At 63.7% G+C, this 200,780-nt stretch carries 194 protein-coding genes, 3 tRNA genes and 1 rRNA gene; 80 read left to right on the top strand and 118 right to left on the bottom strand.

Going from position 1 to position 200,780, the window contains the following annotated elements:
- Nucleotides 1-75 (bottom strand): 16S ribosomal RNA (locus AWB74_RS11625); the annotation flags it as partial.
- Nucleotides 76-663: 588 nt separating this feature from the next.
- On the opposite strand from AWB74_RS11625, the gene AWB74_RS11620 reads away from it, so the two are divergent.
- The 4 genes from AWB74_RS11620 (at nucleotide 664) to AWB74_RS11605 (ending at nucleotide 4,383) form a co-directional block, all read left to right on the top strand.
- Nucleotides 664-1,878, top strand: coding sequence for a DUF2863 family protein (locus AWB74_RS11620; RefSeq protein WP_061146897.1), 1,215 nt, complete (start codon nucleotides 664-666; stop codon nucleotides 1,876-1,878).
- A gap of 193 nt (nucleotides 1,879-2,071) precedes the next feature.
- On the top strand, nucleotides 2,072-2,881 hold the full coding sequence (locus tag AWB74_RS11615) for a LuxR C-terminal-related transcriptional regulator (RefSeq protein WP_061146896.1): 810 nt from the start codon (nucleotides 2,072-2,074) through the stop codon (nucleotides 2,879-2,881).
- 68 nt (nucleotides 2,882-2,949) lie between these two features.
- Nucleotides 2,950-3,624, top strand: coding sequence for an energy-coupling factor ABC transporter permease (locus AWB74_RS11610; RefSeq protein WP_061146923.1), 675 nt, complete (start codon nucleotides 2,950-2,952; stop codon nucleotides 3,622-3,624).
- 147 nt (nucleotides 3,625-3,771) lie between these two features.
- Entirely contained in the window at nucleotides 3,772-4,383 is a 612-nt protein-coding gene (locus AWB74_RS11605) for a BspC domain-containing protein (RefSeq protein ID WP_061146895.1), read from the top strand.
- A 96-nt stretch (nucleotides 4,384-4,479) separates the two neighbouring features.
- Here AWB74_RS11605 and AWB74_RS11600 read toward each other — a convergent pair whose 3' ends face one another.
- Nucleotides 4,480-5,643 (bottom strand): M14 family metallopeptidase, encoded by a 1,164-nt coding sequence (locus AWB74_RS11600; protein WP_061146922.1) that lies wholly within the window; start codon nucleotides 5,641-5,643, stop codon nucleotides 4,480-4,482.
- Nucleotides 5,644-5,672: 29 nt separating this feature from the next.
- The gene (yaaA, locus tag AWB74_RS11595) at nucleotides 5,673-6,452 is read right to left on the bottom strand and encodes a peroxide stress protein YaaA (protein WP_061146894.1); all 780 of its coding nucleotides are present in this window, start codon (nucleotides 6,450-6,452) and stop codon (nucleotides 5,673-5,675) included.
- A 56-nt stretch (nucleotides 6,453-6,508) separates the two neighbouring features.
- On the opposite strand from yaaA, the gene AWB74_RS11590 reads away from it, so the two are divergent.
- From AWB74_RS11590 to AWB74_RS11560, 7 genes are all read left to right on the top strand, one after another.
- Nucleotides 6,509-6,997, top strand: coding sequence for a putative toxin-antitoxin system toxin component, PIN family (locus tag AWB74_RS11590; protein ID WP_061146893.1), 489 nt, complete (start codon nucleotides 6,509-6,511; stop codon nucleotides 6,995-6,997).
- 45 nt (nucleotides 6,998-7,042) lie between these two features.
- Nucleotides 7,043-8,224 carry a pyridoxal phosphate-dependent aminotransferase gene (locus AWB74_RS11585; RefSeq protein ID WP_061146892.1) on the top strand — a complete coding sequence of 394 codons (1,182 nt, stop codon included), beginning with the start codon at nucleotides 7,043-7,045 and terminating at the stop codon, nucleotides 8,222-8,224.
- A gap of 84 nt (nucleotides 8,225-8,308) precedes the next feature.
- Nucleotides 8,309-9,850, top strand: coding sequence for a 3-hydroxyacyl-CoA dehydrogenase (locus tag AWB74_RS11580; protein WP_061146921.1), 1,542 nt, complete (start codon nucleotides 8,309-8,311; stop codon nucleotides 9,848-9,850).
- A complete protein-coding gene (locus tag AWB74_RS11575) occupies nucleotides 9,847-10,635 on the top strand; it encodes an oxepin-CoA hydrolase, alternative type (protein ID WP_061146891.1) in 789 nt (262 codons plus the stop codon). The genes AWB74_RS11580 and AWB74_RS11575 overlap by 4 nt, the downstream gene beginning before the upstream one ends.
- Before the next feature lie 16 nt (nucleotides 10,636-10,651).
- Nucleotides 10,652-11,377: a histidine phosphatase family protein gene (locus AWB74_RS11570; RefSeq protein WP_061146890.1), complete on the top strand. Its 726-nt coding sequence runs from the start codon at nucleotides 10,652-10,654 to the stop codon at nucleotides 11,375-11,377.
- Between the two features lie 21 nt (nucleotides 11,378-11,398).
- Complete coding sequence (locus AWB74_RS11565) at nucleotides 11,399-12,502, top strand: phosphotransferase (RefSeq protein ID WP_061146889.1); 1,104 nt, start codon at nucleotides 11,399-11,401, stop codon at nucleotides 12,500-12,502.
- The gene (locus AWB74_RS11560; protein ID WP_061146888.1) at nucleotides 12,499-13,722 is read left to right on the top strand and encodes an acyl-CoA dehydrogenase family protein; all 1,224 of its coding nucleotides are present in this window, start codon (nucleotides 12,499-12,501) and stop codon (nucleotides 13,720-13,722) included. The genes AWB74_RS11565 and AWB74_RS11560 overlap by 4 nt, the downstream gene beginning before the upstream one ends.
- Here the strand turns inward: AWB74_RS11560 and AWB74_RS11555 are convergent.
- From AWB74_RS11555 to AWB74_RS11425, 27 genes are all read right to left on the bottom strand, one after another.
- Nucleotides 13,711-14,172 (bottom strand): MaoC family dehydratase, encoded by a 462-nt coding sequence (locus AWB74_RS11555; protein ID WP_061146887.1) that lies wholly within the window; start codon nucleotides 14,170-14,172, stop codon nucleotides 13,711-13,713. The genes AWB74_RS11560 and AWB74_RS11555 overlap by 12 nt on opposite strands.
- Nucleotides 14,169-15,293: an acyl-CoA dehydrogenase family protein gene (locus tag AWB74_RS11550; RefSeq protein ID WP_061146886.1), complete on the bottom strand. Its 1,125-nt coding sequence runs from the start codon at nucleotides 15,291-15,293 to the stop codon at nucleotides 14,169-14,171. The genes AWB74_RS11555 and AWB74_RS11550 overlap by 4 nt, the downstream gene beginning before the upstream one ends.
- A 10-nt stretch (nucleotides 15,294-15,303) precedes the next feature.
- On the bottom strand, nucleotides 15,304-16,500 hold the full coding sequence (locus tag AWB74_RS11545) for an acyl-CoA dehydrogenase family protein (protein WP_061146885.1): 1,197 nt from the start codon (nucleotides 16,498-16,500) through the stop codon (nucleotides 15,304-15,306).
- Between the two features lie 58 nt (nucleotides 16,501-16,558).
- On the bottom strand, nucleotides 16,559-17,026 hold the full coding sequence (locus tag AWB74_RS11540) for a DUF1178 family protein (protein ID WP_061146884.1): 468 nt from the start codon (nucleotides 17,024-17,026) through the stop codon (nucleotides 16,559-16,561).
- A 192-nt stretch (nucleotides 17,027-17,218) separates the two neighbouring features.
- Nucleotides 17,219-17,806: an NUDIX domain-containing protein gene (locus tag AWB74_RS11535; RefSeq protein ID WP_061146883.1), complete on the bottom strand. Its 588-nt coding sequence runs from the start codon at nucleotides 17,804-17,806 to the stop codon at nucleotides 17,219-17,221.
- A 49-nt stretch (nucleotides 17,807-17,855) separates the two neighbouring features.
- Complete coding sequence (locus tag AWB74_RS11530) at nucleotides 17,856-18,176, bottom strand: DUF2818 family protein (protein WP_061146882.1); 321 nt, start codon at nucleotides 18,174-18,176, stop codon at nucleotides 17,856-17,858.
- Nucleotides 18,176-19,648 carry an NADH-quinone oxidoreductase subunit NuoN gene (gene nuoN / locus AWB74_RS11525; RefSeq protein ID WP_061146881.1) on the bottom strand — a complete coding sequence of 491 codons (1,473 nt, stop codon included), beginning with the start codon at nucleotides 19,646-19,648 and terminating at the stop codon, nucleotides 18,176-18,178. The genes AWB74_RS11530 and nuoN overlap by 1 nt, the downstream gene beginning before the upstream one ends.
- 25 nt (nucleotides 19,649-19,673) lie before the next feature.
- A complete protein-coding gene (locus tag AWB74_RS11520) occupies nucleotides 19,674-21,173 on the bottom strand; it encodes an NADH-quinone oxidoreductase subunit M (protein WP_061127320.1) in 1,500 nt (499 codons plus the stop codon).
- A gap of 13 nt (nucleotides 21,174-21,186) precedes the next feature.
- A complete protein-coding gene (gene nuoL, locus AWB74_RS11515) occupies nucleotides 21,187-23,250 on the bottom strand; it encodes an NADH-quinone oxidoreductase subunit L (RefSeq protein ID WP_061146880.1) in 2,064 nt (687 codons plus the stop codon).
- Between the two features lie 17 nt (nucleotides 23,251-23,267).
- A complete protein-coding gene (gene nuoK / locus AWB74_RS11510; protein ID WP_007588140.1) occupies nucleotides 23,268-23,573 on the bottom strand; it encodes an NADH-quinone oxidoreductase subunit NuoK in 306 nt (101 codons plus the stop codon).
- A gap of 20 nt (nucleotides 23,574-23,593) precedes the next feature.
- On the bottom strand, nucleotides 23,594-24,283 hold the full coding sequence (locus AWB74_RS11505; RefSeq protein WP_061127318.1) for an NADH-quinone oxidoreductase subunit J: 690 nt from the start codon (nucleotides 24,281-24,283) through the stop codon (nucleotides 23,594-23,596).
- Between the two features lie 167 nt (nucleotides 24,284-24,450).
- The gene (nuoI, locus tag AWB74_RS11500) at nucleotides 24,451-24,939 is read right to left on the bottom strand and encodes an NADH-quinone oxidoreductase subunit NuoI (protein ID WP_061146879.1); all 489 of its coding nucleotides are present in this window, start codon (nucleotides 24,937-24,939) and stop codon (nucleotides 24,451-24,453) included.
- A gap of 36 nt (nucleotides 24,940-24,975) precedes the next feature.
- A complete protein-coding gene (nuoH, locus tag AWB74_RS11495) occupies nucleotides 24,976-26,040 on the bottom strand; it encodes an NADH-quinone oxidoreductase subunit NuoH (protein ID WP_061127316.1) in 1,065 nt (354 codons plus the stop codon).
- Nucleotides 26,041-26,042: 2 nt separating this feature from the next.
- Entirely contained in the window at nucleotides 26,043-28,382 is a 2,340-nt protein-coding gene (gene nuoG / locus AWB74_RS11490) for an NADH-quinone oxidoreductase subunit NuoG (protein ID WP_061146878.1), read from the bottom strand.
- Nucleotides 28,383-28,434: 52 nt separating this feature from the next.
- A complete protein-coding gene (gene nuoF, locus AWB74_RS11485; protein WP_061146877.1) occupies nucleotides 28,435-29,757 on the bottom strand; it encodes an NADH-quinone oxidoreductase subunit NuoF in 1,323 nt (440 codons plus the stop codon).
- On the bottom strand, nucleotides 29,754-30,239 hold the full coding sequence (nuoE, locus tag AWB74_RS11480; protein WP_061146876.1) for an NADH-quinone oxidoreductase subunit NuoE: 486 nt from the start codon (nucleotides 30,237-30,239) through the stop codon (nucleotides 29,754-29,756). The genes nuoF and nuoE overlap by 4 nt, the downstream gene beginning before the upstream one ends.
- 152 nt (nucleotides 30,240-30,391) lie before the next feature.
- Nucleotides 30,392-31,645 (bottom strand): NADH-quinone oxidoreductase subunit D, encoded by a 1,254-nt coding sequence (locus AWB74_RS11475; RefSeq protein ID WP_061146875.1) that lies wholly within the window; start codon nucleotides 31,643-31,645, stop codon nucleotides 30,392-30,394.
- 9 nt (nucleotides 31,646-31,654) lie between these two features.
- On the bottom strand, nucleotides 31,655-32,257 hold the full coding sequence (locus AWB74_RS11470) for an NADH-quinone oxidoreductase subunit C (protein WP_061127312.1): 603 nt from the start codon (nucleotides 32,255-32,257) through the stop codon (nucleotides 31,655-31,657).
- Nucleotides 32,258-32,277: 20 nt separating this feature from the next.
- Entirely contained in the window at nucleotides 32,278-32,757 is a 480-nt protein-coding gene (locus AWB74_RS11465) for a NuoB/complex I 20 kDa subunit family protein (RefSeq protein ID WP_006052903.1), read from the bottom strand.
- Between the two features lie 61 nt (nucleotides 32,758-32,818).
- On the bottom strand, nucleotides 32,819-33,178 hold the full coding sequence (locus AWB74_RS11460) for an NADH-quinone oxidoreductase subunit A (protein WP_041730499.1): 360 nt from the start codon (nucleotides 33,176-33,178) through the stop codon (nucleotides 32,819-32,821).
- Between the two features lie 215 nt (nucleotides 33,179-33,393).
- Nucleotides 33,394-33,478: transfer RNA gene (locus tag AWB74_RS11455), tRNA-Leu, on the bottom strand.
- 127 nt (nucleotides 33,479-33,605) lie between these two features.
- Complete coding sequence (gene secG / locus AWB74_RS11450) at nucleotides 33,606-33,974, bottom strand: preprotein translocase subunit SecG (protein ID WP_061146874.1); 369 nt, start codon at nucleotides 33,972-33,974, stop codon at nucleotides 33,606-33,608.
- 87 nt (nucleotides 33,975-34,061) lie between these two features.
- Nucleotides 34,062-34,835 carry a triose-phosphate isomerase gene (gene tpiA, locus AWB74_RS11445; RefSeq protein WP_061146873.1) on the bottom strand — a complete coding sequence of 258 codons (774 nt, stop codon included), beginning with the start codon at nucleotides 34,833-34,835 and terminating at the stop codon, nucleotides 34,062-34,064.
- Nucleotides 34,836-35,002: 167 nt separating this feature from the next.
- Nucleotides 35,003-36,019 carry an NAD(P)H-quinone oxidoreductase gene (locus AWB74_RS11440; RefSeq protein WP_061146872.1) on the bottom strand — a complete coding sequence of 339 codons (1,017 nt, stop codon included), beginning with the start codon at nucleotides 36,017-36,019 and terminating at the stop codon, nucleotides 35,003-35,005.
- A gap of 188 nt (nucleotides 36,020-36,207) precedes the next feature.
- Nucleotides 36,208-38,346 carry a polyribonucleotide nucleotidyltransferase gene (pnp, locus tag AWB74_RS11435; RefSeq protein WP_061146871.1) on the bottom strand — a complete coding sequence of 713 codons (2,139 nt, stop codon included), beginning with the start codon at nucleotides 38,344-38,346 and terminating at the stop codon, nucleotides 36,208-36,210.
- Nucleotides 38,347-38,715: 369 nt separating this feature from the next.
- Nucleotides 38,716-38,985, bottom strand: coding sequence for a 30S ribosomal protein S15 (gene rpsO, locus AWB74_RS11430; protein WP_061127306.1), 270 nt, complete (start codon nucleotides 38,983-38,985; stop codon nucleotides 38,716-38,718).
- A 144-nt stretch (nucleotides 38,986-39,129) separates the two neighbouring features.
- Nucleotides 39,130-40,419 (bottom strand): branched-chain amino acid ABC transporter substrate-binding protein, encoded by a 1,290-nt coding sequence (locus tag AWB74_RS11425; protein WP_096032017.1) that lies wholly within the window; start codon nucleotides 40,417-40,419, stop codon nucleotides 39,130-39,132.
- Nucleotides 40,420-40,593: 174 nt separating this feature from the next.
- On the opposite strand from AWB74_RS11425, the gene AWB74_RS11420 reads away from it, so the two are divergent.
- Complete coding sequence (locus tag AWB74_RS11420) at nucleotides 40,594-41,109, top strand: hypothetical protein (RefSeq protein WP_061146870.1); 516 nt, start codon at nucleotides 40,594-40,596, stop codon at nucleotides 41,107-41,109.
- A gap of 65 nt (nucleotides 41,110-41,174) precedes the next feature.
- Here the strand turns inward: AWB74_RS11420 and AWB74_RS11415 are convergent, their stop codons facing one another.
- The 6 genes from AWB74_RS11415 to AWB74_RS11390 form a co-directional block, all read right to left on the bottom strand.
- Nucleotides 41,175-42,719 (bottom strand): 2-isopropylmalate synthase, encoded by a 1,545-nt coding sequence (locus AWB74_RS11415; protein WP_061146869.1) that lies wholly within the window; start codon nucleotides 42,717-42,719, stop codon nucleotides 41,175-41,177.
- 383 nt (nucleotides 42,720-43,102) lie between these two features.
- Nucleotides 43,103-43,762 carry a C40 family peptidase gene (locus tag AWB74_RS11410; RefSeq protein ID WP_061146868.1) on the bottom strand — a complete coding sequence of 220 codons (660 nt, stop codon included), beginning with the start codon at nucleotides 43,760-43,762 and terminating at the stop codon, nucleotides 43,103-43,105.
- Nucleotides 43,763-43,908: 146 nt separating this feature from the next.
- Nucleotides 43,909-45,519 carry an ABC transporter ATP-binding protein gene (locus AWB74_RS11405; RefSeq protein WP_061146867.1) on the bottom strand — a complete coding sequence of 537 codons (1,611 nt, stop codon included), beginning with the start codon at nucleotides 45,517-45,519 and terminating at the stop codon, nucleotides 43,909-43,911.
- Nucleotides 45,516-46,637, bottom strand: a complete 1,122-nt coding sequence (locus AWB74_RS11400; protein WP_061146866.1) for an ABC transporter permease — start codon at nucleotides 46,635-46,637, stop codon at nucleotides 45,516-45,518. The genes AWB74_RS11405 and AWB74_RS11400 overlap by 4 nt, the downstream gene beginning before the upstream one ends.
- Before the next feature lies 1 nt (nucleotide 46,638).
- The gene (locus AWB74_RS11395; protein WP_061146865.1) at nucleotides 46,639-47,682 is read right to left on the bottom strand and encodes a microcin C ABC transporter permease YejB; all 1,044 of its coding nucleotides are present in this window, start codon (nucleotides 47,680-47,682) and stop codon (nucleotides 46,639-46,641) included.
- A 15-nt stretch (nucleotides 47,683-47,697) separates the two neighbouring features.
- Nucleotides 47,698-49,686, bottom strand: a complete 1,989-nt coding sequence (locus tag AWB74_RS11390) for an extracellular solute-binding protein (RefSeq protein ID WP_407642431.1) — start codon at nucleotides 49,684-49,686, stop codon at nucleotides 47,698-47,700.
- 114 nt (nucleotides 49,687-49,800) lie between these two features.
- On the opposite strand from AWB74_RS11390, the gene fabI reads away from it, so the two are divergent.
- Nucleotides 49,801-50,598 (top strand): enoyl-ACP reductase FabI, encoded by a 798-nt coding sequence (gene fabI / locus AWB74_RS11385; protein ID WP_061146863.1) that lies wholly within the window; start codon nucleotides 49,801-49,803, stop codon nucleotides 50,596-50,598.
- A gap of 69 nt (nucleotides 50,599-50,667) precedes the next feature.
- Here the strand turns inward: fabI and AWB74_RS11380 are convergent, their stop codons facing one another.
- Entirely contained in the window at nucleotides 50,668-51,048 is a 381-nt protein-coding gene (locus AWB74_RS11380; protein ID WP_061146919.1) for a hypothetical protein, read from the bottom strand.
- 266 nt (nucleotides 51,049-51,314) lie between these two features.
- On the bottom strand, nucleotides 51,315-51,671 hold the full coding sequence (locus AWB74_RS11375; RefSeq protein WP_061146862.1) for a hypothetical protein: 357 nt from the start codon (nucleotides 51,669-51,671) through the stop codon (nucleotides 51,315-51,317).
- Nucleotides 51,672-51,947: 276 nt separating this feature from the next.
- Between AWB74_RS11375 and AWB74_RS11370 the strand changes: the two genes are divergently transcribed.
- The 9 genes from AWB74_RS11370 to loiP all read left to right on the top strand — a co-directional run bounded on the left by AWB74_RS11370 (nucleotide 51,948) and on the right by loiP (nucleotide 59,695).
- Nucleotides 51,948-52,721, top strand: a complete 774-nt coding sequence (locus tag AWB74_RS11370; protein WP_061146861.1) for a GntR family transcriptional regulator — start codon at nucleotides 51,948-51,950, stop codon at nucleotides 52,719-52,721.
- On the top strand, nucleotides 52,718-54,379 hold the full coding sequence (mdcA, locus tag AWB74_RS11365) for a malonate decarboxylase subunit alpha (RefSeq protein WP_061146860.1): 1,662 nt from the start codon (nucleotides 52,718-52,720) through the stop codon (nucleotides 54,377-54,379). The genes AWB74_RS11370 and mdcA overlap by 4 nt, the downstream gene beginning before the upstream one ends.
- A 5-nt stretch (nucleotides 54,380-54,384) precedes the next feature.
- Complete coding sequence (locus AWB74_RS11360) at nucleotides 54,385-55,242, top strand: triphosphoribosyl-dephospho-CoA synthase (RefSeq protein ID WP_061146859.1); 858 nt, start codon at nucleotides 54,385-54,387, stop codon at nucleotides 55,240-55,242.
- A gap of 23 nt (nucleotides 55,243-55,265) precedes the next feature.
- Nucleotides 55,266-55,568, top strand: a complete 303-nt coding sequence (locus AWB74_RS11355) for a malonate decarboxylase subunit delta (protein WP_061146858.1) — start codon at nucleotides 55,266-55,268, stop codon at nucleotides 55,566-55,568.
- Complete coding sequence (locus AWB74_RS11350) at nucleotides 55,565-56,407, top strand: biotin-independent malonate decarboxylase subunit beta (protein WP_061146857.1); 843 nt, start codon at nucleotides 55,565-55,567, stop codon at nucleotides 56,405-56,407. The genes AWB74_RS11355 and AWB74_RS11350 overlap by 4 nt, the downstream gene beginning before the upstream one ends.
- Entirely contained in the window at nucleotides 56,404-57,219 is an 816-nt protein-coding gene (mdcE, locus tag AWB74_RS11345) for a biotin-independent malonate decarboxylase subunit gamma (protein ID WP_061146856.1), read from the top strand. The genes AWB74_RS11350 and mdcE overlap by 4 nt, the downstream gene beginning before the upstream one ends.
- Nucleotides 57,207-57,839 carry a malonate decarboxylase holo-ACP synthase gene (locus AWB74_RS11340; protein WP_061146855.1) on the top strand — a complete coding sequence of 211 codons (633 nt, stop codon included), beginning with the start codon at nucleotides 57,207-57,209 and terminating at the stop codon, nucleotides 57,837-57,839. Before mdcE ends, AWB74_RS11340 begins: the two co-directional genes overlap by 13 nt.
- Nucleotides 57,836-58,771, top strand: a complete 936-nt coding sequence (mdcH, locus tag AWB74_RS11335; RefSeq protein ID WP_061146918.1) for a malonate decarboxylase subunit epsilon — start codon at nucleotides 57,836-57,838, stop codon at nucleotides 58,769-58,771. Before AWB74_RS11340 ends, mdcH begins: the two co-directional genes overlap by 4 nt.
- Nucleotides 58,772-58,936: 165 nt before the next feature.
- Nucleotides 58,937-59,695, top strand: coding sequence for a metalloprotease LoiP (gene loiP, locus AWB74_RS11330; RefSeq protein WP_061146854.1), 759 nt, complete (start codon nucleotides 58,937-58,939; stop codon nucleotides 59,693-59,695).
- Between the two features lie 54 nt (nucleotides 59,696-59,749).
- On the opposite strand, the gene AWB74_RS11325 is transcribed toward loiP, so the two are convergent.
- The 7 genes from AWB74_RS11325 to cysS all read right to left on the bottom strand — a co-directional run bounded on the left by AWB74_RS11325 (nucleotide 59,750) and on the right by cysS (nucleotide 67,504).
- The gene (locus AWB74_RS11325) at nucleotides 59,750-60,301 is read right to left on the bottom strand and encodes an outer membrane protein (RefSeq protein ID WP_061146853.1); all 552 of its coding nucleotides are present in this window, start codon (nucleotides 60,299-60,301) and stop codon (nucleotides 59,750-59,752) included.
- A 280-nt stretch (nucleotides 60,302-60,581) separates the two neighbouring features.
- Nucleotides 60,582-60,674, bottom strand: a tRNA-Ser gene (locus AWB74_RS11320).
- 192 nt (nucleotides 60,675-60,866) lie between these two features.
- Complete coding sequence (locus tag AWB74_RS11315) at nucleotides 60,867-62,117, bottom strand: aspartate kinase (protein ID WP_061146852.1); 1,251 nt, start codon at nucleotides 62,115-62,117, stop codon at nucleotides 60,867-60,869.
- Between the two features lie 330 nt (nucleotides 62,118-62,447).
- A complete protein-coding gene (gene tilS, locus AWB74_RS11310; protein WP_061146851.1) occupies nucleotides 62,448-63,875 on the bottom strand; it encodes a tRNA lysidine(34) synthetase TilS in 1,428 nt (475 codons plus the stop codon).
- 30 nt (nucleotides 63,876-63,905) lie between these two features.
- Nucleotides 63,906-64,877 carry an acetyl-CoA carboxylase carboxyltransferase subunit alpha gene (locus AWB74_RS11305; RefSeq protein WP_061146850.1) on the bottom strand — a complete coding sequence of 324 codons (972 nt, stop codon included), beginning with the start codon at nucleotides 64,875-64,877 and terminating at the stop codon, nucleotides 63,906-63,908.
- 129 nt (nucleotides 64,878-65,006) lie between these two features.
- Nucleotides 65,007-66,059, bottom strand: a complete 1,053-nt coding sequence (locus AWB74_RS11300; protein ID WP_061146849.1) for an endonuclease III domain-containing protein — start codon at nucleotides 66,057-66,059, stop codon at nucleotides 65,007-65,009.
- 47 nt (nucleotides 66,060-66,106) lie between these two features.
- Nucleotides 66,107-67,504 (bottom strand): cysteine--tRNA ligase, encoded by a 1,398-nt coding sequence (gene cysS, locus AWB74_RS11295; RefSeq protein WP_061146848.1) that lies wholly within the window; start codon nucleotides 67,502-67,504, stop codon nucleotides 66,107-66,109.
- A gap of 470 nt (nucleotides 67,505-67,974) precedes the next feature.
- Between cysS and AWB74_RS11290 the strand changes: the two genes are divergently transcribed.
- The 4 genes from AWB74_RS11290 (at nucleotide 67,975) to AWB74_RS11275 (ending at nucleotide 70,910) form a co-directional block, all read left to right on the top strand.
- Nucleotides 67,975-68,817 (top strand): tetratricopeptide repeat protein, encoded by an 843-nt coding sequence (locus tag AWB74_RS11290; protein ID WP_087038949.1) that lies wholly within the window; start codon nucleotides 67,975-67,977, stop codon nucleotides 68,815-68,817.
- Between the two features lie 117 nt (nucleotides 68,818-68,934).
- Nucleotides 68,935-69,516, top strand: a complete 582-nt coding sequence (locus AWB74_RS11285) for a peptidylprolyl isomerase (RefSeq protein ID WP_061146847.1) — start codon at nucleotides 68,935-68,937, stop codon at nucleotides 69,514-69,516.
- 88 nt (nucleotides 69,517-69,604) lie between these two features.
- Nucleotides 69,605-70,096: a peptidylprolyl isomerase gene (locus AWB74_RS11280; protein WP_061146846.1), complete on the top strand. Its 492-nt coding sequence runs from the start codon at nucleotides 69,605-69,607 to the stop codon at nucleotides 70,094-70,096.
- Nucleotides 70,097-70,109: 13 nt separating this feature from the next.
- Nucleotides 70,110-70,910: a UDP-2,3-diacylglucosamine diphosphatase gene (locus tag AWB74_RS11275; RefSeq protein WP_061146845.1), complete on the top strand. Its 801-nt coding sequence runs from the start codon at nucleotides 70,110-70,112 to the stop codon at nucleotides 70,908-70,910.
- On the opposite strand, the gene cysE is transcribed toward AWB74_RS11275, so the two are convergent.
- Nucleotides 70,907-71,707 carry a serine O-acetyltransferase gene (gene cysE, locus AWB74_RS11270; RefSeq protein WP_061146844.1) on the bottom strand — a complete coding sequence of 267 codons (801 nt, stop codon included), beginning with the start codon at nucleotides 71,705-71,707 and terminating at the stop codon, nucleotides 70,907-70,909. The two genes, AWB74_RS11275 and cysE, sit on opposite strands and share 4 nt — an antisense overlap.
- Nucleotides 71,708-71,873: 166 nt before the next feature.
- Entirely contained in the window at nucleotides 71,874-72,644 is a 771-nt protein-coding gene (locus tag AWB74_RS11265; RefSeq protein ID WP_061146843.1) for an RNA methyltransferase, read from the bottom strand.
- Nucleotides 72,645-72,919: 275 nt separating this feature from the next.
- Here AWB74_RS11265 and AWB74_RS11260 point away from each other — a divergent pair, with 275 nt between their 5' ends.
- From AWB74_RS11260 to AWB74_RS11240, 5 genes are all read left to right on the top strand, one after another.
- Nucleotides 72,920-73,723: an inositol monophosphatase family protein gene (locus AWB74_RS11260; RefSeq protein ID WP_061146916.1), complete on the top strand. Its 804-nt coding sequence runs from the start codon at nucleotides 72,920-72,922 to the stop codon at nucleotides 73,721-73,723.
- Between the two features lie 218 nt (nucleotides 73,724-73,941).
- Nucleotides 73,942-75,240, top strand: coding sequence for a lysophospholipid transporter LplT (gene lplT / locus AWB74_RS11255; RefSeq protein WP_061146842.1), 1,299 nt, complete (start codon nucleotides 73,942-73,944; stop codon nucleotides 75,238-75,240).
- Between the two features lie 202 nt (nucleotides 75,241-75,442).
- A complete protein-coding gene (locus AWB74_RS11250; protein WP_061146841.1) occupies nucleotides 75,443-75,811 on the top strand; it encodes a DUF883 family protein in 369 nt (122 codons plus the stop codon).
- 225 nt (nucleotides 75,812-76,036) lie between these two features.
- On the top strand, nucleotides 76,037-78,754 hold the full coding sequence (gene mutS / locus AWB74_RS11245; protein ID WP_061146840.1) for a DNA mismatch repair protein MutS: 2,718 nt from the start codon (nucleotides 76,037-76,039) through the stop codon (nucleotides 78,752-78,754).
- Nucleotides 78,741-80,069, top strand: coding sequence for a hypothetical protein (locus tag AWB74_RS11240; RefSeq protein ID WP_235024542.1), 1,329 nt, complete (start codon nucleotides 78,741-78,743; stop codon nucleotides 80,067-80,069). Before mutS ends, AWB74_RS11240 begins: the two co-directional genes overlap by 14 nt.
- A 45-nt stretch (nucleotides 80,070-80,114) precedes the next feature.
- Here AWB74_RS11240 and AWB74_RS11235 read toward each other — a convergent pair whose 3' ends face one another.
- Nucleotides 80,115-80,666, bottom strand: a complete 552-nt coding sequence (locus AWB74_RS11235; RefSeq protein ID WP_061146838.1) for an FKBP-type peptidyl-prolyl cis-trans isomerase — start codon at nucleotides 80,664-80,666, stop codon at nucleotides 80,115-80,117.
- Between the two features lie 33 nt (nucleotides 80,667-80,699).
- Between AWB74_RS11235 and AWB74_RS11230 the strand changes: the two genes are divergently transcribed.
- Complete coding sequence (locus tag AWB74_RS11230) at nucleotides 80,700-81,938, top strand: cupin domain-containing protein (RefSeq protein ID WP_096032016.1); 1,239 nt, start codon at nucleotides 80,700-80,702, stop codon at nucleotides 81,936-81,938.
- A 268-nt stretch (nucleotides 81,939-82,206) separates the two neighbouring features.
- The gene (locus AWB74_RS47210; RefSeq protein ID WP_074168913.1) at nucleotides 82,207-82,461 is read left to right on the top strand and encodes a hypothetical protein; all 255 of its coding nucleotides are present in this window, start codon (nucleotides 82,207-82,209) and stop codon (nucleotides 82,459-82,461) included.
- Between the two features lie 130 nt (nucleotides 82,462-82,591).
- On the opposite strand, the gene AWB74_RS11215 is transcribed toward AWB74_RS47210, so the two are convergent.
- The 10 genes from AWB74_RS11215 to AWB74_RS11170 all read right to left on the bottom strand — a co-directional run bounded on the left by AWB74_RS11215 (nucleotide 82,592) and on the right by AWB74_RS11170 (nucleotide 91,743).
- Nucleotides 82,592-83,365 carry an MBL fold metallo-hydrolase gene (locus tag AWB74_RS11215; RefSeq protein WP_061146837.1) on the bottom strand — a complete coding sequence of 258 codons (774 nt, stop codon included), beginning with the start codon at nucleotides 83,363-83,365 and terminating at the stop codon, nucleotides 82,592-82,594.
- A 19-nt stretch (nucleotides 83,366-83,384) separates the two neighbouring features.
- Nucleotides 83,385-84,527 carry an outer membrane protein assembly factor BamC gene (bamC, locus tag AWB74_RS11210; protein WP_061146836.1) on the bottom strand — a complete coding sequence of 381 codons (1,143 nt, stop codon included), beginning with the start codon at nucleotides 84,525-84,527 and terminating at the stop codon, nucleotides 83,385-83,387.
- A 194-nt stretch (nucleotides 84,528-84,721) separates the two neighbouring features.
- On the bottom strand, nucleotides 84,722-85,627 hold the full coding sequence (gene dapA / locus AWB74_RS11205; RefSeq protein WP_061146835.1) for a 4-hydroxy-tetrahydrodipicolinate synthase: 906 nt from the start codon (nucleotides 85,625-85,627) through the stop codon (nucleotides 84,722-84,724).
- 63 nt (nucleotides 85,628-85,690) lie between these two features.
- Entirely contained in the window at nucleotides 85,691-86,275 is a 585-nt protein-coding gene (locus tag AWB74_RS11200; RefSeq protein ID WP_061146834.1) for a class I SAM-dependent methyltransferase, read from the bottom strand.
- Nucleotides 86,275-87,477: a tryptophan--tRNA ligase gene (locus AWB74_RS11195; protein WP_061146833.1), complete on the bottom strand. Its 1,203-nt coding sequence runs from the start codon at nucleotides 87,475-87,477 to the stop codon at nucleotides 86,275-86,277. The genes AWB74_RS11200 and AWB74_RS11195 overlap by 1 nt, the downstream gene beginning before the upstream one ends.
- Nucleotides 87,478-87,481: 4 nt before the next feature.
- On the bottom strand, nucleotides 87,482-88,147 hold the full coding sequence (locus tag AWB74_RS11190; protein WP_061123868.1) for a site-2 protease family protein: 666 nt from the start codon (nucleotides 88,145-88,147) through the stop codon (nucleotides 87,482-87,484).
- A gap of 132 nt (nucleotides 88,148-88,279) precedes the next feature.
- Complete coding sequence (locus AWB74_RS11185; RefSeq protein ID WP_061146832.1) at nucleotides 88,280-88,909, bottom strand: L-threonylcarbamoyladenylate synthase; 630 nt, start codon at nucleotides 88,907-88,909, stop codon at nucleotides 88,280-88,282.
- A 150-nt stretch (nucleotides 88,910-89,059) separates the two neighbouring features.
- Complete coding sequence (locus AWB74_RS11180) at nucleotides 89,060-89,890, bottom strand: 3',5'-nucleoside bisphosphate phosphatase (RefSeq protein ID WP_061146831.1); 831 nt, start codon at nucleotides 89,888-89,890, stop codon at nucleotides 89,060-89,062.
- Between the two features lie 70 nt (nucleotides 89,891-89,960).
- Nucleotides 89,961-90,845: an alpha/beta fold hydrolase gene (locus AWB74_RS11175; protein ID WP_061146914.1), complete on the bottom strand. Its 885-nt coding sequence runs from the start codon at nucleotides 90,843-90,845 to the stop codon at nucleotides 89,961-89,963.
- Between the two features lie 58 nt (nucleotides 90,846-90,903).
- Nucleotides 90,904-91,743 (bottom strand): ferritin-like domain-containing protein, encoded by an 840-nt coding sequence (locus AWB74_RS11170; protein ID WP_061146830.1) that lies wholly within the window; start codon nucleotides 91,741-91,743, stop codon nucleotides 90,904-90,906.
- A 209-nt stretch (nucleotides 91,744-91,952) separates the two neighbouring features.
- Between AWB74_RS11170 and AWB74_RS11165 the strand changes: the two genes are divergently transcribed.
- The 3 genes from AWB74_RS11165 (at nucleotide 91,953) to AWB74_RS11155 (ending at nucleotide 93,986) form a co-directional block, all read left to right on the top strand.
- Nucleotides 91,953-92,477: a gamma carbonic anhydrase family protein gene (locus tag AWB74_RS11165; protein WP_061123873.1), complete on the top strand. Its 525-nt coding sequence runs from the start codon at nucleotides 91,953-91,955 to the stop codon at nucleotides 92,475-92,477.
- A 43-nt stretch (nucleotides 92,478-92,520) separates the two neighbouring features.
- Complete coding sequence (gene hslO / locus AWB74_RS11160; RefSeq protein ID WP_061146829.1) at nucleotides 92,521-93,471, top strand: Hsp33 family molecular chaperone HslO; 951 nt, start codon at nucleotides 92,521-92,523, stop codon at nucleotides 93,469-93,471.
- 164 nt (nucleotides 93,472-93,635) lie between these two features.
- Nucleotides 93,636-93,986, top strand: coding sequence for a hypothetical protein (locus AWB74_RS11155; RefSeq protein ID WP_061146828.1), 351 nt, complete (start codon nucleotides 93,636-93,638; stop codon nucleotides 93,984-93,986).
- Between the two features lie 85 nt (nucleotides 93,987-94,071).
- Here AWB74_RS11155 and ftsB read toward each other — a convergent pair whose 3' ends face one another.
- The 9 genes from ftsB to AWB74_RS11110 all read right to left on the bottom strand — a co-directional run bounded on the left by ftsB (nucleotide 94,072) and on the right by AWB74_RS11110 (nucleotide 105,044).
- Nucleotides 94,072-94,536 carry a cell division protein FtsB gene (ftsB, locus tag AWB74_RS11150; protein ID WP_061146827.1) on the bottom strand — a complete coding sequence of 155 codons (465 nt, stop codon included), beginning with the start codon at nucleotides 94,534-94,536 and terminating at the stop codon, nucleotides 94,072-94,074.
- 112 nt (nucleotides 94,537-94,648) lie between these two features.
- Entirely contained in the window at nucleotides 94,649-95,932 is a 1,284-nt protein-coding gene (gene eno, locus AWB74_RS11145; protein WP_061146826.1) for a phosphopyruvate hydratase, read from the bottom strand.
- 247 nt (nucleotides 95,933-96,179) lie between these two features.
- Nucleotides 96,180-97,034, bottom strand: a complete 855-nt coding sequence (kdsA, locus tag AWB74_RS11140) for a 3-deoxy-8-phosphooctulonate synthase (protein ID WP_061146825.1) — start codon at nucleotides 97,032-97,034, stop codon at nucleotides 96,180-96,182.
- Nucleotides 97,031-98,725, bottom strand: coding sequence for a CTP synthase (locus AWB74_RS11135; RefSeq protein WP_061146824.1), 1,695 nt, complete (start codon nucleotides 98,723-98,725; stop codon nucleotides 97,031-97,033). The genes kdsA and AWB74_RS11135 overlap by 4 nt, the downstream gene beginning before the upstream one ends.
- Nucleotides 98,726-98,896: 171 nt before the next feature.
- The gene (locus AWB74_RS11130; protein WP_061146823.1) at nucleotides 98,897-99,718 is read right to left on the bottom strand and encodes an alpha/beta fold hydrolase; all 822 of its coding nucleotides are present in this window, start codon (nucleotides 99,716-99,718) and stop codon (nucleotides 98,897-98,899) included.
- Nucleotides 99,719-99,736: 18 nt separating this feature from the next.
- Nucleotides 99,737-102,220 carry a DNA internalization-related competence protein ComEC/Rec2 gene (locus tag AWB74_RS11125; protein ID WP_061146913.1) on the bottom strand — a complete coding sequence of 828 codons (2,484 nt, stop codon included), beginning with the start codon at nucleotides 102,218-102,220 and terminating at the stop codon, nucleotides 99,737-99,739.
- A 52-nt stretch (nucleotides 102,221-102,272) separates the two neighbouring features.
- Nucleotides 102,273-103,061 carry a TatD family hydrolase gene (locus AWB74_RS11120; RefSeq protein WP_061146822.1) on the bottom strand — a complete coding sequence of 263 codons (789 nt, stop codon included), beginning with the start codon at nucleotides 103,059-103,061 and terminating at the stop codon, nucleotides 102,273-102,275.
- 23 nt (nucleotides 103,062-103,084) lie between these two features.
- Nucleotides 103,085-103,798 carry a lipoprotein-releasing ABC transporter ATP-binding protein LolD gene (lolD, locus tag AWB74_RS11115; protein WP_061146821.1) on the bottom strand — a complete coding sequence of 238 codons (714 nt, stop codon included), beginning with the start codon at nucleotides 103,796-103,798 and terminating at the stop codon, nucleotides 103,085-103,087.
- Nucleotides 103,791-105,044 carry a lipoprotein-releasing ABC transporter permease subunit gene (locus AWB74_RS11110; protein WP_061146820.1) on the bottom strand — a complete coding sequence of 418 codons (1,254 nt, stop codon included), beginning with the start codon at nucleotides 105,042-105,044 and terminating at the stop codon, nucleotides 103,791-103,793. The genes lolD and AWB74_RS11110 overlap by 8 nt, the downstream gene beginning before the upstream one ends.
- A gap of 161 nt (nucleotides 105,045-105,205) precedes the next feature.
- Between AWB74_RS11110 and AWB74_RS11105 the strand changes: the two genes are divergently transcribed.
- The 5 genes from AWB74_RS11105 (at nucleotide 105,206) to AWB74_RS11085 (ending at nucleotide 111,840) form a co-directional block, all read left to right on the top strand.
- Nucleotides 105,206-106,300, top strand: coding sequence for a hypothetical protein (locus AWB74_RS11105; RefSeq protein ID WP_061146819.1), 1,095 nt, complete (start codon nucleotides 105,206-105,208; stop codon nucleotides 106,298-106,300).
- Between the two features lie 13 nt (nucleotides 106,301-106,313).
- Nucleotides 106,314-108,017 (top strand): single-stranded-DNA-specific exonuclease RecJ, encoded by a 1,704-nt coding sequence (gene recJ / locus AWB74_RS11100; protein WP_061146818.1) that lies wholly within the window; start codon nucleotides 106,314-106,316, stop codon nucleotides 108,015-108,017.
- An 82-nt stretch (nucleotides 108,018-108,099) separates the two neighbouring features.
- A protein-coding gene (gene prfB, locus AWB74_RS11095) for a peptide chain release factor 2 (RefSeq protein WP_096032015.1) occupies nucleotides 108,100-109,204 on the top strand; the annotation gives its coding sequence in 2 pieces (ribosomal slippage) (nucleotides 108,100-108,180 and nucleotides 108,182-109,204; 1,104 coding nt in all).
- Nucleotides 109,205-109,302: 98 nt separating this feature from the next.
- Complete coding sequence (lysS, locus tag AWB74_RS11090) at nucleotides 109,303-110,829, top strand: lysine--tRNA ligase (RefSeq protein ID WP_061146912.1); 1,527 nt, start codon at nucleotides 109,303-109,305, stop codon at nucleotides 110,827-110,829.
- Between the two features lie 273 nt (nucleotides 110,830-111,102).
- Complete coding sequence (locus tag AWB74_RS11085) at nucleotides 111,103-111,840, top strand: glycine zipper 2TM domain-containing protein (RefSeq protein WP_061146817.1); 738 nt, start codon at nucleotides 111,103-111,105, stop codon at nucleotides 111,838-111,840.
- Nucleotides 111,841-111,910: 70 nt separating this feature from the next.
- On the opposite strand, the gene pssA is transcribed toward AWB74_RS11085, so the two are convergent.
- The 5 genes from pssA to AWB74_RS11060 form a co-directional block, all read right to left on the bottom strand.
- Entirely contained in the window at nucleotides 111,911-112,777 is an 867-nt protein-coding gene (gene pssA, locus AWB74_RS11080) for a CDP-diacylglycerol--serine O-phosphatidyltransferase (RefSeq protein WP_061146816.1), read from the bottom strand.
- Between the two features lie 12 nt (nucleotides 112,778-112,789).
- A complete protein-coding gene (locus AWB74_RS11075) occupies nucleotides 112,790-113,434 on the bottom strand; it encodes a phosphatidylserine decarboxylase (protein WP_061146815.1) in 645 nt (214 codons plus the stop codon).
- Between the two features lie 106 nt (nucleotides 113,435-113,540).
- The gene (gene ilvC, locus AWB74_RS11070) at nucleotides 113,541-114,557 is read right to left on the bottom strand and encodes a ketol-acid reductoisomerase (protein WP_061146814.1); all 1,017 of its coding nucleotides are present in this window, start codon (nucleotides 114,555-114,557) and stop codon (nucleotides 113,541-113,543) included.
- A gap of 65 nt (nucleotides 114,558-114,622) precedes the next feature.
- Nucleotides 114,623-115,114 (bottom strand): acetolactate synthase small subunit, encoded by a 492-nt coding sequence (gene ilvN, locus AWB74_RS11065; protein ID WP_008341906.1) that lies wholly within the window; start codon nucleotides 115,112-115,114, stop codon nucleotides 114,623-114,625.
- Nucleotides 115,115-115,223: 109 nt separating this feature from the next.
- Complete coding sequence (locus tag AWB74_RS11060) at nucleotides 115,224-116,987, bottom strand: acetolactate synthase 3 catalytic subunit (protein ID WP_061146813.1); 1,764 nt, start codon at nucleotides 116,985-116,987, stop codon at nucleotides 115,224-115,226.
- Between the two features lie 426 nt (nucleotides 116,988-117,413).
- Here AWB74_RS11060 and AWB74_RS11055 point away from each other — a divergent pair, with 426 nt between their 5' ends.
- The 10 genes from AWB74_RS11055 (at nucleotide 117,414) to AWB74_RS11010 (ending at nucleotide 124,681) form a co-directional block, all read left to right on the top strand.
- Nucleotides 117,414-117,977 carry an RNA polymerase sigma factor gene (locus AWB74_RS11055; protein ID WP_061146812.1) on the top strand — a complete coding sequence of 188 codons (564 nt, stop codon included), beginning with the start codon at nucleotides 117,414-117,416 and terminating at the stop codon, nucleotides 117,975-117,977.
- Nucleotides 117,974-118,426 (top strand): DUF3619 family protein, encoded by a 453-nt coding sequence (locus tag AWB74_RS11050; RefSeq protein WP_061146811.1) that lies wholly within the window; start codon nucleotides 117,974-117,976, stop codon nucleotides 118,424-118,426. The genes AWB74_RS11055 and AWB74_RS11050 overlap by 4 nt, the downstream gene beginning before the upstream one ends.
- 60 nt (nucleotides 118,427-118,486) lie before the next feature.
- On the top strand, nucleotides 118,487-119,254 hold the full coding sequence (locus AWB74_RS11045) for a DUF3106 domain-containing protein (RefSeq protein ID WP_061146810.1): 768 nt from the start codon (nucleotides 118,487-118,489) through the stop codon (nucleotides 119,252-119,254).
- Nucleotides 119,255-119,286: 32 nt separating this feature from the next.
- The gene (locus tag AWB74_RS11040; RefSeq protein ID WP_061146911.1) at nucleotides 119,287-119,772 is read left to right on the top strand and encodes an RDD family protein; all 486 of its coding nucleotides are present in this window, start codon (nucleotides 119,287-119,289) and stop codon (nucleotides 119,770-119,772) included.
- Nucleotides 119,773-119,839: 67 nt separating this feature from the next.
- The gene (locus AWB74_RS11035; protein WP_235024541.1) at nucleotides 119,840-120,835 is read left to right on the top strand and encodes a UDP-2,3-diacylglucosamine diphosphatase; all 996 of its coding nucleotides are present in this window, start codon (nucleotides 119,840-119,842) and stop codon (nucleotides 120,833-120,835) included.
- A gap of 58 nt (nucleotides 120,836-120,893) precedes the next feature.
- Complete coding sequence (locus AWB74_RS11030) at nucleotides 120,894-121,922, top strand: glycosyltransferase family 4 protein (protein ID WP_061146809.1); 1,029 nt, start codon at nucleotides 120,894-120,896, stop codon at nucleotides 121,920-121,922.
- Entirely contained in the window at nucleotides 121,919-122,470 is a 552-nt protein-coding gene (locus AWB74_RS11025; RefSeq protein ID WP_087038947.1) for a diacylglycerol kinase, read from the top strand. Before AWB74_RS11030 ends, AWB74_RS11025 begins: the two co-directional genes overlap by 4 nt.
- A 144-nt stretch (nucleotides 122,471-122,614) precedes the next feature.
- A complete protein-coding gene (locus tag AWB74_RS11020) occupies nucleotides 122,615-123,334 on the top strand; it encodes a TetR/AcrR family transcriptional regulator (protein WP_061123896.1) in 720 nt (239 codons plus the stop codon).
- A 2-nt stretch (nucleotides 123,335-123,336) separates the two neighbouring features.
- Nucleotides 123,337-123,921, top strand: coding sequence for an LOG family protein (locus tag AWB74_RS11015; protein WP_061146808.1), 585 nt, complete (start codon nucleotides 123,337-123,339; stop codon nucleotides 123,919-123,921).
- Nucleotides 123,922-123,934: 13 nt separating this feature from the next.
- A complete protein-coding gene (locus tag AWB74_RS11010) occupies nucleotides 123,935-124,681 on the top strand; it encodes an SDR family oxidoreductase (RefSeq protein WP_061146807.1) in 747 nt (248 codons plus the stop codon).
- Nucleotides 124,682-124,737: 56 nt separating this feature from the next.
- Here AWB74_RS11010 and AWB74_RS11005 read toward each other — a convergent pair whose 3' ends face one another.
- The 9 genes from AWB74_RS11005 to sugE form a co-directional block, all read right to left on the bottom strand.
- Nucleotides 124,738-125,616: a DUF5672 family protein gene (locus AWB74_RS11005; protein WP_061146806.1), complete on the bottom strand. Its 879-nt coding sequence runs from the start codon at nucleotides 125,614-125,616 to the stop codon at nucleotides 124,738-124,740.
- Nucleotides 125,617-125,696: 80 nt separating this feature from the next.
- Complete coding sequence (locus AWB74_RS47205; RefSeq protein WP_235024540.1) at nucleotides 125,697-126,215, bottom strand: hypothetical protein; 519 nt, start codon at nucleotides 126,213-126,215, stop codon at nucleotides 125,697-125,699.
- Nucleotides 126,185-126,382: a DUF5672 family protein gene (locus AWB74_RS47200; RefSeq protein ID WP_235024539.1), complete on the bottom strand. Its 198-nt coding sequence runs from the start codon at nucleotides 126,380-126,382 to the stop codon at nucleotides 126,185-126,187. The genes AWB74_RS47205 and AWB74_RS47200 overlap by 31 nt, the downstream gene beginning before the upstream one ends.
- A 313-nt stretch (nucleotides 126,383-126,695) precedes the next feature.
- Complete coding sequence (locus AWB74_RS10995; RefSeq protein ID WP_061146805.1) at nucleotides 126,696-127,283, bottom strand: DUF924 family protein; 588 nt, start codon at nucleotides 127,281-127,283, stop codon at nucleotides 126,696-126,698.
- The gene (locus AWB74_RS10990; protein ID WP_061146908.1) at nucleotides 127,280-128,011 is read right to left on the bottom strand and encodes an alanyl-tRNA editing protein; all 732 of its coding nucleotides are present in this window, start codon (nucleotides 128,009-128,011) and stop codon (nucleotides 127,280-127,282) included. Before AWB74_RS10990 ends, AWB74_RS10995 begins: the two co-directional genes overlap by 4 nt.
- Nucleotides 128,012-128,092: 81 nt before the next feature.
- Nucleotides 128,093-128,500: a group II truncated hemoglobin gene (locus AWB74_RS10985; RefSeq protein ID WP_061146804.1), complete on the bottom strand. Its 408-nt coding sequence runs from the start codon at nucleotides 128,498-128,500 to the stop codon at nucleotides 128,093-128,095.
- A gap of 17 nt (nucleotides 128,501-128,517) precedes the next feature.
- Complete coding sequence (locus AWB74_RS10980; RefSeq protein ID WP_407642432.1) at nucleotides 128,518-131,007, bottom strand: ABC transporter permease; 2,490 nt, start codon at nucleotides 131,005-131,007, stop codon at nucleotides 128,518-128,520.
- Between the two features lie 98 nt (nucleotides 131,008-131,105).
- The gene (locus AWB74_RS10975; protein ID WP_061123904.1) at nucleotides 131,106-131,732 is read right to left on the bottom strand and encodes a DUF4126 domain-containing protein; all 627 of its coding nucleotides are present in this window, start codon (nucleotides 131,730-131,732) and stop codon (nucleotides 131,106-131,108) included.
- A gap of 270 nt (nucleotides 131,733-132,002) precedes the next feature.
- Nucleotides 132,003-132,323, bottom strand: a complete 321-nt coding sequence (sugE, locus tag AWB74_RS10970; RefSeq protein ID WP_061123905.1) for a quaternary ammonium compound efflux SMR transporter SugE — start codon at nucleotides 132,321-132,323, stop codon at nucleotides 132,003-132,005.
- A gap of 241 nt (nucleotides 132,324-132,564) precedes the next feature.
- On the opposite strand from sugE, the gene AWB74_RS10965 reads away from it, so the two are divergent.
- Nucleotides 132,565-134,019: a cytochrome ubiquinol oxidase subunit I gene (locus AWB74_RS10965; RefSeq protein ID WP_061146802.1), complete on the top strand. Its 1,455-nt coding sequence runs from the start codon at nucleotides 132,565-132,567 to the stop codon at nucleotides 134,017-134,019.
- 21 nt (nucleotides 134,020-134,040) lie between these two features.
- Nucleotides 134,041-135,048, top strand: coding sequence for a cytochrome d ubiquinol oxidase subunit II (gene cydB / locus AWB74_RS10960; protein ID WP_061146801.1), 1,008 nt, complete (start codon nucleotides 134,041-134,043; stop codon nucleotides 135,046-135,048).
- Nucleotides 135,049-135,050: 2 nt separating this feature from the next.
- On the opposite strand, the gene AWB74_RS10955 is transcribed toward cydB, so the two are convergent.
- The 3 genes from AWB74_RS10955 to AWB74_RS10945 are packed head-to-tail and all read right to left on the bottom strand — an operon-like array spanning nucleotide 135,051 to nucleotide 137,450.
- A complete protein-coding gene (locus tag AWB74_RS10955) occupies nucleotides 135,051-135,524 on the bottom strand; it encodes a hypothetical protein (protein WP_061146800.1) in 474 nt (157 codons plus the stop codon).
- Between the two features lie 38 nt (nucleotides 135,525-135,562).
- On the bottom strand, nucleotides 135,563-136,126 hold the full coding sequence (locus AWB74_RS10950) for a peroxiredoxin (protein ID WP_061146799.1): 564 nt from the start codon (nucleotides 136,124-136,126) through the stop codon (nucleotides 135,563-135,565).
- 25 nt (nucleotides 136,127-136,151) lie between these two features.
- Nucleotides 136,152-137,450, bottom strand: coding sequence for an EAL and HDOD domain-containing protein (locus tag AWB74_RS10945; protein ID WP_061146798.1), 1,299 nt, complete (start codon nucleotides 137,448-137,450; stop codon nucleotides 136,152-136,154).
- A gap of 429 nt (nucleotides 137,451-137,879) precedes the next feature.
- Here AWB74_RS10945 and AWB74_RS10940 point away from each other — a divergent pair, with 429 nt between their 5' ends.
- A complete protein-coding gene (locus AWB74_RS10940; protein ID WP_061146907.1) occupies nucleotides 137,880-139,775 on the top strand; it encodes a putative bifunctional diguanylate cyclase/phosphodiesterase in 1,896 nt (631 codons plus the stop codon).
- A gap of 142 nt (nucleotides 139,776-139,917) precedes the next feature.
- Nucleotides 139,918-141,390, top strand: a complete 1,473-nt coding sequence (locus AWB74_RS10935; RefSeq protein WP_061146797.1) for an HDOD domain-containing protein — start codon at nucleotides 139,918-139,920, stop codon at nucleotides 141,388-141,390.
- 27 nt (nucleotides 141,391-141,417) lie between these two features.
- Here the strand turns inward: AWB74_RS10935 and AWB74_RS10930 are convergent, their stop codons facing one another.
- A complete protein-coding gene (locus tag AWB74_RS10930; RefSeq protein WP_061146796.1) occupies nucleotides 141,418-141,870 on the bottom strand; it encodes a hypothetical protein in 453 nt (150 codons plus the stop codon).
- A gap of 158 nt (nucleotides 141,871-142,028) precedes the next feature.
- On the bottom strand, nucleotides 142,029-143,696 hold the full coding sequence (locus AWB74_RS10925; protein WP_061146795.1) for a methyl-accepting chemotaxis protein: 1,668 nt from the start codon (nucleotides 143,694-143,696) through the stop codon (nucleotides 142,029-142,031).
- A 343-nt stretch (nucleotides 143,697-144,039) separates the two neighbouring features.
- Here AWB74_RS10925 and AWB74_RS10920 point away from each other — a divergent pair, with 343 nt between their 5' ends.
- Nucleotides 144,040-145,299: an MFS transporter gene (locus tag AWB74_RS10920; RefSeq protein WP_061146794.1), complete on the top strand. Its 1,260-nt coding sequence runs from the start codon at nucleotides 144,040-144,042 to the stop codon at nucleotides 145,297-145,299.
- A 73-nt stretch (nucleotides 145,300-145,372) separates the two neighbouring features.
- Here the strand turns inward: AWB74_RS10920 and AWB74_RS10915 are convergent, their stop codons facing one another.
- The 5 genes from AWB74_RS10915 to AWB74_RS10895 form a co-directional block, all read right to left on the bottom strand.
- Nucleotides 145,373-147,265 (bottom strand): propionate--CoA ligase, encoded by a 1,893-nt coding sequence (locus tag AWB74_RS10915; RefSeq protein WP_061146793.1) that lies wholly within the window; start codon nucleotides 147,263-147,265, stop codon nucleotides 145,373-145,375.
- Nucleotides 147,266-147,366: 101 nt separating this feature from the next.
- Nucleotides 147,367-147,843, bottom strand: a complete 477-nt coding sequence (locus AWB74_RS10910) for a hypothetical protein (RefSeq protein ID WP_235024538.1) — start codon at nucleotides 147,841-147,843, stop codon at nucleotides 147,367-147,369.
- Entirely contained in the window at nucleotides 147,840-148,082 is a 243-nt protein-coding gene (locus AWB74_RS10905; protein ID WP_061146792.1) for a hypothetical protein, read from the bottom strand. Before AWB74_RS10905 ends, AWB74_RS10910 begins: the two co-directional genes overlap by 4 nt.
- 123 nt (nucleotides 148,083-148,205) lie before the next feature.
- Entirely contained in the window at nucleotides 148,206-148,958 is a 753-nt protein-coding gene (locus AWB74_RS10900; protein WP_061146791.1) for a 5'-methylthioadenosine/adenosylhomocysteine nucleosidase, read from the bottom strand.
- Nucleotides 148,955-151,327, bottom strand: coding sequence for a UvrD-helicase domain-containing protein (locus AWB74_RS10895; protein WP_061146790.1), 2,373 nt, complete (start codon nucleotides 151,325-151,327; stop codon nucleotides 148,955-148,957). Before AWB74_RS10895 ends, AWB74_RS10900 begins: the two co-directional genes overlap by 4 nt.
- Before the next feature lie 183 nt (nucleotides 151,328-151,510).
- On the opposite strand from AWB74_RS10895, the gene AWB74_RS10890 reads away from it, so the two are divergent.
- Together AWB74_RS10890 and galU are read left to right on the top strand one after the other, a co-directional pair.
- Nucleotides 151,511-154,378, top strand: a complete 2,868-nt coding sequence (locus tag AWB74_RS10890) for a valine--tRNA ligase (protein WP_061146789.1) — start codon at nucleotides 151,511-151,513, stop codon at nucleotides 154,376-154,378.
- Nucleotides 154,379-154,457: 79 nt separating this feature from the next.
- Nucleotides 154,458-155,339: a UTP--glucose-1-phosphate uridylyltransferase GalU gene (galU, locus tag AWB74_RS10885; protein ID WP_061123922.1), complete on the top strand. Its 882-nt coding sequence runs from the start codon at nucleotides 154,458-154,460 to the stop codon at nucleotides 155,337-155,339.
- Nucleotides 155,340-155,415: 76 nt separating this feature from the next.
- Here galU and AWB74_RS10880 read toward each other — a convergent pair whose 3' ends face one another.
- Complete coding sequence (locus AWB74_RS10880; RefSeq protein ID WP_061146788.1) at nucleotides 155,416-155,643, bottom strand: sulfurtransferase TusA family protein; 228 nt, start codon at nucleotides 155,641-155,643, stop codon at nucleotides 155,416-155,418.
- Nucleotides 155,644-155,877: 234 nt separating this feature from the next.
- Between AWB74_RS10880 and AWB74_RS10875 the strand changes: the two genes are divergently transcribed.
- Together AWB74_RS10875 and AWB74_RS10870 are read left to right on the top strand one after the other, a co-directional pair.
- The gene (locus tag AWB74_RS10875) at nucleotides 155,878-156,222 is read left to right on the top strand and encodes a type II toxin-antitoxin system RelE/ParE family toxin (RefSeq protein WP_061146787.1); all 345 of its coding nucleotides are present in this window, start codon (nucleotides 155,878-155,880) and stop codon (nucleotides 156,220-156,222) included.
- Nucleotides 156,219-156,554 carry a helix-turn-helix domain-containing protein gene (locus tag AWB74_RS10870; protein WP_061146786.1) on the top strand — a complete coding sequence of 112 codons (336 nt, stop codon included), beginning with the start codon at nucleotides 156,219-156,221 and terminating at the stop codon, nucleotides 156,552-156,554. Before AWB74_RS10875 ends, AWB74_RS10870 begins: the two co-directional genes overlap by 4 nt.
- Before the next feature lie 33 nt (nucleotides 156,555-156,587).
- Here AWB74_RS10870 and AWB74_RS10865 read toward each other — a convergent pair whose 3' ends face one another.
- The 3 genes from AWB74_RS10865 to AWB74_RS10855 are packed head-to-tail and all read right to left on the bottom strand — an operon-like array spanning nucleotide 156,588 to nucleotide 159,470.
- Nucleotides 156,588-157,604, bottom strand: a complete 1,017-nt coding sequence (locus AWB74_RS10865; RefSeq protein WP_061146785.1) for a Gfo/Idh/MocA family oxidoreductase — start codon at nucleotides 157,602-157,604, stop codon at nucleotides 156,588-156,590.
- Nucleotides 157,601-158,605, bottom strand: coding sequence for an inositol 2-dehydrogenase (gene iolG, locus AWB74_RS10860; RefSeq protein WP_087038946.1), 1,005 nt, complete (start codon nucleotides 158,603-158,605; stop codon nucleotides 157,601-157,603). Before iolG ends, AWB74_RS10865 begins: the two co-directional genes overlap by 4 nt.
- A complete protein-coding gene (locus AWB74_RS10855; RefSeq protein WP_061146784.1) occupies nucleotides 158,595-159,470 on the bottom strand; it encodes a MurR/RpiR family transcriptional regulator in 876 nt (291 codons plus the stop codon). The genes iolG and AWB74_RS10855 overlap by 11 nt, the downstream gene beginning before the upstream one ends.
- 201 nt (nucleotides 159,471-159,671) lie before the next feature.
- On the opposite strand from AWB74_RS10855, the gene AWB74_RS10850 reads away from it, so the two are divergent.
- The 7 genes from AWB74_RS10850 to iolB all read left to right on the top strand — a co-directional run bounded on the left by AWB74_RS10850 (nucleotide 159,672) and on the right by iolB (nucleotide 169,092).
- Nucleotides 159,672-160,724, top strand: a complete 1,053-nt coding sequence (locus AWB74_RS10850; RefSeq protein ID WP_061146783.1) for a sugar ABC transporter substrate-binding protein — start codon at nucleotides 159,672-159,674, stop codon at nucleotides 160,722-160,724.
- Between the two features lie 141 nt (nucleotides 160,725-160,865).
- On the top strand, nucleotides 160,866-162,032 hold the full coding sequence (locus tag AWB74_RS10845) for an ABC transporter permease (protein WP_061146782.1): 1,167 nt from the start codon (nucleotides 160,866-160,868) through the stop codon (nucleotides 162,030-162,032).
- Between the two features lie 14 nt (nucleotides 162,033-162,046).
- Nucleotides 162,047-162,832: an ATP-binding cassette domain-containing protein gene (locus tag AWB74_RS10840; protein WP_061146781.1), complete on the top strand. Its 786-nt coding sequence runs from the start codon at nucleotides 162,047-162,049 to the stop codon at nucleotides 162,830-162,832.
- Nucleotides 162,833-162,844: 12 nt separating this feature from the next.
- Nucleotides 162,845-164,827 carry a bifunctional 5-dehydro-2-deoxygluconokinase/5-dehydro-2-deoxyphosphogluconate aldolase gene (locus tag AWB74_RS10835; protein ID WP_061146780.1) on the top strand — a complete coding sequence of 661 codons (1,983 nt, stop codon included), beginning with the start codon at nucleotides 162,845-162,847 and terminating at the stop codon, nucleotides 164,825-164,827.
- On the top strand, nucleotides 164,824-166,707 hold the full coding sequence (gene iolD, locus AWB74_RS10830; RefSeq protein WP_061146779.1) for a 3D-(3,5/4)-trihydroxycyclohexane-1,2-dione acylhydrolase (decyclizing): 1,884 nt from the start codon (nucleotides 164,824-164,826) through the stop codon (nucleotides 166,705-166,707). The genes AWB74_RS10835 and iolD overlap by 4 nt, the downstream gene beginning before the upstream one ends.
- A 673-nt stretch (nucleotides 166,708-167,380) precedes the next feature.
- Nucleotides 167,381-168,283, top strand: a complete 903-nt coding sequence (gene iolE, locus AWB74_RS10825; protein ID WP_061146778.1) for a myo-inosose-2 dehydratase — start codon at nucleotides 167,381-167,383, stop codon at nucleotides 168,281-168,283.
- On the top strand, nucleotides 168,280-169,092 hold the full coding sequence (gene iolB, locus AWB74_RS10820; RefSeq protein ID WP_061146777.1) for a 5-deoxy-glucuronate isomerase: 813 nt from the start codon (nucleotides 168,280-168,282) through the stop codon (nucleotides 169,090-169,092). Before iolE ends, iolB begins: the two co-directional genes overlap by 4 nt.
- Here iolB and AWB74_RS10815 read toward each other — a convergent pair.
- From AWB74_RS10815 to AWB74_RS10790, 6 genes are all read right to left on the bottom strand, one after another.
- On the bottom strand, nucleotides 169,089-169,787 hold the full coding sequence (locus tag AWB74_RS10815; protein WP_061146776.1) for an ABC transporter ATP-binding protein: 699 nt from the start codon (nucleotides 169,785-169,787) through the stop codon (nucleotides 169,089-169,091). The two genes, iolB and AWB74_RS10815, sit on opposite strands and share 4 nt — an antisense overlap.
- Entirely contained in the window at nucleotides 169,784-170,524 is a 741-nt protein-coding gene (locus tag AWB74_RS10810) for an ABC transporter ATP-binding protein (RefSeq protein WP_061146775.1), read from the bottom strand. The genes AWB74_RS10815 and AWB74_RS10810 overlap by 4 nt, the downstream gene beginning before the upstream one ends.
- The gene (locus AWB74_RS10805) at nucleotides 170,521-171,597 is read right to left on the bottom strand and encodes a branched-chain amino acid ABC transporter permease (protein WP_061146774.1); all 1,077 of its coding nucleotides are present in this window, start codon (nucleotides 171,595-171,597) and stop codon (nucleotides 170,521-170,523) included. The genes AWB74_RS10810 and AWB74_RS10805 overlap by 4 nt, the downstream gene beginning before the upstream one ends.
- Nucleotides 171,590-172,528, bottom strand: coding sequence for a branched-chain amino acid ABC transporter permease (locus AWB74_RS10800; protein WP_061146904.1), 939 nt, complete (start codon nucleotides 172,526-172,528; stop codon nucleotides 171,590-171,592). Before AWB74_RS10800 ends, AWB74_RS10805 begins: the two co-directional genes overlap by 8 nt.
- A 13-nt stretch (nucleotides 172,529-172,541) precedes the next feature.
- On the bottom strand, nucleotides 172,542-172,976 hold the full coding sequence (locus AWB74_RS10795) for an acyl-CoA thioesterase (RefSeq protein WP_061146773.1): 435 nt from the start codon (nucleotides 172,974-172,976) through the stop codon (nucleotides 172,542-172,544).
- 78 nt (nucleotides 172,977-173,054) lie between these two features.
- Nucleotides 173,055-174,098 carry a threonine aldolase family protein gene (locus AWB74_RS10790; RefSeq protein ID WP_061146903.1) on the bottom strand — a complete coding sequence of 348 codons (1,044 nt, stop codon included), beginning with the start codon at nucleotides 174,096-174,098 and terminating at the stop codon, nucleotides 173,055-173,057.
- A 218-nt stretch (nucleotides 174,099-174,316) separates the two neighbouring features.
- On the opposite strand from AWB74_RS10790, the gene AWB74_RS10785 reads away from it, so the two are divergent.
- The gene (locus AWB74_RS10785; protein WP_143749194.1) at nucleotides 174,317-174,988 is read left to right on the top strand and encodes a class I SAM-dependent methyltransferase; all 672 of its coding nucleotides are present in this window, start codon (nucleotides 174,317-174,319) and stop codon (nucleotides 174,986-174,988) included.
- A 46-nt stretch (nucleotides 174,989-175,034) separates the two neighbouring features.
- Here the strand turns inward: AWB74_RS10785 and AWB74_RS10780 are convergent, their stop codons facing one another.
- Nucleotides 175,035-175,280, bottom strand: coding sequence for a hypothetical protein (locus tag AWB74_RS10780; RefSeq protein WP_061146771.1), 246 nt, complete (start codon nucleotides 175,278-175,280; stop codon nucleotides 175,035-175,037).
- 127 nt (nucleotides 175,281-175,407) lie between these two features.
- Complete coding sequence (alaS, locus tag AWB74_RS10775; RefSeq protein ID WP_061146770.1) at nucleotides 175,408-178,032, bottom strand: alanine--tRNA ligase; 2,625 nt, start codon at nucleotides 178,030-178,032, stop codon at nucleotides 175,408-175,410.
- Nucleotides 178,033-178,245: 213 nt separating this feature from the next.
- Between alaS and AWB74_RS10770 the strand changes: the two genes are divergently transcribed.
- Complete coding sequence (locus AWB74_RS10770; RefSeq protein ID WP_061146769.1) at nucleotides 178,246-179,466, top strand: CaiB/BaiF CoA transferase family protein; 1,221 nt, start codon at nucleotides 178,246-178,248, stop codon at nucleotides 179,464-179,466.
- 4 nt (nucleotides 179,467-179,470) lie between these two features.
- On the opposite strand, the gene AWB74_RS10765 is transcribed toward AWB74_RS10770, so the two are convergent.
- Nucleotides 179,471-179,683 (bottom strand): hypothetical protein, encoded by a 213-nt coding sequence (locus AWB74_RS10765; RefSeq protein WP_041730537.1) that lies wholly within the window; start codon nucleotides 179,681-179,683, stop codon nucleotides 179,471-179,473.
- A gap of 377 nt (nucleotides 179,684-180,060) precedes the next feature.
- Here AWB74_RS10765 and AWB74_RS10760 point away from each other — a divergent pair, with 377 nt between their 5' ends.
- Together AWB74_RS10760 and AWB74_RS10755 are read left to right on the top strand one after the other, a co-directional pair.
- Nucleotides 180,061-181,770, top strand: a complete 1,710-nt coding sequence (locus AWB74_RS10760; protein ID WP_061146768.1) for a glutamine--tRNA ligase/YqeY domain fusion protein — start codon at nucleotides 180,061-180,063, stop codon at nucleotides 181,768-181,770.
- A gap of 101 nt (nucleotides 181,771-181,871) precedes the next feature.
- Nucleotides 181,872-182,846, top strand: coding sequence for a transporter substrate-binding domain-containing protein (locus tag AWB74_RS10755; RefSeq protein ID WP_061146767.1), 975 nt, complete (start codon nucleotides 181,872-181,874; stop codon nucleotides 182,844-182,846).
- On the opposite strand, the gene AWB74_RS10750 is transcribed toward AWB74_RS10755, so the two are convergent.
- The 3 genes from AWB74_RS10750 to AWB74_RS10740 form a co-directional block, all read right to left on the bottom strand.
- On the bottom strand, nucleotides 182,847-183,296 hold the full coding sequence (locus AWB74_RS10750; RefSeq protein WP_061146766.1) for an NUDIX hydrolase: 450 nt from the start codon (nucleotides 183,294-183,296) through the stop codon (nucleotides 182,847-182,849).
- A 19-nt stretch (nucleotides 183,297-183,315) separates the two neighbouring features.
- Nucleotides 183,316-183,714: an RT0821/Lpp0805 family surface protein gene (locus AWB74_RS10745; RefSeq protein ID WP_061146902.1), complete on the bottom strand. Its 399-nt coding sequence runs from the start codon at nucleotides 183,712-183,714 to the stop codon at nucleotides 183,316-183,318.
- A gap of 144 nt (nucleotides 183,715-183,858) precedes the next feature.
- Nucleotides 183,859-185,220: a cytochrome-c peroxidase gene (locus tag AWB74_RS10740; RefSeq protein WP_061146765.1), complete on the bottom strand. Its 1,362-nt coding sequence runs from the start codon at nucleotides 185,218-185,220 to the stop codon at nucleotides 183,859-183,861.
- 248 nt (nucleotides 185,221-185,468) lie between these two features.
- Here AWB74_RS10740 and AWB74_RS10735 point away from each other — a divergent pair, with 248 nt between their 5' ends.
- Nucleotides 185,469-187,034 (top strand): acid phosphatase, encoded by a 1,566-nt coding sequence (locus AWB74_RS10735; RefSeq protein WP_061146764.1) that lies wholly within the window; start codon nucleotides 185,469-185,471, stop codon nucleotides 187,032-187,034.
- Nucleotides 187,035-187,103: 69 nt separating this feature from the next.
- On the opposite strand, the gene AWB74_RS10730 is transcribed toward AWB74_RS10735, so the two are convergent.
- Nucleotides 187,104-187,805 carry a GntR family transcriptional regulator gene (locus AWB74_RS10730; RefSeq protein WP_061146901.1) on the bottom strand — a complete coding sequence of 234 codons (702 nt, stop codon included), beginning with the start codon at nucleotides 187,803-187,805 and terminating at the stop codon, nucleotides 187,104-187,106.
- A gap of 151 nt (nucleotides 187,806-187,956) precedes the next feature.
- Here AWB74_RS10730 and AWB74_RS10725 point away from each other — a divergent pair, with 151 nt between their 5' ends.
- Both AWB74_RS10725 and AWB74_RS10720 read left to right on the top strand, forming a co-directional pair.
- Nucleotides 187,957-189,147, top strand: a complete 1,191-nt coding sequence (locus tag AWB74_RS10725; RefSeq protein WP_061146763.1) for an amidohydrolase family protein — start codon at nucleotides 187,957-187,959, stop codon at nucleotides 189,145-189,147.
- The gene (locus AWB74_RS10720) at nucleotides 189,144-190,445 is read left to right on the top strand and encodes a cyanate transporter (protein ID WP_061146762.1); all 1,302 of its coding nucleotides are present in this window, start codon (nucleotides 189,144-189,146) and stop codon (nucleotides 190,443-190,445) included. The genes AWB74_RS10725 and AWB74_RS10720 overlap by 4 nt, the downstream gene beginning before the upstream one ends.
- Here AWB74_RS10720 and AWB74_RS10715 read toward each other — a convergent pair.
- From AWB74_RS10715 to AWB74_RS10705, 3 genes are all read right to left on the bottom strand, one after another.
- Nucleotides 190,345-190,800: a response regulator gene (locus tag AWB74_RS10715; protein WP_061146761.1), complete on the bottom strand. Its 456-nt coding sequence runs from the start codon at nucleotides 190,798-190,800 to the stop codon at nucleotides 190,345-190,347. The genes AWB74_RS10720 and AWB74_RS10715 overlap by 101 nt on opposite strands.
- Nucleotides 190,801-191,080: 280 nt before the next feature.
- Nucleotides 191,081-191,157: transfer RNA gene (locus AWB74_RS10710), tRNA-Arg, on the bottom strand.
- 103 nt (nucleotides 191,158-191,260) lie between these two features.
- Nucleotides 191,261-192,091 (bottom strand): undecaprenyl-diphosphate phosphatase, encoded by an 831-nt coding sequence (locus tag AWB74_RS10705; protein ID WP_061146760.1) that lies wholly within the window; start codon nucleotides 192,089-192,091, stop codon nucleotides 191,261-191,263.
- Nucleotides 192,092-192,376: 285 nt separating this feature from the next.
- Between AWB74_RS10705 and AWB74_RS45595 the strand changes: the two genes are divergently transcribed.
- The 4 genes from AWB74_RS45595 (at nucleotide 192,377) to AWB74_RS10690 (ending at nucleotide 194,736) form a co-directional block, all read left to right on the top strand.
- Nucleotides 192,377-192,676 carry a hypothetical protein gene (locus AWB74_RS45595; protein WP_143749192.1) on the top strand — a complete coding sequence of 100 codons (300 nt, stop codon included), beginning with the start codon at nucleotides 192,377-192,379 and terminating at the stop codon, nucleotides 192,674-192,676.
- Nucleotides 192,660-193,562 carry an aldose epimerase family protein gene (locus AWB74_RS10700; protein ID WP_061146759.1) on the top strand — a complete coding sequence of 301 codons (903 nt, stop codon included), beginning with the start codon at nucleotides 192,660-192,662 and terminating at the stop codon, nucleotides 193,560-193,562. Before AWB74_RS45595 ends, AWB74_RS10700 begins: the two co-directional genes overlap by 17 nt.
- 137 nt (nucleotides 193,563-193,699) lie before the next feature.
- Nucleotides 193,700-194,377, top strand: a complete 678-nt coding sequence (locus AWB74_RS10695; RefSeq protein ID WP_061146758.1) for a peptidoglycan DD-metalloendopeptidase family protein — start codon at nucleotides 193,700-193,702, stop codon at nucleotides 194,375-194,377.
- 47 nt (nucleotides 194,378-194,424) lie between these two features.
- The gene (locus AWB74_RS10690; protein ID WP_087038943.1) at nucleotides 194,425-194,736 is read left to right on the top strand and encodes a hypothetical protein; all 312 of its coding nucleotides are present in this window, start codon (nucleotides 194,425-194,427) and stop codon (nucleotides 194,734-194,736) included.
- A gap of 29 nt (nucleotides 194,737-194,765) precedes the next feature.
- On the opposite strand, the gene AWB74_RS46910 is transcribed toward AWB74_RS10690, so the two are convergent.
- Together AWB74_RS46910 and AWB74_RS46905 are read right to left on the bottom strand one after the other, a co-directional pair.
- Nucleotides 194,766-194,909, bottom strand: a complete 144-nt coding sequence (locus AWB74_RS46910; protein ID WP_200821959.1) for a DUF2147 domain-containing protein — start codon at nucleotides 194,907-194,909, stop codon at nucleotides 194,766-194,768.
- Between the two features lie 244 nt (nucleotides 194,910-195,153).
- Nucleotides 195,154-195,327: a hypothetical protein gene (locus tag AWB74_RS46905; RefSeq protein WP_200821958.1), complete on the bottom strand. Its 174-nt coding sequence runs from the start codon at nucleotides 195,325-195,327 to the stop codon at nucleotides 195,154-195,156.
- 254 nt (nucleotides 195,328-195,581) lie between these two features.
- On the opposite strand from AWB74_RS46905, the gene AWB74_RS10685 reads away from it, so the two are divergent.
- Both AWB74_RS10685 and AWB74_RS10680 read left to right on the top strand, forming a co-directional pair.
- A complete protein-coding gene (locus AWB74_RS10685) occupies nucleotides 195,582-195,776 on the top strand; it encodes a hypothetical protein (RefSeq protein WP_061146756.1) in 195 nt (64 codons plus the stop codon).
- A complete protein-coding gene (locus tag AWB74_RS10680) occupies nucleotides 195,773-197,218 on the top strand; it encodes a DEAD/DEAH box helicase (RefSeq protein WP_061146755.1) in 1,446 nt (481 codons plus the stop codon). Before AWB74_RS10685 ends, AWB74_RS10680 begins: the two co-directional genes overlap by 4 nt.
- 103 nt (nucleotides 197,219-197,321) lie before the next feature.
- Here the strand turns inward: AWB74_RS10680 and AWB74_RS10675 are convergent, their stop codons facing one another.
- Genes AWB74_RS10675 through AWB74_RS45590 form a run of 5 tightly spaced genes read right to left on the bottom strand, consistent with a single transcriptional unit; the run spans nucleotide 197,322 to nucleotide 200,778 of the window.
- On the bottom strand, nucleotides 197,322-198,365 hold the full coding sequence (locus tag AWB74_RS10675; protein WP_061146754.1) for an acyltransferase family protein: 1,044 nt from the start codon (nucleotides 198,363-198,365) through the stop codon (nucleotides 197,322-197,324).
- A gap of 52 nt (nucleotides 198,366-198,417) precedes the next feature.
- Nucleotides 198,418-199,287 (bottom strand): hypothetical protein, encoded by an 870-nt coding sequence (locus tag AWB74_RS10670; RefSeq protein WP_061146753.1) that lies wholly within the window; start codon nucleotides 199,285-199,287, stop codon nucleotides 198,418-198,420.
- On the bottom strand, nucleotides 199,284-199,868 hold the full coding sequence (locus tag AWB74_RS10665; RefSeq protein ID WP_061146752.1) for a hypothetical protein: 585 nt from the start codon (nucleotides 199,866-199,868) through the stop codon (nucleotides 199,284-199,286). Before AWB74_RS10665 ends, AWB74_RS10670 begins: the two co-directional genes overlap by 4 nt.
- Nucleotides 199,868-200,482, bottom strand: coding sequence for a glycoside hydrolase family 108 protein (locus tag AWB74_RS10660; protein WP_087038942.1), 615 nt, complete (start codon nucleotides 200,480-200,482; stop codon nucleotides 199,868-199,870). Before AWB74_RS10660 ends, AWB74_RS10665 begins: the two co-directional genes overlap by 1 nt.
- Entirely contained in the window at nucleotides 200,416-200,778 is a 363-nt protein-coding gene (locus AWB74_RS45590) for a hypothetical protein (RefSeq protein ID WP_143749191.1), read from the bottom strand. The genes AWB74_RS10660 and AWB74_RS45590 overlap by 67 nt, the downstream gene beginning before the upstream one ends.
- Nucleotides 200,779-200,780: the final 2 nt, after the last annotated feature.

Raw genomic sequence — 200,780 nt, 5'->3', positions numbered from 1 at the left:
GTGCTGCCGTTCGACTTGCATGTGTAAGGCATGCCGCCAGCGTTCAATCTGAGCCAGGATCAAACTCTTCAGTTCAAACCCTGTTACTGTTTTCGGTTCCGTAGAACCGGTCGCTCACTCAACGTACTGACGATGATTTTTTCCATCCAAAGATGAAAAAACCTTCCTCTGATACTTCGTGTGAGACTCTTGATTACTTTTGCTATTGCTCCAGCGCCCAAAAGCACCAGAACCGCACTCGCCATCAAGCGCCCACACTTATCGGCTGTTAGTTTTTAAAGAGCACATCGCAAGACCGTCAAACTTCACTACCGTCTTGCGTCGCTGCGTTGTCTGCAGCAGAGAAACGAGATTATGAAGAACGCTTCGGTTACTGTCAACAAGTATTTCGCTACTGCTTTGCTTGCCGATCGCGCCTGAAACCTCCTACAACCGACTCCAGACACACCAACCGATTCCTCTCTCCCGCTTCCTTCGCGCTCATCGAAGCGCGAAGGAACGGAATTCTAGTAAGTGATTACCCGCTCCGCAAGAGACGCGGAAAAATAATTTGCGAACGGCATCTTGCCGGACGGGACGGCACGCTGCGGCGCCACACGATAAAAGCATGTTCGGAGCGACTACAATTAAAGGTTCACCGCACCAACTTACTCTCGAATCGATATGCGCTCGCGAATCGCCAAACGTATTCCCCCGGATGCAGACAAGCTCGTCAGCCTCTCTCTCGCGCTCTTCGCGTCCGGCAGCCGTGTCGAGGACCGCTTCTGGGAAGCCCGCCTCGACACACTTATCGCCAAGTTGGTACGTAACGGCAATCAGACGACGCTCGATGCCGCGCTCGACCATCTGCAGCAAAATCATCCCGACGCCTACGGCGCGCTCGCCGACATGGCCGAGACGCACAGCGAGTCGTTCAGGATCGACATCGACGGTGCGCCTCACGAAGCGTTGCTCATCGCGGCGCCGGTGCTCGCCTGGACGCGCTATGCGATTCCGTCGGGCACGCTCAAGGGCGACGCCGCCGATGCGCTGCGCACCCAGATGCAGGCGCACGTCCTGGCCGCGGGCGCGCGCGTGACCGTCGCGCCTTATCTCTACAGCATCGACCAGTTGCCGCGGCACCACGTGGATACGGCGCGCCTCGCCCAGCAGTTGCTGCAAACCGTCTTGAGCGGCAGCGCCGCACGTCTGAACCTGTCCGACCTTCCGGAAACTTCGCCGATTCTCGCCGACCCGCGATTCCTGCTGGCCCTGGCCGTCGTGCCGGCCGGCGCGGCGTTGTTCCGCTGGCAAGAAGACGAGAACGGAAGCCGCGTCGAACGAGGTCAATGTCTGGAACAGTGGATCGCGCAAGGAGGGCCGAGCTTCGCCGCCATCCTGCCAGGCTGCGAATTCGAGTGCCTGCTTCCCGACGCCTACTATTCGGCCTGCCGCGACGCCGACGAGCAGGTCCGTCCGCACACCGTACGCACCGCCGTGCGATATCTGTTCGACACGCTCGGCACTGCGCCGCAGGATCTGCGCGCAGTCATCGCGGGGTTCGGCGAACGGCGCATCGACGAATATCGGATCGCTTTCACGCGACGTGGCAGCAACGACGTGATCTACGGAGTCGTGTGGCCACTCTACGGACGCGAAAACGGAGAGCTGGGGATAGAGGAGGACGCCGTCGATCTCGAAGGTGCCGACGGCCCGGTGGAGGAGATCGTCGAATTGCTGAAGAAGGCAGGCGTGACCGATGTGCGCCGTCACGCCGGGCGCTTCGAGCCGGAGTTCTGTGACGACTGCGGCGTGCCGCTCTACGCCGACCCGCTTGGCGAGATCGTCCACGCCGAGATGCCCGAAGACGCGGAGCCAGCGCAGCCTCATTTCCACTGAAGACCGGCGAAAGCGCCGCCGTGGACCGAAACGAACCCCGCCCTCGCGCGGGGTTTTGTGTATTTATGCCTATGCCGTTCGGATAGGGGGCCAAATCGCCCGAAATTTGTCAATATAGCCACTGCCGCCGGCACATTCGACGGCACGAAGTCCCGAAGCCGTGGGCGACGGGTGTATTGACACGAGGTAAAGCATGATAATCAACATCATTGGCTCCGACGCGGAGCGCCGCGCGGGCCTGAAAACATTGCTGCGCCGTATTGCGCGCCAGGCGCAATTCACCGAGGCGAAGGACTGGAGACAAGCCCGATCCGCCTTGAAACGCTCCACCCCTGACATGATCGTGGTCGACTGGTCGCCCAGCCTGCGCATGTGCGACCTTCAGAGCCTGCTCGACGCAGCGCCGCGTGTTCCCGCGTCCATCATGGTCGACCGCTGCGGCGCCGCACTCGTCTATGCGCTGATGAGCGCAGGCGCGATGGGCATCATTCCCCGGTCACTCGACCCGTTCCTGATTCTTCGCGCGCTGGAGATGGTGCTCGTCGGTGGGCACTATATTCCGCCAGACGTCGTCGATCCGGTGTTGACGCACGAGCTCGCCGCTCGGCGCGCCCTGTCCGTCGCGAAGCTTCCGCGCAAAACCCGCCTCCATCCGGCGTTGTCGCCCCGGCAGCAGCAGATCATGCGTTGCGTGCACATGGGAAGCACGAACAAGATGATCGCTAAGACGCTGGGCATCAGCGAAGGTACGGTGAAAATTCACCTTGCAAGTATCTTCCAGCAACTCGGCGCTGCGAATCGCGCAGCCGCGGTCGCGATTTACAACGGCGTGCAGAACTCTCATCTCGAAATTCTGCGCAGTCGAAGCGAAAGATCGGCGCGCGTGATATCGGGCCAAGCAGGCATCATTCCGCTGCGCAGACCGAAGACGCGCTATCCGTCGCTTCTCGACAGCGACGCGGCAGCGCTCCCGATGGCCGCCGAGCCGGAATCGACGTTCTAGCAACAAACGAGGCGAATGGGTCCGTCCTTTGCGCACACGTTTCACGCGCAACGAGTAATATGCAAGACATGGGGTTCTTCTACACACCGCTACCGCTTTGGCTTACCGTCGGCAGCTGGATCGCCGCCGCGGGATTGCTTGCGCTCGCACTGCTTCAGCGCCCCTTCGCGCGCGTGCAGGATGCCACGTTGCAGAACGTGTGGCTCGGCATCATAGTCGCGGTTTCGGTGCTGTGGGCGTGCAATGCATGGTTCGACGACGGACCCGTCATTCATCTTCTGGGCGCGACGCTGATGGTCACGCTGTTCGACTGGCGGCTCGCGCTCATCGGCACGGCTGCGACCACGGGCCTTGCCGCGGTCGTGCTCGATGCTTCGTGGCTTTCGGTTGCGACTACCTACATCCTTTTTGGCGCGTTGCCCGTCGCGGTCTCTACTCTGCTGCAACGCCTGAGCAACGTCGTGTTGCCACGCAATCTCTTCACGTTCATCGCGGGGCACGGATTCATCACCTCAGCGGCTGCGGTCGCGGCGGCGTGCGGCGCGACCGTGCTGCTCGAGATGGCGCTCAACGGCGGACCCGTCGTCATTCCCGCGGCCTTCACCCGCGGCTCGCTCCTGCTGGGCGCAGGCGAAGCGCTCTTCACCGGTTTGCTTACCATTCTGATCACGGTGTACAAGCCCGCGTGGATCACCACGTACGATGTGCGCCGGTATCGCCTCGATCGCGGACCGCGCGTCTAGGTTTCGCGAAACGAATCAGCCCGTTGTCATCGGCATCACCGGATCTCGGATTTCCGGCAATCGGTATGCGCGCAAAGTGCGATAAGATTGAACTCCTCCCCTACACGGCGCATCTTACTTGCCCGTGTCTTCTTAGCGCCAGACTTGATGGAAAGTAACTACGCACCGCGCCGGCTCCTGCGGCTCGTCGGCCGGTTGGCGGTATGCGCGTCGTTGGTATGCGCGTCATCCGCTTTTGCCGATTCGCTCGACGAGCGCAATGAACTGATTCACCACTTCGTCACCGACTTCAAGGCCAATCCGCTCATCGCTGATTGCGCCGCGCATGGCAACTTCATCGCCAGCACATCTTCGGCCTTCGATCACGTCGAATTCCCGCCTACCTCGTTCGATGCCTCGCATTCCACCATCGAACCGTGGAATGATTCGTTCGACGAGAAGAAGCAGCGAATCAAGGTGGACAACGTCGTGACCGTCGAAGGTCAGGGCATGCCGAAAAGCGCCGAGCGCGATCCCACTCCACTCAAGTTCCGTTGCGGCTATGTGGGCAGTCAGATGCTCGCCTTCGGCTGGAACGATCCCGTGCCGCCGTTGCGCGCACGCGCCGAGCCTAGTTCGGCGCGCAGCACGAAGGGCAAGCATGGCGCCAAGACCAAGGCGTCATCGGGCAAGACGAGCACGGCCAAGAGCACATCGAAGTCATCGGCCAAGACCGGAAGCGCGTCCAAGTCGACAAAGAAGACCACCAAGAAGCACTAACCCGCTTCTTTCCTGCGCAAGACACGCGAAAAAGGGCGTGGCCACATGAAGTGGCCACGCCCTTTTCACATCCGCAGCGAGTCGAGTCGCCGGCTCTCAGGCGCCGGACGACTGCAGATGCCACAGGATCGCCTGAAGCATCGACGCGCCGAGCGCGGCGCTGCGCGCGCCGTTCCAGCCGACACTCTCATCCGGCAGATTTGCGTTGTCCTTGAATGGCATTTCCAGCGTGAGCGACAGGCATTTGTACTCGTTGCCGATGTACTTCGACGCGAGCTTGAGCGCATCCGTCTGATACTTGCTCGACTCGTAGCCGTACACGGTCTGAAAATCCGGGCTCGCCTGCCTGAAGAAGTCGACGAACGCCTTCTGCTCTTTCGCTTGCCGCTCGGTGAAGCCCGGCAGCATCTCCGAACCCGCGACGAACACATAGGGAATGGCTTCGTCGCCGTGGATATCGAAGAACATGTCGCAGCCCGTCTCCTCGATCGCCTCGCGCACCGCGAGAACCTCCGGGCTACGCTCGGCGCTCGGCTCCATCCATTCGCGATTCAGATTCGCGCCCGCCGCGTTGGTGCGCAGGTTGCCGAGCACGCTGCCGTCCGGATTCATGTTCGGCACGATATGGAAAATGGCGCGCTCGAAGAGCGAGCGTGCAACCGGATCGCCCGACCAGTCGCCGAAGCCCGCGAGCCGTTTCACGAGGCCTTCGACGAACCATTCGGCCATCGTCTCGCCCGGATGCTGTCGCGCGATGATCCAGATTTTCTTCTTCGGCTCGGCGTCGCCGAAATCCGGAATGCCAAGCGAGAGCACCGACATCGGGCGGCCCTGCACCGTGCTGCTGAGATCGGTCAGCGTCGCGAGCGGCATCTGCTGAACCGCGCCGAGAAATTCCGAATGACGCTCCTCGCTATACGGCTCGAAATACGCGTAGTAAATGCTGTCGAAGTCCGGCGTGTGATCGATCTTCATCACCTGGCCGTCGTACTCGGTCGACACACGGAACCAGTTGACGCGGTCGTAGCTCGCGACTGCGTCGTAATCTCGCCAGCCTTCGGGAAACGCGCACTGCGCCGCGTTCTCGAAGGTCATCACGAGGCGCTCGCCGCGCGCGCCGGACACGCGGAAGTAGAACCATTGCGCGAAATCGGCGTGCGAGTCGGGACGAACGCGCAGGCGGATGTTGGCGGGATCGTCGGCGTTGAGGACTTCGATCGCGCCCGCGTCGAAGTTGCTGGAGATGGAGATGATGCTCATGTGCGTTCCTTGTGCTTGCCGCGCGGGTTTCATTCCGCGACGCGGCGTCGAAATACGTATGTCGTGTCGTTCGACGCCTTCGCATCGAACTTGTAGCCTTCACTATCGAAGCCCTTGAGCGCTTGCGGCTCGTCGATGCGGTTCTCGACCGCGTACCGCGCCATCAGGCCGCGCGCGCGCTTCGCGTGAAAGCTGATGATCTTGTAGCGCCCGCCCTTCCAGTCTTCGAACACGGGCGAGATGACGGGCGCCGTGAGCAGCCTCGGCTTGACCGACTTGAAATATTCCTCCGACGCGCAATTCACCAGCACGCGCGCGCCGCGCTGCTTCTTGAATTGCTCGTTGAGCGCCGCCGTGATGCGCTCGCCCCAGAACGCGTACAGATCCTTGCCGCGCGCGTTCGGAAACCGCGTGCCCATTTCGAGCCGGTACGGCTGCAACAGATCGAGCGGCCGCAAGAGTCCATACAGCCCCGACAGCACGCGCACGTGGTTCTGCGCGAAATCGAGATCGCTCGCCGAAAGCGTTTTCGCGGCGAAGCCTTCATACACATCGCCATTGAATGCGAGCACCGCCTGCTTCGAGTTGTGCGCGTCGAAGGTCGTCGACCAGTCGGCGTAACGCTGAAAATTCAGCGCCGCGAGTTGATCGGAGATGCCCATCATGCCGCCGATCTGCTGCGGCGAAAGCGCGCGCAGGCCGCCGATCAGTTCGGCGGCGTCATCGACGAATTGCGGCAGCGTGTGCTTCCTGATATGGGGAGGCGTCTCGTAGTCGAGCGATTTGGCGGGCGAGAGAACGATTATCATGGAGGCTCGCCGGCACGCCGCCGGCGATCATTGGCATAAACTCCTGATTGTATCGAATGGACAATTCCGCCGCGCCGCCGCTACCGATGCGCGTGGTGCTCGATTCGAATGTCTGGATCGACATCCTCGTGTTCGACGACCCCGCCACGCGCCCGATTCTCGCGGCTCTTGAAGCACGCACGCTCGAAGCGCTGATCGACGAGCGCTGCCTCAGGGAACTCACGCGCGTGCTCGACTATCCGCAATTCGTGCGCATGGAGGTCGACAAAACCGCGGCGCTTGCGACGGTCGCGCGCCTGTCGACACTCGTCGCCGCAACGCCCGATGAAGGCGAACGCCCGTTGCCCAAATGCAAAGACCGCGACGATCAGAAGTTTCTGGAACTCGCGCACGCGGCGGGCGCCGACTGGCTCGTGTCGAAGGACCGCGCGGTGCTGAAACTCGCGCGGCGCGTCGCGCGCGACTTCGCGTTTCGCATCGCCGAGCCGAAGCCGTTCGTCGTCGAACTCGACGCACATATCGCGCCGGCCACGGTCATCGACTGATGCTGTCTTAAAATAGCTGCGCGCCACCTTTCTGCTCAAATGACCATGAACGCCTCGCACGAATTGCCGCCGACACCGCCCGAGCTTTCTTTCCCGTCGCGTCTGCCTGATGTGGGCACGACCATCTTCACCGTGATGAGCGCGCTCGCTACGCAAAAAGGCGCGGTGAATCTCGGTCAGGGTTTCCCCGATTTCGATTGCGATGCGCGCATCGTCGATGCCGTCGCGAGCGCGATGCGCGACGGTCACAACCAGTATCCGCCGATGGCGGGCGCGGCGCCCCTGCGCCAGGCGATCGCGCGCAAGATCGATGCGCTCTATGGCCGCACGTATGACCCCGACACCGAAATCACCGTGACCGCCGGCGCGACCCAGGCGCTGCTGACAGCCATTCTGTGCTGCGTGCATCCGGGCGATGAAGTCATCGTGATCGAGCCGATGTACGACAGCTACGTGCCGTCGATCGAGCTCGCGGGCGGCAAGCCGGTGTTCGTGTCGCTCGAAGCGCCGGACTACGCGTTGCCCTTCGACAAGATCGCCGCCGCGATCACGCCGAAGACGCGCCTTCTGATGATCAACACGCCGCACAATCCGACCGGCCGCGTGTGGCGCGCGGACGACATGAAAAAGCTCGAAGAGATCGTGCGCGGCACCAACGTGCTGATCGTCTCCGACGAAGTTTACGAGCACATGGTCTACGACGGCGCACCGCATGAAAGCGTGTCGCGCTATCCGGAACTGGCGAAGCGCAGCTTCGTCGTGTCGAGCTTCGGCAAGACCTTCCACGTGACCGGCTGGAAAGTGGGCTACGTGGCCGCGCCCGCCGCGCTCAGCGCCGAATTCCGCAAGGTGCATCAGTTCAATGTGTTCACGGTGAACACGCCGATGCAGATCGGCCTCGCGCACTATCTCGAAGACCCGAAACCGTATCTGGAGTTGCCCGCGTTCTATCAGAAAAAGCGCGACTTCTTCCGCGCGGGTCTCGCGAACACGCGCTTTTCGCTTTTGCCGTGCGACGGCACGTATTTCCAGTGCGTCGATTACTCGAAGATCAGCGACATGCCCGAAGCCGATTTCTCGCAATGGCTCACGAGCGAGATCGGCGTGGCCGCGATTCCGGTGTCCGCGTTCTATCACGAGAGCCATGAATCGGGCGTCGTGCGCTTTTGCTTCGCGAAGAAGGAAGAGACGCTCGCGCTCGCGCTCGAACGTCTCGCCAAACTCTGAGCGACGGCGCACCTCGCCGGGCCGTTCGCCGACGCAATGCGCGCACACCATGCGTTCCATCCTTTTGAGGAGCAGAGCCGCATCATGAGTCAGCACGAATACAGGATCGAGACGCTCGGTATCGTCGGCAGCGGCGCGATGGGGCGCGGCATCGCGCAGATCGCGGCGCTCGGCGGGCTGAACGTGCGCCTCTACGATACGAATCCGAACGCGCTCGCCGCCGCGCGCGCGTATCTCTCCGACACGCTCGCGAAACTCACCGCGAAGGGCAAGCTCAAGGAAGCCGACGCGCATGCGGCGCTCGCCCGTATCCGCGATGCGGGCGACAAAAGCGAACTGTCCGATTGCGACGCCATCGTCGAGGCGATCGTCGAGAATCTCGACATCAAGCGCGAACTGTTCCGCGAACTCGAAGCGGTGGTCGGCGAGCGGTGCATCCTCGCGTCGAATACGTCGTCGCTGTCGATCACCGCGATCGCCGCCGGCTGCGCGCATCCCGAACGCGTCGCGGGCTTTCACTTCTTCAACCCCGTGCCGCTGATGCGCGTCGTCGAAGTGATCGACGGCCTGCGCGGCGACCCGCGCGCGGGCGATGCCCTGATGGACCTCGCGCGGCGCATGGGCCACACGCCGGTGCGCGCGAAGGACATGCCGGGCTTCATCGTCAATCACGCCGGGCGTGGCATGAACACCGAAGGTCTGCGCGTGGCGAGCGAAGGCGTCGCGAACTTCGCGGACATCGACCGCATCATGCGCGAGCAGGCCGGCTTCCGGCTCGGGCCGTTCGAATTGCTCGATCTCACGGCGCTCGACGTCTCCCATCCGGTGATGGAATCGATCTATCACCAGTTTTATGAAGAGCCGCGTTTCAGGCCGTCGCCAATTACGGGCACGCGGCTCGCGGGCGGGCTCATCGGACGCAAGGCGGGGGAAGGATTTTATCGTTATGTCGACGGCAAGCAGGACGTGCCGCCGGAGCCCGCCGCGCCCACGCGACTGCCGACGCGCGTCTGGATCAGCCGCGCCTCGCACGCCGGACGCGAGGACGTGCTGAAGCTGATCGCCCGATGCGACTGCACGGTGCACATCGACGGCGGCCCCACGCCCGGGCCGGATTCGCTGATCCTCGTAACGCCGCTCGGCTTCGATGCGACGACCGCCGCCGTCAACGAGCATCTCGACGCGACGCGCGTCGTCGCCGTCGACACGCTCTTCCCGCTCGACACCGTCGCGCGCCGCACGATCATGACGACGCCCGCGACCACGCCCGCCATGCGCGATTGCGCGCACGCCCTCTTCGCCTTCGACGGCGTGCCCGTCAGCGTAATACGCGATTCGGCGGGCTTCGTCGCGCAACGCGTCGTGGCGACGATCGTGAACATCGGCTGCGACATCGCGCAGCAAGGCATCGCGACACCCGAAGACATCGATCTCGCCGTGATGCTCGGCCTCGGCTATCCGCACGGCCCGCTCGCGCTCGGCGATACGCTGGGCGCCGCGACGATCCTCACGATCCTGCGCAACATGTTCGCCGTGCTCGGCGATCCGCGCTACCGGCCGACGCCGTGGCTCACGCGGCGCGCGCAGCTCGGACTTTCGCTTTCCCACATCGAGGAGCTCAGATGAGCGCCGAATTATTGACAGACCGTCCTGCGGGCAGCGACACCACGCTCGTTTTGAAGCTTTCCAATCCCGGCGCGCGCAACGCGCTGCATCCGGACATGTACGCGGCGGGCATCGAAGCGCTCAACACCGCCGAGCGCGACAACAGCGTGCGCGTGATCGTGCTGACCGGCGCCGACAACTTCTTCTGCGCAGGCGGCAACCTGAACCGCCTGCTGGAAAACCGCGCGAAAGATCCGTCGGTGCAAGGTGACAGCATCGATCTGCTCGGCGAGTGGATCAGCGCGCTGCGCGCATCGACGAAGCCGGTGATCGCGGCCGTCGAAGGCGCGGCGGCAGGCGCGGGTTTTTCGCTCGCGCTCGCATGCGATCTGATCGTCGCCGCCGACGACGCCAGGTTCGTCATGTCGTATGCGCGCGTCGGCCTTACGCCGGATGGCGGCGCATCGTGGCTTCTGTCGCGCGCGCTGCCGCGGATGCTCGCGAGCGAAGTGCTGCTCGAAGCGAAGCCGATCGGCGCATCGCGTCTGCATGAAGTCGGCGTCGTGAACCGGCTGACGAAAAAAGGCATCGCGCTCGATGCGGCCATCGCGTGGGCCGACGATCTCGGCAGCGTCTCGCCGAAAGCGATGGCGCGCATCAAGTCGCTCATCAACGCCGCCGACGTGCAGCCGCTCGCCGCGCATCTCGACATGGAACGCGACAGCTTCGTCGATGCGCTCCATCACGGCGACGCGCTCGAAGGCATCACGGCGTTCCTCGAAAAGCGCCAGCCGAACTATCGCTAATTATCGTCAAGCGCACATGGCTCATTACGAATTGCCAAAGCGGCGGCGCATCTTTCTGATGCGTCATGGCGACGTCACCTATTTCGACAACAGCGGCCGCGCGATCGATCCCGAAAGCGTGCCGCTCAACGAGCAAGGTCGCGAGGAAGCGAGCGCGGCGGGACGCGAGTTCGCCGCGCAGAACGTGCGCTTCGATCGCGTGATCGTGAGCGGGCTGCCGCGCACGGTCGAGACCGCGCGGCGCGTGCTCGAAGCGACGGGACAGCGCGTCGACATCGAAACGTGGCCCGAGTGGCAGGAGATTCGCGGCGGAAAACTCAAAGACCTCACGACGGCCGATATCGAGCGCGCGTTTCTCTCCGTGTTCGATGGCGTCGTGGCGGAAGACACGCAGTTTCTCGGCGGCGAGACCATCGGCGAATTGCTCGATCGCGCGCTGCCCGCCGTCGCGCGCCTGCGTGAAGACCGTTCGTGGGACACGGTGCTGCTCGTGCTCCACGGCGGCGTCAACCGCGCTCTGCTCTCGCATGCGATCACAGCGGGTGGACGCGCCTTCTTCGGGCATCTGTCGCAGGCGACGGGCTGCATCAACGCGCTCGACGTCGGCGACAAACCGGCCGATTGGGTCATCCATGCGATCAATCATTCGCCACCCTCGCCGCTGCACGCCGGCGTGCGCAACACGACGATGGAACTGCTCTACGCCCAGTTCGTACGCTACAAGGCCGGCGACATGACGTGAAGAAGTAGCCTGGAGGAGACGATGCAAGACAACGAGACGCACAAGCAGTCCGATTTCTCCGCGTTTGAAGGAACGCGCCCCGTGCAGGATAAACAGCGCTTCGATACCGGCGCGTTGACGTCGTGGCTCGCCGCGCATGTCGATGGCTTCGACGGCCCGTTGAGCATCGAGCAATTCGCGGGCGGCCAGTCGAATCCGACGTTCAAGCTCGTCACGCCCGGGCGCAGCTACGTGATGCGCGCAAAGCCCGGCCCCGCGGCAAAGCTCTTGCCGTCCGCGCATGCCATCGAGCGCGAGTATCGTGTGATGGACGCGCTCGCCGCCACCGACGTGCCCGTCGCACGCATGCTCGCGCTGTGCGAGGACGAACGCGTGATCGGCCGCGCGTTCTACGTGATGGAGTTCGTGCAGGGCCGCGTGCTGTGGGACCAGTCGCTTCCCGGCATGACGCCCGACGAGCGCGCCGCGATCTACGACGAAACGAATCGCGTGATCGCAGCGCTTCATACCGTCGATGTCGAAGCCGTGGGCCTTTCGACCTACGGCAAGCCGGGCAATTACTTCGAGCGTCAGATCGGGCGCTGGAGCAAGCAGTATGTCGCCTCGGAGACCGAGCGCATCGACGCGATGCATCGACTGATCGAGTGGCTGCCGCAGCACATTCCCGCTTCACGCGATGCGAAGGTCAGCATCGTGCATGGCGACTATCGGCTCGACAACCTGATCTTTCATCCGGGTGAGCCGCGCGTGCTCGCCGTGCTCGACTGGGAACTCTCGACGCTCGGCGATCCGCTCGCCGATTTCGCATATCACTGCATGGCGTGGCATGTCGATCCGTCGCAGTTTCGCGGCATCGCCGGACTCGACTGGGCCGCGCTCGGCATTCCCGACGAAGACGAGTACGTGAGGCGCTATTGCGCGCGCACGGGCTTCACGATCGAAGGCGACTGGAACTTCTATCTCGCCTACAACATGTTCCGCATCGCTGCGATTCTGCAAGGCATCATGAAGCGCGTCGTCGACGGCACCGCTGCGAGCGCGCAAGCCATCGATGCGGGCAGGCGCGCGCGTCCGATGGCCGAGCTCGCGTGGCAATACGCGCAGAAGGTAGAGAGGAAGGCATGAACTTCGACTACACGCCCAAAGTGCAGGCATTGCGCGACAAGCTGCTCGCCTTCTTCGATGCGCACATCTATCCGAACGAGCGCGCCTATGCCGAAGAGATCGCGGCGAACCGGGCATCGGGCAACGCGTGGGTTCCGACGCGCCTCATCGAAAGCCTGAAAGAAAAAGCGCGCACCGAAGGGTTATGGAACCTCTTCCTGCCGTCATCGGAGCGCGGCGCGGGCCTGACCAATCTGGAGTACGCGCCGCTGTGCGAAATCATGGGCCGCGTGCCGTGGGCGCCGGAAGTCTTCAATTGCAGCGCGCCCGATACCGGCAACATGGAGACCATCGAACGCTACGGCACCGATGCGCAGAAGGCGCAATGGCTCGAACCCCTGTTGCGCGGCGAGATCCGCTCGGCGTTTCTGATGACCGAGCCGGAAGTCGCTTCGTCGGATGCGACCAACATCCGTTGCAGCATCGCGCGCGACGGCGACAACTATGTGATCGACGGCCACAAATGGTGGTCGTCCGGCGCGGGCGATCCGCGCTGCAAGGTGTATATCGTGATGGGCAAGACCGACACACAAGCGCCAAAACACGCGCAACAGTCGATGATTCTCGTGCCCGCCGATGCAGTCGGCATCACGATGCATCGGCCGTTGAACGTCTTCGGTTACGACGACGCCCCGCACGGCCACATGGACATCACGCTCGATAAGGTGCGCGTGCCCGCGACGAACATGCTGCTGGGCGAAGGACGCGGCTTCGAGATCGCGCAAGGGCGACTAGGACCGGGCCGCATTCACCATTGCATGCGCCTGATCGGCCTCGCGGAACGCGCGCTCGAACTGATGACGAAGCGCACGATGGAGCGCGTCGCATTCGGCAAACCGATCGCGCAGCATGGCGTGACGCAAGAACGCATCGCCGAGGCGCGCATCATGATCGAGCAGGCGCGGCTTTTGACGCTCAAGGCCGCGTACATGATGGACACCGTCGGCAACAAGGGCGCGCGCGGCGAGATCGCGATGATCAAGGTGGTAGCGCCGAACATCGCGTGTCAGGTCATCGACTGGGCGATTCAGTCGCACGGCGCAGGCGGCATCTGCGATGACTTCCCGCTCGCCTATGCGTATGCGTCGGCGCGCACGCTGCGTCTCGCGGACGGCCCCGACGAAGTGCATCGCAATGCCATCGCGAAGCTCGAACTCGGGAAGTACGCGTCAGGCAGTTGACGCGGCCGGATTGCGCAAGCCGAAGAGTGCGGCGGAATCCACCGTCAGCACGAGCTCGCCGTGCTGGTTGTGCGCCTCCCAGCGCGTCTGCACGATGCCGCGATCCGGCTTGCTCTTCGACACGCGCTTGTCGAGCACGCGCACGGTGAGCCGCACCGTATCGCCGACGCGCACGGGCTTGATCCAGCGGATGTTGTCGAGACCGGGCGAGCCCATCGAGGTCGAATCGCCGACCATGTCGCGCACGAGGATGCCCATCATCGCGGAACACGTGTTCCAGCCGCTCGCGACGAGCCCGCCGAAATGCGACGCCTCGCCCGCCGCGTCCGACACATGAAATGGCTGCGGATCGTAGCGCGTCGCGAATTCGATGATCTCCTCGCGCGTGAACGTATGCGCGCTCAGCGTCACCGCGCTTCCGATGTCGAAATCTTCAAAAGCATAGGTCATGCGGTTCTCCCTTCCGTTATGGCGAATGTGGGTAATGAAGCGAAGCGCGCGAGATGATGATCGACATCGCCGAGCGTCGTCTCGACGATCGACAGCCGCTTGAACCAGTGCGCCGCGGGCAGTTCGTTCGTCATGCCCATGCCGCCGTGCAATTGCACGGCCTGTTGCCCGACGAAGCGTGCGGCCTGTCCGACGCGCACCTTGGCAGCGGAAATGGCTCGGGCGCGCGTCGCTGCATCGTCGTCGGGATAGCGTGCGGCGGCGAGATACGTGATCGAGCGCGCCTGTTCGGCGTGGATCAGCATATCGACCATGCGATGCTGGAGCACCTGAAAACGCGCGATCGGCATGCCGAACTGCTCGCGTTCCTTCGCATAGTCGACGGTCGCGCGGTTGAGCGCATCGAGTGCGCCGAGCGCTTCCGCGCATAGCAGAAAGGTCGCGTAATCGGCGATTCGCTCAAAGATCGCGGCGCCGGTTCCGCGGCCGCCCAGACGTGTCGCGGGCGTCTTATCGAATGTGAGCGTCGCGGCATGCTGTCCGTCGATCGTGCGGTACTCGGCGATGTGCACATTCGCCGCCTCCTTATCGACGATGAACAGCGCCACTTCGCCATCGATGCGCGCGGGCACGATCCAGTGATCGGCTTGCGCGCCGTGCTGCACCATCGATTTCGTTCCTTCGAGCGTGAAGCGGTTGCCGTCCGCGTTCGCGCTCGTGCGCAGATCGAAAAGGTCGTAGCGCGCGTGCGGCTCGTGAAACGCGACAGCCAGCCGTATCTCGCCGCGCCCCGCGCGTTCGAGCAACTCGCCGGCATCCGCAGCCAGCCGCAACGCTTCGATGCCCACGGCCGTCGCCCAATATGGCTCGACGACGAGCGCACGGCCGAGCTCCTGCATCACGACGAGCATGTCGACCGGCCCGCCGTCGAAGCCGCCCTGCGCTTCGGGAACAGGTAGCGCGAGCAGGCCGAGCTCGGCGAACGCGCGCCAGTGCTTTTCATCGACGCCCGCTTCCGATGCGACGATGCGCTGACGCGCGTCGAACGCATATTCCTTGTCGAGATAGCGACGCAGCGCATCGCGAAACTGCTGCTGTTCGTCGCTGAGAGTGAAGTCCATGCGCCGCTCCTCAAAGTCCGAGAATCATCTGCGCGATGATGTTCTTTTGAATCTCGTTCGAGCCGCCGTAGATCGATGCCTTGCGGAAATTGAAATAGTACGCGGCGAGCGGCGCGGCATCGTCGTCGCCGGTTGCGCTGTGCTCGCATAGGCCATCGAGGAACGCGGGATCGAACGCCGCCGCTTGCGGGCCGACGGCTTCGACCATCAGTTCGGTCAGCGCCTGCTGCACTTCGGTACCCTTGATCTTGAGCATCGATGCTTCCGGGCCCGGTCCCTTGCCGCCCGCCTCGCTCGCGATGACGCGCTGCACGGTCACTTCGAGCGCCATCAGTTCGATTTCGAGCGCGGCGACTTTCGCGGCAAACAACGGATCGTGCAGGAGCGGCTTGCCGCCTTTGGCGCGATCGAGTGCCAGGCGCTTGAGAAAGAGCAACTCGCGTTTCGACTGCCCGACGCGCGCGATGCCCGTGCGCTCGTGCCCGAGCAGATACTTCGCATAAGTCCAGCCGCGGTTCTCCTCGCCGACGAGATTCTCGACCGGCACGGGCACATCCTCGAAGAAGACTTCGTTGACTTCGTGATCCTCGTCGAGCGTGATGATCGGGCGCACCGTAATGCCGGGCGTCTTCATGTCGATCAGCAGGAACGAGATGCCTTCCTGCTTCTTCGCTTGCGGATCGGTGCGCACGAGGCAGAACATCATGTCGGCGTGCTGGCCGAGCGTCGTCCAGGTCTTTTGACCGTTGACGATGTAGTGATCGCCGCGCCGCTCGGCGCGCGTGCGCAATGATGCGAGGTCGGAGCCCGAGCCGGGTTCCGAGTAGCCCTGGCACCACCAGTCGGCGCCGTCGAGAATGCGCGGGAGATAACGGGCTTTTTGCTCTTCGCTGCCGTACTTCATCAGGACCGGCGCGACCATCGAAACGCCGAAGGGCAGCACCATCGGCGCACCCGCGCGGGCGCATTCCTCGTCCCAGATGTGGCGCTGCGTGACGGTCCAGCCCGGGCCGCCATATTCCTTCGGCCACGCGACCGCCGACCAGCCGCGCGCGGCGAGCAGCTTGTGCCAGCTCGCGTAGTCGTCGCGGGTGAGACGCTTGTGATGGAGGACTTTGTCGCGCAGCACGCGCGGCAGACTGGCGTCGAGCCAGGTGCGGATGTCGACGCGAAAGGCGTCGTCGGCGGGAGAATAGTTGAGGTCCATGCGCGGTGTCTCCAGTCATGGCTCATTCCGGAGCCAGAGGAGACGCCGCACGCGAACGTTACTGCAGCGGCTCTTTCAATGCGTCCGGAACAGGCAACGGCATCACGTCGATCCCTTCTTCGAGCAAGGCATGCGCGTCTTCGGGCGTCGTGACGCCGCGAATGTTGCGCGCCGGCGCCTCGTTGTAGTGTATGCGCCGCGCTTCCTCGGCAAACCGCTCGCCCACGTTCTCGGTCTTCTCGATCAGTTCGCGCATGAACTTCAACGCGCGCGCCTGCAACGCGGCCGCTTCGGGCACGGCCGCAGCCTGCGGCGCGTTCGGTGCGGGGTGCGCCGGCGGCGCCGCTTCGCCCCGCGCCGACGACAAATTCAGGCGCGGCGCGGACGGCATGCGGCTCACATCGGTCGCGGCGCACACCGGACATGCGATCAGCTTGCGCGACAGTTGCGACTCGAACTCTTCGGTCGAGGCAAACCAGCCTTCGAACCGATGGTCATGCGAGCACTTTAAATCGAGGACCTTCATGCTGATGGGGCTTCGTTGAAGTTTATCTCAAATTCGAGATTTTGGAACGATCGTTCGCATGTCCGCACGAACGAAGCGGACCGGATTCGGCGAAGCAACCATTCTAGCCGCTCGGCCCCGGCACCGCTTTCGGCGATGCAAAAACGACGAAAGCGGCCATCGAGGCCGCTTCCGCGTTTTTCATTCTTCAACTCAGCCGCCGAGCGTCCATGCGCCCGAACGAATCTTCTCCAGCCAGAACACGCCGATGATGGTCTTCACGTCGCTGATGCTGCCGTCCTTTACCCAGTTCATCAGTTGCGCTTCGTCGGCGATGAAGGTTTCGAGGAATTCGCCCTCGTCCAGCCGGGCATCGCCTTCGGTCAGGCCGCGCGCGAGGTAGATGTCGATGAATTCCGTCGAATACGAAATCACCGGATGAATACGCGTGAGGAACGTCCATTCGCGCGCGGTGTAACCCGTCTCTTCTTGCAGTTCGCGCTTCGCGCACGTCAACTCGTCCTCGTTGGGATCGAGCTTGCCTGCCGGAAATTCGAGCAGCACGCGGCCCACCGGATAGCGGAACTGACGTTCGAGCAGCACGCGGCCATCGTCGAACACCGGCAGGATCATCACCGCGCCGGGATGCTCGACGAACTCGCGCGTGGCGTGCTTGCCGTCGGGCAACTCGACGGTATCGCGCTTCAGCGTGAGGAATTTGCCCTCGTGCAGCGTGACGCTTTCGACCTGCTTTTCGATGAGACCGTCGTCGTTGCCGGGTATCGAGGAAAGATCTGCCATCTTGAGCCCTGTGCCTGTGAAGCAAACAAGCCGCTGAGGGCGCGAGCCTTCAGCGGCGTTTGACGAGATATTGAAACGTGAAGCCCGGAAAGGCGAGCACCACGAAGAGACTGAAGGTAACGGCGTAGAACTGCCATCCCTGGTCGAACCGGTTGCCGGCGCGCGCTTCGAGCATGAAGCCGAGCGCGCCGACCACGAAGTAAAGAGCGATGAGCTCGCCGATGCGAATCCACGCGCTCTTCTTCGCCACTCTGTGTCCCGTCGGCGCCGGAAGCGGCAACGGGACGATGGCAAAGAGGCGCTGATTCAGGAACGGCACGTTGGCGAGAACGAGCGCCAACAGAACGATGAACCAGCCCGCCGCCGACATTACAGCGGCAGCGTATGCGCAATCGCCGTGAGGCACGCCGACATCAGCGGACCCGGCACCAGACCGAGCACGAGCACGGCAAGACCGTTGAACGCGAGGAGCGAGCGGTTCAGGCTGCCGGCGACGATCGGCGATGAGTCGGTCGGTGCATCGAAGTACATCAGCTTCACGACGCGCAGGTAGTAGAACGCGCCCACGAGCGAGGTCATCACGGCAAGGACGGCGAGCCACGTGAGGCCGGCGTTCATCGTCGCTTCGAGCACGGCGAGCTTCGCGTAAAAGCCGACCGTCGGCGGGATGCCGGCGAGCGAGAACATCATGACCATCATGACGAACGCGAATACCGGGCTGCGCTGATTCAGGCCCTTGAAGTCCTCGAGCATTTCGGCTTCGAAGTCGCGGCGGGCGAGCAGCATGACCACGCCGAAGGAACCCAGCGTCGTGACGAGATAGATGATGCTGTAGAACATCGCGGAGCTGTACGCGCCCGCTGCGCCGTCGACCTTGTCGTTCACGACGCCCGCCAGAAGCCCGAGCAGCACGAAGCCCATGTTGGAGATGGCCGAATAAGCCAGCATCCGCTTGATGTTCTTCTGCACGATACCCGTGATGTTGCCGACGATGAGCGACAGCGCCGCGAGAATCACGAGCATCTCCTGCCAGTCGACGGCCAGCGGCAGCAAGCCCATCACGAGGAAGCGCAGGCCCCACGCGAAGGCCGCGACCTTCGGGCCGCCGCCGGTGAGCAGCGTCATCGCCGTGGGTGCGCCCTGATAGACGTCGGGCACCCACATGTGGAACGGCACCGCGCCCATCTTGAACGCCACGCCCGCGACGACGAAGATCACGCCGAAGAGCAGGACTGCGTCGTTGATGCGGCCCGAAGCCACCGCTTTCAGCACTTCGTTCAGTTCGAGCGAGCCGGTCGCGCCGTAGAGCATCGAGATGCCGTAGAGCAGGAAGCCGGATGCGAGCGCGCCGAGCACGTAGTACTTCATCGCCGATTCGTTCGACTGCGGCACGTCCTTGCGCAGCGCGATGACCGCGTACAGCGACAGCGACATCAATTCGAGGCCGAGATACAGCGTGAGGAAGTTGTTGCCCGAAATCATCACGCACTGGCCGAGCAGCGAGAACAGGCCGAGCAGGAAGAAATCGCCGCGGAACAGGTCACGGTCTTCCAGATACTTCTTCGAGTAGATGATCGACACCGCGTAGCCGAGGCAGACCACCGCTTTCATCGCGCTCGCGAACGGATCGACGATGTACATGCGCGTGAAGAAGTAAGCCGGCGTCGGATTGAGCGCGGTGAAGGCGAACCACACACCGACGACGATCGTCGAGACGAGCGCGATCAGATACGTGGTGCCCCGGCTCTTCGGGCCGAATATTGTGTCATTGAGCCAGGCGATGACGACCGCGGCCATCAGGACCGCGTCGGGCCACAACATACTCATGGGAGCGTTTTGCATGATCTCTTAGTTCCTCCTCACGACGTTACTGAGCCAGCGGCAGCTTGGACTGCGCGACGTGGGAGAGCAGGTTTGCCACCGATTCGTGCATCACGTCGGTGAAAGGCTTCGGATGCAGGCCCATGTACAGCGTGAACACCGCGAGGATGGCGAGCATCAGGAATTCGCGCTTGTTGATGTCCGCGAGCTTCGCGACGTGGTCGTTCGCGACCGCGCCGAAATAGACCCGCTTGTACATCCACAGCGTGTACGCCGCGCCTAGAATCAGCGTGAACGTAGCGAGGAACGCGATCCAGAAGTTGTACTTCACCGCCGCCAGAATCACCATGAATTCGCCAACGAAACCCGAGGTGCCCGGCAAGCCGCAGTTGGCCATCGCGAAGAGCATCACGAACGCGGCGAACTTCGGCATCGTGTTCACGACACCGCCGTAATCCGCAATCTGACGCGAGTGGACGCGGTCGTACAGCACGCCGATCGAAAGGAACATCGCGCCCGAGACGAAGCCGTGCGAAATCATCTGGATGATCGCGCCTTCCATGCCGAGCTGGCTCGACGGGCCGAACATGAAGAAGCCGAGCGTGACGAAGCCCATGTGCGCGATCGACGAATACGCGACGAGCTTCTTCATGTCGGTCTGCACCATCGCGACCAGACCGATGTAGATGACCGCGATCAGCGACAGCGTAATGACGACAGGCGCCAGGAAGTGGCTCGCGTCCGGCGCGATCGGCAGCGAGAAGCGCAGGAAACCGTAGGCGCCCAGCTTCAGCATGATCGCCGCCAGCACCACCGAGCCGCCCGTGGGCGCTTCGACGTGCGCGTCAGGCAGCCACGTGTGCACCGGGAACATCGGCACCTTCACGGCAAACGCCAGGAAGAACGCGATGAAGAGCAGCACCTGCGGCGTCATGTCGAGCTTCGCCGCCTGCCACGTCGCGAGGTCGAACGTGTGCGTCTGCGTGTAGAGGTATAGCAACGCGACCAGCATCAGCAGCGAGCCGGCCAGCGTGTACAGGAAGAACTTGAACGCTGCGTACACGCGATTCGGGCCGCCCCACACGCCGATGATGATGTACATCGGAATGAGCGTAGCTTCGAAGAACACGTAGAACAGCAGGCCGTCCGCCGTCGAGAACACGCCGATCATGATGCCCGAGAGGATCAGGAACGCGGCCATGTACTGCGAGACGCGCTCGGTGATCACTTCCCAGCCGGCGATCACGACGACCACCGTGATGAGCGCGGTCAGCACGACGAACCACATCGAGATGCCATCGACACCGAGGTGATAGGTGATGTTGAAGCGGTCGATCCAGTTCGACTGCTCGACGAACTGCAGCGCGGCCGTCGACGTATCGAAGCCGGTGATGAGCGGAATCGTGACGATCAGCCCGAGCACCGAGCCGATCAGCGCAATCCAGCGCGCGGGCGCCGGATTGCGGTCGTTACCAACGGCGAGTACCAGCAGACCGAAAATGATCGGCAGCCAGATCGCGACACTGAGAATCGGAAAAGAGTGCATAGGATCCCTCGCCTTATTTGCCGCCGAGCGTCACAAACAGGGTCAAGAGCCCCAACATGCCGATAATCATGGCGAACGCGTAGTGATAGATGTAACCGGATTGAAGGAAGCGGATCACACCGGCGAACCAGCCCATGAACCGCGCACTGCCGTTGACGATGCCGTCGATGACGACCACATCGCCCTCTTTCCACAAACCGCGGCCGATCGCAACCGCGCCCTTCGCGAACACGACTTCGTTGATCTTGTCGCAGTAATACTTGTTGTCGAGCAGCACGTAGATCGGGCGGAACGTGCGGGCCACGACTGCCGGCAGATCCGGGCGCTTCATGTAGAAGAACCACGCGACGATCACGCCCAGCGCTGCGAGCCACACCGGTCCCGGCGTGATGATGCCGTGCAGCGCCATCGCGACCCAGCCGTGGAACTCTTCGGCCATTTCCTTCAGGCCTTCATGGTTTTCGGCGATGTAGATCACCTTGTCGAAGACCACGCCGTGCGAGAAGAAGTCACCGTAGATCATCGGGCCGATCATGATCGCGCCGATGATGATCGACGGAATCGCGAGCAGCACGAGCGGTAGCGTCACCACCCACGGCGTTTCGTGCGGCTCGTGAGCGTGACCATGATCGTCGTGATGACCGTGCGAGTCATGACCGTGGCCATGCGCTTCGGCCTGGCCCATCGGCGAGTCGGGATGCTTCGGACCACGGAAGCGCTCCTTGCCGTGGAACACCATGAAATACATGCGGAACGAGTACAGCGACGTGACGAACACGCTCGCCACCACCGCGAAGTACGCGAAGCCCGAGCCCGCCAGATGCGAGTACTTCACCGCCTCGATGATCGAGTCCTTCGAGTAGAAGCCCGAGAAGAACGGCGTGCCGATCAGCGCGAGCGAACCGATCAGCGACGTGATCCACGTGATCGGCATGTATTTGCGCAGGCCGCCCATGTTGCGCATGTCCTGATCGTGGTGCATGCCGATGATGACCGAACCCGCGCCGAGGAACAGCAGCGCCTTGAAGAACGCGTGCGTGCCGAGGTGGAACACTGCGACCGGATAGGCCGACACGCCGAGCGCCACGGTCATGTAGCCGAGTTGCGAGAGCGTCGAGTAGGCGACCACGCGCTTGATGTCGTTCTGCACGACACCGAGGAAACCCATGAACAACGCCGTGATCGCGCCGATGACCGTCACGAACGAGAGCGCCGCGTCGGAGTGCTCGAAGAGCGGCGACATGCGCGTCACCATGAAGATGCCGGCCGTCACCATCGTCGCCGCGTGAATCAGCGCGGAGATCGGCGTCGGGCCTTCCATCGAGTCGGGCAGCCACACGTGCAACGGGAACTGCGCCGACTTGCCCATCGCGCCGATGAAGAGGCAAACGCACGCGACCGTCAGCAGGCCCCATTGCGTGCCGGGGAAAGTCATCGCCGCGAGCTTGTCGCCTTGCGCGAACACGTCGCCGTAGTTCAGCGATCCCGAGAACGCCAGCAGCAAACCGATGCCGAGCAGGAAGCCGAAGTCGCCCACGCGGTTCACGATGAACGCCTTCATGTTGGCGTAGATCGCGCTTTCACGCGTGAAGTAGAAGCCGATCAGCAGATACGACACGAGACCCACCGCTTCCCAGCCGAAGAACAGCTGCAGGAAGTTGTTGCTCATGACGAGCATCAGCATCGAGAACGTGAAGAGCGAGATGTACGAGAAGAAGCGCTCGTAGCCGACTTCCTCGTCCGCCATGTAGCCGATCGTGTAGATGTGCACCATCAGCGAGACGAAGGTCACGATGACCATCATCATCGCGGTGAGCGAGTCGACCAGGAAGCCGACTTCCATCTTCAGCGCGCCGACGTTCATCCATTCGTAGATGGTCGCGTTGAAGCTCGCGCCGTGCATCACGTCGTTGAAGACGATCGCCGAGAGGATGAACGAGATGAAGACGCCGAGGATCGTCACGCGATGCGCGCCCTTGCGCCCTACCCATTTCGCGAACAGCCCCGCGATCAGACAGCCGGCCAGCGGCGCCAGCGGAACCGCGAGCAGGAGGTTTTCATTGAGTGTCGTGGACATAACAGCCTAGCCTGAAATTAACCTTTGAGCTGATCGAGGTCCTCGACGTTGATCGTGTCGAGGCTACGGAACAGGGTCACGAGAATCGCGAGACCGATCGCGGCTTCAGCCGCGGCCACGGTCAGGACGAAGAACACGAAGATCTGGCCGTGCACGTCGCCCAGATAGTGCGAGAACGCGACGAAATTGGTGTTCACCGCGAGCAGCATCAGCTCGATCGCCATCAGGATGATGATGACGTTGCGGCGGTTCAGGAAGATGCCGACGATGCTGATCGCAAAGAGGATCGCACCGAGCACGAGGTAATGGGCAAGACTCAACATATTCGATTTCTCCTTCGCGCTCAGCCCTTGTTGTCGACGGTGCCCGCGCCGATGTTGCCGGTCACGGCCGGTTCCGTCGTGGCGTCGGGCGCATCTTTTTCCGCCTGCATCTTCACGAGACGCACGCGATCCGAAGCGCGCACCTTGACTTGCTGGCTGACGGTCTGCGTCTTCTTGTCCTTCTTGTCGCGGATCGTGAGCGAGATTGCCGCGATGATCGCGACGAGCAGCACGAGGCCCGCAATTTCGAACGCGAAAATATAGTCCGTGTAGATGACCTTGCCGATGAGCTGCGTGTTCGGCATCAGCGCCGCGCCGGAGACGCCCGCGCCTGCGGCTGCATCGCGCAGCGGCGTCGTCGTCGCGCCGTAGCCGTGCCACAGGATCAGCGCCGTCTCGATCACGATGATCGCGCCGACGATGCTCGCGAGCGGCACGAAACGCTTGAAATCGCGCCGCAATACGTCGATGTTGATGTCGAGCATCATCACGACGAAGAGGAACAGCACCATCACCGCGCCGACATAGACGAGAACCAGCAGGATCGCGAGGAATTCGGCTTGCAGCAGCATCCAGATCGCGGCGGCGTTGAAGAACGCGAGCACGAGAAAGAGCGCGGATGACACCGGGTTGCGCGAGGTGATCACCTTCAGCGCGGACACGGTCAGCAGCAGCGCGAAGATATAGAACAGTACGGTTGTGAATTCCATGATTACCGGTTCATCGTTAGGCCATCATCAGGCATGGTGTGTCGGCGCTTTCGGACAGGAGTCGCCCTCGGCGCGCGCCGCAGTGTGCCAAACAGCAACAACAAAATCGCTTCAGCTCGATGCCGGAACCCAGGTGCTAAACCGAGCGCTCCGGCATCTCGCGTCAATCAACGATAAGGCGCGTCCGCCGCCTTCGCTGCGGCGATTTCCTGCTCGTAGCGATCGCCCACCGCGAGCAGCATGTCCTTCGTGAAATACAGATCGCCGCGCTTTTCGCCGTGATATTCGAGGATGTGCGTTTCGACGATCGAATCGACCGGGCAGCTCTCTTCGCAGAAACCGCAGAAGATGCATTTGGTCAGGTCGATGTCGTAGCGCGTCGTGCGGCGCGTGTTGTCCGCGCGCGTTTCCGATTCGATCGTGATCGCCATCGCCGGGCACACCGCTTCGCACAGCTTGCAGGCAATGCAGCGCTCTTCGCCATTCTCGTAGCGGCGCAGCGCGTGCAGGCCGCGGAAACGCGGCGAGATAGGCGTCTTCTCTTCCGGGAACTGCACGGTGATCTTGCGCTGGAACGTGTAACGGCCCGTCAGCGCGAGACCCTTCAGCAGCTCGGTCAGGAAGAAGGTTTTGAAGAAGTTCTGAATTGCGTTCATGATGATTTCGTCCGCTCTTGTCCTGGGTTCGTCCGACTACTTCCAGATGTTGAGCGGCGACATGATCCAGAAACCGACCACGACCACCCAGATCACCGACACCGGCAGGAACACCTTCCAGCCGAGACGCATGATCTGGTCGTAGCGGTAACGCGGGAACGTCGCACGCGCCCAGATGAAGACCGACAGCAGCAGGAAAACCTTGAAGACGAACCAGAATACGCCCGGAATGAACGACAGGAAGCCGAACGGTGCATCCCAGCCGCCGAGGAACAGCGTCGTGGCGATCGCCGAGATCACGATCATGTTGATGTACTCGGCGAGGAAGAACAGCGCGAACGCCATGCCCGAGTAATCGATCATGTGGCCTGCGACGATTTCCGATTCACCTTCCACCACGTCGAACGGGTGACGGTTCGTTTCGGCAATGCCCGAGATGAAGTACACGACGAACATCGGCAGAAGCGGCAGCCAGTTCCACGACAGGAAGTTGACGCCCCAGCCCGCGAACATGCCGCGCTGCTGCGAGTGCACGATTTCCGACATGTTCAGCGTGCCCGCGACCATCAGCACGACGACGAGCGCGAAGCCCATCGAAATTTCGTAGGACACCATCTGCGCGGCTGCGCGCATCGCGCCGAGGAACGCGTACTTCGAATTCGACGCCCAGCCCGCCAGGATCACGCCGTACACGCCGATCGACGAAATCGCCATGGCATACAGCAGGCCTGCGTTGATGTCGCCGAGCACGGCTTGCGCCTGGAACGGAATGACCGCCCACACCGCGAACGCAGGCACCACGGTCATGATCGGCGCGATCATGTAGATCCACCGGCTCGCCTGCGTCGGCTGAATCACTTCCTTCAGCAGCAGCTTCAGGACGTCCGCGATCGGCTGCAAGAGACCCGCAGGACCGACGCGATTCGGACCAAGACGGACGTGCATCCAGCCGATGAGCTTGCGTTCCCAGAGAATCAGGTACGCCACGCACAGCAGAATGACAACCGCCACCACGAGGATGCGGACCAGCGCCCACACCGTCGGCCATGCGACGCCCAGAAGCTGCGTGCCGCCTGCGTTGATCGTATCGAACAAGCCCATTTTTACGCCTTCTCCACTACCAGTTCACCGAACAGGCCGCCGAGCGCGGCGCCAGCCGTCGTGCCCGCCGACACGCGGACCACCGATTCCGCGAGATTCGCATCGCGGACCGCGGGCAACGTCACCGACAGGTTGCCCTGCTTGATACGCACTGCTTCGCCGTCCTTCAGACCGAGCTTGTCGAAGAGCGCGGTCGGAAGACCGGCCACGTTCGCAGCGCGGGCGGCCGCCGTCAGATGCAGCGACGGCGCGCGGCGCACGAGCGCATCGGCGTGATAGATCGGCACATCGGCGAGACGCTGCAGCCCGCTGCCGTTCAGCGTCACATTCGATGCGGCGCGTGCGGCCGTCACCGACGTCTTGTTCGACAGACGCGCAGTCAGATCGCCCGTACCGAGCGCCGCGATGCGCACTTCTTCGGCCGTGTCGAACTCGAAGCCCGGCAAGTTGAGGATCGTGCCCAGCACGCGCAGCACCTTCCAGCCCGGACGCGTATCGCCCAGCGCGCGCACGACGCCGTTGAACGACTGCGCCGTACCTTCTGCGTTGACAAACGTGCCCGACGTTTCCGTGAACGGCGCAACCGGCAGCAGCACGTCCGCATAGTCCATGCCGTGCTTGAACGGCGACATCACGACGACCATTTCAGCCGCCTTCAGCGCGGCGATGGCCTGCGCCGGATTGGCCGTGTCGTATTCCGGTTCGGCGTTCAGCAACACGTAGCCCTTGCGCGGTTGCTCGAACACTTCGCGTGCGTTGAGACCGCCCTCGCCCGGAAGCGCATCGACGAGATGCGCGCCGACGGAGTTCGCGCCTTCCGTGAGGAAGCCGAGCGTCGCGCCGGTATTGTCGGCGATCCACTGCGCCGCCGCCTGAATCTGTGCAAAGTCCGGATGCTGAACCGCGAGGTTGCCGAGCAGCACGACGCGCTTCTCGCCCGCCGACAGCGATGCCGCCACGTCCTTCGCCGCAGCCGATACTTCGCGGCCCGCGAACGCGTCCGGCAGCGCGACGCCGCGCGCTTCGGAGACGGCTGCCGCGATGCCCGCGAGCTGATCGAGCCACGCGGAAGGCGCCGCGACCAGACGATGCGCGGTCGGAATCAGCGAGTCGTCGTTGCTGGCGTTGAGGAACGTAATCTTCGCACCGCTCTTCGCGGCCTGGCGCAGACGCGCTGCGAACAGCGGGTGATCGCGACGCAGGAACGAGCCGATCACGAACGCCGTGTCGATGTACGACAGATCCGCGATCTTCGTGCCGAGCCACGGCGCACCGACGCCCACCGGCGCCGAGAAATCGTTCTGGCGCAGACGGAAATCGACGTTCGGCGTACCGACGCCTTCAGCCAGTTGCTTCAACAGATGCAGTTCTTCGACAGTGCTGTGCGGCGTGGCCAGGGCAGCGATAGCGTTCGCGCCATGATCGGCCTTGATGCCCTTCAGACCCTTCGCCACGTATTCGAGCGCGGTCTGCCAGTCGGTTTCGATCCAGTTGCCGCCTTGCTTCAGCATCGGCGTGGTCAGACGGTCGTCGCCGTTCAGGCCTTCGTACGAGAAGCGATCCTTGTCCGAGATCCAGCATTCGTTGATGGCTTCGTTTTCCATCGGCAGAACGCGCATCACGCGGTTGTTCTTCACCTGCACGACGAGGTTCGCGCCGACGGAATCGTGCGGGCTCACCGACTTGCGGCGCGACAATTCCCACGTCCGCGCGCTGTAGCGGAACGGCTTGCTCGTCAGCGCGCCGACCGGGCACAGGTCGATCATGTTGCCCGACAGCTCCGAATCCACCGTCTTGCCGACGAACGACGTGATCTCCGAATGCTCGCCGCGGCCCAGCATGCCGAGCTCCATCACGCCGGCGACTTCCTGGCCGAAGCGCACGCAACGGGTGCAGTGGATGCAGCGCGACATCTCTTCCATCGAGATGAGCGGACCGACGTTCTTGTGGAACACGACGCGCTTTTCTTCGCTATAGCGCGACTGCGACTTGCCGTAACCGACGGCCAGATCCTGCAGTTGGCACTCGCCGCCCTGATCGCAGATCGGGCAATCGAGCGGGTGGTTGATCAGCAGGAATTCCATCACCGACTGCTGGGCCTTCACGGCCTTGTCGGAAGTGGTGCGCACCACCATGCCCGCCGACACCGGCGTGGCACAGGCGGGGACGGCCTTCGGCATCTTTTCGACTTCGACGAGGCACATCCGGCAGTTCGCCGCGATCGACAGCTTCTTGTGATAGCAGAAGTGAGGAATGTACGTATCGACCTTGTGCGCAGCCTGGATCACCATGCTGCCTTCAGGCACCTCGACCGTCTTGCCGTCAATTTCTAGTTCAACCATGATGGGGAATGGTCCTCAACCTCTTATCTTGCGCATCTGACTGCGCGCCTGATTACGCGGTAAGCGCTTCGGACGCCGCATGATGCGCGTGCCCGCCGACGAGACAGTGCTTGTGCTCGACGTGATATTCGAATTCGTCCCAGAAGTGCTTGAGCATGCCGCGCACGGGCATCGCGGCTGCATCGCCGAGCGCGCAGATCGTGCGGCCCATGATGTTTTCCGCGACAGAGTTCAGCAGATCCAGATCTTCCTTGCGGCCGAGACCGTGCTCGATGCGATGCACCACGCGATAGAGCCAGCCGGTGCCTTCACGACACGGCGTGCACTGGCCGCACGACTCTTCGTAATAGAAGTACGACAGGCGCAGCAGCGAGCGCACCATGCAACGCGTCTCGTTCATCACGATGACCGCGCCCGAGCCCAGCATGGAGCCGGCCTTCGCGATCGAATCGTAGTCCATGTCGGTGGCGAGCATCATCTCGCCCGGCACGACCGGTGCGGACGAACCACCCGGAATCACGGCCTTGACCGACTTGCCGCGCACGCCGCCCGCCAGTTCCATGAGCGTCGAGAACGGCGTGCCGAGCGGAACTTCATAGTTGCCCGGACGATTCACATCGCCTGACACGGAGAAGATCTTCGTGCCGCCGTTGTTCGGCTTGCCGATCTCGAGGTAATTCTGCGGCCCGATTTCCAGCAGGAAAGGCACGGCCGCAAACGTCTCGGTGTTGTTGATGGTCGTCGGCTTGCCATACACGCCGAAGCTCGCCGGGAAAGGCGGCTTGAAACGCGGCTGGCCCTTCTTGCCTTCCAGCGATTCGAGCAGCGCAGTCTCTTCGCCGCAGATGTACGCGCCATAACCGTGGTGCGCATACAGCTCGAACGAGAAGCCCGAGCCGAGAATGTTCGCGCCGAGATAGCCCGCCGCGCGCGCTTCTTCGAGCGCCGCTTCGAACACCTTATAGACTTCGAAAATCTCGCCGTGGATGTAGTTGTAGCCGACGGTGATGCCCATCGCATACGCGCCGATGGCCATGCCTTCGATCAGCGCGTGCGGGTTCCAGCGCAGGATATCGCGGTCCTTGAACGTGCCCGGTTCGCCTTCGTCCGAATTGCAGACGAGATACTTCTGCCCCGGGAACTGACGCGGCATGAAGCTCCACTTCAGGCCGGTCGGGAAGCCCGCACCGCCGCGGCCGCGCAGCCCCGACGCCTTGACGTCGGCGATCACCTGCTCCTGCGGAATCTTTTCTTCGAGAATGCGGCGCAGCTGCTTGTAGCCGCCGCGCGCGACGTAATCTTCGAGATGCCAGTTCTCGCCATTCAGCCCGGCGAGGATCAGCGGCTTGATGTGACGATCGTGGAGTGACGTCATTTCGAAAGGTCCTCGATCAACTGGTCGATCTTCTCGCGGCTCATGAAGCTGCACATGCGATGGTTGTTCACGAGCATCACGGGTGCGTCGCCGCACGCGCCGAAGCATTCGCCTTCCTTCAGCGTGAACTTGCCGTCCGGCGTGGTCTCGCCGAAATCGATGCCGAGCTTCTGCCTGAGATACTCCGCGGCACTGTCCGAACCGCCGTCCGGACCGAGCTGGCAAGGCAGGTTCGTGCAGAGCGTGATCTTGTGCTTACCGACCGGCTTCAGTTCGTACATCGTGTAGAACGTGGCGACTTCCTGTACCGCGACGGGCGGCATGCTCAGGTAATCGGCGACGAACTGCATGATGTCCGGCGAGAGCCAACCATGCTCTTCCTGAGCGACAGCGAGCGCCGCCATCACCGCCGATTGCTTTTGCTCGGCGGGATACTTCGCGACCGCGCGATCGATTTCTTTCAGGCCTTCAGCTGAGATCATTTTCAGACACGACTCTTTCAATTCCTACCGAACGAAAACCTGCCGCGTCCTTCGTGTTGCGGCAGACCTGGCGTTCCTGCGGGTTCCTGTTAGTGCTTCCGCTTTTCCTGCGCGGCGGCTCGACGAGCGCACCGCGCAAGCGGCGAATGAGATCAGCGATCGATCTCGCCGAACACGATGTCTTGCGTACCGATGATCGTCACAGCGTCGGCGATCATGTGGCCTCGCGCCATTTCGTCGAGCGCTGCGAGGTGTGCATAGCCCGGCGCGCGAATCTTCAGGCGATACGGCTTGTTCGCGCCGTCCGAAATCAGATAGATGCCGAATTCGCCCTTCGGATGCTCGACGGCCGCGTACGTTTCGCCTTCCGGCACGTGGAAGCCTTCGGTGAAGAGCTTGAAATGGTGAATCAGCTCTTCCATGTTGCTCTTCATGCCGACGCGCGACGGCGGCGCAACCTTGTGATTATCGACCATCACAGGGCCGGGATTCTTGCGCAGCCACGCAATGCACTGTTGGGCGATGCGGACCGACTGGCGCATTTCTTCCACGCGCACCAGATAGCGGTCGTAGCAATCGCCATTCACGCCGACGGGGATGTCGAAGTCGAGCTGATCGTACACTTCGTACGGCTGCTTCTTGCGCAAATCCCATTCGATGCCCGAGCCGCGCAGCATCGCGCCCGAGAGGCCCATCTGCAACGCGCGCTCCGGGCTCACGACACCGATGCCCACGAGACGCTGCTTCCAGATGCGGTTGTCGGTGAGCAGCGTTTCGTACTCGTCGACACAGCCAGGGAAACGATTGAAGAAGTCCTCGATGAAGTCGAGCAACGAGCCCTGACGGGTCTCGTTCATCTTGTCGAGCGCCTTCGCGTTGCGGATCTTCGATGCCTTGTACCGCGGCATTGCATCCGGCAGATCGCGATACACACCGCCCGGACGATAGTAAGCCGCGTGCATGCGCGCGCCCGACACCGCCTCGTAGACGTCCATCAGATCTTCGCGCTCACGGAACGCGTAGAGAAACACCGCCATCGCGCCGACGTCGAGCGCGTGCGAGCCGATCCACATCAGGTGGTTCAGCACGCGCGTGATTTCGTCGAACAGCACGCGGATATATTTCGCGCGAATCGGCACGTCGATGCCGAGCAGCTTTTCGATGGCGAGCACATAGCCGTGCTCGTTGACCATCATCGACACGTAGTCGAGACGGTCCATGTACGGCACGGACTGAATGAAAGTCTTGGTCTCGGCGAGCTTCTCGGTCGCGCGATGCAACAGACCGATGTGCGGATCGGCGCGCTGAATCACTTCGCCGTCGAGTTCGAGCACGAGGCGCAGCACGCCGTGCGCTGCCGGGTGTTGCGGGCCGAAATTCAGCGTGTAATTTTTGATCTCTGCCATGACGTTCTCTTAATGTTTCAGACCGCCATAACGATCTTCGCGAATCACGCGCGGCGTGATCTCGCGCGGCTCGATCGTCACAGGCTGATACACGACGCGCTTCTCTTCCGGGTCGTAACGCATTTCCACGTAGCCGGAAACCGGGAAATCCTTGCGGAACGGATGACCGATGAAGCCATAGTCCGTGAGAATGCGGCGCAGGTCCGGATGGCCTTCGAACACGATGCCGTAGAGGTCGAACGCTTCACGTTCGTACCAGTTCGCCGACGACCAGATATCGACCACCGAAGGCACGATGGGCACTTCGTCGTCCGGAGCGAATACGCGCACGCGCACGCGCCAGTTGTGCGTGATGGAAAGAAGATGGCTGACCGCCGCGAAACGCGGGCCGTCGTAGACGCCGTCGCCGTAGGTCGAGTAATCGACGCCGGACAGGTCCATGAGCTGCTCGAAGCGCAGCGACGTGTCGTCGCGCAGTTGCTTGCAGACGTCCAGATAGTTGGCCGCCTTGACGACGACCGTCACCTGACCCAGCGACTCGGTGATGCTCTGGAGACGGTCGCCAAACGCCGTCTCGAGGTTCGCTTTGAGGGTCTCGAGTTTGCTTGCCATAGTTGGGGAGACTGAGGCCCTTACTGACGGGCGATGGTGTTGGTGCGGCGAATCTTCGCCTGCAACTGGATCACGCCGTAGACCAGGGCTTCGGCGGTCGGAGGACAACCGGGAACGTACACATCGACCGGCACGATCCGGTCGCAACCACGCACGACGGAATACGAATAATGGTAGTAGCCGCCGCCGTTCGCGCACGAACCCATCGAAATGACCCAGCGCGGCTCGGCCATCTGGTCGTACACCTTACGAAGCGCGGGCGCCATCTTGTTGCACAGTGTGCCGGCCACGATCATCACGTCGGACTGGCGCGGGCTCGGACGGAACACCACACCGAAACGATCCAGGTCGTAACGGGCGGCGCCCGCATGCATCATCTCGACCGCGCAGCACGCGAGACCGAACGTCATCGGCCACAGGGAGCCGGTGCGCGTCCAGTTGATCAGCTTGTCAGCCGTGGTGGTGACAAAGCCTTCCTTCAAGACCCCTTCGATACTCATTTGTTTTCCACTCCAGATGAGCAGCCAGCCAATGCCGCCCATGAATCCGGTGATCTGACTGTCATTCCCAGTCGAGTCCGCCCTTTCTCCAGATGTAGGCGAAGCCGAGCAAAAATTCGAGCAGAAAAATCATCATTGCGATGAAGCCAGGCCAGCCGATATCGCGCAGGGAAACACCCCACGGAAACAGGAACGCCGTCTCAAGATCGAAAATGATGAAAAGAATCGCGACGAGATAGTAACGCACATCGAACTTCATACGCGCGTCTTCGAACGCTTCGAAGCCGCACTCGTACGGCGCGTTCTTTTCGGTGTCGGGCTTGTTGGGACCGAGGATCTTGCCGATGCTAACCAACGCAATACCTAAACCAAGGCCCACCACAAGAAACAAGAAGACGGGGTAATAGGGTGCGAGGTTCAAGGCTATCCTCAGATCGGTAGATGTGGTCTGTTATTGATTGGAGCGCTTCAGCCGGGACGGACCACCCGGCGGGAGATTTCACTTGGGACCGCTCACGATATCAGCACACTGTGACAACCGCTTTGACGATGTCGATGCTGCTGCGAAAACGTAAGGGTACTCCAGAAGTGACAATGCCAGCCGAAGCGATGCATGCGGCTGGCATTGGATAACTTTGGTGCCGACGGCGAGACTCGAACTCGCACAGCTTTCGCCACTACCCCCTCAAGATAGCGTGTCTACCAATTTCACCACGTCGGCACTGTACTGCAATCCGGGAAAACTACTTCTTAATTGCCGCGAATCGCTTCAAGACTTGAATTATAACTGGGCCCTACGAATTGTTCAACGCACAAAATGCAAATTATGCGAAAAATTCGTCTCGTCGTTATTTGGGCACATCGGAGCCCGGCGCGGACGATGCGACCGGTGCCGATGCGGGTGCCGAAGTCGCTGAAGCCGCCGCCGATGCCGGTACTGGAGCCGCACCGCCGAGCACGCCGGCCGAAGTTTGCGGCTTGTAGCTGCCGAGGTAAGTCAGCGTGAGCGTCGTGACGAAAAAGACCGCGGCCAGAACCGCCGTGGTACGCGACAGAAAGTTGGCAGAGCCCGTCGCACCGAAGAGACTGCCCGATGCACCGCTGCCGAACGCCGCGCCCATGTCCGCGCCCTTGCCGTGTTGAAGCAGCACGAGGCCGATGACGCCCAGCGCCGACAACAACTGAACGACGATAATCAATGTCTTCAAATACAGCATTTCAACTCACCTGGTTCCTGATGTTTCCGTGACACCTTCGTGTCGCAATGGGTCTTGCGCCTGCCCTGCCCGCTCGCCGTTCGATGCTCAATGCAACACGGTTTGCGCGGCCCGGCAGATCGCCAGAAAATCCTTCGACTTCAGCGACGCGCCGCCGATCAGCCCGCCGTCGATGTCCTTTTGCCCGAACAGTTCTTCCGCATTTTCGGGCTTCACGCTGCCACCGTACAAGAGCGGCACATTCGCCACCGATGCGCCCTTCTCCAGCAGCTTGCGGCGCAGAAATGCGTGAACGTCCTGTGCCTGCAGCGGCCGCGCGGTCTTGCCCGTGCCGATCGCCCAGACCGGCTCGTACGCCACCACGATGCCTGCGGCCTGCGCTTCCGTCAGCGAAAGCAGCACGGCGTCGAGTTGCGTGCCGATGACCTGCTCCGTCTTGCCGGCCTCGCGTTCCTCGAGCGTTTCGCCAACGCAGACGATCGGCGTGAGACCCGCCTCGATCGCGCGCTTTGCCTTCTCCGCGACGAGCTCCGGACTTTCGCGATGATACGCGCGTCGCTCCGAATGCCCGACGATCGCGTACGTCACGCCGAAGTCTGCTGCCATTTCGGCCGCGACTTCGCCGGTAAACGCGCCGCCCGTATGCGCCGACACGTCCTGAATGCCCCACTGCACGACCGAGCCCGCGAGAAGCGCCTGCGATTGTGCGAGATAAGGGCACGGCACGCACACACCGACGCGCACGCCCTTTTGCAAAGCTGATGCACCTGCGGCAACTTCGGTCAGCAAGGCCGCGTTGTCACCGATGCGTCCGTGCATCTTCCAGTTGCCCACCACCAGTTTCGCTCGTTCTCTGGACATAAGTCTCGTCAGTCGCCGGCAGCTTCGATGAGCCGCCCTGTTATAGGAATGAATCCGCTACGAACTGCAATCTGCCTGCAAAACAGGCGATTTTACTGTGTTAAGACGAACCCGGTCAAACCGCCAAAAGCGGACCGCAACGCTGAACCCGCGACTCTTCGAAAAGATCACGCGTTCTCGCGCCAGTCGAGCACGATCTTGCCGACGTGCGTGCTGCTCTCCATGAGCGCATGCGCGGCAGCGGCTTCCGCAGCGGGGAACACCTGATGGATGACCGGCTTGATGCGTCCCGCTTCGACCTCCGGCCAGACACGTTCCTTGAGCCTGGCCGCGAGCTTCGCCTTGAATGCGACGGGACGCGGACGCAGTGTGGAACCGGTGATGACGAGACGTCGACGCAGCACGTCGTTGAGATTGATCTCCGCCTTCGCGCCGCCCAGCAAAGCGATCACGCAGATGCGCCCGCCATCGGCCAGCGCCTTGAGCTCGCGCTGGAGATAATCGCCTGCGACCATGTCGAGAATCACGTCGACGCCACGATCGTTCGTCAGTGACTTCACCACTTCGACGAAATCTTCCGTCTTGTAGTTGATCGCGCGCTCCGCACCGAGCGCTTCGCATGCGCGGCACTTTTCGTCGGTGCCGGCGGTGGCGAACACGCGATAGCCGAGCGCACGCGCGATCTGAATCGCCGTCACGCCGATACCGCTCGATCCGCCCTGCACGAGCAGCGTTTCTTCTGCGCCGTTTTCGCCCGAACCCAACTGGCCGCGCTCGAAGACATTGCTCCACACGGTGAAGAACGTTTCCGGCAACGATGCCGCTTCGATATCCGACAAACCCTTCGGCACCGGAAGGCATTGCTCGAGCGGCGCGACCGCGTACTCGGCATAACCGCCGCCAGCGAGCAGCGCGCACACGCGATCGCCTTTTTTCAGGCCGAACGGATTGTGCTTCGGATCGAAATCGCCATCGACGATTTCACCCGCCACCTCCAGCCCCGGCAGATCGGACGCCCCCGGCGGCGGCGCGTAGGCGCCCTTGCGCTGGAACACGTCCGGCCGGTTCACGCCGGACGCCGTCACCTTGATGAGGACCTCGCATTTGCCCGGCGCCGGGGTCGGCCGCTCGCCCAGCTTCAGGACTTCGGGTGCGCCAAACTCGGTGATTTCGATGGCCTTCATGACTTCTCCCTGTGCCGATCAGACTGAGTGTGCATCCGAACCGGATGGCACTGCGCGCGCGTCAAAGCAATCCGCGCTCCACACTGCCATCGGGTCCGACGACGCATCGGACAATGCATAGCGTCCGATGCGTCATACATGAAAACGGCCGGCTCGCATCCGCGGCCGGCCGTCTACACATTACCGCATTACTGCTGCGGGTGCGTGGGTTCCGCCTGTTGCGCGCCTTCGTTCAAAAGTGCCTTCGCCGACAGTCGCACACGGCCCTTTTCGTCCGTCTGAATGACCTTGACCTTCACGATCTGGCCTTCCTTCAGGTAGTCGTTGATGTCCTTCACGCGCTCGTTGACGATCTCCGAGATGTGCAGCAGACCGTCCTTGCCCGGCAGGATGTTCACGATCGCGCCGAAGTCGAGCAGCTTGAGCACCGGGCCTTCGTAGATCTGGCCGACTTCCACTTCCGCCGTGATGTTCTCGATGCGCTTCTTCGCTTCGGCCATGCCTTCGCTCGACGTGCTCGCGATGGTGACGACGCCGTCGTCCGAAATGTCGATGGTCGTGCCGGTCTCTTCCGTCAGCGCGCGGATCACCGAACCGCCCTTGCCGATCACGTCGCGGATCTTCTCCGGATTGATCTTGATGGTGATCATGCGCGGCGCGTAGTCGGACAGTTCCGTGTTCGTGTGCGGCACCGCGGCGGTCATCTTGCCGAGGATGTGCATGCGGCCTTCCTTCGCCTGCGCGAGCGCGACCTGCATGATTTCCTTCGTGATGCCCTGGATCTTGATGTCCATCTGCAGCGCCGTGACGCCTTGCGCCGTGCCGGCCACCTTGAAGTCCATGTCGCCGAGGTGATCTTCGTCGCCGAGGATGTCGGTCAGAACCGCGAACTTGTTGCCTTCGAGGATCAGGCCCATCGCGATGCCCGCGACGTGCGCCTTCATCGGCACACCGGCGTCCATCAGCGCGAGACAGCCGCCGCAGACCGAAGCCATCGACGACGAACCGTTCGATTCCGTGATTTCCGACACGACGCGGATCGAGTAGCCGAATTCGTCGGCGCTCGGCAGGCACGCGACGAGCGCGCGCTTGGCCAGACGGCCGTGGCCGATTTCACGACGCTTCGGCGAGCCGACGCGGCCGGTCTCGCCCGTCGCGAACGGCGGCATGTTGTAGTGAAGCATGAAGCGCTCGCGATATTCGCCTTCGAGCGCGTCGATGTTCTGCTCGTCGCCCTTCGTGCCCAGCGTCGCCACGACCAGCGCCTGCGTCTCGCCGCGCGTGAAGAGCGCCGAGCCGTGCGTGCGCGGCAGAACGCCCGTGCGGATTTCGATCGGACGCACGGTGCGCGTGTCGCGGCCGTCGATGCGCGGCTCGCCGTTCAGGATCTGCGTACGGACGATCTTCGCTTCGATGTCGAACAGCACGTTGCCGACCGTTGCCTTGTCGGCGGAGACCGTGCCGCCCGCTGCGGCTTCTTCTTCCAGCTTCGCCGACGTCGCCGCGTACACTTCCTTCAGCTTGGCCGAGCGCGCCGACTTGTTGCGCAGTTGATAAGCCGCTTCGAGTTCCGACTGGGCGATTGCCGAGACGCGCGAAATCAGCGCTTCGTTCTTCGGCGCCGGCTGCCAGTCCCATTCGGGCTTGCCGCCCTCGCGCACGAGTTCGTGGATCGCGTCGATGGCCTTCTGCATCTGCTCGTGGCCGTAGACGACCGCGCCGAGCATCACTTCTTCGGAAAGCTGCTGCGCTTCCGATTCCACCATCAGCACCGCGCGTTCCGTGCCCGCGACGACGAGATCGAGCGCCGATTCCTTCATCTGCGCACGCGTCGGGTTCAGCACGTACTCGTTGTTCAGATAGGCGACGCGCGCCGCGCCGACCGGACCGTTGAACGGCAGACCGGACACGGCCAGCGCCGCCGATGCGCCGATCAGCGCCGGGATGTCCGCGGGAATCTCAGGATTCAGCGACAGGACGTGGATCACGACCTGCACTTCGTTATAGAAGCCTTCCGGGAAAAGCGGGCGCAGCGGGCGGTCGATCAGACGCGAGATCAGCGTCTCGCCTTCCGACGGACGGCCTTCGCGACGGAAGAAGCCGCCCGGAATCTTGCCTGCGGCGTAGGTCTTTTCGAGGTAGTCGACGGTCAGCGGGAAGAAGTCCTGGCCCGGCTTGGCGGTCTTCGCGCCGACGACTGTGGCGAGCACGACGGTATCTTCGACATCGACGATGACCGCGCCGCTTGCCTGACGCGCGATTTCGCCCGTTTCGAGGCGGACATTGTGCTGTCCCCACTTAAATTCTTTGACGATTTTATTGAACATTGTGACTCCTTCTACGTTGCGCCGCGCCGGCCCATTGGCGCTGGCTTGGGCGGTCGCGAGCCACGCTTGAGAGGTGTGATATGCCATTCCAGCGCGGGGCTTGCCCGACGTGCGCGCGGCCTACGCCGCGATGGAATGACACAAAGCTCTGCCGCGAGGCCGGGACCGGGTGTCGAGCCGGATGATGCATCCGGGTAAAGCAACTGAAGCAAAATGAAGCAACTGAACCGCTGAAACTGCCGACTACGTCGCCGTGACTGCGGAAACGCCATCGGGCACCACTTCACTGCCGAAACGCACAAAAACAAAAGTGCCTGTATCAGCGGACTGACACAGGCACTTCGTTTAACGGCAGCCGTTTGACGCCAATTACTTGCGCAGACCCAGCTTTTCGATCAGCGAGCGATAACGATCCGCATCCTTGCCCTTCAGGTAGTCGAGCAGCTTGCGACGGCGGCTCACCATGCGCAGCAGGCCGCGGCGGCTGTGGTGATCCTTCGAGTGCGACTTGAAGTGGACGGTCAGTTCGTTGATGCGGCTCGTGAGCAGTGCGACTTGCACTTCAGGGGAGCCGGTGTCGTTGGCGCCGCGCGCGTGTTCTGCGACGATGTCGGACTTCTTGATTTCTGCTACGGACATTTGCTTTTCCTTTGATACAGACAGGCGGTCACGGAAGAAAGGCCGTGCCGTGGAGGTTTCCATTTCAGGTTTTCGCAACGGACAAGCCGAAGACGAAGCGTGGAGTATAGCACACGGTGCGTCGGCAAAGACCCGGTTTCCCGGCTAGCGTGCCGGACGCGTCATCCTGCAGGTCGTCGGCTGGGCGGTCTTCTCGGCCGGAACGGCGAGCAGCGTGCGAAAGCCGTAGCCAGAGCCTTCGTTGTCGAAGCGCACGCCCTTCGTGCCCGCCTTGTCCATTTCCATCACATAAAGGGGCTGGATCACCTGATGATCGTCGGCGCGCATCGTCAACGTTTGGAAGGATTCGCCGTCGAACTTCATGCCTTCCAGCGCACGCGCCACGGCGAGCGGGTCCGCGCTGCCGGCGCGCGTCATCGCCGCGGCGAGCATCTCGATCATCAGCGGCATGCGCAGCACGAGGTAGTCGTCGGCCGCGGAGGGATAGCGCGCGCGAAACGCGCGGTAATACGCGTCCGACGCTGCACCGCCCGCGTTCGGATGCCAGTCCGCGACCGCAATCACGCGCTTTACGCCCGCATCGCCGAGCGCCGCCGGCGCGCCGAGGCTGTTGCCGTAGAACGTGTAGAACTTGGTGTCGAGCCCCTGCTCGCGCGCCGCCTTAACGAGCAGCGTCAGATCGTTGCCCCAGTTTCCGGTGATGACCGCGTCCGCGCCGCTCGCGCGAATTTTCGCGATGTACGGCGCGAAATCCTTCACGCGTCCGATCGGATGAAACTCATCACCGGCGATCGCGATATCGGGCCGCCGCTCCTTCAGCGCGCGCTGCGCCTGGCGGCTCACGTCGTGGCCGAAACTGTAGTCCTGATTCAGCAGATAGACCTTCTTCACCGCGCGATCGTCCTGGAGCGCATCGGCGAGCGCGTCCATGCGCATGCCGGCGTGGGCGTCGAAGCGAAAATGCCAGAAGCTGCACGCGTCGTTCGTGAGCGCGGGATCGTCGGCGGAATAGTTCAGAAACAGCACGCGCCGCTCCGGTTCGCGCGCGTTCTGCTTGTCGATCGCCGCGACGAGCGCCGCCGCCACCGCCGAACTGTTGCCCTGCATGACGAAGCCGATCTTCTCGTCGATCGCCGCGCGCAGTTGCACGAGCGTTGCCTCGCTGCTGCCCTTGCCATCGAGCACGACGAGTTGCAGCGGATGCATGCCGTCGGCGAGCTTCACGCCGCCGTTCGCATTCACGCGCTCGATGCCGAAGCGCAGATTGCGCTCGACCATCGCGCCCGCGTTCGCGAACGGCCCGGACATGCCTTCGATCAGCGCGAGCTTGACGGGCGGCAGTTCGACCGCGCTCGCCGCGCACGACCACACGAGGCACGCCGATGTCAAAACGCGCAGCCATCGCGCCGCGTGCACGCCGATTCCTTTCTTCATGGGTTTATGCCGATCCGCTGAAAGCGCGGATCATAGGCCGCACCGAGCTCGCGGCGCAAGTCCGGCATTGCCGACACTTCCGCTCGAATGCCGCGACGTCGTGGAGAATGTTTTATCGCGCGTCCATGTCAAAATCACCAGAAACAACGAACGAATCAGCACGTGGAGGCTGTCATGCCGTACCTATTCAATCGCTTGCGCGGCGCGCTCGCCGGCGCAGGCGTCGCACTGCTGCTCACGGCCTGCGCGCAGCCGTGGCAGAACTACCAGACCGGCGCCGATGTATCGACGATCACCACCCGCCTCGGGCCGCCGCGCGAAGTCTACGATCTGCCCAACGGCGGCAAGCGCCTCATGTGGCCGACGCAGCCGCTCGGCGAATTCACGACTGCCGCCGATATCGACGCGTCCGGCAGGATCGTGAACGTGCGGCAGGTGCTCGAGGAGAACGAGCTCTACAAGGCGCAGATCGGTACGTGGACGAAGGCCGACGTGCTCGTGAACTTCGGCCGGCCGGTGGAGACGTCCTACTTTCCGCTGATGAAGCGCGAAGTCTGGACTTATCGATACATGGAAGCGAACATCTGGTACCTGATGTACAACTTCTATTTCGACGATCAGGGCATCTTGCGGATGACGCAGAAAACGCCCGATCCGCTGCACGATCCCGACAGGCGCAATCTGTTCTGAGCGCCGTATCGCATCAAGCAAAAAGCCCTCGCGAAGAGGGCTTTTTTGCGTTTGAAGCGAAAGAATCAAAGCTGCGGATTGAGCTTCTCGACCTTCGAGTGCAGCTTGTTCAACGCGGCGATATACGCCTTCGCCGACGCCGCGACGATGTCCGGGTCCGTGCCCACGCCGTTCACGATACGCCCGCTCTTCGACAGACGCACCGTCACTTCGCCTTGCGCCTGCGTGCCGGTGGTGATCGCGTTGACCGAATACAGCACGAGTTCCGCGCCGCTCTCGACCTTCGATTCGATCGCGTGCAGCGTCGCATCGACCGGGCCATTGCCGCCCGCCTCGCCCGTGACCTCGGCGCCTTCCACCGCGAATACGACCTTCGCCTGCGGCTGCTCGCCGGTTTCCGAATGCTGCTTCATCGACACGAAGCGGAAGTGTTCCTTCGCCTGTGCCTCGGCGGATTCCTCGGAGACGATCTGCATGATGTCTTCGTCGAAGATTTCGGCCTTGCGGTCGGCGAGATCCTTGAAGCGCGCGAACGCGGCGTTCACATCGGCTTCGGATTCGAGCGTCACGCCCAGTTCTTCCAGACGCTGCTTGAACGCGTTACGGCCGGACAGCTTGCCGAGCACGATCTTGTTCGCGCTCCAGCCCACATCTTCCGCGCGCATGATTTCGTACGTGTCGCGCGCCTTCAGCACGCCGTCCTGGTGGATGCCCGACGCATGCGCAAACGCATTCGCGCCGACGACCGCCTTGTTCGGCTGCACGACGAAACCGGTGATCTGCGAAACGAGCTTCGAGGTCGGCACGATCTGCGTCGTATCGATGCCGACATCGAGGCCGAAGTAATCCTTGCGCGTCTTCACGGCCATCACGATTTCTTCGAGCGACGTGTTGCCGGCGCGCTCGCCGAGACCGTTCATCGTGCATTCGACCTGTCGCGCACCGCCGATCTGCACGCCCGCGAGCGAATTCGCCACCGCCAGGCCGAGGTCGTCGTGGCAGTGCACGGACCAGATCGCCTTGTCGGAATTGGGCACGCGCTCGCGCAGCGTTTTCACGAGATTGCCGTAGTGTTCGGGAATTCCGTAGCCGACCGTATCGGTGATGTTGATGGTGCGCGCGCCTTCTTCGATCACGCCTTCGAGCACGCGGCAGAGAAAGTCGATATCCGAGCGGCTGCCGTCTTCGGGCGAAAATTCGACGTCGTCCGTGAACTTGCGCGCGAACCGCACCGCGAGACGCGCCTGGTCGTAGACCTGCTCCGGCGTCATGCGCAGCTTCTTTTCCATGTGCAGCGCCGACGTGGCGATGAACGTGTGGATGCGGAACTGGCTCGCGGGCTTGAGCGCGTCGGCGGCGCGCTGAATGTCCTTGTCGTTCGCGCGGGCGAGCGAGCAGACCGTGCTGTCCTTCACGAGCGACGCGATCGTGTTGATCGCGTCGAAGTCACCGTTCGAGCTGGCGGCAAAACCCGCTTCGATGATGTCGACCTTCATGCGCTCCAGTTGCTTCGCGATGCGGATCTTCTCTTCCTTCGTCATCGACGCGCCGGGGGACTGCTCGCCATCGCGCAAGGTCGTGTCGAAAATGATCAACTTGTCTGCTGCCATGTTCAGCTCCTGTGGGGAGATTTATCGATTGTTGGAAATATCGAGACGAAAAGCAAAAGGGAATTCGGGTGTTCGCGCCACCGCTGGCGTCGAAAACCTGAAAGGACGAGCAGACGGGAGGCGAGAAGAATCAGCGCGGTAGGCGCGCTAGTAGCGATACTGCGCGTGCCGACGAAACAGCGGACGCACCAGCCGGGAACAACGAGAAGGGGAACGGAAAAAAGTTCATTCAAAAACTATAACGGCTTTTGGATGTGCATGCAATCAGGCTTTCCCATCGCGCCGATTGGCACTGCGCGCCGCGACTCGGGTTTGCGTCGAGCCAAAAACAAAAAAGCCTGCATCCGAAAGGAGGCAGGCTTTTCTTGATGCAGACAGACCGATCAGTAACCGCCGATCGAAGCGCTCACGCGCTGACGCAGTTCCGAGCCATCGCCGATTTGCGCGTTCTCGATACGGCGCGCGCCCTGAAAGCGCTTTTCCCAGTAGCCGTCTTCCATGTCGTCGACACGGATCGTGCTGCCGGTGGACGGCGAATGCACGAACTTGTTGTCGCCGATATAGATGCCGACGTGCGAGAACGAACGGCGCATCGTGTTGAAGAACACGAGGTCGCCCGGCTTGAGATCGGAGACGGTCACCTTCTCGCCGACGCGGCTCATTTCTTCGGCCCGGCGCGGCAGCGTCATGCCGAGCGTGTCCTGAAACACGTAACGCACGAAGCCGCTGCAATCGAGGCCGGAATCCGGGGTGTTGCCGCCCCAGCGATATCGCACGCCGATCATGTTGAGCGCGCCGACGACGACATCGCCTGCTTTGCTCGCTACGCCAGACAGAAACGACTTTGCGCCGCCCGGACTGCTGGCGGCGTCTGCGCTTGCCGCATCGGTGGATTTGCTGGAGGAGAAAATGCCATTGTTGGCATTCTGGCTGCTACTGTTGACTTCGTCGGCGAACGCGCCGGAAGCTGTTGTCATCAGGAGGCCGATCAACATGCCCGCGGCGGCGCGCGCGCATGTCTGAGTCATCGTTAGTGGCTGCATCGGTCGGTAGGTTTTACAATTAAAGACTGCTAAATCAGGGAGATACGTGAAAGTTTGATGGATACTAGCCACAAAGTATTTAACTGTCAAAAGAAATAGAAAAATACAATTGAGATACCCACCCAATTGACTAAAAAGAAAGATTTTTAGGAAACCAGGGCAGCTTTTAGAAGCTTTCTTGTGTATTCGTCAGAAGGGTTCGCAAAAATTTTCTCTGCATCCCCGGTTTCGACGATAACTCCATTTCTCATCACCGCGACGCGGTGCGCCATCGCACCGATCACCTGCAGGTCGTGGCTGATGAAAACGTACCCCAGGTTGTGCTTCTTCTGAATCTCGGCGAGCAGCGCAAGTACTTGAGTTTGAATGGAAACATCGAGCGCGCTGGTGGGTTCGTCAAGGATCAGGATGCTCGGTTCCAGCACCAGTGCGCGTGCAATCGCGATGCGCTGCCGCTGCCCGCCCGAAAATTCATGCGGATAGCGCTCGAGCGCGCCGCGCTCCATGCCGACTTCGCGCAGCACGGCGATTACCTTCGCGCGGCGTGCGGCCGAATCCAGCTCCGGGCGATGCAGCGCGAGCCCTTCGCCGACGATCCGCTCGACCGTCTGCCGCGGCGAGAGCGAACTGAACGGGTCTTGAAAGACGACTTGCAGATTCGAGCGCAGCGCGGTTTTTTCGCGTCCGCGAAAATCGCCGAGCGCGCGGCCCTGAAACTGCACCGCCCCGTTCGAGATGCGCTGCAAGCCGAGCAGCGCCATCGCGAGCGTGGATTTCCCCGATCCCGACTCCCCGACGATGCCGAGCGTTTCGCCCTGTCGCACCGTCAGCGAAACGTCGTCGACGGCCTTGAAGCGGCCGCGCCGGAACCAGCCTTCCAGCCCGGGCAGGCGCGTCGGGTAATCGACGGATACGGCCTTCGCGTCGAGCAGCACCGGCGCGATCGGCAGCACAGGCAGCACCGCGCGCTTCGGCTTGCTCGCCAGAAGGCGCTGCGTGTACGGATGCTGCGGCGACGTGAAAATCTCCTCCACCGTGCCGCTTTCGACGAGCACGCCCTTCTCCATCACCGCGACGCGTTCCGCGAAGCGCCGCACGAGATTCAGATCGTGCGTGATGAGCAGCACGGCCATGCCGCGCTTTTCCGCCTCGTCGCGTTGCAATTCCAGCAGCAGTTCTACGATCTGCGCGCGGATCGTCACGTCGAGCGCCGTGGTCGGCTCGTCGGCGAGCAGCAGGCGCGGACGGCACGCGAGCGCCATCGCGATCATCACGCGCTGGCGCTGTCCGCCCGATAGCTGATGCGGATAGCTATCCACGCGCCGTTCCGGCTCGGTGATGCCGGTGCGCGCGAGCAGCGCGATCGCGCGCTGCCTCGCCTCGCGCGGGTTCGCGCCGTCGTGCAGCTGAATCGTCTCGCCGATCTGGTCGCCGACCGTGTAGAGCGGATTGAGCGCGGTCATCGGCTCCTGGAAGATCATCGCGATATCGGAGCCGCGCAGGCCGCGCATCGCGTGCTCGCTCTTCGACAGCAACTCGTCGCCTTCGAAGCGGATCGAACCGGACAGCTCGGCGTCGCGAATCAGGCGCAGGATCGACAGCGCCGTCACGCTCTTGCCCGAGCCCGATTCGCCGACGAGCGCCACACGCTCGCCCGCGCGGATCTCGAGATTCGCGCCATCGACGGCAAGCGTGTCGCCGAAGCGCACGCGCAGATCCTTGATTGAAAGCAGCGGCTCATTGGCGTGATGCGTCACTGCCCGCCTCCCGCTTTCACCGCATCGGCGATGCGCGTATCGAGCGCGTTGCGCAATGCGTCGCCCATGAAGGTCAGCAGGAGCAGCGTCGCGACGAGCACGCCGAACGTCGACAGCGAAATCCACCACGCGTCGAGATTCGCCTTGCCCTGCGCGAGCAACTCGCCGAGCGACGGCGTCGGCGACGGCACGCCCAGGCCGAGAAAATCGAGGCTCGTGAGCGCGAGAATCGCGCCGCTCATGCGAAACGGCAGAAATGTGATGACCGGCGTCAGGCTGTTGGGCAGCACGTGCCGCCAGATGATCTGCCAGTTCGAGAGACCCATCGCGCGCGCCGCACGCACGTAGTCCTGCGTGCGATTGCGCAGAAACTCCGCGCGCACGTAATCCGACAAGCCGATCCAGCCGAACAGCGACAGCAGAATAATCAGCAAGATGAGACTCGGCTCGAAGATCGACGCGAAGATGATGAGCAGATACAACTCCGGCAACGCGCTCCAGATTTCGATCAGGCGCTGTCCGGTGATATCGATCCTGCCGCCGAAATAACCCTGCACCGCGCCCGCGAGGACGCCGAGCACCGTGCCGATCGCCGTCAACACGAGGGCGAACAGCACCGACACGCGAAAGCCGTAGACGAGCCGCGCGAACACATCGCGGCCGCGATCGTCGGTGCCGAGCCAGTTCTCGCGCGATGGCGGCGCCGGATTCGAGCCTTTCGAAAAGTAGTTGAGGGTGTCGTAGTAGTAGTGATTCGGCGGGTAGATCGCGAAATTGCCCGGCGTGCCGAAGCGGTCGCGCACGAACGGATCGAGATAATCGGCGGGCGTCGGAAAGTCGCCGCCGAACGTCGTCTCCGGATAGCTCTTCACGAGCGGAAAGTAAAAGTGCCCCTGATAGCGCACGACGAGCGGCTTGTCGTTCGACCACAGCGGTCCCGCGAGGCTGATGACGAACGCCGTGAAGAACGCGATCAGACTCCAGTAGCCGAGCCTGTTGCGCTTGAAGCGCAGCCAGACGCGCCGGCCGGGCGAGACCGGGATCTCGCCGCGCAGCGGTTGTGCGTCGCTGCCGTTGGCGGCGCGCCGTGACGATTCCGACGAAGCGGCTCGATTCAAATCAGCGCTCCAGTTGTTCGAATTGGATGCGCGGATCGACCCAAACGTAACAGAGGTCGGAGACGAGCTTCGTCGCGAGGCCGATCAGCGTGAAGAGATAGAGCGTGCCGAGCACGACGGGATAGTCCCGCCGCACGACGGATTCATACGACAGCAGCCCGAGCCCGTCGAGTGAAAACAAGGTTTCGATGAGCAGGCTGCCCGTGAAGAACGCGCCGATGAACGCCGCCGGAAAGCCGACGATCAGCGGCAAAAGCGCATTGCGGAACACATGCTTCCAGAGCACGCGCCGCTCCGAAAGGCCTTTCGCGCGCGCGGTCAGCACGTATTGCTTGCGGATTTCATCGAGGAACGCGTTCTTCGTCAGCATCGTGACGATGGCGAAGCTGCCGACCACCGACGCCACGACCGGCAGCGTGATGTGCCACAGATAGTCGAGAATCTTGCCGCCGAGCGAGAGCGTCGCCCAGTTGTCGGAGGTGAGATTGCGCAGCGGGAACAGTTGCCAGAACGTGCCGCCGCCGAACAGCACCAGCAGCAGCACGCCGAGCACGAAGCCCGGAATCGCGAAGCCGACGAGCACGATGAGACTCGTCGCGACATCGAACTTCGAGCCGTTTTTCACTGCCTTCGCGATGCCGAGCGGCACCGATATCAGATACGTGATGAAGAAGGTCCACAAGCCGATGCTGATCGACACCGGCAGCTTCGACACGATCAGCGACCATACGCTCTGATGCCTGAAGTAGCTGTCGCCGAGATCGAAGCGCGCGAACTTGCCGAGCATCGAGACATAGCGTTCGAGCGGCGGCTTGTCGAAACCGTAGAGCTTCTTGAGCTGCTCGACCTGCTGGGCATCGACGCCCGTGTGCGTGCGCAGGCCAAAGCCGCCGCCTCCGCCTTCGGTCTGCCCGCGCCGCAGATCGTGCACGGCCTGCTCGACCGGACCGCCCGGTACGAACTGGATCACGACGAACGTGAGCGTGAGCACGCCGATGAGCGTCGGGATCATCAAGAGAATGCGTTTAAGGATGTAGCTCCACATGGCGCATCGTCTCCGTTACTTCGCCGCGGGCGCGGCGGCTGCCGGCTTCGCCCACCACGTCGATATCACCCACTCCTCGGCGCCGTAGTAAAGCGGCAAGGTCGACGGAAAGCCCAGCGTATTGCGATACGCCACGCGATGCGTCGCCGAATACCAGTGCGGCACCACATAGTAGCCGTGCATCAGCACGCGATCGAGCGCATGCGTCGCGTCGACGAGCTGCTCGCGCGACTGTGCGGAAATCACTTTCTGCAGGATCGCATCGACGGCCGGCGACTTCACGCCCGCGAGATTGTCCGAGCCCTGTTCATCGGCCGACTTGCTGCCGAAGCGCGACACCTGCTCGGTGCCGGGCACCTGCACGTCGGGCATGCGCACGCTCGTCATGTCGAAGTCGAAGGCATCGAGACGCTTCTGAATCAACGCGTAATCGACCGTGCGAAAGTTCATCGTGATGCCGAGCTTCTGCAGATTACGCCCGAACGCGGCGGCGACCGGCTCCATCGACGCGCCGCCGCCCGTGTCGTCGAGAATCTCGAACACGAAGGGCTCGCCTTTCGCGTTGCGCAGGGCGCCGTCGCGATATGTCCAGCCCGCCTGCGCGAGCAATTCGCGCGCCTTGATGAGATTCGCGCGTAGCGAATCGGGCGGATCGGTGTTCGGCTGGCGCGGCATCTCGCCGAACACGGACGGATCGAGATCCTTCTTCAGCGGGTTCAAAATCGCGAGTTCGCCTTCGCCCGGTTTCCCCTTCGCCTGCAAGTCGGTGTTGACGAAGAAGCTGTCGATACGCTTGTACTGATTGAAGAACAACTGCCGGTTGAGCCATTCGAAATCGAGCGCGAGATCGAGCGCCTGGCGCACGCGCACATCTTTGAAAATGGGCCGCCGCGTGTTCATGAAGAAGCCCTGCATGCCCGTGCCATTGTGCTGCGGAAATTCGCGCTTGATGAGCTCGCCACTGTCGAAGCGCTTGCCGATATCGCGCCTGACCCAGCTTCGCGCGACATATTCGACGAGCACGTCGTATTCGCCCGCCTTGAACGCTTCGAGCCGCGCGGTGGGATCGCCGTACAGCTTGTAATCGATATGCGCGAAATTGAACATGCCGACGCGCACCGGCAGCGCCGCGCCCCAGTAATCCGGATTGCGTCGGTACGAGATCGTGCGGCCGTTGTCGTACCGGTCGATGAGATACGGCCCGCTGCCAATAGGCTTCTGAAACGCGATCTTATCGAAGTCGATGCGCGTGCCTTCCGGGTTCATCCCCCACTTGCGCGAGAACACCGGAATGCCGCCCGCGAGCAGCGGCATCTCGCGCGTCGCGATCTTGAACTCGAAGCGGATCGTGAGCGGATCGACGACCACTGCGCGCGCGATCTGCCCGAAGTACACCGAGAATTGCGGCGCGGCCTTGGGACTCTTCAGCGTTTCGAACGAGAACTTCACGTCGTCGGCCGTAACCGGATCGCCGTTCGAGAAGCGCGCTTTAGGATTGATGTGGAACGTGGTCGACATGCCGTCGGGCGCGACCGCGATATCGTCGGCGAGCAGGCCGTACGCGGTCGCTACTTCATCGGAACTGCCCGTGGTCAGGCTCTCGAACATCAGCGATAGCCCGGGCGCCGGATTGCCGCGCAGCGTGAACGGATTGAACTTGTCGAAGCTCGTCAGGCGGTTCGGATTCGCGAGCACGAGCGTGCCGTCGCGCGGCGCGTCGGGATTGACGTAGCCGAAATGCGTGAAACCGGCGGGATACTTCGGCTCACCGTATTGCGCGATCGCGTGGACCGCGTATGCCGGGCTCGCCATCGATACGACCGAACCCGCCAGCGCGCAGGCAATGAACGAATGAAAGGTGCGGACTGAGGCGCCGGATGAGCGGATCGTCGTGCGAGTCGTCATGTGCCTCTTGGCGCAATGTGAAGGGGTGACGCGATTAATGATCCGGCCAGACCCCCGGGGCGGACCGCGTGAACGCCGCGAGATTGCCCGGCGGGGCATTGCGATGTGAGAGAATTCTACCCAAAATCCCGCACCGTTCGGCTTGCGCCACGAGGCCCGCTCATCGCCCGGCCGCGGCCAACGCGCGACATTGACCTCAAAGAAGGAGCATTCATGGGCTTTCTCGCTGGAAAACGAATTCTGCTGACGGGCCTGCTGTCGAACCGCTCGATTGCGTACGGCATCGCCCAGGCCTGCAGGCGCGAAGGCGCGGAACTGGCGTTCACGTATGTCGGCGAACGCTTCAAGGAGCGCATCACCGAGTTCGCGACCGAGTTCGGCACCGACATGGTCTACCCGTGCGACGTCGCCGACGATGCGCAGATCGAAGGCCTCTTCACGTCGCTCAAGAAACGCTGGGACACGCTCGACGGCCTCGTACACTCCATCGGCTTCGCGCCGCGCGAAGCGATCGCCGGCGACTTCCTCGACGGCATGACGCGCGAGAACTTCCGCGTCGCGCACGACATCTCCGCATACAGCTTCCCCGCGCTCGCCAAAGCCGCGCGGCCGATGCTGAAGGACGGCTCGTCGCTGCTCACCCTCTCCTATCTCGGCGCCGAGCGCGCGCTGCCGAACTACAACACGATGGGTCTCGCGAAAGCGTCGCTCGAGGCGAGCGTGCGTTACATGGCGGCATCGCCTTCGCTCGGCGGCAGCGGCGTGCGCGTGAACGCCATTTCGGCCGGCCCGATCAAGACGCTCGCGGCGAGCGGCATCAAGAGCTTCGGCAAGATCCTGAACTTCGTCGAAGAAAACGCGCCGCTCAAGCGCAACGTCACGATCGAGCAAGTCGGCAATGTCGCGGCCTTCCTGCTGTCGGATCTGTCGGCGGGTGTGAGTGCGGAAGTCGTCCATGTCGATGCAGGCTTTCATGCGGTCGTCGGCGGCATGGGCGGCGACGCGGAATAAACGCTCGTTCGCTGCCTGCAAAAAAGCGCCGCTCACGTGAAGTGAGCGGCGCTTTTTTTATTACTGGGTTCAGCGATGTCCGTGCCCATTTCCGTGGCCATTCCCGTGGCCATTTCCATGCCCGTAGCCGTGCCCCGGCGGCGGACCATGATGCGGCCCGCGTCCGTATCCATGATGGCGATTCCAGTCGTTGCGGCTCCAGTAGCGCCGTCCATCCCAGTAACGGTCGCCGTGCCAGCCCATCACCACCGGCGGCGCATACATCGGCATGGGCTGATAGATGACCGGCGGCGGAGGCGGCGCATACACCGGCGTCGGCGCGACATACACCGGCGCGGGTATGCCGATATTCACGCCCACATGCACATCGGCGCGGGCGATGCCCGTCGCACTCCAGGCGGCGATCGCTACGACGCCCGCCAGAATCTTCCCCGAAATATTCGTCTTCATATGCAAACGGACCTCGCTCTCATGCTTGTTCGCTCGCGTCGAAATATAACGGAAAGCTTTCAGCCCAATATTTCATCTTTGTAAGTTTTCACGGGCCCAAGCCTAAAGTCTGGAGAAAGCTTACCTTTTGTTACATTGTGTGCAGGGAGATTCGACTCGCGCAGACGTCTTTACAACGGTTTCGGTTTGACATGCGTTTCATCGCAAATTAAAAAGCCACCCGCTTGGAACGGGTGGCTCTTTACGCGCGCGGCTTGGCGTGGTGCTCAGTGCCAGCCGTTGTGGTGGCCGTTATCGTGATGATGATCATCGTCGTGACCGTGTCCGTGACCGCCGTGGTAGCGATAGTAGTCGTCGCGATCCCAATAGCGGCGGCCGTCCCAGTATCGATCGCCATGCCAGCCGACCACGATGACCGGCTGCGCATACACCGGCGGCGGAGGCGGCGCATACACGACGGGCGGCGGAGGCGGCGCGTAGACCGGAGCGGGCGCGACGTAGACAGGCGCGGGCACCCCGATGTTGACGCCCACGGACACGCCCGCCGACGCTGCGCCGGACAGCGTCAGACCGCCGATCATCACGGCGCCAGCGAGCACGGAAGCCTTCGAAACCTTGTTCATGTGAAGCCCACCTCGATGGGTTGTTTGTTGTGTTGAGGGGACTATATCGGAGCGACGCGCGCGCAAGTGTTGCCACTTGGTAACGACCTATTACCGCAGGAAAGCTTTCGAAAAGTAAGGGCCGCAGCCATCCAAACCGAAGTTCACGACCGCGCTGAAAAAGCCGCGTACGTGAAAAGTCTTTCTCGTGGCGTCTAGGGAAAGCACGGAGGTCCGATGTGCATTTTTATATATAATATTTGACATCGACACACGACGAACCTGCACAACCCAGCCATGCCGACAGATCTCTCCGCCGGATCGCAACCTCCGGCTTCATTTCGCGACGCGCAGTTCGAACCGCGCCAGAGCACGTCGCGCTTCATCGCGGATGCGCTGCGCACCGCGATCGTCGACGGCTCGCTGTTGCCGGGCGAGCCGCTGCGCCAGGATGCGATCGCGCGTCAGTTCTCGGTGAGCGCGATTCCCGTCCGCGAAGCGTTTCGCCAGCTCGAAAGCGAAGGCTGGGTCACGACCGAGCCGAATCGCGGTGCAGCCGTCAGCCTGCAATCCGCCGATGAAGCGCGCGAGATTTACGAGATTCGCGCATCGCTGGAAAGCCTGGCTATCGGCATTGCGATCGAGCATCACACGCCAGACACGCTCGCCGACGCGAAGCGCCTGCTCGAAGCCGCGGAGAACGAACCCGATCCCGCGCTATATGTCGTGCGCAACGAGCAGTTCCATATGAGTCTCTACGCGCCCGCGAACCGCCCTCGCCTGATGGAACTGATCGGCCAGATGCACCGGCGCGGCGAACGCTATCTGCGCCTGAAACTCGGCGCACCGATCCACAAGGAATCGTCGGATGCCGAGCATCGCGCGATCTTCGAAGCCCTCGCCGCACGCGATATCGAACAGGCTCAAACGCTCGTCGCGCGCCATCTGCTCGCGACGGGCGAACTGATTCATCGCTTTCTCGCCGATGCGCAAGCGCTCGCGCAAACAACGCACACCAAAAAGCGACGCCGCCCATCTTCCCGATCGACTTCCGTCAAGGCCGACCAATGAACGATGCCATCGCTGAAACCCGCAACTGGAACACGCGCGCGCAGGAAAAGGCGCGCCGCCTCAAACTCATCGAGCCGTGGCTCGACGGCGCCGTGCTCGATCCCGCGCGCATCGTCGATGCGTTGCAGGCGCTGATTCACAGCGGCGATCGCGTCGCGCTCGAAGGCAACAATCAGAAGCAGGCCGACTTTCTGTCGCGCGCCTTCGCGAAGCTCGATCCCGAGCGCGTGCACGACGTGCATCTGCTCCTTTCGAGCATCAGCCGTCCGGAGCATCTCGCGCTTTTCGAGCGAGGCATCGCGCGCAAGGTCGATTTCGCGTTCGCCGGTCCGCAGAGCCTGCGCGTCGCGCAACTGCTCGAAGACGGCATGCTGGAGATCGGCGCGATCTATACGTACATCGAACTGTATGCGCGTATGTTCATCGACCTCACGCCGCAGGTCGCGCTCGTGTGCGCGGTGCAGGCCGACCGGCACGGCAATCTCTATACCGGCGCGAATACCGAAGACACGCCGACGATCGTCGAAGCCACCGCATTCCGCCACGGCATCGTGGTCGCGCAGGTGAACGAGATCGTCGATGAACTGCCGCGCGTCGATATTCCCGGCTCGTGGGTCGATATCGTCGTGGAGGCGGACCGCCCGTTCGCGGTCGAGCCGCTTTTCACGCGCGATCCGCGTCACATCGGCGAGCTGCAAATCCTGATGGCGATGATGACGATCCGCGGCATCTACGAGCGTTACGGCGTCACGTCGCTCAATCACGGCATCGGCTTCGATACGGCCGCGATCGAATTGCTGCTGCCGACTTACGGCGAACAACTCGGCCTGAAAGGCAAGATCTGCACGAACTGGGCGCTCAATCCGCATCCGACGCTCATTCCCGCGATCGAATCCGGCTGGGTCGACAGCGTGCATTGCTTCGGCAGCGAAGTCGGCATGGAGAATTACATCGCGGCGCGCTCCGACGTGTTCTTCACCGGACGCGACGGCAGCCTGCGCTCGAACCGCGTGTTCTGTCAGCTCGCGGGTCAATACGGCGTCGATCTGTTCATCGGCTCGACGCTGCAGATGGACGCGGACGCGAATTCATCGACGGTCACGCTCGGGCGGCTCGCCGGCTTCGGCGGCGCGCCGAACATGGGACACGATCCGCGTGGCCGTCGTCATTCGAGCGAGGCGTGGCTCAAGCTCCTGAAAAACGACGGCCCGAATCCGCAGATCGCGCGCGGCCACAAGCTCGTCGTGCAGACCGCCGAGACGTACAAGAAAGGCGGCGAGCCGACCATCGTCGATGCACTCGACGCGATCGCCGTCGGCGAAAAAAGCAATATGCCGATTGCGCCCGTGATGATTTACGGCGATGACGTCACGCACGTCGTGACGGAAGAAGGCATCGCGTATCTGCATGCGGCCGAAGGCGTCGATGAGCGGCGCGCGGCGCTCGCGGCGGTCGCGGGCGTGACGCCCATCGGCATGCGCGCCGATCCCGCAAAGTCGGCGGAGCTGCGCCGGCGCGGCATCGTCGCGTATCCGGAAGATCTGGGCGTGCGGCGCGGTGAAGCAAAGCGCTCCTTGCTCGCCGCGCGCAGCATCGACGATCTCGTCGCGTGGTCCGGCGGGCTCTATGCGCCGCCCGCGCGCTTCAGAAGCTGGTGAGCGCGATGAAGCTCGCTCTTCGTGAAGTTTCATATGCAGTCGCGGCGCCGTCGGTCATCGCCGCCCATGCCGTCGATGCGCTCGTCGCCGAAGCGCGTCTCACGCCGAAGCCCGCGCTCGTCGATGAAAACGGCAGCGGCGCGCATCGCGATCTCGATCTGGACACGATGCTGCGTTCCGCGAACGCGCTGCAACCGAGCTTTCTCGCGATGGCGCGTGCCGCTTCGCATGCTCAGCCGTCGCAGGTCTTGCGCGAGCAACTGGCGCGCATCGGCCGAGAAGGCGAAGCGGCGATGATGCGCGCGACCGATGGCAGCAACGCGCATCGCGGCGCGATCTGGATCATCGGCTTGCTGTGCGCGGGCGCTTCCATGAACGCATCCGACGACAGCGAATCCATCTGTCAGTCGGCGGCGGAAATCGCGCGCTTCGACGATCGATATGCGCCCGCCTCCGCGACGGCATCGCATGGCGCTCGCGCGGCGCAGCGCTTCCACGTCAAAGGCGCGCGCGGCGAAGCACGCGATGGCTTTCCGCATGCGTTGCGCGTCGGTCTGCCCGCCCTCGACGACGCGCGCGCACGCGGCTCGAACGAATCCGACGCGCGGCTCGATGCGCTCGTCGCAATCATCGCGTCGCTCGACGATACGTGTCTGCTTCATCGCGGCGGTTTGCAAGCGCTCGACGCGGCGCAACGCGGCGCGCGCAAGGTGATCGAATGCGGCGGCGTCGCGAGCGGCGCGGGCCGTCGTGCATTGAACGCGCTCCATGAAGCACTGATGAAGCTGAACGCGTCGCCCGGCGGCGCGGCCGATCTGCTCGCGGCGACACTCTTTCTCGACAGTCTCAGGCGCTTGCCCTAAAGCGCATCGAAGAGGAACGAACGATGGAAAACATGCGATACGAATATCCCGCCAGGCGGCCCGTGACGCGAAACGCGCACGTGGGCGTGGTCGGTTCGGGCGATCTCGAAGTGCTGCTCTCGCCCGCGCCGGGCGCGCACGCCGAAGTGGTGATCCGCACGAGCGTCGATGGTTACGGCCACGTATGGAAAAGCGTGCTCGACCGCTTTTTCCAGCGCTACGACGGCGCGGCGAAGATCGAGCTCAACGACTTCGGCGCGACGCCCGGCGTCGTGATGCTGCGCCTGAACGAAGCCGTCGAAGCGAGCGAAGGAGACACGCCATGAACGCGCACGACACTTTCCTCGCGCGGCACAGCTTCATCGAACTGACCGCGCGCGAACGCGCCGAAGCGCTGCTCGACAAAGGCACGTTCCGCGAGCTGCTCGGCCCGTTCGACCGGATCGAATCGCCGTGGCTCGCGATGCAGAACATCGTCTGTCAGGCCGACGACGGCGTGGTCATCGCGCGCGGCACGCTCGGCGGCGAGCCCGCCGTGATCGCGGCGATCGAGCCTGCGTTCCAGGGCGGCAGCATCGGCGAAGTCTCGGGCGCGAAGATCGCGGCGGCGCTGGAACTCGCTCTCGGCGAATTCGAAGCCGGACGCGCGATTCGTCCCGTCGTGCTGTTCGAGACCGGCGGCGTGCGCTTGCAGGAAGCGAATCTCGGGCTGGCCGCGATCGCGGAGATCCAGGCGGCGATCGTCGCGTTGCGCCGTCATGTGCCGGTGGTCGGCGTGATCGGCGGCATGGTCGGCTGCTTCGGCGGGATGTCGCTCGCGGCCGCGCTCTGCACCGAGCTCGTGATGACGCGTCAGGCGCGCCTCGGCATGAACGGGCCGGAGGTGATCGAGCAGGAAGCGGGCATCGAAGAACTCGATTCGGGCGACCGTCGCCTCATCTGGTCGATGATCGGCGGCGAGGAGCGCGTCGCGGTCGGGCTAGCGGATACGCTCGTCGAAGACGACACCGCCCGGGTGCGCGACGCCGTGCTCGCCGCATTCGGGCGCGGCGTGCCGCGGCAGCATCGCAGCGCGGACGTCGATGGCTTCGTCGCGCGGCTCGCGCAAGTGAACCCGGACGCCATCGATCCCGACATACTGCGCAATTTGTGGGGCACATCATGACCGACACACTTTCCCGCGGCGAGCGTTGGCTCGATGCGCTGACTTCTCCGGCGACGCAAACCGAAAGCGGCCCGATCCGCGCACGCGACGGCCGGCTCGATGGCGAACGCGCCCGTTTCTTCGCCGTCGTGCCCGATACGCAGAACCGTTTTCCGCGCGCGACCGATAACGTCGTCGGGCTCGAACAGGGCTGGCTGCTTGCGCGCGCCGTGCGCGAAGTCGTCGACGCCGATCGCGATGCCGATGTGAAGCGCCCGATCGTCGCCGTCGTCGACGTGAAGAGCCAGGCTTACGGGCGTCGCGAAGAGCTGCTTGGCATTCATCTCGCGTGCGCGGCCGCCGTCGATGCGTACGCGAGCGCGCGGCTCGCCGGTCATCCGGTGATCGCGCTGATCGTCGGGCCGGCGATGTCGGGCGCGTATCTCGCGCACGGCTATCAGGCGAACCGCATCATCGCGCTCGATGCGCCCGGCACCGCCGTGCACGCAATGGGCAAGGACGCGGCGGCGCGCGTCACGCGGCGCAGCGTCGAAAGTCTCGACGCGCTCGGCGACACCGTCCTGCCGATGTCGTACAAGATGAGCGCGTACGCGAAGCTTGGACTGCTACACGAGCTCATCGAAGGCGTGGATGCGGATGCGCCCTCTTCCGTCGGCATCGAACGCGTGCAGGCGTCGCTTGCCGCCGCGGTGAAGGATGCGCGACGCGGGCCGCGCGATCTGTCGAATCGTCTCGCGTCCGCCGATGCAAAGCGCACGCGCGCCGCGTCGATCGCCGTGCGCGAACGGATGCGCGAGCAATGGAACGCGTGAGCTTGCGCCCGCACGATCTTCTGCGGCTTTCGCCCAGCGCGCCGCCATTCGCCGATGCCCCCGGCTGGGTCGCGGCAGCGCTCGAGCGCGCGCCGTTCGTCGTCGTGCGGCGTGCGCCTCCGATTGGCGATGAGATTGCAGTCGGCGTGCGCGGCATCGTGCGCAGCGAGCGCTTCGGCACGTGGATCGCGCCACGCTGGATCGACGCGATCCTCACGCCCGAAGACTTGCGCGCGCGCAACCCCGACCCAGCGCGCGCCGGATTGCCCGCGTTCGCGTTGTTGCGCGCGATCGCCCCGATCCTCGATTCTCGCGGTCTCGACTGGGGCCCGGCAGGCAGCGCGGGCTTCGAACTCGCAACCGCGATGCCGACGGTCACTCAGTCGAGCGACGTCGATATCGTCGTGCGCGCGCCCACGCCCCTGCCACGCGCCGATGCTTCCGCGCTTTTCGACGCGCTGTCGCACGCGGCGCAGAAGACGGGCACGCGCATCGACGTGCAGATAGAAACACCCGACGCCGCCTTCTCGCTCGCGGAATTCGCGCGCGCCAGCCTGCGCGTGATGCAGCGTCACGCCGATGGCCCGCGCCTCGTGACGAATCCGTGGGCCGCGTCATGATCGCGTTTCTCTTTCCCGGCCAAGGCGCGCAAACGCCTGGCTTTCTGCAGCGCCTTCGAGGCGACAAGCCGCATCCGGCGATCGCTCGCACGCTCGCCGAAGCGTCGGACGTGCTTGGCGAGGACGTGCTCAAGCTCGACACCGCCGACGCCCTCGCCTCCACCGTCGCGGTGCAGGTGACGCTCGTCGTCGCGGGCGTGGCGGCGGCGCGCGCGCTTGCGGAGGAAGGGATCGAAACGGAAGCCGTCGCGGGTCTGTCGGTCGGCGCGTACGGCGCGGCGGTCGCCTGCGGCGCGATTCGCTTCGCCGATGCGCTCAAGCTCGTGCATCTGCGCGCGCAACTGATGCAGGACGCCTATCCGCGTGGCTACGGCATGCTCGCGGTGCTCGGGCTGAACGAAAGCGAGATCGCCCGCGCGATCGACGACAGCGACGCCGATGCCTATATCGGCAATCTGAACGCGCCACGACAGATCGTCGTCTCGGGCAGCGATGCCGCGCTCGCGAAGGTTCGCGACATCGCCCTGTCGCGCGGCGCACGCAAGGCCGAGCGGCTTTGCGTCAGCGTGCCGTCGCATTGCGCGCTGCTGGAAGACGCCGCCAGGCGGCTGATCGAGGCGGCGAACGACGTTCCTATCAACACGCCGCGCATCGCGTATGTCGGCAATCGCGGCGCGCGCGTGTTGCGCCGCGCCGACGCCATTCGTGAAGACCTCGCGACCAATCTGCGCTATCCGGTGCGCTGGCACGATTCGACCGTCGCGCTCTCCGAACTCGGCGCGACCGTCTTCGTCGAGATGCCGCCGGGGCAGACGCTCACGCAACTCGCCGCCGAGAGCCTGCCTGACGCCACAGGCATCGCGATGGACGCAGCGCCGGCCGCATCGGTCGTCGCCCGCGTGCGCGCCGCCATCCGCCGCGCGCGAGACTGATTCGTTTCGCGCGCGCCACTGATTCGCATATTCGTCTTGTCGTTGTCAGGTTCTGTAAGAGAATCGGAATTTTCGGGTAGCCAACGGGTCGATCTGCATCGAGCATTTCGCCCCAGCCCGCATTCCGACGCGGGCCTGAACCCACAACGCACTGAAGAGGCAACCATGAGAATCATCCGCTCGGCGATCGCGGTATCGGCAGTCACCGCACTCGCTTCGTGCAGCAGCGTCAGCAGCCTGAATCCGGACTCGCTCATGCAGTCCGGTCAACTCGCCACGCAGGCGCTCATGCTGAGCGACAACGACGTGCGCACGCTTTCTGACAAGTCGTGCGCGCAGATGGACAGCGAGAACCAGATCGCGCCGGCGTCGAGTCCGTACACGCAGCGTCTGAACAAGATCTCGAAGCAGCTCGGCGACAACATCAACGGCGTGCCGGTCAACTACAAGGTCTACATCACGAAGGACGTCAACGCGTGGGCGATGGCCAATGGCTGCGTGCGCGTCTACAGCGGCCTCATGGACCTGATGAACGACGACGAAGTGCGCGGCGTCGTCGGGCACGAGATGGGGCACGTCGCGCTCGGCCACACCAAGAAGGCGATGCAGGTCGCGTACGCGACATCGGCGGCGCGCTCGGTGGCGGCGTCGGGCTCGGGCATGATCGCGAGCATTTCCGGATCGCAGCTCGGCGATCTGACCGAGAAGTTCGTCAACGCGCAGTTCTCGCAGTCGCAGGAAACCGCCGCCGACGACTACTCGTTCGACTCGCAGAAGAAGAAGGGATATAACCCGGCCGGACTCGTCACCGCGTTCCAGAAACTCGCAACGATCGATGGCGGCAAGTCGAGCATGCTCGATTCGCATCCGTCGTCGCCGGCGCGGGCGAAGCACATTCAGGATCGGATCGCGTCGGGGAAGTGACGCAGACTTGAACGCGATGCGCGCGTGAGACACGCGCGCATCGGTGAAGAAGAATCAGAAGAAGTAGTAATGCAGGCCCATCGTCACGCTGTTGTTGTGACGATGGCCGCCCTGATAGCTCGATGAGTCGCCGGTGTATTCGCCCGCCACGCTCCAGTTCTTCGCGAATTTATACTCGACGCCGCCGCCGTAGTGCAGGCGCGTGTCCGGCCAGGTCCCCGTGAAGCCGATGCGCGCGTACGGCATGATGTTCCTGTTGACCGGCATGCCGAACTTCACGTCAAGGCCGCCGTCCTTCTTGGTCGTCGAGCCGCCGTGGAAGTCGGCGAAGCCTTCGAGACCGACCACGAAACGGTCGACATCGTAATTCACGCCGCCGACGATGCCCGGAAACCAGGTCGAATGCCACCCGCGTGCGTTCGGGCCGCTGATATCCGACAAGTTGAGGCCGAACTTCGCGCCAACGTAGGGACCGGCGAACTCGCTATGCGGTCCGTACACTCCCATCGCTTTGAGAAGAGCCGGATCGATTGTTTCGGAGTGCGCATGAGCCGCACAGAGCAACGAAACGAGCGCCGGAGCGACGAGCTTTTTGAAACTGAACATGACTTTAGTGAATCCCGAGTGAAGCGCCGCGCCGCGTGCATGTGGATGCCTGGCGAAACGCTTTTGGCAGACAATGCAATCACTGCTTTTTTCGCAACTGATTGCTTTAACGCAAGCAGCGGGAGAATAGTGAGCAGCGACGACACTCGGAAGCGGACTTATCCGAAAGCACGTCATCTCAATCGTGACGTTTTGATTCGATGCGGGCGCGGATAAAAGTCGCGCGCAAAAAGAAAAAGCCCCGCAAGTTTTTAAGCTTGCGGGGCCCTTCTACGACAACTGGCGGAGACGGAGGGATTCGAACCCTCGATCCAGTTTTTAGCCAGATGCTCCCTTAGCAGGGGAGTGCCTTCGACCTCTCGGCCACGTCTCCCAAACTTTTCGTTGCACCGGGAGTGCAGTGCAACGAGATCGAGATAATAGCCTGTTCGCTCGCGCCGGTCAAATTCGCATGACGATTTTTTTCAGATCATCAATGCCGGACCGCCGTGCTCCGCGAACCGCAACGATGTGGAATACTCCAACTCGCCCGCGAGCCTCCACATCGGCGTCACGACACGGCCGATTACCCGCGGTCCAGCTCGAACGCCTTGTGCAGCGCGCGCACGGCGAGTTCGGTGTACTTCTCGTCGATCAGCACCGAAATCTTGATTTCGGACGTCGAGATCATCTGAATGTTGATGCCCTCTTCCGACAGCGTGCGGAACATCGTGCTTGCGATGCCCACGTGCGAACGCATGCCGACGCCGACCACCGACACCTTCGACACCTTCGGATCGCCCAGCACGGTTTCCGCCTGGACGTGGCCCTTCACCTGGTTGTTCAGGATTTCGAGCGCACGCTGATAGTCGCCGCGGCCGACCGTGAACGTGAAGTCGGTCTTTCCGTTCACGCTCTGGTTCTGAATGATCATGTCGATGTCGATGTTCGCATCGGCGACCGGCCCGAGAATCTGATACGCGACGCCCGGCTTGTCGGGCACGCCCATAACCGCGATGCGCGCTTCGTCGCGCTGGAACGCGATGCCAGAAATCACTGCTTTTTCCATGTTCTCGTCTTCTTCAAAAGTAATCAGCGTGCCGGAGTGCATCTCGTCTGCGAGCGGCATCAGCGGATCGGTCAGGCTGGAGAGCACGCGCGTCTTCACCTGATATTTGCCGGCGAATTCCACCGAACGGATCTGCAGTACCTTGGAGCCGAGGCTCGCCATTTCCAGCATCTCTTCGAAGGTCACGCGGTCGAGCCGGCGCGCTTCTTCGACGACGCGCGGGTCGGTCGTGTAGACGCCGTCGACGTCGGTGTAGATCAGGCATTCGTCCGCCTTCATCGCCGCCGCGATCGCCACTGCCGAGGTATCCGAGCCGCCGCGGCCGAGCGTCGCGATATGACCTTCGGGATCCACGCCCTGAAAGCCCGTGATGACGACGACCTTGCCCGCGTCGAGCTCCTTCAGCACGCGCTCGCCGTCGATCTCGCTGATGCGCGCCTTCGTGAACGCGCTGTCGGTCTTGATCGGCACTTGCCAGCCGGCGTAACTCACGGCTTCGAGACCTTCGGCGTGCAGCGCGATGGCGAGAAGCCCCACGCTCACCTGCTCGCCGGTCGAGGCAATCATGTCGAGTTCGCGCGGGTCCGGGTCGGCCTTGATGTCTCTCGCGAGACCGAGCAGGCGGTTCGTTTCGCCGGACATCGCCGAGGGCACGACGACCATCTTGTGGCCGGCCTTGTGCCATTTGGCGACGCGCTTGGCGACGTTCTTGATGCGCTCGACCGAGCCCATCGAAGTGCCGCCGTATTTGTGTACGATGAGTGCCATTTGCGTTTTGAACTGGAGGGAAAACCGCGCTTCACGCGCTCAGAGCGCCGCGCTTGAAACTCGCGCTCGACCTGACTTCGGGGATGGTGAAGCCTGCGAACAGTGGCGCCGACGCACGCCCGCCGCGCGCTCGCTTACCTGCGCACGGATGCGTGGTTGCGGGCGAAATCGAGTCTTTTGAACGGAGATGCCGCGCAAAAACGCGCTTGGGCGAAACGAGTAACCGTACCCGATCGAGGCCGAAATTACAAGATGAGGTGCCCTCTGCCGGCGCCCTTTACCGAATACCCCGGCGATTTTACCGGCTTCGGCACAACGGTTTCTCTTCGATCAGGCCAGCAGCAGATCAGGCCGCCACGAAATGCGGCGCAGCGGCCCATGAGCGGCGCTCGGCGCAGCCTCGCGATTCACGCCCACGTGCGGCACGAACAGCAGCGCTTCCCCGATGAACAGCAACGGCACGTCCCGCTTCCAGGCCGGCACGCCGCGTTCCTGAAAGAGATTCTTGAGCGTGCGGCTCGGCGCTTCGCCCGCGACGCGCATGCGCTCGCCGCCCGCACGCGAACGCGCGACGAGCGGCGCCGCGCGCAGCACGCCTTCGCCGACCACATCGTCGGCGGCCGCATCGGCGGGCTCGAAGACGAACGAGCCGCGCCACTGCGGCAGACGCCATACTTCTTCGCCCTGCCATTGCAGCTCTGCCGCGGCCTTGAGCGCGGGCGCGCCTTCGTCGAGATCGGGCGCATCGCCGCTGTCGCCCGGCTCCCAGAACAGCACGTTGCGATACGCGCGCAAACAATGCCCCGCATGATCGACGCGCAACGCGTGGCCGTCGCGCGCGGCGGCGGCGTCGCGCAACTGGCGCAGCATATCGGCGATACGCGCCGTCGATGCCGCCAGCAATCCGCGCGAGCGAATCCAGTGGCGCATGAGGTTGATCGCGCGTTCGTCGTCGAGGGCGAGGAGCGCGTCGAGCGTGAGCGCGCCTTCTTCGCCCGCGCTCTGCACGTGCTCGTAGTCGATGCGCGCGAGCTGATCCAGCAACCGCTGCGCCGACGCCGCGTGCGATGCAGTGCGCGCGAGCGCATCGCGGAAGCCGGGGAAATGCACCGCGAGAACCGGCAGCACGTCATGCCGCAGCGCGTTGCGCGAATAGCGCGTGTCGCCGTTGGATTCATCGTCGATCCAGGCGAGGTCGCGCTCGTGCGCGTACTGCTCCAGTTGCGCACGCAGCAGGCGCAAGAGCGGCCGCAGACGCGGCACGGCGCCATCGGACCGCTGCGGCGCCATCGCCGCGAGGCCCGCGACGCCCGCGCCGCGCAGCAATTGCAGCAGCACGGTTTCGGCCTGATCGTCGGCGTGATGCGCGATCAAAAGCGCGCTCGCGCCATGCTCGTCGCAGAGATCGTCGAGCGCGCGATAACGCGCATCGCGCGCCGCCGCTTCGAGACTTTCGCCGCCCGCGCGCGCGACATCGACATGACGCACGGCGAAGCGCACATCGAGCGACGCCGCGAAACGCTCGCAATGCGCGGCCCATGCGTTGGCGTTCGGACTCAGCCCATGATGAATGTGCAACGCGACGACACACTGCGCGCCGAAGCAGCGCACGGCTGCATCGAGCAGCACGGTCGAGTCGAGTCCGCCGCTCAGTGCGACGGCGAGAAGAGCATCGGAGGAAAGATCCGCATCCGAAACCGCCACGCGCACCGCCTCGAAGACGAGGCGGCCGGCCGGGGTTTCGTTATCGGATGTCACGAGAGTTCGTGATGAGGAAGAAAGAACCGGTTACGCGCCCGGCAGCGATTCCTTGAACTTGCCGTACGCCATCAGCTTTTCGAAGCGGCGCTCGCGCAGGTCGTTGACGCTCATGCCCTGGAACTGACGCAGCGAGTCGGCGAGCGCACGGCGCAGCAGCGCGGCCATGCCCTTCGAATCGCGATGCGCGCCGCCGAGCGGCTCGTTCACGATTTTATCGATGAGACCGAGCGCCTTCAGCCGATGCGCGGTCAGACCCAGCGCTTCGGCCGCTTCCGGCGCCTTCGCCGCGCTCTTCCAAAGAATCGACGCGCAGCCTTCGGGCGAGATGACCGAGTACGTGGAAAACTGCAGCATCATCACGACATCCGCGACGGCGACCGCGAGCGCGCCGCCCGAACCGCCCTCGCCGATGATCGTCGTGATGATCGGCGTCTTGAGTTCCGCCATCACATAGAGATTGCGGCCGATCGCTTCCGACTGGCCGCGCTCTTCCGCGCCGATGCCCGGGTACGCGCCCGGCGTATCGACGAACGTGAAAATCGGCAGGCTGAATTTCTCGGCGGTGCGCATCAGGCGCTCGGCCTTGCGATACCCCTCCGGACGCGGCATGCCGAAGTTGCGCAGCGCGCGCTCCTTCGTGTCGCGGCCCTTCTGATGCCCGATCACCATGCACGGCTGACCGTTGAAACGCGCGAAGCCGCCGACGATCGCGAGGTCGTCCGCGAAGGCGCGGTCGCCATGCAGTTCGTGAAAGTCGGTGAAAAGCTCGCTCACATAGTCGAGCGTGTACGGACGCTGCGGATGACGCGCGATTTGCGAAACCTGCCAGGGCGACAGATTCGCGTAGAGATCCTTCGTGAGTTGCTGGCTCTTCTTCGAAAGCCGGTCGATTTCTTCCGAAATATCGACAGCGGAATCGTCCTGAACGAAGCGGAGTTCTTCGATCTTCGCTTCGAGTTCAGCGATCGGCTGCTCGAAATCCAGAAACGTGGTCTTCATGTGTTCGAGTCCTAGAACATCGGGCAGCGCGTATTCTAACCGCGTCCGTCCCTGATCAATGCGCGCGGAAGCTATGGATTATAAATCAACGATAGTTCCGCAATCCGCTGGCTGACGTCAATGGTCAGGTCAGTGGTCAGCGGGGATCGGATTGAGGCTGCGCCACATATACCAGGTCGCGACCGTACGCCACGGCTCCCAGTTCGCCGCGACTTCGCGCGCTTCGCTGCGCGTGACCGGCTCGCCGCTGAAGTAGTTGACGCTGATCGCCTGAATGAGACCGAGATCGTCGAGCGGCAACACGTCCGGACGTGACAGATTGAAGATGAGGAACATCTCCGCCGTCCATCGGCCGATGCCGCGAATCTGCGTGAGCTCGGCGATCACGTCTTCGTCATCCATCGATGTCCAAGCATCGACGTGCAGCGCGCCCGACTCGAAGTGCTGCGCGAGATCGAGAATGTATTCGGCCTTGCGGCGCGACAGTCCGCACGCCTGCAGCTTGTCGTGACCGAGCCTGATGAAATGCGCGGGATGGACTTCGGGGCACGCGTTCTTCACGCGTTCCCAGATGGCCTGCGCGGCTTTGGTCGAGATCTGCTGACCGGCAACCGAACGCGCGAGCGTGGAGAACGGATCGCCGAGATTGACGAGATGGATCTCGCCGAACTTCGGAATCAGCTTCTTGAGGATGCGGTCGCGCTTCATGAGATCGGCGCACGCGCGGTCCCAGTAGTCGGGACGCGTGACTTCGCGCGTCAGTCCGCCGATCTGCACCGGCACCGTCGCATCCGACGTGACGACGCGCGACTTGCGCACGACCTCGCCCTGCTGCGTGTCGGCAACGATGGCCTGCGCACTCGCGCCATCGCCGGCGACGGCCCGGCCGTTGCCCTTCACGGGCGACGCTTCGGCTTCTTCCGTGCCTGCCTTCGCCGCGCGCGCGGCGCCGTTCAGACGCGTCGCGGTCTCGGGCTTCGCGGCTTTGAGCGCGGCGCTTCGGGCGGGCTTGACGCCCGCGCCCGTGCGCTTCACCGCGGTGTTGCGTTCGCTCGCAGCGACGACGCCATCGATCTTCTGCGTGGTTGTTTTCGTTTGCGCGCTGCGCGGTCGCTTCGTTGCGCCCGACGCATCGCTAACAGACGCGGGTCGTTTGACCGGCGTCTTCCTGGCCGTTGCCATCTTGCCTCCTGCCTGGTGAGTCGATCAGAGGGTTCGAATGGCCGCGCTCAAACGCGGCGCCATTCGGTCGACCCACCCGGTTTGTCTTCAAGAGCAATACCGGCTTCGAGCAATTCGGCGCGAATCCGGTCTGCTTCGGCATAGTTCTTCGCCTGCTTGGCGGCGACGCGCTCGGCGATCTTCGCTTCGATCTCTTGCGGCGTGAGACCCTGCTCCGCGCCCGTGCCGCTCGCCTGCTGCAGAAAGACGCGCGGTTCGCGCCCGAGCAGACCGAGCACGCCCGCGAGTCCCTTGAGCTGGCGAGCGAGCGCGGCATCGCGCGTGCGGTTCACTTCGCTCGCGAGATCGAACAGCACCGACACGGCCACCGGCGTGTTGAAGTCGTCGTTCATCGCTGACTGGAAACGCTGCGCGTTCGCTTCGTTCCAGTCAAGTTGCTGATTGTCCGGCTCGACATCCTTCAACGCCGTATATAGACGCGTCAGTGCATTCTTTGCGTCGTCGATATGCACATCGCTGTAATTCAGCGGCGACCGATAGTGTGCCCGCGCAATAAAGAAGCGCACGACTTCGGCATCAAATTTTTCAAGGACTTCGCGGATCGTGAAGAAGTTGCCGAGCGACTTCGACATCTTTTCACTGTCGATCTGCACGAAGCCGTTGTGCATCCAGTAGTTCACGAAGTGCTTGCCCGTCGCACCTTCGCTCTGCGCGATCTCGTTCTCGTGATGCGGGAACTGCAGATCCATGCCGCCGCCGTGGATGTCGAACTGTTCGCCGAGCAGCGTGCAGCCCATCGCGGAACACTCGATGTGCCAGCCCGGACGCCCGCGCCCCCACTTCGAGTCCCAGCCGGAGTCGGCAGGCTCGCCGGCCTTCGCCTGCTTCCACAGGACGAAGTCGAGCGGATCTTCCTTCGCATCGTTCGCGGCGACGCGCTCGCCCGCGCGCAAGTCCTCGATCGACTTGCCCGACAGCTTGCCGTAGTCGGCGAACTTGCGCACAGCGTAGTTCACGTCGCCGTCCTTCGCGTGATACGCGTAGCCATTGGCGTGCAACGCATCGATCATGCCGAGCATCTGCGGGATGAAGTCGGTCGCGCGCGGCTCGATATCCGCGCGCGCGACGCCGAGCGCATCCATGTCGGCGTGCATCGCGTCGATGAAGCGATGCGTGAGGGTCTTGATCGGCTCGTTGTTCTCGACGGCGCGACGAATGATCTTGTCGTCGATGTCCGTGATGTTGCGCACGTACGTGACCTTGTAGCCCGACTCGCGCAACCATCGTTGCACGATGTCGAACACGACGAACATGCGCGCATGCCCGACGTGACAATAGTCATACACCGTGATTCCGCAGACATACATGCGCACCTCGCCTTCGCGAAGCGGCGTGAAGGGTTGCTTGTCACGGGCGAGCGTGTTGTAGATGCGCAGCGAATTCATAGAAGGCGAAGCGTAGGCCGGAAAGCATCCGTGTACCGGAAAGCAGACGGCGTGAACGATGCGGGCGAGAGTCTGAAAGACGCACACGCGAGCGCGAACACGACGGTCATGCGACCAGGACGGAGACGGCCACGAGTGGCGAAAGACAGTCTGGGGCCGGCGCCGGATACGTGCCTGGAAGACCAGGCGCAAGACGCGTGCGCGGGACGTGCAGACCTTTTGTTAGAATGGGTCGGAGTATAACACCGGGACCTGAGCCTATGAAATGTCGAAGCGGCCGCGCGGCGGGTATGACATGCCGCGCTTTGCGCCCGGTCGGAAGCCTTTCCGGACAGCATGCCGCATCGGGCGTTTCTGCTCGCTTCATGAGTCGCGCATCGAAGCCTGCGCCGTCTCTTTCACCGTCCCTTTCGTCTATTCGGCCGCTCTCGTGGCTTCTTTCGCTGCATCATTCATTGACTCGATTCCAAGTGATCCATCGCAAAGCGCGCACGCCTCTGCAACTCTCTTGCCGGTCCGCCTCCGGGACCGTCTCCTGGTTCGCGCCCGGCACGCTCCACACATTCGCCGCACGCACGCTCGCCATCGCGACGCTCGGACTGGCCGCATGCATCGGCATGCCGGGCGCCGCGTTCGCGCAGACGTCGCCCGCGACGCGCGACGACACGCCGCAAATCGATGCCGCCATCGCGAACAAGCAATGGACCGACGCGCTCACGCAACTCGATGCGCGCATCGCGAGCAATCCGCGCGACGCGCAGGCGAAGTTCAAGCGCGCCACGGTGCTCGCGCGCCTGAACCGCGACGACGAAGCCATCGCCGCCTTCACCGAGCTCACGCAGACGTACCCCGAACTGCCCGAGCCGTACAACAACCTCGCCGCGCTCTATGCGAAGAAGGGACGCTATGAGGACGCGCGCGCCGCGCTCGAAACCGCCGTCAAGGCGAACCCCGGCTATGCGCTCGCATACGACAATCTGGGCGATCTTTATCTGCGGCTCGCGAGCGAGTCGTACAAGCGTGCGCAATCGCTCGGCTCCAAGAGCCCGCTGACGAGCCAGCGCATCACGGCGATCCAGAACATCTACACGCCGCCGAAGAAACGCGCGGCCGCTCTGGATGCTGCCTCGGGCGCGCCCGCCGCGACGGCTCCCCGCGCGGCCGCGGACGAATGGGCGCCGGCGTCCGGCACGAACGGAACGAGCGGAACGGGCACAGGGACGATGCCCTCGCCCGACGAATACTCGCCGTTCGGCGGCCCGACCAACCCGCTGCCGACGTCGCCCTATGTGGCGCCAAAAACGCAGCCGTAAGCGCAACCGTTAGCGCGCAGACCTGCGCGCGCGGTAAGCTGTCGCCTCGCATCGCCGTATCGGGCGCCTGGCGTCGCGGTCGACTGATTGCATTCACCACACGAGGATCGATCCTTCATGAAATTCCTGATGTTGGCGCTTTCGAGCGCTGCCCTGATCGCGAGCGCGCCCGCGTTCGCCCAGCCGAACGCGCAGGCCGCGCACCCCGTCGTGCTCATCAAGACCACGCAAGGTGACATCAAGGTCGAGCTGTATCCCGAGAAGGCGCCGAAGACCGTGGCGAACTTTCTGGATTACGTGAAGTCCGGCCAATACAGCGGCACGATCTTTCATCGCGTGATTCCGGGCTTCATGATTCAGGGCGGCGGCTACAGCACGAGCTTCGCCGAGAAGCCGACGCGCGCGCCGATTCCGCTCGAAAGCAAGAACGGCCTGAAGAACATGACGGGCACGATCGCGATGGCGCGCACCAGCGACCCGAATTCGGCCACCGCGCAGTTCTTCATCAATACGGTCGATAATGCGGGTCTCGACTATCCGAGCCCCGACGGCAACGGTTACGCGGTGTTCGGCAAGGTCGTCGCGGGCATGGACGTCGTGAAGAAGATCGAAGGCAGCCCGACCACCTCGCGCGGCCCGATGCAGAACGTTCCGCAAAAGCCGGCCGTGATCGAATCGGCCACGGTGGTCCCGCAGTAACACGCAGCAACACGAAGCGCCCTTCACTCCCGCGGCGCGCACAGCTTCGCGCCGCGGCTCAATCAAACACACCGGAGAGAACATCATCATGGTCGAACTGCATACGAACCACGGCGTCATCAAGCTCGAACTGGACGCCGAGAAGGCGCCGAAGTCCGTCGAGAACTTTCTCAACTATGTGAAGAAGGGTCACTATGACAACACCGTGTTCCACCGCGTGATCGACGGCTTCATGATCCAGGGCGGCGGCTTCGAGCCGGGCATGAAGCAAAAGCCAACCGACGCTGCGATCGACAACGAAGCGAACAACGGTCTGAAGAACGACACGGGCACGATCGCGATGGCGCGCACGAACGATCCGCATTCGGCGACCGCGCAGTTCTTCATCAACGTGAAGGACAACGACTTCCTGAACCACTCGTCGCCGACGCCGCAAGGCTGGGGCTACACCGTGTTCGGCCGTGTCGTCGACGGCATGGACGTGGTCGAGAAGATCAAGAAGGTCAAGACCGGCTCGAAGGGCTTCCATCAGGACGTGCCGGTCGACGACGTGGTGATCGAGAAGGCCGTCGTGGTCTGATCCCGGTCATTGCATGATCGATACGAAGACTTCTTCCGATCGCGAAGCAGCGGGCGCAGCGAATCAAGCGCGTCCGCTGTTTTTCATTGCGGACCTGCATCTCTCCGAAGCGATTCCGAAGACGGTCGCCGCATTCGAGCATTTCATCGATGTCACGGCGAACGACGCCGACTCTGTGTTCATCCTCGGCGACCTGTTCGAATTCTGGATCGGCGACGACATCCTCGATGCGTCCGCAACGGACGCGCGCGCCAGCTTCGCGCGCCGCATGACGCACAAGCTGCACACGCTGACCGAGCGCGGCATCGGCCTTTACGTCATGCGCGGCAATCGCGATTTCCTGCTGGGCAAGCGCTTCATGAAAGACGCGGGCGCGATGTCGCTGCCCGATCCGTTCGTCATCACCGCGTTCGGCAAGCGCATCGTGCTTGCGCACGGCGACGGTCTTTGCACCGCGGACCGCGCCTATCAACGTTTTCGCGCCTTCGCGCGCAACGCGCTCGCGCAGCGGCTCTTTCTCGCGCTGCCGCTAAAGACGCGGCTCGGTATCGGTCAGCGCATGCGCACGAAGAGCGAGGGCGCGCGTGTGACGGGCGTCTCGGCGAAATACGACGTGACGAAGAAAGCCGTGTCCGATGTGTTCATCCGCAATCACACGGATACGTTGATCCACGGCCATACGCACCGGCCCGCGATGCATCGCGAAGTCGAAGGCGTGCGCTGGGTTCTGCCCGACTGGGAACTCGATGCAGACACGCCGCGCGGCGGCTATCTACGTCTGGACAAGAACGGCGTGAGCGCGCTGCCGCTTTAACGCCCGAGCGCAGCGCTACGTTCGGCCTGCTCTTCGCACTTGCCGTCCATCGACGTGCACAGGCGCTTGAGATCGACGAGCGCGGCGCCATCCACGCCATTGAGCGCTTCCACGCGTGCACCGAGCCGTTCGAGCGCCGCGACGATCTCGTCGACGCGCTGCGTCTGCGTCGACGCGTGATCGATAAGACCGTGGATCGCGAGCGAGACGGGATCGTCGGCGTTCGGCGTGATGCCGTAGGCGCAGAAACCTTCGCGCTTCGTTTCCTGCGGTTTGGACACCGCCGGCATCACGATGCGCGCCGGATTGCCCACCGCCGTGCCGCCCGCGGGCACCGGCTTCACGACGACCGCGTTCGAGCCGATCTTCGCGTCCGCGCCGATCGTGAAGCCGCCGAGCACCTTCGCGCCCGCGCCGACGATCACGCCGCGCTCGAGCGTCGGATGGCGCTTGGCGCCGCGCGTGAGCGACGTGCCGCCGAGCGTCACGCCCTGATAGATCGTGCAGTCATCGCCGATTTCGGCCGTCTCGCCGATCACGACGCCCATGCCGTGATCGATGAACACGCGCCGTCCGAGCGTCGCGCCCGGATGGATTTCGATGCCCGTGAGAAAGCGCGCGATCTGCGACACGAAGCGCCCGAGCCAGCGCCTTTGTCCGCGCCAGCACGCGTGCGCGAAGCGATGCAGCACGATGGCGTGCAGACCGGGATAACACGTAACGACTTCCCAGGCGCTGCGGGCGGCGGGATCGCGCTCGCGGATGGCGGCGATGTCTTCGCGAAGTCGGTCGAACATGGCGATGTCTCTGAGTGGGGGCGGGATTCGGCCAATGCACGGAGCGTGCAAAGCTTATATCGGCTGTCGCCGTTTTTCGCCGATTGTAGGACGAGCGCGGCGAGTCTGCCCGATGCCCCCGATGGCAGCGCGGTCGCTGCCATCGTCCCGAAGAGAGCACGCGCGTTCAGTCTTTCTTCGATCGAAGCAGGATGTGCTTCGCGATGCCACGCAGAATATTCACCTCTTCGCGCTCCAGGCCCGAGCGCGCAAAGAGCCGCCGCACACGCGACATCAGCTTTTTCGGATTGGCCGGATCGAGAAAATCGAGCGCGATGAGCGCTTCTTCGAGATGCGCATACATGCCCTCGATTTCATCGCTCGCTGCGCTCTGCCCCGCCGGCTCGACGGCGGCGAGCGCGCTCGCCGGCGCCTGAAACGCGACCCGCAACTCGTAGGCGAGCACCTGCACGGCCTGCGCGAGATTGAGCGAGCTGTAGGCGGGGTTGGCCGGAATATGGGCAAGCGCGCTGCAGCGCTCGACATCCGCGTTGGACAGTCCGGTGCGCTCGTTGCCGAACACGAGCGCGATATCGCCGTGACGGACGTATTCGTGCGCTCGTTCGGCCAGCGCGCGCGGCGGCATCTGCGGCGGGCCGTACTCGCGCATGCGCGCGGTCAGCGCGACCGACCAGTGCACGCCGACGAGCGCATCGGCGAGCGTGTCGACGACATGGGCGGACGCGAGCACATCGTCGGCGCCGGAGGCCATCGCAATGGCTTCGGGTTCGTTCTTGACATCGGGCACGCGCGGCGCGACGAGGACGAGGCGCGCGAAGCCCATCGTCTTGAGCGCGCGTGCGGCCGCGCCGACATTGCCTGGATGGCTCGGCTCGACGAGGATGAAGCGCGTGGACGTGAAGCCGCCGGCAGGCGCGGAAAGATCGTTGGGTTCCAAGGCGCGGTTCGTGCTGAAGATCGATGAGAGTGTGAACCCGTTATGTTAACGCGCTTTCGCGACATGCCTCAAACCCGTGTCATGCGACGCGGCTCGACCGCGACTTTCGGGTAAAATGGCGCCTTCGCGCGCCGCGAACGGTTTTGCAAATCAGGTCGAACCCTCGCGCGAACGCCCCGCTCTTATTCAATTCGTCTTTCGTCGACATAGTCGTTGTCGCCAACTTTTTCGCCCGCGCGTTCGCACCCGCGCCGGGCGTTCAGAGGATTTCGCTCATGCATCCGATGCTCAATATCGCTGTCAAGGCCGCGCGCCGCGCCGGACAGATCATCAATCGCGCGTCGCTCGATCTGGATCGCCTCCAGGTCAGCAAGAAGCAGCACAACGACTTCGTGACGGAAGTCGACAAGGCGTCCGAAGCCGCGATCATCGAGACGCTGCACACCGCCTATCCCGATCACTCGATCCTCGCCGAAGAGTCCGGCGCGACGGATCGCGAATCGGAGTTCCAGTGGATCATCGATCCTCTCGACGGCACCACCAACTTCATCCACGGCTTTCCGTACTACTGCGTGTCGATCGCGCTCGCACATCGCGGCGTCGTGCAGCAGGCCGTCGTCTACGATCCGACGCGCAACGATCTCTTCACTGCCTCGCGCGGCCGCGGCGCGTACCTGAACGAGCGGCGCATTCGCGTCGGCAAACTGGACCGTCTGTCCGATGCGCTGATCGGCACGGGCTTCCCGTTCCGCGACGGCCAGGGCCTGAACGCCTACATGCGCCTCTTCAGCGAAATGACGCTGTCGTGCGCCGGTCTGCGCCGTCCGGGCGCGGCCGCGCTCGATCTCGCGAACGTCGCGGCTGGCCGTCTCGACGGCTTCTTCGAGCAGGGCATTCATCCGTGGGATGTCGCGGCGGGCAGCCTCATCGTGACGGAAGCGGGCGGGCTCGTCGGCAACTACACGGGCGAATCGGATTTCCTGTTCAAGAACGAGATCGTCACCGCCAATCCGAAGGTCTATGCGCAGATGGTCAAGATCCTCGACATGTATTCGCGCACGCGCCTGACGGGCGAATGAGCCGCGGATGAGCCACGAATAAGCTGCATCGGCGGGGCGCGTCATCGCGCCCCGTTGCTTTTCCTCTCCACGCTGTCCTGGCGCGCCGCCTGCTCTGCAACGAATGCAGGGCTCCGTTACAGTGCATCTCTTGCCGGCGTCGCCCGAGGGCGATGCGCGTGCCCTCCGCCCTTCTCCCGTTGCTCCGCAGCGCGCGGCGCCTACCGCCAAGCCCGCTCATGAAAAAAGGCTTCTACACGATCATCGCTGCGCAATTCGTTTCGTCGCTCGGCGACAACGCGCTCCTGATCGCCGCGATCGCCATGCTCGCCGTCGTACGTTCGGCGCCGTGGGTCACGCCGCTTCTGCAGATATTCTTCACGATTTCCTACGTGCTGCTCGCGCCATTCGTCGGCGCTTTCGCCGATGCCATCCAGAAACGCCACGTCATGTTCATCTCGAACGCGCTCAAGGCCGCCGGCTGCGCGATGATGATCGCGGGCGCGCATCCGATGATCGCGTACGGCGTCGTCGGTCTGGGCGCGGCCGCTTACTCGCCCGCGAAGTACGGCATTCTCACGGAACTCCTGCCGCCGCAGAAACTGATCGCGGCGAACGCGTGGCTAGAATCCGCGACGGTCGGCTCGACGATTCTCGGCACCGTGATCGGCGGCGCGCTCGTGTCGCAGGTCGTCGCGCGCTGGGTCACGCACGCGCATCTGCCGTTCGTCGCCACCGCCGCGCACGCCGCGCTCTTCGCGGTAATGCTTATTTACGCGTCGGCGGCTGTCATCAACGTGTTCATTCCCGACACGGGCGCGCGCTATCCGAACCTGCTGACCGAACCGACGAAGCTCGTCCACGATTTCTCCCACTGCTTCAAAGTCCTGTGGCGCGACAAACTCGCGCAGATCGCGCTGTGGGTCACGACGCTGCTCTGGGGCGCGGCCGTCACGCTGCAACTGCTCGTGCTCAAGTGGGCCGACGCGAACCTCGGTCTGACGCTATCGAAGGCCGCTTTGCTGCAGGGCGTGACGGGCGTGGGCATCGCGCTCGGCGCCGTCGCGGCGTCCGCGTGGATCGTGCTGCGCCAGTCGCTCAGGGTGCTTCCGGTCGGCGTGATGATCGGCGCGGTCGCGGTCGCGATGGCCTTCTACAACAAGGACCTCTTCCCGGCTGGCGCGGGCGTGCAGATCGGCCCCTTTTTCGCGCCCGCGTACATCCTGATGGCCTATCCGCTGATGATCGCGCTCGGCGGCCTGTCCGGCTTTTTCATCGTGCCGATGAACGCGATCCTCCAGCATCGCGGCGCGACGCTGCTTTCCGCAGGACATTCGATCGCCGTGCAGAACTTCAATCAGAACCTCGCCGTGCTGTCGATGCTCGGCGCCTACGCGCTGTTCCTGACGGTCAAGGTTCCGGTGCAATGGATCATCGTCGTGTTCGGCCTTTTCGTGTGCCTGATGATGGCGCTCGCGATGCGCCGCCACATGCAGAACGAGCGGGAAACGGACCTGGTTGCGCTCGTCGAGGAATGAACCTTGCTCGACGGTGTATTCTGGGTTCATACCCCCGCACCTGCCGACGAGGACAAGCGGGAGGGAACGCGGGCGGCGGGGCCAAGTCGTAATGTTGCATAGCGGTTGTAAGCGGCGCGCCGGGCATTTGCGCACGACACGAGGCGACAACAACGAACCCGGCGTGATTCTTCCTCGGCAACGTCAATAAGGAGCATGGAAAATGGGATTGTTCACACGTTCGACGCTCGACAGCACAATCAATGGCGCCGCCGATGTCGGCCAGCGCGCGGTGCGCGGTGCGAGCGACGCGGTCGATTCGGCCAGCGGCCAGTTGCGCAGCCTGCTCGACGATCTGGAAAGTTCGATTCAGAACGCGAAGGACATCGATGCGGACAAACTGCGTAAAGAATTGCAATCGAAGCTCAAAACCGCGCGCTCGCAGATGAACGGCGCGGGCGGCGCGATCTCCGGCAAACTGGGCGACGCCGCCGGTTATGCCGACGACTTCGTGCATGACAAGCCGTGGCATACGCTCGGCGCGGTGGCGGGACTCGCATTGCTGGTCGGTTATCTGGCCGGGCGCGCGTGACGCGGCCTGACTATCTTCTTCGGTAAGCGCCGCCGGAACGGACCCGCGTTCGTTCCGGCGCCCTCACTACAAGTGTGCGCGAGCGACGCGCATCGATCATCGTTGGCCATTCGGCCGACTCGCGCTCATCCCGTGACAGGTTAAACTCATGCCCTATCGGCTGATCGGTGGCCGGCGCACGTCGCGCCCGGCCGTCTCGCCGCATACGCTTCCACAGCACGCACGATGGGCAATCACACGGCAACTCCCGACACCTCTTCCGACACCGCGCCGCTCGCGGACCTGTCGCAGCACACGCCGATGATGCAGCAGTATTTGCGCATCAAGGCGGAGCATCCCGGCACGCTCGTTTTCTACCGGATGGGCGACTTCTACGAGCTTTTCTTCGACGATGCCGAGAAGGCCGCGCGCCTGCTCGATCTCACGCTCACGCAACGCGGCGCGTCGGGCGGCAATCCGATCCGTATGGCGGGCGTGCCGCATCACGCGTGCGAGCAATATCTGGCGAAGCTCGTGAAGCTGGGCGAATCGGTGGCGATCTGCGAACAGATCGGCGATCCAGCGACATCGAAAGGGCCGGTCGAGCGCAAGGTAGTGCGCGTCGTCACGCCGGGCACGCTCACCGATGCCGCGCTGCTCTCCGACAAGAGCGATGTCTATCTGCTCGCGCTCTGCCCGGCGCACAACCGGCGCGGCGTGGTGACGAGCGTCGGGCTCGCGTGGCTGAATCTCGCGAGCGGCGCGCTGCGCCTCGCGGAAGTCGCGCCGGGGCAAGTGAGCACGGCGCTCGAGCGCATTCGTCCCGCGGAGACGCTCATCGCCGATTCGATCACCGACGTTCAGTCGTCGCTAGGCGTAACGCATCCCGGCGCGACCACGCGCGTGCCGGCCTGGCACTTCGACGTCGGTTCCGGCACGCAACGGCTGCGCGAACAGCTCGATGTCGCGAGCCTCGACGGCTTCGGCGCGCAGACGCTCACGTGTGCATGCGGCGCGGCGGGCGCGCTGCTGCTCTACGCCGCCGCGACGCAAGGCCAGCAGTTGCGCCACGTGCGCAGCCTGAAGGTCGAGTACGAATCGGAGTACATCGGGCTCGATCCCGCCACGCGGCGCAATCTCGAACTCACGGAAACCCTGCGCGGCACCGAATCGCCGACGCTGTTCTCACTGCTCGACACCTGCTGCACGACGATGGGCAGCCGCCTGTTGCGTCACTGGCTGCATCATCCGCCGCGTGATGCATCGGTCGCGCAGGCGCGCCAGCAAGCGATCGGCGCCTTGCTCGACGCGCCCGCGAACGCCGGGCTCGACACGCTGCGCGGCGCGCTGCGCAAGATCTCGGACATCGAGCGCATCACGGGCCGCCTCGCGTTGCTATCGGCGCGGCCGCGCGATTTGTCGAGCCTGCGCGACACCTTCGCCGCGCTGCCGGATCTGCGCGCGCTGGTTGCGGGCATGGCGGCGCATACATTGGCGCTGGGACGCATCGACGCGGCGCTCGAACCGCCGCATGAATGTCTCGATCTCCTGACGAATTCGATCGCGCCCGAGCCGGCCGCGCTGATTCGCGACGGCGGCGTGATCGCGCGCGGCTACGATCCCGATCTCGACGAATTGCGCGATATTTCGGAGAACTGCGATCAGTTCCTGATCGATCTCGAAACACGCGAGCGCACGCGCACGGGCATCGCGAATCTGCGCGTCGAGTACAACAAGGTGCATGGCTTCTATATCGAAGTCACGCGCGGGCAGACCGACAAGGTGCCCGACGACTATCGCCGCCGTCAGACGCTCAAGAACGCCGAGCGCTACATCACGCCAGAGCTGAAGACGTTCGAGGACAAGGCGCTGTCGGCGCAGGAGCGCGCGCTCGCACGCGAACGCGCGCTGTACGACGCGCTGCTGCAAAGCCTGCTGCCCTTCATCGCGGATTGCCAGCGTGTGGCGGGTGCGCTCGCGGAACTCGATCTCCTGTGCGCGTTTGCCGAACGCGCCCGCGCGCTCGACTGGGTCGCGCCGGAATTCACCGCAAATGCGGGCATCGATATCGAACAGGGCCGGCATCCGGTCGTCGAGGCGCAGGTCGAGCAGTTCATCGCGAATGACTGTTGCCTGAGCGACGAGCGCAAGCTGCTGCTCATCACCGGCCCGAACATGGGCGGTAAATCGACCTTCATGCGGCAGACCGCATTGATCGCGCTGATGGCTTACGTCGGCAGCTACGTGCCCGCAAAGCGCGCGCGTTTCGGCGCGCTCGACCGCATCTTCACGCGCATCGGCGCGGCGGACGATCTCGCGGGCGGACGCTCGACGTTCATGGTCGAGATGACCGAAGCGGCGGCGATCCTCAACGACGCGAGCGCATCGAGCCTCGTGCTGATGGACGAGATCGGTCGCGGCACATCGACCTTCGACGGCCTCGCGCTCGCCTGGGCGATCGCGCGGCATCTGCTGATGCACAACGCCTGCTACACGCTCTTCGCGACGCACTATTTCGAGCTCACGCAACTGCCGGCGGAATTCGCGCAGGCCGCAAACGTGCATTTGTCGGCGGTCGAGCACGATCACGGTATCGTGTTTCTGCATGCGGTGAGCGAAGGCCCGGCCAATCAGAGTTACGGCCTGCAGGTCGCGCAGCTCGCGGGTGTGCCGGCTGCGGTGATCCGTGCGGCGCGCAAGCATCTCGTGCATCTGGAGCAGCAGTCGATCGGCCATCCCACTGCGCAGTTCGATCTGTTCGCGAGCCAGCCATACGCGCCTTACGAAGACGAGCCGCCGCACGAAGACAAAGACGAAGACGAAGCGAAGGCCGAGACGCCCGAACATCCGGCGATGCAGAAGCTGCGCGCGCTGGACCCGAACGAACTGCGTCCGCGCGATGCGCTCGATCTGCTTTACGAACTGCATGAACTGGCGAACGCTCCGCCGGATGCGTCGCGTTGAGCGTGCCGTCGCAGCCGCGTTAGTCTGCGGCGCGCTCCTCTTCGGCACGCAGCGGCAGGCGCATGCGCAGGGCAATACGCTCGGCTTCGCCGTGATGGCCGATGCGCTTACCCGCCCCGCCGACGAAACGCCCGTGCGCCGCATGCTCGATGCGATCGGGCGCGACGGCAGCATCGCGTTCATCGTTTACGACGGGAATCTCAAGGGCGCTGGCGAACCATGCCGCGACAGCGTCTATCAGTCGCGGCACGACGTGCTGGACGCGTCGCGCACGCCGCTGGTGCTGCTGCTCGGCCAGCACGACTGGGCCGATTGCAGCAGCGCGCATGCGGGCGCCTACGATCCGGTCGAACGGCTCGATTTCGTCCGTCAGCTCTTTTTCGCCGATGCGACCGCGCTCGGACAAAGCTCGCTCACGCTATCGCGGGAAAGCGATGTCGCGCGTTTTCGCACGTTCCGGGAAATCGTGCGCTGGCAGGCGCAAGGCATCGCGTTCATCGGCCTCAATGTGCCGAGCCCGAACAACCACTATCTGACCGCGGGCGGGCGCAACGGCGAGTTCGAAGACCGCGCCGTCGCGACGTCCTTCTGGCTCGAACACGCGGCGGAATCGGCGCGGCGCAGCGAGATGCGAGCGCTCGTCGTGATCCTTCAGGGCGATCCGGACTTCTCGCGCTACGAACGCCGCGAGCGCTTCGCGTGGCTGCGTTTCTCGCACTCGAACCAGCCCCGCGATGGCTTCCTCGAACTCAAGCGCAGCCTCGTGAAGGCGGCGGAGATTTTTCGCGGGCCGGTGATCGTGATTCACGGCACCGATGCGCCCGAGCCGAATGGTTTTCACATCGACCAACCTTTGCGCAACGACAAGGGCTTGATCGTCACGAATCTCACGCGCGTGGCGATAGCATTTAAAAAGCCGCAATCGCAATGGCTCGAAGTGCAAAGCGATGCGCAATGGCATCCACCGTTTCGGCTGCGCGTGCGCGATGTGAAGGAGACTCGGGTGCGCGAACCGGTTGCGCCGACATCCGATGTGCCCGCGCAATCGAGCACGCCTTACGTACCTTATCCGGATGCCTATCCGACGCCGTCTTCCGCGCCGCCGCCCACGTTGCCCGCGTCGCTGCCGCCCGCCCTGCCGCGCAACGATCTGCCCGAGTCTCTGCCCGCGCCGCCTTCGATGCCGCTACCGGCCTCCGACCTGCCGCCGATCCTCACGCCGCCGCAATCCTCGCCGCCGCCGTCCTTGTCACCGCAGTCTTTGCCACCGATTTATCCCGTGCCAGCGGCGCCTGCGAGTGGCGTCGGCAAATAAAAAAGCGCAGCCCCCGGCTGCGCTTTCTTTCTTCGGCCGATGCGCTCAATGCAGCGTCGGCCCTGCGTTCTTGCGCGGTTCGTCGTCATCGTCGTCTTCGTCTTCGTCGACGACGTGCAGGCCGTCCGCGCCATGCGCGTGCTGATGTTCGATCTCGTCTTCGGTCGCCGAGCGCACTTCCTGCACCGACAACGCGAAGCGCAGCGCCATGCCCGCGAGCGGATGATTGCCGTCGAGCACGACCTTGTCTTCGGCGACATCGGTAACGGTATAGATGAGCGAATCGATGTCGTCGTCGCCATCTTCGGGCGTGCCTTCGAACTGCATGCCGACTTCCAGCGGCTCCGGAAAACGGTTGCGCTCTTCGATCTTCACGAGCTCGGGATCGTACTCGCCGAATGCGTCCTGCGGTTCGAGCTGGATCATCGTTTCATAGCCGGCTTCGTGACCGTCGAGCGCTTCCTCGATCTTGGGGAACGTGCCATCATAGCCGCCGTGCAGATAGACCATCGGCTCGTCGCTCTCCTCGATCAGATTGCCTTGCGCATCCGATAGCTTGTACGCGACCAAAACGACAGTGTCTTTCGCAATTTTCATTGGATCCTCCAAGATACAAGCCTCGATTATACGATGCCCAAGCGGCCCCACCACGCAACACCGATCCCCGTTTCCGGCCTTCACAGGCATGCTCGCGCGCCTCTTCCGGACGAACCCACGCCCTTGTTGGGCAACCGCACGCCGCGACAGTTCATGCGGCGTTACTGGCAGAAAAAGCCACTTTTGATTCGCCAGGCTTTTCCCGATATCGCGGCTCCGCTCACGCGTGACGAACTCTTCGAACTCGCCGATCTCGACGACGTCGAGGCCCGCCTGATCACGCATTTTCGCAAGACGTGGAATCTCGAGCACGGCCCTTTCGCCCCCGACGAACTGCCTTCCGTGAAGAAGCGCGAGTGGACGCTGCTCGTCCAAGGCGTGAACCTGCACGACGATCGGGCGCACGCGCTGATGAACCGTTTCCGCTTCATTCCGGACGCGCGCCTCGACGATCTGATGATCTCCTATGCAACCGATGGCGGCGGTGTGGGACCGCACTTCGACTCTTACGATGTCTTCCTGCTTCAGGTTCATGGCAAGCGCCGCTGGCGCATCGGCGCACAGCGCGATCTCTCGCTAAAACCCGGATTGCCGTTGAAAGTTTTACAGCACTTCGAGCCCGAAGAAGAGTGGCTGCTGGAGCCCGGCGACATGCTGTACCTTCCGCCGCACGTCGCGCACGACGGTATCGCCGAGGGCGAATGCATGACGGCGTCGATCGGCTTTCGCGCGCCCTCCGCGCACGAGCTGACGGCGCAGTTCCTCTATCACCTCGCCGAGCGCACAGGCGATGCGCCCGACAGCGGCCGCGCAAGCGCGCGCTATCGCGATCCGGGTCAGGACGCCGTGTCGAATCCGGCGGCGCTGCCGGCGCTTCTCGTCGAACGCGTTGGCGCGATCCTTGCGAACGTCGACTGGAACGAAAAGGACATCGGCGAGTTTCTGGGTACTTATTTGAGCGAGCCGAAAGCCAACGTCGTATTCGACTCGCCCGAACGCGCGTTGAATGAGCAAAAATTTGTAGAGCGAGCAAAAAAAACGGGCGTAGAACTCGATAGAAAGACTATTTTGCTCTACCACGCGAGGTCATATTTCGTAAATGGGGAACCGGCGGCGATGTCGTCGAAGCTGAAAAAGTGGCTCCCTGAATTGGCCGATACACGGCGTCTGGAGGCGAAACGCTTTGTAACACTTACAGACGATTCGTCAATGACAGCGCTGCTACACGAATGGTATCGTGCGGGCTGGATTCAGACAGGCGCTTTGCCTTGACAGGCTTGCGTTTAAGAGACTTGCCGACAGGCTGCGGATGGTAAAATCATGCTGTTCCGCAATATGAAAGTTTGTATGAGAAAGACAACGTATCGTCCCCTGATTTATCGACGGTCGTTACGAAAGTGCCTATAATTTCCGGCCAAGCCGTAGGAAGTCTCACACAAAATAGAATTGTGAGTCTCCACAGCGGCCCAGGTCGGTGTTGGAGCACACATTACCGGTACTTTGCGCTGTTGCTTACCTTTAACCATAAAAGGACGTGATCATGAAGAAATCCCTCCTCGTAGCATCCCTGTTGGCTGCTGTTGCTCTGGCTGCATGCAACAAGTCTAGCGAAACGGCTGCTCCGAGCGCTGCAAGCGATACGTCGGCGGCTTCGGCTCCGGCTGCTGCTGCTTCGGACGCAAACGCTGCTGCATCGAGCGCTTCGGCCGCCGCAAGCGACGCAGCATCGGCTGCTGGCGCGGCTTCGGACGCTGCCGCTTCGGCTGCTGCCCCGGCATCGGGCGCAAGCCAGTAAGGCTTGTCGGCGCTCTATCGCAGCGCCACGTGACAGGCCGCTCCATGCGGTCTGCCAACGAAAAAACCGGCTCTTGGGCCGGTTTTTTCGTTTCTGCTTTCTGCAAGTTTTTACGCCAGGCGCGCCGCGTCTAGAGCACGAGCCAGTCGAAGCCTTCGGCTTGCGTCGCCACCACGACATCGATCGCCGACGCGCCCAGCACCGCCGCCAGCGCCGCCTGCGCGAGATGCGGCAGGTTGTTCTGCTGGCTGAGATGAGCAGCCACGAGATGACGCAGCCTGGAACGATCGAGCGATGCCAGTATCGCCGCCGCCGCCTCGTTGTTCAGGTGTCCGTGATTCCCGCCGATGCGTGCCTTGAGCGAAGGCGGATAGCGGCTCCCGGCGAGCATCTCGACATCGTGATTGGATTCGAGCACGAGCGCGTCGCAGCCGGTCAGCACGTTCGTGATATGCGGCGTGGAGACACCGACGTCCGTCAGCACGCCGAGGCGGCACGCGCCGTCGGAGAAGACGTATTGCAACGGCTCCCGGGCGTCGTGAGGCACGGTATAGGGCAGCACGCTCAGATCGCCGATAGCGACGCTCTCGTCGCCCCATAACACGTTGAGTTCGACGTCGGCTTCATCGGCGCCGGTCGCGCGTGCCGTGCCCCAGCTCATATGCAGCGGAATGGACCATTTTCGTGCGAGCGTCAGCGCGCTGCCGATATGGTCCGTGTGCTCGTGCGTAATGACGATGGCATCGAGATCCTCCACACGGCAGTTCAGGCGCTCGAGACGGCGCACAACTTCCTTGCCGGAGAATCCGCAATCGAGCAGCACGCGCGTGGTGGTCGTGCCGCTCGATGCCTCGACGAGCAACGCATTGCCCTCGCTGCCGCTGCCGAGACTGGCGAATCTCACGATGTCTTCGGCATGTCGTTTAGTTCAACTGCGCGTGCAGCAACGAAACGATGCGCTGCGCATCGGACGAGGTGTCCGGCTGGCCGTTCGCATCGACGACGCCGACTTGCGTCACGGAGTCCGCCTTCGGCTTCACGTTGACGAGGAACTGGCGCGTGGGCTTCGGCGTGTTGCTCGAGAACATCTTGCCGAAGAGCCCTTCCTTCTTCAGCTCGGCCATCGAATCGGAGAAATGCACGTAGTAGATGCCCTTCTCGCGATCGCGATTGTCGACCGTGAAGTTCGTGCGGTCGAGCGCGAGACCGACGCGCAGCCACGCACGATCAAACGGCTCGGCGAGATCGAGCGTGGAGCCGTTCGTGCCCGCGTCCACCGCCACCTTCGCGCCCGCCGGACGCGCATCGGCAATCAGCTTCTTCGACTGGTCTTCGGTCAGGCCGAACTTCTGCATCAGCTTGCCGAGGACCGCGGATTCGAGCGCCGGATTGCGCGGACGGGCTTCCCAACGCGAAGACGTCTTGTCCTGACCGGTCAGCACTTCTTCCATCGCGCTGTGCGTGATCGAGATGTCGGTCGAGCCGTCCGATGCGCGATCCACCTGCGTGCGGAACATGTCGCGCGTGCCCGACGAATACGCGAAGTCGAGCAGCTTGCCCACGCTGTTCCTGAACCAGTCGTTCGGAATGTTCGCGCGGTTCTCGGCCCAATCGGTCGCCATGATGCCGGTCTGCGGCGCGTCGGTCTTGAGCGTGAAGCCGTTCTCTTCCCAGAACTCCTTGGTCGGGCCCCAGACCTGATCGGGCGAGCGGCCATCGACCACGAGCCAGCGGCGATCGCCGTCCTTCTCGACGTGCATGCCGAAAGGATCTTGCGCCGTCGGCACGCCGAGCGTCGCGTTGCCCGCCGGCGTGACCGCGCGCTCTGCGCCGCCGCCGAGCGCGTTCACCTTGGGCGGCGCGGCATAGCGCTGGCTGATGTCGGCCGTGCTGAGATCAGACGGCACGCTGAGCGCTGGTGCGGTTTCAGCAGCCTTGTAGTTGACGCGATCCGGCGCGAGCCAGTCGTTGAGCGTGTCGCAACCCGCGAGCGCGAAAACTGCGCCGGCGCCGAGCGACAGCACGCTCAGGCGTTTGGCTTGCGTAAGAAAAGCGGAACGTTTCATGAGGTCCTTCTTTGCTGCTGATGACGCATTGCCTTGCGACCATCCCGTTCGAGCCGGGCAGGTCGGCGAAGCCAATACGAGGCCAAAGCGAGGCCAACGAGCGGCGGTGGATGACTGAAGGTGTGGTTCAATTCGATCACTTGCGGCGGCGCGGTATTTCGATTCCTTGTGGCTTGGCGCGCCGCCTCACGTGATCAGGCGAGAAGGCCGGACTCGCGCAACGCGTCACGCACGACGTCGTGATAGCGCGCATCGAGCGGCGTGAGCGGCAGACGGATGCCGCCTTCCATGCGGCCCAGTTCGGCGAGCGCCCACTTGGCCGGAATCGGATTCGATTCGCAGAAGAGTTGCTTGTGCAGCGACAGCAGCTTCAGATGGATGCGGCGCGCGGTGATGGCGTCGCCTTCCAGCGCGGCGCGGCAAAGCTGGCTCATTTCCTTCGGTGCGACGTTCGCCGTCACCGAGATATTGCCGTGACCGCCGAGCAGCATCAACGCGATGGCCGTGGGATCGTCGCCGCTGAAAATGCTGAACTGCGCCGGTGCGTGCTTGATCAGATGCGCGGCGCGGTCGATGTTGCCCGTCGCTTCCTTCACACCGATGATGCCCGGCACGACGGCGAGACGCAGGATCGTCTCGTTGCTCATGTCGGCAACTGTGCGGCCCGGCACGTTGTAGAGAATGACCGGAAGATCGACGGCTTCGGCGATCGCCTTGAAGTGGCGATACATGCCTTCCTGCGTCGGCTTGTTGTAATACGGAACGACTTGCAGCGTGGCGTCGGCGCCGACCTTTTTCGCGTGCTTCGAGAGTTCGATGGCTTCCGCGGTCGAATTGCCGCCCGCGCCCGCGATGATCGGAAAGCGCCTGGCCGCATGCTCGACCGCCGTCTGAATCATCAGGATGTGCTCTTCGACCGACAAAGTGGCCGACTCGCCGCTCGTGCCCACCACGACGATACCGTTCGAGCCCTGTTCGACGTGCCAGTCGACCAGTTTTCGAAACGCCGGCAGATCGAGACTACCGTCCTCGTGCATCGGTGTGACGATGGCAGGGATGCTGCCGCGGATCTGGATGCCGCCGTGTGTTCCGTTTGTCATGAAACTCTATGAATTTAATCGAAAATTTAATCGCGAAAAGCGATATTACGCGATTGTAGCGGATTAGCCGGTCAACGCGTAACGTGGCGGACCCGGGGGTGTGTTACCAATCGTGAGCACACTTTCCGCTGACTGAGGCTCGGAAACGGCGCAGATTCGCTGCACGTAGGCAGCACGCGGGTCTTCGACGAATCCGTCCTCGTACGCGATCACGCGCAGACGGCCGCGCACGGCATCCAGCAGTTCGCCGGGCCGAAGCAGGAAGGCAGGATTAGACGGTTTGCCGATGCTGCCGTTGCCCACCGCGAAGGTTTCGTAGATCAGCACGCCGCCGGGCGCGAGCGCGTCGGTGAGATGACCGAACAGCGGCCGATGCAGGTAGTTCGTGACGACGACCACATCGAAGGTGCGGTTTTCCGGAAACGGCCACGGCGCGCCTTCAATGTCCGCTGTCAGCGTCTCGATGCCCGCGCACGCGTGCATCGACGCAAGCGCGCCGGCGTCGCGATCGATCGCGAGCACGCGGTTCCCGAGCGACGCGAACCAGCGCGCATGGCGCCCGCTGCCCGCGGCGACGTCGAGCACCGTGCCGCCGGGCGCGGCGAGATGCGCCCAGCGTGTGACCCAACCGCTTGGCGCGCTTTCCATCAGTTGTAGGAAAGGCCCATCGTCTCGCGCACGTCGCGCATCGTTTCGGTGGCGAACTTGCGGGCCTTGTCGCAGCCGTCCGCGACGATCGCGCGCAACAGCGACGGATCATCCATGTACTTCTGCGCGCGCTCGAGCATCGGCTGCTGCTCGCGCAGGATGCCTTCGATCACCGGCTGCTTGCATTCCAGACACCCGATGCCCGCGCTACGGCAGCCCTTCTGCACCCACTTGTGCGTCTCTTCGTCGGTGTAGACCTCGTGCAGCTTCCACACCGGGCACTTGTCCGGATCGCCCGGATCGGTGCGGCGCACGCGCGCCGGGTCAGTCGGCATCTTGCGGACTTTCTGCTCGATGGTCGCGGCATCTTCACGCAAGCCGATGGTATTGCCGTAGGACTTCGACATCTTCTGGCCATCGAGGCCCGGCATGCGCGACGCTTCCGTCAGCAACACCTGGGGCTCGACCAGGATGATCTTGCGCGAGCCTTCCAGATAGCCGAAAAGGCGCTCGCGATCGTTCATCGACAGGCTTTGCGATTCCTGCAGCATCGCGCGGGCTTGTTCGAGCGCTTCGTCGTCGCCTTCCTGCTGATACGCGACGCGCAGCTCGTGATACAGCTTCGAGCGCTTGCCGCCGAGCTTCTTCGCGGCTTCCATCGCCTTCTCCTCGAAACCCGGCTCGCGGCCATAGAGATAGTTGAAGCGGCGGGCGATTTCGCGCGTCATTTCGACGTGCGGCACCTGATCCTCGCCGACCGGCACCAGCGACGCGCGGTACAACAGGATGTCGGCCGCCATCAGCACCGGATAGCCGAGGAAGCCGTACGTATCGAGATCCTTTTCCTTCAGCTTCTCGATCTGCTCCTTGTAGGTCGGCACGCGTTCGAGCCAGCCGAGCGGCGTACCCATGCCGAGCAGCAGCGAGAGCTCGGCGTGCTCCGGCACGCGGCTCTGGATGAAAAGCGTGGCCTGCGCCGGATCGATGCCCGACGCCAGCCAGTCGATGAGCACCTCCCAGACGTTTTTCTCGATGACCTCGGGCGTCTCGTAGTGCGTCGTAAGCGCGTGCCAGTCGACCACCGCGAAGAAGCACGGATACTCGGACTGCAGCCGCACCCAGTTTTTCAGCACGCCGTGATAGTGGCCGAGGTGCAGCGACCCGGTGGGCCGCATGCCGGAGAAGATACGGTCAGGGAACATGATGTTATGGAAATAGTGAAGCGAGGGGATTCAGGATGGCCGACACCGCCGAATAGCCGACATGCACGAGCGGCCCGAGCCAGAAGCGCGTCAGCACGCCCGTGACGACGAGCGCCATCACGATGAAGAAGCCGTAAGGCTCGAGCTTGGAGAAGGCGATCGATGCGCGCACCGGCAGAAGCGCCATGACGACCCGGCCGCCGTCGAGGGGCGGCAGCGGGAAGAGATTGAGCACGCCGAGCACGAGGTTCACGCTGATGCCGGCCTGCGCCATGCCCGTGAAAAATGGCTCATCGACGTGATAGGCCCTGAGCAGAACGAACACGACGCCCCAGACGATCGCCTGCACGAAGTTGCTGCCGGGGCCGGCCGCGGCGACCCACAGACTGCCCCAGCGCGGATTGCGCAGATTGCCGAACGCCACCGGCACGGGCTTCGCGTAGCCAAACATGAATGCGCCGCTCGTCACGAAATACAGGACGATCGGAATCACGATCGTGCCGATCGGGTCGATGTGGCGCATCGGGTTCATGGAGACGCGGCCCAGCACATAGGCCGTGTTGTCGCCGAGCAGCCGCGCGGCATAGCCATGCGCGGCCTCGTGCAGCGTGATCGCGAAGATCACCGGGAGCGCGTAGACCGCGATGGTTTGTATCAGGGAAGGATCCATAGCGCGTTATTGTATCAAGCAGGCAGGTCTCGACAGACGCGCGCGGCGGGTCCGGGCGCGCACAATTTCGCCCTCGACCCATGCCGGAGCACGTATTCGGGAATTACGCCCGTGTGCGCTACTGCGCGGCGCCTACGCCGTGAGCCCGAACGGTTCGAGACTGCCTCTCCCCGCGCGCACGAGCACTGGCTCCCCCGAAGAAAGATCGATCACCGTGGATGGCTCCGCCGGGCACGCGCCCGAATCGATGACCAGCTCGATCTGCTTTTCCAGCCGCTCGCGGATTTCTTCGGGATCGTTGAGTGGCTCGGTGTCGGGCGGCAGGATCAGCGTCGATGCGAGCAGCGGCTCGCCGAGCGCTTCCAGCAGATCGAGCGTGATCCGGTGATCCGGCACGCGCAGTCCGATCGTCTTGCGCGACGGATGCGACAGCCGGCGCGGCACTTCCTTCGTCGCCTGCAGCACGAACACGTAGGGCCCCGGCGTCACCGATTTGATCAGCCGGTATTGCTGGTTATCGACCATCGCGAAATTCGACAGCTCGGAGAGATCGCGCACCAGCAGCGACAGCAGTTGCTTGTCGTCGATGCCGCGGATGCGTCGCAATCGCTCGACCGCGTCCTTGTCGTCGAGATGGCAGGCGAGCGCGTAGCTCGAATCGGTCGGCAACGCGACGAGCCCGCCGCCACGGATGATCTCCGCGGCCTGGTTCATGAGCCGCGGCTGCGGATTGTCCGGATGAATGCGAAAGAATTGAGACATGGCGACGCCTTATTGTTTCGATCGTTATCGAAAAGGCGGCGCGCGGCGCGGACCGCGCATGCTCACGCGCCTTCCCGGATGGTGCGTGCGGAAAATACCGTTGATGCAAAGACCGTGCGCGCGCGGCAAAGAAATGCGCGCCGAGGGAGGCTAAAGCCAGCGCTCCCAGACGGGCGTGAGATCGTCGGGCAGCGGCGGAAGCTTGCCCAGATCGACGCGCCCTTCGCCCGCGCCGTGAAAGTCAGACCCGCGCGACGCCTCGAAGCCGTAGCGGCGCGCGACATCGGCGTATTCGCGGTATTGATCGGGTGTGTGACTGCCCGTCACGACCTCGATCGCACGGCCGCCGAGCTGAATGAATTCGTCGAAGAACGCGGCGAATTCGACCGGCGTGTAATCGTAGCGGCCGGGATGCGCGATGATCGGCTCGCCGCCCGCCTCCTTGATCCACTTCATTGCGTCCGCAAGCTTCGCCCAGCGATGCCCGACGAAACCCGGCTTGCCGTCGCCGAGATAGCGCGCGAAGACGTCGGAAGTCGATTGCGCATAGCCCGCCTCGACCAGATAACGCGCGAAATGGGTGCGCGAGATCATGTCGGGGTCGTCCGTGTAGCGCAGCGCGCCTTCATGGCAATTCGGAATGCCGATCGCGTCGAGCGCCTCGCCGATCGCCACGCCGCGCGCCGCGCGCCCGTTGCGCGTGGACGCGAGCCCGCAAAGCAGCGCTTCGTTGGCCGGATCGACGTTCATGCCGACGATATGCACCGTGCGCGACGCCCACGTCACCGAAATCTCGACGCCCGCGAGGTAGCCCATGCCCAGCGCCTCGGCCGCCTTGCGCGCTTCGTCCTGCCCGCCCAGCTGATCGTGATCCGTGAGCGACCAAAGCGTCACGCCGTTCGCATGCGCGCGCGCCGCGACCTCGGCGGGCGCGAACTGGCCGTCGGACACGGTGGAGTGGCAATGCAGATCGGCGTTCATCGTGGACTCTTGGGTTTCAATGACATTCTAACTGTAACGGCATGACACGCCGGTTATGTAATGCCTGCCTTCACGCGCAGAATGCCTCGACGAGCGCGGCGACGCGTTCCGGCTGGTCGTGATGGATCATGTGGCCGGCGTCGTCGACGATTTCCTCGCGCCAGTCGGGAAAAGCGGCAAAGCGCGTCTTGAACTCGGCGACGGGCGTCTCACCCGCGAAAGCCGCGAGCGTCGGCGAATCTTTGGCTTCGACGTGCAGCACCGGCGCCGCGACGCGCGCCCACGCCGCGGTGACCTCGTCCAGCCGGTACAAGGTCGGTCCACGCAACTTGTGCGCCGGATCGGCGAGCAGATGAAAACGCCCGTCCGCTTCCTGGCGCGACCAGTGCTGGGCGAGATAGCGCGCACGGGCGAGCGGCAGACGCGGATTCGTGCGGATCAGCCGATCGGCGACTTCGTCGAGGCTCGCGTAGCTGCGCAGCGCGGGCGGCACGCGCAGATCGTCGAGCCATTGCGTGAGACGCCCTGGCGACTGCGACGGGCGCATCGCTGGCAGGCCGAAGCCTTCGAGATCGACTACGCGGCGCACGCGCGAGGGCCGCACGCCCGCATAGAGCAGCGCCACGTTCGCGCCCATGCTGTGACCGACGAGATTCGCCGGCGCGCCCGGCGCGTAGCGGTCGAGCAACAGGTCGAGATCGGCGAGATAGTCGGGGAAGTAATAGTGGCCGCCGCCCTTTTCCGCGACAGGCCAGTCGGACAGACCGAAGCCGCGTGCGTCGGGCGCGAGCACTTGCCAGTCGCCGGCGAGCGCATCGACGACGAACTGGAACGACGCCGAAACGTCCATCCAGCCGTGCAGCATGAACAACATGGGGGCGTCGGGCGAACCCCAGCGGCGCACGTGCAGACGCACGCCGCGCGCATCGACGAAATCGGAACGCGATTCTTTCATGGTCACGTCTCGCATCGGTTGCAAAAAAATATGATCGTTCGATTATAGCGGCGCTGCCCTACTTCGCATCGTCGAGGCCGGCGAGCGCGCGCAGTTCGGCTTCGTCGAAACCGGCGTCGCGGCGCGCGTCGAAGTTGAACGGCCCACGCAGCTTCGGCGCGTGATATTGCTCCGCGAGGCGTTCGTAAGTCGGGTGCGGATCGATGCCTTGGCCGTCGCAGAGAAAGCGGAACCAGCGATTGCCGATCAGCACGTGGCCGATCTCGTCGCGCAGGATCACATCGAGAATGGCTGCCGATGCGTGATCGCCCGCCTGCGCGAGACGCTTTCTGATTGGCGGCGACGCGTCCAGCCCGCGCGCCTCAAGTGTGCGCGGCACGAGCGCCATGCGCGCGAGCACGTCGCCGCGCGTGCGTTGCGCCATCTCCCAAAGGCCGTCGTGCGCCGGAAAATCGCCGTATGTATGGCCGAATTCGGCGAGCCGCGCGCTCAGAAGCGAGAAATGATGTGCTTCCTCCGCCGCCACTTTCAACCAGTCGAGATAAAATTCACGTGGCATCAACGGGAAGCGCCAGACGGCATCGAGGGCCAGGTTGATCGCATTGAACTCGATGTGCGCAAGCGCGTGCAGCAGCACGGCGCGTCCCGCATCGGACTGCATGCTGCGGCGCTTCAGCGACGACGGCGCAACGAGTTCCGGCCGCGTGGGCCGGCCGGGCAAGTCGTCCGGCTCCTCGAACGTCGCGTCCGGATCGATGCGCACGGGCGCCGCGCGCACCGCGTCCCACAGCGCGCGGGCGTGCGCCGCCTTGAGCGCGGGCGCGTGTTCGCGCAGGATCTCGAGCGCCGCGTGACGCGCGCAGTTGTTGGCCTCAGGGGACATCGCAGGGTCGTGCATCGAACTATCTCGGAAACGGCGTCGAACGCGGCGGTCCGGCGGACGGATGTCGCAAACAGCTAAAATAGTAATCCCGGTGAGCGTCGCAAACCGCGCAACGATCGCGCGGCGAAACACGTCACGCCGCTCCGGCAGGCGCGCATTTTAGCGCCGCCGGCCGCGGCGCGCCCCGCGTCCCATCCTCACGACACCCCGCCTCAGGAGACAATGTGGCCATCTATAAACTCGGCGACGACGCCCCCACCATCCACGAAAGCGTGTTTCTCGCGGATACCGCGACGATCATCGGCCGCGTGACGCTCGAGGAAAACGCGAGCGTCTGGCCCGCCGCCGCCCTGCGCGGCGACAACGAGCCGATCGTCGTCGGGCGAGGCAGCAACGTGCAGGAAGGCGCCGTGCTGCACGCGGACCCGGGCTTTCCTCTGACGATCGAAAACGACGTCACCGTCGGCCATCAGGCGATGCTGCACGGCTGCACGATCAAGGAAGGCTCGCTGATCGGGATTCAGGCGGTGGTCTTGAATGGTGCGGTGATCGGCCGCAACTGTCTGGTTGGCGCGGGCGCCGTCGTCACCGAAGGCAAGGTGTTCCCGGACAACACGCTGATTCTCGGCTCGCCCGCGAAGGCCGTGCGGGAAATCGGCGAGGCGGACATCGCCCGCATGCGCGCGGCCACGGCAAGCTATGCCGACCGGCGCGAATACTACAAGGCGCAGCTCGTGCGCATCGGCTGAAGACCCGAAAGAACGGGCGAGCCTCAACACCCAAGGAAGAGTTGTGAACGACCAGTTGCAGAAATTCATGTTCAACGCGGCGCCCGTGCGCGGCGAGATCGTTTCGTTGCGTAACACGTGGCAGGAAGTGCTCGCGCGCCGTGCCTATCCGCCGGCCGTGCGCAACGTGCTCGGCGAGATGATGGCCGCGTGCGCGCTGCTGTCGGCGAATCTCAAATTCGACGGCACGCTCGTCATGCAGATCTACGGCGACGGCCCGGTGAAGATGCTGGTCGTGCAGTGCAACTCGAACCTGTCGCTGCGTGCCACGGCGAAGCTCGCAGAAGGCGCGGAAGCCGAGCTCGAAAGCGAGATGTCGCTTGCCGGGCTGCTGAACCGTCACGGGCGCGGGCGCTGCGTCATCACGCTCGATCCGGCCGACAAGAAGCCGGGACAGCAGCCGTATCAGGGCATCGTGCCGCTGTCGGGCGAGCACGGCCCGCTTTCGTCGATGGCCGAAGTCCTCGAGCACTACATGCACCACTCCGAGCAGCTCGACACGCGCTTGTGGCTCGCCGCGGACACGGATCGCGCGGTCGGCATGCTGTTGCAGAAGCTGCCGGGCGACGGCGGCATCGTCCCGCATCCGGGCGAGCACGACGCCGACACCTGGCAGCGCGTCTGCCATCTCGGCAGCACGCTTTCGACCGAAGAATTGCTGAAGGAAGAACCGGAGACGGTTTTCAAGCGCCTGTTCTGGCAGGAGAACGTGCAGCACTTCGAGCCGGCGGCGGCGCGCTTCCATTGCACGTGCTCGCGCGAGAAGGTGGGCGGCATGCTGAAGATGCTCGGTCGCGAAGAAGTCGACGGCGTGCTCGCGGAGCGCGGCGAGGTCGAAGTGCATTGCGAGTTCTGCAACCAGCGCTATGACTTCGACGCTGTCGACGTTGCGCAACTTTTTGTCGCAAAAGAACTCTCACAAGGCGTGAGCCCGGCGCCGGGACAACGGCACTGAACACGGCGCGAACCCTTGTCCGGCGGAGATGGCGGCGCGTTCATCGGGGCTTTGGCGGCACGGCGAATGATCGTCGCGCCCACCCGCGGCGGGTGTCTCGCGAAACCCGCCGCGCGCTATGATGAGAGTCTTACTTAGTTGTCCGACCCGCTGGAGGTCGCAAAATGAAACCCTCGACGTTCAACCGGAATCTCATGTCGTGTATCGCCGGCGCGGCGCTCCTCGCCGGCTGCGCGATGGACCCGCCCGGCCCTTCGCCGATCTATAGCCGTCTGCCCGACACGCCGCCTGCGTTGCAGCAGGCACTGACGCCGCAACAGCAGATGGAACGCTACAACGCCATCGACAAGCAGGCGCTCAACGAGTCGCAGCAGGCCGCCGCCGCGGGCAATGCCGCGAAGACGATGTCGCAGTTCTATGCACCCATGCCGGTCTCGGTGTATGGCGGATATTCGAGCGGCGGCTGGGGCGGCCCGTACTGGGGCACGGGCGTCGGATTCGGCACTGCCTGGTGAACGAGTCGGGAATACGTCCGCAGAAACAAAAATGGCGCGGTCGATCACCGCGCCATTTTTTATGCAGTTCGATAAAACCGCGCCGCTATTGAGCCGCGCCCTGCTGCTTCTTCGCTTCAGCCGCTTTTTCCTTCCGCGCCTTCTTGTCCAGATCGCGCAACTCCTGCTTCGAGCGCGAGACGGGGTTCGGCACCACGCGCAGCGGCGCTGCCGAGACCTGACCGCGCGTCGAGCCGTTCATGCCCGGCACGTTCGCGGAATTGACGGGCGCGGTTGAATTCGGCGAGACGAATTGCACGAAGACCTCGCTGTCCTTCACCATGCCCATTTCATAGCGCGCGCGCTCTTCCACGGCGGCGGTGCCTCCTTGCAGATCCTGCACTTCGCCCTGGACGCGCTCGTTGCGCAATCGCAGGTTCGTGTTCTTCTCCGTCTGCTGCGCAAGCTGCTGCTGCAATTCATGCACGCGCAGCCAGCCGCCGTGCCCCCACCAGAGCGGGTATTGGATCAACACCAGCAACAGAATCAGAACGACAGTTACGAGCCGCATTCACGTAGCCGAAATAAGCGCAGCCCGGCGGCCTCGATTGACTTCGAGAACCGTGGGCCGCGGGCTTCAAAAGATGACTTAACGTCCTTTATCGACTAAAGCGGCAAAAGCTTTAGCGCAAGTTGTAGAACGCCGACTTGCCGGGATAGCTAGCGATATCGCCGAGATCTTCCTCGATGCGCAGCAGCTGGTTGTACTTCGAGATGCGGTCGCTGCGCGACAGCGAGCCGGTCTTGATCTGGCCAGCGTTCAGGCCGACCGCGATATCCGCGATCGTCGAGTCTTCCGTTTCGCCCGAGCGGTGCGAGATCACAGCCGTGTAACCCGCGCGCTTGGCCATCTCGATGGCCGCGAAGGTTTCCGTCAGCGTGCCGATCTGGTTGATCTTGATCAGGATCGAGTTCGCGATGCCCTTCTCGATGCCTTCCTTCAGGATGCGCGTGTTGGTGACGAAGAGATCGTCGCCGACGAGCTGAATCTTCTTGCCGAGCTTGTCGGTCAGGATCTTCCAGCCTTCCCAGTCGCTTTCGTGCATGCCGTCTTCGATCGACACGATCGGGAACTTGTCTGCAAGCGTAGCCAGATAGTCCGCGAATTCGCCCGACGACAGTTGCAGGCCTTCACCGGCGAGCTGGTACTTGCCGTCGTGATAGAACTCGCTCGCCGCGCAGTCGAGCGCGAGCAGCACGTCTTCACCCGCGCGATAGCCGGCCTTCTCGATGGCTTGCAGGATGGTGGACAGGCACTCGTCGTTGCTGCCGAAGTTCGGCGCGAAGCCGCCTTCGTCGCCCACTGCCGTGCTCATGCCGCGCTCGGCGAGAATCTTCTTGAGCGCATGGAACACTTCCGCGCCGCAGCGCAGGGCTTCGCGGAACGTCGGCTGGCTCACCGGCACGATCATGAATTCCTGAATATCCAGGCTGTTGTTCGCGTGTGCGCCGCCGTTGACGATGTTCATCATCGGCACCGGAAGCTGCATCGCACCCGAGCCGCCAAAGTAGCGGTACAACGGCAGGCCGGCTTCTTCAGCGGCGGCCTTCGCGACGGCCATCGAGACGGCGAGCATCGCGTTCGCGCCGAGACGCGATTTATTGTCCGTGCCGTCGAGCTCGAGCAGGGTCTTGTCGAGGAAAGCCTGTTCCGAGGCGTCGAGGCCCATGATGGCTTCGGAAATCTCGGTATTGATGTGTTCGACCGCCTTCAGCACGCCTTTGCCGTTGTAGCGGCCGGCTTCGTCGTCACGCAGTTCGATGGCTTCGCGCGAACCGGTGGACGCACCCGACGGAACCGCCGCGCGGCCCATCGTGCCCGATTCGAGCAACACGTCGCATTCGACGGTCGGATTGCCTCGCGAATCGAGAATCTCGCGGCCGATGATATCTACGATAGCACTCATGGTTTCCTCAAGAAATGACGATGAATTCTGTCAGTCACAACGAAGCGCGCCGCGTGTTTTTACACTTCGATACACCCTTTCGGCGCGCGCTTCACTGGTTTCGCTCAGACCTTTTCGATGACCGCCGGGTTCAGCTCCGGCGCACAGAGCGGTCGTCCGGGACCGGCGATGCGGTCCATGTGACCCGTTGTCGCGACACGGGCGCCGATGATGACGCCCGCGTAGCACTACCTGTTGCTGCCGATGCTCAGTTGAAATCGTTCTCGAGAAACGAGCCGCTTTTCACGGCGCGATCGATCGTGATGAGCGTCGAGAGCAGCGCTTCCATGTGATGCAGCGGCACCGCATTCGGGCCGTCCGACTTCGCGCAGGCCGGGTCCGGATGCGTTTCCATGAAGAGACCGGCTACGCCCGTCGCGACCGCCGCGCGCGCCAACACCGGCACGAATTCGCGCTGGCCGCCCGAGCTCGTGCCCTGCCCGCCCGGCAACTGCACCGAATGCGTTGCGTCGAACACGACCGGCGCATTGCTTTCGCGCATGATCGCGAGCGAGCGCATGTCGGACACGAGATTGTTATAACCGAACGACACGCCACGCTCGCACGCCATGAAGCGGTCTTCCGACAGCCCCGCTTCGCGCGCGGCGTCACGCGCCTTGTCGATCACGTTCTTCATGTCGTGCGGTGCAAGAAACTGGCCCTTCTTGATGTTCACCGGCTTGCCCGAACGCGCGCAAGCGTGGATGAAATCGGTCTGACGGCACAGGAACGCGGGCGTCTGCAACACGTCGACGACCGATGCGACCGCTTCGATTTCCTCTTCCGTGTGCACGTCCGTGAGAACGGGCACGCCGAGCTGCTTTTTCACTTCGCCAAGAATGCGCAGGCCTTCGTCCATGCCGGGGCCGCGAAACGACTTGCCCGAACTGCGGTTCGCCTTGTCGAACGACGACTTGTAGATGAACGGCACGCCGAGCTTCTGCGTGATTTCCTTCAGCCGCCCGGCGACGTCGATCGTCATTTGCTCCGACTCGACGACGCACGTGCCCGCGATCAGGAAGAACGGCTTGTCCAGACCGGCTTCGAAGTGACACAGCTTCATGCTTGCGCTCCCGCGGTGGCCGCTGCGCGGACCGGCGTCTTTGCGCCCGCGCCTTCGGCGTGCGCGCGCGCCGCTTCGACGAACGCCTTGAAGAGCGGATGCCCGTCACGCGGCGTCGAGGTGAACTCGGGGTGGAACTGCACGCCGACAAACCACGGGTGCAGCGACTGCGGCAACTCCATCATTTCGGGCAGATCCTCGCTCGGGGTACGGGCGCTGATGATAAGCCCGCCAGCCTCGAGCTGGGGCACGAAACGGTTATTGACTTCATAACGGTGACGATGACGCTCGTTCACATCCGTGCCGTAAATGCGTCCGGCCATCGTGCCGGGCTTGATCGGGCACTTCTGCGAGCCTAGGCGCATCGTGCCGCCGAGATCCGACTCTTCGCTGCGCTTTTCGATGCGGCCCGCGCGGTCGTACCACTCGGTGATGAGCGCGACGACCGGGTTTTCCGTGTCCTGATCGAACTCGGTGCTGTTCGCATCGGCGAGACCGGCGACATCGCGCGCGAACTCGATCACCGCGAGCTGCATGCCGAGGCAGATGCCGAGATACGGCGTCTTCGATTCACGCGCATAGCGGATCGCCTTGATCTTGCCTTCCGTGCCGCGACGGCCGAAGCCGCCCGGCACCAGCACGGCGTCGAGATGCTTCAGTGCGTCGGTGCCTTCGGCTTCGATCTGCTCCGAATCGATGTACTCGATGTTGACCTTCGTCGACGTATGAATGGCCGCGTGGCGCAGCGCTTCGATCAGCGACTTGTACGACTCGGTGAGCTCGACATACTTGCCGACCATGCCGATGGTCACTTCGCTCTTCGGGTTCTCGAGCTTCTGCACGAGGTCCGACCACATCGTCAGATCGGCAGGCGGCGGCGAGAGCTTCAGCTCTTCGCAGATGATGTCGTCGAGATGCTGGTCGTTGAGCATCTGCGGAATCTTGTAGATGCTGTCCGCGTCCCACACGGAGATCACGGCGTCTTCCGGCACGTTCGAGAACATCGAGATCTTCGAGCGCTCGTCGTCGGGAATCGGGCGGTCGGCGCGGCACAGGAGCACGTTCGGATAGATACCGATTTCGCGCAGCTTCTGCACGCTGTGCTGCGTGGGCTTCGTCTTCAGCTCTCCGGCGGTGGCGATGAACGGCACCAGCGTCAGGTGCACGAAGCACGCGCTGTTGCGGCCCATGCGCAGGCTCATCTGACGCGCGGCTTCGAGGAACGGCAGCGATTCGATGTCACCCACCGTGCCGCCGACCTCGACGATCGCCACGTCCGGCTGGCCGCACGTCGCCGCTGCGGCGCCGCGCTCCACGAATGCCTGGATTTCGTTGGTGATGTGCGGAATGACCTGCACCGTCTTGCCGAGATACTCGCCGCGGCGTTCCTTGCGGATCACGGATTCGTAAATCTGGCCGGTGGTGAAGTTGTTGGCCTTGCGCATCTTCGTGCTGATGAAGCGCTCGTAGTGGCCGAGGTCGAGGTCGGTCTCCGCGCCGTCTTCCGTCACGAACACTTCCCCGTGCTGGAACGGGCTCATCGTGCCGGGGTCGACGTTGATGTAGGGATCGAGCTTGAGGAGGGTGACTTTTAGACCGCGCGATTCGAGGATCGCGGCGAGGGAGGCGGCGGCAATACCCTTGCCAAGGGACGAAACTACGCCGCCGGTGACGAATACATATTTGGTCATCGCTAGATGCTCGCGGGAAAAACGGATTATACCGTAAAGGCAGGTTCCCACGAAGCGCGCGCGCCGCCGGAATTGACTACAAATACGCGCATTTCGGCGCGATTTTTGCGGAACGCGCCACCGGCCCGCCGTCAAGTCCCGCGCGACTGCTCGCGCCCTTTTGAGCGCATGTCACAGCGATGCCTGCATCGCTTTCAGGAGGCGCTGCACGGCGCGCGCGGTGTCGATCGGGCGCTCCATCGGGAAGAGATGGCTGCCTTCCATCCATTCGAAATGCTCGCCGGCAATGCGCCGCGTCACGCCGAGGCCCACCTGCCGCACTTCGCGCGACCGTGTCCCGGCGATGAAACCGACCGGCGCCGGCGCGCCGTGCGCAAGCCGCGCGCCGAGCGTATGCGGCAGCGTGCGGTAAATCAGATATTCGATGTGACGATCGAACGCGAGCGCACGTGCGCCGTCGGCCTGACTCTGCGGAATACCGAAGTCGATATAGTCGGACAGCATGCGCTCGTCCCAGCGCGCGAACGCGGGCTTCGCCAGAAAATGCCGCCATGCCTCGTCGCGGCTCGCCCAGCGGGTGCGGCGCTTCTTCGTCGCGGCGGCGGGCGAAAGGCGTTCGTCGAGCCCGGTCCATTGCGTGACGCGCAGAAGGCCGCTCTTCCAGCCGGCGATCACCGGCGAGTCGAGCATCACGACGCCCTTCACCCATTGCGGGCGTTTCAGCGCCGCCATCATCGACAGATAGCCGCCGAGTGAATGCCCGACGAGCCACACTTTCGGATGATCGCCGTCGGCCTCGCGACGGTAGCGGCTCATGTCGTCGATGAGTTGATCGACGAGATACGGCCAGTCGCGCGTGACCGGAAAACGTGCGTCATGGCCGATGCGCTCGATGCTGCGAATGTCGTAATCGTCGGAAAGCTCTGCGAAAATCGTGCGATATGTCGACGCCGGAAAGCCGTTCGCATGCGAGAAATGGATGATGTCTTTCAAGCGGCACCTTTATCTTTTTTAGTGATTCATCCAGTAGCGCGCGTGCGTGTCCCGATAGCGCTCGAGCACGATTGCAGAGCCAATGTCGATGCGCGCGGCGCCGTCGTCGTCGCTGCGTGAGAGCGCGATGCCGCGCAGCCCGTAGCGCGCGAACACGGTTGGATGCGGATGGTGAAAGCGGTTGCGATAGCCTACCTGAAATATCGCCGCGACCGGCCCGATGGAATCGAGGAAAGGCTCGGTGGACGAAGTGCGGCTGCCGTGGTGCGGCACGATCAGCACATCGGCGCGCAACGCGGCTGGCTCACGCGCGATCAGCATGCGTTCGACGTCCGCCTCGATATCCGCGGTGAACAGTGCCGCACGCCCTGCCGCGCTCGTCACCTTCAGCACGCACGACTGATGGTTCGGCTTGCCGGCAAGCGGTCCCGGCTCCGGCCACAACACGCGGAATTCGACGCCGTCCCACGTCCAGCGCTGCCCGGAAACGCAGCGCAACGTCTCTGCGCGGCGTGCGCGCGCATTGGACCAGAGCGCATCCTTTGCGGGCAGCGATGCGAGCATCTGCCGCACGGCGATCGACTGCAGCACGGCCGGCGCGCCGCCCGCGTGATCCGAATCGGAATGGCTGATGACGAGCGCATCGAGCGTATGCACGCCCGCGGCTTGCAGATACGGCACGGTGATGCGCTCGCCCGCGTGCGTCGATTCGGGGCCCGGACCGGCATCGAAGAGCAACGCGTGCCGCGCGGTTTCGACGACGAGCGCCGATCCCTGACCGATATCGAGCGCGGTCACGCGAAACGCGCCTTCGGGCGCGGGATGCGACGCGGGCGCGAGAAGCGGCAGCCACGTCAACGGCGCGGCGAAGCGCAGCGGCCAGCCACGCGGCGCGAGCGCCCACACAACGCCGACGCCCGATGCCGCGAGCGCGAAAGCATTCGGCCGCGGCAGAAACCAGAGCGGCGCCGGGACGGCATCGGCGAGGCGCGCAAGCACATCGATCAGCACGGAGAGCGCGGCATGCGCGGCGTGGAGCATCGGCGCGTCGAGCGGTGCGGGAAGCAGGAGGCCCGCGAGCGTTGCGGGCGTCACGAGCACGCTGATCCACGGAATCGCGAACGCGTTCGCGAGCGGCCCGAGCAACGGAATCTGCGAGAACCAGTAGACCGTGAGCGGCGCGAGCGCGATCGTCACGGCGTATTGCACGCGCGCGCCCGATTTCACTCGACGCCGCGCGCGTCGCCAGAAGCGGGCGATGAACGCAAACGGCCTGCGCTTGCGTGGCCGCTCCGGACGCTGCCCGACCTCGCTCGGATCGATGCGGTCCCACTGATCGATGTCGTCGTCATCCTCCGTCCGCGCCTGCGATTCGACGCGCCCCGCCGCCGCGACCGCATGCAGAATCGCCGCGACCGCGCCGAACGACAGCCAGAATCCCGGCGATGTCACCGCCCACGGGTCCACGATCAGCACGAACGCGAGCGCCCAGAGCAGCACGAGCGAGGAAGCGGGCCGCCGTCCGCAGAGAAACGCGGCCGCGAAGATCAGCAACATGCAGAGCGTGCGTTGCGCAGGCACGTTGAATCCGGCGAGCGCGGCATAGAACGCGGCGAACACGGTCGCGCCGATCGCGGCCACTTTCGGCGCTGCGGCGATCAGCGGCGCGGGCACGCCCCGCCACCGCACGCGCTTCCAGACGAAGCCCGCGATCAACGCCGCCAGCCCCGCGACGAAGCCGATATGCAAGCCCGATATCGCGACGAGATGGCTCGTGCCGGTCGCGCGCATGAGCGACCAGTCGGCATCGCTGACGGCGTCCTGCGCGCCCACCGCGAGCGCGACGATGATCCCGCGATGCGGCGCGTCCCCGAGCACGGTTTCGATGCGATCACGCGCGCGGGCGCGAAGACGATCGATCATCAGACGCGGGCTCGTTGCATCGACGGATAGACGACGCGGCGCGCGCGCCGTCGATACGGAGCCCGTTGCGCGGATGCCGCGTTCGAGCAAAGTCGCTTCAGCATCGCGCAAGCCGAAATTCGCGTTGGCGTGCGCGCGCTTCAGGCGCGCGGTCAGCTTCCATCGCTCTCCGGGCCGCAACTTCATTGGCTCCGGAGACATCCACGACAGGCGCACGATGCGCGGAAAGTCATGCAAACGCGCGCCGTTCGCCTCGACTTCGAAGAGGAAGCGCATGCCGTCTGCTTGCCGCTCGGGAAGGCCGCGCACGAAGCCCGTGAGCTCGATATCGCGTTGCTCGTACTCGACGGGCAATTGCTCGCGCAGCGCGACTTCGGCACGCAAGGCCGCATACGCGAAACCCAATGCGCAAGCCACGATCGCTAAGCTCGCGATGCGCACGCGCGGCTTCATCGCGCCCAGCGTCACTGCGACGGCGAACACCGCGCAGCAGGTGAACCATATGACGCCATCCGGCAAGCGTGCCTGCTGCTGCAACCACCAGACGCCCAACGCAAAACCCAGCAACATCGCCCGCACTTCTTTCCTCTTCACTCTTCGTCGCGACGCACATCAGCGTCGATCGAAACGATTATGAAGAGGCGAGCGCGAGGCGTGGGAGCGCGGCGTGAGCGTTAGCCGTTGTGCCTAGGGAAAGCGCGTTTTCGTCGATGCCGCGCAGTTGCGCGAGCACTTTCGCGATGGCCGCAACCTGGTCCGGCGAATTGCGCTGCTTGTAGAGCCAGGAAGGCGCAATGTCGGGCGCATCGGTTTCGAGCACGATCGCGTCGAGCGGAAGTTCGGCCGCGAGCCGGCGAATCTGCCGCGCGCGTTCGAACGTGAGATTGCCACCGAAGCCGAGACGCATGCCCTGCGCGATGAACGCCTCGGCCTGCTGGAAACTGCCGTTGAACGCGTGCGCGATGCCGCAATGAATATCGTGCACGCGCAGGCCCTTCAGCACCTTGTCCTGCGATTTGCGCACATGGCAGATGACCGGCAGATCGAACTCGCGGGCGAGCTTTAGTTGCTCGTCGTAGAAGAACTGCTGGCGCGCATCGTCGAGCGTCGGTACGAAATAATCGAGCCCGATTTCGCCGATGCCGACGAACAGCGGATCATCGAGGCTCGCTTCGATCTCGCGGCGCAAAACATGCAGATCGTCTTCATGCGCGCCCGGCGTGAACAGCGGATGGATGCCGAGCGCGTACGCGCCGCCCGCGATGCGATGCGCCAGCGCGCGCACCGTGCCGATATTGCCGCGATCGACGCCCGGAATCACGATGCGCGTCACGCCTGCATCGAACGCCGCATCGGCGACGGCATCGCGGTCGGCATCGAACTCGCCGGCATCGAGATGACAGTGCGTATCGATCCACATGGCGCCTCCCGCGGAAGAACGCGTTATACCGGCACAGACGGCTCTTCGTGCAGCACGCCGTCGCGCAGACGCATGATGCGGTCGCAGCGCGCGGCGAGATCGGCGTCGTGCGTGACGATCACGAAGCTCGTCTCAAGCGTCTGCGACAACTCCAGCATCAGATTGAAGACCGTGTCCGCCGTGCCGCCGTCGAGATTGCCGGTCGGTTCGTCGGCGAGCACGCAGGCGGGACGCGTGACGAGTGCGCGCGCGATCGCCACGCGCTGACGCTCGCCGCCCGACAGCGCGCCTGGCCGATGCTTCGCGCGATGCCCGATGCCCACGCGCTCCAGCATTTCCTGCGCTTGCCGGCGCGCATCTTCTTCCGACATGCGGCGGATGCGCAGCGGCATCGCGACGTTGTCGAGCGCCGTGAATTCCGGCAGCAGATGATGGAACTGATACACGAAGCCGAGCGCGCGATTGCGCAGCTCGTTACGCTCTCTTTCCTTCAGCTCGGTGAACGGCTTGCCGAGCAGCGAGACCTTGCCGGCGCTCGGTTCGTCGAGACCGCCGAGCACGTGCAACAGCGTGCTCTTGCCCGAACCCGACGCGCCGACGATCGCGAGCTTTTCGCCCTTCATCACGTCGAGTTGCGCGTTGTCGAGCACCTGCACGTTGAAGCCGCCCTGCTCGAACGTCTTCGAGATCGCGGAAGCCTGGAGAACGATCCTGCTGGCGGGAATCAAGTCACTCATAACGCAGCGCCTCCGCCGGACGAACCTTCGCGCCGCGCCAGCTCGGATAGAGCGTTGCGAGCGACGACAACACAAACGCGATGATGCCGATCTTGGCCACATCGCCCGGCACGAGCTCGGACGGCAGCTCGCTGATGAAATACACCGAAGACGGCAGGAACTGCACGTTGAAGAGATGCTCGATCATCGGCACGAGCCACGGAATGCTCCACGCGATCAGACAGCCGAGCGACACGCCGAGCGCCGTGCCGATGAAACCGATCGTCACGCCCTGCACCACGAAAATCTTCATGATCGAGCCGGGCTGCGCGCCGAGCGTGCGCAGGATCGCGATATCGGCCTGCTTGTCGGTGACGGTCATCACGAGCGACGAAACCAGATTGAACGCCGCCACCGCGATGATCAGCGTGAGGATGATGAACATCATGCGCTTTTCGATCTGCACGGCGGAAAACCACGTCTTGTTCTGCTGCGTCCAGTCGCGAATATAGAGATCGCCGGAAAGCGTGCGCGCGAGTTGACGCGCGACTTCGGGCGCGCGCTGCATGTCCTTCAGGCGCAGGCGCACGCCGGTCGGCGCGGGCAGACGGAAGAGCGCTTGCGCGTCGCGGATTTCGATGAGCGCGAGCGTCGAATCGTATTCGTAGTGACCCGACTCGAAGATGCCGACCACCGTGAACTGCTTGAGGCGCGGCATCATCCCGGCCGGCGTGATGGTGCCTTCGGGCGCGACGAGCGTGATTTTGTCGCCGTCCATCACGCCGAGATTGGCCGCGAGATCCTTGCCGAGCACGATGCCGAATTCGCCCGGCTTCAGATCCGTGAGCTTGCCCGCGCGCATCTCCTTGCCGATGTCCGAGACTTCCGGTTCCAGCGACGGCTCCACGCCGCGCAGCGCGACGCCGCTCACCGCGCCCTGGCGCGTGAGCAGCGCCTGCGCTTCGACATAGGGCGCCGCGCCGGTCACTTCGGGATTCTTGCGCGCTTCCTGCGCGGTCAGTTGCCAGTTGGGCATCGAGCCGGTCGGCGAGAAGATTTCGACGTGCGCGAGCACCGACAGCATCCGGTCGCGCACTTCCTTCTGGAAGCCGTTCATGACCGACAGCACGACGATCAGCGCGGCGACGCCGAGTGCGATGCCCGCCATCGACACGAGCGCGATGAAGGAGATGAAGCCGTTGCCTGTGGTGCGTTTGCTGGCGCGCGTGTAGCGCCAGCCGATCTGCCATTCGTACGGAAGTTTCAAGCGATTCCTTTCTGCTGCTGTCCCAGCGTTGTTGTGCCCCGATGGCGCAATTTTGCGAAAGTTTGCCATACATGGGGCGAACGAGACGGTAGCGAACACGAAAGCGCACGGCTTCGACGCGGGGCGCGGGCGTCGCATCGCTGCATCCGCTTTGCCCTACAATGCCGAGCATCATGCCCGTTCACCATCTCCATCTCCTGCTGCCGTTCGCCCTGCCCTCGGCCGCGGACGCCGCGACCGCCCTGCACGGACTGGAGAGCGCAGCGCTCGACAAACTGCTCGCCCGCGCCACACTCGAGGAGCGCATCGTCGGCGAGGATTTTCAGCGCACGCTGCCGCACGAACGCTGGATCGCGCGCCGCTTCAACGCCGTCACGCCCGCCGACCAGCGCTATGCCGACGATGCACCGCTCGCGCCCTTCATGCTGCTCGCCGACGGCGGTACGCCCGGCGATGCGCTTTGGGCCTGCATCGAGCCGGTGCATGTGCGCATCGCGCATGATCATCTGGTGCTGATCGATCCCGACACGCTCGGCGTGCACACGGAAGAAGCGCGCGCGTTGCTGCGAACCGCGCGGCCGGTGATCGAGGAACTCGGCGTGCAACTGCAGGCGCCGACGCCGCTGCGCTGGTACGTGTCGGGCGAAGCGCTCGGCGCGCTCGCGGGCGCATCGCCGTTACGCGCGACGGGCCGCAACATCGAAATCTGGCTGCCGCACGAAGCCCGCACCGGCGAGCGCTCGCGCGCGTGGATGAAGCTGCAGAACGAAGTGCAGATGGCGTGGTTCGAGCATCCGCTGAATCTCGAGCGCGAAGCGCGCGGGCTGCCCGCGATCAACTCGATCTGGCTGCACGGGCAAGGCGCGCTCAAGCCGGTCACGAGCCCCTTCACGCACGTCATGTCCGACGCCGCCGCGACGCGCGGACTCGCGATCGCAGCGGGCATCAGGCCGTCGCCGCCGCCCGAATCGTTCGCGGCCCTCACCGAGAGCCTGACCGAAGGCAGCACGCTCATCGAGCTGAATCCGTTTTCCGCGCCGTTCATCGAGCAGGACTGGGCGCGCTGGAACGACTCGCTGAAGTCGCTCGAAGCCGCGTGGTTCGCCCCCGCGCTGCAAGCGCTCACCGATGGCGCGCTCGGCCGCCTGAGTCTCACGCTCTGCGGCGACTCCGGCTCGGTCACGCTCTCCGTCACGCGCTCGGACTTGCGCAAATTCTGGCGGCGCAGGCCGATCGCCGCGCTTTTAATCGAATAAGGTTGCTTCCAGCATGACGCGAATCGTCACCCGCGCCTCCTCTCCCGCCGACGCCGAAGCGCTGATGCGCCACGGCCTGCATCCCGTCATCGCGCGTCTGTACGCGGCGCGCGGCGTGACTTCGCCCGATGAAATCGAAACCGAGTTCAAGCGCCTGCACGCGCCCGCCGGCCTGAAAGGTTGCGACGACGCCGCCATCGTGCTCGCCGACGCGCTCGCCGCGGGCAAGCGCATGCTCGTCGTCGCCGACTACGACTGCGACGGCGCGACCGCGTGCGCGGTGGCCGTGCGGGGCTTGCGCATGTTCGGCGCGACGATCGACTATCTGGTGCCCAACCGCTTCGAATACGGCTACGGGCTCACGCCGGAGATCGTCGAACTGGCGGCGCGCGCGCCGCGGGGCCTACCCGATCTGCTGATCACGGTCGACAACGGCATCGCGAGCGTCGATGGCGTCGCCGCAGCGAACGCGCTCGGCATCGACGTGCTCGTCACGGACCATCACCTTCCCGGCGACGAATTGCCCGCCGCGCGCGCGATCGTCAATCCGAACCAGCCGGGCTGCGAATTTCCGAGCAAGTGCATCGCGGGCGTGGGCGTGATGTTCTATGTGCTGCTCGCGTTGCGCGCGGAGTTGCGCCGCCGTGGCGCGTATGCCGATGGCACGCCCGAACCGCGCCTCGACGGCCTGCTCGATCTCGTCGCGCTCGGCACCGTCGCCGATGTCGTGAAGCTCGATTGCAACAACCGCATTCTGGTCGCGCAGGGTTTGAAACGGATTCGCTCGGGGCGGATGCAGCCGGGCATCGCCGCTCTCTTTCGCGCCGCCGCCCGCGATGCGCGCGCCGCATCCGGCTTCGATCTCGGCTTCGCGCTCGGTCCACGCCTGAACGCGGCGGGCCGGCTTTCGGACATGTCGCTCGGCATCGAATGCCTGACCACCGACGACGTCGGCCGCGCGTGGGAACTCGCGCAGCAACTCGATTCGATGAACCGCGAACGCCGCGAAATCGAAGCCGGTATGCAGCAGCAGGCGCTCGCCGAACTGCAAACCTTCGATTGCGGCGAGCGCGCGACGCTCACGCTTTACGATGCGAGCTGGCATCAGGGCGTGATCGGCATCGTCGCGGGGCGGCTGAAGGAGCGGTTTCATCGGCCATCGTTCACTTTCGCGCACGCCGACGAAAGCGGCGCGCTCTGCAAGGGCTCAGGCCGCTCCATTCCCGGCTTTCATCTGCGCGACGCGGTCGATCTCATCAGCAAGCGCGAGCCGGGCCTCATCCACAAGTTCGGCGGCCACGCGATGGCCGCGGGCCTGACGCTCGCCACCGCCGACATTGCGCGCTTCACGCAGGCGTTCGAAACGGTCGGCCGCGAGTGGCTCACGGCGGAAGCGCTCGCGCGCACCGTCGAAACCGATGGCGAACTCGAAGACGCGTACTTCACGCCCCAATTCGTCGAGATGCTGGACGCCGCGGTATGGGGCCAGGGCTTTCCGGCGCCGACTTTCTCCGGCGAGTTTGAAGTCGCGTCGCAGGCGCTCGTGAAGGACAAACATCTGAAACTGTCGCTGCTGCGCGGACGTCAGCGCTTCAACGCGATCTGGTTCAATCACGTCGATCCGCTGCCGCCGCGCGCGACCGTCGCGTACCGGCTCGTCAGCGATTCGTGGAATGGGGTCGCGCGGGTGCAGTTGATCGTCGAACACGCGGGCTGAGCGCGTCCTGGGGCCGGTCCGGCGCGGGGAAACCCTGTCATTCGGCTATAATTTCATCTTTTTACGAAGCCGAAGATCGACAATGGAAGCGGAACGTCTCAACGCGATCGAAAGCCTTCTGGCCGACCTGCGCCGCCGCGCGGGCGAGCTACGGGGGTATCTTTGACTACGACGCCAAGTCCGCGCGTCTAGTCGAAGTCAATAAGGAACTCGAAGACCCGAACGTCTGGAACGATTCGAAGAACGCGCAAGCGCTCGGTCGCGAGAAAAAGCTGCTCGACGGCGTAGTGTCGACGCTCACCGCCCTCGACGGCGATCTGCGCGACGCGAGCGATCTGTTCGACATGGCGCACGAGGAAAACGACGAGGGCACGCTCGTCGCGTGCGAAGCGGACGCCGATGCCTTGCGCGTGCGCGTCGAAGACATGGAATTCCGCCGGATGTTTTCGAACCCGGCCGACCCGAACAACTGCTTCATCGACATTCAGGCGGGCGCGGGCGGCACCGAGGCGTGCGACTGGGCGTCCATGCTGCTGCGCCAGTACTTGCGTTACTGCGAGCGCAAGGGCTTCAAGACCGAAGTGCTCGAAGAATCCGAAGGCGACGTCGCCGGCATCAAGAGCGCGACCATCAAGGTCGAAGGCGAATACGCGTACGGCTACCTGCGCACCGAAACCGGCATTCACCGGCTCGTGCGCAAGTCGCCGTTCGATTCGTCGGGCGGCCGCCATACGTCGTTCTCGTCGGTGTTCGTGTATCCGGAAATCGACGACTCGATCGAGATCGAAATCAATCCCGCCGATGTCCGCACGGACACGTACCGCGCATCCGGCGCGGGCGGTCAGCACATCAACAAGACGGACTCCGCCGTGCGTCTCACGCACGCGCCGACCGGCATCGTCGTGCAGTGCCAGAATGACCGCTCGCAGCACCGCAACCGCGCCGAAGCCATGCAGATGCTGAAGGCGCGTCTCTACGAATTCGAGATGCGCAAGCGCCAGGCCGAACAGGACAAGCTCGAATCGAGCAAGACCGACGTGGGCTGGGGCCATCAGATCCGCTCTTACGTGCTCGACCAGAGCCGCGTGAAGGATCTGCGCACCAACGTGGAAATGAGCAACACGCGCGCCGTGCTCGACGGCGATCTCGACGACTTCATCGGCGCGAGTCTGAAACAGGGCGTTTGATGTCTTGCAGCGGCGCGGCCTTCCGGTCGCGCCGCTTTCGTTTCATTCCGCCGTTTCATTCCGCCGCGCATTCTCCGTATTTCAGCCCAAGAATCATCATGACCGAACCGACTCAACCGGGCGCTGCTCCCGAACTGGAAGAGAACCAGATCATCGCGGAGCGCCGCGACAAGCTGCGCGCGCTGCGCGAGCAAGGCGTCGCCTTTCCGAACGACTTCCGCCCGACGCATCAGGCCGCCGCACTTCAAAGCGATTACGCCGACACCGACAAGGACGCGCTCGAAGCGAATCCCCTGCCCGTCGCGATCGCCGGCCGGATGATGCTCAAGCGCGTGATGGGCAAGGCGAGCTTCGCAACGGTTCAGGACGGCAGCGGCCAGATCCAGTTCTTCGTGACGCCCGCGGATGTCGGCGCCGAAACCTACGACGCGTTCAAGAAGTGGGACCTGGGCGACATCATCGCCGCGAAGGGCGTGCTGTTTCGCACGAACAAGGGCGAATTGTCGGTGCGCTGCACGGAATTGCGACTACTCTCGAAGGCGCTGCGTCCGCTGCCGGACAAGTTCCACGGCCTCGCCGATCAGGAAACGCGTTATCGCCAGCGCTACGTCGATCTGATCGTCACGCCGGAATCGCGCAAGACCTTCATGGCGCGCACGAAGGCCGTCACGTCGATCCGCAACTTCATGTCGCAGGCGAACTTCATGGAAGTCGAAACGCCGATGCTGCACCCGATTCCGGGCGGCGCGGCGGCCAAGCCTTTCACGACGCACCACAACGCGCTCGACATGCAGATGTTCCTGCGCATCGCGCCTGAGCTTTATCTGAAGCGGCTGATCGTCGGCGGCTTCGAGCGCGTGTTCGAAATCAATCGCAATTTCCGGAACGAAGGCGTCTCGCCGCGTCACAACCCGGAATTCACGATGATGGAGTTCTACGCCGCGTACACCGACTATCGCTGGCTGATGGACTTCACCGAATCGCTGATCCGTCAGGCCGCGATCGATGCGCTCGGCACCGCCGTCATCACGTATCAGGGACGCGAGCTCGATCTTTCGAAGCCGTTTCATCGTCTGACGATCAGTCAGGCCATTCAGAAATTCGCGCCGCAATACACCGACGCGCAGCTTTCCGACGCGGCGCTCCTGCGCACGGAACTGAAGAAATTCGGTGTCGACACGACGCAGCCCGCTTTCCTGAACGCCGGACTCGGCTCGCTGCAGCTCGCGCTGTTCGAAGAGACCGCGGAATCGCAATTGTGGGAGCCGACGTACATCGTCGATTATCCGATCGAAGTGTCGCCGCTCGCGCGCGCGTCGGATTCGGTTCCGGGCATCACGGAGCGTTTCGAGTTGTTCATCACGGGGCGCGAGATCGCCAACGGCTTCTCGGAGCTGAACGATCCGGAAGATCAGGCCGCGCGCTTCCAGAAGCAGGTCGATCAGAAAGACGCCGGCGACGAAGAAGCGATGTATTTCGACGCCGACTACATCCGCGCGCTCGAATACGGCATGCCGCCGACGGGCGGATGCGGCATCGGCGTCGACCGTCTCGTGATGTTGCTGACCGACAGCCCGAGCATCCGCGATGTGATTCTGTTCCCGCATCTGCGTCGGGAAGACTGATTTAGCTGTTTCGGCGGCTGATAGCGCGTCCTGCGGGGCGCGTTTTTTTTCGTTTTTCTTGTAAGCGCTGGTAAAAACTTCAAAGCCCGCGATGGCCGTGCGCCTCGACAGCGCCTGCCGACAGTGCCTGGCATCGGTCCTGCTTCCATCGAAATACAGCGCGCCCGCGAATTGGTTACAACCCGAAAAAGCGCGATTTCCCGGTTTCCCCGAGAATGGGTTGTAACTGCCGACATCGGTAGCGGCAGCTTGCCTCGAAACGGAGGTTCGACAATGGATAACGGAACCAACAAACTCAGCACGTCGCCAGCTTCTGGCGGCGCCGTTCAGCCGCAGCAGCGGCGGCTGCATCCGCTCATCGCGACGGCGGCGGGCGCGGTCATCGTCGCGAGCCTCGTGGCGACCGCCGCGATGACGGGATTGTTCCCGAAGGCGTCGAGCAATGCCGCGCAGAATCCGCAGACGCAGACCGCTGCGGTCGCGCAACAACCGGCGGTGAACGCCGCCGCGCCGACTCCGGCGCAACCGACAGCGGCGCAGCAGCAAGCCGCCCAGCAAGCAGCCGCCCAACAGGCTGCGGCACAGCAAGCCGCTCAGCAACAGGCGCAGCAAGCTCCGGCGCAGCCGCAACCCGCGCAACCCTCGTATGCACAGCAAGCGCCGCAGCATCCCGCGTATTGCGCGACCTGCGGCACCGTCGAGTCGATTTCCACCGTCAAGCATGAAGGTCACGGAACGGGGATCGGTGCGGTGGGCGGCGCCGTAGCGGGCGGTGTCGTCGGCAATCAGTTCGGGCGCGGCGGCGGCCGTACCGCGATGACCTTGCTCGGCGCGCTAGGCGGCGGTCTCGCGGGCAATTCGGTCGAGAAACATATCCGCAGCGAAACCGATTACTCCGTGCACGTGCGGATGGAAAACGGCAAGACGCGCACCTTCACGTACAAGAACCCGCCGCCGTTCCAGCAAGGCGAGCGCGTGCATATTTCGAACGGCACGCTCGTCGCGGGCTAAGAGTCAGTCGGCAACAAAAAAGGCGGCGAGCCGTGAAGCTCGCCGCCTTTTTCATGTAATGCGATAAGAACTAGTGATCCCGCTGTGAGCTTCTCGCCGGATTGGGCCGTCCGCGCGCCGCCAGATACGCCCACCAGATATAGCCCGAAAAGCCGTACAGCACGAACAGGCAAAACAGCATGACCGGCGGATCGGACGATACGAGCACGAACGCCACGACGATCAGCAACACCCCCGCGAACGGCACGCGATACCGCACATCGAGCGCCTTGCCGCTGTAGAACGGCGCGTTCGACACCATCGTCACGCCGGCATAGATCGTCAGCGCGAATGCGACCCACGGCAGCCACACAAGCTTGAGCGGCACGCGATTGTCGGTGGCGAGCCACACGAAACCCGCGATCAGCGCCGCCGCGGCCGGCGACGGCAAGCCCTGGAAATAGCGCTTGTCGACCACGCCGACGTTCGTATTGAAACGCGCGAGCCGCAGCGCGGCGCCCGAACAATAGACGAATGCCGCGAGCCAGCCCCAGCGCCCGAGGTCCTTCAGCACCCATTCGTACATCACGAGCGCAGGAGCGACGCCGAACGACACCATGTCCGACAGGCTGTCGAACTGCTCGCCGAACGCGCTCTGCGTGTGCGTCATGCGCGCGACGCGGCCGTCCATGCCGTCGAGCACCATCGCGACGAAAATGGCGATGGCCGCGATCTCGAAGCGCACGTTCATCGCCTGAACGACGGCGAAGAAGCCGCAGAACAGCGCGGCCGTGGTGAACGCATTCGGCAGCAGATAAATGCCGCGCTTCTTCAGAAACTGCTGCCGCTTGGCACGCCGCGTCTCGACGACGCCCACGTCCTGCGCGGCCTTGTTACGGCGAAACGGGCGCGGCGATGCCCCGTTCACGCGGTTACGGCGCGGTTTGAATGCCGCCATGAAACCTCCGCGTTATTCCGCGAACTCGGCGAGGATCGTCGACGAAGCCGAAACCTTCTCGCCGATCGACACACGCGGACGGCTGCCCACCGGCAGATACACGTCGACACGCGAACCAAAGCGGATGAAGCCGTAGCGCTGGCCGCGCGTCAGCGGTTCGCCGACGTGCACGTAGCAGAGAATGCGTCGCGCGATCAGTCCCGCGATCTGCACGGACGTCACGGTATGCCCGGCCGCCGTCTGCAGCACGACCGCGTTGCGCTCGTTTTCGGTCGATGCCTTGTCGACGGCCGCATTCAGATACGCGCCCGGAAAGTACTGCACCTTCGTGATCGCGCCGTCCACCGGCGAGCGCTGCGAGTGCACGTTGAACACGTTCATGAACACGCTGATCTTGAGCGCTTCGCGGTCGGCGTACGGATCGCGCGTGGTTTCGACCGCGACGATTCGGCCGTCTGCCGGACACAGCACGGCGTTCGGCTGAGCGGGAATCGGGCGGGCCGGATCGCGGAAGAACTGGACGATGAAGATCACGATCAGCCAGAAGATCCAGGCGAAGCCGAAGCCGCCCAGCGCTTGCACGAGGATGGCCACGACTGCCGCGATGGCGATGAACGGCCAGCCTTCGCGGGCAATGATCGGATGAGGATAGTTCATGAACGAGTTCTGTGTTTTTAAAAACCGTAGGATAGCAAAAGCCGCCCGGCGCGCAGGGCAACCGGGCGGCTTTCGATCAAGCAAAAAGCGTGACTAGCGGCAGACTTCAGTTCTTCGACTGGTCGACGAGCTTGTTCTTCGCGATCCACGGCATCATCGCGCGCAGCTTCTCGCCGACTTGCTCGATCTGATGCTCCGACGTCAGACGGCGGCGCGATTGCAGCGTCGGCGCGCCAGCGCGGTTCTCGATGATGAAGCTCTTCGCGTATTCGCCGGTCTGGATGTCCTTCAGCACGGCCTTCATCGCCTTCTTCGTCTCTTCCGTGACGATGCGCGGACCCGTCACGTATTCGCCATATTCGGCGTTGTTCGAGATCGAGTAGTTCATGTTGGCGATGCCGCCTTCGTAGATCAGGTCGACGATCAGCTTCAGTTCGTGCAGGCACTCGAAGTAGGCCATTTCCGGCGCGTAGCCCGCTTCCACCAGCGTTTCGAAGCCGGCCTTGATCAGGTCGACCGTGCCGCCGCACAGAACCGCCTGCTCGCCGAACAGATCGGTTTCGGTTTCTTCACGGAAGTTCGTTTCGATGATGCCCGCACGGCCGCCGCCGTTCGCCACGGCGTACGACAGCGCCACATCGCGCGCCGAGCCGGTCTTGTCTTGCGCAACCGCGATCAGGTGCGGCACGCCGCCGCCCTGGCTGTACGTGTTGCGCACGGTGTGGCCCGGCGCCTTCGGCGCGATCATGATGACGTCGAGATCCGCGCGCGGGATCACCTGGCCGTAGTGCACGTTGAAGCCGTGCGCAAACGCGAGCGCCGCGCCCTGCTTGGCGTTGTCATGCACTTCGTTCTTGTAGACCTCGGCGATCTGCTCGTCGGGCAGCAGCATCATGACGACGTCGGCGCCCTTCACGGCTTCGGCGACTTCCTTGACCTTCAGGCCGGCGTTCTCGGCCTTGCTCCACGATGCACCGCCCTTGCGCAGACCGACCGTCACGTTCACGCCGCTGTCTTTCAGGTTGAGCGCGTGCGCATGGCCTTGCGAGCCATAGCCGATGATGGTGACTTGCTTGCCCTTGATGAGGGAGAGGTCGGCGTCCTTGTCGTAGAAAACTTTCATGGTAGTTCCTTGATCTTTGAAAATGGTTGCGCTACGTGTGCTGCGAATGAATGGATGCGACGCCGTTAAACCTTGAGAATCCGCTCGCCCCGGCCGATGCCGGAACTGCCCGTGCGAACCGTTTCGAGGATCGCCGTGGCATCGAGCGCCTGGATGAACGCGTCGAGCTTGTCGGACGCGCCCGTCAGTTCCATCGTGTAGGTCTTTTCGGTCACGTCGATGATGCGGCCGCGGAAGATATCCGCCATGCGCTTCATCTCTTCGCGTTCCTTGCCGACCGCCCTTACCTTGATGAGCATCAGCTCGCGCTCGATGTGGGCGCCCTCTGTCAGGTCGACCACTTTGACCACCTCGATCAGGCGGTTCAGGTGCTTCGTGATCTGTTCGATCACGTCGTCCGAGCCAATCGAGACGATGGTCAGCCGCGACAGCGAACTGTCTTCGGTCGGCGCCACCGTCAGCGTTTCGATGTTATAGCCGCGTGCCGAAAAGAGCCCGACGACGCGCGATAACGCGCCCGGTTCGTTTTCCAGCAGTACGGAGATGATGTGTTTCATGTTCGTAGTTCCCGATGTTTATCCAGTTGGCGCTTGTTCGAAAAACCCGCGCGCGGCGCTCGTCTTTTGTGAAGACAGGCGCGCGCGAGCCTCGCGAGACAAACCCGCGTTATAGATCCTCAGACCCGAGCAGCATTTCCGTGATGCCCTTGCCGGCTTGCACCATCGGGAATACGTTTTCGGTGGGATCGGTCTGGAAGTCGAGAAACACGGTGCGGTCCTTGAGACGCAGCGCTTCCTTCAGCGCCGGCTCGACGTCCGCGGTCTTTTCGACACGAATGCCGACATGGCCATACGCCTCGGCCAGCTTCACGAAGTCGGGCAGCGCGTCCATGTACGAACTGGAATAGCGCTTCTTGTACTCGATCTGCTGCCACTGGCGCACCATGCCCAGATAGCGATTGTTCAGCGAAATGATCTTGACGGGCGTGTTGTACTGCTTGCACGTCGAGAGCTCCTGAATGCACATCTGGATGGAGCCTTCGCCGGTGATGCAGACCACTTCGTCGTCCGGATACGCCATCTTCACGCCCATCGCGGCGGGCAGGCCGAAGCCCATCGTGCCGAGACCGCCCGAGTTGATCCAGCGGCGCGGCTTGTTGAACGGATAGAACTGCGCCGCCCACATCTGATGCTGGCCGACGTCCGAGCAGACGAACGCATTGCCGTCGGTGAGCTCCCAGAGCTTTTCGACGACGTACTGCGGCTTGATGATCTCGCTCTTGCGGTCGTAAGAGAGGCAGTCCTTCGAGCGCCAGCCTTCGATCTCGTCCCACCAGCTCTTGAGCGCCTGCGTGTCCGGGCCGTGCTCGGCGTGCTGAAGCTGCTCGATGAGCTCCTTCAGCACTTCCTTCACGTCACCGACGATGGGGATATCCACCTTCACACGCTTGGAAATGGACGACGGATCAACGTCGATATGGATGATCTTGCGCGGCGACGATGCAAAGTGCTTCGGGTCGCCGATCACGCGGTCGTCGAAGCGCGCACCGATGGCGATCAGCACGTCGCAGTTCTGCATCGCCATGTTGGCTTCGTACGTGCCGTGCATGCCGAGCATGCCGAGGAATTTCTTGTCGGACGCGCGGTAGCCGCCGAGGCCCATCAGCGTATTGGTGACGGGATAGCCGAGCAAATCGGCGAACTGGTTCAGCTCGCGCGATGCGTCCGCCAGAATGATGCCGCCGCCAGTGTAGATGTACGGGCGCTTCGCGGACAGCAGCAGTTGCACCGCCTTGCGAATCTGGCCCGAATGGCCTTTCGTGACCGGGTTGTACGAACGCAGCGACACGGACTTGAGCGGCTCGTACTTGCACGGCGCCTTCGACACGTCCTTCGGAATGTCGATCAGCACCGGACCCGGACGGCCCGTGCGCGCGATGTAGAACGCCTTCTTGACGGTCGCGGCGAGGTCGCGCACGTCCTTCACGAGGAAGTTGTGCTTCACGCAAGGCCGCGTGATGCCGACGGTGTCGCACTCCTGGAACGCGTCGAGGCCGATGGCCGCGGTCGGAACCTGGCCGCTGATGACGACGAGCGGAATCGAATCCATATAGGCCGTGGCGATGCCGGTGACGGCATTGGTGACGCCCGGGCCCGAGGTCACGAGACACACGCCCACTTTGCCGGTCGAGCGCGAATACGCGTCGGCGGCGTGCACGGCGGCCTGCTCGTGGCGCACGAGAATGTGCTGAATCTGGTCCTGCTTGTACAGCTCGTCGTAGATGTAAAGTACCGAGCCGCCGGGATAGCCCCAGATGAATTCGACTTCTTCGTCCGCGAGCGCGCGCATGAGCACGGTCCCGCCGATGGAGTCGGCTTCGTGAGGAGGGGTGGTATCCGACGTGGAGAATTCCGCGCTAGGCATGTTCATTCATCACCTTTCGAATTTTCGGCAAAAAATTGATCGGGTGCTCTCTACCGGGCTTGTGGCTCGGGTTCAAGCGGCGCGTCTTGAATTGACAGGCGTGCTTCTTGGGCTCGCCTCAAAGCAGACATTTCACTGGATGATGCGAGTCAGAAAATGTAACAGTGTGCCACGCGCCGGGTCAAGCAAAAAGTTTCCGAACATTGCCGTATCGCTCGCCCGCGCGCGGCTTTCCGGAGAATGCGCCGCGCGAATCCGGGCTGTCGAATGGACATGCTTTTGACCGAACGCGCACAGCAAACGGCAACAAAATCGCGCATTTGCTCCGGCTGCCGCGAAACTTTGCTAGGATTCGCAGGTTTTCCTCGAACTCCACGATCCCCTTTTCGACGCAAATCGGACGCAGTATTCGTTGCGCCGGGCCCCCAACGGATGGCATCAGACAAGGAACTCGCCGACTTTCTGGCGGGCGTCGAAAGACGCGCGTTCAAGCAAACCGTGTACACCGTTCGCGACGACGACGCGGCGCTCGACGTCGTGCAGGACGCGATGATCAAGCTTGCGGAAAAATACGGCGACCGACCGGCGGCCGAGCTTCCGCTTCTATTCCAGCGTATCCTTCAGAACGCGACGCACGATTATTTCCGTCGCCAGAAGGTGCGCAACACCTGGGTCAGTCTCTTCTCGTCCTTCGGCAACGCTGACGACGACGAATTCGACCCGCTCGAAACCTTCGAATCGCAGGACGGCGCGGCCGGCAGCGAAAGCAGCGAGAACAAGCTTGAGCGCGAGCAGGTGCTGAACCTGATCGATGCCGAAATCCAGAAACTGCCCGCGCGTCAACGGGAAGCGTTTCTCATGCGTTACTGGGAGGATATGGATGTCGCCGAGACGGCCGCTGCGATGGGGTGCTCCGAGGGAAGCGTGAAGACACATTGTTCACGCGCCACGCACACTCTCGCGCAAGCCCTGAAAGCAAAAGGGATAACGCTATGAGTTCCGCACTTGAAACGAAGGAAAACGAGTTCGCGCTGAAGGTCGTGCAGGCGCTGGACGAAAACACGTCGAACATTCCGGCTGCCGCCGTCGACCGGCTGCGCGAGGCGCGCCGCGCCGCGATCGCGCGCAAGAAGCCGGAGAAGGTGGCCGTCGCGATGAGCGCGCCCGCCTTCACGCCGGCGTTCGCCGTTGCGGGCAGCACGCTCACCACGGGCGATTCCGACGACGGCCAGCGTCCGAAGGGGTGGCTCGCGCGGCTCGGCGGTCTCGGCCTCGCGTGGCCGCTCGCGGCGCTCGTCATCGGGCTGGCGGGCATCGCGTATTGGGAAGATCAGGAGCGCCGCGCGGAACTCGCCGACATCGACGCCGCCATGATGAGCGACAGCCTGCCGATCGACGCCTATCTGGATCACGGTTTCAACGCGTATCTGACGCGCAATCACTAAGCCATCGACTCGGTCATCTCAGTCTTCGTCAGGCACTGAATACAGCGGGGGAATTTTCGGGTGAGTTACAAGCGCGGTCTCGCGATTGTCTTTGGTTGCGCGATTGCGGGTCTGGTTGCGTTCGCCGCGACTTATCCGCGCTTCTATGCCACAGCCCCCGCCACGCCCTCGCCCGCCGCCGCGTCGCCGGGCGGCGCAAGCGCTCACGCCGACACAACGCTCTCGCCGCTCTCCGCGCTGTCATCCGACGGGCCGCTGTCCTGGAGCCATCTGACCGAGGCGCAGCATCTCGCGCTCGAGCCCTTCGCCACGCAGTGGGATACGTTCTCCGACGAGCGCAAGCAAAAGTGGCTGAAGATCGCATCGCGCTTTCATCGGATGTCGCCGGAGGCGCAGAAGCATCTGCATCAGCGCATGGAAGAGTGGGTGCGCCTCACGCCCGACCAGCGCAAGGTCGCGCGCGAAAACTATCAGGTTTCCAAATCGGTTCCGCTCGAAAAGCGCGAAAAGGCCTGGGACGCCTATCAAAAGCTGTCCGAAGAACAGAAGAAGAAGCTCGCCGCGAGCGAACACACGCGCCGCCCGACGGTCGTCTCCGCGCCGCCCACGGGCAAGACCGAAGTGAAGGACATCAACCGCCTCGTCGCGGCGCGCGAGCAAGGCCACGCCGGACATGCCGAAGGCGGCTCCGCTGCGTCCCCCGCGCCGGCCGCACCCGTTTCCGGCGCGCCCGCGCAACCCGCCATTCCGAACGCCGCGAGCATCGTCCCGGCCACGCCGATTCCCGTGTCGCCGCAGCAGGCGCCTTCGATGTACAACGGCTCGTGAGCGCCCGGCCGGCCGTCGCCACTGTCGATCCGATGCGCGCGCCCACGCTGCGCCGCCGCCTCGCGACGATGCTCTACGAAGGCGTGATCCTGTTCGGCGTCGTGTTCATCGCCGGCTATCTTTTCAGCACGCTCACGCAACAACGCAACGGCCTCACGCATCACAACTGGCTGATGTCGTGGATCGGCATCGTGCTCGCCGCGTACTTCGTGTATTTCTGGACGCATGGCGGCCAGACCCTGCCGATGAAAACCTGGCGCCTCAGGATCGTCGACGCGCACGGCCAGCCTGTCAGACCCGGACGCGCGCTCGCACGTTATGCGCTCGCGTGGCTGTGGTTCCTGCCGCCGCTGGCGCTGCATCCGCTTTTCTCCCTCGCCGTGCCGCAGACGCTCGCCGTATTCGCGGCGTGGGTCACGCTGTGGGCGGCAGCCGTCTGGCTCGATCCCGCGCGCCAGTTTCTCCATGACCGCCTCGCCGGCACACGCGTCATCCCCATCCAGACTGTTGTCAAGTAATAAGAACTTCTCGTGACTGTCACGGCTCGGTCACGGCCACACGGTGCAATGCGCATACCGAAACCCGATGCGCGAGCCAATGGCCTTCAATTCGTCCGTTCACCCGGCAATCGACCCGCCCCTTCCCTTCAGCCTCGGCAACAGCGAGCTGCGCACCGGCCCCTTCGCACTGCGATCCGAGTCCACTGAGTCGTCCGAGCCGGCCTCAGCGGGAGCGCATGGCGTATCCGATGCGCGCATCGCCGCACCCGTCCACGACGACGAACACGGTGAAGCCGACGACGCGCCGCATCGCTATCGCACGATCTGGCTCTCCGACATCCATCTGGGTTCGGGCGGCTGCCAGGCGCAATATCTTCTCGATTTCCTGCGTCACCACGAGTCGGAGTATCTGTATCTCGTTGGCGACATCATCGACGGATGGCAGCTTCGCAAAGGCTGGTTCTGGCCGCAGGCGCACAACGACGTCGTGCAGAAAATCCTGCGCAAGGCCAGGAAGGGCACGCAGGTCGTGTACATCCCCGGCAATCACGACGAAGCCGCGCGCCAGTTCTGCGATCTCGCATTCGGTGACATCCACGTGCGCGGCGAAGCGTTCCACACGACGCTCGCGGGCAAGCGCCTGTGGATCGTGCACGGCGATCTCTTCGACGGCGTGATCCAGCACGCCAAATGGCTCGCCTATCTCGGCGACACCGCCTACACGATGATCCTGCTGCTCAACCGCTGGTTCAATCGCGTGCGCACGAAGTTCGGCTTCAATTACTGGTCGCTGTCGCAATACCTGAAGCATCAGGTCAAGAACGCGGTGAACTTCATCTCCCAGTTCGAGCGCGTGATGACCGACGAAGCGCGCCGCCGCGGCTGCGACGGCGTCGTGTGCGGGCACATCCACAAGGCCGAGATCCGCGACATCGACGGCATTCTCTATTGCAACGACGGCGACTGGGTCGAGAGCCTCTCCGCGCTCGTCGAGACCTACGACGGCGAGCTGAAGGTCGTCTACTGGACCGTGATGGGCTCGCAGCAGGCGCGCACGACACGCGCACGCGCCACCGTCTGAACGCCGCAGCAACAAGCCACAACAGCCATAACAAGCCACACCAACCTGGGCCGAATCGATGAAAATCATGATCGTTACCGACGCATGGGAGCCGCAGGTCAATGGCGTCGTGCGCACGCTCACGCAGACGACGAAGGAACTCACCGCGCTCGGTCATCGCGTGGAGTTGCTCACGCCGCTCGAATTCAGAACGATCCCCTGCCCGACCTATCCCGAGATTCGGCTTTCGCTGCTGCCGGCCCGGCGCGTCGCAGAGCGCATCGACGCGTTCGGACCGGACGCGCTGCACATCGCCACCGAAGGTCCGCTCGGGCTCGCCGCGCGTTCCTACGCGCTGCGCCACAAGCTGCCGTTCACCACCGCCTATCACACGCGCTTTCCCGAATACGTGAAGGCGCGCTTCGGCATTCCGCTCGCGCTGACGTATCGATTCCTGCACTGGTTCCACAAGGGCTCGCAAGCGGTGATGGCGCCGACGCCCGTCGTCAAGAGCGATCTCGAGCAGTACGGCTTCACCAACGTCGTGCTGTGGACGCGCGGCGTCGATCTCGACATCTTCCATCCGATGGAGTCGAAGGTGCTCAACACGGCGCGGCCGATCTTCCTGTACGTCGGGCGCGTCGCCGTCGAGAAGAATGTCGAGGCGTTTCTGAAGCTCGATCTGCCCGGCTCGAAGTGGGTCGCGGGCGAAGGCCCCGCGCTCGCCGAACTGAAATCGCGTTATACGAACGTGAACTATCTGGGCGTCTTGTCGCAGCCCGAACTCGCGAAGGTCTATGCGGCGGCGGACGTCTTCGTGTTCCCGAGCAAAACCGACACCTTCGGCCTCGTGCTGCTCGAAGCGATGGCCTGCGGCACGCCGGTCGCCGCGTATCCGGTGACGGGCCCGATCGACGTGCTCGGCACCGACGGACCCGGCGCGCTCGACGCCGACCTGCGCGAAGCCTGTCTCGAAGCGCTGAAGATCGAACGTGCCGATGCGCGCGCGTGGGCCGAGCGCTTTTCGTGGCGCGCGGCGTCGGAGCAGTTCGCCTCGCATCTGCGCCGCTTCGGGCCGCGTGCGACGTCCGAGAAGGCCGCCGCATGACGCGACGCGCCGTGGCGCAGGAACGGGCGGAAGCGAACGCGCGCGCGGCATCGGGTCGCACGCGCGAGAACGATCCGTTCGACGATGATCCCGAAGACATCGACGACCCGCCCTTGCAAACGGCCGAACCCCTCGGCCCCGACGATCTGCCCTTCAATCCGTACAAGGGCAACCGCGGCTTCACGCGCGCGTGGCACGCGATGAAGAACTCGCTCTACGGCTTTCGCATTGCGATTCGCGAGGAAAGCGCGTTTCGGCAAGAACTGACGCTCGCCGCGATTCTCCTGCCGATCAGTCTTTTCGTGCCGGTCGCACCGGTGGAGCGGGCCGCGCTGATCACGTCCGTGCTGCTCGTGCTCATCGTGGAACTGCTGAATTCGAGCGTCGAGGCGGCAATCGACCGCATCTCGCTCGAACGTCACGAACTGTCAAAACGGGCCAAGGATTTCGGCAGCGCCGCGGTGATGGTCGCGCTCGGCGTCTGCGTCATCACATGGGGCCTGATTCTGTGGCCGCTTGCATCCGCGTGGCTCGCGCGTATCTTATAAAGGAGAACGTCATCGCGCAGTGCAAGCGTGGGTGCCGCTGAACGACCGGTTTATAATCGTCCGATATTCTCAAAAATAGCAACGGAAGCGGCCTTGCGAACGCTCATCCCGAGCCGCCGCGGCCCGATGCCAAGGTCGGACGACATGGAAGCCAAACCACCCCGCCGCACCCGCGAACGGATACTCGAGCTGTCGCTGAAGTTGTTCAACGATATCGGCGAGCCGAACGTCACCACGACGACGATCGCCGAAGAGATGGAAATCAGTCCAGGCAACCTGTACTACCATTTCCGCAACAAAGACGACATCATCAACAGCATCTTCGCGCAGTTCGAGCAGCAGATTCAAAAGCGTCTGCGCTTTCCGGACGATCATCGCCCGACCATCGACGAGATGTGGTCGTATCTGCAGTACATGGCGGATTTCCTCTGGACGTACCGCTTTCTCTATCGCGACCTGAACGATCTGCTCGCGCGCAACCGCACTTTGGAAACGCACTTCAAGCAGATCATCACGCACAAGGTGCATTTCGCGAGCCAGTTGTGCGAGGCGCTCGTCGCCGATGGCGAAATGGTCGCGACGCCGGAAGAGATCAACGTGGTCGCGACGAACATGGGTGTGATCGCGACGTACTGGCTCTCGTATCAGTACGTGATGAATCCGCGCAAGTACAACGATCAGGAAGCGATCCGCACCGAGCTGCATCAGGCGAGCCTGCATATCATCTCGATCATGGCGCCGTATCTGCGCGGACGTTCGCGTCAGCTCTTCGACGACCTCGTTTCCGGTAAGCTGCCGAAGCGCGAATATGCGGACTTCCTGCCGCCGCGCGAGGACAAGTCAGAACCATCGAAGGATTCCTGAGCATGAAAGCAGTCTGTGTCTATTGCGGCTCCGCGACCGGAGCCCGTCCCGTCTATGCGGAAGCGGCCAGGGCGTTCGGCCGCGCGCTCGTCGAAAACAATCTCGCGCTCGTCTATGGCGGCGGGCGCGTCGGTCTGATGGGTCTGATCGCCGATGAAGTGCTCGCCGCGGGCGGGCGCGCGGTCGGTGTCATTCCCGAATTGCTGGTCGCGAAGGAAGTCGGCCACACCGATCTCACCGAACTGCACGTCGTGCCCGACATGCACGAGCGCAAGAAGATGATGGCCGATCTCTCGGATGCGTTCGTCGCGATGCCCGGCGGCGTCGGCACGTTCGAGGAGTTTTTCGAGGTCTACACGTGGGCGCAGCTCGGCTATCACCAGAAGCCGGTCGGTCTGCTCGATGTGAACGGCTACTTCGATCCGCTCATGGCGATGCTGCGCCACACGGTCGAGGAAGGCTTCATGCGCGCGCCGCTGCTCGACATGATTCAGGTCGCGGCCGAACCCGATGCGATGATCGCCAGACTGAAGGCCTATATCCCGCCCGCGAACGACAAGTGGGCAACGAACCGCAACGTCGTCTGAGGAGCGAGAGCGCATGTCGAAGGTGATCCTGATTACGGGCGGCAGCCGCGGCATCGGCCGCTCGGCTGCGGTGCTGGCGGGCGCGCGCGGCTGGTCCGTCGGCGTGAACTATGCGTCGAACGCGGCCGCCGCCGATGCAACCGTCGCCGCCGTGCAAGCCGCGGGCGGCAAGGCGATCGCCATCGCCTGTGACGTCGCCGACGAAGCCGCGATCATCGCGATGTTCGACGCAACCGAAAGAGCCTTCGGCAAGATCGATGGCGTCGTCAACAACGCGGGCATCGTCGCGCCCGGCTCGATGCTCGCGGACATGGACATCGCGCGGATGAAGCGCATCTTCGACATCAACGTGCTCGGCGCGTATCTGTGCGCGCGTGAAGCGGCGCGACGCATGTCGACATCGCGCGGCGGCAGGGGTGGATCGCTCGTGAACGTGTCGTCGGCGGCGGCGCGGCTGGGTGGCCCCGGCGAGTATGTCGACTATGCAGGCTCCAAGGGCGCGATAGATACGTTGACGCTCGGACTCGCGAAGGAGCTCGGCCGCGAAGGCGTGCGCGTCAATGCAATCCGGCCGGGCCTGATCGAAACCGATATCCATGCAAGCGGCGGCAAGCCCGACCGCGCGCAGGTGCTCGGCGTGCAGACGCCAATCGGTCGGCCGGGCACGGCGGACGAAGTGGGCGAGTCGATCGTGTGGCTCCTGTCGGATGCGTCGTCGTATGTGACGGGCGCGATTGTGGATGTGACCGGCGGGCGGTGAAACGAACCCGGATCGCGATGCCGCGCCCGGCCAGCCATATCGCGGCGTGACGTCTGTCAGGCCGACTCGGGCACGAACTCGACCCGATAGCCGCGATGCTCGAGCATCCTGATGACCGATGGCTCGAACGGATGGTCATCGGCGAGATAGCTTCGTTTCTCGTTATAGCGAACGATCGGCGGATCGATGCTGGTCAACCGGCGCCAGGTACCATGCATGCCGAAAACGCGCATGGGGTCGCCGCCCATATGACCAAAGGCCGCCTGTTCGAACGCAAACCGCGCAGCGACTTCAAGTGGCGGAAAGCGCAACCCCACAGCTTCCAGTTCCGGGCGCAGCACGCCGCTGAGTTGCACGTCTTCATGGGTCGCATCGTTGAACCAGCTCATGCGGATGGGCCCGTCTTCATCGATCTGAGGCGGCGGAATTTCCATCCGAATCTGCGGATGGTCGATCAGCGCGCGAAGCATACGCCGGCTGCGCAAGCTGAAACCGCCATTCAGTACGGGAATGACACGAGTGTCGGGCTTTCCGATCTCGGCATACCAACTGAAGTCTTTCATCCAGTAGATACCCTCGGGCTTCTCGACACGTCCAAGTTGCACCGGCGCGCCGACGTAGTCGTACTCCAGAAATTCGTCGCTCCAGTTTGCGGCGTCGAGCAACCATCCGTCATCCTGAATGGTGAGCGCATAGTCCGTTTCGACCACTCGCCACAACGCGAACAACATGAACAGGCTGTACTCCTTAAAGCTCATTGGCGCAATGGCTCGATGGCGAACTTCCGGCGGAAGATAGTCCGGAACGCAGGGACTGAGGAGCAACGCGCTAGCGCCAGGCATCTGGCGGCGCGAGAATTCGAGCGCGAAAGCCGCGCCCTGGGCATCGTTCAAACCGGTGACGGAGACCAGAGTTATGTTGCTAAAGTCACGCATGATGGCAGCAGATCGTAAGGTAATTCTTCTGATCTTATCGTGCCAACACCAGACTTCATCTCAGAATCCGCCGTGCCTCGTTAGCGAAGCGGCACGTCCAGATGCTTGGGTGCAACCTGAACGCCGTATCCGTAATGCTCGAGCAACTTCTTGATGGATGGCTCGTACGGACTTTCGTCGATGGCGCTTTGTGGGATTCCATAGCGCACGATGGGCGAGTCGATGCTGACGAGACGCCGCCGCCAGCCGTGCAGGCCGAAGAGTCGCATGACACTCATGCCGGCATGAACGGGGCCTGCTTCTTCGAGAGCGAAGCGCATGCATAGCGGCAGCGGTGCGTATCGTATTCTCACGGCTTCGAGTTGAGGCCGCAGCGCCGCCGTGAGTTGCACGTCTTCGTTGACCACGTTGTTGAACCAATGCATGCGGATCGGCTCGGTCTCCCTGACCTCGGGTGGCGGAATCTCTACCCTGATCTGAGGTTGATCGATCAGCGCCCGAAGCAGGCGCCGGCTGCGCAAGCTGAATCCGCCGTTGAGCACCGGCCGCACGATCGTGTCGGGCTCGTTCAGGCGATCGCACCAGCTGAAGTCGCGCATCCACGCGATGGCCTCCGGTGTATCGACCCGCGCGAGATGATCGGCGCGCCGATGTAGTCGTAGCTCAGGAATTCATCGCTCCAATTGCCGATGTCGAGAATCCAGCCATCGTCCTGAACGATGAGCGCGTATTCCGTTTCGATGAATCGCCACAGCGCGAACAGCATGAACCAGCTGTATTCGTGGTAATCAGCGGAGCGATCGCACGATGGCGGATATTCGGCGGGAGATCGCCGGGCGGTTGCGGGCTCCGGAGCAAAGCGGACGCGCCTGGCATTTGCCGGCGGGACCATTCGAGCGCGAACGCCGCCCCCTGAGCGTCGTTCAATCCCGTCACGGAAACTAAGGTAATGTTGCTGAAGTCAGTCATAACGACGGCGGATATTGCGGATACTGTGAGGACTGGAGCCGGCGTATCGGCCGGCTCTACGCGCCTCGCGGAAACATCGATTCTAATCCGCTGGTACGCAGAGCGCGCACCTAAAACCCGCCGTGCTCAGCAAGCCACGCATCTTCATCGGGCAACATCGCACGTCCAAGTATCCGGTTGCGATGCGGAAAGCGCCCGAAGCGTTCGATGACTTCGGCATGCTCCACCGCCGATTCGTAGAAACTCGACACGCCCGTCTCTTCCTTCAGTTTTCCGAATAATCGAAGCGCCTCGCGTTGGCTCCCGCGCGTTTCATCGTGCTCGAACGGCATATACGCGAACGCGCGATGGTACGCGCCCGGCAAGCCCAGATCGTCGCCGCTTTCCACCAGCTTGCGAGCCAATTCGAGCGCACGCGCATCGCCCGCGAAGGCGCGCGGCGTGTTCCGATAGCAGTTGCGAGAGAACTGATCCAGCAACACGATCAGCGCGAGCGTACCGAGCGGCGTTTCTTCCCACGCCCGCAATCCGCCCGCGTGCGCTTCTTCGAGCAATGCGCCGAAACGCTCGGCGAGCATCCCGTCGAAAGCACGTTTCTTCTTCCACCAGAGCTTGCGCTCGATCCCGTATTCCAGCGAGCCGGGTGTGCCGAACCAGAAGTCGAGCAGCGCCTGCGCGCGCGGATCGAACGCCGTCACGCGAGTTCCAGCACGAGCCGGCGTGTACGCGCGCTCTTCTTTTCCAGCTTCGCGATGCGCAGCGCGCCGATTTCACCTGTATTGCGCACGTGCGTGCCGCCGCACGGCTGCAGATCGACGTTCTCGATACGCAACAGGCGCACGCGCCCGAGGCCCATCGGCGGCTTCACGCTCATCGTGCGCACGAGTTCGGGGCGCGCGGCCATTTCGTCGTCGGTGATCCATTCGGTGTGCACGTCGTGCGAGCCGCCGATCAACGCGTTCAGCTTCGCTTCGACCGTTTCGCGCTCGATCGGCTCGACCGTCGCGAGATCGAGGCGCGCGTAATCGCTCGTGATGCTGCAGCCGTCGACCGGATACGGGAGCACCGCGCAGATCAGATGGCTCGCCGTATGCAGCCGCATATGCCGATGACGCCGCGTCCAGTCGATTTCCGCCTTCACCGTGTCACCGGGCTTGATGCGGGCCAGCGCATCGTCCTGACCCGGCGCGGGGACGTGCACGGCGTCATCCGGCGTTGCGCCTTCGAACTTCGCCTTGCGCGTATCGGCGATGCCGATGACCGTGCCATCCGCGAGCGTCAGCGTGCCGGCGTCGCCGGCCTGTCCGCCGCCGAGCGGATAGAACACGGTCCGGTCGAGATGAATGCCCTGCTCGTCGATGGCCGTCACCGTCGCGTCGCAGCGCGTCAGATAGGCGTCTTCGCGAAAGAGTGCGCGTGTGCTCATGTCCGTCTTTCCTTGCGATGATGCGAAAAGCCGATGATGCCCCACGCGCGCCGCGCCTGAACCGGTACACATCGGCGCGAATCAACCGGGACGGTTGCGCATCCAGTCCGCCGTGTCGAAGAACGAGGTCAGCAGGCGCTCGCGCAAGGCTTCGTCGACGCCGATGTCCTCCATCGCCCAGGCCATGCAGCGCAGCCATTGATCGCGCTCGTCCGATGCAATCGAAAACGGGAGATGCCGCGCCCGCAAACGCGGATGCCCGAAGCGGTCGATGTAATGATCCGGCCCGCCCATCCAGCCGCACAGGAACCAGAAGGTTTTATCGCGGGAATTGTCGAGCGTCGGCGGATGCAGCGCGCGGATGCCCGCGAACTCGGGCTCCAGATCCATCAGGTCATAAAAGCGGTCGACGAGCGCACGCACGCGCGCCTCGCCGCCGATCAGCTCGAAAGCGGTCGGCTGCTGGCTCTGTCCAGTTTCTTCGGTCATTGCTTGTTCGGGAAAAGTTACGCATCGCGCAAGGACTGCAGCGCCGGACGCGCCAGCACGCGCCGCAGGCTCAGCCAGCCGCCGACGCCCGCGCACGCGACGCCCGCCACGATGCCCGTGGGCACGAGCCACGGATTGAAATCGATATGGAACTCGAACACGCGCGCCGCGAGCACGTAGCCGATAGCCTGCGCGCCGATCGCCGCCATCAGGCCCGAGAGCGCGCCGACGGCGACGAACTCGGCCACCTGCACCGAGCGCACCTGCTGGTGCGACGCGCCCAACGCGCGCAGCAGCGCCGACTCGCGCACGCGTTCGTCGCGCGTGCCGGCGAGCGCCGCGTAGAGCACGAGCACGCCCGCCGCGAGCGTGAAGAGGAACAGGAACTGCACCGCGCCGATCACCTGCGCCAGCGTGCGATGGATCTGCGCGAGAATCGGCGCGATATCGATGGCCGTGACGTTCGGATAGCGCGCCACCAGGCCGTCGATCACGCGCTGCTCTTGCATCGGCAGATGAAAGCTCGTGATGAAGGTCGCGGGAAGATCGGCGAGCGCCTCGGGCGGCAGCAGCACGAAGAAATTGACCTTGAACGAATTCCAGTCGACCTTGCGCACGCTCGTCACCGGCGCTTCGACCGGCAGCCCGGCGATATCGAACCGCAGCGTGTCGCCCATTTTCACGCGGATCGTCTTCGCGATGCCCTCTTCGATCGACACCTGCGGCTTCGTGTCCTTGCCGAACCACGCGCCCTGCGTCACGCGGTTGTCGCCCGGCAGCTCGGTGGTATAGGACAGGTTGAACTCGCGGTCGACGAGGCGCTTCGCATCGGCCTTGTCGTAGTCCTGCGGATTCACCGGCTTGCCGTTGATGGACACGAGCCGCGCACGGACCATCGGCGAAAGCGAGGCGTCGGGCTGGCCGTGCGTGTGCAGATAGTCGAGCACACCCTGCCGCTGGTCCGGCTGAATGTCGATGAGAAACTGATTCGGCGCGTCGGGCGGCGTCGCGTCGCGCCAGCCCTTGATGAGATCGTTGCGCGTCATGCCGATGAGCAGAAGACACATCAGCCCGATGCCGAGCGCGGTGATCTGCAACGCGCTCGATCCGCTCCTGCGTTCCAGCGACGCGAGCGCATAACGCCAGCCGACGCCCGCGCGGCTTCGCTCGCGCCGCACGAAGCGCGCCGCCGCCCAGAGCGCCGCGCGCGCGATCACACCGAACACGAGCAGCCCCGCCGCGAAGCCGCCCGCGACGATGCCGCCCAGCTTCAGCTCGCCCGCCGCGACGATCAAAAGCGCCGCGAACAGCAGCACGCCGACGCCGTAAGCCGCGTGCGCGACGCGCTGTGCGTCGCCTAGCTCGCGCCGGATCACGTGGACCGGCGGCACGCGCGTGATAGGCAGAAGCGGGGGTAGCGCAAACCCGAGCAGCAGCACGAGACCCATCGCAATGCCCTGCAGCGCGGGCCAGACGCTCGGCTGCGGCAATTCGACATCGACGAGCGAGCCGAGCCAGCTCAGCAGTACCAGATGGCCGCCGAAGCCGAGCACGACGCCCGCCACGCTGCCGATCAGGCCGATCGCGAGGAATTCGTTCAGAAAGAGCGCGCGCAGCGTGCGCTGGCTCACGCCGAGACAGCGCATCGCGGCGCAGCCGTCGAGATGCCGGCGCGCGAAACGATGCGCGGCCATCGCGATCGCGACCGCGGCGAGCAGCGCGGTCAGGAGCGACACGAGCGTCAGGAAGTGGCTCGCGCGGTCGATCGTCTGACGCACCTGCGGCTGGCCGTCCGACAACGACTCCAGCGCGACGCCACGCAGCTTGCCGCCATCGGCTTTCTCGCGCGCGAATTTGGCGAACTGCTCGACCTGCCCGTCCGGACCCGCAACGAGCAGCCGATAGGTGACGCGGCTCCCGTAACCGACGAGGCCCGTGCCCGCGATCTCGTCGGCGCGCATCATGAGGCGCGGCGAAAAGTTGACGAACGAGAAGCCGCGATCCAGCTCGCGCGTGATGACGCCGGCCACCGTGAACGTGCGCGTGCCGACTTTGACCGTGCCGCCGACCTTCGTTTTCAGTGCGTCGAGCAAGGCCGCATCGACCCAGACCGTGCCGGGCGCGGGAATGCCGTGAACGGGTGCATCGGCGGCATCGGGCGCCGGCGCGATGCGCAGCGCGCCGCGCAACGGATAACCCGGCGTCACGCCCTTGATCGCCGCGAGCCGCGAGGCCGGCTGCGCGGACGTCGAACTGATCATGCTGGGGAAAATCGTGGTGCCGGCGGTGTTTAGGCCGAGCGCTTTGGCTTCGCTCGCGAAGATCGGATCGACGGGATGATCGGCGCGCACGACGAAATCGGCAGCGATCATCTGGCGGCCGTCGCGCGCGAGACCCTGGCGCATGCGATCGGCGAGAAAGCCGACGCTCGACAGCGCCGCGACCGCCAGCACGAGCGCGAGCAGCAGCATCGTGAGTTCGCCCGCGCGCCAGTCGCGCGCCGTCATGCGCCATGCCTGGCGCACCGTCTGCGTTAGACCGAGCTTGATGGTCGGATGCGAATGACCTGCCTTGCGTGCAGCCTGATCGTTCCTGATTGCGGTGCTCAATCGTGCTTGCTCCGCAGCCGGTTCAGCCGCTCCGAGTTGGGCAGCATGTGCTTGGCCATACGCGACACGCCGCCGTGCACACCGCGGGCGAGACGCGGCAGCGCCCAGCCCGCGAGCACGAGAAACGCGAGCAGAAGCACGAGGAACAGCAACGGCACGAAGAGTGCGAGCGTGATGCCCGCGAGCGCGCCGACATCCTCAGTGGCCGACGCCGCCCAGTTCGACACCGGCTCCGGCGACAGATTGATGAGTGCGCGCGTGCCCGCCTTCGCGAAATGCGACGCCCCGGCCAGCGTGCCGCCCGCAAGCGCGGCGATGGTAAGCATGGCAGGATCGGCGTGGCCAAGCGAGCCGGCAGCGAGGACCGCGCCCGCCGGAATGCGGATGAATGTGTGAACGGCGTCCCACAGGGAATCGACAGCGGGAATCTTGTCGGCGAGAAATTCGACGATCGCGAGCACCGCCGCGACGCCGATCACCCAGGGCGAACCGAGCACCGCGAGGGAATCCGGCAAATGAACGACGCCCATGCGCTGGAACATGCCGGCGATGAAAACGGTGAGGTACAGGCGCAGCCCGCTCGCCCATGACAGGCCCGCTGCGAGCGAAAGTGACTCAAGCATTGCCGCCTCCCAGGTGCTCCCTGCCGCGGGCGCTCGCTGCTCGTGAACGATTCACCCGCTGAAAATCCAATCTATTTGCCAGATGCCGAAAGAAGCCTCCTATATCCACGACGATACAACAAAAACGCGGAACCATAGGCATCGGATAAATCTGACGACTTCAGATCATTATATCCACGCAAAACCACGCGGTGCAGCAACACCCGAGCGAATGCCGTTCCCGGTGCGCCAGCGCACGGTAAGGTGGCGCGGGCGCACCGGATGCGCGTTTCAGTGACCCGACGAGAGTTTGAGTCCGACCAGTCCGGCAACGATCAGGAGCGCGCTCACGATACGCGCCGCCGACAGCGCCTCGCCCATGAACACGATGCCGAAGACGAACGCGCCGACCGCGCCGATGCCCGTCCACACCGCGTAGGCGGTGCCGAGCGGCAACTGTCGCATGGCCATCGCGAGCAGCACGAAGCTGCCGATCGCGGTGATGAGCGTGAAAACCGACGGCCCCAGCCGCGTAAAGCCTTCGGACGATTTGAGACCCGCGGCCCACGCCACTTCGAGCACACCGGCGATAAAAAGAAGAATCCAGGACATCGAGCGACCCCTTAAAGAATGGGGCCGTCCCCGATGAAACGATGCGCATGCGGTCGTCCGCATGGCCATAAGACCGAACGCACCATTGTAGCAAATTGGTGCATCGGCGCCCGTCCGGTGCGGCGTCGCGCCGCGCCGCGCGTGGATACGGTCATCAAAACCGTGTATTAAGGAGAAAAACGCCCGCGCGAGGCGTCCCTTCGACATATCCGCTGCAAAAAGCCTGAACAAAGGAGCGTTCATGGATGTCGATTCGGTCCTGCTCTCACGCTTTCAGTTCGCGTGGGTCGTCGCATTTCACATTCTGTTGCCGGCATTCACGGTCGGTTTGTCGTGCTATATCGCGACGCTCGAATTCAATTGGTGGATCACGAAGCGCGACGTATATCGGCGGCTGTCGGCGTTCTGGCTCAAGATCTTCGCGGTGTCGTTCGGCATGGGCGTGGTGTCGGGCATCGTGATGCCCTTTCAGTTCGGCACCAACTGGAGCCGCTTCTCCGACGCCACCGCGAACGTCGTCGGCCCGCTGATGGGCTACGAAGTGCTGACCGCGTTCTTTCTCGAATCGGCATTCCTCGGCGTGCTGCTGTTCGGACGCAAGCTCGTGCCGCAATGGGCGCACGTGATGTCGGCGATTTTCGTCGCGGCGGGCACCGTAATTTCGTCGTTCTGGATTCTCGCCGTCAATAGCTGGATGCAGACGCCGCAGGGCCATCGGATGCTGCCGGACGGCCGCTTCGAAGTGGTGAGCTTCTTCGACGTGATCTTCACGCCGTCCTTTCCGTACCGGCTCGGGCACACCGTCAGCGCGTTTCTGGTGACGGCGGCCTTCGTCATTCTCGGCGTCGGCGCGATGTATCTGCGACAGCGCCGCGCGCTCGAGGAAAGCCGCGTGATGGTGAAGATGTCGCTGATCTTTCTCGTCATCATGGTGCCGGTCCAGATGGTGATCGGCGACGCGCACGGCCTCAACACGCTGAAGCATCAGCCCGCCAAGCTCGCCGCGATGGAAGCGCTGTGGGAATCCGGCACGCGCGTGCCCGCCAATCTCTTCTCGATTCCCGATCAGGACGAAGAGCGCAACCACTTCGAGATTTCGATTCCGGTGCTCGGCAGCATCTATCTGACGCACGATCCGAACGGCTACGTGCGCGGCCTGAAGGACTTTCCGCGCGAGGACCGGCCGCCCGTCGCGGTCGTATTCTTCGCGTTTCACATCATGGTCGGCGTCGCGCTGCTGATGTTCGTGCTCGTGCTGTGGGGCATCGTGCTGTTCGCGCGCGGCAGGATCGAGACGAGCACGCGCTGGCTGCGCGCGGCGACATGGGCGATGCCGCTCGGGTTCATCGCGGTGATCGCCGGCTGGACGACCACCGAAGCCGGCCGCCAGCCGTGGACCGTGTACGGCATTCTGCGCACGAAGGATTCGGTGACGCCGTCGCTGACCGCCGCCGATGTCGGTCTTTCGTGGCTGCTTTACGTGTGCGCGTATCTCGTCATCTTCGGCGCGGGATTTTTCCTGCTGCGACGGCTCGTGCGCGTGGGTCCGGCCGAAGTCGCGCATGCGCACGAAAAGGACGAACTCGATGCGAAGTCGCGCGCGGCGCGTCCGCTTTCGGCGGTATCGGCGGGTGCGAGCGGCGCAGCGCGTCCCGTCAGCGACGAGGTCGTGCCGCCCGGGCGCGGGCGCACCTAAAGAAGAAAACCGGAGAACGCGATGCTCGATCTCGTGCCGCTGTGGGCCGCCATTCTCGCGCTGGCGGTATTCATGTATGTGCTGCTCGACGGCTTCGATCTGGGCGTCGGCATGATGTTCCTGCTGCGCCGCGATGCCGAATCGCGCAACCTGATGATCAACTCCGTCGCACCCGTGTGGGACTTCAACGAGACATGGCTGATTCTCGGCGGCGGCGGACTGTTCGCGGTGTTTCCGCTCGCATTCGCGATCATCGTGCCCGCGGTGTACTTCCCGATTCTCTTCATGCTGCTCGGGCTGATCTTCCGTGGCGTCGCGTTCGAGTTCCGCGAAGTGATCGGTGCGCGAAAGTGGCTGTGGGACAGCGCGTTCGGTGTCGGATCGCTGGTCGCGACCTTCTCGCAGGGCATCGTGCTCGGCATGTTTATCCAGGGGTTTCCGATTCAGGGCCGCACGTATGTCGGCACCAGCTGGAACTGGGTCGCGCCGTTTCCGCTGCTCGTCGGCGTGGGGCTGATCTTCGGCTACGCGCTGCAAGGCACGACGTGGCTCGTGCTTAAAACCGAAGGCGAGTTGCAGACGTGGAGCCGCAAGATGGCGCATGTCGCGCTGCTCGGCGTGATCGCGTTCATTCTGCTCATCAGCATCTGGACGCCGCTCAAGGACGCGCGCATCGCGGCGCGCTGGTTCGGCTTTCCGGAGAGCTTCGCCTTTGCGCCGGTGCCCGTGCTCACCGTGCTGCTCGCGTGGACGCTCTGGTCGAGTCTCGCGAAAGGCCGCGAGGTCGTGCCGTTCCTGTGCTCGATCGGGCTCTTCTTTCTCGCGTTCACGGGGCTCGTGATCAGCCTGTGGCCGTTCATCGCGCCGCCTTCGGTGACGCTCTGGGACGCGTCGGCGGCGCCGCTATCGCATCAGTTTCTGCTGATCGGCACGATGTTCCTGCTGCCCGTGCTGATGATCTACGTGATCTGGTCGTACTGGGTGTTTCGCGGCAAGGTGCGCGGCGACATGGGCTATCACGCCGACTAGCCTCACAGCTTCTGTTGAGTCGCAAGCGACAGGATGCGCGCCCATTTCTGCGCCTCGCCGCGATCGCGCATCGGCAGCGTCCATGCGCCGTGCTTCGCGTCCTTCACGTCGAGCAGCACTTGCCATGCGCCGCCCGCTTCCTGGGCGCGCGCGCCGCGCAGGTCCGCGAAAATATAGCGGCCAGTTTCATCGCGCAAGCGCACGTCGCACAGGCGCTTGCCCGCCGCGATCCGCACGCCGCCCCAGTCGCTCGTAAGCTCGTGGGTCCAGTCGCCGTTTTCGCCTTTACGCAGATTCGGCGCGATTTCACGCCGGCTCGCGAGCCAGCGCATCACGCCCGCGGCGATCGCCAGCAGCACGACGATCGCGACGCCCACGGCCACACCCAGACCGAAATGCGCGTGAAGCGCGTCGAATGACCATATCGCGCCATAAATCAGCAATCCTAAAGCGATCAGTCCGACGACGATGGGCATGGCGCCTCCGCACGCTCAAAAGATGAAACCGAAGCGTATCACTGCGCCTTGTGCTTCGCGTTCCAGTCGCGCAGCGCCTGCAGCGTGTTCGCGACATGCTGGTCCGGTGACAGGCTCGTGTACTCGTAGATGACCTTGCCGTCCGGCGCGATCACGTAGGACACGCGATTGGCCATCGTGCTTTTCATCGGCATGGAGGCGTCGTAGGACTTGATGATCTTCGAGTTCTCGTCGGCCGCGACCGGGAACTTGCTGCGGCACTCGCTGACCGAGAACTTCTTCAACGTGTCGATGTTGTCATGCGACACGCCGATGACCGTCGCGCCCTCGGCCTTGTATTGATCGACCGCTTCCGCGAATTCGTGCGCCTCGATCGTGCAGCCCTTCGTGAACGCCGCCGGATAGAAGTACAGCACGACGGGGCCTTTCTTGAGCGCATCGGCGAGCGAATAGTCGTACACGTTGCCGCCGAGCGAGGCCTGCGCGGTGAAATCGGGCGCGGCATCGCCGGGCTTGAGCGTCGCGCCCGCCGTGAGCGAATAGACCGCCGCCGCGATCGCCAGAACACCACCCGCCGTGAAACCGAAAATCCTGCTCTTCATGCCACGCTCCTTTCGATGATCTCGTTCACGCGTCGTCCGCGCCCTGCTCCATGCGATGTTCGGCGAACCACGCCGCCGCTTCGAACTGCAATTTGGCGAGCACCGCAGGCGTGAGCACGTCGAGCGACGGCCGCGTGTGACGGCTGGCGTCGATGGCGGGCGCATCGCCCCGCTCCGCCGCCCGCGCGATGCCGAGCAGCGCGCCGAGCGGCCCATCGCCCGTGAGAATGGCCGCGCGGATTTCGGCCGCCAGATGCAGCTTATCCAGAATTTCCACCGGCTGCATGTCGAGCACGACATGCACGAGCGAGAAGATGCCGGTCATGAACGCGGCATCGGAGAACGCTTCGTCGCCGGGGCGCAGCAGGACGGCCGCGAGTTCCAGGAAGCGCGCGCGCGTGCCGACGAGCTGCAGGAGCGGGTCCGAGCGCCACGGCAAGCCGCGGCCGTCCGCGTAGAGCAGCAGTTGCGTCCAGCGCATCAGCTGGCGCGTGCCGGTCGCGGCGATCGCCTCGCGCAGCGACGACACGCGCCGCCCGCGCGTCTGCGCGCTCGAATTGGCGAGGCGCATCAGTTGCAGGACGATGTCCGGATTGCGCTTCAGCTCGGCTTCGAGCTCGCGCATGCCCGGCTCGCCGGCGAGCACGGCCATGAGGCGCAGCAGCGACCCGCGCGCGGGACTGGCGCGCCGCGCCGACAGCACCTGCGGCCGCGCGAAGAAATAGCCCTGAAAGAAGTCGAAGCCGAGCTGCAACGCCCGCGCGAAATCGTCGCGCGTCTCGACCTTCTCGGCCACGAGCAGCTTGCCGCGCCGCTTCAGCGCCGCCGCGAGTTCCGGCAGATGGCCGCGATCCGCCGCGAGAAAGTCGACCTTGACGATATCCACCGAAGGCAGCGCGGCGAGCAGCGCGTCGTCGAGGCGCACGACATCGTCGAGGGCGAAGCGAAAGCCTGCGTTGCGCAACTGCGCGCACCGCTTGAAGAGCGCTTCGTCGAACGTGATGTTTTCCAGCAGCTCCAGCACGAAGCGCTCGGGCTGCATGATGTGGACGATATCGTCGAACAGCAGCTCGCGGCTCATGTTCACGTAGCCGGGATGCGGCCCGAGCACCGCCGGCACGCCGATCTCCCCGACCGTGCGCGCGACGACATGCGCGGTCGCCTGCACGTCGTCGTGAACGCGGGCGCGGTTGTCGGGGCTGTCGCGAAACAGCAGCTCGTAGGCGACGAGCGCGCCGTCGGCGTCGAGGATCGGCTGGCGTCCGACATAGACGCTCTGTTCGCGCTTCATGAGCGATGCACGCTTCAGGTGGGATTGGGGCATGTCGGGAACGGCCGGGCTTCGCAGGCTGCGCCCGGCGTCCGCGGGCTTTGCATGGTTGCCGGCTCCGGGTCTCGGGCTGCGCCGCAGGCCGGCGATGTGATGGATTCGATCATGATGAAAGACAGCGTGAGGATGGCCGTGCAAAGTTCAGGCGATGGCCGCGGAAGCGTTCCGCTGAAACGCGCCACTGTAACCGAATTCGTCAGGCGACATCATACGAAACTCGACAATTCATGGACAACCACACGTCTGCGGTCGACGGGCGCGAGCGGCGCTAACGTCTAAAGATTCCGCCCGGCGGGCCGATAACTCGCCTGATAGAGCGTGCCGCGCCTGTTTCGGCACGTCCCGGCCGGAACCGCGAAGCGCGCGTTCCGCGCGCCGCCTGCCCGACGATGGCGAGCGCTGCCGCCAGAACCCTACGAGACCATGCAAGCGAACCGGATCAACGTCTCCCGCCGCGCACCGTGGCGCATCGCGCTCGATGCGCTCGCCCGCGCCTGGCGAAGCGCCGCGCGCGCGCGGCAGGACCGCGAGCGCGACGCGCATCCCGAAAGCGGGCAAGCGCCCGCGGCCAGCGCGCCCGACGTCGTCACGGCGGCGACGGCAGACACGGCAGTCGCGACCGTTTTGGCCGGCGTGCCCGAAGCCACGCTGGGTGCAGTCGATTTCCTCGCGCAGCTCGACGACGCCCTGCGCTTCCAGTATGTGTCGGATGCGAGCATCGAGTTCATCGGATATCACCGCGACTATCTGAGCATGCTGACGCTGCATGACCTGGTCGCGTCAGAAGAAGCGGACGAACTGCACGCGCTCGTCGCACGGGCGCGCGTGAGCGGCAGGCTCGAATCGGCGACGCTGACCGTCGTGAAATCGCTGACCTATCCGATCTGCGTCGAACTGCGGCTCGTGTCGACCGCCGCGCGCGGCACGCCCGGATTCGCACTCGCCGCCTTCGACGTGACGCACTGGCGCGAGCGCGAAGCATCGCTCTTGCACACACTGAATCACGATGCGCTCACGGGCCTCGACAATCTCGTCTCGCTGAAAGACGCCATCGCCGCGGCGCAGGCCCAGGCCGAGCTCACGCGCACGCACGCCGGACTGGTGCTGCTCGATATCGACGACTATCAGCGCATCAACCGCGCGCTCGGCTACGACGCCGGCGACGAACTGCTGCGCGAGACCGCCCGCCGCATCCAGCACACGGCCGGGCACGGCGAGCGCGTCGCGCGCGTGGCCGGCGACGAGTTCGCCGTGCTGCTGCCCGCCGGCACCACGCCCGAGCTCGCCGAGAGTCTCGGGCGGCGCCTGCTCACCGCCATCGCGCAGCCGTACCGGCATCGCGGGCAGCACACGCATTTGTCGGCGAGCGTGGGTGTGGCGCTGTATCCGGATCAGCCGGGAAAGAACGCGAAGAGCGGCGCGCAGTCGAGCCTCCTGCGCATGGCCGATCAGGCGCTCGCGCAGGCCAAGGAATCCGGCGGCAACGCGCTCGTCTTCCACACGCTCGACGACAACCCCGCCGACGCGGAACGCCTGAAGCTCGAAGCCGACCTGTACGAAGCCGTGCGCAACGGCGAGTTCTCGCTCTACTTCCAGCCGATCACCAAGATCCGCACGGGCGCGGTGGTCGGCGTGGAGGCGCTGATGCGCTGGAATCATCCGGTGCACGGGCTCGTGCCGCCGTCGACGTTCATTCCGCTCGCGGAGTCGATCGGCCTCATCAACTATCTGGGCAACTGGGTGCTGAAGGCCGCGTGCATGCAGATCATGCAGTGGGACGCCATCGGCATCCGGCTCGATTACGTGTCGGTCAACGTGTCGCCGCAGCAATTCCGCGACAAACGTTTCACCGCGGCGGTGAAAGAAGCGCTCGCGCTCACCGGCATCGACGCAGAGCGGCTCGTGTTCGAGATCACCGAAAGCCTGCTGATGCACGACCCGGAAGAAGCGACGCTTCTGCTCGAAGCGCTGAGGTCGATCGGCATTCGCTTCGCCGTCGACGATTTCGGTACCGGTTACTCGAGCCTCGCCTATTTACAACGTTTTCCGCTTTCGAAGCTCAAGATCGACCGCAGCTTTGTCGAGAACCTGATTACGTCCCGCAACAACCGCGCGATCGTGAGCGCGGTCGTCGGGCTCGCGCAATCGCTCGGGCTGGAGCTGGTCGCCGAAGGGGTGGAAACGGAGGCGCAGCGCGACTTGCTGGCCGACCTGGGTTGCGATCACATTCAGGGCTGGCTCATCAGCCATGCATTGCCATCGGATGAACTGGCGCGCTCGTTCAAGTCACACTCGCTCGTGTTGCACGAGACATCATGAGCGCAAGATAGTTCGTGCTCTAATCGAGCAATGCGCCGTAAACCCCTAATAACGTGTATCTTTCGTTGTTGGGCGCTAGGTTGGATTGCTGGGCCGCCTCGGGTTAGCCGTCGCGTAACAAGCAGGGTTCTTATTTTTAGCAATGGCACGCACCAAGGCCGAATTACTGGACAAGTTGTGGTCGCGCATGAGCGAGCGCGGGGATTTCCCCATGCTCTCCCAGGCGCTGCGCACGACCGTCTCCGCGATGAGCGACAACGACCTCGACTTCACGTCCCTCGTGCATGTCGTGCTGTCGGACGTCGGCCTCACGCAGAAGGTGCTGCGCCTCGCCAATTCGGCGATGTACATCGCGTTCGGCGGCAATATCACGACCGTCACGCGCGCGTTGATGGTGCTCGGCATGGACGCGGTCGGGCATCTCGTCGTCGGACTGAAGCTCGTCGATCACTTTCATCAGAGCGCGCCGCGCCGTATCGACGCGAAGCTCGAACTCAACCGCACGCTGCTCTCGGGCGCGGTCGCGCGCCAGCTCACCGAACACAAGGATCTGCGCTCCGCCGAGGAAGCGGTCGTCTGCACGCTGATGCGGCAAATCGGCAAGCTGCTCGTCGCGTTCTATCTGGAACACGAGTGGGATCAGTTGCGGCGCAAGGCGGCATCGGAAAACATCCCGGACAGCGCCGCGTGCGCGGAACTGCTCGGCGTCACCTTCGATGAAATCGGGATGGAGGCGGCAGACCGCTGGCGCCTGCCCGAAACGATCCGCGAAGGCATGCGCGCGACCGACCCGAACGCGCCCGTTGACGAAACCGTGCCGAAGCACGTGCGCTGGCTGCGCGCGATCTCCAACTATTCGACCGAAGTCGCCGACGCCCTCACCGCGCAGAACATGGCCGCTGACGGCCGCGAGTCGCTGGTCTTCGACATCTCCAGCCGCTACAGCGGCGCGCTCAGCACCGACGCGGAAACGCTCACGACGATGAGCCTCGCGCTCGCGAACGAAGAAGCGAACGACGGCGTCATCCGCGAGATTTCCGAGTTGCAGGCGAACGCCGACGCCATGGAGCGCGCGAAGATTTCCGCGGAGGCGCGCATCGGCGCGAGCGTCGAGGACTTGCGCTCGCTGCCGTCGAAAAATGCGCTGGCGCCTGCGCTCGCGCTGGCGTCGGAATCGATACTCGGAAGCCTGCATCTGTCGCGCACGGTCGTGTTCATGCGACAGGCCAATAACGAATTCCACGCGCGTCTCGGTCTCGGCGCGGGCGTCGAGCCGATGCTGCAGCAACTACGCTTCTCCGCCGAATTCCGGCCCGACGTGTTTCATCTCGCGATCACGAATCCGGTCGGCATCTTCATCGAAAATGCCCGCGACGCGCGCATCGACGCACGTCTGCCGCGCTGGTACAAGGAGACGCTCGGCGAAGCGCAGGCGTTCGTGCTGCTGCCGGTGAAATCGGGCGATTCGACCGTCGCGCTCATCTACGGCGACTGGACCTTGCCGCAGCACGTGCGCAAAATCTCGCCGCTCGAAATGAGCGCGTTGAACGGTCTCACCAAAGAGTTGAGCCGCTTCTTTCTCGGCGCGAACTGGAAGGAAGTCGAGCTGATCTGATCGGCTCCGGCTTCCCTCCCGGCTTCCTCAATCCCGCTTCAGGATCGCCACGGCCTGCTCGCCGTATCGCACGATATAGCCGCCGTGGTCGCGCTGCCAGTCGCGCGCTTCCCGCTCGTTCGCAAACCAGGTCTTCTCGAAGTCGTTGAACGCGCCGGCGTCGAGCCGATAGCGATCGATGACCGCGCCCGGTTGCCCGTCGATATCGAGCTTGCAGGCATCCCAGTTCTGGTAGCCGAGTTCGACGGCGAGCATCGAAAGGAGGTGCTTGAGTTGCAGTTCGCCGCGGATCGCGTGCAGGTCGGCGAGACGCTCCGCGCGCGTGACCTTCGTGGCGAGCAGGCGGCGCAGCACGGGCATCGCGGCGCTGGTATCGCCATCACGGACGTGCCGAAGCAGACGCCGCGCATGTTCGCGCAGATAGTCGCTATTGGAAACAGAAGAAGCGGAAGAAGAGATCGGACAGGATGTAGACCACATGACGTTGTTCCTTTATTTGCGCCGTTCTCGCTGCGGCTGAAAAGGTTCGACGTTGCGGTTCGATCCAGAATTGATGTACGGCATGGCAGGTGCGTAAGACTTTCGCGAGACCGGGCGCCCTGCCGCGCCCGACCGCGATTCTATCCCGATGTCTTGCGTCAGGCCAACTGGAATTTTCCGACGAGCGACTTCAGCGCCCGCGCCTGATCGTCCAGCGATTGCGCGGCGGCCGCCGCTTCTTCGACCAGCGCGGCGTTCTGCTGTGTGTTCGCGTCCATCTTCGTGACGGCGTCGCCGATCGACTCGATGCCCGTCTGTTGTTCCGCCGACGCCGCCGAAATCTCGCCCATGATGTCGGTGACGCGGCGCACGGCCTTCACGACTTCCTCCATCGTCGCGCCGGCTTCCTGCGCGTAGGTCGAGCCGTCGGACACGCGCGACACGGACGTATCGATCAACGCCTTGATCTCCTTCGCCGCCGACGACGAGCGCTGCGCGAGACCGCGCACCTCGCCCGCGACGACCGCGAAGCCGCGCCCCTGCTCGCCGGCGCGCGCCGCTTCGACTGCTGCATTCAGCGCGAGGATATTGGTCTGGAATGCGATGCCCTCGATCACGCCGATGATGTCGCCGATGCTCTTCGCGCTCGCGTCGATACGCTGCATCGTCTCGACGACGCGGCCGACGACCGCGCCGCCCTTCTCCGCGATCTCCGATGCGCTGGCGGCCAGCGTGCTCGCCTGCTTCGCGTTGTCGGCGTTCTGACGCACGGTCGAGGTGAGCTGCTCCATACTGGACGCAGTTTTCTCGAGCGCAACCGCCTGCTCTTCGGTGCGGCGCGACAGATCGACATTGCCGGTGGAAATTTCGCTCGATGCCGACGCAATCGCCTCGGCGCTCGCCGCGATATCGCCGACGGTCGACGACAGGCCCGCCTGCATTTCCGAGAGCGCGTGCAGCATGCTGGCGTCGTCGCGGCGCTTGAGCGTGATGCGATTCGCGAGATCGCCCGATGCGATGCGCCGCGCGATGTCCTTCGCGTAACCGGGCTCGCCGCCGAGCTGTCCGGCGAGACGCCGCACGACCCATTCGGAAACGACGATCGCGAGCGCGAACAGCGCGAGCGTCAACGCCGACACCATCACGAACGACGAATTGAAGATGAACGACGCGGAATCGATCGTCGCCTTGGCAGCGTGACCGCGGCGCGCGACGAGTTCATCGACGGTCTTTTCGAGCTTGCCGGTTTCGACGAGCAGCGATACGTCCTGCGTGCCGACTTGCCAGTTCATCTGCGAGAGATCGAGCGGTTGCTCCTTTACGAGCTTGACGAAGGTGCGCAGGTTGTCGCTCCACGTCGCGAGCGCGGTGGCGAAGCGCTTCTGTTGCGCGAGCGCGTCCTGATCCGCGTGATCGATGTACTGCGCGAGCTGCGTCTGCGCGCGGCCGATGTCGTTGAGCGCCTGTTCGATCTGCGCGCCGAGGTCATCGCGTTCCTTGGCTGTGGTCGCGGTGAGCAGCATCTTTTGCGAACGGCTCGCGCGCAGCAGATACCCGCGCGTTTCCTCCGCCGCGCGGCTCGCGACATAACCCTGCGTGTAGATCGATTCGGTCGCGCCATTCAGACGGCTGATCTGCGTGAGCGATATCGCGCCGATGGCGAGCGTGCCCGCGAGCACGAGCCCGAACGCGAACCTCAGCGAGGCTTTGACGGACAGTGCGCGCTTGCCCGTCGTGTGTGTGCGTGTATCGGAATGCGCATGCGCGGCTTCGGCCTGCGCCACGAAGCCCGCGTCTTTTGCGCCGCGAAGCGAAAACAGTTTCATCGATCTTTCCCCGATTTGATCTGCGGACTTTGCCGTCGTGCGGCGCGTCCGTGGTCTGGTCCCCGCCGGTAGTACGGCAGGTTTTGCAGCTTTCTTGAGCCGTTTTTTTAAAAAGCGAACAAACGTTCGCTGACTGCGGTCCGTTATAACCGGCCAAAAATCGTGGTATTTGATGAAATGATGATTGGCGTCAGCGACTATCCTGTCCGATTCGCGACAAAGCTTGGCATGACAATGCACTGAGGACAGCCTAGACTTGTCAGAAATTCAGTCCACGCATAAATCGCGGGTCTGGAGAACAACAAAAACCGAGACGATTTCCGCTTTTTATCAGCCATTCACTATGCAAACGAGCATCGACAAGGGCGCATTGTCGCCTTCCGGCGCAACGGCCGGCGCTTCCGCCGCGGCATCCGCGAGCACGGGCACGCAACAACGCACCGTTTATTCCGTGCTGGGCGCGATCAGCTTTTCGCACCTGCTGAACGACATGATCCAGTCGCTGATTCTGGCGATCTACCCGATGTTCAAGAGCGAGTTCGCGCTCTCGTTCGGGCAGATCGGCCTCATCACGTTGACATACCAGATCACGGCTTCGCTACTGCAGCCACTCGTCGGGCTCTATACGGACAAGCATCCGAAGCCTTATTCGCTTCCGGTCGGCATGGGGTTCACGCTGTCGGGTCTGTTGCTGATGTCGGTCGCGGGCAACTTCGGCACGCTGCTCATCGCGGCGGCGCTCGTGGGCTGCGGGTCGTCGGTGTTTCATCCGGAGTCGTCGCGGGTCGCGCGGATGGCCTCGGGCGGCAAGCATGGTCTCGCGCAATCGCTGTTTCAGGTCGGCGGTAACGCAGGTTCGTCGCTCGGGCCGCTGCTCGCCGCGCTGATCGTGATTCCGCACGGGCAGAAGAGCATCGCGTGGTTCTCGGCGGCGGCGCTCGTCGCGATCGTCGTGCTGGCGAACATCGGCCGCTGGTACAAGCGTCATCCGGCGACGAAGAAAGGCCGCAAGCAAGTTGCCCATGCGACGCTGCCGCGCAACAAGGTCATGATGGCGATGAGCGTGCTCGTGCTGCTCGTGTTCTCGAAGTACTTCTATCTCGCGAGTATCACGAGTTACTTCACGTTCTATCTGATCAGCAAGTTCGGCTTGTCGGTGCAGGCTGCGCAGATCCATCTGTTCGTGTTCCTCGCGGCGGTGGCGGCGGGCACGATCATCGGCGGGCCGGTCGGCGACAAGGTGGGACGCAAGGCCGTGATCTGGGTGTCGATTCTCGGCGTCACGCCGTTCACGCTCCTGATGCCTTATGCGAACCTGTTCTGGACGGGCGTGTTGTCGGTGATCATCGGGCTGGTGCTGGCGTCGGCGTTCTCGGCGATTCTCGTCTATGCGCAAGAGCTGATTCCGGGCAAGGTCGGCATGGTGGCGGGCCTCTTCTTCGGATTCGCGTTCGGGATGGGCGGGGTTGGCGCGGCGGTGCTCGGGCATCTCGCCGACGCGACGAGCATCGACTACGTGTACAAGGTTTGCTCGTTCTTGCCGTTGCTCGGGGTGTTGGCAATCGTGTTGCCGAAGACGCATGAGGCGACGGCGAAGGGTTGATCGCAAAGCCTGATTTATCCCGACGGGCGCGCCGGTCCTTGAATGGACCGCGCGCCCGTCGCGTTTCGGGTGCTCAGTTTCCCAACGCCTCCCTCACCTGCATCAACGCGCCCGGATCTTCGATCGTCGGCAGTTCGCCTGGATCGCGTCCTTCCGCCAGCGCCGCGATCGCGCGTCGCAAGAGTTTCCCCGAGCGCGTCTTCGGCAGCATCGCCACGAAATGCACGCGCGCCGGACGCGCGATCGCGCCGAGCTGCGAATCCACCGCGTGACAAAGCTCCGCCTCCATGCCCTCGCGCGCGCCCGGCGCGTTGATGCGATCCGCATCGCGCAGCACCACGAATGCCGCCGCGGCCTGCCCCTTCACCGGATCGGCGATACCCACGACCGCCACCTCCGCCACCGCGGGATGCGCCGACAGCGCCTCCTCGATCTCGCGCGTGCCGAGACGGTGCCCCGCGACATTGATCACGTCATCGGTGCGACCGAGAATCGATACGTAGCCGTCTTCGTCCTGCACGCCCCAGTCGAACGTCGAATAAACGGTCTGGTTCGGCACGCTGTTCCAGTACGTGCCGGCGAAGCGCTTGTCGTCGCGCCACACGGTCTGCATGCAGCCCGGCGGCAACGGATAGCCGAGCGTGACGACGCCCTTCTCGCCCGGCGCGCACTCATCGCCGGTCGCCTCGTTGCGCAGCCGGAGATCGAAGCCCATCGACGGCACGCCAGGCGAGCCGAGCTTTGATGGCAATTCCTCGATGCCGCGCGGTATCGCGATCATCGGCCAGCCGGTTTCCGTCTGCCAGTAATTGTCGATGACGGGCTTCTTCAGCGCGCTCTGGATCCACTGCGCGGTCGGCTCGTCGAGTGGCTCGCCCGCGAGAAAGAGCGTGCGCAGGCTCGACAGATCGTACTTCTCCATCAACGCCGGGTCCTGCTTCTTGAGCACGCGGATCGCGGTCGGCGCGGTGAACATCAGATTGATCTTGTGCTGCTCGACGAGCCGCCACCAGATGCCGCCATCGGGACGGATCGGCGTGCCTTCGTACATCACGGTCGTCAGTCCCGCGATCAGCGGCGCATAGATGATGTAGCTGTGCCCCACGACCCAGCCGACGTCCGATGCGGTGAACATCGTGTCGCCCGGCGCACCCTGAAAGATATGCTCCATCGATGCGGCAAGCGCCACTGCATAACCGCCGACATCGCGCTGCACGCCCTTCGGCCTGCCCGTCGTGCCGGACGTGTAGAGAATGTACGAAGGCTCGTTCGATTCGAGCCATTCGCAGGGCACGTGAGCATCGAAGAACTGTTCGCGCAGCGGCTCGTACGCGACGAGATAACTCGCCTGCAAACGCTCGGGCGCGAGCTGCCGGTCGATCAGCAGCACTTGCGGTACCTTGAATTCGGCGCGCGACAACGCTTCGTCGACGAGCGGCGTGTAGTCGATCACCTTGCCCGCGCGCGCGCCGGCGTCGGCGGTGACGATGAGGGCGGGTTCGGCATCGTCGATGCGCGCCGCGAGATTCGGCGCCGCAAAGCCGCCGAACACGACCGAATGGATCGCGCCGATGCGCGCGCACGCGAGCATCGCGAAAAGCGCCTCGGGGATCATCGGCAGATAGATCAGCACGCGGTCGCCCTTTTTCACGTGCAGCGAACGCATGACGGCGGCCATGCGGTTCACTTCGGCGTGCAACTCGGCATAGGTGTAGCGGCGCTCGATGCCGGTTTCCGTCGATACATACACGAGCGCATCCTGCTGCGCGCGCGACGCGAGATGACGATCGACGGCGTTGTGACAGAGATTGGTCTTGCCGCCGACGAACCAGCGCGCGAACGGCGGATGGCTCGCGTCGAGGACTTGGTCAAACGGCGTCTGCCAATGGATGCGGCGGGCCTGTTCGGCCCAGAACGCTTCGGGCTCCTCGATCGAGCGGCGATACGCTTCTCGGTAAGTCGGCATGCGCGTCCTCTGCAAAAGCGGCGTGGGCCTCCAAGCATAGAGCAGGCCACCGAACCCGGCTAGAGAGGGCGCGCCCTGATCGGTGCGATCAGTCCGACCGTTCAGAACGCCTGCGTGCGCGCCGCGGAACGGCCATCGGCGGCGGTGTGCTTCAGCAGGACCGGCGCGAGCTCACCCGCCACCCGCATGCTCGACACGACGACCGTGCGCACGCCGCTGCCTTCGGTGAGCGCGCGCAGCGTTTCGCGCGTCGTCGCACGCGCCTCGATGCGCGGCTCGATGACGATCATCCCGCGGCAGCAGGCGGCGAGAATCGCGCGATGCGTGCGCATCCATGCGGCGCGCAGGCGCGCGTCGTCGGCAGATTCGCGTTCATCGTGCTCGGCCACCAGCACGAAAGGCGTCGCGAGCTCCACGAGGCGGCGCATCTGCGCGCTCCACGTGAACGCGTAGCCGGGCTTCACGGCGCGAGGCCGCAAGCGCACGAGCGGAAAACGGCTCAGGTCGAAGAGCCGCGCGTCGAGCGCGGGTGCGGAAGTCGATTCCGGAAAAAGGTCAGCAGCATTCACGTCGTTCACAGCGGTTTCGGGCTCCAGTAGTTGAGCGCGGCAATCAGACTCGGCCAACGCGACCGGCGCGGCACGACGCGCTTTTTAGGCAACGTGCGCGGCGGGCTGCGCTTCGCTTCCCGGGGCGCGTGCGTGCGGGTTTCGCTCCAGGCGCGGCGCGTCGTCTCGAGCACCTTCGCGGCGTTCTCAGTGAGTGAGCGCGGTTCGCCGCGCATGCCGATCGTGCGCGCGGTGGATTCGGTGGTCATGTCGGCCCTCCTTTCGTGTCGCTCATTGTATTGAGAATCATTCTCACTTACAAGAGAAGAAGCGGCGCGTATCCGAGAGGATCGGTCTACTGGAACATCGTCAGCACGGGGTTTTGGAACCCGTTAGAACCTCGCGCGCAGAAAGCGCGACAAAATGCCCGACGAATACGTCGAGGCAATCGATGCGAGGAATTCGGCGAACGATGCGGGCGCGGCGGCGTCCGCCGTATCCGAGATGGTCCGCACGACCGCGCACGGCACGTCGTGTTCGTAGCAGACCTGCGCGATGGCCGCGCCTTCCATTTCGACCGCGAGCGCGTCCGGCAAGGCGTCGCGCAGGGCGAAGAGCGCCTCGTGGCTCGCGATGAAGCGATCGCCGCTCACGACGAGCCCGCGATGCACGCGCGGTGCGTTCACGGCGAAACGCTCCGACAGCACGCCGCCCTCCTCGGCGATGAACGCATCGGCGGCGGCGGCGAGCGCATCGGCAAAGGCGCGGTCGGCGTGAAAATGCGCGCGGTCGAGCAGCGGCACCTCGAAGCGCGGAAAGAGCGGCGACGCATCGAGATCGTGCTGCATCAACGCATCCGCGACGACGACATCGCCCACCTGCACGTCCGCGCGCACGCCGCCCGCGACGCCGGTGAAAACGATCGCATCGGCCTCGAAAACGTGGATCAGCGCGCTGGCGGTCGCGGCCGCCGCCACCTTGCCGATGCGCGCGAGCGTGACCACGACGGCCAGGCCGTGCACATCGCCGACGTAGTAATCGCGCCGTCCGAGCGTCACGGTGCGAACCTCGCCCGCCGAGCGCATCTGCGCGATCAGATCGCCGAGTTCCTGCGGCAGCGCCGCCATGATGCCGAGCCGCTTCATTCGACGGCCTGCAGCTTCGCGACCGCGAGCGCGAGCCACTTCTCGCCGTGGCGCTTGAAGCGCACCTGCGCGCGGGCGTCGCCGCCGGAACCTTCGAGCGCGGTCACGGTGCCTTCGCCGAACTTCGTGTGGAACACGGCCTGACCGACCTTGAAGCCGCCTTCGGCCGCACGCTGCTCGTTCGCGAACGACGGCAATGCCGCGCTCGTCGCCTGATCGCGCGCAAAGCCTGCGGAACCGCCGCGCTCGTGTCCCGGACGCGCGAACCAGTCGCGGCCCCAGCCGGCGTTGTCGGCGCGTCCGCCCCAGCGCGCGCCCGGCTCGACCTTCGGCGTGAGCCATTTGAGCGAGCCCTCGGGCAGTTCATCGAAGAAGCGCGAGCGGATGTTGTAGCGCGTCTGCCCGTGCAGCATGCGGCTTTGCGCGAACGACAGATAAAGCCGCTCCTTCGCGCGCGTGATCGCCACATAAGCGAGACGCCGTTCCTCTTCGAGTCCGTCCGATTCCTGCGCGCTGTTCTCGTGCGGGAACAAACCCTCTTCCAGCCCGGTGATGAACACCGCCGTGAATTCGAGACCCTTCGCCGCGTGCACGGTCATCAACTGCACCGCGTCCTGGCCGGCTTGCGCCTGATTGTCGCCGGCCTCGAGCGATGCATGCGACAGGAAGCCGGCGAGCGGCGTCATCGTGTCGGGATTCTGCGCGGGATCGGTGATGTCCGGCGCATCGAGCACTTCGATCTCGCCGTCCTCGCTCACCGCCGCGATCTCCGGCGCCGACGACGCGCCCGGACGCAGCGGAATCGAACGCGCGGGCGTGTCCAGCCCGTAGCCTTCCTCGCTGACGAACGCCGCCGCCGCGTTCACCAGTTCCTGCAAGTTCTCCAGCCGGTCCTGCCCTTCGCGCTCGGTCTCGTAGAACGCGGCGAGTCCGCTTGCGCGCACGACGTATTCGACCGTTTCGGGGAGGCTCATCTGCTGCGTCTCGGCGCGCATCTTCGCGATGAGCGTCGCGAACGCGCCGAGACTCGATCCCGCCTTGCCGGTGACATACGGCACGGCTGCGGCCATCGAACAGTTGTAGAGACGCGCGGCATCGGCCACCTGCTCGATGGAACGCGCGCCGATGCCCCGCGTCGGGAAATTGACGACGCGCGCGAACGCGGTGTCGTCGTTCGGATTGTCGATCAGACGCAGATACGCGAGCGCATGCTTCACTTCCTGACGCTCGAAGAAGCGCAGACCGCCATAGACGCGATACGGAATGCCCGCATTCACCAACGTGTGCTCGATCGTGCGCGACTGCGCGTTGCTGCGATAAAGCACCGCGACCTCGCCGCGCGACGTGCCCGTATTGATGAGCGCCTTGATCTCTTCGACGATCCAGCCCGCTTCCTGCGAATCCGTCGCGGCTTCGTAGACGCGCACCGGCTCGCCGTGGCCCGCGTCGGTGCGCAGATTCTTGCCGAGCCGCCGCGCGTTGTTGGCGATCAGATAGTTGGCCGTATCGAGAATATGGCCGTGCGAGCGGTAGTTCTGCTCCAGCTTGATGAGATTGCGCACGCGGAATTCGCGTTCGAAATCGTGCATGTTGCCGACGTTCGCGCCGCGAAACGCGTAGATGGACTGATCGTCGTCGCCGACCGCGAAGATCGCATTGTGCTCGCCCGCGAGCAGCTTCAGCCACGCGTATTGCAGCTTGTTCGTGTCCTGAAACTCGTCGACGAGAATGTTGCGAAACCGCGCCTGATAGTGCGCGCGCAGCGGCGGATTGTGCGCGAGCAGTTCATGACAGCGCAGCAGCAGTTCCGGAAAATCGACGACGCCTTCGCGCTGGCATTGCTGATCGTAAGCTTCGTAGAGCTCGACGAACTTGCGATTGAACGCGTCGGTGGCGTCGACGTCCTTCGGACGCAGGCCTTGCTCCTTCGCGTTGTTGATGAAGTACTGGAGATTCTTCGCCGGATACTTTTCGTCGTCCACGTTCAGGCCCTTCATCAGCCGCTTGATGGCGGAGAGCTGGTCGGACGTGTCGAGAATCTGGAAGGTCTGCGGCAGGCCGGCGTCGCGGTAATGCGCGCGCAGCATGCGGTTGCACAGGCCGTGAAAGGTGCCGATCCACATGCCGCGCGTATCGATGGGCAACAGCGCCGAGAGGCGCGCCATCATCTCGCGCGCGGCCTTGTTCGTGAAGGTGACGGCGAGCACGGTCGGCGGCGACGCGTAGCCCTGCCGGATCAGCCACGCGATGCGCGTGATGAGCACGCGCGTCTTGCCGCTGCCGGCGCCCGCGAGAATGAGCGCGGGCTCGTTCGGCAGCGTCACGGCGGCGAGTTGTTCGGGGTTCAGATTCGCGAGCAGGTCGGGCATGGGAAAGTCAGACGACGGAGAAACGGCGCAAACGGCGGGCCGACCATTATAAGACCGTGCCGATGGCGGCGTTTCGGCCTAAGCCATTCGGCCGAGGGGCCGAAAACGTCGGCCCAGCCTTGGGGAACCTTATAATTGGGGATTCCCCCGCATTTTTTCACGCTTTTTTCGGCAGATTCCACAATGAGCGACAACACGCTTGCCAAGAGCTTCGAGCCTCAAAACATCGAGTCCCAATGGGGCCCGGAATGGGAAAAACGCGGGCTCTCCGCGCCCACGTTCCAGGACGGCGCGAAGAACTTCTCCATCCAGTTGCCGCCGCCGAATGTCACCGGCACGCTGCACATGGGGCACGCGTTCAATCAGACCATCATGGACGGCCTGACGCGCTATCACCGCATGCTCGGCGAGAACACGCTGTGGGTGCCGGGCACGGACCACGCGGGCATCGCGACGCAGATCGTCGTGGAGCGTCAGCTCGACGCGCAAGGCATCTCGCGCCACGACCTCGGCCGCGAGGAATTCCTCAAGCGCGTGTGGGCCTGGAAGCAGCAGTCCGGCTCGACCATCACGAATCAGGTGCGGCGCCTGGGCGCATCGATCGACTGGTCGCGCGAATACTTCACGATGGACGACAAGATGTCGGCCGCCGTGCGCGATGTCTTCGTCACGCTCTACAAGCAAGGGCTCATCTATCGCGGCAAGCGGCTCGTCAACTGGGACCCGGTGCTCGGCACGGCGGTGTCGGACCTCGAAGTAGTGAGCGAGGAAGAGAACGGCAGCCTGTGGCATATCCAGTATCCGCTGCCGGACGGCTCGGGCCATCTGACGGTGGCGACCACGCGCCCGGAAACCATGCTCGGCGACGTCGCCGTGATGGTGCATCCGGAAGACGAGCGCTATCAGCATCTGATCGGCAAGACGGTGACGCTGCCGCTGTGCGATCGCGAAATCCCGGTCATCGCCGACGAATACGTCGATCGCGAATTCGGCACGGGCGTCGTGAAGGTCACGCCCGCGCACGACTTCAACGACTACGCAGTCGGCCAGCGTCACAAGCTGCCGCAGATCGAAATTCTCACGCTCGACGCGAAGATCAACGACAACGCGCCCGAGAAATATCGCGGCATGGATCGTTTCGATGCGCGCAAGGCCGTCGTCAAGGATCTCGAAGCGCTCGGCCTGCTCGAATCCGTCAAGCCGCACAAGCTGATGGTGCCGCGCGGCGACCGTACGCAAGTCGTCATCGAGCCGATGCTCACGGACCAGTGGTTCGTCGCGATGACCAAGCCCGCGCCCGAAGGTACGTTCAATCCGGGCAAGTCGATCACGGAAACATCGCTCGATGTCGTGCGCAACGGCCAGATCAGGTTCGTGCCGGAGAACTGGACCACGACCTACTATCAGTGGCTCGAAAACATCCAGGACTGGTGCATCTCGCGTCAGCTCTGGTGGGGCCATCAGATTCCGGCGTGGTACGGCGAGAACGGCGAGATCTTCGTCGCGAAGACCGAAGAAGAAGCCCGCGCCGAAGCCGACGCGCAAGGTTATAAAGGCGCATTGAAGCGCGATGAAGACGTGCTCGACACGTGGTTCTCGTCCGCGCTCGTGCCCTTCTCGTCGCTCGGCTGGCCTAACGAAACGAAGGAGCTGGAGGCGTTCCTGCCGTCGTCGGTGCTCGTGACGGGCTTCGACATCATCTTCTTCTGGGTCGCCAGAATGGTGATGATGACCACGCATTTCACCGGCAAGGTGCCCTTCGACACCGTATATGTGCACGGCCTCGTGCGCGATGCCGAAGGCCAGAAGATGTCGAAGAGCAAGGGCAACACGCTCGATCCGATCGATATCGTCGATGGCATCGACCTCGAAGCGCTCGTCACGAAGCGCACGACCGGCCTCATGAATCCGAAGGCCGCCGCGCAGATCGAAAAGAAGACGCGCAAGGAATTTCCCGAAGGTATTCCGTCGTTCGGCACGGATGCGCTGCGCTTCACGATGGCGTCGATGGCCACGCTCGGCCGCAACGTCAACTTCGATCTCGCGCGCTGCGAGGGTTATCGCAATTTCTGCAACAAGCTCTGGAACGCCACGCGTTTCGTGCTGATGAATTGCGAAGGCCACGATTGCGGCTTCGCGAATCCCGGCGCATGCAAGCCGGGCGATTGCGGCCCCGGCGGCTACACGGACTTCTCGCAGGCCGACCGCTGGATCGTGTCGCTCCTGCAGCGCACCGCAAGCGAAGTCGAGAAAGGCTTCGCGGACTATCGCTTCGACAACGTCGCGAGCGCGATCTACAAGTTCGTGTGGGACGAATACTGCGACTGGTATCTCGAGCTCGCGAAGGTGCAGATCCAGACCGGCACGCCGGAACAGCAGACGGCGACGCGGCGCACGCTTTTGCGCGTGCTCGAAACGGTGCTGCGCCTCGCGCATCCGATCATTCCGTTCATCACGGAAGCGTTGTGGCAGAAGGTCGCTCCGTTGACCGATGCGTACCCGCAGGGCGCACAGGAGGGCGAAGCGTCGGTCATGACGCAGCCGTATCCGCGCGTGGAGCAGAAAAAAATCGACGAGTCCGCAGAACAGTGGGCTGCCGAACTGAAGACTGTCATCGATGCATGTCGTAATCTGCGCGGCGAAATGAATCTGTCGCCCGCGGTGAAGGTGCCGTTGCTCGCACACGGAGACGCGGCGCGCCTTTCCGCGTTCGCGCCTTATGTCGCGGCGCTCGCGCGTCTTTCCGAAGTGAAGATCATCGACGACGAAGCCGCGCTCGACAAGGAAGCTCACGGCGCGCCGGTGGCGATCGTCGGCAGCAGCAAGCTGGTGCTGAAAGTCGAGATCGATATTGCGGCGGAACGCGAGCGTCTGACGAAGGAAGTCGAGCGTTTGAATGCCGAGATCGGAAAATGTAACGCGAAGCTCGGCAATGAAAGCTTTGTTTCAAAAGCGCCGGCCGCTGTCGTTGAACAGGAGCGCAAAAGGCTGGCAGAATACGGAACCACTATCGAGAAGCTCCAGGCGCAATTATTGCGTTTGCCGGTCTGAATCGGTGGTTCGAAGCACGAGTCGATCCACCGCGATTATCTCGACGTTCTACATGTTTTAAGAGGATCAGGGTCATCACATGCTAAAAGTTACCAAAGCGGTATTCCCCGTCGCGGGTCTGGGCACGCGGTTTCTTCCCGCGACCAAGGCCAGCCCGAAGGAAATGCTGCCAGTCGTGGACAAGCCGCTGATTCAGTACGCGGTCGAAGAAGCGATGGCGGCCGGCATTACCGAGATGATCTTCGTCACGGGCCGCAGCAAGCGCGCCATTGAAGACCATTTCGACAAGTCCTATGAAATCGAAGCGGAGCTCGAGGCGCGCGGCAAGGACAAGCTGCTCGAGCTCGTGCGCAGCATCAAGCCGAGCCACGTCGATTGCTTCTACGTGCGTCAGGCTGAAGCGCTCGGTCTGGGCCACGCCGTGCTGTGCGCGGAGAAGCTCGTCGGCGACAACCCGTTCGCCGTGATCCTCGCGGACGATCTGCTGTACGGCAGGCCGCCCGTGATGTCGCAGATGATCGAAGTTTTCGACCACTATCACAGCTCGGTCATCGGCGTCGAAGAAATCCCGCCGCAGGATTCGAAGTCGTACGGCGTCATCGACGGCAAGGAATGGGAAGACAACATCTTCAAGCTGTCGGGCATCGTCGAGAAGCCGGAGCCGGCCGTGGCGCCGTCGAACCTGGGCGTGGTCGGCCGTTACGTGCTGAAGCCGCGCGTCTTCGACCACATCCGTGCGTTGAAGCCGGGCGCGGGCGGCGAGTTGCAATTGACGGACGCGATCCAGTCGCTGCTGTCGGACGAGCAAGTGCTCGCGTACAAGTATCACGGCACGCGCTTCGACTGCGGCAGCAAGCTGGGCTATCTGAAGGCGACGGTGGAGTTCGCGCTGCGCCATCCGGAAGTGAAGCAGGAATTCGAGGAATATCTGCGTAATCGCGCGCCGATTCTCGAAGGCTGACATCAGCGTTACTGCCCGAAAAAATGCCCGTCACCTGTGTGACGGGCATTTTGCTTTGGGCGCCTGCTTGCGGGCTTCAGCGACGCCGCATCAGGAAGATGAACGTCTTGTCCTGCGCCGTCGATTCGACGATCTCATTGCCGGTCTGTTTGGCGAACGCCGCGAAATCGCGCTGCGATCCCGGGTCGGTGGCGAGCACTTTCAGAATCTGGCCGCTCGTCATGTCGGCGAGCGCCTTCTTGGCCCGCAGAATCGGCAACGGGCAAGCCAGCCCGCGCGCGTCGACTTCCTTGTGAACTTCCATCGCGATTGAACCTTTCCTTTGCCTGTGGGATGAGCGCTCGGTGAGGTTCGATTTTAACGCAGTGGTCACAAATCCACCGGCCGCGCCCTTTTACTACAGCAGTTTCACACGCGTTGAGATATTTCTAGTTCATCCGTCACGGCATTGAGGATAGCTTTCTCTGACAGGGCTCTGCGACACGAGCAACCGCGTAGTCCGAAAGCATCGCAAGACGAACGTATAAATTTTTGTACAATGACGAATGAGAAAGAAATCCGGTGGGTCAGCTCATCCTACGATGACATCCGTGAATTTCCATCGATTGCCCGGCGCGAAGCGGGCTTCCAGCTCGGCCGCCTTCAGGCCGGGCTCGACCCGGAAGACTGGAAGCCCTTCGACGCCGTCGGTTCAGGGGTTCGCGAGATTCGAATCCGGGACCCGAGCGGAATCTTCCGCGTGATGTACGTAGCCAAATTCGAAGAGGCCGTTTACGTGTTGCATTGTTTTCAGAAGAACACGCAAACGACGTCAAGACGGGACGTAGAGATCGCAGCGATCCGCTATCGCGCGATTTTCCGAGAAAGGAAGGAGCGAGCATGAGCAAGGTCGACACGCACGTGCGGCATGTGACGAAACCCGGCGCAAACATTTTTGCCGAACTCGGCTTCGCACCGGATGAAGCACGCCGCTATCAAACCGAGTCCCAGGCGCTGATCGGCCAGACCCTGGCGCTGAAGGAACAACTCATGGACGAACTTGCGACGTGGATCGAAGCACATCATCTCAAGCAATCCGAAGCAGCCGATATATTGCATGTCACACGGCCTCGCGTATCGGATGTCGTGAACAAGAAGACGAGCAAGTTCACGATCGACACGCTAGTGGAAATGTTGGCTCGCGTCGGTAAGCCGGTAAAACTGGTCGTCGGCTGACGACCAGCGTTCAGTCAAGCGCGCCTCCCACGCTCACAAATCCACCGGCCGCCCACTCTCATAAGCCTCCCGCATCGCAATGCCGATGCGCGTCGCTTCCCGCGCATCGTCGAGCGTCAGTCCGGTCGGCGTGCCGTGCGTCAGCGAAGCCACGAACGCCTGCGCCTCGCGCAAGAACGCATCCTCGAAACGCTCGAAGAACGTCGGCGTGCACGTGTTGCGCATGCCCTGCGCATCGGCTATCTCGACACGATTCGCCCGCGGATTGCGCCCCACCGACAACGCCCCCGCCGTGCCGATCACTTCCGTCTGCGTGTCGTGACCGTGCGCCATCGTGCGCGAAGCGTAGAGCACGGCCAGCCGTCCGTCGTCGAACTCGATGGTGCCCACACCGTTATCGATGTCGCCGCACTCGCGCAGGCCTTCGTGAATCGCGATCGTCCCGCTCGCAACCACGCGCTTCGGCCTGGGATTGCCCAGCAGCCAGCGCGCGAGATCGATGTCATGCACGCTGCAATCGAGAAAAAGCCCGCCCGATGTCGGCGCGAACCGCACGAAGAAACCGTCCGGATCGTTCTTGTCGCAGGTCTGCGAGCGCACCATGAACGGCCTGCCGATGACGCCCTTCACGATGTTATCGAACGCATCGCGATAGCTCGCATCGAAGCGCCGCACGAAGCCGATCATCACCTGAAGATGCGGATGACGCGCGTGCTCTTCGATCACGGCATCGCATTCGGCGAGATCGAGCGACAGCGGTTTCTCGCAGAAAACGTGCTTGCCCGCGCGCAACGCGGCGATGATCTGCCGCGCGTGCAGCGACGTCGGCGTGACGAGCCACACCGCGTCGATCGATGCGTCGGCGAGCAATTCATCGTAGTCCGCATAGAGCGAGAGCCCGGGCACACCCGACGCGGCCCACTCGCGCTCTTCCTGAACCGGGCTGCACGCCGCGACGAGCTTCGCGCCCGGCACATGCCAGGCGAGATTTGCCGCATGCCGACGCCCGAGCCTACCCAATCCGACGATGCCCACGCGAACCGGATTCATGCGACATGCTCCGCGAGATTCACGATGCGCTTTTCGCGCCACGACAGCGTCGCGGCTTCGGCGAGTTCGAGCGCCTTCAGGCCATCGTCGACCGTGGTGCGAACGGGCTTGCCGTTGTTCACTGCATCGAAGAAATGAGCGATTTCCGCCGCGTACGCCGCGCGATAGCGTTCGAGAAAGAATGCCTCGGGCACGTCGTTCGATACGGCCGTCTTCGTGTACGACGTGACCTCCGTCGGCCGCACGTTGCCCGCCTGCAGCATGCCGAGACTGCCGAGCAACTCGAAGCGCTGATCGTAGCCATACGCCGCGCGCCGCGCCGTGTTGATCTGGCACAGCCGCCCGCGTTTCGTGCGTATCGTCACGGCGGTGGAATCGATGTCGCCCGCATCGGCGATCGCCGGGTCGGCCAGGCAACTGCCGGTCGCGTGCAGCGTCTCGGCCTCGTCGTCGAGAATCCAGCGGAAGATATCGAAGTCGTGGATCAGCATGTCCTTGAAGATGCCGCCCGAATGCCTGATGTACTCGACGGGCGGCGCGCCGGGATCGCGGCTCGTCACGATCAGCATTTCCGGATCGCCGATCTCGCCGGCATCGATACGCGCTTTCAACGCAGCGAACGTCGGATCGAAGCGCCGCTGAAAGCCGATCATGCAGACGACGCCCGCCTTCGCGACCGCATCGGCGCATGCGCGGGCGCGCTCGATCGCGAGATCCACCGGCTTCTCGCAGAACACGTGCTTGCCCTGCGCCGCCGATGCCTGAATCAGCCCCGCATGCGTATCCGTGCTCGAACATACGACCGTCGCGCCGATGGATGCATCGCCCATCGCGTCATCGACATCGGCTACCTGCGCGCCAAATAAAGCAGCCAGTGCGGAAGCCGCGTCGCGATTCACATCGACGACATACTTCAAACGCACGCCCGGCTGCCGCGCGAGATTGGCCGCGTGAATCTTGCCGATGCGCCCCGCTCCGAACACCGCCACATCAATCGTCATAGCCACCTGTCTCCCTGGATTCCTCGACATTCAACTCGAGCCGGTACGCGAGCGCGATGAACAACGCCTGGCACAGGCAAATGGTGCTCGTGAGCGAACGGAACGCGAACGCGCTGCCTTCCTTCACGAGCAGGCTCGCGCTCGCATGGCGCGCGAGCGGCGAAAGCTGGCTATCGGTGATGACGAGCGTCGCCGCGCCGTGATGCTGCGCCGCGCGCACGCAGTATTGCGTTTCCTTGCCGTAGGGCGCGAAGCTGATCGCGATCACCACGTCGCCCTTCTTCACGCTGCGGACCTGCTCGCGGAACATGCCGCCGAAGCCCGAAATCAGATGCACGCGCTTCTTCGTGTGCTGCAACGCATACACGATGTAACTCGCCACCGCGAACGAACGGCGCACGCCGATCACGTAGATGTTTTCCGCCTGCGACAGCATCTCGATGGCGGCTTCGAACTGCGCATCGTCTAGCCCGGCTTCGAGCTCGTCGAGTCCCGTGCGGCTCGCCGCAATGAACTCGCGCGCCACTGACACGCCCGACGCTTCGCCCGCCTTCTCGTCGATGAGCCTGCGAATGCGCTGCTGATAACTCTGCTGCGAGCCGCTGCCGCCCGCGTAGGCCTGGCGGAACACGGTCTGCAAATCGGAGAAGCCGGAGAACCCGAAGCGCTGCGCAAAGCGCACGACCGCCGACGCATGCACGCCGCACGCGCTCGCGATATCGCTCGTGCGGTCCATCATCACGCTCTGCCGATGCTGCTCGATATAGGTCGCGACGCTCTTCAACTGGCGCGGCAACGAATCGTAGGCATCGGTGATCCGCTGCATCAGTTCGTCGACGCTCTGCACGTCGGTGGTGTCGTCCATCGCAGGCTCGTTCGGTGTTCGTCGTGCAACCGATTATAGGAAGGCGGCAAACAAATTGGAATGTATTTTCCATTTGTCGCACACGTGAAATTTCCATTGCAGAGCGTGGAAAACTGACCTAATCTTGGTCCTGAGCGCGGAGTCCAGAGCTTCGGCTCGCGAAAACATCACACCAAACAACAACCGAGATAGGTGGAGACAATGACCTTTTGCAACGGTCGGGCCGCGCTGCGCGCGCTGGTGGCTGCTGCTGCGTTATGCAGCGTGGCGATGATGGCGGCGAGCCCCGCACAAGCGGCGCCCGACGCGAAGTTCGTGCTGATCAGCCACGCGCCGGACTCGGATTCGTGGTGGAACACCATCAAGAACGCGATCAAGCAGGCCGACGAAGACTTCAACGTGCAAACCGATTACCGCAACCCGCCGAACGGCGATATCGCGGACATGTCGCGGCTGATCGAGCAGGCGGCCGCGCGCAACTACGACGGCGTCATCACCACCATCGCGGACTTCGACGTGCTGAAGAGCGCGATCGGCAAGGTCACCGCGAAGAAGATTCCGCTCGTGACCATCAACTCCGGCACCGAGGAACAGAGCGCGCAGCTCGGCGCGATCATGCACGTCGGGCAGCCGGAATATGTCGCGGGCAAGGCGGCCGGCGAAAAGGCGAAAGCGGCGGGCGTGAAGTCGTTCCTGTGCGTGAACCACATTGCGACGAACACGGTGTCGTTCGATCGATGCAAGGGCTTCGCGGATGCACTTGGCATCGACTACAAGGCGTCGACGCTCGACTCGGGACAGGACCCGACCGAGATTCAGTCGAAGGTGTCGGCGTATCTGCGCAATCATCCGGACACCCAAGCGATCCTCACGCTCGGACCGACGCCCGCTTCCGCGACACTCAAGGCCGTGGCGCAAATGGGCCTGCAAAACAAGGTCTATTTCGTGACCTTCGACTTCTCCGACGACATCGCCAAGGCGATCAAGGACGGCACGATCAAGTTCGCCATCGATCAGCAGCCGTATCTGCAAGGCTATATCCCGGTGGCCGTGCTTGCGATCGTGAAGAAGGAGCACACCACCGATCCGGCGAAGATCCGTCAGATTCTCGAAGCGAATCCGAAGTTCAAGGCGCGCCTCGAAACTTATGGATTGCAGCCGTCGTACGGGCCGAAGAACATCCGCTCGGGCCCGGGTTTCATCACCAAGGAAAATCTCGACAAGGTCGTGAAGTACGCGGGTCAATATCGTTGATCGCAGCCTGACCTTCTTTGGGCGGCATCCCTGGCGCCGCCCGCTTTTATCGATGTTCGATGCTCTTGCTGCGTCCGTTCGCGGACGCGGCGGGGGCGCGCGCATCGGTGCTGCATCGGAATGGAATCACAAGGAGCCATCATGGGCGTAGCCGGCAAGCATTACCCTCCGCACGTGAACCCGCAGCAGGACAATGCCGACGCACCCGATGCGGCCAGGCCCTCGGATGAGCGCGTGCGGCGACAATCGTGGTTCGGCCATTTGCTGAATCGCCCGGAATTCGCGGCGATTTCCGGGACCGTGCTCGTGTTCCTCGTTTTCGGCTTTGCCGCCGGTTCGTCGGGCATGTTCAATCTCGACGGCGTGATGAACTGGTCGCAAGTGGCCGCCTATCTCGGCCTGCTCGCGGTCGGCGCGTGTCTCCTGATGATCGCGGGCGAGTTCGACTTGTCCATCGGTTCGATGATCGGCTTCGCGGGCATGATGGTCGCGCTGCCATCGGTGTATTTTCACTGGCCGATATCCGTATCGATTCTCTTCGCGTTCGTCATGTCGATGCTGCTCGGCGCACTCAACGGCTATCTCGTGATGCGAACGCGCCTGCCGTCGTTCATCGTCACGCTCGCGTTCCTCTTCATTCTCCGCGGTCTCACGCTCGCGCTGTCGATCATGTTCGCGGACCGCACGATCATTTCCGGCGTGGGCGATCTCGCGCAAGCCGATCCGGTCGCCGACACGCTCTTTCATGGCGTCGCGCTGCATGGCCTCTTTACGTGGCTCGCGCATATGGGCGTCGGCCAGTTGCTCGACAGCGGCCAGCCGCTCGTGCCGGGCATTCCGAAGGTCATCATCTGGTGGCTCGTGCTCGCCGCCATCTGCGCATTCGTGCTCGCGAAGACGCGCTACGGCAACTGGATTCTCGCCGTCGGCGGCGATGCGAATGCCGCGAAGAACGTCGGCGTGCCCGTGAAGCGCGTGAAGATTTCGCTCTTCGTGCTTACCGCGTTCTGCTCGTGCCTCTTCGCGGTGCTGCAAGTGTGCGACATCGGCTCGGCTGCGGCGGACCGCGGCTTGCAGAAGGAATTCGAAGCGATCATTGCGGCCGTGATCGGCGGGACGTTGCTGACGGGCGGTTATGGATCGGTGATCGGCGCATGCTTCGGCGCGTTGATCTTCGGCGTCGTGCAGATCGGCATCACCTATACGAACGTGAGCTCCGACTGGTTCCGCGTGTTCCTCGGCGTGATGCTGCTGATCGCCGTGCTCTTCAATCATTACGTGCGTCGCCGCGTATCACAGGCGCAATAAGAGGAGAAACGATCATGCAAGACGACAACATCCTCGCCCTCGAAAACGTGAGCAAGTATTTCGGCAAGGTGATTGCATTGAACGGCGTCACGTTGCGCCTCAAACGCGGCGAAGTGCACTGCCTGCTCGGCGATAACGGCGCGGGCAAGTCCACGCTCATCAAGACGCTGGCGGGCGTGCACCCACCCTCTTCCGGCGACTATCTCGTCGATGGCGCGCCCGTGCATTTCGATTCGCCGAAGGAAGCGCTCGATCTCGGCATCGCGACCGTGTATCAGGATCTCGCGCTCGTGCCGCTGCTCAGCGTCGCGCGCAACTTCTTCATGGGCCGCGAGCCGCAGAAGAAGCGCTTCGGCATCAGCGTGATGGACCTCGATCTCGCAGCCGAAACATCGCGTGCGAAGCTCGCGGAAATGGGCATCAACGTGCGCGATCCGCATCAGCCGATCGGCACGATGTCCGGCGGCGAGAAGCAATGTCTCGCGATCGCACGCGCGATTCACTTCGGCGCGCGCGTGCTGATTCTCGATGAACCGACCGCCGCGCTCGGCGTGAAGCAGAGCTTCAACGTGCTGAAGTTGATTCACAAGGCGCGCGAAAAAGGCATCTCGGTGATTTTCATCACGCACAACGTGCACCACGCGTATCCGATCGGCGATTCGTTCACGCTGCTCAATCGCGGCCGCTCGATGGGCACGTTCACGAAGGACACCATCAGCAAGAACGAAGTGCTCGACATGATGGCGGGCGGCGCCGAAATGCAGCAGATGATGAGCGAACTTGAAGGCGCGACGATCTGAGGACTTTAAAGCATGCCAACAACTTCTCGTTTTGCCCCGGATCGTGAACGCGACATCATCTGTCTGGGACGCATCGCCGTCGATCTTTACGCGCAGCAGGTCGGCGCGCGGCTCGAAGATGTGTCGACGTTCGCGAAGTATCTTGGCGGCTCGTCGGCGAACATCGCATTCGGATGCGCGCGGCTCGGACTGAATGCGTCGATGCTCGCGCGCGTCGGCAACGATCACATGGGGCGCTTTCTCACGCAGACGCTCGATCGCGAAGGCTGCGATACGAGCCATCTGCGGATCGATCGTGAACGGCTCACCGGACTCGTTTTGCTCGGCCTCGAAGATCGCGACACGTTTCCGCTCGTGTTCTATCGCGAGAACTGCGCGGATATGGCCGTCGACGAAAGCGATTTCGACGAAGCGTATATCGCGTCATCGAAGGCATTGCTCATCACCGGCACGCATTTCTCGACCGAACAGGTGAACCGCACGAGCCGGCGCGCGCTCGACTATGCGCGACGCAACGACGTGCGCACGATTCTCGACATCGACTATCGACCGGTATTGTGGGGTCTCACCGGCAAGGCCGATGGCGAGACGCGCTTCGTCGCGAATGAAGGCGTGAGCGCGCATTTGCAAGGCATTCTTCCGATGATGGATCTCGTGATCGGCACGGAGGAAGAGTTTCGCATCGCGGGCGGCAAGGATCGTCTCGTCGATGCGCTCGCGATGGTCCGCAAGGTCACGAGCGCGACGTTGATCGTCAAGCGCGGGCCGCTCGGCTGCTCGATCATCGAGGGCGTTGTGCCCGCCTCGATCGATGACGCGCCGATACACGGTGGCGTCGAAGTGGAAGTGCTCAACGTGCTTGGCGCCGGTGATGCCTTCGCATCGGGCTTTCTATCCGGCTGGCTGCGCGACGAACCGCTCGAAGCCTGCGCGCGTGCAGCCAATGCGTGCGGCGCGCTCGTCGTTTCGCGCCACGGCTGCGCGCCCGCGATGCCGACGCCCGCCGAGCTCGAGTACTTTCTCGAGGCCGCCAAACAAGACCCGATTCGCATGCGCCGTCCCGACAAGGACACGACGCTCGCGCGGCTGCATCGCGTGAGCCCGAAGCGCAGGCAATGGAACGAAGTGCTCGGCTTCGCGTTCGATCATCGCAACCAGTTCTTCGAACTCGCGCAGCGGACGGGCGCGAGCGAGACGCGCATCGCCACGCTCAAGAACCTGTTCGTCGAAGCCGTCGCGCAGACGGAGAAGGCGCTCGCGCTCGAAGGCCGTATCGGCGTATTGATCGATGACCGCTACGGCCAGGATGCGTTGAATGCGGCGACGGGGCGCGGCTGGTGGATCGGGCGTCCTGTCGAATTGCCGAGCTCGTTGCCGCTCGTGTTCGATCATGGCCGCTCCATCGGCACGACGCTCGTGCAATGGCCGCGCGAGCAGGTCGCGAAATGTCTCGTGCAGTATCACCCCGATCATCCGCATGACGTGCGCCTCGAGCAGGAAGCGCAGTTGCGCGCACTTTACGATGCCGTGCAGGAAAGCGGCCATGAATTGCTGCTCGAAGTGATCGTGCCGAAGAGCGGTCCGCCTGTCGAAGACGACACGGTGTATCGCGCGTTGAAGCGTCTTTACAACCTCGGCATCTATCCGGAATGGTGGAAGCTCGAACCGATGAGCGCGCAGCAATGGCAAGCCATCGATGCGCTGATCGAAGAGCGCGATCCGTATTGCCGCGGCGTGGTGCTGTTGGGTCTTTCCGCGGGCGTCGAGCAGTTGCGCGATGGCTTCATGGCTGCGGCATCGTCGAAGATGTGCAAGGGCTTCACTGTCGGGCGCACGATCTTTCATGAGCCGAGCCATGCGTGGCTCGCGAACGAGATCGACGATGAAGAGCTTATCGCGCGCGTGCGCCGCACGTTCGAGGCGTTGATCGGTGCATGGCGCGAGGCGCGTTCGTCGTCGGATGACGCGCATGTCACACAGGAGCAAGCCGCATGAATCAGCGCGCAACGCAAACGGAAACCGCCGTGCATTCGACACTTCGACTGACCGCTGCGCAGGCGCTCGTGCGCTATCTCGCGGCGCAACGCACCGAACATGGCGAGCCGCTTTTCGGCGGCGTATTCGCCATCTTCGGACATGGCAATGTCGCGGGTATCGGCGAGGCGCTGTATCGGCATCGCGATGAATTGCCGACGTATCGCGCGCACAACGAGCAGGCGATGGCGCACAGTGCGATCGCGTATGCGAAGGCGCACATGCGGCGCCGCATGATGGCGGTCACGACGTCCATCGGTCCGGGCGCGACCAATCTCGTCACGGCGGCTGCGCTCGCGCATGTGAACCGCTTGCCGGTGCTGTTGCTGCCCGGCGATATCTTCGTGTCGCGCGCGCCCGATCCGGTGTTGCAGCAAGTCGAGGATAGCCACGATGGCGGTGTATCCGCGAACGATGCGTTGAAGGCCGTGTCGCGTTACTTCGATCGCATCGTGCATCCAGCGCAATTGCTGAGCGCATTGCCGCGCGCGATTCGCGTGCTGACCGATGCCGCCTTGTGCGGCCCCGTGACCCTCGCGCTGCCGCAGGACGTGCAGGCGATGGCGTACGACTTCCCTGCTTCGTTCTTCGAACCGCGCGTCGTCGAGATTCATGCGCCCGCGCCGATTCCACGCGAGATCGAACGCGCTGCCGCGATGCTGCGTGAAGCGCGTGAGCCTTTGATCGTCTCCGGCGGCGGCGTGTTGTATAGCCTCGCGGCCGATGCGCTGCGCAAGTTCGCGCACAAGCACGGCGTTCCGGTGGCGGAAACACAGGCAGGCAAAGGCGCGCTTGCGTGGGACGACGCGTTGAATGTCGGCGGCATCGGCGTAACGGGTTCATCGGAGGCGAACGAACTCGCGCATGCGAGCGATTGCGTGCTCGCCATCGGCGCGCGTTTGCAGGACTTCACGACGGGCTCGAATACGCTCTTCACGCAGGCGCGGCTCGTCGCGATCAATGCCAATCCGTTCGATGCGCTGAAGCAGAATGCCGTCGCGGTGCAGGCGGATGCGCGCGTGGCGCTCGACGCGTTATCGGAGGCGCTCGGCGACTGGCATGCATCGCCGCAATGGACGACGCGCGCGCATCGGCTCGCTAACGAATGGCGCGAGACCGTCGCGCGTGTGACGAATACGCCCGTCGCCGATGGTGTCTTGCCGCGCGAAGCGGACGTGATCGGCGCGGTGCAGCGTTCTTCTGCCTCGTCGGCTATCGAAGATATCGTCGTGTGTGCGGCTGGCACTTTGCCCGCTGATTTGCAGAAGCTGTGGCGCACGGGCGGGCCGGGTGGCTATCACGTCGAATACGGCTATTCGTGCATGGGTTATGAAATCGCGGGCGGACTCGGCGTGAAGCTCGCGCGGCCGGAGCGCGAGGTGATCGTGATCGTCGGCGACGGCAGCTATCTGATGATGAATAGCGAACTCGCGACGTCGGTGATGCTGGGCGCCAAGCTGATCGTCGTGTTGCTCGATAACCGCGGGTTTGGCTGCATCAATCGGTTGCAGCAGGCTTGCGGGGGAGCGCCGTTCAACAATCTCATCGATGATTGCAAGCGGGGCGCGCTTGGGGCGCCGGAGATCGATTTTGCTATGCATGCGCGGGCGTTGGGGGCTTGTTCCGAGCATGTTTCCAATGTCGATGAGTTGCAGGCCGCGATGAAGCGTGCCCGGGCGGCGGATCGAAGTTATCTGATTTCGATTGATACCGATCCGGCTCGGCCCACCGAGGAAGGTGGATGGTGGTGGGAAGTTGCCGTGCCTGAGGTTTCTGAGCGGGCCGCTGTTGTTGTTGCTCGTGAGGCGTATGAGAGCGCGGTTAAGGCTCGGGGGTATTAGGCTTCTATGGAATCCTGCTTTCTTGTCGGTTTATTTGCGTTGCCCCTCCCCGGGGCGGGGGTAACTTTCTTTGCTGCTGCAAAGAAAGTCACCAAAGAAAGCAGCTTTCCCCAGCCTAAGCACTTCACGCCGGCCGCGGCACAGGCGATTGGCTGAATGGAACCCAGAGTAGCGAGTGTTCCCATTGTTGAGCCGGGCGTGGACCGCGCACGGTCTGACGAGCTAGTACCCAAAGGGCGCTGGTTCAGCACGAAAGAGTTTCGGCACAGCGCTTCGCGCTGCCGCTGAGTATGCAAGGGACACAGATTGTAGGCATTTGCAATGCGATAGAAGTGTTAGCGAGAAAGTACGGGCAGACCCGATTCGCTGGTCGGCCGCGAAGCGGGCCGGAGCTATTTCGTGCTGAACCAGTAAGTTATGCGATGCGATGTGTCAGACCGTGCGCGATCCAAGCCCGCTTAGGCCTTTGAGGGTACTCGCTACTCCGGGGGCCATTAGGTCAATCGCCTGTGCCGCGGCCGGCATGAAGTGCTTAGGCTGGGGATAGCTGTTTCTTTGGTTACTTTCTTTGCAGCAGCAAAGAAAGTGACTGCCGCCCCGCATAGGGGCGAAGCTAATAGACCGACGCGAATACAGGATTTCACGGAAAGAAACGCAAAAAAGGACCTTCACAATGCCATTAAAAGTCCGCATAGGCATCAACCCCCTGTCGTGGATGAACGACGACCTGCCTTCCCTCGGCGGGGAGACAGCCCTGTCTACTGCCCTAACCGAAGGAAAGCAAATCGGCTATGAAGGCTTCGAGCTCGGCAACAAGTTCCCCCGCGAGCCAGAGGCACTGAAGACGCTTCTCAAGGAATACGACCTCGCCCTCGTATCGGGCTGGTATTCAGGCCGACTGGCAGAACGCAGCGCAGAGGATGAAATCGAAGCAGTCGCCCCGCATCTGGAGCTTCTGAAAAAGAACGGCGCAAAAGTAATGGTCTACGGCGAAGTAGCAAACTCGATTCAGGGCGCAGCACGCCCACTCTACCAACGCCCACGCTTCTTCTCCGAAGCGCAATGGACGACCTACGCCGAGCGCCTGAACCGCTTCGCGGAATTTACGCTCTCGCGCGGCGTGCGCGTGGCCTATCATCATCACATGGGCGCGTATGTCGAAACGCCCGCCGACGTCGATCGTCTGATGTCTCTCACGAACGATGCCGTGGGCCTGCTGTTCGACGCGGGCCACATCACGTTCGCGGGCGGCGATGCAACGACCGTGCTGCAGAAGCACATCGCGCGCGTGTGTCACGTGCACTGCAAGGACGTGCGCCCGGAGATCGTGAAGCTCGCGCGCAATCGAAACTGGAGTTTTCTCGATGCAGTCATCAACGGCGCGTTCACCGTGCCCGGCGATGGCGCCGTCGACTACCCGGGCATCATCGCGTGTCTCGCGAAGCACGGTTACGAGGGCTGGCTCGTCGTGGAAGCGGAACAGGACCCGGTGATCGCGCCGAGCTACGCCTATGCCGACAAGGGCTATCGCACCCTGCGCGCGCTCGTCGACAAAACATACAAGGAGGCAGCATGAGCCTGCTAGTGAAAGCATCGCGCGAAGAGCAGACCATCGCGCGCGTCACACCCGATTCCGCGGGCTGGAAGCATGTCGGCTTCGCGGCGTATCGCATGAGTGCGGACGACGTCGTGCATGTGTACGACACGGATCGCGAAAGCTGCATCGTCGTGCTGACGGGTACAGTCAGCGTGGAAGCCGGCGATGAGCACTGGCAATCGATCGGCTCGCGCGACAGCGTGTTCGAAGATGCCGCGCCCTACGCGGTCTACGTGCCGCCGAAGCTCGCCGCGATCGTGCGCGCGGAACGCGATGCGGAAATCGCCGTGGCGAGCGCGCCGGCCAAGGGCGAATTCCCGCCGCGTCTCATCGAGCCTGCGCAGATGAAGCGCTCGACGCGGGGCAGGAACGCGAATACGCGCTATGTGTGCGACATCCTTCCGCAGACCGAAGCAGCCGAGTCGCTGCTCGTGGTTGAAGTGCGCACGCCGGGCGGACACGCATCGAGCTATCCGCCGCACAAGCACGATCAGGACAATGTGCCCGTCGAAAGTGCGCTGGAGGAAACGTACTACCATCGATTGAATCCGCCGCAAGGCTTCGCGTTTCAGCGCGTCTATACCGACGAGCGCGATATCGATGAAACCATGGCCGTCGAAGATCACGATGTCGTGATGGTGCCGCGCGGATATCATCCGGTCGTCGTGCCTTATGGATACGACAACTATTATCTGAACGTGATGGCAGGCGAGAAGCGCACGTGGCACTTCAAGAACGATCCGAAGCATGAATGGATCGTCGAGCGGGATAGCAAGGCGTCAGGTTAGCCCACTGAGAGCCATTCGCGCGTGACCTGCTCGTTTCGAGCAAGCGAAGCGTATGGCCCATCGAACCGAATCGCCCCATGCCCCATCACGGCGACGCGCGCATCCAGCATGCGCGCGATCGTCATCCGTTCTTCGATGAGCAGCATCGCGACACCGCGTTCGCGCAGCGTCTTCAGGCACGCGGCCACCTGTGCGAGCACTTGCGGCGCGAGCCCTTCGCCGGGTTCATCGATGACCACGAGCGACGGATCGCCCGCCAGCGTGCGCGCGAGCGCGAGCATCTGCTGTTCACCGCCCGATAACGCGCCCGCCTTCACCGATGCACGCTCCTCCAGCACCGGAAACAATCGATACGCTTCATCCTGCGTGAAGCGCGTGCCTTTTCTCTCGCCAAGCACGAGGTTTTCACGCACCGTCAGCGCGGGAAACACATCGCGCGTCTCAGGCACATAGCCGATGCCCAGCCGCGCAATCCGATACGGCCGCAAGCCGACGAGCCGCACATCGCGATAACGCATCTCACCTTCGCAGCGCACGAGGCCCATGATGGCCTTCGCGAGCGTCGAGCGCCCCGACCCGTTGCGGCCGACGAGCGCAACCGCCTCGCCTTCATCGATGATCAGATTCACGCCGTGCAGCACTTGCGCCGCGCCATACCACGCGCGCAAATCCTCGATACGCAATTGCCCGTTCATAGCGCCACCCCGCCGAGATACGCGTCCCGTACGTCACGATTCGCGCGTATCGCGGCGGGCGTATCGGTGGCGATCACGCGCCCTTGCACGAGCACCGAGATGCGATCCGCGAGACCGAACACCGCGTCCATGTCGTGCTCGATCACGAGCAAGGTGCGCCCTTGCGTCGTCGCGCGAATCAGGGCGAGCGCGCGCGTCGCTTCCGCGCGATTCATGCCGGCGGTGGGTTCATCGAGCAGGATGATGGGTGCATCGGTCGCGAGCGCGATGCCGAGATCGAGGGCGCGCTGCTCCGCATACGTGAGTCGCGCCGCGCGTTCATCGGCACGGGCGGCAAGTCCGATCGCATCGAGCATCGCGTGCGCGCGTTCATCGATATTTCTCGATGGCAGCCATTTATCGATGAATCGCGCAGACGCCGCGCCGAGCGCCGCGCAACGCAGGTTGTCGAGCACGGACATCGCGCCGAACACGCTCGTCGTCTGGAAGCTGCGCGCGAGCGACCGCGAGACGCGCTGTGGCGATCTATTAGTAATATCGATTCCGTTCGCGACGATGCGCCCATCGTCCGGCCGCGCGCGCCCCGAGATCAGATCGAAGAGCGTGGATTTGCCCGCGCCGTTCGGCCCGATCAGCGCGTGCCGCTCGCCCGTCGCCACGTGCAAATCGACGCCGCGCAGCACGCGCGTCGCGCCGAAGCGTTTGACGATGCCATGCACATCGAGCGCGCCGATCATCGCGCGGGCCTCGTGCGTCGGGCGAGCCAGAAGCCGAGCACGGCGCACGGCAACGCGATGAGCCACATCGAATCCTGCCGATGCGCGTAAAGCGTCTCAACGACGATCACTGATGCGACGGCCCAACACATCGCGCTCGATATGCCGAAGCACATGACACGCGCATTGCGCCTGAAAAGCCCGGCGAAACCCTCCGGCGCCGCGACGACCACCCACATGAAGAAGAGGCCGAGATACATCGGCCACGCGGCGCTGACGCTCGCCACCGCGACGCTGAAAAACGTGAGCAGCACCGCGCCGACAACCGGCCCGAAGAACGTGCCCGCGCCGCCGATCACCGTCGCGACGAGCGCGCTCGTCGACCGCGCGAGGCCGACGCTTTCCGCCGACACCAGTTCGACGTTGATCAACGCCAGCACGCCCGCGATGCCCGCGAAGAACGCCGACACGACGAGCATCGCGAAACGCACGCGCGCCGGCGCGAAGCCGATCGCCGCCGCGCGCGCGGGGTTGTCGCGCACGGCGTTGGCGAGACGGCACATCGGCGTGCGCGAGAACGCGAACATCGCGAGCGCGGAAATAAGGCACCAGCACGCGATCAGCGCATACGCCTCGCGCAACGGTCCGAACGTCCACGCAAGGAACGACGGCCCGCTCGCGCGATCGATCGTCACGCCGCCCTCGCCGCCGAACCAGCCCGGCACGAGCCACACGCACGCCGCGACGAGCTCGCCGATGCCGAGCGTGATCATCGCGAACGGCGTGCCCGCGCGCTGCGTCGAGATCGCGCCAAAAACGATGGCAACGAGCATCGCCGCCAATCCGCCGATCACCGGCAAAAGCGGCAACGGCACGCCGAAGCGGTTGAACGCCTGCGCGGCGGCGAATGCGCCGAGGCCCGAATACACCGCGTGCCCGAACGAAAGCAGGCCCGTCTCGCCGAGTAAGAGGTTGTACGAAAGCGCGAAGACGATCAACGTCGCGGTCTGCGCGAGATACGCGAGCAGCCACGATTGATCGAAGATGAAGGGAGGCAGCGCCAGCGCAACGACGAGCAGGACGAACTTAAGCATCGCGCGTGCGCTCGCCGAAGAGTCCGCGCGGGCGTGCCGCCAGCATCGCGACGAGCAGCAGATACGGCAGCACCGGCGCGAGTTGCGCGACCGTCAATGCGGCCCACGCATCCGGCAGCGTCACGCCGAAAAATGCCGCGATGCTCCCCGCCGATGCGCTCGCGCCCACCGCAAAAGTCTGCACGCAGCCGACCAGCAGCGACGCCGCGAGCGCGCCGGAAAGCGAACCCAGTCCGCCGATCACGACGACGACGAACACAATCGGGCCCATCGCATCGGCCATCGCGGGCTCGATGACGGCGAGCGGCGCGCCGATGACGCCGCCGAGCGCGGCGAGCGCGGTGCCCACGGCGAAGACCATCGTGAATACACGCGGAACATCGTGGCCGAGCGTTTCGACCGTCGCCGGATGCGTGAGCGCCGCGCGCACGACGAGGCCCGTCTTCGAAGTGCGCAACACGAGCCAGAGCGCGCCGAGCATCAGAATGGCGATCGCCATCATGAACACGCGATAGCGCGCGAACGACGCGCCGAAGAGCGTGAAGAGCGGTCCGTCGAGTACACGCGGAATCGTCGCGGGCAAAGGACCGAGTCCCCACACGAGCTTGACGCCCTCGCCGATCACGATGGACGCGCCGAACGTCAGCAGCATCTCCGCGAGCGCGCCGCGCGCATGGACGCGTCGCAACAGCAGCCGCTCGAACAGCGCGCCCGCCACGCCGACGACGATCGGCGCGACGATCAGCGCGAACCCGAATCCGCCATACGCGGCGAGCGTCTGCCCGACATACGCGCCGAGCATGTAGAAGCTCGCGTGCGCGAAGTTGAGGACGCCGAGCATCGAGAAAATCAGCGTGAGGCCGGCGGACAGCATGAAGAGCAGCAGTCCCACGCTCACGCCGTTGAGCAGGCTCACGCTGAACCACTGCAGCAAGATCAGCCCCTCAGTTGACGAGCGGCTTCAGCGCGGCGACGAGCGGCGCAGGAAGCGGCACGGGCCTGCGCGTCACGCGATCCACATAGACGTGCACGAAATGCCCTTGCGCGGCGGCTTCGTCGGAGGCTTGCGTGAAGATGCCCACTTCGTAACGCACGCTCGTGTTGCCGAGCGTCTCGACACGCAAGCCCGCCTCGACCGGTTCCGGAAACACGACGGGCGCGAAGAAATTGCAGCGCGTCTCGACGACGAGACCGATGGTCTCGCCCTCGCTGAAATCGAGCACGCCCGCGCGCAGCAGATACTCGTTCACGACGGTATCGAAATAGCTGTAATAGACGACGTTGTTGATGTGCCCGTAGACGTCGTTATCCGACCAGCGCGTGCTGATCGACAGAAAATGCGCGTAGTCCGCGCGCGTGGTCGGCGTCGGCTTGGTCATCAGTCAGAGCGTCAGGGTGAAGTGCGGTAACGGGTGTGCGGGCATGTTGGAGCGGCGTGGCGCGCGTGTCAATCCGGGTTAGATCGACGCGGACAACGCCCGCACGTCATCGGCGAAGCGCTCGACCGTCTCGCGGTTCGTGTCCCACGCGCACATCAGGCGGCAGCCGCCCGAGCCGATGAACTGATAGAAACGCCAGCCCTTCGCGCGCAGCTTCGATGCGACCTGTGCCGGCAATTCCGCGAACACGGCGTTCGATTCGGGCTTGAAGAGCAGACTGACGCCGGGAATATCGACGAGGCGCTCGGCCATCAGTTGCGCCATCGCGTTGGCGTGGCGGGCGTTGCGCAGCCAGACGTCGTCATCGAGAAGACCCAGCCACGGCGCGGAGATGAAGCGCATTTTCGACGCGAGCTGTCCCGCCTGCTTGAGCCGATACGCGAAATCGGCGGCGAGCGCCTTGTCGAAGAACACGACCGCCTCGCCGACCGGCAGGCCGTTCTTCGTGCCGCCGAAGCACAGCACATCGACGCCCGCGCGCCACGTGATCTCCGACGGATGCACGCCGAGCGTCGCGACCGCATTCGCGAACCGCGCGCCGTCCATATGCACCTTCAGATGCCGGCGTTTGGCAATCGCCGCGATCGCGCGAATCTCCTCGACCGTATAGACGGTGCCGATTTCCGTCGCCTGCGTGAGCGCGACGACCTTCGGCTTCGGATAGTGGATGTCCGCGCGCTTCGTGACGAGTTCCTCGATCGCATCGGGCGTGAGCTTGCCGTTCTCGCCCTTCGCCGTGAGCAGCTTCGAGCCGCCGGAGAAGAACTCGGGGCCGCCGCATTCATCGGTTTCGATATGCGCGAGCTCGTGGCAAATGACCGAGTGATACGACTGGCACAACGAGGCGAGCGCGAGCGAATTCGCCGCCGTGCCGTTGAACACGAAGAAGACTTCGCAGTCGGTCTGGAAGAGATCGCGGATGCGGTCGCAGACCTGGGCTGTCCACGAATCGTCGCCGTAGGCGGGCTCGTGGCCGCTCGTGTTGGCCTGGATCAGCGCCTGGAGCGCTTCGGGGCAGATGCCCGCGTAGTTGTCGGAGGCGAAGTGTTGAAAGGAATTCATAGGCGCGGTCATGGGCTGGACGAGATTCGGTCGTTGCAAACGATGTGCGATGCGGATGTGTTCGCGCGGCCACAACAGTGCATTCTATCCGGATCGCGTTGCGCGCTGCGCCGTGGCCGGCCCCCGCACGGTGAGTGAAAAATCGTTGATATGACTCGACGGCAGTTTTTAACGATTAGTATTGCTGCGAGTCTTCAATCCAAGCACACGGACACATCATGCCCATTTCTGCAGACTCCTTTGATCAGGTCACCCTCGCCGCGATGGAAGCGCTCAAGCCGTCACGCATTCTCGATATCGGCTGCGGCGCAGGTAAATATGGGCGCATGATCAGGAGCATCTTGCCCGAGGCAATCATCGAAGGCGTAGAAGTCGAACCGCGCTACATCGAACAGTTCGCGTTGAGAGACATTTATGCGCCAATGCATCTGATGTCGGCCACAAGCATTCCCGAGCGCATGATCGATGAGATGTTCGATCTGACGATCATAGGCGACTGCATCGAGCATTTGCCGAAGTCGGCCGGGCTCGATCTGCTGAACTTCCTGACCTATCGCTCGGCATACACCATCGTCGTGCTGCCAGAATCGATGATGCAAAACACGGTCGACAACATTAAGTCCGAAGCCCATATCTCGGCCTGGTCGGAACGCGATTTCCAATGGCACGACAATTGGGCCTGGGCACAGGTCTACGCCATGCAGTTCTATATCTTGCGCGGCTATCCGCCCGCGTCCGTCAACCTGCAAAGCCTCCTCAACACACTCGACGCACGGCAGTTCACGCTGCGTTACGACACCGTCACCACGCCGCTCAAGTTCAATCACACCAATCTCACGAAAACCGTTCCGCTCGAAGAGGGCGGCGCAATTTACTGGCGTGCGCAGTGACACGTGTCATCGGCCTGGCGCGTTTATTTTCCGCTCGCCGCATTGGCTACTTGGTGTTCGGCGCGCTCGCGGCGTTGGCCTGCTGCGCTTCCTGCGCCTTCTTGTCCTTCTTTGCCGCCTCGTGATGGCCGATCGCGCAGCCGCCGACCGCACCCGCGGTGCCGTGCTTGCCCGCGACATGCCCCGCCACACCGCCGACGGCCGCGCCCTTCATACAGCCCTCCGCCTGCGCCGCGCCGGTGGCGACGAGCATCGCCGAAGCCAGAATGATCGATGCGAGTTTGCGATTCATAAGTCGTCTCCCTTGTGTCGATTGAACGTCACGTGGAGCGACGCACGCGCCATACCTGACAGCGTGTAAAGAAAAACGGCCCGATCCACCACAGATCGAGCCGTTTCCAGTGCAACGAGAGAAGCGCTTAAAGCTGCTGCTGCACCCAGCCTTGAACACCCGCGAGCGCGGCCGGCAGATTCGCCGGCTCCGTGCCGCCCGCCTGCGCCATGTCGGGACGGCCGCCGCCCTTGCCGCCCACCTGCTGCGCGACGAAGTTGACGAGCTCGCCCGCCTTCACCTTCTTCGACGCATCCGGCGTCACGCCCGCGATCAGGCTGACCTTGCCGCCTTCCACCGATGCAAGCACGATCGCCGCGCTCTTGAGCTTGTCCTTCAGCTTGTCGACGGTCTCGCGCAGCGTCTTCACGTCCGCGCCTTCGAGCGTCGCGGCGAGCACGTGTACGCCGGATACATCGACGGCTTGCGACACGAGCTCATCGCCCTGGCTCGATGCGAGCTTCGACTTGAGCGTCGCGAGTTCCTTCTCCAGCGACTTCACGTGATCCTGCACTTGCGTGATGCGCTGCGTGAGTTCCGCGGGCTGCGCTTTCAGCACACCCGCCGCCGCGCTGATGCGCTGATCCAGTTCCTGCACGTAGCGCACAGCGTTGTCGCCGGTGATGGCCTCGACACGGCGAATGCCCGCCGCGACGCCGCCTTCCATCACGATCTTGAAGAAGCCGATGTCGCCGGTGCGCTGCACGTGCGTGCCGCCGCAGAGTTCGCGCGAGAAGCCGAGATCGAGCACGCGCACAGTGTCGCCGTATTTCTCGCCGAAGAGCGCCATCGCGCCGCCCTTCACGGCATCGTCGTACGCCATCACGCGCACGACGCCCGGCGCATTCGCGATGATCTCGTTGTTCACGATCTGCTCGACGCGGCGGATATCGTCGTCCGTCATCGGCGCGTGGTGGGCGAAGTCGAAGCGGGTCTTGTCGGCATCGACGAGCGAGCCTTTCTGCTGCACGTGGCCGCCGAGCACTTCGCGCAGCGCCTTGTGCATCAGGTGCGTCGCCGAGTGGTTGCGCGCGGTGCGGGCGCGGCGGATGCCGTCGATTTCCGCCTTCACGACATCGCCGACCTTGAGCGTGCCCTGCTCGACCGTGCCGTGATGACCAACGACGTCCGCCTGCACCTTCAGCGTATCCGCGACGGCGAAGCGCACGCTCGCATTCGCGAGCACGCCCTGATCGCCGACCTGACCGCCGGACTCGGCATAGAACGGCGTGTGATCGAGCACGACGACGGCTTGCTGGCCCGCCTGCACTTGCTGAACCGAAGCGCCTTCGACATACAGCGCGAGAATCTTCGCGTCGTCGAAAATTTCCTTCTCGTAGCCGTGGAACGTGGACTTCGCGCCCGAGTATTCGAGCCCCGCCGCAATCTTGAACTTGCCCGCCGCGCGCGCTTGATCGCGCTGACGCGCCATCGCGTCGTCGAATGCGGGTTCGTCGACGGTCACGCCGCGCTCGCGGCACACGTCCGCCGTCAGGTCGAGCGGAAAGCCGTACGTGTCGTGCAGCTTGAACGCGAGTTCGCCGTCAAGTTGCTTCACGCCCTTCTTGTCGAGATCGGCGAGCTCGCCTTCGAGAATCGACATGCCGTGCTCGATGGTCTCGAAGAAACGTTCTTCTTCCTGGCGCAGAACGTCGGTCACGCGCTGCTGCGCGTCCGCGAGTTCGGGATACGCCGCGCCCATTTCCGCGACGAGATCGGCCACGAGCTTGTTGAAGAACGCGCCCTTCTTGCCGAGCTTGTAGCCGTGACGGATCGCGCGGCGCACGATACGGCGCAGCACATAGCCACGGCCTTCGTTGCCGGGAATGACGCCATCGACGATCAGGAACGAGCACGCGCGAATGTGGTCCGCGATGACTTTCAGCGAGTTGTTTTCCAGATCCGGTGTGTTCGTTTCGCGCGCGGCGGCCTTGATGAGCGTCTGGAAGAGATCGATCTCGTAGTTGCTGTGCACGTGCTGCAGCACGGCGGCGAGGCGTTCGAGACCCATGCCCGTGTCGACGCACTGCTTGGGCAGCGGCGTCATGTTGCCTTGCGCGTCGCGGTTGAACTGCATGAACACGAGATTCCAGATCTCGATGAAGCGGTCGCCGTCTTCTTCAGGCGATCCCGGCGGGCCGCCCCAGATTTCCGGGCCGTGGTCGTAGAACACTTCCGAGCACGGGCCGCACGGGCCGGTGTCGGCCATCTGCCAGAAGTTGTCCGATGCGTAGCGCGCGCCCTTGTTGTCGCCGATGCGGATGATGCGCTCGACCGGCACGCCGATTTCCTTCGCCCAGATGTCGAAGGCTTCGTCGTCTTCCTTGTACACCGTGACGGTGAGCTTTTCGGCGGGCAGGCTGTAGACCTTGGTCAGCAGTTCCCAGCAATAGTGGATCGCGTCGCGCTTGAAGTAATCGCCGAACGAGAAGTTGCCGAGCATCTCGAAGAACGTGTGATGCCGCGCGGTATAGCCGACGTTCTCCAGATCGTTGTGCTTGCCGCCCGCGCGCACGCTGCGCTGCGCGGTGGTCGCGCGCGAGTACGGACGCGATTCGCTGCCCAGGAACACGTCCTTGAACTGGACCATGCCCGAGTTGGTGAAGAGCAGCGTCGGGTCGTTGCCGGGCACGAGGCTCGACGAACGCACGATCGTATGGCCCTTCGATTCGAAAAACTTCAGGAATTTCTCGCGTATTTCGGCGGCTTTCATAGCGTACGGGGCGTGTCTGCGGTTCTTTGATGGCGCCCGCGGGCGGCTCTTTTCGAGCGCTGCCGGCGGAACAAGGGTAATGGTCGATTATACGGGATTCGCCGCATCCGACCGTCCGACAAGCACGCTGGCCAAGGCGCCCGCTATCGCGCGCGCGGCGGTTCTGTGCGACAGTCGCGAATCGAGAGACACAACGAAAGCGAGACAGATCGAATGGGAGCCTTGAGCCATATCCGCGTGCTGGACCTGACCCGCGTGCTGGCGGGACCGATGTGCGCGCAGACCCTCGCCGATTTCGGCGCGGACGTCATCAAGATCGAGCGGCCCGAAACCGGCGACGACACGCGCCACTGGGGGCCGCCCTACCTGAAAACGCCGCAAGGCGAAGACACGCACGAGGCGGCTTACTATCTCGCGGCGAACCGCAACAAGCGCTCGGTGACGGTCGATATCGCCACGCCGGAAGGCCAGCAGATCGTGCGCGAGCTCGCCGCGCAAAGCGATGTCGTCCTCGAAAACTACAAGGCCGGGCAACTGAAGAAGTACGGGCTCGACTACGAATCGCTGAAGGCGGTGAAGCCGGATATCGTCTACTGCTCGGTCACCGGTTTCGGGCAGACCGGGCCGTATGCGTCGCGCGCGGGTTATGACTTCATCGTACAGGGCATCGGCGGGTTCATGAGCATCACCGGCGAGCGCGACGGCCAGCCGGGCGGCGGTCCGCAGAAAGCGGGCGTGGCGATCGCGGACCTGATGACCGGCATGTACGCGACGATCGGCGTGCTCACCGCGCTCGCGCATCGCGACCGCACGGGCGAAGGGCAATATATCGACATGGCGCTACTCGACGTGCAGGTCGCGATGCTCGCCAACATGAACACGAATTACCTCGCGAGCGGCAAGCCGCCGGTGCGCTGGGGCAATGCGCATGCGAACATCGTGCCGTATCAGACCTTCCAGACGAGCGATGGCTGGATCATCGTCGCGGTGGGCAATGACGGGCAGTTCCGCAAATTCGTCGAAGTCGGCGGACGCCCGGAACTGGCCGACGATCCGCGCTTCGCGGCGAACCCGTCGCGCGTGCGCAACCGCGACATCCTCGTGCCGATTCTCGCGGACATGGTGCGGCTGAAGGGCAAGCACGAATGGATCGCGGAACTCGAAGCCGCGGGCGTGCCGTGCGGTCCGATCAACGATCTCGGCGCAGTGTTCGAAGATCCGCAAGTGCTCGCGCGCAAGATGCAGATCGACTTGCCGCATCCCACGGCCGGGACGGTGAAGCTCGTCGCGAGCCCGATCAAGATGAGCGCGACGCCGCCCGAGGCACGTTCGCATCCGCCGCTGCTCGGCGAGCACACGTCGAGCGTGCTCGCCGACGTGCTCGGCTACGACGAAGCGAAGATCGCGCGTCTGCGTGAGACCAAGGTCGTCTGAGACCTTAGCGAACGCCCGCGCCGATCAGCCCGCCCGCCGCCGCGCCCGCGACGGTGCCGATCGGCCCGCCGGTGACGAGATAACCGAGCGCGCCGCCGGCAGCCGCGCCGACGCCGGCGTGCGCCTGCTGGCGCGAGACGTTCGCGCAGGCGGCGAGGCTCGACACGAGTGCGGCCGCGGCGGCGAATTTGAGCGTCGTGATGGCGATCTTCTTCATGATGGCTTCCTTGTTCTCGTTGTGATGTGTGGTGCTTTTCGAGCCGGACGAGGCAATGGATACGGCCCGATCCGGACAGGCGAGCCGATCATAAAATTGCGCGCATGCGCCTTTCAACGCGATTTACGTCCCGTTACGGCGGTTACGATCCGCGTCTCGCGCGGTAAACCATGTAACGGAACTCACGAAACCGCGCGCGCGTGCGAATCGCGCGGCGAAACGGAGCGCCGCCGCCACGCCCTGTCCAGAGCGGTTGCGTAAGGTAGAATCGACCTCATATTCAAGGCATTCGTACGCGTTCCCGGCCTATCCGGTTTCGAAGAACGCTTCCCGAACCCATCACGCGCGTCAAGCGCATCCGTTGGCACCTTTTCCGCATGAACACCGATCGCAACGACGCCCCGGCGCCATCCAATTTCATTCGCAACATCATCGAAGACGACAACCGCTCCGGCAAATGGTCGCAGCGGGTCGAGACGCGCTTTCCGCCCGAGCCGAACGGCTATCTGCACATCGGCCATGCAAAGAGCATCTGCGTGAACTTCGGCCTCGCCGCGGATTACGGCGGCGTCTGCCATCTGCGCTTCGACGACACGAATCCCGAGAAGGAAAGCGTCGAATACGTCGATTCGATCATCGACGCCGTGAAGTGGCTCGGCTTCGAATGGAACAAGAACGGCACCGAACACCAGTACTTCGCGAGCGACTACTACGACAAGCTGTACGAATACGCCGAGATGCTCATCAAGAAGGGCCAGGCGTATGTCGACAGTCAGACCGCCGAAGAGATGCGCGCGACGCGCGGCTCGGCCATCGAAGCGGGCATCGACTCGCCGTATCGCAATCGCACGCCCGACGAGAATCTCGACCTCTTCCGCCGCATGAAAGCGGGCGAGTTCAAGGAAGGCGAGCATGTGCTGCGCGCGAAGATCGACATGGCGTCGCCGAACTTCAACATGCGCGACCCGGTGATCTATCGCATCCGCTTCGCGCATCACTACCGCACCGGCGATACGTGGTGCATCTACCCGATGTACGACTACGCGCATTGCGTGTCGGACGCGATCGAGAACATCACGCATTCGCTCTGCACGCTGGAGTTCGAGGATCATCGGCCGCTCTACGACTGGTTCCTCGCGCAGCTCGCGGACGACGGCGTATTCGAGCGCCCGCTCCCGCAGCAAATCGAGTTCTCGCGCCTGAACCTCACGTATGCGATCACGAGCAAGCGCAAGCTGTTGCAACTCGTGCAGGAAAATCACGTCGACGGCTGGGACGATCCGCGCATGCCGACCATCGTCGGCGTGCGGCGGCGCGGCTTCACGCCGGAAGCCATCCGTTTGATGGTCGAGCGCGTCGGCGTGACGAAGGTCGATTCGTGGATCGACATGAGCATTCTCGAAGGCGCACTGCGCGACGATCTCGACGAAAAGGCGCCGCGCGCGATCGCCGTGCTCGATCCGCTCAAGCTCATCATCGACAACTATCCGGAAGGACAGCGCGAAGAATGCAGCGCGCCGGTGCATCCGCATCATCCGGATCGCGGCGTGCGCGCGTTCCCGTTTTCGCGCGAATCGTGGATCGAGCGCGAGGACTTCCAGGAGACGCCGCCGAAAGGCTATTTCCGTCTCTTCCCCGGCAACAAGGTGCGCCTGAAGTACGGCTTCGTCGTCGAATGCACGGGCGCGGACAAGGACGAGAACGGCAACGTGATCGCGGTGCACTGCAACTACTTTCCGGACAGCAAATCGGGCACCGAAGGCGCGAACGGCTACAAGGTGAAGGGCACGATCCACTGGGTCAGCGCGGCGACCGCCTATGCGGCCGAAGTGCGTCTCTACGATCGTCTCTTCAAGGAACCGCAGCCGGGCGCGGGCGGCGCGGAGTTTCTCGATGCGCTGAATCCGGATTCAAAGCGCGTCGTGAACGCTTATCTCGAACCTTCCGCGCGCGAAGCGAACGCAGAAGACCGCTTCCAGTTCGAGCGGCACGGCTATTTCGTCGCGGACCGCGTGGATTCGCAGCCGGGCAAGCCTGTGTTCAACCGCATCGTCAGCCTGCGCGACAGCTGGGGCAAGCCGGCCTGACATCGACGAAAAGCCCAAGCGCCGCGCGGCCACGCGGCGCCTCCTGCGCTTCACGGCAATCTGAACGGCAATCGTCGCAAGCCGCTTCTCACGAGGACATCATGAAGCTGCCGCACTCCTTCGCGCCGCACCACGCCCGGGCGCAACGAAGCGCCGCTCTCGCATTGATCTGGGCGTTCGCGTCCGTGGGCGCGCACGCGGCCACCGCCGCCGAGATCGCCCGCGCGCAGGCCGCCGTCGATCAGATGCAGCCTTCTGCGACACTGCGCAAGATCGCCGAAAACGGCGCGATCGTGCTGGGCACGCGCGAGTCGTCGGTGCCTTTTTCGTACACGGTGAAGCAGCAGCCGGTCGGCTATTCGTACGATATCGCGCTGAAAGTCGTCGACGAGATCAAGAAGCGTCTCAACATGCCGAATCTCGCCGTGAAGAACGTGCAGGTCACGTCGGCGAACCGCATCTCTTACGTGGTGAACAATCAGGTCGATCTCGAATGCGGCTCGACCGCGCATGTGGCCGACCGCGATCCGCTCGTCGCGTTCTCGAACAGCTTCTTTCAGTACGGCATCCGCATGGCCGTGAAGAAAAAGTCGGGCATTCGCGATTACGCCGATCTCGCCAACAAGACCGTCTCGACGACGGCGGGCACGTCGGACGAGCGCATGTTGCGGCAGATGGACATCGACAAGAAGCTGAATCTGCGTATCATCAGCGCGCGCGATCATGCGGAAGGGTTTGCCGCGCTCAGGACGGATCGCGCCGTGGCGTTCGTGATGGACGATCCGCTGCTCTACGGCAAGATCGCGCAGGAAGGCGCCGCGCGCGGCGAATACACCGTGACGGGCGCATCGCTCGCGAACGAGGCGTATGGCTGCATGATGCGCAAGGGCGATCCGGTGTTCAAGCGCATCGTCGACGACGTGATCGCCAACATGCAGCGCTCCGGCGAAGCCACGAAGCTCTACGAGAGATGGTTCATGCGGCCGATCGCGCCGGACGGCATGAACCTGCAATTTCCGATGTCGGCGGAGATGAAGGCGCTCTTCGCCCACCCCAACGACCGCACGGTCGACTGATCAGAGCGTCTCGTGCAGTTCGGCGAGTGACAACGTCGTCTGAAAAAGCCGCGCGAGGCTGCGGCTCGCGAACTGGTCGACTTCGGCCGGGCTGACCCAGCGGTACGCGTCCATCTCGGGAATCATCGTGCCGTCGCTGTAGCGCGGGAAATACGATTCGCACACGCAATTCTCGAGCCGCACTTCGTCTTCGCTCACACGTACCGCGAACAGATGCAGATCCTTGTCGCGACGATAGACAAAGCGCCCGAGATCCTTGAGCCGCGCGCCATCGAGCACGATGCCCGTTTCCTCGACGAGTTCGCGCAATGCCGCCTCGCGCGGGCTCTCGCCGGGATCGGCAGCGCCCTTGGGCACGTCCCAGTGCGTGGTCTCGGTCGCGTGGCAGAGCAGCACGTCGCCTTGCATGTTCAGCATGACCACGCCGCACGATACGGTGCGGCCGATCATCGATTGCGTTTCCCGTTCATCACTGCTTCTTGAGTTTCCACTTGCCGTCGCTCTGCTTGCACGCGATGGGCGTCCAGGTCTGCGTCTGCCCTTTCGCTTCCGCGACGAGCGTGATCTTGCGGCACTTCAGTCCGTCCGCCTCGAAGGTGTTCTGCGGCGTCACGGTGCCGTTGATCGGGACCGTGTTGCCGGCGCCCTTGTTGTTCCAGTCGAGCGATTCGCCGTCCTGCTTCGTGTTGAGCGCGACCTGCGCGGCGTCGTTGAGCGCCTGCATGTCGCGCTGCTTCATGTAGGTGATCGGCGTGTTGTTCAGAAAGCCCAGATTGGCGGCCCCGGCCTGCGCGCTCACGGCGGCGAGCGCGGCGGCGGCGATCGCCAGGAAGGAGGCGCGGGCGAGCGCCGGACGGTGGATTGGCATTGGGTTCTCCTCGTTGCGGATGAGTATGGCCGCCTGCACGTGCAACCAGAGCAGCAACGTAAGCACCAACGGCAGCCCGCGTGAACGGGCCTCAACGAGGATAGCATGACGCGGGGCATCTGGCCCCGCCTGTGCGAGGCCGGCTTAGTTGGACGCGGACTTCATCTGGCCGATGCCGATGCCCTTTTGCGAGTCCTTGTCCTTCGCCGGATCGTAGCCGTCCGTCAGCGTGTTGAGGAACGCGACGACATCCTTGATCTCGGCCTCGTCGAGCGCGGGCTTGTCGCCCTTCTTGCGATCGAACGGCGGCTCGGTGTTGATGTTCGACCAGTATTGCTTCGGCAGATCGTCGAATTTATCGACGACGCCTTTCTTCGACACCGGATAGAACTTCTCCGGATTCGTGTCGCGTTCGACGTAGAAGCGCACCACGTCGTCCAGCTTGTGATAGATGCCGTTGTGGAAGAAGGTCTTGCGCGTCGCGACGTTGCGCAGCGACGGCGTGCGGAAAGTGCCGCAGTACTCGTCCTGCCCTTTCAGGTCCGTGCGCTCGGGACCGCACGCGCCGAGGTCGTGAAACTTCGGATTCCGGTTGATCGGCAGCGCGCGGTTGCGCGGCACGCCGATCGCGATCAGGCCGAAATCACTGAACTGAGGCGGCGAGCCATCCTTTGCGCGCTGGCTGATGTGGCACGACGCGCAGTTGCCCTTGTTCTCGTCGTTGAAGAGTTGCAGGCCGTGCATCTCGGCGTCGTTGAGCTTCGCGCGGCCGGCGAGGAACGCGTCGAACTTGCTCGTGTACGGATAGAACTTCGCGGGCGTCTGCTCGAACGCTTCGAGCGATTGCAGCACCGCGGCGAAGGTCTTGTCGTCGCTGTCGAAGACGTTGGCGCCGAACGCCTTGCGAAAATCGTCGGCATACGGTGACGCCTTCACCGACGCCGCGACCTTCGCCGGCGTGCTGCCCATCTCGAAGCTCGACAGGAGCGGAATGCGCGCCTGATCCGAGCCGTGATCGACGCGGCCATCCCACGTCAGGCCGCCGGTCGGCCCGGCATCGACGCTTTCATCGCCTTCGTCGTCGGAATCGTGGAAATGCCGCGTGAACGCGGGCACCGACTGCAGATATTCGAGCGACGGCACCGCGCGAAATCCCGGCTGATGCATGTCGTTGCCGCCGAGCTGCACGGACAGCGCGTTGGGCGGCCCGAACGCGTGGCTCGGACTATGACACGACGCACAGGCGAGCTTGCCCGATCCCGACAGCGACGGATCGAAGAAGAGTTTCTCCCCGAGCGACGACATCTGCTTCACGTGCGCAAACACTTCGGCGCGCGTCTGAGCCTGCGGCGCCGCGTTCGCGACGGCGTTCGTCGCGGCCGGCTGCGCCGCCCCGCTCGCGTTCGTGTTCGTGTTCGCCGCATGGGAATCGCAGCCGCTCATCGCAGCGGATAGCGCGGCGAGCGCGAGAGTGCAGAGAACGAACGGCAGACGCATCGAAGACATGGACGTGGGGCATCGGATCGAAAGATGCCGAAGCGTATGTCGCGCGTATGTCTTTCATGTGACAAGCCCGGAGCCATTCAGGACGCAAACGGTCACGCGTAATTTATTAAGCGAACATTACGCAAACGAAAGCGTTATTACATGGCTGCGTCAATTTGCGTTGCGACACTGCGCACGCCGGCGGGCAAAGGCTTCCCGACGACCCAGCCCGCGTCATGCGCCGGTCCCCAACACAAGAGAGAATCTCAATGAACAAGAAACTCGTTTGCGCGGTGCCGCTCGCGGCGACCGTCGCATTCGGCCTCTACGCATGCGGTGGCGACGACAATCAGACCAACGACATCTCCTCTGTAAAGAACGTCGTCGTGATCTACGCCGAGAACCGCAGCTTCGATAACCTGTACGGTCATTTCCCCGGCGCGAACGGTCTGCAGAACGTGACCGCGGCCAGCTCGCAGCAGCTCGACCGCGACGGCAGCGTGCTGGCCACGCTGCCGAAAATCTGGGGCGGTCTGACGGCGACCGGCGTGACGCCCGCGATCACCGAAGCGATGACGGCGAACCTGCCGAACACGCCGTTCGCGATCGACGACGCCAACGGCTTCAACACGCAGCTCAACGTCACGACGCGCGATCTGTATCACCGCTTCTATGAGAACCAGATGCAGATCGACGGCGGCAAGAACGACAAGTTCGCCGCATGGGGCGATTCGGGCGGTCTCGTGATGGGTCACTACGACACGCCGCCGGACAAGTTGCCGCTCTACAAGATCGCGCAGCAATACACGCTCGCGGACAATTTCTTCATGGGCGCGTTCGGCGGCTCGTTCCTGAACCACCAGTGGCTCATCTGCGCGTGCACGCCGGTCTACCCGAACGCGGACAAGAGCCCGGCGGCCAGCTCCGTCTCGGCGGTCAATGCGGACGGCGTCTCGCTCAAGCTCGCAAAGGCCGCGGGTTCGGCGCTCACCGGCAATACGCAGGGCCTCTTCGTGAACTCGGGCAACCTGACGCCCGACTTCTTCGCGGTCAACACCATGCAGCCGCCGTATCAGCCGAGCGGCAACAAGCCGGCGACGGGCGGTGATCCGAACCTCGCCGACCCGAGCCAGGCGACCACGCTGCCGCCGCAGACGCAGCAGCACATCGGCGATCTGCTCAACACTGCCGGCGTGAGCTGGGCATGGTACGGCGGCTCGTGGGGCGCGGCGCTGGCGGACCGTTCGGTCATCAACGGCGCGGTCAACGTGGTGCCTGACTTCCAGACGCACCATCAGCCGTTCAACTACTTCGCCGATCTGGCGCCGGGCACGGCCAACCGCGCGCAGCACCTGCTCGACGGCGGCACGAACGGCTCGGAGTTCATCAAGGCGATCGACGCGGGCACGCTGCCGCAAGTCTCGTTCTACAAGCCGCAGGGCAACCTGAACGAGCACGCCGGTTATACGGATGTCGCGCAGGGCGACCAGCACATCGCCGACCTGATTTCCCATCTGCAGAAGAGCCCGCAGTGGAAGAACATGGTCGTCGTCGTGACGTACGACGAGAACGGCGGCTTCTGGGATCACGTCGCGCCGCCGAAGGGCGATCGCTGGGGTCCGGGCACGCGCATTCCGGCGCTCATCGTCTCGCCGTATGCGAAGAAGGGCTTCGTCGATCACACGCAGTACGACACGACGTCGATCCTGCGCTTCATCACGAAGCGCTTCAACCTGCCGTCGCTGCCGGGTCTCACGTCGCGTGACGCCGCGCTCGCCGCCAACGGCGCGCAGAAGATGGGCGATCTGACCAACGCGCTCGACTTCTCGCAGTAAGCATCGCTCGCGTCGCAACGGAAACGGGCCGCGGTTTTCATACCGCGGCCCGTTTTTTTCATCCGATGTTCAAGCGCCCGCGAACAGCGACGCCAGATCGTTCGTGCGCGCCCCGCTCGCCTGCGCGAGCACGCGCGCCTGCAACTCGTCCAGATGCGTGCGCATCGCGGTCAGCGCGGTAGCGAGATCGCCTGCTTCGAGCGCATCGACGAGGCGGCCATGTTCGTCCGATGCGCAGTTCGACAGTTTAGTCGGATCGAAAAGCGCCTTGTAGAGCTCGGTCTTCGCGACCAGCTTCGCGAGAAACGCATGCACTTCCGGCGCGCCGGCCAGTTCCGCGAGCAGCAGATGGAAATGCCCCGCGAGGCGCACGCATTCTTCGACGCTGCCCGCCTTCACCGCGCGCTGCTCGGCCTTGACGTGGGCGCGCAGCGCGCGCTTCGCCTGCGTCGTCAGCGTGCCGCACAGCGCGGCAACGATGCCCGCCTCCACCACCTGACGCGCGCGATAGACCTCGCGGATATCTTCGGGCGTCGGCGACGGCACGAACGCGCCGCGATTCGCCTCTAGTGTCAGCTTGCCCTCGGCGCCGAGCCGCGCCAACACCTTGCGGATCGTGCCGCGCGTGCAGTCGAACGCGGCGGCGAGCTCGCGCTCGACGAGCTGCGCGCCGGGCGCGAGTTTGCCGTGCAATAGCGCGGACGTGATTGCGGCGTAGACGCGCTCGTCAACGGTGATTTCGTTCGATGATGTGTCCGTGCGTGATGCCATGATGCCTGTCGTGCCTGGGTTGATCCGCATTGTAGCGAGTGCCCGCACGCGGATGCGAATTCGGCCTATCAGCTTCGGTGTATTTTTGGTTGACCAAACACTGCTAGAATGGTTAACCAAACGCACGAAAACCACGGGAGGATTCCATCGTATGAAACCATCGACCTGGATCGTCAACGCACGACCGTTCGGCGGTGCGCCGATGGATGTGCGCGTCACCGGCGCCGTCATCGACGCGATCGCGCCGCACGGCGAGCGCCAGCCCGCGCCCGGCGACACGGTGATCGACGGCGCTGGCGCGCTGCTCCTGCCCGGCTTCGTCGAAGGCCATACGCATCTCGACAAAACCACGTGGGGCATGCCGTGGTATCGCAATGCAGTAGGCCCGCGTCTCATCGATCGGATCGAGAACGAGCGGCGCTGGCGTGCCGAAAGCGGTCACGACGCTGCGGCCGCCTCGCGCGCGCTCGCGCTCGCTTTTCTGCGCGAAGGCACGACGCGCTTGCGCACGCACGTCGATATCGACACGGATGCGGGCCTGCGTCATCTCGAAGGCGTCTGCGATATGCGCGCCGCGCTCGCCGATGTCCTCGACATGCAGCTCGTCGCGTTTCCGCAATCGGGCGTGCTGAAGCGCCCCGGCACGCGCGAACTGCTTGATGCGGCGCTGGCGAATGGCGCCGACGTGCTCGGCGCGCTCGATCCTTCTTCGATCGACGGCGATCCGGCCGCGTCGCTCGACGTCACGTTCGCGCTCGCGACGAAGCACGGCAAGCCCATCGACATGCATTTGCACGAGCCCGGCGATCTCGGCGCGTTCACGTTCGATCTGCTGCTCGATCGCGTGGAGGCGCATGGCTATCAGGGCCGCGTCGTCGTGAGCCATGCGTTCTGCCTCGGCGCGCTGCCCGATGCGCGGCGCGGCGCGTTGCTCGAGCGTATCGCGCGGGCGAACGTCGCGCTGCTCACGACCGCGCCGGCTTCGGTTTCCGTGCCGCCGTTCCGGGAGACGCGCGCGGCGGGCGTCACGCTCTTCGGCGGCAACGACGGCATCCGCGATGCGTGGACGCCCTTCGGCTCGCCCGACATGCTCGAGCGCGCGATGCTTATCGCCATGCGCTACGACCTGCGCCGCGACGACGATCTCGCCGCCGCGTTCGATTGCGTGTCGATCGAAGCGGCGCGAGCGTGCGGCTTCGCGGACTATGGTTTCGCGCCTGGCATGCGCGCGGATCTCGTGCTCGTCGATGCGGAAACGGTCGCGCAGGCCGTCGCAATGCGCCCGCCGCGCCGCTTCGTGATGGCCAACGGCACGCCGATATCGCCGGAGTTCACGCGATGAACCCGCGCGCATCGAACCTCGCCTGGCTCGCGGTGATCGTCGCGATCGGGCTGAATCTGCGGCCCTTGCTGACGTCGATCAGTCCGCTGATGGGCGTGATCCTGAACGCGACAGGGTTGTCGTTTCGCGGCGCGTCGATGCTGACCGGCCTGCCCGTCGTCGCGATGGGCGTGTGCGCGTTCGGCGCCAGCGCCCTGTCGCGCGCGATCGGCAATGCGCGCGGCGTGGCGCTCGGGCTCGTCGCGATCGCTGCGGCCTGCGCCGGACGCTTCTTCGCCGGGAACGCGGCGGCGCTGATTGCGAGCGCGGCGGTCGCGGGCACGGGCGTCGCGGTCATTCAGGCGCTGCTGCCAGGCGTGATGAAGACGCGCTTCTCCGGTCGCCTGCCCTTCGCGATGGGCCTCTATTCCGCATCGATCATGGCGGGCGGCGGGCTGGGCGCGAGCATCACGCCTTCGGTCGCGTCGCGCATGTCGTGGCAGGCGGGGCTTGCGTTCTGGGCGTTGCCCGCGATGATCGCGCTCGCGGTGTGGCTGCTTCTCATGCGCGCCGATGCCTTGCCGCGCGCCGCGTCGACGGGTCGCGCCGCAAGCGCGCCATCGCTTTTTCTCAATCGCCGCGCGTGGGCGCTCGGAATTTTCTTCGGGCTCGTCAACGGCGGCTATACGAGTCTCGTCGCGTGGATGCCCGCGTATTACCAGCAACTCGGCCGCGGCGTGACCGAAAGCGGCACGCTGCTCGCGATGCTCACGGTGTTCCAGGCGTCATCGGCGCTGTTGCTGCCGATGGCGGCCGCGCGCTTCGGGCGCGGGCGGGACCGGCGTCCGTGGCTTGCGCTCGGTCTCGTCGCGCAACTGGCGGGCTTCGGTCTGCTGCTCGGCGCGCCGCTGTCGGCGCCGCTCGTGGTCGTCGCGCTGCTCGGCGGCGGACTGGGCGGCGTGTTCGCGCTCACGCTCGTGCTGACGCTCGATCATGCCGATGACCCCGCTCTCGCCGCGCGGCTCGTCGCGTTCGTGCAGGGCGTGGGCTTCGTCATCGCGGCGCTGGCGCCGGTCATCGCGGGCATCGTGCGCGATGTGAGCGGCGGCTTTTCGATGTCGTGGATGATGCTTGCCGCCAGCCTCATCGCGATGATCGCGCTCAACCTCGTGTTCGGCCCGCGCAGCTATGCACGTGCGATGGCCGCTCGTCGCGAGGTCAACGCACCGCGTGGCACGCGAAGTATTCGTCGAGCAGATCGGTCATCTGCCACACCGGGCACGGACGGCGACAATGTCCGTCATAACCCGCTTCCTTGAGACGCGCGATCGGCTCTTCGGGCAGAAAGCCGCTCATCGCGATGACGAGGCGATGCGCGTCGTCATCGGCTTCGCGAAGCGCGCTTGCGAGCGCATAGTTGCCGCAGCCCCCGATGCGCGTGTCGAGGAAGAGCACATGCGGCCGCCATTGCCGGACGATCTGTCTGACCGACGATGGATCGATTGCAAGCTGCGCCGGAAAACCCTTGAGTTCGAAGAGCGACACGAGCGATGCGCCGAGCACGCGCTCCGACAACGCGAGCAGCACGCGACGCGATTCGGGCGGCAGGCGCGACTGCTTGCGTGTCCATAGCGAGCATTGCGCGGGGCTGGTTTCGTATGCGCGGTTGTTCAAGGCGTTCCTGTCACCTTTGTGGAGCGGCGCGCGCCACGGTGATGCATGCGCGCACTGCGAGTGGGCGATGTTCCGCGTTGTACGAGACGGTTAGTTTTTCCGATGCGTTGTGCGGCGCGGGGTTGGGGGATTGGGGTGCGCGCACGAGAGAGAAGATTGGCAGGAAGCGGGCCAGAAGCGGGCCAAGAAGCGCGGAGCGATTCGTTGATCGAATGCGCCTGAACGGCATCCAGAAACAAGAAAGCCCAGTCAGACAGACCGGGCTCGACGCGAGACCACTTGGCCCGCCCTACACGACTCGAACGTGTGACCTACGGCTTAGAAGGCCGTTGCTCTATCCGGCTGAGCTAAGGGCGGAGAACGGAACGCGCGGCCAGCGCCGAGAAGCGAGAAAACCGCCGCGAATCTCATAAGAGACCGCGATTTTACCTCATTCGCCGCCGCGCTTGTCCCCGGTTCGTCACACCGGTTGCGGATGCATCATGAACCAGCCGAGGAAGAAGATGCCCGCGATCACGCAATACACGCCGAACGACGCGAGCTTGCCGTGCCCTTCGAAATAGCGCATCAGAAAGCGCACGCTCAGATACGCCGCGATGCCCGTCAGCACGCCGCCGAGCACCGAATCGGCCAGTTCCCCCGGCGCGTGAAAGAGCTTCGGCAATTCGAGCACGCCCGCCGCGAAAATGATCGGCGTGCCGAGCAGAAACGAAAACTCGGCCGCCGCCTCCGCGGTAAGCCCCGCGCCGACGCCCGCAATCATCGTCAGACCGCTGCGCGAAAAGCCCGGAATCAGCGCGCCGATCTGCGCGAGTCCGACCAGAAACGCCTGCCTGAACGTGAGCTTTTCAGGCGCGCGCGTCGCGCGGCTTCGCTGCAGGCGATCGCCCAGCCACAAAAGCACACCGTTGACGATCAACGCCGCCGCGACGATCCGCAAATCGTGAAAAATCGCCTCCAGCCGCTTTTCGAGCAACAGCCCGACGATGCCCGTCGGAATGGTGCCGATGATGAGCGCCCACATCATGTGGCCGTCGTCATTGCGGCGGCCGCCGAGCGACGCGAAAAAGCCGCGGATCAGCGCGATCCAGCGCTTGCGGAAATACCAGAGCAGCGCGATGGCCGTGCCGAGATGCAGCGCGACGAGAAACGGCAGCAATTGCGGCGCGTGCTTGTCGATATGCATGCCAATCAGGCCGGGAATGAGCAGCGTGTGCCCGAGACTGCTGACCGGAAAAAGCTCGGTCACGCCCTGAAGCACGCTCAAGAAAACGAGAAACCACAGAGTCACGCGTCGGTCCTTTTTTGAGGAGGATGAAGGACGCGCCGTGCAGTTCCATCCCTCGCGTCACGCGAAGCCGAAAGTGGCCGACCGGGAAGTTGGAACAGGAGGGATGAGTCGATACGGCGCGCAAACGGGACCGATTATGCCGGTGGCGAAATCGAGAGCCAAGCGCTAACCGCACACAAATTGCGCCGACAGTCAACCGTCGGCAAAACGAACAAATAACGCAAGTGAGATACAAGCTATCCGAAAGCAATGTCGTTTCGGACTGTCGCAGAGCGCAGCAGGACCGTGATCGCCGCTCAGACCTTCAGCTTGAAGAGGAAGATTGCCGTGCTCGCGCCGAAAAGGCCGAACATCGCGACGCCCATTGCCATCGCCAGATCCATGATTGCTCCTTGTCCGTCTGATTCCCAACACAGGGTTCACATAACAACATATTGCATGAGCTTTGCTCAGTCGCAATTTCCCGCAAAGGGTTTTTCCGTAGAAAATTCCAAGGCAGAATCGACGGTTCCAGCCGCGCCGCATCGCACGCGCGGCGTCCAGCCATTCAACGGAGCGCACGGCCATCATGTCACCGGAAACTGACGTCATCGAAATCGAGCGCGACGGCGCCGCCCTTCTGCTCGCGCCGCGCGCGGGCGGACGGCTCATGACCTGGCGCGTCGGCGGCGAACCGGTCATCCATTGGCCCGACGCGCCCGACTGGTCGAATTCCGCGAAAATCCGCGGCGGCAATCCGCTGCTCTTTCCGTTTCTCGGGCGGCATTTCGTCGACGGCGAAATCGGCAAATGGCGCGATCCCGAAGGCGTCGTGCATGCGCTGCCGACGCACGGCTTCGCGCGCAACCTGCCCTTCTCCAGCACGCGCGACGCCGACGGCCACGGTCTGCGCATGACCCTCGTCGACAGCGACGCGACCCGCGACGGCTATCCGTTCGCGTTCCGCTTCGAAGCGGCGTACCGCATCATCGACGGCAATACGCTCGAAGTCGAACTCACGACGTCGAATCCGGGCGAGGTCGCGCTGCCGTACTATGCAGGGCATCACTTCTACTTTCATCTGCCGCACGCTCAGCGTGGCGAGAGCAGCGTCGAGCTGCCGCGCACCGAGCGGCGCCGGCAACTGGCGGACGGCTCGATCACCGAACCGGAACCGGGCCAGCCGCGTTACCCGCTGGCCGATCCGGGCATCGTCGATACGTTCCACTGCCTCACGCGCCCATCCGACGAGCCGATGCGGCTCAAAATGCCGGGTCTGAAGCGCACGGTCAGCTTCGAGCTGCATCAGCCGGATTCGGTGCCGTGGTACGCCGTCACGACCTGGACCGAATCGGACACGTCGGACTTCTATTGCGTCGAGCCGTGGATCGGCCTGCCGGACGCCATCCACAACGGCCGCGGGCTGCGCTGGCTCGCGCCGGGCAAGACCGAGACGGCTTCGCTCAGGCTCGTCGTCACGACCGACGCATAAGGCGCGCGGCGCCCGCGTACGGCGCCATTCTGTCCGGGGAAACCCGAGACGGTAAAATCCTGCCTTTCGATTCGCCGCGCAGCCGTCATGCACACGGCTCGCGGCGGTGCTTTGCGAGGTCAGGTTTGCAAAAACGAATGAGACGGCTCGTCTGCGCATCGCTCATCGCAGTGTTGGCCGCTTGTGGAACGGGGCCGGTCGCACCGGGGTTCTATCGCGTGGAGCGCGGCGATACGGTGTCCAAGATCGCGCGTGAGAACCGCACGACGGTGGCCAACCTCAAACGCTGGAACGGGCTCACGAATCCCGATGCCATCGAGGTCGGCCAGGTGCTGCGCATCGCGCCGCCGGCGGGAAGCGCCACAGCCGCGGATTCATCGGCTTCGGGCGCCGCGAGCGCGAAGAGCGATTCCAGCGCGCAGGCGCTGTCGCAGACCAAGGCCGGACCGGGCGTCACGCTCGTGTGGCCGGCTCAGGGCAGCGTCATTCGCGGCTTCGACGGCAAGAACTCGAAGGGCATCGACATCGCCAACGCGGCGGGCACACCTGTCGTCGCCGCGGCGACCGGCAATGTCGTCTACGCGGGCAATGGCTTGCGCGGCTACGGAAACATGCTGATCGTCAAGCACGACGACGATTATCTGACCGCCTACGCCCACAATCGCGCGATTCTGGTGAAGGAAGGCCAGACCGTGCAGCAAGGACAGCAAATCGCCGAAATGGGCGATACCGACAGCGATCGCACGATGCTGCATTTCGAGGTGCGCTACATGGGCCGCTCGACGGACCCGGCGCGCTACCTGCCGCCCCGCTGACCGGCGGGCGGACGTTACGAGGAAGATCGATGAGATTGACGAAGAGGATGAACACCGCCGCGCTCGGCGCGGCTCTGGCGCTGACCGGCGCGGCCCTTGCGCTGACCGGCTGCGCGAGCGGCCCGACGATGACCTACTTGCCTTCAGGCGAGACGGGCTTCGCGATCAACTGCAGCGGCGCCGATGCGAGCACCAGCTGGGCCGCCTGCTACAAGCAGGCAGGCGAAACGTGCGGCGCGTATGGCTATGACGTGGTATCGAAAGACGCCGACAACGGCGCGACGGCGGGCGGCTCCGTCGGCGGAATTTTCGGGGCGAACATCAAAACCCGTTCGATGGTGATCCGCTGCAGGCAGTGACGCTTGCCGAACCCATTCGATGAGCGCCGTCAGGCGTCGGCGGTTTCGTCCTTGCGGTCTTTCGGGCGTGGCGTGCGCCAGTGTCCCGACAGCGGATCGATATGTGCGGCGAACGCAACGAGCGATGCCAAGGCGAGCGGCGCGACGGCGGCAAATACCCAGAGCAGGTTCATGGCAGACACAAATTGAAACAAGTCCGCCTGATAATACCTGCCCTGACGATATTCCGCCCAAACGAACTCTTTGGAAACGTGCGGCAGGTCGCGCTTTCCGCGTTACGCCTCGAAACAACCGCATACAACGGGGCACGGCGGATTCCCGCAGACTGGTGTCAGCCCGTGCCGATCTCTGCGCGAACGGTGGCGCGGGTCAGAAGCCCCGATGTGCCCGCATCGGGGCTTCGCTTTTCATGGATGGCTATTGCGGCTTGGCAGACGGCGTGAGCATCGAGGGCGGCGTCATGTCCGTCGGCACGCCTTTGTAGTCCGGCGGATCTTGCGGCGCGTGCTTTTGATGAGCAGGCTCGGCGCAGGCGGTCACGCCGAGCGCGATGAATGCAGCACAGAGAAAGGCGGAAACGATACGCGGCATGAAACTCCCGGACGGACGTCGAAAAGACAAAGGGGTTACAAGCCGTAACTTGTAACCCCTTCGTGTATCGTGGTCGGAGCGAAAGGATTCGAACCTTCGACCCTCTGATCCCAAATCACCGGGGCCAAGCAGCGGCAAAGCCTTACAGTATAAGGTGCAGCGCGCAGCGGTGTCTAATCAATTGCACAGAAAACAGGCACGAAGCCATAAGGCTTTGCGGCCAATTACAACGCAGTTATTAGACAGGAAACGCTATGAAAATCGAGCACCTACAAGCCGCCGCCGACGCGGTTGCGGCATCCGCTGATGTGTGGACGGGGTTCAGCGCGCAGGATGCAAAAGTCTGCGTCGAAGCGTATCTCGCGGCGAGTAATGCGAAGCCCTGCCTGCACATTCGGCTGAACGTCGACACGTGCGAAGACTGCGGCGCTAAGTTCGAGTTCGCATGACCCGCCGCAAGTTCACCCCGCACGCGTATCAGGGTTTGATCATCGAGCACCAGCAGACGATCGACCGCTCGAACACGTGGGCCGGCATGGGGCTCGGCAAGACGGTCGGCACGCTGACAACGCTCGAATCGCTCTATCACTTCGGCATCGAGTCGGAACCGACACTCGTCGTCGCGCCGCTGCGCGTCGCGCAGTCCACCTGGCCGGATGAAGTTCAGAAGTGGGATCACCTGTCCGGCATGGAAGTGCAGCCGATTCTCGGCGATGCGTCGGCGCGCGCGATGGCGCTGCGCAAAGACGTGCCGATCTTCACGATCAATTACGAGAACCTGCCGTGGCTGATCGACTGGTTCAAGCACAACCCGCGACCGTGGCCGTTCGGCACGATCGTCGCCGACGAGTCGACGAAGCTGAAGTCGACGCGGATCTCGCAGCAGAAAAGCAAAACCGGGAAAGAATTTCTGAAGCGATCCGGCGGCAGCAAGCGCGGGCGAGCGATCGCCGAAGTCGCGCACACGAAGGTGCGGCGCTGGATCAATCTCACCGGCACGCCATCGCCGAACGGGCTGAAGGATCTCTGGGGCCAGCAGTGGTTCGTCGACGCCGGCCAGCGGCTCGGCCGCAGCTTCAGCGCGTTCGAGTCGCGCTGGTTTCAATCGCTGCCGGGGAATCGCGGCTACCACGAGACGCGCCCGCTCGATCACGCGCAGGAACAGATTCAAGCCGCGCTGCGCGACTGCACGTTGTCGCTGAACGCGGCCGACTGGTTCGACCTGAAAGAACCGATCGTGCGTAAGATCTTCGTCGACCTGCCGTCGAAGACGCGGCGGCTGTATCAGGACATGGAACGCAAGATGTTCATGGAGCTCGGCGAGCACGAGATCGAAGCCATGAACGCGGCAAGCCGCACGATGAAATGCCTGCAGCTCGCGAACGGTGCGGCATACGTCGACGAGTCAGGGAACTGGCAGGAAATACACGATGAAAAACTCAAAGCGCTCGAAGACATCATCGAGGAAGCGGCCGGCATGCCGGTGCTCGTGGCTTACCATTTCAAGAGTGACCTTGCCCGATTACAGAAAGCTTTCCCTAAGGGTCGGCAGCTTGACGCTGATCCTGCAACGATCCGCGACTGGAACGCGGGGCGTATCCCTATTCTATTCGCGCACCCCGCCAGCGCCGGGCACGGTCTGAATCTGCAGGACGGCGGCAACATTCTCGCCGTCTTCGGGCACTGGTGGAACTTAGAGGAATACCAGCAGATCATCGAGCGGATCGGCCCGACGCGCCAGCTGCAGGCGGGCCACGACAGACCGATGTTCATTTACCACATCGTCGCGCGCGACACGGTCGACGAAGACGTGATGGTTCGGCGCGAGACGAAGCGCGAAGTGCAGGACATTCTGCTCGACTCGATGCGGCGCAGACAGGCGGGGCGCTAGCGGCGGCGCTTACGCCGCGCCGACCGCGCGTCGAGATAGACGACGAAAGCAAACAGCGCCGCCACACCGAACAGCCCGAGAACGAAGGCGACACCCCACACGGCTACGCCCTCGTCGCCGCGCCCGTTTCCGGCGCGCGGGACCGCCGCTTTCCGACAAAGCGCTTGAGCGACATGGCCGGATTCTCGACCAGATGCCAGGACAGGAACGCCATCACCGAGATCGCGACGAACGACAGGATCATGTTGAACCAGACGGGCTTCGAGTTGTTCCAGTGCCGAATGATCAACTGCTGAATCGGAAAGGCGTAGATATAGAGGCCGTAGGAGAGATCGCCGAAGCGCCCGAACTGGCGCACGACCGGCGTCGACATGTTGCCAAATGCCACGACAACATACGGCAGCGCGATCACGAGCGCGAAGTACTCATTGCGCAGCAGCCAGAATCCGACGGCGGCACAGCCGAGAGCCGGCGCGACGATCGAGCGATACCGTTCGATATCGGCCCGGCACACGTGCATGGTCGCGCCGAACATGAAGCACAGCCCGAAGTCCATCAGCGGATGGCGCGCCTCCTCGATCGGCAGCACGAAGCGGCAGAGCGCCAGCACGAGCAGCGTCGCCGGCAGCACGTAGCGATGACGCAGCGAGCCGAACAGCCCGAGCACCGCAAGGAAACCGTACCACTTCAGTTCGAGCGGGATTGTCCAGAGCGAACTATTGACGGTCGGATGATGGAACCCCACGAAGACGCCCGGCAGTTTGTCTGTCAGGTTCCAAAGGGTTGCCGTGCCCCACAGAAAATCCCACGTCTCTTGCGACTGGAAGTATTCGGCGTGCGACAGCGTCGTCACGCGCGGACCCATGACAAACGTCATCAGGAGCGTTACGCAGATCAGGCCGGGAAAGATGCGCAGGATTCGCTTTGCGGCGAAGCGCGGCACGTTCGGGTCGCGGTCCCAACTCTGCGTGACGAGGTATCCGCTGATCGAAAAGAAGATCAGCACGCCGAGCCCGCCATAGCTGAATCCACCGAAAACGGTAGGTTCGCCTAGCGCCATCAGCCCGTACTGGTGGGAGAAGATCACCAGAGATGCGGCCAACACCCTGATGAAATCGAAATTGTTGCTGTGTCCTGCGCCTTTCATTCGGTCCTCTGTAATTTTTCGGAATGGGCCGAATTATATTCCTGCTGAAGATTTACCTGACGCGGCGCCACTCGATGTATCCGCTGCAGGTAGCTGTGCTCGTGCCGAACCCGAGCGCTCCCACCAGATAAACGGTGGTGGTGGATGCGAGCTTGATGCGCGCCACGCGGGTCGAAACGTATTGCTGCTGCCCGGTTGCGAGCGTCGCCTGAATCCCCGTCTGACCGCCCGCCAAGCCGCCCGCCGTGGCCGATGTCGTGCTGATGCTCGCAAAGGCGGATGAGACCGTTGTCGTTCCGGCCGGCACAAACTGTACGGTGCCGCGCACGTCGTAGTCGCCTGCCGCAAGCGAAGCGCTGGCGCAGTTTGTTGCGACGCCGGTCGACAACGAAGTGCCGCCTGTAGACGCGCTGTTGTATTCGCCGATGCTCCCGGCCTGCGCGTCGTCGTTCGTCGCCGTGCCTTTGATGCCGACGGTCGAGCTCGGCGTGATAAGACCGGTGGCGGAGATCGTCGTGAACTTGCCCGTCGATGCGGTCGTCGCGCCGATCGGCGAATTGTCGACGGTCGCGCCCGAGAGTGCCGGGTTATTCCCCCAATACGGGTCTGCGCTCGTCACGCCGAGCAGCATCTGCCCGTTCGCGCCCGGCCCGACTGCGGCCACCGCCGATGCGCCTTCGCCAATCAGCACACCATGCGCGGCGAGCGTCGTCGCGCCCGTACCGCCCTTACCCACGGCAAGCGTACCGGTAATGCCGCTGAGTGTCACCGTGCCCCACGACGGCACGCTCGTCGGGCCGTTTGAGAAAATGACTTGCCCCGACGTAGATCCGACGGGGTTGATCAACGACAGCGGAACAGTCGTCGCGCCGAACGCGATGGATGCGATTGCGGCGAGCGCCGCGGCGAAGAGCTTTTTCATTTCTTGATGTCCACGGTTACGGGAGTGGTTGCGACGTTCGCGATCACGGCGTCTTTCTGGCGGCTCTCGCGAGACGATCCGAATTCGAAGTTGAAGTAATCCTTCAGGCAGCCGCCGAAGATGCCGGCAATGGTCGAGATGATCCCGACCGCCTCACCGGGCAGACGGTCGCGGAAGAACGCGAGCGACAACAGGCAGGAGATCAGACCGAGGCAGACGAAGACGACCGCCGCGTCGGCGCGCCAGTTCTCACCGTGCGAAGCGAGCGCGATGTCGCGTGCGCGGGCATCGGCTGTGTTCTGCGTGTCGAGCTTGTCAGAGTCGAGTTCTTGCTGCCCCTGCGCGAGCAGGAAGTCTTGCCGCTGCTTTTCCCACTGCATATCGAGCTGCTTCACCGCGATCTGCTGCTCGGGCGTCATGTTCTGCACGGCTGCAGCGAGCTCGTCGTCGCTCGCGTCGGCCTTGCCGAGCAACAGATTTGAGAGCGCGGCCGTCGCGCCCATAGCGAGCGGAGCAAACGGACCGGTCACCAGTCCGGCGATAGTGGGCGCGACGCCCGCAATCAGTTTTTTCCAGTCCATTACGCTGCCACCCCCAAAGCCCGGTTCAATTGCCACCCGTATTCGAACGTTTCCTGCGACGGGTTCTTTTCGGCGATCTCGACATAACGCACCGACTGCAGCGCGGCGATCATGCCGAGCAGCACTCGCCGACCATCGTTGCCGCGCTGATCGACGAAGGCCTTCAACGCCGCGAGCGTCATCGGGCCGATACCGCCGTCGGTGCTGATGTCGGGGAACGCCTTGCCCTGCTGATTCAAGACGTTCAGTGCACGCTGCATGAACTGCACACCGGTCGCTGGTCCCATGTTCACGCCGATGTCGAGCAGCTTCTCGGCGATGTCCGCGTCGACCGCCTGCACTTGGTCGAACCGCGGCTGCGTCCAATAGCGGGAACGGTAAATCGCGATCGCCGTGTCGCGAGTCATCTGCGCCATCGGGCCGGCGTAGCCGAATGCGCGCGCCGTCGCGGCCGTAACACCCCACATCGTTTCCCCGCCGCGGTCGGCCGGGTTGTTCGAATAGCCGCCTTCGCGGCCGATGACTTTGTCGAAATAGTCAGTCGGGTTCACGTCATCACCTTCGTTTTGAAGTACTGCCAGAGCGCGACACCGAGCAGCGCCAACAGCGCCCATAACCCCTTCTTCGCGAGCTCGCCGCGCAGATCCTCGTAGAACCGCGCACGCGCTTCCGCTCGCTGGATCAACGCTTCGTGCGCTCGGCGGTGCCCGTCGGCGTCGCCACCCGGAAAACCTTTTGCCAAATCGTCCACACGCTCGATCACGACTTTCAGATCCTTTTCAAGAACTTCGAGCGAGCTCGTGTTTTCGGTATGCCGCTGTCCGATCTCATCGCGCAGTTTGTCTAGCGCGTCAGCGACGGCACGCAGGCCGTCACCTTCGGTATGCGGCGGATGATCCTCGTACCGCATCC

The sequence above is a fragment of the Caballeronia arvi genome (genome assembly GCF_001544695.2).
In the GTDB taxonomy this organism is placed as follows: Bacteria; Pseudomonadota; Gammaproteobacteria; order Burkholderiales; family Burkholderiaceae; genus Caballeronia; species Caballeronia arvi.
Note: the sequence above shows the minus strand (reverse complement) of the source record. Positions and strands in the feature narration are given on the sequence as shown.

Excerpts from the sequence above, each read along its gene's own strand:
- AWB74_RS11620 (WP_061146897.1), top strand. The coding sequence starts at position 664 with ATGCGCTCGCGAATCGCCAAACGTATTCCCCCGGATGCAGACAAGCTC.
- AWB74_RS11615 (WP_061146896.1), top strand. The coding sequence starts at position 2,072 with ATGATAATCAACATCATTGGCTCCGACGCGGAGCGCCGCGCGGGCCTG.
- AWB74_RS11610 (WP_061146923.1), top strand. The coding sequence starts at position 2,950 with ATGGGGTTCTTCTACACACCGCTACCGCTTTGGCTTACCGTCGGCAGC.
- AWB74_RS11605 (WP_061146895.1), top strand. The coding sequence starts at position 3,772 with ATGGAAAGTAACTACGCACCGCGCCGGCTCCTGCGGCTCGTCGGCCGG.
- AWB74_RS11600 (WP_061146922.1), bottom strand. The coding sequence starts at position 5,643 with ATGAGCATCATCTCCATCTCCAGCAACTTCGACGCGGGCGCGATCGAA.
- yaaA (WP_061146894.1), bottom strand. The coding sequence starts at position 6,452 with ATGATAATCGTTCTCTCGCCCGCCAAATCGCTCGACTACGAGACGCCT.
- AWB74_RS11590 (WP_061146893.1), top strand. The coding sequence starts at position 6,509 with ATGGACAATTCCGCCGCGCCGCCGCTACCGATGCGCGTGGTGCTCGAT.
- AWB74_RS11585 (WP_061146892.1), top strand. The coding sequence starts at position 7,043 with ATGAACGCCTCGCACGAATTGCCGCCGACACCGCCCGAGCTTTCTTTC.
- AWB74_RS11580 (WP_061146921.1), top strand. The coding sequence starts at position 8,309 with ATGAGTCAGCACGAATACAGGATCGAGACGCTCGGTATCGTCGGCAGC.
- AWB74_RS11575 (WP_061146891.1), top strand. The coding sequence starts at position 9,847 with ATGAGCGCCGAATTATTGACAGACCGTCCTGCGGGCAGCGACACCACG.
- AWB74_RS11570 (WP_061146890.1), top strand. The coding sequence starts at position 10,652 with ATGGCTCATTACGAATTGCCAAAGCGGCGGCGCATCTTTCTGATGCGT.
- AWB74_RS11565 (WP_061146889.1), top strand. The coding sequence starts at position 11,399 with ATGCAAGACAACGAGACGCACAAGCAGTCCGATTTCTCCGCGTTTGAA.
- AWB74_RS11560 (WP_061146888.1), top strand. The coding sequence starts at position 12,499 with ATGAACTTCGACTACACGCCCAAAGTGCAGGCATTGCGCGACAAGCTG.
- AWB74_RS11555 (WP_061146887.1), bottom strand. The coding sequence starts at position 14,172 with ATGACCTATGCTTTTGAAGATTTCGACATCGGAAGCGCGGTGACGCTG.
- AWB74_RS11550 (WP_061146886.1), bottom strand. The coding sequence starts at position 15,293 with ATGGACTTCACTCTCAGCGACGAACAGCAGCAGTTTCGCGATGCGCTG.
- AWB74_RS11545 (WP_061146885.1), bottom strand. The coding sequence starts at position 16,500 with ATGGACCTCAACTATTCTCCCGCCGACGACGCCTTTCGCGTCGACATC.
- AWB74_RS11540 (WP_061146884.1), bottom strand. The coding sequence starts at position 17,026 with ATGAAGGTCCTCGATTTAAAGTGCTCGCATGACCATCGGTTCGAAGGC.
- AWB74_RS11535 (WP_061146883.1), bottom strand. The coding sequence starts at position 17,806 with ATGGCAGATCTTTCCTCGATACCCGGCAACGACGACGGTCTCATCGAA.
- AWB74_RS11530 (WP_061146882.1), bottom strand. The coding sequence starts at position 18,176 with ATGTCGGCGGCGGGCTGGTTCATCGTTCTGTTGGCGCTCGTTCTCGCC.
- nuoN (WP_061146881.1), bottom strand. The coding sequence starts at position 19,648 with ATGCAAAACGCTCCCATGAGTATGTTGTGGCCCGACGCGGTCCTGATG.
- AWB74_RS11520 (WP_061127320.1), bottom strand. The coding sequence starts at position 21,173 with ATGCACTCTTTTCCGATTCTCAGTGTCGCGATCTGGCTGCCGATCATT.
- nuoL (WP_061146880.1), bottom strand. The coding sequence starts at position 23,250 with ATGTCCACGACACTCAATGAAAACCTCCTGCTCGCGGTTCCGCTGGCG.
- nuoK (WP_007588140.1), bottom strand. The coding sequence starts at position 23,573 with ATGTTGAGTCTTGCCCATTACCTCGTGCTCGGTGCGATCCTCTTTGCG.
- AWB74_RS11505 (WP_061127318.1), bottom strand. The coding sequence starts at position 24,283 with ATGGAATTCACAACCGTACTGTTCTATATCTTCGCGCTGCTGCTGACC.
- nuoI (WP_061146879.1), bottom strand. The coding sequence starts at position 24,939 with ATGAACGCAATTCAGAACTTCTTCAAAACCTTCTTCCTGACCGAGCTG.
- nuoH (WP_061127316.1), bottom strand. The coding sequence starts at position 26,040 with ATGGGCTTGTTCGATACGATCAACGCAGGCGGCACGCAGCTTCTGGGC.
- nuoG (WP_061146878.1), bottom strand. The coding sequence starts at position 28,382 with ATGGTTGAACTAGAAATTGACGGCAAGACGGTCGAGGTGCCTGAAGGC.
- nuoF (WP_061146877.1), bottom strand. The coding sequence starts at position 29,757 with ATGACGTCACTCCACGATCGTCACATCAAGCCGCTGATCCTCGCCGGG.
- nuoE (WP_061146876.1), bottom strand. The coding sequence starts at position 30,239 with ATGATCTCAGCTGAAGGCCTGAAAGAAATCGATCGCGCGGTCGCGAAG.
- AWB74_RS11475 (WP_061146875.1), bottom strand. The coding sequence starts at position 31,645 with ATGGCAGAGATCAAAAATTACACGCTGAATTTCGGCCCGCAACACCCG.
- AWB74_RS11470 (WP_061127312.1), bottom strand. The coding sequence starts at position 32,257 with ATGGCAAGCAAACTCGAGACCCTCAAAGCGAACCTCGAGACGGCGTTT.
- AWB74_RS11465 (WP_006052903.1), bottom strand. The coding sequence starts at position 32,757 with ATGAGTATCGAAGGGGTCTTGAAGGAAGGCTTTGTCACCACCACGGCT.
- secG (WP_061146874.1), bottom strand. The coding sequence starts at position 33,974 with ATGCTGTATTTGAAGACATTGATTATCGTCGTTCAGTTGTTGTCGGCG.
- tpiA (WP_061146873.1), bottom strand. The coding sequence starts at position 34,835 with ATGTCCAGAGAACGAGCGAAACTGGTGGTGGGCAACTGGAAGATGCAC.
- AWB74_RS11440 (WP_061146872.1), bottom strand. The coding sequence starts at position 36,019 with ATGAAGGCCATCGAAATCACCGAGTTTGGCGCACCCGAAGTCCTGAAG.
- pnp (WP_061146871.1), bottom strand. The coding sequence starts at position 38,346 with ATGTTCAATAAAATCGTCAAAGAATTTAAGTGGGGACAGCACAATGTC.
- rpsO (WP_061127306.1), bottom strand. The coding sequence starts at position 38,985 with ATGTCCGTAGCAGAAATCAAGAAGTCCGACATCGTCGCAGAACACGCG.
- AWB74_RS11425 (WP_096032017.1), bottom strand. The coding sequence starts at position 40,419 with ATGAAGAAAGGAATCGGCGTGCACGCGGCGCGATGGCTGCGCGTTTTG.
- AWB74_RS11420 (WP_061146870.1), top strand. The coding sequence starts at position 40,594 with ATGCCGTACCTATTCAATCGCTTGCGCGGCGCGCTCGCCGGCGCAGGC.
- AWB74_RS11415 (WP_061146869.1), bottom strand. The coding sequence starts at position 42,719 with ATGGCAGCAGACAAGTTGATCATTTTCGACACGACCTTGCGCGATGGC.
- AWB74_RS11410 (WP_061146868.1), bottom strand. The coding sequence starts at position 43,762 with ATGCAGCCACTAACGATGACTCAGACATGCGCGCGCGCCGCCGCGGGC.
- AWB74_RS11395 (WP_061146865.1), bottom strand. The coding sequence starts at position 47,682 with ATGTGGAGCTACATCCTTAAACGCATTCTCTTGATGATCCCGACGCTC.
- AWB74_RS11390 (WP_407642431.1), bottom strand. The coding sequence starts at position 49,686 with ATGCCCCGCCGGGCAATCTCGCGGCGTTCACGCGGTCCGCCCCGGGGG.
- fabI (WP_061146863.1), top strand. The coding sequence starts at position 49,801 with ATGGGCTTTCTCGCTGGAAAACGAATTCTGCTGACGGGCCTGCTGTCG.
- AWB74_RS11380 (WP_061146919.1), bottom strand. The coding sequence starts at position 51,048 with ATGAAGACGAATATTTCGGGGAAGATTCTGGCGGGCGTCGTAGCGATC.
- AWB74_RS11375 (WP_061146862.1), bottom strand. The coding sequence starts at position 51,671 with ATGAACAAGGTTTCGAAGGCTTCCGTGCTCGCTGGCGCCGTGATGATC.
- AWB74_RS11370 (WP_061146861.1), top strand. The coding sequence starts at position 51,948 with ATGCCGACAGATCTCTCCGCCGGATCGCAACCTCCGGCTTCATTTCGC.
- mdcA (WP_061146860.1), top strand. The coding sequence starts at position 52,718 with ATGAACGATGCCATCGCTGAAACCCGCAACTGGAACACGCGCGCGCAG.
- AWB74_RS11360 (WP_061146859.1), top strand. The coding sequence starts at position 54,385 with ATGAAGCTCGCTCTTCGTGAAGTTTCATATGCAGTCGCGGCGCCGTCG.
- AWB74_RS11355 (WP_061146858.1), top strand. The coding sequence starts at position 55,266 with ATGGAAAACATGCGATACGAATATCCCGCCAGGCGGCCCGTGACGCGA.
- AWB74_RS11350 (WP_061146857.1), top strand. The coding sequence starts at position 55,565 with ATGAACGCGCACGACACTTTCCTCGCGCGGCACAGCTTCATCGAACTG.
- mdcE (WP_061146856.1), top strand. The coding sequence starts at position 56,404 with ATGACCGACACACTTTCCCGCGGCGAGCGTTGGCTCGATGCGCTGACT.
- AWB74_RS11340 (WP_061146855.1), top strand. The coding sequence starts at position 57,207 with ATGGAACGCGTGAGCTTGCGCCCGCACGATCTTCTGCGGCTTTCGCCC.
- mdcH (WP_061146918.1), top strand. The coding sequence starts at position 57,836 with ATGATCGCGTTTCTCTTTCCCGGCCAAGGCGCGCAAACGCCTGGCTTT.
- loiP (WP_061146854.1), top strand. The coding sequence starts at position 58,937 with ATGAGAATCATCCGCTCGGCGATCGCGGTATCGGCAGTCACCGCACTC.
- AWB74_RS11325 (WP_061146853.1), bottom strand. The coding sequence starts at position 60,301 with ATGTTCAGTTTCAAAAAGCTCGTCGCTCCGGCGCTCGTTTCGTTGCTC.
- AWB74_RS11315 (WP_061146852.1), bottom strand. The coding sequence starts at position 62,117 with ATGGCACTCATCGTACACAAATACGGCGGCACTTCGATGGGCTCGGTC.
- AWB74_RS11305 (WP_061146850.1), bottom strand. The coding sequence starts at position 64,877 with ATGAAGACCACGTTTCTGGATTTCGAGCAGCCGATCGCTGAACTCGAA.
- AWB74_RS11300 (WP_061146849.1), bottom strand. The coding sequence starts at position 66,059 with ATGGCAACGGCCAGGAAGACGCCGGTCAAACGACCCGCGTCTGTTAGC.
- cysS (WP_061146848.1), bottom strand. The coding sequence starts at position 67,504 with ATGAATTCGCTGCGCATCTACAACACGCTCGCCCGTGACAAGCAACCC.
- AWB74_RS11285 (WP_061146847.1), top strand. The coding sequence starts at position 68,935 with ATGAAATTCCTGATGTTGGCGCTTTCGAGCGCTGCCCTGATCGCGAGC.
- AWB74_RS11280 (WP_061146846.1), top strand. The coding sequence starts at position 69,605 with ATGGTCGAACTGCATACGAACCACGGCGTCATCAAGCTCGAACTGGAC.
- AWB74_RS11275 (WP_061146845.1), top strand. The coding sequence starts at position 70,110 with ATGATCGATACGAAGACTTCTTCCGATCGCGAAGCAGCGGGCGCAGCG.
- cysE (WP_061146844.1), bottom strand. The coding sequence starts at position 71,707 with ATGTTCGACCGACTTCGCGAAGACATCGCCGCCATCCGCGAGCGCGAT.
- AWB74_RS11260 (WP_061146916.1), top strand. The coding sequence starts at position 72,920 with ATGCATCCGATGCTCAATATCGCTGTCAAGGCCGCGCGCCGCGCCGGA.
- lplT (WP_061146842.1), top strand. The coding sequence starts at position 73,942 with ATGAAAAAAGGCTTCTACACGATCATCGCTGCGCAATTCGTTTCGTCG.
- AWB74_RS11250 (WP_061146841.1), top strand. The coding sequence starts at position 75,443 with ATGGGATTGTTCACACGTTCGACGCTCGACAGCACAATCAATGGCGCC.
- mutS (WP_061146840.1), top strand. The coding sequence starts at position 76,037 with ATGGGCAATCACACGGCAACTCCCGACACCTCTTCCGACACCGCGCCG.
- AWB74_RS11240 (WP_235024542.1), top strand. The coding sequence starts at position 78,741 with ATGCGTCGCGTTGAGCGTGCCGTCGCAGCCGCGTTAGTCTGCGGCGCG.
- AWB74_RS11235 (WP_061146838.1), bottom strand. The coding sequence starts at position 80,666 with ATGAAAATTGCGAAAGACACTGTCGTTTTGGTCGCGTACAAGCTATCG.
- AWB74_RS11230 (WP_096032016.1), top strand. The coding sequence starts at position 80,700 with ATGCCCAAGCGGCCCCACCACGCAACACCGATCCCCGTTTCCGGCCTT.
- AWB74_RS47210 (WP_074168913.1), top strand. The coding sequence starts at position 82,207 with ATGAAGAAATCCCTCCTCGTAGCATCCCTGTTGGCTGCTGTTGCTCTG.
- bamC (WP_061146836.1), bottom strand. The coding sequence starts at position 84,527 with ATGAAACGTTCCGCTTTTCTTACGCAAGCCAAACGCCTGAGCGTGCTG.
- dapA (WP_061146835.1), bottom strand. The coding sequence starts at position 85,627 with ATGACAAACGGAACACACGGCGGCATCCAGATCCGCGGCAGCATCCCT.
- AWB74_RS11200 (WP_061146834.1), bottom strand. The coding sequence starts at position 86,275 with ATGGAAAGCGCGCCAAGCGGTTGGGTCACACGCTGGGCGCATCTCGCC.
- AWB74_RS11195 (WP_061146833.1), bottom strand. The coding sequence starts at position 87,477 with ATGTTCCCTGACCGTATCTTCTCCGGCATGCGGCCCACCGGGTCGCTG.
- AWB74_RS11190 (WP_061123868.1), bottom strand. The coding sequence starts at position 88,147 with ATGGATCCTTCCCTGATACAAACCATCGCGGTCTACGCGCTCCCGGTG.
- AWB74_RS11185 (WP_061146832.1), bottom strand. The coding sequence starts at position 88,909 with ATGTCTCAATTCTTTCGCATTCATCCGGACAATCCGCAGCCGCGGCTC.
- AWB74_RS11180 (WP_061146831.1), bottom strand. The coding sequence starts at position 89,890 with ATGAACGCCGATCTGCATTGCCACTCCACCGTGTCCGACGGCCAGTTC.
- AWB74_RS11175 (WP_061146914.1), bottom strand. The coding sequence starts at position 90,845 with ATGAAAGAATCGCGTTCCGATTTCGTCGATGCGCGCGGCGTGCGTCTG.
- AWB74_RS11170 (WP_061146830.1), bottom strand. The coding sequence starts at position 91,743 with ATGCACGACCCTGCGATGTCCCCTGAGGCCAACAACTGCGCGCGTCAC.
- AWB74_RS11155 (WP_061146828.1), top strand. The coding sequence starts at position 93,636 with ATGAAACCCTCGACGTTCAACCGGAATCTCATGTCGTGTATCGCCGGC.
- ftsB (WP_061146827.1), bottom strand. The coding sequence starts at position 94,536 with ATGCGGCTCGTAACTGTCGTTCTGATTCTGTTGCTGGTGTTGATCCAA.
- eno (WP_061146826.1), bottom strand. The coding sequence starts at position 95,932 with ATGAGTGCTATCGTAGATATCATCGGCCGCGAGATTCTCGATTCGCGA.
- kdsA (WP_061146825.1), bottom strand. The coding sequence starts at position 97,034 with ATGAAGCTGTGTCACTTCGAAGCCGGTCTGGACAAGCCGTTCTTCCTG.
- AWB74_RS11135 (WP_061146824.1), bottom strand. The coding sequence starts at position 98,725 with ATGACCAAATATGTATTCGTCACCGGCGGCGTAGTTTCGTCCCTTGGC.
- AWB74_RS11120 (WP_061146822.1), bottom strand. The coding sequence starts at position 103,061 with ATGTGGATCGATACGCACTGTCATCTCGATGCCGGCGAGTTCGATGCC.
- lolD (WP_061146821.1), bottom strand. The coding sequence starts at position 103,798 with ATGAGTGACTTGATTCCCGCCAGCAGGATCGTTCTCCAGGCTTCCGCG.
- AWB74_RS11105 (WP_061146819.1), top strand. The coding sequence starts at position 105,206 with ATGCCGAGCATCATGCCCGTTCACCATCTCCATCTCCTGCTGCCGTTC.
- recJ (WP_061146818.1), top strand. The coding sequence starts at position 106,314 with ATGACGCGAATCGTCACCCGCGCCTCCTCTCCCGCCGACGCCGAAGCG.
- lysS (WP_061146912.1), top strand. The coding sequence starts at position 109,303 with ATGACCGAACCGACTCAACCGGGCGCTGCTCCCGAACTGGAAGAGAAC.
- AWB74_RS11085 (WP_061146817.1), top strand. The coding sequence starts at position 111,103 with ATGGATAACGGAACCAACAAACTCAGCACGTCGCCAGCTTCTGGCGGC.
- pssA (WP_061146816.1), bottom strand. The coding sequence starts at position 112,777 with ATGGCGGCATTCAAACCGCGCCGTAACCGCGTGAACGGGGCATCGCCG.
- AWB74_RS11075 (WP_061146815.1), bottom strand. The coding sequence starts at position 113,434 with ATGAACTATCCTCATCCGATCATTGCCCGCGAAGGCTGGCCGTTCATC.
- ilvC (WP_061146814.1), bottom strand. The coding sequence starts at position 114,557 with ATGAAAGTTTTCTACGACAAGGACGCCGACCTCTCCCTCATCAAGGGC.
- ilvN (WP_008341906.1), bottom strand. The coding sequence starts at position 115,114 with ATGAAACACATCATCTCCGTACTGCTGGAAAACGAACCGGGCGCGTTA.
- AWB74_RS11060 (WP_061146813.1), bottom strand. The coding sequence starts at position 116,987 with ATGAACATGCCTAGCGCGGAATTCTCCACGTCGGATACCACCCCTCCT.
- AWB74_RS11055 (WP_061146812.1), top strand. The coding sequence starts at position 117,414 with ATGGCATCAGACAAGGAACTCGCCGACTTTCTGGCGGGCGTCGAAAGA.
- AWB74_RS11050 (WP_061146811.1), top strand. The coding sequence starts at position 117,974 with ATGAGTTCCGCACTTGAAACGAAGGAAAACGAGTTCGCGCTGAAGGTC.
- AWB74_RS11040 (WP_061146911.1), top strand. The coding sequence starts at position 119,287 with ATGCGCGCGCCCACGCTGCGCCGCCGCCTCGCGACGATGCTCTACGAA.
- AWB74_RS11035 (WP_235024541.1), top strand. The coding sequence starts at position 119,840 with ATGCGCGAGCCAATGGCCTTCAATTCGTCCGTTCACCCGGCAATCGAC.
- AWB74_RS11030 (WP_061146809.1), top strand. The coding sequence starts at position 120,894 with ATGAAAATCATGATCGTTACCGACGCATGGGAGCCGCAGGTCAATGGC.
- AWB74_RS11025 (WP_087038947.1), top strand. The coding sequence starts at position 121,919 with ATGACGCGACGCGCCGTGGCGCAGGAACGGGCGGAAGCGAACGCGCGC.
- AWB74_RS11020 (WP_061123896.1), top strand. The coding sequence starts at position 122,615 with ATGGAAGCCAAACCACCCCGCCGCACCCGCGAACGGATACTCGAGCTG.
- AWB74_RS11015 (WP_061146808.1), top strand. The coding sequence starts at position 123,337 with ATGAAAGCAGTCTGTGTCTATTGCGGCTCCGCGACCGGAGCCCGTCCC.
- AWB74_RS11010 (WP_061146807.1), top strand. The coding sequence starts at position 123,935 with ATGTCGAAGGTGATCCTGATTACGGGCGGCAGCCGCGGCATCGGCCGC.
- AWB74_RS11005 (WP_061146806.1), bottom strand. The coding sequence starts at position 125,616 with ATGCGTGACTTTAGCAACATAACTCTGGTCTCCGTCACCGGTTTGAAC.
- AWB74_RS47205 (WP_235024540.1), bottom strand. The coding sequence starts at position 126,215 with ATGCGCGACTTCAGCTGGTGCGATCGCCTGAACGAGCCCGACACGATC.
- AWB74_RS47200 (WP_235024539.1), bottom strand. The coding sequence starts at position 126,382 with ATGCTGTTCGCGCTGTGGCGATTCATCGAAACGGAATACGCGCTCATC.
- AWB74_RS10990 (WP_061146908.1), bottom strand. The coding sequence starts at position 128,011 with ATGAGCACACGCGCACTCTTTCGCGAAGACGCCTATCTGACGCGCTGC.
- AWB74_RS10985 (WP_061146804.1), bottom strand. The coding sequence starts at position 128,500 with ATGACCGAAGAAACTGGACAGAGCCAGCAGCCGACCGCTTTCGAGCTG.
- AWB74_RS10980 (WP_407642432.1), bottom strand. The coding sequence starts at position 131,007 with ATGACGGCGCGCGACTGGCGCGCGGGCGAACTCACGATGCTGCTGCTC.
- AWB74_RS10975 (WP_061123904.1), bottom strand. The coding sequence starts at position 131,732 with ATGCTTGAGTCACTTTCGCTCGCAGCGGGCCTGTCATGGGCGAGCGGG.
- sugE (WP_061123905.1), bottom strand. The coding sequence starts at position 132,323 with ATGTCCTGGATTCTTCTTTTTATCGCCGGTGTGCTCGAAGTGGCGTGG.
- AWB74_RS10965 (WP_061146802.1), top strand. The coding sequence starts at position 132,565 with ATGGATGTCGATTCGGTCCTGCTCTCACGCTTTCAGTTCGCGTGGGTC.
- cydB (WP_061146801.1), top strand. The coding sequence starts at position 134,041 with ATGCTCGATCTCGTGCCGCTGTGGGCCGCCATTCTCGCGCTGGCGGTA.
- AWB74_RS10955 (WP_061146800.1), bottom strand. The coding sequence starts at position 135,524 with ATGCCCATCGTCGTCGGACTGATCGCTTTAGGATTGCTGATTTATGGC.
- AWB74_RS10950 (WP_061146799.1), bottom strand. The coding sequence starts at position 136,126 with ATGAAGAGCAGGATTTTCGGTTTCACGGCGGGTGGTGTTCTGGCGATC.
- AWB74_RS10945 (WP_061146798.1), bottom strand. The coding sequence starts at position 137,450 with ATGCCCCAATCCCACCTGAAGCGTGCATCGCTCATGAAGCGCGAACAG.
- AWB74_RS10940 (WP_061146907.1), top strand. The coding sequence starts at position 137,880 with ATGCAAGCGAACCGGATCAACGTCTCCCGCCGCGCACCGTGGCGCATC.
- AWB74_RS10935 (WP_061146797.1), top strand. The coding sequence starts at position 139,918 with ATGGCACGCACCAAGGCCGAATTACTGGACAAGTTGTGGTCGCGCATG.
- AWB74_RS10930 (WP_061146796.1), bottom strand. The coding sequence starts at position 141,870 with ATGTGGTCTACATCCTGTCCGATCTCTTCTTCCGCTTCTTCTGTTTCC.
- AWB74_RS10925 (WP_061146795.1), bottom strand. The coding sequence starts at position 143,696 with ATGAAACTGTTTTCGCTTCGCGGCGCAAAAGACGCGGGCTTCGTGGCG.
- AWB74_RS10920 (WP_061146794.1), top strand. The coding sequence starts at position 144,040 with ATGCAAACGAGCATCGACAAGGGCGCATTGTCGCCTTCCGGCGCAACG.
- AWB74_RS10915 (WP_061146793.1), bottom strand. The coding sequence starts at position 147,265 with ATGCCGACTTACCGAGAAGCGTATCGCCGCTCGATCGAGGAGCCCGAA.
- AWB74_RS10905 (WP_061146792.1), bottom strand. The coding sequence starts at position 148,082 with ATGACCACCGAATCCACCGCGCGCACGATCGGCATGCGCGGCGAACCG.
- AWB74_RS10900 (WP_061146791.1), bottom strand. The coding sequence starts at position 148,958 with ATGAAGCGGCTCGGCATCATGGCGGCGCTGCCGCAGGAACTCGGCGAT.
- AWB74_RS10895 (WP_061146790.1), bottom strand. The coding sequence starts at position 151,327 with ATGCCCGACCTGCTCGCGAATCTGAACCCCGAACAACTCGCCGCCGTG.
- AWB74_RS10890 (WP_061146789.1), top strand. The coding sequence starts at position 151,511 with ATGAGCGACAACACGCTTGCCAAGAGCTTCGAGCCTCAAAACATCGAG.
- galU (WP_061123922.1), top strand. The coding sequence starts at position 154,458 with ATGCTAAAAGTTACCAAAGCGGTATTCCCCGTCGCGGGTCTGGGCACG.
- AWB74_RS10880 (WP_061146788.1), bottom strand. The coding sequence starts at position 155,643 with ATGGAAGTTCACAAGGAAGTCGACGCGCGCGGGCTGGCTTGCCCGTTG.
- AWB74_RS10875 (WP_061146787.1), top strand. The coding sequence starts at position 155,878 with ATGACGAATGAGAAAGAAATCCGGTGGGTCAGCTCATCCTACGATGAC.
- AWB74_RS10870 (WP_061146786.1), top strand. The coding sequence starts at position 156,219 with ATGAGCAAGGTCGACACGCACGTGCGGCATGTGACGAAACCCGGCGCA.
- AWB74_RS10865 (WP_061146785.1), bottom strand. The coding sequence starts at position 157,604 with ATGAATCCGGTTCGCGTGGGCATCGTCGGATTGGGTAGGCTCGGGCGT.
- iolG (WP_087038946.1), bottom strand. The coding sequence starts at position 158,605 with ATGACGATTGATGTGGCGGTGTTCGGAGCGGGGCGCATCGGCAAGATT.
- AWB74_RS10855 (WP_061146784.1), bottom strand. The coding sequence starts at position 159,470 with ATGGACGACACCACCGACGTGCAGAGCGTCGACGAACTGATGCAGCGG.
- AWB74_RS10850 (WP_061146783.1), top strand. The coding sequence starts at position 159,672 with ATGACCTTTTGCAACGGTCGGGCCGCGCTGCGCGCGCTGGTGGCTGCT.
- AWB74_RS10845 (WP_061146782.1), top strand. The coding sequence starts at position 160,866 with ATGGGCGTAGCCGGCAAGCATTACCCTCCGCACGTGAACCCGCAGCAG.
- AWB74_RS10840 (WP_061146781.1), top strand. The coding sequence starts at position 162,047 with ATGCAAGACGACAACATCCTCGCCCTCGAAAACGTGAGCAAGTATTTC.
- AWB74_RS10835 (WP_061146780.1), top strand. The coding sequence starts at position 162,845 with ATGCCAACAACTTCTCGTTTTGCCCCGGATCGTGAACGCGACATCATC.
- iolD (WP_061146779.1), top strand. The coding sequence starts at position 164,824 with ATGAATCAGCGCGCAACGCAAACGGAAACCGCCGTGCATTCGACACTT.
- iolE (WP_061146778.1), top strand. The coding sequence starts at position 167,381 with ATGCCATTAAAAGTCCGCATAGGCATCAACCCCCTGTCGTGGATGAAC.
- iolB (WP_061146777.1), top strand. The coding sequence starts at position 168,280 with ATGAGCCTGCTAGTGAAAGCATCGCGCGAAGAGCAGACCATCGCGCGC.
- AWB74_RS10815 (WP_061146776.1), bottom strand. The coding sequence starts at position 169,787 with ATGAACGGGCAATTGCGTATCGAGGATTTGCGCGCGTGGTATGGCGCG.
- AWB74_RS10810 (WP_061146775.1), bottom strand. The coding sequence starts at position 170,524 with ATGATCGGCGCGCTCGATGTGCATGGCATCGTCAAACGCTTCGGCGCG.
- AWB74_RS10805 (WP_061146774.1), bottom strand. The coding sequence starts at position 171,597 with ATGCTTAAGTTCGTCCTGCTCGTCGTTGCGCTGGCGCTGCCTCCCTTC.
- AWB74_RS10795 (WP_061146773.1), bottom strand. The coding sequence starts at position 172,976 with ATGACCAAGCCGACGCCGACCACGCGCGCGGACTACGCGCATTTTCTG.
- AWB74_RS10790 (WP_061146903.1), bottom strand. The coding sequence starts at position 174,098 with ATGAATTCCTTTCAACACTTCGCCTCCGACAACTACGCGGGCATCTGC.
- AWB74_RS10785 (WP_143749194.1), top strand. The coding sequence starts at position 174,317 with ATGCCCATTTCTGCAGACTCCTTTGATCAGGTCACCCTCGCCGCGATG.
- AWB74_RS10780 (WP_061146771.1), bottom strand. The coding sequence starts at position 175,280 with ATGAATCGCAAACTCGCATCGATCATTCTGGCTTCGGCGATGCTCGTC.
- alaS (WP_061146770.1), bottom strand. The coding sequence starts at position 178,032 with ATGAAAGCCGCCGAAATACGCGAGAAATTCCTGAAGTTTTTCGAATCG.
- AWB74_RS10770 (WP_061146769.1), top strand. The coding sequence starts at position 178,246 with ATGGGAGCCTTGAGCCATATCCGCGTGCTGGACCTGACCCGCGTGCTG.
- AWB74_RS10765 (WP_041730537.1), bottom strand. The coding sequence starts at position 179,683 with ATGAAGAAGATCGCCATCACGACGCTCAAATTCGCCGCCGCGGCCGCA.
- AWB74_RS10760 (WP_061146768.1), top strand. The coding sequence starts at position 180,061 with ATGAACACCGATCGCAACGACGCCCCGGCGCCATCCAATTTCATTCGC.
- AWB74_RS10755 (WP_061146767.1), top strand. The coding sequence starts at position 181,872 with ATGAAGCTGCCGCACTCCTTCGCGCCGCACCACGCCCGGGCGCAACGA.
- AWB74_RS10750 (WP_061146766.1), bottom strand. The coding sequence starts at position 183,296 with ATGATCGGCCGCACCGTATCGTGCGGCGTGGTCATGCTGAACATGCAA.
- AWB74_RS10745 (WP_061146902.1), bottom strand. The coding sequence starts at position 183,714 with ATGCCAATCCACCGTCCGGCGCTCGCCCGCGCCTCCTTCCTGGCGATC.
- AWB74_RS10740 (WP_061146765.1), bottom strand. The coding sequence starts at position 185,220 with ATGTCTTCGATGCGTCTGCCGTTCGTTCTCTGCACTCTCGCGCTCGCC.
- AWB74_RS10735 (WP_061146764.1), top strand. The coding sequence starts at position 185,469 with ATGAACAAGAAACTCGTTTGCGCGGTGCCGCTCGCGGCGACCGTCGCA.
- AWB74_RS10730 (WP_061146901.1), bottom strand. The coding sequence starts at position 187,805 with ATGGCATCACGCACGGACACATCATCGAACGAAATCACCGTTGACGAG.
- AWB74_RS10725 (WP_061146763.1), top strand. The coding sequence starts at position 187,957 with ATGAAACCATCGACCTGGATCGTCAACGCACGACCGTTCGGCGGTGCG.
- AWB74_RS10720 (WP_061146762.1), top strand. The coding sequence starts at position 189,144 with ATGAACCCGCGCGCATCGAACCTCGCCTGGCTCGCGGTGATCGTCGCG.
- AWB74_RS10700 (WP_061146759.1), top strand. The coding sequence starts at position 192,660 with ATGTCACCGGAAACTGACGTCATCGAAATCGAGCGCGACGGCGCCGCC.
- AWB74_RS10695 (WP_061146758.1), top strand. The coding sequence starts at position 193,700 with ATGAGACGGCTCGTCTGCGCATCGCTCATCGCAGTGTTGGCCGCTTGT.
- AWB74_RS10690 (WP_087038943.1), top strand. The coding sequence starts at position 194,425 with ATGAACACCGCCGCGCTCGGCGCGGCTCTGGCGCTGACCGGCGCGGCC.
- AWB74_RS46910 (WP_200821959.1), bottom strand. The coding sequence starts at position 194,909 with ATGAACCTGCTCTGGGTATTTGCCGCCGTCGCGCCGCTCGCCTTGGCA.
- AWB74_RS46905 (WP_200821958.1), bottom strand. The coding sequence starts at position 195,327 with ATGCCGCGTATCGTTTCCGCCTTTCTCTGTGCTGCATTCATCGCGCTC.
- AWB74_RS10685 (WP_061146756.1), top strand. The coding sequence starts at position 195,582 with ATGAAAATCGAGCACCTACAAGCCGCCGCCGACGCGGTTGCGGCATCC.
- AWB74_RS10680 (WP_061146755.1), top strand. The coding sequence starts at position 195,773 with ATGACCCGCCGCAAGTTCACCCCGCACGCGTATCAGGGTTTGATCATC.
- AWB74_RS10675 (WP_061146754.1), bottom strand. The coding sequence starts at position 198,365 with ATGAAAGGCGCAGGACACAGCAACAATTTCGATTTCATCAGGGTGTTG.
- AWB74_RS10670 (WP_061146753.1), bottom strand. The coding sequence starts at position 199,287 with ATGAAAAAGCTCTTCGCCGCGGCGCTCGCCGCAATCGCATCCATCGCG.
- AWB74_RS10665 (WP_061146752.1), bottom strand. The coding sequence starts at position 199,868 with ATGGACTGGAAAAAACTGATTGCGGGCGTCGCGCCCACTATCGCCGGA.
- AWB74_RS10660 (WP_087038942.1), bottom strand. The coding sequence starts at position 200,482 with ATGGGCGCTGTTGGCGCTGCTCGGTGTCGCGCTCTGGCAGTACTTCAA.
- AWB74_RS45590 (WP_143749191.1), bottom strand. The coding sequence starts at position 200,778 with ATGCGGTACGAGGATCATCCGCCGCATACCGAAGGTGACGGCCTGCGT.